The organism is Bradyrhizobium sp. NBAIM14, from assembly GCF_020193895.1.
Classification (GTDB): Bacteria; Pseudomonadota; Alphaproteobacteria; order Rhizobiales; family Xanthobacteraceae; genus Bradyrhizobium; species Bradyrhizobium yuanmingense.
In genome coordinates, this window is the sequence record NZ_JADYVQ010000001.1 from 1 (window position 1) to 230,686 (window position 230,686).

Below are 230,686 nucleotides of genomic sequence, written 5' to 3' on the forward strand. Positions count from 1 at the left end.
GGGCTGAATGTCTCTCCACTGTCATTCCGGGGCACGCGAAGCGTGAGCCCGGAATCCATCGTGCCGCAGCGTTGGTCGATGATTGGATTCCGGGCTCGACGCTGCGCGTCGCCCCGGAATGACGGAAGTGGCCTAGTCCGGCCGGACCATCTCGAACATGTTCTCCGGCTTGATCTCGAAATAATCGCCGCGCCGGCCGGCGCGGACGATGGGGCGGGCGGCGGCGGTCTGGTAGACGCCGTCCTTGATCAAGGCCTTGTCGATGTGGACGGCGACGACTTCGCCGAGCGTCAGCCAGGCGTCGGCCTCCTTGCCATTGGCGCCCTTGAGGCGGACGATGTCGGACACCTTGCACTCGAAGGCGACGGGGCTCTCGCCGACGCGCGGGACATTGACGAGCTTGCCGGGCACGGCGGTGAGGCCCGCGACCTCGAACTCGTCGACCTCGGGGGCGACATGCGCCGCGGTCGCGTTCATGTGCTTGGCGAGATCCATCGTCGTCAGATTCCAGACGAACTCGCCGGTCTGCTGCATGTTCTCGACCGTGTCCTTCCAGTTGGTCGAGGAGAAGCCGATGATCGGCGGCACGTAGCAGAACGCATTGAAGAAGCTGTAGGGCGCGAGGTTGACGTGGCCCCTGGCGTCGCGCGAGGAGATCCAGCCGATCGGCCGCGGCGCGATGATGGCGTTGAAGGGGTCGTGCTTGAGTCCGTGGCCCTTGGAGGGTTCGTAGAAGTACAGGTCTTTGTCGGTCACGCGCTGCTTCCTTTCGTCATTTCGAGCGCAGCGAAGCAATCCAGAATCCCTCCGCGGAGACGGTCTGGATTGCTTCGCTGCGCTCGCAATGACGGAGTTTTTGGGTCCGTCCCGGTCCGCCTCCGGCGGTCGTGCCGGGGCGATCAGTCTGCTTATAGGAGAAAACGCCCCGCCCGTCAGTGGCGCGGCGACAGACCCGCGATGACGAAATCGATCATCTGGTCGATGGTCGGGCCCGGCTTGGTGGCGCACTGGGCGATCATCTGGGGGTGGAAGAAGCGGATCATCGCGCTGCAGGAGCAGAGCGCAGCCAGCTGCAGGTCCGGCGCCTCGAACTCGCCGGAAGCGACGCCTTGCGCGATCATCTGGCCGATCATTCCGGCGACGCACTCCATATGGGCAACGCAGACGTCCCAGTCCTCCTCCATCGCGATCGCGACCATCTCGTGCAGCTTGTTGTCGCCGACATAGCGCTCGGTGTTCATGCGATTGATGGTGGTGAGCAGCTCGCGGAAGCGCTCCTTGACGGGACCGGGCTTTGCCACGATCCGCTGTGCCTCCAGCTCGACCTCGCCCATCAGCGAGCGGGCCACCGCCTGGTGAATCGCCTTCTTCGATTCGAAGAAGCGATACACGTTGGCGGGGCTCATCCTGAGCTCCTTGGCGATGTCGCCGACGGTCGTCTTCTGGTAGCCGATCTGGCGGAACAGCCGCTCGGCCACCTCGAGGATGCGATCCCGGGTGTCGACTTCGATATGTTCCGAAACAAGGGCCATCAGTCAGGACTCGCTGGTCAACAGTCTTCTCATCTATTCAGCCGCTTCGGCAAGCGGAATTGCGTGCGGGTCATCGCTCCCATGCTGCGGCGCGGCCGGCTGCTCGGGCGTTCCGGCCTCGTCCAGGCTCTTGCGGAACCACAGGGCGTAGAGGCCCGGCAGGTACAGCAGCGTCAGGAAGGTCGCGACGAACAGGCCGCCCATGATGGTGATCGCCATCGGGCCCCAGAAGGCCGAGCGCGTCAGCGGGATCATGGCGAGAATGGCGGCGAGCGCCGTCAGCACCACCGGCCGGGCACGGCGGACGGTCGCCTCGACGATCGCCTCGCGCCGGGTCAGGCCGTGGCTGACGTCGGTCTCGATCTGGTCGACCAGGATGACCGTGTTGCGCATGATCATGCCGGCGAGCGCTATTAGGCCGAGCAGCGCCACGAAGCCGAACGGGGCATTGGCGACGTTGAGGCCAAGCGAGGCACCGACGATGCCGAGCGGCGCGGTCAGGAACACCAGGATCAGGCGTGAGAAGCTCTGCAGCTGGATCATCAGCAGCGTCAGCATCACCATGACCATCACCGGGAAGAGGATGAAGATCGAGGCGTTGCCCTTGGCGGATTCCTCGAACGCGCCGCCCGGCTCGATCCGGTAGGCCGGCTCGAGGTGATCCTTGATCGCCTTCAGCTTCGGCGTGATCTGGTTGGTGACATCAGGGGCCTGCACGCCGTCGACAACGTCGGAGCGCACGGTGATCGCCATGTCGCGGTTGCGCCGCCACATGATCGGCTCTTCATGGGCATATTCAATTCGAGCGATCTGCTGCAGCGGCACGGCGACGCCGTTGCGCGAGGTGATGGTGAGATCGCCGACGCCGCCGAGGTCGAGGCGCTCGGACGGGATCGCGCGGGCGACCACGCCGACCTTCTCGATGCCGTCGCGCACGGTTGTGACCTGCGAGCCCGAGATCAGCATCGCCAGCGCCTGCGAGACGTCCTGCGGGGTCAGGCCCATGGCGCGGGCGCGGTCCTGGTCGACGACGAGCTTGAGGTAGGGCGACTGCTCGTTCCAGTCGAGCTGGACGTCCTTGACGCTCTTGTTCTCGCGCATGACGTCGCGGACCTGGTAGGCGATCTCGCGGACCTTGTTGGCGTCCGGGCCGATCACGCGGAACTGCACGGGGAAGCCGACCGGCGGACCGAAATTGAAGCGGTCGACGCGCACGCGTGCCTCGGTCAGGAAGCCCTCGGCGGCCGCGGTCTCGATCTTGGCCTTGATGCGCTCGCGCGCCTCGACCCCCTTGGCAACGATGACGATCTCGGCAAAGGCCTCGTTCGGAAGCTGCGGGTTGAGGCCGAGCCAGAAGCGCGGCGAGCCCTGGCCGACATAGGCGGTATAGGTCTCGATGTCCTTGTCGTCCTTGAGCAGCGTCTCAGCCTTCTTCACCGCCTTCTCGGTAACGTTGAAGGCGGTGCCTTCCGGAAGGCGCAGCTGCAGGAACAGCTCGGGGCGCTCCGACAGCGGGAAGAACTGCTGCTGGACCTGGCCGAAGCCGACGATCGAGGCGGCGAAGACGCCGACGGTCGCGACCACCACGGTGATGCGGTGGTTGACGCACCATTTCACGATGGCGCGCAGGCCGCGGTACATGCGGGTCTCGTAGACCGCATGCGGATCATGGTTGTGGTGCGCCTTCATCTCGGGCAGCAGCTTGACGCCGATATAGGGCGTGAAGATCACCGCCACGAACCAGGAGGCGACCAGCGCGATTGCCACGATCCAGAATATGCTGCCGGCATATTCGCCGACCGCGGAATTGGCAAAGCCGATGGGGAGGAAGCCAGCGGCCGTGACCAGCGTTCCCGTGAGCATCGGAAACGCAGTAGATTCCCAGGCAAAGGACGCCGCACGCATGCGGTCCCAGCCCTGCTCCATCTTCACCACCATCATCTCGACCGCGATGATGGCGTCGTCGACGAGCAGGCCGAGCGCGATGATCAGCGCGCCGAGCGTGATGCGGTGCAGGTCGAGCGACATCGTGTTCATGACGATGAAGACGATGCCGAGCACCAGGGGCACCGACAGCGCGACCACGATGCCGGTGCGCCAGCCGAGCGCCAGGAACGAGACGAACAGCACGATGACGAGCGCTTCCATGAAGGAGTGCACGAACTCGCCGACGGCGTGCTCGACCACCTTGGGCTGATCGGCAATCAGCTTGACGTCGACGCCCTGCGGCACGGCCTTCATGAAGTCGGCCGTCGCCTTCTCGACCTCCTTGCCGAGATCGAGGATGTTGGCGCCCTTGGCGGTGACGACGCCGATGCCGATGGCGGGTTTGCCTTCCTGGCGCACGACGAAGCTCGGCGGATCGACATAGCCGTGGGTGATGGTGGCGATATCGCCGAGACGGAACACGCGGCCGTTGCTCTCGACCGGCGTTTCGGCGACGGCCTTGGCACCGTCGAGCGCGCCGGTGACGCGCAGCGGCACGCGCTGCGAGGAGGTCTCGACCGTGCCGGCCGGCGTCACGTTGTTCTGCTTGGCGAGCGAATCGAACAGCGCCTGCGGCGTGATGCCGAGCGTGGCGAGCTTGGCGTGGCTGAACTCGACGAAAATGCGCTCATCCTGGTTGCCGTAGACGTCGACCTTGGTCACGCCGGGCACCTTGAGCAGGCGCTGGCGAAAACCTTCGGAGACCTTCTTGAGCTGGGCATAATCGGCGCCGTCGCCGGTCATCATGTAGAGGATGGAATCGACGTCGGAGAACTCGTCGTTGACGACGGGCCCGAGAATGCCGGACGGCAGCTGGCCCTGCACGTCGACCAGCTTCTTGCGCAGGAGATAGAAGAGGTAGGGCACGTCCTTCGGCGGCGTGTTGTCGCGGAAGGTGACCTGGAGCGCGGTGAAGGCGGGCTTGGAATAGGTCTGCACCTTTTCGAAATAGGGCAGCTCCTGGATCTTCTTCTCGATGGGATCGGCAACCTGGGTCTGCATTTCCTGCGCGGTCGCGCCGGGCCAGATCACGGAGACGTTGACCACCTTCACCGTGAAGAACGGATCCTCGGCACGGCCGAGCTTCTCATAGGAGAAGAAGCCGGCGACGCCGAGGATGATCATCAGGAAGAGCACCAGCGTCGGATGGCTGACGGCCCAGGCCGAAAGGTTGAAGCGCTTCATCGCACTCTCCGAAAGACGATCCAGTTGCAAACAACGACAGCCGCTCTGCTCAAACCGTCGTCGCGAGGCAGCGAAGCAATCCAGGGGGCTGGGCAGGTTCTGGATCGCTTCGCCGCTTCAGCCTTTGCTTAGGGACAAAGGCCGAAACTCACCTCACACGACGTAACTCACTTCTCTTGTCATTCCGGGATGGTCCGAAGGACCAGACTTTCAAACGACGGATCAGAACGACAAGGACGACACGATCCGCACCCGCTGGCCGGGATCGAGCTTCTGCACGCCGAGCGCGACGATCTTGGCGCCCTCGTCCACGCCGCCGGTGATGACGACGTCCTTGCTCTCGTAGGACTTCACCGTGACCGGCTTGAGCGTGACGCCACCGTTGTCGTCGACAACGTAGAAGGAGGGCTTGCCGCCTTCGTTGAAGAGCGCCGACAGCGGCAACCGCGCGACGCGCTCGGTCGCGGCATCCGACAGCGTCAGCGTCGCCGTCATGCCGAGCGCGACCTTGTCGTCGGCCTCGGGCAGCGAGAACTTTGCCAGATAGGTGCGCGTGGCGGGATCGGCTGCCGGCGCGATCTCGCGCAGCTTGGCCGTGTATTTCTTGTTCGGCTCGGACCAGAGAGTGACGCTGGCGACGCCCGACTTGGCACGTCCAACCAGCGTTTCAGGGATCGCGACGACCGCTTCCTTCTCGGCAAAGCGGGCGACACGGATCGAAGCCTGGCCCGCGGCAACCACCTGGCCGGGCTCGATCAGCGTTGCGGTGACGACGCCGCGGGCGTCGGCAACCAGCGTCGCGTAGGAAAGGGAATTCTTGGTCAGTTCGACCGAGCGCTCGGCCCGGTTCAAGCGCGCACGGGCTTCATCGGCGGCGGCGCGGCTCTGGTCGAGCTGGGCGTCCGTGGTCCAGCCCTTGGCCTTGAGATCCTTGGCGCGCTGCTCGGCGGCGGCGGCCTGGGCCAGCACGCCGGTTGCGGCGGTCTGCTCGGCAACGGCCTGCTCGGCCTGGAGCTTCAGGTCGACCTCGTCGAGGGTGGCGAGCGGCTGGCCGACTTCGACTGTCTGGCCGACTTCGACGAGGCGTTTGGCCACCTTGCCGGCGACGCGGAAGCCGAGATCGCTCTCGATCCTGGGACGGATAGTGCCGACGAAGCTGCGCTCCGGGGTCTCGGCAGCGTAGTGGGCGGTTGCCACCAGAACCGGCCGCGGCGGCTCGGCCTTCTCGGCGACGGTATCATTGCACCCTGCCAGCGAAACGGCCATCAGGGCGAGCGCGGCTCCTGCGAAAAGCTTGGAATAGCTCGACAAAATCGACCGGACCAACATCGAAGGACACTCCTGCATCTCGACTGAGAGGAATGTCGACTGTTCACTGATAAAAGTCAATAATCGTCAGTCATCAGGAATGCGTGATCGTGAAGGAGTGGTAAGGAGGGATAGGCTTGGCCGCGAGGTGTTATTGTAGGGTGGGCAAAGCGGAGCGTGCCCACCAGAACCGCTCTGCGGCGAAGATGGTGGGTACAGCGCGCGACGTGCGTGCCCCCTCACCGCTCCTGGTCGGCGAATTCGTGCTTGCTGTCGTGTCCGCCGACGAACACCAGGATGCCCGCGATCAACGGCAGCACGGCGAGCACCAAGAGGCCCGTCGAGGTCTGGCCCGTGGCTTCCTTGACCCAGCCGATCAGGTACGGCCCGCCGAAGCCGGCGAGGTTGCCGATCGAGTTGATCAGGGCGATGGCGCCGGCGGCGGCCGTGCCGGAGAGCCAGGCGGTCGGCAGCGTCCAGAACACGCCGAAGCAGCAGAACACGCCGATCGCGGCCACCGTCAGCGCCACCATCGTCAGCGTGGGATCGGTGAGATAGGAGGAGATGCCGAGCGCGACTGCGGTGAGCAGCAGCGGCGCGCCGACATGCATGACGCGCTCGCGGCTCGCATCCGAATGCCGCGCCCACAGGATCATAGCGATGGTGCCGAACAGATACGGGACCGCAGTGACGAATCCGGTTTGGGCGTTGGTGAGGCCGAACGCCTTGACGATCTGCGGCAGCCAGAACTGCATGCCATAGAGCGCGCCGACGAAGCCGAAATAGACCAGGCTGAGCGCGATCACCTTCGGTGAAGACAGCGCCTCGCCGAGCGAGAAATGCTTCACCGCCTGCTTGGCCGCGATCTCCGAATCGAGCTTGGCTTTCAACCATGCCTTCTGCTCGGCCGACAGCCAGTACGCCTTCTCCGGCTTGTCGGTGAGATAGAACCAGGTGACGATGCCGAGCAGCACCGATGGGATGCCCTCGATGATGAACAGCCATTGCCAGCCTTTCAGCCCCATCATGCCGTCCAGCCCGAGCAACAGGCCCGAGATCGGCGCGCCGATCACGGTCGAGACCGGCACCGCGACGGCGAAGGCCGCAAGGAAGCGGGCGCGATATTCGGCCGGATACCAATAGGTGAGATAGAGGATGATCCCGGGGAAAAAGCCGGCCTCGGCGACGCCGAGCAGGAAGCGCAGGACGTAGAAGCTGGTGACGCCGCTGACCACCGCCATCAGCGCCGAGATGATGCCCCAGGTCACCATGATGCGGGCGATCCAGCGGCTCGCGCCGAATTTCTCCAGGGCGAGGTTGCTCGGCACTTCGAAGATGAAATAGCCGATGAAGAAGATGCCGGCGCCCCAGGAGTAGATCAGCGGCGTGAATTTCAGATCGGCGTTCATGGTCAGCGCGGCGAAGCCGAGATTGACGCGATCGAGATAGGAGAAGAAGTAGGCCAGCACCAGGAACGGAATCAGGCGCCAGGAGATGGCGCGGATGGTCGAGGTTTCGATGTCCGACTTGGTGGCACCGGTGGAACCGGCATAGGTCGTGGTCTGGCTCATGGCTTCCCCCGGGGTTGTTGCTTTTTCGGGTCTGCGGCCGTTTTCAGCATCGCGAGCAAAGAGTCAATGGAGCAAGCAATGCACGAGACGCAGCCGGGCACGCCTGTTGCGCCTCTACGGACCTCACTGATCCGCGCTGCTTTCGCGCTCGCAGTGATTGCCTGTGGGCTGTCCCTTCGCTGGTACGGCTTCCCGCTCGGCCTGCCTGCGTTCATCGTGAAGTACGGCGGCTCGCTGCTGTGGGCGACGATGGTGTTTCTGCTGGCAGGAGTCGTGCTGCCGCGGCTGACACGGAGCCAGCTCGCAGCCATCGCGATAGTGATCGCGGCAGTCGTCGAGTTCTCCCGCCTGATGCATACTCCCTGGCTCGATGCGTTCCGCCTCACCACCGCCGGCGCGTTGCTGCTCGGCCGCATCTTCTCGCTTTGGAATTTGCTGGCCTATGCGGTTGGGATTGCGTTTGGCATGTGGATCGATCGCGTTGCCATGCGCGGTGGGTGGGCAAAGGCGCCGTAGCGCCGTGCCTACGTCTCGTCATCGAATAGGCAAGACGTGGGCACGCTTCGCTTTGCCCACCCTACAAGACTGCCGTCGGAGCCTCACTCCGCCAGTTGAAACCGCTCGAAACGGTCGAGCTCCTCCTCGATCACGCGCTTCAGCTCCTTGCGGCCCGCCGTCTTCCTGCCCTGCCCGACCCAGGTCCATTTCTGCATCAACAGCTTCTTGTTCTGCCGGTCGGTCTTGAGATCGAGCGCGGCGACGATCTCGTCGCCGACCAGCACGGGCAGCGCGAAATAGCCGAGCTTGCGCTTGGCTTTCGGCACATAGGCTTCGAACAGGTGGTTGTAGCCGAAGATGAGGTTGGTGCGCTTGCGCTGGATGATCAGGGGATCAAACGGGGAGAGGATGTGGACGAGATCGGGCGACACCTCATGCGGCTCAAGCGCTGCAGGCGAGGCCCAGTGCTCCTGCTTACCGGCGCCTTCGATCGCGACGGGCACGAGCTCGCCGCGGCGGACGCGCGAGGCGATCAGGCGCGCGACCGGCTTCTTGCTGGGCGCATCGAGATGGCAGACCGAATCGAGGCTGACCACGCCCTGCGAGCGCAGCGCGCGGTCGAGCAGATAAGCCGTGATCTCGCTTGCCGGCGCCGGCTTCGGCAGCCTGTCCCAGCCGAAATGACGCGTCGTCAGCTCGTAGGTCTTGAGCATGCCCTGGCGCGCGCTGATGGTGACCGCCCCGGTATAGAAGGCGAGCTGCAGCGCCCGCTTCGAGGGCTTGCGGCTCTGCCACAGATGCTCCTTCTCGACGAGCACGTCGTCGTCGATGTCACGGATCGTCAGCGGCCCGCCGCGCAGCAGCCGCATCACCTTGCGCGTGTCGGCCGGCTTCACCGCGGCGAACCATTTGTGCCCCTCGCGGCGGTGCTCGCGCATCGCCGGCAGGAAGAAGCGGAAGTCGTTCGCCGGCACGTAGGAGAGCGCGTGCGTCCAGTACTCGAACACGGTCTTGTCGACACTCTGGGCGTGGCGCAGATCGGCGCGGCGATAGGACGGGATCCGGCTGAACAGGATGTGGTGATGGCAACGCTCGATGACGTTGATGGTGTCGATCTGCACATAGCCGAGATGGGCAACGGCGGCCGAGACGGCCTCTGCGCCTTCGCCAAACGGAGCGCGGTCGGTCAGCCGCTGGGCATGCAGCCAGATCTGCCGGGCCTGTGTCGTCGAGAGCGGAAGCGGTTTGGACGTGCGGGACATTGCAGCATGCAATGTAACGGGATTCGCCGCGAGGAAAGAAGCGGGACACGAAAAGGCCGCGCTGCCATCTGCTGCCAGCGCGGCCATGACGTGTGGGGATCAGGCGGAAGCCTACTTCTTCATCGCCATCGACTTCTCGGCGTTCATATAGTGCTTGCATGCTCCACGCATGTTGCCCTTGCTCATGTCGGAATTGGCCGCGGCCATCGACTTCCTCGCTGCGATCTTGGCGGGCGTGTCTTCGCCGCCCATGCCGGCAACGAGCTTCGCCATGTTTGCACTGGTGCACGCCATCTTGGCGGCAGAGGCGGGGGACAGAGCAAGTGCGGCGAATGCCGTCGCGAGCAACAGGGTCTTCATCAAGTTCTCTCCTCGAGTAGGCAGCCGGCCTGATGCCGGCCAACGCACCGCCATTCTTCAGCCACAAGTTTGCAGGGAAAAGACAATTTCGTTGCTGCGCTGCAGTGATACCCGCTTTTCAGCGTGCGGCTTTTGGGCGCTCCCCGACGCTGCCGGTGGCGACCTCCGGGTCGCAGATGGCCTTGCCACGTCCTTCTGCCTGGCAGCGATAGACACTGCCGGTGAGGCGATCGACCAGCCAGACGTTCTCGTCGGTCGGCCCTTCGAGCCCGACATAGCGGGAGGTCATCCCGGTGATCAGTGTCGACAGCAGGATGGCCACCGCGATCATCGCCGCACCGATATAGATGGGCATTGCGTTCAGGGTCACTGTCCGATCCGGCGGGCCGCTGCGATGGAATTGATAGTCGCGCTGATAGTCACTTGGCCTCGGCACAGGACGGAACTCGGCTCCCCTCGCGTCAAATTATCGAATGATTGAAGTGTGTTAGGCGGACATCTGGACGAATTCTTGTTCGCGGGCGGGCGGTGAGGCGACGCCTTTGCGACGTTCGGGTTTCCCGGAACCCAGTACGGCCGGCTCGAAAGCAAAGTGCGAATGATTCGAACCGGAGCAAAGTGACCTCGGCTCGCCGTTTCGAATGTGACCAAGATCACATCAGAGCCGTTGAACCTGCCCTACGCTCGCAGCATCAAATCGCCATCAGGCGTAACAGCGAGGATACCACCATGACCCATTTCAATAAGTCTTTTGGACTGACGGCGATCACCCTGACAGCCGTCCTGTCGATGACGGCCGGCCTTGCGCTGGCTGGCGACAACAACATCTCCGCCGGCCAGATCGTCGATGCGCTGAAGCCGAAGCCGGCGACCCGCGGCCTGTCCGTTGGCCCCCAGACCGATACGACCGTGCAGGCCAAGGAGGCGACCTTCCTGAACACCGTGCGCAACCGCTCGACCCGGTCGCTCTCGACAGGCGAGCGCGAGCAGATCGCCGAGCTCGCTGCCACCAAGCCGAAGATCGATCTGGAGATCCAGTTCGACTACAACTCGGCCGACATCGCCAAGACCTCGATGGCCTCGGTGCAGGCGCTCGGCAAGGCGCTGTCCGATCCGGCGCTGAAGGGCTCGACCTTCGTGGTCGCCGGCCACACCGACGCGACCGGTGGCGAAGCATACAATCAAGGTCTCTCCGAACGGCGCGCCGACACCATCAAGAAGTACCTGATGCAGAATTACGGCCTCAACGGCAACGATCTCGTCACCGTCGGCTACGGCGAGACGAAGCTGAAGGATGCCGCCAACGGCACTGACGCCATGAACCGCCGGGTCCAGGTCGTGAACATGGACACCAAGACCGCAGCGAAATGATGCGACGAGCGCCTCCGCCTGCTGCCCTGCGGCAGGCGGAGGCGTGATCGCAGTTGGTTTAATTAGACCGGTGCGGGTGTCGCGAGAGCCTCCCGGACGAGCCGCGCGAGCTCGGCCTTGCGGTAGGGCTTTTCCAGTATCAGGGCGCCCTGCCTGACGTGGCCGTTCGCCGCCAGCGTTTCGAGGGCGTAACCCGATGTCAGCAGCACGCGCAGCTCGGGCCTTTCCTGGCGTGCAAGCCCTGCAAGCTCCCAGCCATTGACGCCGCTAGGCATCACGACGTCGGTGAACAGCAGGTCGATGTGCAACGGCGCCGCAAGCGTCTGCAAGGCCTCCTTGCCATCGACTGCCGACACCACCTTGTAGCCCAGGCTCTCCAGGCTCATGACCGCGTAGGAGCGGACGAACGGATCGTCCTCGACCACCAAGACGGTCTCGGAGCCGCTCTGTGTTGCCTCCTTCTCGACCGCAAGCGGCACGTCCTGCGCCGACCGACGACCTTGCGGCCGATGCCGATGATCTTCTTGTCGCCGGTCGTGACGAAATTGCGGATGTATCCGTCGTGCTCGGAACGGTAGGGGTCCGGCATCAACATCTTGACGTTCTTGCCGAGAACCTCGTCGGCCTCGTATTTGAACAGTCTTTCGCAGGCGGGATTGAATTGCAGGACGGAGCCGGCGGAATCGATCAGAATCACGCCGTCGACGGCAGTGTCGACGACCGCACGCAGCCGTGCCGCACTCTCGCGCAGCTCGCGCTCGACCCGCTCACGCTCCGTGAGGTCGTGGACGATGCCGACGAAGATCGATTCGCCCGACGCCTGCCTGGTCTCGCCCACCGACAGGTGCATCGGGAAGGTCGAGCCGTCCTTGCGCTGTCCCACCACCTCGCGGCCGATACCGATGATCTTGCGCTCGCCGGTGAGGTGGTAGTTTTGAAGGTATTCGTCATGGGCGTCGCGGTAGGGCGGCGGCATCAGGAGCTTGACGTTCCGGCCGATGACCTCGCTCGCGCAATAACCGAACAGCTTCTCGCAGGCCGGATTGAATATCAGGATGCCGCCGCGGGCGTCGATCAGGATCACCCCGTCGACGGCGGTATCGACCACGGCACGCAGCCAGTCCGCGTTGGAATGATCCGGACTGACAATGCCATCCCCCATGCCCACCCCGCCGCGTCTCCAATTCCGGCAATGACGGCCAGTGCACACGCGCCGATTGATTCATGCAAGCCAAATCTACTCGGCTATGCACGCCCGCGGGCACTAGATCCAGCTTTGGAACAGCATCAGCCGGTTGAAGCCCCCCATCGAGGTGCCGACGAAGGCCGCGGAAATCGGCAGCATCACCGCAAAGCCGGCCGCCGCGACGCCGACATAAGCCCACAACAGCCAGCGCGGCAGACCCTCGCGGCGCAGCACATAGACCAGTGCCAGGGACGCCGCGGTCGCGGCCGGCAGATAGTAATAGATGAAGCCCAGCGTGCGCGGCAGCAACGCCCAGGCGAGCCAGGGACCGAAATAGAATGTGGCGATCAGGAATGCATCCCAGCGCCGCGCCACGATGAAATCGCGCAGCACCATGGCGAGTGCAGGCAGAGCCGGCCACAGCACGAGCGGATTGCCGAGGAAGACGATCGCGGCGATGTGGTCCTCCGCGGTCTTGTCGAACAGGAACCAGACCGGACGCGCGAGCAGCGGCCAGGACGGCCATGCGCTCATATAGGTGTGGCCGGCGATGGCCGTCGTGGTGTTGTCGGCAAAGATCCGCCGCTGCGCCTCGATCAAGTCCGGCAGCGATAACCCGTAGAGCGGAACGAAGCCGGCAAGATAAGCCAATGCCGGCAGGACGGCGAAGCAGAGCGCGACATGATGCAGCTTCAGGCCGGGCCAAAGCTCCGGCCGATACCAGTCGTCCGGCTTCGCGTCGGCGAACAGCGTATGCCAGCCCTGCATCAGGCGGATCACCGCAACAATGACGATGCAGACGCCGAGCGGGAACAGGCCGGTCCATTTACACGCGGCCGCAAGGCCGAACAGGCTGCCCGCCACCGCGAACAGCGCTTGCGGCCGCTCTCTGCGAAACCCATGCATGAAGGCGGCGGTGGCGAGCAGGCCGAAGCCGAGCGCAAAGACATCGAGCATCGCGATGCGCGCCTGGACGTACAGCATCTGGTTGAAGGCTGCGATCAGCGCGGCGGCGATCGCCGGCCCCTGCGCGGCGAACAACGCGAGTCCGCACAGATAGATCGCGACGATCGCGAGCGCGCCGAACAAGGTCGCGGGATAACGCCATCCAAGCGCGTTGTCGCCGAACGTTGCGATCGATGCCGCGATCATCTCCTTGGCCAGCGGCGGATGCATCGGATTGAGCATCGGCTGCGACATCGCGGGCGTCAGCATCTGGCGCGCCGCCGGCACGTAATGCACCTCATCGAACACGAATTTTTCCGGCGTGACGACGCCGATCAACAGCGCCAGATGCGCGATCAGGAAGATCGCGACAGCAATCACTGCACTCCGCGACACCTCAGGAACCGCAGGCAATTCGCGCATCTTTTGTGGGGCTGTCTTGCGTGGCAAATTGGCTTCACCGCGGAGAAAAATAAACTGCTTCCCGTCATTGAACGCATTCTGCCGTAACTGTCACTAAGCATGACGCAGGTCCTGCGCCGCTTGTGATAATTCCGCCACATCAGAAGCGCGCGCGATCCGGTACGATCAGGGACACATCGATCGGTTGCGAAATGAATTTGCGTTTTTGCCTTTTCTCCACACTGCTCACGGTCGCAATCTGTGCGGCATCCGGCGCCGAAGCGCAGACGCGCGTCGGCCAGGCTGTCGTCATTCAGAACGAAGTGGTGCGCGTCGCCGCGACCACGACGCCGATCAATGTCGGCGACAGCATGCTGCGCGACGAGACCGTGCGAACCGGCGCCGACAGCGCGGCGCGTTTCGTGATGGCCGACAGCACCAATCTATCACTGGGGCCGAGCGCCACGCTGAAGCTCGACCGCACCGTCTTCAACGACGAGCACAGCTATCGTGACGTCGCGATCCGCATGACCACCGGCGCCTTCCGCTTCGTCACCGGACGCTCCGACAAGGCCGCCTACAAGATCACGACACCGCTCGCCACCATCGGCGTGCGCGGCACCACGCTCGACATTCTCTCGCAGCGCGGGCGCTCCGTCGTTGTGCTTCAGGACGGCGCGGCCAGCGTGTGCACGAGGAGCGCCCAGTGCGTGCAACTCACCCAGCCCGGCGACACCGCCATCATCACCTCGACTGGCGGCAAGGTGAGCATCACCAAGAGCAACACGCCGCCCTGGACCTTCGCCGCCAATTGCGCCGCGAGCGCCGGGTTGTGCGCAGTCAACCAGTATGCCGGCGCCTCGCCGACCATCACGCCTGCCGTCGAGGACGACGCCATGCTGTGCGGGCGCTGACGATGGCGAAATTCACCGTTCGGCGCCTCATCCTTGCCGCTGCGCTGGCCGCATCTGCGGCGTTTGCGCTCGTCACGTTCGATGCCCGCCCGGCGGCTGCACAGGCCTCGGAGTGCGGGTCCGAGTGCGGTGAACCAGAGCCCACTCCGTCCCCAACCTATTCGCCGTCGCCATATCCGTCCCCGACCTATTCCCCGTCGCCGAATCCCTCGCCCACGCCGACCCCCTCCCCATCGCCCAGCCCCTATCCGTCGCCTTCACCGAGCCCGGCTCCGTCGCCGTCGGGACCGACGGGCGCGGATTCCAGCGGCAATTCGATCGGCGGCCTTGCCAATCAGCGCTTCAATCAGATGATCACCAACCGGGTGCTCGGCACCGTGCTGCTCGGCGTCAACGAGCAGATCAATTGCGGCGACTGCATCAGCGCGTTCGGCTCGGCCGGCTCGTTCTCGGCCGGCATCCATGGTCGCAAGGCGCTGACCAACAATCTCTCGCTGCTCGCCGGCATCGCCTATACGCACTACGAAGGGCGCGGCTACGAGATCACGAGCGCACCGATCGGCGCTTTCGCGCTTCGCTACGACTTCACCGATTGGGGCTCGTCGCGCCCGTTCTTCGACGTCGGCGCGATCCTGACCCCATGGGAGAAGGCGCGCTACACGCGCAGCTACGACACCAGCCTCGGGCCGGTGCCCGTGACGAGGTCGACCAACGCGTCCAACTACGCCGTTTACGGCCGCGCCGGCTGGATGAGCCGCCTCTCGCCGCGCGACGAGGTCGCGGCCTCGATCGAGGTCTGGCAGCTCTGGCAACGCGTCTCCGGCTATCGCGACAGCGCGGTGGCGTTCAATCCGTTCGACGCCAGCATCGCTGATGGCACCGACCGCACCAGCCTCGTCAAGATCGGCGGCCAGTGGACGCATCTGTTCGGCAGCAGCATCGAGACCAACATCAATGGCGGCTGGGTGCAGTCCTTCGCCAGCCACAGCGGCATCGTCGCCACAGTGACCGGCCAGGGCACGGTGGTGCCGACCATGGGTAACCAGGGCTGGTTCGAATATGGCGGCCGCCTCGGTTTCCGCGTGCAGAAGGGCTGGATCGTGGACCTCTTCGCCAACGGCACGCTGGGCCCGCAGCCGGTCGGCAACACGATCCACGGCGGCGTGGGGCTGCGGATCAACTATTAGCGGCGAGAATACCGCCTCACATTCCGCTGTCATGCCCCGGCTTGACCGGGGCATCCAGTACGCCGCGGCCCATCGGTTTAATCACTGCCGTCTCGGAGTACTGGATCGCCCGGTCAAGCCGGGCGATGACAGTGAGTATGTGGCGAGAGCGACCCGCCCTCACGCCGCCGACTTGCCCTCGAACGCCCGCCGCAACACCTCGGCGTCCAGCTTGACCATCTTCATCATCGCCTGCATCGCGCGCGCGGCTGCGGCCTTGTCCGGGCTCGACAGGAACTCGAACATCACCTTTGGCACGATCTGCCAGGCCACGCCCCAGCGATCTCTCAGCCAGCCGCACTGCTCCGCCTTGCCGCCATGGGCGAGGAACGCGTTCCAGACACTGTCGACCTCTGCCTGGTCGTCGCAATGAATCATCAGCGAAATGGCGTGGGTGTATTCCATCTTCATGCCGCCATTGAGCGCGACCAGCTTCTGTCCGGCCACGGTGAACTCGACGACGAGCACGGAGCCTTCCTTGCCGGAGGGGCCGTCCGAAACGTTGCGCTGAACGTGTGTGATCGCCGAATTCGGGACCAGCGAGACGTAGAATTTTGCAGCGTCGTCGGCATCGCCGTTGAACCACATGCAGGGCACGAGCTTGGACATGGTGAATGCTCCTCTTGAGGTCTGCTGTTTCGGCTCAGGCGTTCGCCAGGTCGGGCTGCAGAGGGGCGGCTGAAAGGTCCATCCAGTTCACGCCCCACATGTGGCCGTCCGGATCCTCGAAGCTGCGGCCGTACATGAAGCCGTATTCGTCCTTCGGGCTGGGATCGGCAATGCCTCCTGCAGCCTCCGCCCTGCCAACGATGTCATCGACCTCGCTGCGGCTGTCCGCGGACAGGCAGAACAACGCTTGGTTCGAGGTCCTGGCGTCCGCGATCGGCTTCGGCGTGAACTGGCGGAATTTGTCGTGGGTCAGCAGCATGGCGAAGATGGTCTCGGAAAAGACCATGCAGCTCGCGGTCTCGTCGCTGAATTGCGGGTTCTTGACCGCGCCGACCGCCTCATAGAAGGCAGTCGCGCGCTTGAGGTCGGTCACCGGCAGGTTGACGAAGATCATCTTGGGCATCGGAAGCTCCTTGGCGGGGTTCTGGCCAAGGACGGATGGCCAGGCCGCCATCCGACATCACTTCCGACAAATTTTTCGGACCCCGACTGCGGGGCCTTACTTCTTCTCGTTGGGATCCCGGTGCACCGGGTCGATCCACAGCACGGTCTCGGGCTTCTCGACCGGTTCGATGTCGAGGTTGATGGCCACCGCCTCGCCGTCGCTGCGCACCAGCACGCATTCCAGCACCTCGTCGGGGCTGGCGTTGATCTCCTGGTGCGGCACGTAGGGCGGGACGAAAATGAAGTCGCCGGGGCCGGCTTCCGCGGTGAATTGCAGGCTCTCGCCCCAGCGCATGCGCGCCTTGCCCTTCACGACATAGATGACGCTTTCGAGATGGCCGTGGTGATGCGCGCCGGTCTTGGCATCCGGCTTGATGCTGACGGTGCCCGCCCACAATTTCTGGGCGCCGACGCGGGCGAAATTGATCGCGGCCGCACGGTCCATGCCCGCTGTCGACGGCACGTTGGTATCGAGCTGATTGCCGGGAATGACCCGCACGCCGTCATGTTTCCAGCGGTCATCATGATGATGACCATGGTCATGGTGGGAATGCGAATGGTCAGGGCCGGTCATGGGACTTGCTTTCTGTTGGTTCCGTGCGCGGCAAACTAACCCAAAGCCGCAGCCGCAAGCCATGCCAAAATCGGAACCCTCATAGCCGCCCAGCGTTGTCATTCCAAGCAAATCGAAAGGAGATTTCCATGGGCAGCACGACCGACAAGATCAAGGGCACCGCCAACGAGGCGATCGGCAAGGCCAAGCAGGGCGTCGGTGAAGCCACCGGATCCGATCGCATGAAAGGCGAGGGCGTGGTGCAGGAAGTGAAGGGCAAGGGCCAGCAGGCCATGGGCGATGCCAAGGACGCCGCGAAGGACGCGATGGATCGCGCCGCCGCTGCGGCTCGCCGCGCGGCGGAGTGACGCGCGTAAGATTGAAAGTGAAAAGACCGGCCCTAAGGCCGGTCTTTTGCTTGTATCGATTTCATCCGTCATGGCCGGGCTTGACCCGGCCATCCACGTCTTGACCGCGCGGCACGAAGATCGTGGATGCCCGGGACGAGCCCGGGCGTGACGACGTCAGTTATTTCACCGCGAGCAATTCCACGTCGAACATCAGCGTCGCATTCGGCGGTATCACGCCGCCGGCACCGCGGGCGCCGTAGCCGAGCTGCGGCGGGATGATCAGCGTGCGCTTGCCGCCGACCTTCATCGAGGCAACGCCCTCGTCCCAGCCGGCGATGACGCGGCCCTTGCCGATCGGAAACTCGAACGGCTCCTTGCGATCGACGGAGCTGTCGAATTTCTTGCCCTTCTGGCCGTTCTCATAGAGCCAGCCGGTGTAGTGCATCACGCAGATCTGGCCGGGCTGCGGCGAGGCGCCGGTGCCGACGGTGGAGTCGATGATCTGCAAGCCTGAAGCTGTGGTCATGGTCTTTCCTGCGGTCTGGGCCGAGGCCGTTGTGGAAACGAAATGCGACACGTTGGCGATCACGGTGATCGCGAGTGCCGACATCAGGGCGAGGAGCGCGCGCTGGAAACGCTGCATAAAACACCTTCCGTTTGAGGCGGGAGGTGTCTAACCCAAGGCGGTCGCCGTTTCCACCCCCTTTAGAGCTCGATATCTTCGAGCCGAACCGGCAGCCTGCGGATACGCTGTCCCGTGGCATGGTAGACCGCATTGCAGATCGCAGCATTGGTGCCGACATTGCCAAGCTCGCCGAGGCCCTTCACGCCGACGGGGTTGATGCGATCATCCTCCTCGGAGAGCAGAATGACCTCGACACCGGGCACATCGGCATTCACGGGCACGAGGTAATCGGCAAGATTGTCGTTGACGTAGCGCGCATTGCGCTCATCGATCTCGGTGGCCTCGAGCAGCGCCGAGGACATGCCCCAGATCAGGCCACCCATGAGCTGGCTGCGCGCGGTGCGCGGATTCATGATCCTGCCTGCCGCGAAGGCGCCGACCAGGCGGGGGCAGCGGATCTCGTGCGTGAAGCGATTGATGCGGACCTCGACAAACTCGGCGCCGAACGCATAGGCGATCTGGTCCTTCATTTGATGGCCGCCGACCAGCCGGACCTGCCCGCTGTGCATGGCCCTGAAGGAATCCAGCGGCGCGCCCTCCGGCTTCCACTCGCCATATTCTTCGACCACGCCGACGCCGAGCGCATCGAACGCCTTCTCGATATCGAGCGAGCGATCGCCCTTGGCGGCCTGGGTCGAGGGTGCCGGGCTGATGCCGACGGTCTCCTTGGCCTTGTCGGCAAGGCTGTCGCTGGGCATCAGCGCCTTGAATAGGCGCTGTCGGATCTGGTCGCACACCATCATCACGGCCGAGCAGGTGCTGGCAGTGGAATTGGAGCCGCCGGCAACCGGCGCGGGCGGCAGGTCGCTATCGCCCATGAAGACCGCCACCTTCTCAAGGGGCACGCCGAGCCGCTCGGCAGCCGTCTGGGCGATGACGGTGTAGGCGCCGGTCCCGATCTCATGGCCGGCGATCTCGACGCGCGTGCGGCCGTCGCGCTGCAGGCGCACGCGCGCGGCGGACGGTCCCGCCAGCGTCGGATAGCACGTGGCGGCGCAGCCGTAGCCGATCAACCAGTCGCCATCCGACATCGATTTCGGCTGTGGCGAGCGCTGCGACCAGCCGAACGCCTTGGCGGCTTCGTCGAAGCACGCCATGAGCGATCGCGACGTGTAGGGCTTGCCATCAATCGGATCCCTGGTGGCGTCGTTGATACGGCGAAGCTCCACCGGATCCATGTTCAGCTTCACGGCGAGCTCGTCCAGCGCGCTCTCCAGCGCGAACAGATACGGCACCTCCGGGGGCGAGCGCATGAAGCCCGGCGTGTTGCGATCGGCACGCACGATCGAGACCAGGCTGTCCACGTTCGGACAGGCATAGAGCCGCGTGGTGGTCTTGGTGCCGCCGACGCAATAGGCGTCGGGGCGCGAGGAGACTTCGGCCCCCTCATGCCTCAAGGCGACCAGCCTGCCGTCGCGGCTCGCACCAAGCTTGATCTCGTGACGGGTCTCGGCTCGATGAGTGGTAATGGTGAAGCCCTGGTCGCGGGTCGGGACCAGCTTGATCGGACGGTTCAGGCGCCTGGCCATGGCGGCGATGATGGCGGTGCGCGGTGTCATCGAACCTCGCGAGCCGAATCCGCCGCCGACATAGGGATTGACCACGCGCACCTTGTCGGCGTCGATGCCGAGCTGCTCGGCCACGCCGTGCTTCAGGCCATGGACATACTGGCTGCCCTCGTAGATGACGAGATTGTCGCCCATCCAGGTGCAGCTGGTCGTGAACAGCTCCAGCGGATTGTGATGCTGCGTCGGCGTCTCGTAGGAGGCGGTCAGCTTGACCTCGGCCGCGTCGAACGCCTTGGCGAAATCCCCGACCTTCGGGTCTTCCTTGAACTGCGAGTTTTGTCCTTTCGCGGCGGCTGTCGTCGTCCCCGGCGAATCGAAAGTCGCGCTGGGCGTAGCAGCGCTATAGCTGACCTTGACGCGGTTGGCCGCTTCGCGCGCGGCCTCGTAACTCTCCGCCACCACCACGGCGATGATCTGGCCGTCATGGGCGATCTCGGCCGATTTCAACGGCTGGATCGTCGTGCCGGCATAGCCGCCATTGCTGTACAGTTTCGACTCCTTCAGCTTCGGGGCGTTCTCGTGCGTGACGATGTCGATCACGCCGCGGACGCGCTTGGCATCGTCGAGGTCGAAGCGGTCGATCCGGCCCTTGGCGATGGCGCTGGTGACCAGGAATGCGTAGGCCGGATTGTCCAGCGGCATGTCCGAGGCATAGGTCGCCCGCCCCGTCACCTTTGCGGCCGCATCATAGCGCGGCACGGGCTGCCCCATATTCGTCCTTGGCCCGGGAGCTGCAGCGGTCATGGTCAGATCTCCATCGTTACGGCCTGCTGGAGCGCGCGTGCCACGACACGCTTGCCGAGCGCAATCTTGAAGCTGTTGTGCCGGCGCCCGCGGGCGTCTGCGAAAGCTGCATCGGCGACGCGCTGTGCCAGAGCTTCGTCGAACCTCTGTCCCTTCAACAGCGCCTCGGCCTCACGCGCCCGCCACGGTACGGTGGCGACGCCACCGAGCGCGACGCGCGCGTCGCGGATCGTGCCGTCTTGGACGTTGAGCGCGATCGCGGCTGACGACAGCGCGAATTCGTAGGATTGCCGGTCGCGGGCCTTCAAATACACGGAGCGTGGCCAGCGGCCGGAGATCGAGAACGCCGAGATCAGCTCGCCGGGCTGAAGCGCAGTCTCGATGTCGGGCGTGCTGCCTGGTGCCCTGTGAAGCTGCGCGAACGGCATGCTGCGCGTACCGGCCTTGCCGGTGATCTCGACCATGGCATCGAGCGCGATCAGCGCCTGCGCGAAATCGCCAGGATACGTCGCGATGCACTGATCGGAGGTCCCGAGCACCGCATGCATGCGGTTAACGCCGTCCATTGCGGCACAGCCGGAGCCTGGATTGCGCTTGTTGCAGTTCTCATAGGAGACATCGCGGAAGTAGTTGCAGCGCGTCCGCTGCATCACGTTGCCGCCGAGCGTTGCCATGTTGCGCAGCTGGGCGCTCGCGGCGAGCTTCAGCGAATCCGCGATCACGGGATAGCTGCGCTGGATCTCGGCGTGCGCGGCGACGTCGGACATCTTGGCGAGCGCGCCGAGGCGCAAGCCGTCGCCGCCTGGCGCGATCGCCGACCAGGCGGGGGCCAGCGGATTGATGTCGACGATCGCGGTGGGTCTCATCACGTCGAGCTTCATCAGATCGATCAGGGTGGTGCCGCCGGCAAGCGGCTGCGCCGCCGCCTTCGTCAGCGGATTGTTTGCAGCTGCGGCGACGCCGAGCGCCTGCACGGCCATGTCGGGGTCTGATGCCCTTTGATACGAAAACGGTCGCATGCGCCTAGCCTTTCATGATCTCGGGCGCGGCCTGCTTCACGGCAGCGACGATATTGGGATAGGCGGCACAGCGACAGATGTTGCCGCTCATGTATTCGCGGATGTCGGCCTCGCTGCCGGCATGGCCCTCCTTCACGCACGCGATCGCCGACATGATCTGACCGGGCGTGCAATAGCCGCACTGGAACGCATCGTTGTCGATGAAGGCCTGCTGCATCGGATGCAGGCGGTCGTCGGTGGCGAGGCCCTCGATGGTCGTGATCTCCTGCCCTTCGGCGGCGAGGGCCAGCGTCAGGCACGACACCACGCGGCGATCGTCGATCAGCACCGTGCAGGCGCCGCACTGGCCGTGGTCGCAGCCCTTCTTGCTGCCGGTGAGCTTGAGATGTTCGCGTAAGGCATCGAGCACCGTGGTGCGCGCATCGATGCTCAGGCGCTTGTCCTTGCCGTTGACGCGCAGCGTGACCTCGACGGGAAGCGACGGATCCTGCGCGGCCGGCGCCCGGGCATCCTCCGACGCCGCGCGCGCCGTGATCGGGATCAGCGCGCTGCCCGCCGCGCCGGTCATGAAGGCCCGCCGGTCGAATCCGGATGATCTGGAACCTGGTTTGTCGGGCATGGCAGGCCTCCGCCGCTGATCTGCAAAGCAGCGCACGCCTGCACCGCTCATCGCCCCTTAACCTGGAGCAATGGGCGCAGTTCCGGATGAGAGAAGGGCGGCGCAGCAAATGCCGCGCCGCCCTTCGTCAACTTTTCCTGATCTCGCGTGGGGAACTGCGCCGGCGATCAATAACCCAGCGCGCAGCCGTCCTTGCGCGGATCGGAGCCGCCGGTGAGCGTGCCCTTGTCCCAATCGATCCAGATCGCCTGGGCGCCGCCGAGCGGGCCGACCACGCTGGTGGTCTTGTGGCCGAGCTTCTTCAGGCCCTCGACGACGGCCGCCGGCACGCTGTCCTCGAGCTGATACTGTCCCTCGTAGTGCAGGCCGCGCGGCATGTCGATCGCCTCCTGCACGTCGCAGCCGTAGTCGAGGATGTTGGTCAGGAGATGAGTCTGGCCCGTCGGCTGGTACTGGCCGCCCATGACCGCGAACGACATCGTGGAACGGCCGCCCTTGGTGAGCAGGCCCGGCATGATCGTGTGCAGCGGGCGCTTGCCGCCTTCGATGCAATTGGGATGGCCCGGCTGGATGCGGAAGCCGCCGGCGCGATTCTGGAACAGGACACCGGTCTTGTTCGAGACAATCGCCGAGCCGAAGGAATGCGCAACCGAATTGATGAACGAGCAGACGTTGCGGTCCTTGTCCACGACCGTGATGTAGATGGTCGAGGGATTCATCGGCGGCGCGACGTTCGGCAGGTCGAGCATGCCGTCCAGGCGGATCTTGCTGATGTACTCGTCGGCAAAGCCCTTCTCGAGCATCTCGGCGACGTTGATCTTCATGTGCTCGGAAGAGGCGACATGCATCTCGCGGTTCATGTAGGCGATGCGCGCCGCTTCCGCTTCGAGATGGAAGCGCTCGACGCTCACGGGCGCGTACTTGGTCAGATCGAACCGCGACAGGATGTTGAGCATCAACAGCGCGGTGACGCCCGGGCCGTTCGGCGGGCACTGCCAGACGTCATAGCCCTTGTACATGGTGCCGATCGGCGTGGTCACTTCGGTCGTGTGCGCGGCGAAATCGTCGAGCGTGTGCAGGCCCCCGATGCCCCTGAGGGTCTCGACCATGTCCTCCGCGATCTCGCCCTTGTAGAACGCGTCGCGGCCGTCCCTGGCGATCGCGCGCAGCGTCTTGCCGAGCTCGGCCTGGCGAATGACGTCGCCGGCGACCGGCGGCTGGCCGCTCGGCAACAAATAGCGCACGGTGTTGGTACCGTTCTTCAGCTTCTCGAACTGGTTCTTCCAATCGAAGGCAATGCGGGGCGCGACGACGTAGCCCTCCTCGGCCGCCTTGATCGCGGGCTGGAGCAGCCGGTCGAAGCCGAACTTGCCGTGATCGCGCAGCACGGTCGCGAAGGCATCGATCACGCCAGGGATCGAGACGGCATGCGCCGAGGTGAGCGGCACGGAATTGATCTTGCGTTCGAGATACCAGTCGGCATTCGCCGCCTTTGGCGCGCGGCCGGAGCCGTTATAGGCGACGATCTTGCCCTCGCCCCGCGGCTGGATCAGCGCAAAGCAATCACCGCCGATGCCGGTCGATTGCGGCTCGATCACGCCGAGCAGGGCCGAGCCGGCAACCGCCGCGTCCACCGCGGTGCCGCCCTCGCGCAGCACCTCGATCGCGGCGAGCGAGGCCTGCGGATGCGAGGTCGCCACCATCGCGTTGGTGGCGTGGACCGTGGACCTGCCGGGGAAATGGAAGTTTCTCATCGAATGTCTTGCTCTCTTGGCCGTCGGCGCGGTTGGCGCGCCATCTCGAAAACCGCGTCTACATGGCACATTCCCGCCCCGCGGGGCAATGCTGGCATACCAGGAAAATGGCTGCTATCCGCTGGGCGTATGGACCTTTTGCAGGCTCTTGCGATGCGGGTTTTCCGGGCGCGAGCCGCCTGCTAAACGAGCGGCCATGACGTCCAGCAATACGCCATACAAGGTTTGCGCCTTTTATCAATTCGTCGCCCTCCCGGATTACCGCGAGCTGCGCGAGCCGCTGCGCGCCTGCTGCGCCGGCCTTGGGCTGAAGGGCAGCGTGTTGCTGGCGCAGGAGGGCATCAACGGCACGGTCGCCGGCGCACCGGAGGCGATCGACGCCTTCGCTCATGAGCTCGCACGCGGCGACATGTTCGGCGGCAGGCTCGACAATCTCGAATTGAAATTCTCCGCCGCGGAGGCGATGCCGTTCGGACGGCTGAAGGTGCGGCTGAAGAAGGAGATCGTCACCCTGGGCGATGCGGCCGCCGATCCGACGCGTCAGGTCGGCACCTATGTCGATCCGCACGAATGGAACGCGCTGATCGCAGCACCCGATACGCTCGTGCTCGACACCCGCAACGCCTTCGAGGTCGCGATGGGCACGTTCGAGGGCGCGCTCGATCCCGGCATCAAGAGCTTCGGCCAGTTCAAGGACTTTGCCGCCGAGCGGCTCGATCCGGCACGGCACCGCAGGATCGCGATGTTCTGCACCGGCGGCATCCGCTGCGAGAAGGCGAGCGCGCATCTGCTCGCGCGCGGCTTTGGCGAGGTCTATCACCTCAAGGGCGGCATCCTGAGATATCTGGAAGAGGTGCCGGAGGCGGAGAGCCGCTGGCGCGGCGAATGCTTCGTGTTCGACGAGCGCGTGGCGCTCGGCCACGGCTTGCGCGAGCGAAACAAGGACGTAACGCGTGACGAATGAGATCAAGACGCTGAGCGAGCGCATCGACACGCTGGAGACGCGCCTCGCCTATCAGGACGATACGATCGAGACGTTGAACCAGACCATCACCGCGCAGTGGAAGCAGATCGACAGGCTGACGCGGCAGATCACCGAGCTCAATGCTCGGCTGCAGGACGCCGAGGCAAATGCGCCGGGGCCTGCCAACGAGCCTCCGCCGCATTATTGAACGGTGTTACTGGCCGGACGCCTTGGGCAGCAGATCCATGACCTCGCCGGACATTACCAGGCGGTTGCGGCCTGCGGCCTTGGCGGCATAGAGCGCCCGGTCGGCAGCTTCGACCAGCGCAGCGACCCCCGCGGTTCGTTCGAACGCCGGCCGGCAGGCTGCGCCGCCAAGCGAAGCGGTGACGCATCCAGCCGCCTCATTGCTGCCATGCGCGAGGCCGGCCTCGTGAATGGCGTTGCGGATCCGTTCGCCGATCCGGGCGCAGCCGGCGGCATCGATGTTCGGCAGCAGCATGGCGAATTCCTCACCGCCGTAACGCGCCGCCAGATCGCCGGCGCGCTGCGCTTCGGCCGCGATGATCTTGGCGATCAGGCGCAGGCAGGCATCGCCCGCGGGATGGCCATATTCGTCGTTGTAGGCCTTGAAGTGGTCGACATCGATCATCAGCAAAGCAAGGCTGGAGCGGTCGCGATAGGCACGCGCCCATTCCTCCTTTAGGCGCTCGTCGAAGCGGCGGCGATTGGCAAGGCCGGTGAGGCTGTCCTCGATCGCCAGCGTCTCGAGCCTGGTTTCCAGCCTCTTGTGCTCGGTGATGTCGCGGGAGATCGCGACCACGCCATCGACCTGGCCATTGTCCTTGCGCGTCACCCGCATGGTCGATTCGAGCCAGATCTCGCCGTTCTGCCGATGCGAGTTGCGGTAGGTGAGACGCGCCTCCTCCTTCTCACCGCGCTTCATCGCGTCGACGATCGCCTGGACTTCCGGCAGGTCCTCCGGATTGATACCCGCAAGAGCCGGCGTGCCGATCAGTTGATTGGGACGCCAGCCGACGATGCGGACCGACGAGGGCGAGACATAACGCAGTCGCTCATCGAGGCCGATCCGCGTCACCATGTCGCTGGAGCCTTCGGCGAGCAGGCGGAAATGCGCCTCCGTCTCGGTCAGCGCGACAGCCATGCGCTGGCCGCGCTGCAACTGCCGCACCAGCACGCCGCCGATGACTGCGATCAGCATCACCAGCGCGAACACGTAGAGCATGCGGGAGATCGCCGCCGCGCGCCACGGCGCGAGCAGCTCGTCCTTGTCGACGGTGGCGAGCAGGAGGAGCGGGAACCGACCGCTGCGATTGAAGAAGCTGACGCGTTCGACACCGTCCAGCGACGAGGTGAAATGATGGGCGCCGCTCGGCCGTTGCAGGCTCGGCTCGCGGAACAACGGCTTGTCGGCGACGCTGCGCCCGACGAATGTCTCGTTGCTGGGATTGCGCGCGACGATCAGTCCGTCGCCATGCGCCAGTGACACGGAGCTGTTGCGGCCGATCTCGAACTGCTTGTAGAAGTGCGACAGATAGTTCGAGCTGATGGTCGCGAGCACCACGCCGCCGAAGCTGCCGTCCTGCTTGCTGAAGCGGCGTGACAGGGTGACGACCCATTCGCCGTCCAGCAGGCTCTTCACGGGACGGCCGACATGGGCCTCGCGCTTCGGCGAGAGCTGGTGATGTCGGAAGAAGGCATCGTCGCTGAAGGTCGTGCCGATCGTACCGGGTGAGGTCAGCCAGTTGCCCTGATCGTCGATGATGGCGAGGCTGTGAATGCGCGCGATCGCCTTCTTGCGCACATCCAGCAAGGTACGCAGCTTCGCGATCGTGACCGGTGCGGTGCCGTCCATCTCCAACCGGCTGACCACGCCGACGACACCGGAATCCAGGAGATCGAGGCTGTCTTCGGCATGCTGGGTCAGCGAACGGGCCACGTTCGCCATCTCCATCTCGGCGGCCTTGAGCACCGCATCGCGTGCCGTCCATTCACGCCAACCGCTGACGCCGAGGATCGTCGCGCAGGTCAGCGCCACGAAGGCCGCCGCGCGCAGCGGCAGGCGGCTCCATCCGGCTCGTTGGGTAGCGCTCATGTGGCAGGGTTCTCCGATCGTTCGGAAACCTCTGCCGCTTCTGTTATTTAATTCTGAAATCGCTACCGGACTACGCGGCGGTTTCCGCCCTTTCCAGTAGTCTTACGGACGCGGCGATCGGTGCATCGCTAACAAGATATTAGCGGGCCGATCGGAATCCGGCGCCCGCCGCCGCTAGCTGAAGATGGCCTTGACCTTGGCCCAGAGCGAAGGATGCTCGGCATCGGCGTCGGCCTTCGAGGGCGTCGGCTGCGCCACGCTCACGGGATCGGACGCTGGGAACGTGTCCCTCAGCCCGTCGTCGAGCTTGGACTGCCGATCGGCAGCGAGCGCCTCGCGCAGGTCTTCGGCGTGCTTGTCGTGCGGCGCGGGATTGAATGTCTCAGCCATGATCTCCTCCATTGGCTGGTCAACGCGGCCCGATCATCCAGGTTCCCCTGTTCCGCTGCGGGCCGCGGCGGTGTATCAGGAAGCACAACCTGCTTCAGGACCATTCGTGCCCCAGTCTTCGACGAAACCCTTCATCGACGTCCTCTCCGGCCAGCACCAAGCTGTCCCGCCCATGTGGATGATGCGCCAGGCCGGGCGCTACCTGCCGGAATATCGCGAGGTGCGCGCCAAGGCGGGCGGCTTCCTCGACCTCTGCTTCAACCCGGAGCTTGCCGCCGAGGTGACGCTGCAGCCGATCCGAAGGTTCGGTTTCGATGCGGCGATCATCTTTTCCGACATCCTGGTGATCCCCTATGCGCTCGGACGTTCGGTGCGGTTCGAGGTCGGCGAGGGCCCGCGGCTCGAGCCGCTGGACGATCCGGCCAAGGTGGCGACGCTGGCGCCGCGCGCCGATTTCGGCAAGCTCGAGCCGGTGTTCGACGCGTTGAAGATCGTGCGCGGCGCGCTCGATCCCAGGACCGCGCTGATCGGCTTCTGCGGCGCACCGTGGACGGTGGCGACCTACATGGTCGCAGGCCACGGCACGCCGGACCAGGCGCCGGCCCGGATGATGGCGTACCGGCATCCGGAAGCTTTTTCGCAGATCATCGACGTCCTGGTCGAGAACTCTATTCAGTATCTGCTGGCACAGCTCGACGCCGGGGCCGACGCGTTGCAGATCTTCGACACCTGGGCCGGCGTGCTGCCGCCGACCGAGTTCGCGCGCTGGTCGGTCGAGCCGACGCGGCGCATCGTCGAGGGCGTAAGGGCCAAGGTGCCGGACGCGAAGATCATCGGCTTCCCGCGCGGCGCGGGAGCGCAACTGCCCGGCTATGTCGAAGCGACCGGCGTCAATGCCGTCAGCATCGACTGGACCGCGGAGCCCGCCTTCATCCGCGAGCGGGTGCAGAGCAAGGTCGCGGTGCAGGGCAACCTCGATCCACTGGTGCTGATCACGGGCGGCGCCGCGCTCGATGGCGCGGTCGACAACGTGCTGGCCAATTTTGCTGCCGGGCGGCTGATCTTCAACCTCGGCCACGGCATCCAGCCGGAGACGCCGATCGCCCATGTCGAGCAGATGATCCGGCGCGTGCGGGGGTGAGGGCCGTCTATCCACGTCGTCATGGCCGGGCTTGTCCCGGCCATGCACGCCTTGCCATGCGACGCGAAGAACGTGGATGCCCGGGACAAGCCCGGGCATGACGAGCCGTTGTGATCGGGTCTTGCAAAAAGTGCGAAAAACAACCCCATGCACAGTAGGCAAGTCGTTGAAAATATTAGGCGGGCATGACTCGCCCGTGCGTTTTGACTTGTCGGGCAAAACAGGTGCAAAATGACATCATCAGAGATCGTGATTTCGGCATGCTTACCGCGGCCGGCTGCGCTCGATGATCTCCGCCGCACCCTTCGTCAGCAGGTCCAATCCCACCGCGCGGCCGAGCTCGCGCGGACGGTTGGCCGGCCCCGTATGCGAGGCTTCGATGATGGTGTTGCCGGAGAGATCGAGCACCGAGGCGGTGAGCGACATCCGATCGCCCGTGATGGTCGAGAAGCCCGCTACCGGTGAATTGCAGTGGCCGTTGAGCACCCACAGCACCTCGCGCTCGGCGTCGGCGGAGGCGTGCGCAGCGGCGTCGTCGATCGACGACAGGATCTGTCGCGTCTGCCAATCCTGCGCGGCGCATTCGACCGCGACGATGCCCTGCCCTGCCGCGGGCAACATCTCCACTGCTGTGAATTCGTAGGCGATGCGATGGGACAGGCCGACGCGATCGAGGCCCGAGCGCGCCATGATCAGCGCATCCGCGGGCCCCACAGCGCCGCCATCCGGCAGGCGCTGTTTCTCGCCATTGTCGAGCTTGCGCACACGCGTGTCGGCGGCGCCGCGGAAGTGAATCACCTCGACATCAGGGAACAGCCGCCGCGCATAGGCTGCACGGCGCACCGCGTTGGTGCCGATCTTGAAACCCTTGCCGCGGGACTGCCGCAGCGCCTCCAGCGTCACACCCTCGCGCAGCACCAGCGCATCACCAGGCGGATCGCGCGACAGCGTGGCACCGATGACGAGGCCGGGCGTGTCCTCGTTACCAGGCATGTCCTTTAACGAATGCATCGCCGCCTGGAGCTCACCCGACAGCACGGCGGCACGGATCTGCGCCACGAAGGCGCCGCCTTTGCCGCCATGCGGCAGCAGCTTGCTGGTCTGGTCGAGATCGCCCGTGGTATCGAATTTGACGATCTCGACGTCGAGACCGGGCACCGCGGCGGTCAGGCGGCGCGCAATCTCTTCCGTCTGTGCCAGCGCCATGGCGCTCTTGCGTGTGCCGATCTTCAGTCGCGTAGCCAAGTCCAAATCCTTTCAAAGCGCGAAACTAACGCGCATCCTCCAATATCATGTCGGAGGCCTTTTCGGCGATCATGATGATCGGCGCATTGGTGTTCCCTGACACCAGATCGGGCATGACCGAGCCGTCGACGACACGCAAGGCTTCGAGTCCCCTCACCTTCAGCCGCTGATCGACCACCGCGAGCGCGTCATTGCCCATACGACAGGTCGAGGTCGGATGATAGATGGTGCTGCCGCGTTCGCGGCAGTAATCCAGGATCTCGGCATCCGAAGATACTTTCGCGCCGGGGTCGTACTCGCTGACCACGAACGGTTTCAGCGCCGGAGCGTTCAGGATCTTGCGCAAGATCTTGATGCCCTCGACGTTGGTGGTGCGATCGGTCTCGGTCGACATGTAGTTGATGCGGATTTCCGGCGGCACGGCCGGGTCGGCACTCTTGATGCGGAGGGAACCGCGACTTTCAGGACGGAGCTGGCAAACCGAAGCGGTGAAGCCGGAGAAATCGTGCAGCTTCTCGCCCATCTTGTCGGTCGAGAACGGCAGGAAATGAACCTGGATGTCGGGCGAGGCGAGGCGCGGACTGGTCTTGAAGAAGGCGCCCGCCGTGCCGGCTGCGATCGTCAGCCATCCCTTGCGAAACAGCGCATAGCGTGCGCCGGCCATGGTGCGGCGAAGCGGATGATTGATGGTGTCGTTGAGCGTGATCTTCTGCGAGCAGCGCATGACGATGCGGACCTGCATGTGATCCTGCAGATCATGCCCCACGCCGGCAGCATCGAGCACCACCTCGATGCCATGCTTGCGCAGGAGATCGCCGGGCCCGACGCCGGAGAGCTGAAGCAGCTGCGGCGAGTTGTAGGCGCCGCTCGACACGACGACTTCCCGCCGCGCGCGGGCGCGGCGCAAGGTGGCGCCTTGCCGGTATTCGACGCCTGCGGCTCGGCGCCCTTCGAACAGGATGCGCTGAGCGTGGGCGGAGGTCTCGATCTTCAGATTGCTGCGCGCCTTCGCGGGCCCGAGATAGGCCACCGACGTCGAGGCGCGCCGGCCGTTGCGCGTCGTGGTCTGAAACAGGCCGACCCCTTCTTGGGTCGCGCCGTTGAAATCAGGATTGTAGGGCAGACCGCTCTCGACGGCAGCGTCGATGAAGGCCTTCGACAGCGGATCGGTCACGATCATGTTGGACACCGGCAGCGGCCCGCCCGTGCCGTGATACTGGTCGGCGCCGCGCGACTGGTTCTCGGCCTTCTTGAAATAGGGCAGCACGTCGTCATAGCCCCAGCCGGTGTTGCCGAGCTGGCGCCAGCGGTCGTAGTCCTCGTGCTGGCCGCGGACATAGAGCAGGCCGTTGATCGAGCTCGATCCGCCCAGCGTCTTGCCGCGCGGCTGGAACACCTGGCGACCCTTCAGCTCCGGCTCCGGCTCGGTCTGGTACATCCAGTTGACGCTCTTCTCCTTGAACAGCTTGCCGTAGCCGAGCGGGACGTGGATCCAGATGTTGGAATCCTTCGGGCCGGCCTCGAGTAGAAGCACGCTGTGCTTGCCGTTCGCCGAGAGCCTGTTGGCGAGCACGCAGCCGGCGGAGCCGGCGCCGACGATGATGTAGTCGAATTCGGGATCGGTGGGTGCGAGAGAGGAAGTTGCGTTCATGCGCTACTGTTCTTCTTGTTAGAGCGGGCGTTTCGAGTTTGTGAGTAGCACACTCAGGCCTTGACGCGCAGCGCCTCGACCAGCGACTTGAACGCACGGGCATATTCCGCGCCGGCCTTGGCGATATCGGCGCGGCCGGCGCAGGCGACCGCGGCCTCCGTCACCGCGCCGAGCAGCAGCCGCGCCAGCGGCTCGACCGGCTGCCGCGCGATCAGGCCGGCCTCCATCGCGGCGGAGAGCGCACGCGGCATCTTGCCGCCAAAGTGCTGCGCGTCGATCTCGCGCCAGCGCTCCCAGCCGAGCACGGCGGGGCCGTCACGCAGAATGATCTGGCCGGTCGGCCCCTTCGCGGTCGCGGCAAAGTAATGCTGGGTGCCGGCGACCATGGCGGCGAGCACGTCCTTCTCGGCGCGTGCCGTGCGGTCGATCTCGGCAACGAGGTCGCGCGACACCTGGTCGAACACAGCCTCAAACACCGCCTCCTTGGTCTTGAAGTGATGATAGACCGCGCCTTTGGCCACCGAAGCGCCTTCGGCAATGTCGTCCATAGTGGTCGCGGCAAAGCCTTGCGTCCCGAACAGGCGCCGCGCCGCCGTCAGGATCGCCTCCGATGTCGCCGCCCGCCGCTCCGCCTGTTTGGCCATAAGCTCTCGTCTAGTCGAATTCGCGAGAGCCGGCCAGTTGACTTTTCGACTATCGGTCGGTAATTACCGACTATCAGTCGGTTTTAAATTGTGAGGTCGCCATGCCGAGCCGTGAGATCGTCGAAGCCTTTGCGAAGCGGCTGGAGGATGGCGACTTCGTCGGCGCGATCCTCGACTACTACACCGCTGATACCGCGACCTATGAGAATCTCGCCGCGCCGGTGGTCGGGCGCGACAAGCTCGCGGATAAGGAGCGCGGCGTGCTGGCCGCGTTCAAGGAGGTCACTGCCGTGCGCCTCGGCCCGAGCCTGATCGATGGCGACGTCGTCGCCAGCCGCTGGAAGTTCTCCTTCACCGACGCCGAGGGCGCGACGCGGACGCTGGAGGAGATCGCGTGGCAGACCTGGCGAGGCAATGAGATCATCGAGGAGCGCTTCTTCTACGATCCGAAGCAGCTCGGACGCTGAGCGGGATTACCCTATCGGTACAGCATGACCACGGCCAGACCGACGAGAGGCGCAAGAAACTGAACGGCCTGCCACCGAGAGCCATCGATCGACCAGCGTCCGTAGAAGACGGTGCCGCCGCGTTGGGGCGGCGATGCCGGTTGATCCCGAAATGTCTTCCACCGCGCCTCGGCAGGCCTGAGAAAATCTTCCGGCTTGACCGCCATGTCGGCGCTGCTCAGCACCACCTGCATCGTTTCGCCTTTCGGCTGGAACATGGCCTCGGCCCCGGGTGGCGCGAGGAAGCCCAGCTTCGGGGCGATATGCTGCTCATAGAAGTTTTGACCGACCGTGACGGCCGCAGCGTATGGACTGACATACGGCACCCCCGAGATGCCGGGAACGACCAGATGGCCCACCCCGCGCACCTCCTGCCAGGGAATGAAGAGACCCTTGAGCCATGGCCTGTGAAAGTGGATGCCCGCGGAAGACATGGAGACGACCGCCCGATCCGCGTAGAAGTGCCGGTAAGCTGAAAACGCGATCCATCCGAAACCCAGATAGAGCAACATCCAGCCGAAAACGTTCAGCGATGGGTTCACGAGATGAGTCCAATAGTGACTGCGCATCGTGCCGACATAGCTGGAGCCGCCGGTCGACCCGCTGACCATCAGGCTGATCCCACCGATGAGGGCAGAGACGATGATCAGGACCAGGAGGCCGATAAATAATTCGAGAAGCAATGGCAGGCCGGACCGCCCGATCAGGCTCGTCAGTGCATAGCCTGCGAACGCCAGAGCCAGCAGAGCCAGATAGACGAGGGCCAAAACGGCTCCATTCTGGCCACGGCTCTCGGCGTGAACCGCGATCGCAAGGCCGGCGACGCAAGCCCACAGGGCCCAGGGGACCCGGTCCATCCGCCATTTGTCCATCGTGTATTCGACCGTTGCCGACACATCGGCTGAAGGCTCGCTCATGGACAGGCCCTCGGAATTTCGAACGCATCCGGTGCCGACGCGGCGCACGGTGACCTGCCGGTCCACGAAACGTATCACGCGATCGAGGGGGCGTCTCGATCCGCTGACGAGAAGAAAACATCAGCGCAGATTCCGGTGTTGAGGTCCGGATAGGAGGCTGATGATCCCCGGAGCTTGGGCTTGTCATTTAATGACTGATCGGTCTATATATCGGCATGAGGCAAAATACTGCAACGCCGATGCCCCGTGGCCGGCCGCGAAGTTTCGACGTGGACGCCGCCGTCGAACGCGCGATGGATGTGTTCTGGTCGCGCGGCTATCACGCCACGGCGCTGCCCGATCTCCTGCGCGCGACCAGGCTGTCGCGGGGCAGCCTCTACGCCGCTTTCGGTGACAAGCATTCGCTGTTCTTGCGGGCGCTCGATCGTTACATTGCGGATGCCTTGGCGCGGATGGATGTCGAATTCGACCCCCGACACGATCCGGTCGAGGGTCTGCAGGCCTACCTCGCCGGTTACGTCGAGCGCACCAGCGGGAGCAACGGTCGGCGTGGATGCCTCCTGGTGGCCACGGCCATGGAATTGGCTGGCGGGGATGCCGACGTCGGTCGACGCGTTGCGGGCTTCTTCAAGGCGATGGAGGCCAAAGTGACCGATGCACTGTCCCGCGCGAAAGCGGCGGGCAGGTTGGCCGATGGTGTTGAGCCCGCAACGGCCGCCCGGGTTCTCGTCTGTTTCGTTGAAGGCCTGCGCGTGGTCGGCAAGACGGCACCGGCACGGACCACATCGCAAGCGGCCGTCGACGCTCTCATCGGTCGTTTCGTCAGGTAAGCAACCCCGTGACGCCTCCGCTGATGGTGGGCCCATATTTGGACTGATCGGTCTTTAAAAAGGACATCCGCCATGTCTGCCATCCAGATCGTCTGCGCGATCGCCGTTCCCCTGATCTGGGGTTATCAGTTCGTGGCCATCAAAGTGGGCGTTGCGGAGTTTCCACCGCTCTTCTTCCTCGCACTGCGCTTTCTGGCCATTGCGCTGCTGCTTGTTCCGTTCGTGGACAGGCCCACGCGTCAACAGCTCGGCCCTGTCGCAGCCATTTCGCTCTTCCTTGGTGGACTGAATTTCGGGCTGTTCTACGTTGGCCTTGGGCTCGGCTCGGGAAGCATGTCGGCCGTCGCATACCAACTCGCCACGCCCTTCACCGTCCTGCTCGCATGGCCGCTGCTCGCGGAGAGACCGTCACTCGCCACCTGCGCCGGAGTGATGCTTGCTTTCGTCGGCGTGACCGTGTTGGCAGCGGAGCCTGACCAGTCCGCCAACCCGCTTCCGCTGCTGCTTGTAGTCGGAGCAGCTTTCGCCTTCGCGGTGTCCAACGTCTTGACGAAGCGTTATGGCCCCTTCGATCCCTTGATGTTGATGGGGTGGTCCTCGCTGCTCACGGTACCGCAGGTCATGTTGATGTCGCTGCTCCTTGAACATGGACAAGCGGCGAGCCTTGTGACGGCGGGCGAACTTGGCTGGCTGGCGCTCGCCTACACGATCTTCGCCGGGGGAATTGTCGGGTTTGGCCTCTGGTTCTGGCTGATCGCCCGTTGCTCGATGGTGCGCGTCGCGCCCTTCGGTCTGCTACTTCCGGTGTTTGCCTTGCTTTCGAGCGTACTGTTTCTCGGCGACCGGCTTACGCCCAAGCTGATCGTCGGCGGACTGCTCGCGATCTCCGGGGTCGCCATCACCCAGCTGAGACCGCGCCCCCGCCCCGTTTGATGTCCGGCCTGTCGGGCATTTGTATCGATTTGTTATCGATACTGCGTGAAGAGCACGCAGTAGTGGTCGCGGCCGGCGCGGCAAGCGGGGATAATTCATAGTTCGTCAAAGGTTTACGGCGAATTCTCCGGATCGAGCCGAAAAGAACGGCCCGTGCTGCTAGGCTATTGAATGCGGACTCAAACGACCAGCTATGTCGCCCGGCTGTTCGCCGGCGATCTGTCGGCCTTTGGCGGCCCCGCAACGGACGAGGCCGTGGCCGGGCATATCCGCGCCGAGCAGATGTCGCTGGTGCTCGGCTATTCGGTCGGCATCATGCTGGCCAATGCCTGCAACGCCATCGTGCTCGCCATCGCGCTGTGGCAGTCGCCGGACAGGATGCCCGCCCTGATCTGGGCGGCGGCTGTCGCCGCCGCCGCGATCGGATTTGGCCTGCAATCCCACGTCGCGCGCCGCATCACCAAGCCGCAATTCGTCTCGCGTCGCGCGATGTACCGGCTGGTGCGCAACGCCTTCATCCTCGGCGCCGCCTGGGGCATCGTCCCGGTCGCCTTCTTCGCCGACGCTTCCAGCGGCGGCCAGCTCGTCATTACCTGCCTGTGCGCGGGCATGCTGGCCGGCGGCGCGCTCGCCTTCGCCACCATTCCGATCGCGGCGATCGCCTTCACGGCGCCGATCTTCCTCGGCATCGCCATCTGCCTCGGCCAGAACGGCGATCTCGCCTTTCTCCTCATCGCCTTTCTCGTCGTGGTCTACGGCAGCGTCCTTTTGCGCGGCGTGTTCGTCAATTCGTTCTCGTTCGCCCGGCGCATGATGCGGCAGATCGAGGCCGAGCGCACGGTGCGGCTCGATCCCCTGACCCACCTGCCCAACCGCGTCGCCTTCAACGAAACGCTCGATGCCGCGCTCAAGCGGCTGGCGCTATCGGGCGAGGAATTCGCGGTGCTCCTGCTCGATCTCGACCGCTTCAAGGAGGTCAACGACCAGTTCGGCCATCCCGCCGGCGACGAATTCCTGGTCCAGGTCGCCAGCCGCCTGCAACGCTGCACGCGCGCCGCCGAGCACGTCGCGCGGATCGGCGGCGACGAGTTCGCGCTGGTGATGGCCAATCTGACACGGCCCGAGGATGCGCTCGAGATCGCCGAACGCTTCGTCGCGGCCTTCAGCGAGCCGTTCCAGATCGAGGGTCGCCAGATCGTCGGCGCGACGAGCGTCGGCATCGTGCTGGCGCCACGCGACGGCAACACACCGCTCGACCTCATGAAGAATGCCGACGCCGCGCTCTACCGCGCCAAGAAGGCGGGGCCGGGCAAGGTCTGCTTCTTCGAACAGGCCGACGACAGGTCCTCCCGCGAGCGCAAGGCGCTGCAAGCGGACCTCGCAGGCGCGATTGCGCGCAACGAGCTGTTCCTGGTGTTCCAGCCGTTCCTCGATCTCGGCACCAACCGGATCACCGGCTTCGAGGCGCTATTGCGCTGGCAGCATCCTTCGCGGGGGCTGGTGCCGCCGAGTGAATTCATACCAGTCGCCGAGGAGACCGGGCTGATCCACGAGATCGGCGAATGGGTCATCCGCCGCGCCTGCGCGACGCTGGCGGACTGGCCCGAAGACATCAGGGTTGCCGTGAATTTCTCGGCCGCGCAATTTCACAACACGGCCATCCTCCAGACCATCGTGCAGGCGCTCGCCGACGCCAGGATCGCCCCGCATCGGCTCGAGATCGAGATCACGGAATCGATGCTGCTGGCGAAGTACGGTCCGGCCGCGACGGTCCTGAACGCGCTGCTGGAGCTCGGCGTCACCCTCGCGCTCGACGATTTTGGCACCGGCTTCTCCTCGCTGACCTACCTGCGCAAACTGCCGTTCAGCCGCATCAAGATCGACCAGTCCTTCATCCGCGACATGCTGGTGCAGCCGGACTGCGCGGCCATCGTGAAATCGGTGATCTCGCTTGCGCGCGATTTGCGGATCGGCGTCGTGGCGGAGGGGGTCGAGAGCGCCGACCAGCTCGAATATCTCAGGCAGATCACTTGCGACGAGGTGCAGGGCTATCTGATCAGCCGGCCGGTGGCCGCGGACGGGGTGATGGCGCTGCTGGAGACGAAGAAGTACCGGGCGATTTACGCGGCGTAGGGCTCTACCGATTGGTCCTTCGTAGCCCGGATGGAGCGGAGCGCAATCCGGGACGAGTGTGCGCCGGAGCAACACCGCCCCGGATTTCGCTCCGCTCCATCCGGGCTACAGGGATTCCCCCAGAGGAGAGAACCCTCACCCGCGCCTTCGGCGCGACCTCTCCCGCAAGCGGGAGAGGTGGAGCCCGCGGCGCCGTCTACTTGCTCCTAGGAGAGTCCCGCTCCGGCCTCCTTCAAACCGCATCCGCGCGCAGCAACGTATCCACCGTGATCGTGCCGCGGGCGCGGGAGACGCAGGTGCAGATCTTGTGGTTGCTCTTCTTCTCGTGGTCGCTGAAGAAGACGTCGCGATGGTCGATCTCGCCGTCGACATTGACCACGTCGATGGCACAGAGGCCGCATTCGCCGCGCTTGCAATCGGATATCACCTCAAAGCCGCTGGCATTGAGCACGTCGAGCATCGAGCGCTCGCGCGGGATCTCGAGCTCGACACCGGAGTCTTTCAGGCGCACCCTGAACGTTTCGGTGGGCAGCGTGCCGCTGGAGCCGAACGTCTCGTAGCGAAGATCGGGGAGCGGATGGCCGGCGCCGATCCAGGCATGGCGTGCGGCGTCGAGCATGCGCATCGGGCCGCAGAACAGCGCTAGCGTGCCTTGCGGCAATGAGGCGAACAGCGCGTCCATATCGAGCCGGCTGCCTTCCTCGCTGGCATGAACGACGAGGCGATCGCCAAGCATCGCGGCGAGATCGTCGAGATAGGCGGCCTCGCGGCGCGAGCGTACGGCATAATGCAGCGTGACATCCGCCCCGCGCCGCGCCAGCGCCTGCGCGGCGCCGAGGATCGGGGTGATGCCGATGCCGCCGGCAATCAGGCAATAATTCTCGCGAGTCCAGTCCACCGCGAGCAGCGAGGCGGGCTGGGTGATGTCGAGCCGCGCGCCCGGCTGCAAGGACCACATGTAGCGGGAGCCGCCACGGGAATCCTCCGCGCGGCGCACAGCAATTCGGAGGCCGTGCGACGAGGCCTCGCCAACCAGCGAATAGGACCGCGTCTCCGGCAGGCCGTCGATGGTGACGCTGACATTGATGTGGCTGCCGACCGGATAGGCCGCGGCCTCGAACTGATCCGGCTTGATCAGGAATTCGCGGACGTTCGGGGTGAGATCGCGGGTGGCGACGAGCGTTGCCGGGGTCCAGGTCTCGATGAAGCGCATGGTGACTGCCCTCAATCGGTTGCGGTCTTGATCAGCGCGAGCGCCGGCAAGAGGTCGAGATGGGTGCGGTTGCGCAGCGCGAGCCGCAGGTTTCGCACCGCCAGCCGGGCATGCTCGCGCATGACGGCCTCGGCGCGCGCGCCTTCGCGGTTCTCGATGGCGTCGATCACGACGCGATGGTGCTCCTGGGCGATGATCAGGATCTGCTGCGCCTCCGGCAACGCCGATTGCGCCATCACGAAGCCGCTCGGCGAGGCAAACGGCAGCGCCGAGGCGCGGTCGATCTGCCGGATCAGCGGCGGGCTGCGCGACAGCTCCGTGAGCTGGGCGTGGAAGCGCGCATTCAGCGCGACGTAGGCCGAGAAAGCATCGACCGAGATCGGGACCTGCCGCAGCAGCTCGTCGATCGCAGCAAGGCACTCCTTCAGCGGCTCGAGCTCGCGCGCAGAGACGCCGCGCTCGGCGGCAAAGCGCGCCGCCAGGCCTTCCAGCGTGCCGCGCAGCTCGATGGAATCGGAGATGTCGCGCTCGGAAAACGCCTTCACCATGAAGCCGCCGGAGGGGATCGCCTCCAACAGCCCCTCCTCCTCCAGCCGCACCAGCGCCATGCGCACCGGCGTGCGCGAGGCGCCTGTGGTCTCCACCGCCTGCAGCTCGGAGATGCGCTCGCCCGGCCGCAAGGCGCCCGACAGGATCTGGTCGCGCAGCGCGAGCTGCGCCTTCACGGTCTGCGAGATGGAGCGGTCGACCTCACGCTCGGCCATGTTCTACTCCGCGGCCTGAAGGTGCTTTGGGGCGTTTTCCTTCGCCACCATCCGATCGATCAGCTTGCGCGACCACATCGCGCCGGCGTCGATGTTGAGGTTGTAGAAGATGCGATCGGGGTTTTCGTCCATCGCGCGCTGCTGCGCTTCGAGGATCAGCTCGTCCTCGCGGAAGATGCCGGAGACGCCCTCGCGGATCTCGGTGGTGAGGCGCTGCTCACTGATCCGATAATTGCGGACGAAGGACCAGAAGTAATGACAGGTCTTCTCGGTCTCCGGCGTGATGGTGTTGAGCACGAAGCCGTTGACGCCCTGCGAGCGGTCGCCTTCCGGCGCACCGGTGCCCGTCGGCGCGACGCCGACGTCGATCGCGATGGTGCACGGCGCCTCGAAGCGGATGATCTGCCAGCGGTCGACGAGGCCGGGCTTGCCGAGCTGCTTGGCCCAGAACGGCGGCGGCTCGATGCCCCGCATCCAGCGCGTCACCGTCACCGTCTTCTCGCCATGGGTGACGTCGAACGGCGCCTCGGCGACGGCATCATTGCCGATGGAGGAGCCGTGCACGAAGGTCTCGTGGGTGAGATCCATGAGATTGTCGAGCACGAGGCGGTAGTCGCAATTGACGTGGATGGTCTTGCCGTCGCCGGCCCAGGCCGGGTCGTGATTCCAGTGCATGTCGGGGACGAGCGCGGGATCGGCGAGTGCGGGATCGCCCATCCAGAGCCAGACGTAGCGGTGACGCTCGACCACGGGATAGGCGCGCACGCAGGCCGAGGGGTTGATGGTCTCCTGCGAGGGCATGAAGGTGCAGCGGCCCTGCGCGTTGTATTTCAGGCCATGATAGCCGCAGACGACGGTGTCGCCTTCGAGCCGGCCCTTGGACAGCGGCACCAGGCGATGCCAGCAGGCGTCCTCCAGCGCGGTCACCGTGCCGTCGGCCTTGCGATACATCACGACATGCTTGCCGCAGATGGTCCGCGGCAGCAGCGCCGCCTTGACGTCGGCGTCCCACGCCGCGGCGTACCAGGCGTTCATGGGGAAGGGTTTTGTCATGTCTCACTCCCACGGCTTATGAATACGTTATGTATACAATAGCTGAGGGATGGAATTGTTCAAGATGGAATAAGCTCTACCTTAATACCTTTATCCTCGTGATTGTATACATAACGGGGGAATGACCGCGTCCGGCTCCGGCTCCGCTTACCCTCCCCTGGGGAGGGTAAGACAGCGGCGACCTCTCTTACGCCGCGAACACCTTGGCTAGGCCCGCCTGGGCTTCCTCCTGGATCCGTTTCAGGTGCTCGGGGCTGCGGAAGCTTTCGGCGTAGATCTTGTAGACGTCCTCGGTGCCGGACGGCCGCGCGGCGAACCAGCCGAAATCGGTTTCGACCTTGATGCCGCCGAAGGGCTGGCTGTTGCCGGGCGCCTTGCTCAGCGTCGCACGAACCGGATCGCCAGCGAGGTCCTTGAGGCCGAGCTGCTCCGGCGTGAGGGACTTCAGGATGTTCTTCTGCGGCCCGGTGGCGGCAACGTCGATGCGCGCGTAATGCGGCATGCCGAATTCGGCGGTGAGATCATTGAAGATCTGGCTGGGATCGCGGCCGGTCTTGGCCATGATCTCGGCAGCGAGCAGGCCGAGGATGACGCCGTCCTTGTCGGTGGTCCACACCGCGCCGTCGCGGCGCAGGAACGAGGCCCCTGCACTCTCCTCGCCGCCGAAGCCGAAGCCGCCGGTGACGAGGCCGTCGACGAACCATTTGAAGCCGACCGGCGTCTCCACCAGCTTGCGGCCGAGCTTTTTGGCGACGCGGTCGATGATCGAGCTCGACACCACGGTCTTGCCGATCGCCGCATCCTTGCCCCAGTCCGGACGGTGCGCGAACAGGTAGGAGATCGCGGTCGCCAGGTAATGGTTCGGATTCATCAACCCGCCGGTGCGCGTGACGATGCCGTGACGGTCGGCGTCGGTGTCGTTGGCAAAGGCGACGTCGAAGCGGTCGCGCATGCCGATCAGGCTCGCCATCGCGTAGGGCGAGGAGCAGTCCATGCGGATCTTGCCGTCCCAGTCCACCGTCATGAAACGGAAGGTCGGGTCGATCGCCTCGTTCACGACATTGGCATTGAGGCCATAGCGCTCGATGATCGGATGCCAGTAATGCACGGCGGCGCCGCCGAGCGGATCGATGCCGATCTTGACGCCGGCGGATTTGACGAGGTCGAGATCGACGACATTGCCGAGATCGGCGACGTAAGGCGTGATGAAGTCGTAGGCGTGGACATTCGCGGCCTTGCGCGCCCTCGAATAGTCGATGCGCTTCACGTCCTCGAGCTCGCCTGCGAGATAGGCGTTGGCGCACTTCTCGACGGCAGCGGTCACGTCCGTATCGGCCGGGCCGCCATGAGGCGGATTGTACTTGTAGCCGCCGTCCTCGGGGGGATTGTGTGACGGCGTGATGACGACGCCGTCAGCAAGACCAGAGGTGCGGCCCTTGTTATAGGTGAGGATCGCATGCGAGATGACGGGCGTCGGCGTGTAGCCGCCATCCTTGTCGATCATGACCTCGACGCCGTTGGCTGCGAACACCTCGATGGCGCTGACCAACGCCGGCTCGGCCAGCGCATGGGTATCGATGCCGATGAAGAGCGGGCCGGTCAGGCCCTTCTCCTTGCGGTAATCACAAATCGCCTGCGTGGTCGCGAGGATGTGGCCTTCGTTGAAGGTGTTCTTGAACGAGGTGCCGCGATGGCCCGACGTGCCGAACGCCACGCGCTGTGCCGGATCGGACGCATCCGGCTTGCCGGCGAAATAGGCCGTCACCAGCCGCGGAATATTGGTGAGCGCGTCCGGCGAGGCCTGCTTGCCCGCCGCGGGATGAACATCAGCCACTGGAATACCCTCGTCCTGTCGTGAGTGCGGGACACCATAGCATCGGCCAAGCCCCCGCCAAGGGCACAACACGCGCGACAGGGAAGGCGTTCCTTGGAGGCGCTGCAGTCCCCATGAGCGGCCTTCGTGCTATGCTCGGCAGCACCGCCCTTTCGAATCGTCTGATGATCCCATCGCGCAAGCTGCTCGTGCTGATCGCCGGCCTCATCCTGGCCGGTGCACCGGCGCGCGCCGCGGAGTTCTACACCGAGGACCTGCGCATCCCGATGGCGGAGGCCGGACCGCAGGGGCTGGAGGCCTTTCTGGTCCGACCAGTCGGGACCAAGCGCTATCCGCTGGCGCTGCTCAGCCATGGCTCGCCGCGCAAGTTCGAGGACCGCGCGACCATGTCGGCGCACAAATATTATGGCATCGCGCTGGAATACGCCCGGCGCGGCTTTGCGGCGCTGGTGGTGATGCGGCGCGGCTACGGCACCTCGCCGGGCGGGCGCGTCGACAGCGTCGGCGGTTGCGCAAAGGCCGCGTACCTGCCGGCGGCCGCCGTCGCGGTTGCCGATCTGCGCGCCGCGATCGATGCGATGGCGCACCGGGGCGACGTGACGACATCGGGCATGATCGCGGCCGGCCATTCCGCAGGCGGCCTTGCAACGGTGGCGCTGAGCGCACAGGCGCCGGCGGGCCTCGTCGCCGCAATCAATTTTGCCGGCGGCCGCGGCTCGCGCAACGACGACGATGTCTGCAATCCGGATGGGCTGGTGCAGGCCTTCGCCACCTTCGGCAAGACCTCGCACGTGCCCATGCTGTGGGTCTATGCCAGCAACGATTCCTATTTCGGTCCCGACTTCGCGCGCCGGCTCCATGACGGATTTCGCGCGGGCGGCGGCAATGCGAGGTTCGTCGCGGCGCCGGCTTACGGCGAAGACGGGCATTATCTCTATTCGGTCGCGGGCCGGCCGCAATGGACACCGTATCTCGACGCCTTCCTGCGCGAGCGCGGGCTCGGCCATGACCTCCTGAGCCTGCCCGATCCGCTGCCGCCGCCACGCCAGCTCAACGAGGCCGCGCGGGCCGAGTTCGCGCGCTATCTCGCCAGCCTGCTGCCGCACAAGGCCTTTGCGGTGTCGCCGAACGGCGGCTACGGCTGGCGCGCCGGACGGGCGACGACTGAGGAGGCCCGGCGCGACTCGCTGGCAGCCTGCATGAAATGGTCGCCCAGCTGCACGCTCTATGCGGTCGATGACCAGCTGGAGGAGCCGTCGCAGGCCAGATCCACCGACCAGAGCGCCCGCGCGCGACCGTGACGCACACACGCCTGAGGCCGGTTTGTTAACTCCGGCGCTCTATGACAAGCCCATGCTGCGGGATTGGGCGCGCTTCATTCTCGGCGCGACGTGGAGGCACGTCGCGGTCGTCCTGCTCGTGTCGGCTCCGATCGGCGCACATGCGGCTGACGGCAGCAGCGAGCTCGGCGCCGGGGAAACGCCGTCGTCGCGGACCACGATCCGGAAGATCATCGAGAGGGAAACCAAGAGCACCAATCTGCCGGCCGATATCGCCGAGGCGGTCGTCTTCGTCGAAAGCGGCTACAACCCGGCGGTCATCGGCAGCGCGGGCGAAATCGGCCTGATGCAGGTGCGCCCCGAGACCGCGGCGATGCTGGGCTTCCGCGGCAGCAGCGCGGAGCTGGCCGAACCCGACGTCAACATCCATTACGGGGTGCTCTATCTCAGCCAAGCCTGGCGGCTTTCGGGCGGGGACCTCTGCCGCGCGCTGATGAAATACCGGGCGGGTCATGGCGAAGTGGAGATGAGCGCGCGGTCGCAGGTCTATTGCAACCGGGCCCGCAACCGGCTTGTCGCGATGAGCGCGATGCCGGGAGAGCGCGAAGCTGCGGCTGCTCCGGATCCGGCGTCCACGGTTGCAGCTGCCGTTGCGGTTGCGGCTGCGGCGCCCGTGAAACCGGCGAGCCGCCCGAAGATGCCGGTGCAGCCGAAGGCGGTCTATGCCCGCTATCGTCAAGGCACCGCGGCCGCCAGCCGCGCCTATTGGGCGGCCCATGAGGCCAGGGTCAGCCGGATCAAGGCGCGCATCGAAGCACGTTGGAAGCGCGTCGCATCGCGCTGACGGCGATGTTGCTATTGTCTGAGCATGATCTTGCCGGAAAACCGCTGCACGCTTTTCCGGATCTTGCGCTACAGCCGCTCGCTGAGCGCGAGCTTGTAGCCGACGCCGGTGACGGTCGCGATCACGGGCGTGCCGCTGCCGACGAGCTTGCGGCGCAGCCGCGCCACCAGCGCATCGACGGTGCGGATGTCGACTTCGGCCTGGCGGTTGCTGACCACCTCGATCAGATAGTCGCGGCTGAGCGGCCTGCCGTCGGCGCCGACGAGCGCCGCCAGCAGGTCGAATTCGGCGCGCGTCAGCGCCACCGGCTTGCCGTCGTTGCCGAGCAATTCGCGCCGGGTCAGGTCGATGATCCAGTCGCCGAACGCGATCGAATTGTGGTTGCGCGCCGCCTTGCGGTCGATCGAGCGACGCCGCAGCACGCTGCGCGCACGCGCGAGCAGATCGCGCAGGTTGATCGGCTTGGTGACGTAATGGTCGCCGGCGACCTCGAGGCCGAGGATGCGGTCGACGTCGGTGTCGCGCCGCGTCACGAAGATGATGCCCGCGTTGCTGGTGGCCTGGATCTCCTTGGCGAGCTCGAAGCCGTCCCCGTCAGGCAGTTGCACGTCGAGGAAGACGAGATCGGTGCGCGCGCGCAGCGCCTGACGGCACTCCGTGCAGGTGCCGGCGCCGACCACGTCGAAATTGTTGTCGCTGAAATAGTCGACCAGCATGGTCCGCGTCACCGGATCGTCCTCGACGACGATCAGCCGCTCGCGGCCGGGCGGACGAGCGGAAGCTACCGCCGTCCTGGCGGTCCCATGTGCCTGCGTCCCGACCTGCAGATTCAAGTCGCCGCGCAACGCGCCGTCATGTGAACGGGCATTCACAGCCTGTTCGAGCCCCCGAAATTGCCTGCCGCGATACTAGGCGCGTTGTGATGCGCAAACAATATTGGTCATGCTCTTGGCACATTAAGTATGAATTGGCCCACAATTCTCATTTTGCGCACCGTCGCGCCGGCAGTCTCCCGATTTTCGGAAAAGCAGATCGTACTTCGGGCGGCGCTCTGCGGCTTGCTCCCCTGTGAGCTTCGCATCTACTGTGCCTCCAAAAGCCTGCACTCGGAGGTGGCGCATGGAGGTCATACTGCTCGGCACCGGCGGCCCGCGCCCGGACCCGCGCCGCATGGCGACGACCACGCTGATCAGGCTTGGCGAGGAGAACATCCTGTTCGACGCCGGCCGTGGCGTCATGGTGCAGCTTCACAAGGCCGGCGTGCCGCTCGGCGCCATCAACACGGTCTTCCTCACCCATCACCATTTCGACCACATCGGCGATCTCTACGATGTGATGTTGAATTCGTGGATGCACGGGCGCAAGGATGAGTTGCGCATCTATGGGCCGCCGGACACTGAGCGGCTCGTCAACACGCTCATCACGCAGGTCTACGACAAGGACATCATCTGGCGGGACCAGGGCGAGCCGAGCTTCGGCGGCTGGAAGCCGGTCGCCGCAACGGACATCATTCCAGGCCCCGTGCTCGACACCGGTCGCTGGAAGATCAGTGCCGAACTGGTCTCGCATGGCGATGGCCTCGACATGCCGCCGGCCTTTCTGGCGCGCTGGATCTGTCTCGGCTATCGCTTCGAAGCGGAAGGCAAGGTCATTGCTATTTCCGGCGACACCGTCCCCTGCCCCGGGCTCGAGCGGCTGGCCGAGGGAGCCGACCTGCTGGTGCAGTGCTGCTTCCTCGCCACGCCGGAGATCAACAACGAGCATTTGCGCCGGCTTGCGAAATACACGATCGCCTGCGGCGACACGGTCGGGAAGATCGCGGCCAGAGCCGGCGTCAAGAAGCTCGCGCTGACCCATCACCGTCCGCGCACCGACGATGCCATGCTGAACGCATTGCTTGATGACGTCAGGCGGGACTATGCAGGACCGGTCATGCTCGGCGAGGATCTCACGCGCATCGAGGTCTGAGGATGATCGAAGATCGAAGCACGCGCGCCGCAACAAATCATGCGTGCGGAAGCCGTTCGGCGTCAGGACGATCCGACCTCGATCCGGTAGGATAATTCTTCCTCAGCGCCCGGCGCGATGTGCATCAGTCCCGGCTTGTCGGCGAACTCGCCATGGAAGCCGGCGGGACTTGCGTAGCCGCGCCAGGGCTCGATACAGAGGAACGGCGCGCCTGACGGTTTCGACCAGACGCCGAGCTCGCGAAATCCGCGCCAGGACATTTTCAGCCATGGCCCGGTCGATGCACCTCCCGCCGCGGCATAGCGGACCGAAGTGCTCTCGATGCGGTCGAAGATGATGGCGTCGTCGACGAACAGGGAGTCCGACAAGGGAAGCGAGGTGCCTTTGACCGGGCTCGGCTCCGCTGCCGGCCGCAGCAATCCACCTTCGAGACGGCGGACCGGAGACGGTTCGGCGCTCGCGAAAGTCAGCGCATGGCTCTCCTTCGCCGCGCCGAGCTGCAGCGGCCAATTGAAGGCGGGATGACCGCCGAGCGAGGCCGGCAACGTCTCCTTGCCGGTGTTGGCGATCGTGAGCGTCAGATCGAGGCCGGACTCATCGATCGCATAGGCCGCCGTCAGCCGGAACGGGAACGGATAGAGCGCGCGCGTCGTCTCATTATCATCGAGCACCAGGGTGCAGCGGCTCTCGCCGCGTTCTGCCCACACGAAGCGGCTGTCGCGGGCGAAGCCGTGCTGCGTCATCCGATACGTCCTGCCCTGATGCCGCAATTCGTCGTTGGCAAGGCGCCCGACGATCGGAAACAGCAGCGGCGCGTGACGCGGCCATTCCGGCCCCGCCTGCCAAAGGAATTCGGTGCCGCCGCCCTTCAGCGAGCAGAGCTCGGCGCCGTGCGCCTTGACGGTCGCGGTGAGCGAGCCGCAGCGGAAGGAGTGGGTGTCATCGGTCATGGCCGACCTCTACACCCCGGCCTGGCAGGCAGCAAGGCGACGCCGGGCCATGCAGGCCGCGCCTCCGAGCCATGCCCGGCTGCGTCATATTTCTGTACCTAACGATTGCTCACGTGCGGCTCCTCCACCGCGAGCTCCCCGCGAACCCGGCCGGAACTCCATGAACCATCGTGGTCCCCAATTGAAATTCTTCATCAACGGCCGCTTTCTGTCGCAAAAGCTCACGGGCGTGCAGCGTTATGCCGCTGAAATGGTCAAGGCGATCGACGTGCTGCTCGCGTCGGAGCAGATTCCGGCCTCGCTGCGCAACGCAGACTGGCAATTGTTGAAGCCCGCGGATGCAAGCGAGGAACTTGATCTCGACCGGATCAAGATTCGCGCTGTCGGCCGGCTGCATGGGCACGCGTGGGATCAAATCGATCTCGCCCGCGCTGCCGCCGGAGGCCGCTTGATCAGCCTGGCCAATTCCGGGCCCGTCCTCCATCGCGACCACATCGTCGTGATTCATGACGCCCAGGTCTTTCGCAGGCCCGACTTCTTCAACTGGCGCTATCTGACCGTCCATCGCACGATGGGGCGGATGCTCGCGCGGCACGCAAGCATCGCAACGGTGTCGGGTTTTTCCCGCAAGGAGCTTGCGGACGTGCTGAATCTCTCGGCATCGCGCATTCCCGTCTTCCCCAACAGCGCCGAGCACTTTGCAGCCACGCAGCCCGATCCCGGCATCCTGGCCCGACTTGGCGTTCAGCCGCAGAAGTTCTTCCTCTTCGTGGGCTCGAAAACCAAGAACAAGAACCTGTCCGTCGCGATCCGCGCCATCCAGCTGCTCGACCGGGCAGACGTTCCCCTGGTCATCGTCGGCGGCGACAACAGCAAGGTCTTTCAGGATAATTCGGGCGAAGGGGCTTCCGGCCTGGTGCTGGCCGGCCGTCTGACCGACAGCGAGATTGCCGCGCTCTATGCGCACGCATCGGCCTTCGTGTTTCCCTCGCTCTACGAGGGGTTCGGCGTGCCGCCGCTCGAAGCCATGATCTTCGGCTGCCCGGTCATCGCCTCGAGGGCCGACGCCGTCGTGGAGACGTGCGGCGACGCGGCTGCGTATTTTGACGCCACGGATTTCGAGGCGCTGAAGCAGCTCATGCTCGAAAGACTGGCAATCGGCGCGATCTCTGACCAGGAACGCCGGCGGCAACAGGATCGCCTTGCATTCTATTCGTGGAAGAAATCGGCGAAGGCGTTGCTCGATCACCTCGCAGCGCCGGCGAACGTCGCCAGCGCTGCGTGAAACGCGGCACGGTTCGCCTATCGCGCGCAACGGTTTTTGCACAAACAGTTTGCAACTCGCAGCTCTTTGCCTGGTTCCATGACTCTTCTTCGTTCTTGCGATGATCGCAAGCGCGAGCGCCTTGGCGCAACATGACCACATCGCTGCCCCAATATCGCTACGTATTCGAGGAACTGTGTTTCGCACTAGCGAACACAGAACAGGGATACAGATGTCCGGCTCTCCAACGCGGCCCTACGCAAGGCAAACGATGAAAGTGCTGCACATCGCCGAAACGATCCGTGGCGGGATCGCGAGCTATCTGAACGAGTTGCATCCTCAACAACAGGCCAGCTTCGGTGCCGAGAACGTACATTATGTCGTGCCGTCGGATCATCGGGGCGACCTTGGCGCAATCGATGACAACCAGATTACAACATTCGAACGATCCGGCCGGAGCGTCGCCGGCCTATTCCAGATGCTGCGTGCGAGCATGCAAGCGCTGGATGCCTTCAGACCGGACGTGGTGCACCTGCATTCTTCCTTGGCGGGGCTCGTGCTCCGGCCCGCGCTGGCAGCCCGCTCAGGCGGACCGCGCGTCGTCTATTGTCCGCACGGCTGGGCATTTTCGCGCGAGACCGGCCGCTTCAGTCATTTGCTGACCAAGTCCGCGGAGAACCTGCTTGCGCGCACCTCCGACCGAATCATCTGCATCTCGAGCGACGAGTATAACGAGGCGGTGCGCGCGGGAATTCCTGCCGACCGCCTCACCGTGGTCCACAACGGCATCTCGAAGAGCCGCACGCCGCAGCCCGTCGCGGCTGACTGGACCTCCAAAAAGGTCAAGGTGCTGTTCATCGGACGCCTGGACCGGCAGAAGGGGTTCGATCTGCTGATCGAAGCGGCACGCGCGCTCGAGGATGTGCTGGACGTCCGCATGATCGGCGCCTCCGTCGTCAACAAGTACGAAGGTCCGACCGTCCCGTCCAACGTGTCCCTGCTGGGCTGGCTCGACCGCCCGATCATCGAGACCCAGCTCGAGGCCGCCGACCTCGTCGTGATCCCGTCACGTTGGGAAGCCTTCGGCCTCGTTGCCCTGGAAGCGATGCGCGCGGCCAAGCCCATCCTTGCGTTCCGTAGCGGAGCTTTGCCCGAGATCGTCGTCGATGGCGTGACCGGCGTGCTTTGCGAGCCCGTCGCGGTCCAGCCGCTCGTGGATGGTTTCCGGCGCGCACTCGACCTCGATCTCAAGGTGCTGGGACAGCGCGGCTACGACCGCTTCAAGCAGCTCTATGACGTCGAGAAGACGCATGCGCAATTGCAGCAGGTCTATGTCGAGCTGCTTCAGGACGACCGGACGCCCGTCGCAACGAAGGCGGCGCTGCAGTCGGATCTCTCCAAGAATTTCTGATGGCTGCACCGCTCCCACGCACCTTGGTCCGCGACAGTCTCCGCCTCGCGAGCCTCATCGCATCCATCCTCCTGCCGGTCTCGGTCTGCGCACAGCAGGCGCAACCGCTCGATGCCCGATTCCTGCTGGGGGTCGGCACGCATCAGGGGCTGGGCGGCCCGGTGAGCGCGCGCGGATACGTGCCTTCGGAAAACGTCGCCCAGATCAAGCAACTCGGTCTCAATTCCTTTCGCGATGATTTTCCCTGGTCCGAGTTCGAGGTTGGCGGACGCCGGATGGGCTTCACACCCCGACTTGGCAGGCTCGAAGCGCAAGTCAAGTCCGGCGTCGCGCGCCCTCTCCTGATCCTCGCCTTCGGCCATCATCTCGTTCCGAATTCCTCGCCACCGACGACGGACGAGGCGCGGCAGCGGTTCGCCGATTATGCGGCGGCGGCCGCGCAATCGGTGGTGGCGCAGCATCCGCTGTTCGAGCTTTGGAACGAATGGAACCTGGCGGCGAAGAAAGATCCTGCGTTCTCGCCGGAAAACTATCGGGCGCTTGCCGAGGTCACGCGGCCGGTAGTCAAGCGGGTGGCGCCGAATGCACCCTTCCTGGTCGGCGCCCTCGGCGACGATCTGGGCTGGACATGGACCGAGAAGATGCTGCGGACGGGCATTCTTCAATATGCGGACGGCGCATCGATCCATCTCTACAATTTCTGCATGGGCCCGAGCAAACGCACCTCGGCCGAAATCATCGACAGGCTGACGGCGTTTCACCGCCTGGTCGGCCAGGCGAGCGGAAACCCCGATTTTCCGATCTATGTCACCGAGACGGGGTGGACCACGGCTGCCACCAATAAATGCGGCGTCAGCGAACAAGCCCAGTCCGACAATAGTGCGCAGCTCATCTTGTGGGCATCAACCGCGGCGCGTTGGCTCAAAGGAATGTGGTTCTACGAACTCAAGGACAGTGGAAAGGACGCATCGGATCTGGAGCACAATTTCGGGCTCTACCGTTTCGACAATTCGCCGAAGCCCGTCGCCTGCGCGGTTCAGGGCGCCTGGGCTTTCATCCGCTCCAGCCTGAGCGCCGAGAAACGCGAGCTCGCCAGTGGCGTCGTGTCGATCAATGCAACGACGACGTCCGGCGCCAGAGTTGCGGTATGGTCCGAGACTCCCGAGCGGCGTTACGAGGTCCGGATCAAGGGGGATCAGGACGGCGCAACCTTTGCGATGCCGTGCGACTCGGCCGCAAGACCTGCGTCCGGTGCCTGGATTCCGGTTTCGACCACGCCGGTTCTCATTGCAGCGAGCAACGGTGCCATGCCCGCTTTGGAGATAAGGCCGGCGCGGTAAGCGCGATTTTGCAAGACATGAGGTTCAGTGATGAAAGTTCTTTTGACGTCCACTCTTTATCCGACGCCTCAGGCCCCCAAGATCGTCGGCGGTGCGGAGATCTTCGCGCGGCGCTTCGCCGAAGGCCTGGTGCAGCGCGGAGACGAGGTCGAGGTGATCCGCAGCGCATCCGCGCCCGAGCAGGCTCGTGAAAGCTGCAACGGCATCAACGTCTATTCTGCGCCGGTGCGCAACTTCCATCTGCCCTTCTCGCTGCCGAAGAACATCGTAAAGCGCAGCATCTGGCATGCGGTCGACGACTGGCAGATGCAGGCGCCGCTGATAGCGGAACGCATCCGGGCCTTCAAGCCGGACGTGCTGCACTCCAACAATTTGTCGGGTCTCACCACCGCGATCTGGCGCGTCGCCGCCCAGCTCGGCGTGCCGGTGCTGCATACGCTTCACGATTATTATCTGACCTGCCCGCGCTGCTCGCGCTTCGACAAGGGACGCTCTTGCGAGCACACCTGCACGAGCTGCGGGATCCTGACCTTCCATCGCAAGCGGGCGACGCACTGGCTGAGCGCCGTGGTCGGCGTGAGCGAGCGCGTGCTGTCGATCCATACCGACATGGGCATGTTCGCGGAGACGCCGATCCGAACCGTGATCCGCAACGCCTCGACCGAGCCGCCGCGCGAGCCCTACCCTCGCCCGGTCTGCACCACGGAAGTGACGTTCGGGTTCATCGGCCGCCTCACTGAGGAGAAGGGCATCGACAACCTGATGCATGCCCTTGCCATGCTGCCCCCCGACCGCATCCGAATGATGATCGCCGGCCGGGTCAGCGAGGAGGAGCAGCGCCGCCTCAAGGCGCTCGCGCCGGATGCGCGCATCGAGTTCATGGGCTTCGTGGCGCCGGACGATTTCTACAGGCAGGTCGACGTGGTGGTCGCGCCCTCGATCTGGCACGACCCCGGTCCACTCGTCGTCGCAGATGCCAAGGCGGCCGGCAGGCCGCTGCTCGGAACGCGCTTTGGCGGCATGCCCGAGGTCATCGAGCACGGCGTGACGGGTTGGCTGACCGAAGCCGATCCCCAATCCCTGGCCGACAGCATGCTTGCAGTCGCGTCTGATCCGCACAAGATCGACGAGATCAGCCGGCGCCTGATCGCAGATACCAACAAATGGGTATTTGCCGACGTGCTGTCATCCTACAAGAATCTGTACGAGCAACTGCGCGAGCAACGGATGTCGCGCGTGCGCGCAGCAACGACTGAAGCGCCGCGGGCCGTCGGCAAGGAGCGCCTCATTCCGAGATGACACGCCTCTTCGCGATGGCGGGCTACCTCTATCAGAGCGCCGCGGCGATCATCCTGATCTTCGCGATCAGTCATCTGTTGCCCGCCTCCGACTACACCAATTTTTCGCTGGCACTGGCCTCGAGCCAGTTGCTCTGCGTCCTGATGTTCGAGTGGCTGCAACTCGCCGGATTGCGTTTTCTGGCAGCAGCCGGGGAGAACGAGGCGGCGCGGCTGAGGTGGTCGCTCTTTGCCGCGGGCCTGTCGAGCGCAGGCGCGCTCGTCGTGGTCGGCGGCTGCGCATCTCTGGCCAGCGTACTCCCGGCCGGGATCATCGCGCTGGGCCTCGGCATATCCGTGCTTCAGGGCCTGACCGACCTCTATTTGCTGTCGGTCCGCCTGTCCGACCGGCTGGGTGTCGCCTCCTCTCTCCTGGCGTTTCGCGCTACCGCCCTTCTGACCGGAGCCGCCGCGGGTGCGGCGATTTGGGGAACGGCGGAAGCGGCGCTGCTCGGCGTCAGTGCGGGCCACGCCCTGGGCCTGCTCGCCGGGCTGGTGGCCTATCGCCCCCCCCTGGAGCGCGTTCCGCTGCGGACGATGCTGGCCGACTGGAAGGATTTCTCCCGCTACGGCATGCTGGCGGCGGGTGCGTCCGTCATCCATCTCTCGGTGCCGGTGCTGCTCCGCTTCATCATCATCGGCCGGCTGGGCGCGACGGGCGCCGGCGCCGGATTCTCGATTGCGCTCGACCTGCTGCAACGCCCGTTCTGGGTCCTCAATGCAGCGATCCACACCGTGAGCTATCCCGATGTCGTGAAGGATTTCGAGCACGGAACCGTCATGAAGTCGGTGCAATCGACGCGGCGAATGTTCGAGTTCATGGTCTGCACGACCCTCGTGCTGCTCGGCGGTCTCGTCGGCTTCATTCCGGATGCAGCCCGTATCCTGGTGCCGCGGGAGAGCCTTGATGGCTTCCTGACGACGGCACCTGTTGTGGCCGTCTTCTATTTCCTGCACACGCATCTCCAGGCGACCGTCGCGGTCGTTCCGCACCTGGAGAAGCTCGCAACGAGGCTCGTGATCGTTGCGGCCGGCCAGCTCGCGATCGTCGCTGCTGTCGCGCTGGCCGCGGCATGGGCCGGCCTGTCGCCGCACCAGGCGGTCGGCTGCGCTTGCCTCGCCACGCTGGCAGCGATTCTGTTTGCGCTCGGTCCGACCCTGCGGTTCGAGGCATTCCCGCGCTGGTCACTGGTCGCGCAGGCGCTGGTGGCCGCCGTCCTGATCGGATCACTCGGCGCGATGCCGACCGAGCCCGCGACATGGCTTGCCGGCAAGATCGTGATCGCCGCGCTCGCAACGGCGATCGTCGGATGGCGCGGTGACTTTCTGATGCTGGCCCGTCGCGGCTAGCCCAATTCGCCGCATCCGGCACGGATCGGAACACAGCGGGCGAGCAACTGAGCCGTTGGGCCACGGCTCAAATTCAGGTCCTGGACGGAACCATTGCGCCTCCCCGATCAAACCAAGCCGGTCATATCCGGGAAAATACGGATACAACCAGTGCGATAAAATCTTTCAGATTGATCGCCCATGAAAATGGCATCTGCCGACTCCCTGTGCCATCCGATGACGCAGACGAAAGAGTCGCACCCCACCGCCGCGTTCGTATGACACGCTCTCAAGCCGAAGCGTTGGATCGAACTCGCACGGCTTGCGCATATATTTAGCAGCGTGAATCGTGGAAATCTTGAAAGCGCCATTCTCACGCCATCCTGCACGGGCATCGCATCAGCATTCTGCTGCAACACGAGTCGAGCTGTTCCTGCACAAGGAACCGCATTTCACTCGCGATTTGTAGCTTCGATTTTTATCTGAAATTCACACTCGACAGAGAAGCTTCGACGCAAATCCCTGCGAGCAATTTCGTTCGCGCTGAAACCCGAGTTTGCAATGCCTGATCAAACCATCCTGTCCGCCAGCGGCTTCATCAACTCCATCGGCGTCAACACGCACGCCGGTTTCGGATGGACCGGCTACAACAACCTCGCGCTGATGGCCGACAGCCTCGAATATATCGGCGTCACCCATCTCCGCGACGCGATGGGCACGAACCCCGCTGCGCAGCCGGTCGTCGAGGGCCTGGCCGCCGCCGGCTACAAGTTCGACTTTCTGGTATCGTCTGCGCTGCCCCAGTCCGGTACGGTCGGGTTGCAGACCTACATCGCCTCGCTCCAAAAATTCGCGACGAGCTATTCGGGTAGCATCACCGCCATCGAGGGGCTCAACGAGGCCAATCACCAGCCCTTCAGCTACAATGGCAGCTCCAGCCTTTCGGCCGCGGCCCAGTTCCAGAGTGCGCTCTATCAGGCCGTCAATGCCAACGCGACGCTCGCCAGCATCCCCGTCTACAATCTGTCACTGGCCTACAACGATCCGCAAGGCTACAGCCAGCTCGGCAACATGTCGGGCTCGGTCGACTATGCCAACGCCCACGCTTATGTCAGCACCGGCCTCAATCCGAGCAGCTCCATTGCGGCGACGCTGAGCGCCGTCATGGCCGCGGCTCCGGGAAAGCCTGTCGTCATCACGGAAACCGGCTACACCACGCAAAACAACACCCAGTATCTCGGCGCCAACGAGACGGTGCAGGCCAAATCGATCCTGAACACGCTTGTCGTCGCCTACAAGGCCGGCGTGAGTGCAACTTACCTCTACGAGCTGTTCGACCGCGACTCGTCTGCAGCCAACACCAATCCGGAAGCCAATTTCGGATTGTTCAATTCCGACGGCACGCCCAAGCTCGCCGCGACGGCGATTCACAACCTGACGACCATTCTGGCCGACGACGGCAAGGGCGGCCTGCAGCCGACTGACCCATTGAACTACACGTTGAGCAACATGCCGGCCACCGGCAACAGCATGGTGCTCGGCAAGAGCAATGGCGCCTACGAACTCGTCGTCTGGGCCGAGCCGAAGCTCTGGAACGATGCCACCGATACCGAGCTGTCCAATGCGGCCCAGACGGTGACGGTGAACCTCGGCGCCGTCCATCATACCGTGAAGGTGTACGACACGCTGACCGGCACCACAGCGATCGCCAGCTACACCGACGTCAGCACCATCACCATTCCGGTCAGCGATCACCCTGTGATCATCGAGATCGACGCGCCCCCGACCACGCCGCCCGCCCCGGACACAAGGACCAGCGTCACCGGAACGGCTGCGGAGATCGTACCGCAACTGTCCGATCTGAGCGACTCGACGGCGCTGCAGACAATCACCCTGACCGACTCCCACGTCCTGCAGGTCGCGTCGAAGGCGACCATGGACTACATGATCGCCCATTACGGCAACGCGCTCTCGAAGATCCAGGGCGGATATTCGTTCTCGGTGACGAACTCGGCGGCGACCTGGACCAGCACGAGGACTTACGATTCGAGCGGCAAGCTGCTCTCGAAATCCGACACCGGCCTCAATTCAAGCGGACAGCCGACCTCGACCACCATCGTCCACAGCGACGGCTCCAAGGACGTGATCAGCTACACCGGCGGCGTGCAGACGAAGTTCGTTCATGTCGGAACCGACGCAACCCGGACAACCGACACCTACAACACGGCCGGCACCCTGCTGAGCGAAGTCGTCCAGAAGTCCGACGGCTATTACTCCACCACGCTCTACACGAACGGCGTGAAGACAGCCGCCTACGTCAAGAACGCGGACGGCTCGCAGGACAACTATACCTACAACATCACGGGCAAGAGCTTCACCACCCAGGTGCAGCATCTCGACGCGTCGGGGAAGGTCACTTCGGTGATCCGCAGCCATGCCGACGGCTCGCTGGACTCGACCCAGGTCTACAATAGTGACGGCAGCAGCGTGATCACGTTGTACAGCGCCACGGGAGTGAAACAGGTCGAGACCGCCTACCATGCCGATCGCAGCAAGGATGTCTGGACGTACAACATCAAGGGCCAGAACTATACGACCCAGCACGACGTCTACGATTCGACCGGATTCCTCACGACCCTGACGCGCCTGCATGCCGACGGCAGCCTGGCCTTCGAGCTGATGCAGACCGCCGACGGCACCAAGACGACCAACTGGTACAATGCCGCCGGCAGCCTCACCAGCGAGGTGGTCCAAAAGGCCGACGGCTTCGCCTCGACAACCCTCTACAGCAACGGCGTCAAGACGAAAGTTTACATCAAGAACGCCGACGGTAGTCTGGACAATTATGCCTATGGCATCACCGGCCAGAGCTACACCACGCTGATCCAGCACATCGATCCGTCCGGCAAGGTCACGTCCGTCACCCGCAAGCACGCGGATGGCACGCTCGACTATACCCAGGTCGTCAACAACGACGGGAGCAGCGTCGTCACCATCTATGACTCGACGGGAGTACGGACGAAACAATCCGAGTACCACGCTGATGGCAGCAAGGACGTCTTCCTCTACAACATCACCGGCCAGAACTACACGACCGAACACAATGTCTACGATGCAACCGGCTTCCTCACGACGCTGATCCGGAAGCACGCGGACGGCAGCATGGCGTTCAAGCTGGTGCAGAGCAAGGACGGAACCAAGACAACGGACTGGTACGATGCCAAGGGGGTCCTCACCAGCGAGGTGATCACGAAGGCCGACGGTTACAGCTCGACAACGGTCTATACCAACGGCCTGAAAACTGCGGCCTACATCACCAATGCCGACCTGAGCCAAGACAATTACACCTACAACATCACCGGGCAGAGCTATGCCACGCAGCACCAGCATCTCGATCCGACCGGCAAGACGACGGAGGTGACCCGCTGGCACGCCGACGGCACGCTCGACTATACCCAGGTCGTCGGCAGCGACGGTGGCAGCGTCGTGACCAATTACGACGCTTCAGGCCTCAAGAAGACACAAACCGACTATCACTCCGACGGCTCGAGGGATGTCTATCTCTTCAACGTCATCGGTCAGAACTACACGAAAGAGCACGATACCTACGATACCACCGGTTTCCTGACGCACATCGTGCGGACCCACGCCGACGACAGCCTGGCATTCACTCTTGTGCAGAGCGCCGACGGCACCAAGACCTCGGGCTGGTATGACGCCAAAGGAATTATCACCAGCGAGGTGACGACCAAGAGCGACGGCTACAGTTCCACCACGGTCTACACCGGCGGTATCAAGACCGCTGCCTACATCAAGAACGCCGACGGCACGTCGGACAACTGGAACTACAACATCACAGGCCAGTCCTACACGACGCAGCACCAGCACCTCGATGCCTCGGGCAAGATCGTCGAGATCACAAGGACCCACGCCGACGGCACTCTGGACTATACCCAGGTCATCAACAATGACGGCAGCAAGCTGACCGACATCTATAACAGTGCCGGCATCAAGACCCAGGAGATCGCCAGCCACGCCGACGGCTCGAGGGACGTCTTCCTGTTCAACTTCAACGGACAGGCCGGCGTCACGCAGCACGAGAGCTACAACACCGCCAAGGCGCTCGAGTTCATCGATCAGACCAAGTCCGATGGCACCCATAACGTCACGGCCGTCGCCAGCGGCGTGACGATCCAGGGCGGGGCCGGCAATGACGTATTCTCGGCGGCGCCGAACTCGACGACCATCGCGTACGACCACGGCCAGGACCAGATCCTCAACTTCCAGGCCGGCAGCGGGACGACGCACGACACGATCGCGATCTCGAAACTGCTGGCGGAGGACTACAGCCAGCTCCAGATCACGCAGTCCGGCACGAACGCGCTCATCACGTTCTCGGCGACCGACTCGATTCTGCTGAAGAACGTCTACGTCTCCAGCCTGACCAGCCACGACTTCGTGTTCGTTTGAGCCGGTGAGACCTGCCCAAACGGGCGCCAACGTCGCTGGGGGCCGGGACCATGTCCCGGCCCCTGATCGTTCGTTGGTCGGGCGCCTGCCTCATCGATGAGCAAAGGGCTCTCTGCCATCCGCAATTGGATGAGCCCCATGAATTCGGAGGGATCGTCGGGTTGTGCCGCCATCGGCGGCCGCGCTTGCGAACTTGCGTCACAATTCGTCTCTAGAAGAGCGACGAAACGTGCAAGGAAACCGAGCCCCGATGGAAGCCAGTGAAGCAAGACGTTTTGTCGTTCTCGACTTCTACCGCTTCGTCGCCGCGCTCGGGGTCTTCATCTTCCACCTGAAGCTGATCGACAAGGGCATCTCACCGGCCTGGAACGGGTCCTATGGCCTGTTCGTGGACATGTTCTTCATCCTGTCCGGGTTCGTGATTTCCTACTCCTATCCTTCAACCTCGACAGGCCCGCGCTCCTATGCGCGCTTCCTCATTAGGCGGATCGCGCGAATCTACCCCTTGCATCTGCTCACCTTGTTGATATTCGCGGTCCTTGCTCTCATGGGCATATCCGGTCCGACCTCGCACGCGAGCTGGACGGATTTCATTCAAAACCTCTTCCTCGTGCAGGCGTGGGGTATCACAGATCATCTCAGCTTCAACTCGCCGGCTTGGTCCATCAGCGCCGAGCTGTTCTGTTACCTATTATTCCCATTGTTCATGCTGCTGGCCGGGAGGATCTCGCCGCTGATGCTGGCGATCATCGTCGCGCTCTCTTACGGCATCCTTGCCCATGCTCACCTGCCGATCTGGCAGAAACGCTCTCAGATGTATGGGGCAACTTTCGATTTCGGGATGTTACGGGCGCTTCCGAGCTTCCTGAACGGGATTCTCCTAACCGTCCTGTTCAGGCTCTCAAGGGACTATCGCAAGAAGCCGGTTGCATTCGCCGGAATAGCGCTGTTTGCCGTCTCGGTTCTGGTCCTCAACTTCTTTGCCAAGCCCGACCTTGCAATCATACTGTTCTCTCTCGCGATCCTCGTCACAGCCACGGGAGAAAGCGCCTTCGCGCGGTTTCCCGGCTCCGACTGGCTTGGCCGCCTCGGCAACACGTCATATGCCATCTACATGGTGCACGAAGTGCTGTTGATCCTGCTCTTCAAGCCGGCTTGGCACTATTTCGGACTTCAGCCAAGCATGTTTCCGGTGTTTGCATTGGTCTGCTGCATCGTTCTGACAGTCGTTGCCGACGTGACATATCGCTACGTCGAAGATCCCGCTAGAAGATTGATCAACCGGCTTGCGCCTGGCGGGGCAAGATCAGCCCGCGTCCCGAAGCCCGAGCCGCTCGGTCTTGCCGAGGCCAGACAGGCGGCCAACGCAAGCTAGCTGGTGCGTGCAGGCCGAATTCTGGCTAGGTCTTAGACGATCGCCGCACACGACCCAAGACTTCCTGCCATATCCGCACCACGGCCGGCCGGGCGACCGCCATGACAACGGCAAGATAGACCGAAGAACCAAGCAGCACGAGCGCCGCGAGACGCAGCCATGGCGACGTGGCCGGCATGGTAACGGAGGCAGCAACGACCGCGCATGCCATCACCGCGGAGCCCGCAAGTGCCGGCATCAGCGCCGCGGCATAGGGCCTGATGCCGAGCGCCAAGATCCGCATCGAGGCTCCGGCGGACAGTGGATACAGCAACAAGGCGCGAACGACGTAGCCGACAGCGATCGCGATAAGGCCAAATGGCGCAGCGACGATGAAGATCGCTATGTTCGAAACCGCGTATATCAGCGTCAGCCAAGTCTGCCAGTGCGGTTTGCCGAATGCCAGGATAACCGAGTGATTGTAGAGGCCGATTGTGGTCAAGAACCCGGTGATCGACATGATCGCGAGTAGAGGGGCGGCCTCGCCCCACTTGGATCCGAAGAAACCGACGATGAGATCCGGCGCCAGAGCCGCTATCCCCGCGAAAAGCGGGGCTGTCAGCAGTGACGTGTATTTGACGAAGTCGACCAGCGTCGAACGCGATGCTTCCCGGTCATGCTGGAGGCCAGCGATGGTCGAAAAGAACACGCGGTTCAACGCATTCCCGATCACGGTACTCACGGCGTTGACCAGGCGCTTGGCGAGGCTGTAGAAGCCCGCGCCGGCGGCGCCGGTATACCAAGTGACGAAAATCAGATCGGAATTGGCATTGGCAAAGTTCGTGATTCCCGTCAGCGCCACGTAGCGCGCATAGCTCAGCAGATCGATAACAGCCTGCCGGCTGACCCGGAGCCGAGGGCGCCAGGGCGTCAGGATCCAAAGGCTGACCAGCGAGATCAACGAAGTCGAGACGAGCTGTCCGACCAGCGCAACGACCCCGTATCCCTGTATCGCCAGCGCGATCCCTACCGCCCCGCCGATAGAGATTGAAGAAAGCGAACGGATGGCGAGGGATCGAAAGAGTTGATTGCGCGTCAGCCAGGCTTCGTGCGTCCGTGACAGGCCTTGCACGGCCACCACGATGCAAAATCCCTTGAGAACGATGGCAAGATCCGAAAGACCGGAGAATCGTTCGATGGCGCCGCTCGAGGCGAACAGTGCGAGTGCTGCAAACAAGGAGAGGCCCGCGATGAGCCAAAACGAGGCAGTGTAATCCTCATCCTTCGGATCGGGACGCGCCTGGACGGCAATCGCGATGCTCTCGATCAGGACTGCCCGGCAGAACTCGAGCGCCAGCGCTCCCGTTGCCACGATGCCGAGAATCTGCGGCGACAGCAGCCGCGCCATGATCATGTAGATTGCGAGCGTGAGCGCCTGCCCGACCGCGGAATCGAGCGCCGACCAAATGACGCCCGAAACGATCGAGCGCGGCTTGATAATCTCGTGGCGCAATTGGAAGCCTGTCACAATTCGGGATTAGGTCGACATTCGTCGAGAGCCATTGGCTGCTATGGTCCAATAGTCGCCTTGTTTACGAGGACACTACGGCAAGAAAGCAGCTACATCCGAGGCAGCATGAATTTTCGAGGCAATCTACGACGGCTGATCAACGAGGTCGGCTGCGACTTTATTCATCAACTGCCCTATCCGCACGTGGACTTGTTCTTCTGGCGTCCCGACGATGGAACGATCAATTTCGGTGATCATCTTTCGATCGTTGTCGTTGACCATCTCTTGCGGCAATTCGGCTATACGCTCGCCGATGAGGTGCCGCGGCAAGCGCGCTTGTTCGCGATCGGCTCCGTGCTCCACTACGCGCGAAATGGCGATGTGATCTGGGGAAGCGGCGTAAACGGACGCCCCGGCCAAGGCGACCTCAACCATCGCGTGCAGAATTTGGACGTGCGAGCGGTGCGCGGCCCCCGTACCCGGGAAGTTCTGCAGCGCCGGGGCATCGCGGTTCCCGAAGTGTTCGGAGATCCGGCGTTGCTGCTTCCTCAGCTGTTTCCAAATCGTTTTCGCCCTACTGCCAAGAAGCCGTGGGTGTTTGTTCCGAATTTGCACGATTTGAACATCGTCGACCCTGCCGCCGATACGGTGGTCTCACCGCTGGGATCCTGGAACCGCCGAATTGACGCCATACTCGAAGCTGAACTGGTTCTGGCCAGCTCGCTCCACGGCATCATCGTCGCCGAGGCATTCGGGATACCGGCTCGATACGTACGGCTGAGCAGCGGAGAGGCCGAGTTCAAGTATCATGACTATTATGAGGGCACCGGCCGGTTCGCCGTCGAGTTTGCGACGAGTATTGACGAAGGTCGCGAGATGGGGGGAGCTGCGCGCCTCAACTTTGATCATCGTGCCTTGATGAGTGCATTCCCGATCGACCTCTGGAGCGGAAAGAACTAACATGGCCAAGCGCCTTCGCGTGGCCATCTACGCGCCGCATTTTGCGGAATATTCCTACCGGCTCGCATCGGGACTGGCGCATCATTGCGACGTTCGGCTTGTGCTCAACCGCAAAGACGCGAACCAGCAATGGGAGCTTGCCGATATCGCTGTGACGGCGCCGTTCGAGACACGGATTCGCGACCTCAGTCTGCGGCGCGGCGGCGCAATCGGCATCCCTGCCTCGTTCATCGACATAATTTCCTTCCGCCCGGACGTGATCCATTGTCACGAAGTTCCCGAGATCTACACGTCCAAGCTGATTCAGCTCCTGCGTCCGCTCGGCATTCCCCTGGTGCTGACCGTTCACGATGCTATCCCGCACTCGGAGGGCGGCTCCGGCACCTCGCCCCGTGAAGATGCCTGGCGCGGACGCATGCGTGCGGCCGCCTCGATCGTCACGACGCACGGCGAGAGCTGCATTGCAGATTTTCATCGCGCCTCGCCCGACTTCAAGGGCGAGACGGTTTCCAGCATGCACGGCGTGCTGATGGTTCCGCCGGACAAAAGCTCGTTCACCGAGCCCGAATCCGGACGCATCCTGTTTTTTGGACGGATGTGGGCTTACAAGGGCCTCGACGTTTTCATCGACGCGATCGACATGTTGGCCCAGCGCGGCGTCGCGCATGAAGCGATCGTCGCCGGGCGCGGCCCCGAGATGACACGGCTCGGCGCCCGGATGGAGGCAATGCCGACGGTCAAGACCATCAATGCCTACATTTCGCCTGCGGATACCGGACGTCTATTTCAATCTGCTACGGTGGTTGCCTTGCCCTACAAGGATGCATCACAAAGCGGGGTGCTCGCATCCGCCTATGGGAATGCGCGTCCCGTCGTCGCCAGCGCCACCGGTGGCATTCCCGACGTCGTGACGGACGGCGTCAATGGTCTCCTGGTCCCTCCCGGCGATGCCACTGCGCTCGCCGATGCACTCGAGCGCGTGCTGACGTCGAATTCACTCGCCACAACGTTGGCTGACGGCGCGCGGCAGACCGCGGCCGGCCTTCTGAACTGGGACCACATTGCCGAACGGTTGCTTGGATCCTATCACAAGCTCGCCGGTCGCACCGTGAAGTGAGCGCGACACGCGCTCTCTCATGCCGATTGCCCCACTTTCAGCGGTCGAAAGAACGTGCTGCGGAACGCGCCGTCCAGCAAGCGCCTCAGCCGGACCTCGATCAGTTCATAGCTGATCGCACTTGCAGCCAGTGACATCACCAGCCCGAGTCCGATGAAAGCCGCCCATAGCAACCAGCGGTCGACGCCGGCGGCAACCAGCTTCAGGCCAACCACTTGCAAGGGGAAGAGCACGAAGGGGTGCACGAGATAGAGGCTGTAGCTGATCTTGCCGATATATTGGAGCGCCGGCGTGCTCAGGGCCTTCCCGAGGCCTGATTCCGGGGCGAGCACCATGGCGAACAGCAGAAATCCGGGAATGAGGCCCACGAACGGATGAAACAGCACCAGGCTCGCATACAGCGCGGCCCCGCAGACGAGCCCTGCGACCAGACCGAGCCGTCCGGGAATGGAAATGCGAAATCCCGTCGCGCTGAACAGCATCCCGATGCAGAAGAACGCGGTGATAGGCCAGCGCATCAGGCAGGCCACGCCCAGCAGGATCAGAGGCGCAGCCAGCAGCCTGCCGCCGGCGCGCCACATCGAGAATGTCAGCGCAAACCAGATGTAGAATGCCCACTCATAGGTCAACGTCCACGCATTCTGCTGGGCAATGGGCAGGCCGAGCGCGTCCTGCACGAAGAACAGGTTGGCCGCAAAGATCGCGAGATAGCTGGTGAGATCGATCCCGCGGAAGAACTTGTAGGCCACGATCGGCCCGATCGCGAACAGCGCAAGATGCAGCACGACGAACACCGGCATGATGCGCAGGACGCGGTCGAAGAAGAACCGCGACAGCGAACCGTGGCGTATCAGACTGGCCGGGATCAGGAAGCCGCTGATCATGAAGAACAGCTCGACACCGTGCCCGCCGACATTGATCACAGATTGCAGCCAGGGCCAGATCGGCGGCAAGAATCCGGGGTTCGGGATGTCGTACATGCCTGCCTTCGGCATGTCGTAGAAATGATCCATCAGCACGCTCAGCGCCGCGATGGCACGAAGGCCCTGGACCGAAGGAAGGAACGATCCATCATAGGCGGCGCCCGGCTGGTGAGGTGCCTTGATCACTCTGCGGCACCCTGGGTGCTGAGCACTGGCTCGAGGACGACAGGCTTTCTTCGCGCGGAGCGGAATCTTTGCCCGAAGGAAATGCTGGGCTTCTCGATGAACGTGTATGTCATCCAACTGACGAGGATCGACAATGCCAGGATGACGACCAGGAAGATCGACCATCCGAGGGGTCCGTCGCCGAACCATACCAGGCGGTGGACGTAGACGATCGCGAACGGCGACATCAGATAGACCGAATAGCTGATCACGCCGACGAATGCCATCGGACGCCAGGCCATCCGTTCGCCGAACACGGCAAAGCCGATGAAGACAAGCGCCGCGGAGATATAGGCCGATCCGATCGAATAACTGTAGAAGAAATTCTCGTGATACACGCCGCCGAACCGGCGGTCGGACAGGGTGGCGGCGAAGACCGCATACAGAAGCGTGCAGACGGTCACATGCGTCCACCGCAGCTTGCCGCCAATGACGGTGTCGCGGATGATCTTGCCCAGGAACATCGCCGAGAGGTTCAAGCCGACCTCCATCACCGAGGAGACTGCCCTGCTCTCAACGAAAAGTGCAGCTGTGGTTCCCACCAGCGCGGCGGCAACGACGATGGTCACCGCCGTGAAGCGCCGGTTGAGCAGCCCCATCGCAAAGAGAATGGTGCATCCGACGTAGAACAAGAGTTCGATCGCCAGCGTCCAATAGAACACCCAGAGATTCGGGACGTTCACGAAAGTCTGCAACATCGTCACGTTAGCGGCGATCTGCCCCAGCGGAAAACTCTTCGAATCCAGCAGCTGCACCGACACGAGCCCGACAACGATCGAAGTCCAATAAGCCGGATAGAGCCGGAAGAAGCGGCTGATCGTAAAATCGCGCACAGGCGTGGCGCTGTCCGGGAAGCTGAACGGAATGACGAAGCCGCTCACGAAGAAGAACAACACGACCCCGAACCGGCCAAAGTTCATGTAGTAGCCGAATATGTCGTGGAGGGGCCCGTAATAGACACCCGTCGGGTGCTTTTCCAGGATGACCTCGAACACGTGCTGGACCAGGACGGCCAGCACGGCAATGCCGCGCAGTGTGTCGATGAATGCGAGCCGTTTATGCATTGTTCGTTCTCACCTGCTTCCGCTCGCCGCCGGTACATCCGGGCGGAAGCCTTCTAATGACGGCATCGGTGGCCGTACGATGATTGGCACGGCGTCGCCCGCCCGCGCGGTGGTCGCGCGCCGCGAGAACACCTCGCTGAAGCTCAACGCGATGATCAGCAGGCCGGACGCCGGGCCGTAATTCAGAACGGTGATCGTGAACAAGTTGACGACGAAGATCAGCGTCAGCTTGTAGACGTCGGTCGTGCCGAACGTCGCCCGGAATACCATCACCATGAATGCGACGAACGGGAGTCCGAACATCAGATACGTGCCGATGTAGAAATTGTCGACGGGAACCCAGAAGGCGGCGAGCGGCGAGAACAGCTTCTGCGGATAGTTGAAGCAGCCCACGCCGCAGCCGGTCACGAGACCAACGGGCATGAGCTGGCTCAGGTAGACGAACGGCAGTTGCCAGCTGTTGTTGATGCGGTCGACGATGCTGAACAGGGTCGTGTGCGGCACCGCGGCGGTACCCGAAGCGAGCACGATCATGAAGAACGGCACCAGGATCGCGGCAAACGACCACAATGCAATGTTCCGTATCGCGGAGAAGCGCGACTTCTCCGGGAGCATCCGCACGAACACCAGCAGAATCAAGTAGAGCACGAGGACGATCATGGTCGTCTTGCTGGTCGTCAGACGGATGATGTAGACCGCAAGAGAGCCGTACAGAAGGCACCAAATCGTGCTCTTACGGATCGACGTAATTGCGAAGGACACGAGTATGAAGAAGGCCGCCATGGTACTTTCGGCAGCAAAGCCCGTGAGACGCTGATCGTCACCGCCATAGGCCCACCATAAGCGACCCGCCTCACGAACGGCGCCGAAGGACTCATATTTGTATCCGACCCAGGGCATGAAGTAGAATTTCGTCAGTAGCACGCCGATCAGCGAGAGGTAGAACGTCGCGGCGATGACCGACAGCAACTTCTTGTAGGAGCCCAGACTGGTGTCGCAGAAACAAAATCCGACGAACACCGGGAGCATCATCTTAAACGACGACATCGCCGCGTTGACCGTCCCCAGCATGAAGTAGCCGAGCACCAGCGACAGCATGATCTGCACGAGGACAACTGCAGCCATGATACTGCGATTGCGCAAGATGCAATGCACGATGAACTGGACCAGGCACAGAAGCGCAATGCCATCCGGCACGAACCAAAGCGCGTCCAAATGCATGATGCTGGTGTAGTACCGCATCATACCGCCGAAGGCATCCCGGACCAGATAGGCTGCGAGCGCGATCGCCTCGATATTGAGGCTGATCAGCATCATCCTGCGGGGTTGCAGCGCGAAGGTGCTCATGCGCGGCTCAGTTGCTCAGCCGCGCCGATCGGGCGGGGGATGGCGCAAAATCCGGGGGGCTTCCGAATGCATTTCGCAGGAGCCTGCCGCCGGGAATTTCGACATAGAGATAGGTGAGGTGCGAAACCGCGAGCACGGCGGCCAGTGAAACGACGAGATTCAGCGTCGCCGGCAGGCCTGCCCAGATCGAATCCAGGGCGGCGATTCGCCCCGCCCCCACGCCCCGCACGAAGTATTCAGCCAGCAGCACCACGAGCGCGTGCACCATATAGATCGAGTACGAACGACGCCCCAACCAGATCAGCGGCTTGGCCACCAGGATCCGCGGCACCAGCAGCGCATCCGGAAAGGCCAGCAGGCTGCCGAGGAAGATCGCGAACATCACTGGCGCGAGGAAGGTCGCGGCAGGATTGGCCTCCGCCAGGGACACCAGGACGATGCTCGCGATCATGGCGACGAATTGCAATGCGCCCTGCACGGCAGGCCCCGGCTTGGCCGGCAGGCGATCGACGATCCTCACCATCAAGACGCCCAGGAAAAAGCCGACGAAGCAGCGTAGCAAGCCGAAATCCGTCTGAAGCTCGATGCTCTTCTTTTCGAGCACGAAGATGATGAAGACGAGACTTCCGACCGCGAGCAGCCCGGAGAGGACATAAAACCACGCCAGCGAGCGCATGCGCAGGGCAATGAGAACGATCAGACCAAACACCAGGTAGGTGTAGAACTCAACGCTGATGCTCCAGCTCGGCGCATTCCAGCTGAGATAGTCGATGAACCCCATCGAGTGGAGAAGCAGGACGTTGAGGCCGAAGGAATAGGCATTGTTCACTTCGAACGCCGCAGGCGCGGCGACGACCACCCCCGCCATGACCAGGCCGATGCGCAGCAGGCGAAAGACGAGGTTTGCCAGCAGCATGACGATATGCAGCGGGTAGACTCGCGCCAGGCGCCGTACCATAAATTCGCGCAGCGAGAAGCGCGTGAAGTCGTTCTCGACGTAGCTGAGCGCCATGACCATTCCGCTGAGAACGAAGAACAGATCGACCAGCAGCCATGCACTCCTGAAGAAGGAGCAGTTGATCCAGGCGTTGTGCGGGAATGCCGCGAGAAAGGTTGGCATCAGCAGCAGATGGTGGATCACCACGGAAGTCGCGGCGATCCCCCGGATGCTGTCGAGCGGCAGGACGTGCGCCTTCTCACGATGAACCAACTCCGTCACATCAACATTCCGTAGCTGTTGCACCGCAGCAGTGTGTATCAGGTCTCAACGCGTGATCAATCTCTGCAATCACGGAGCCGCATTCGATGCATGACGACCGACAATAATTTCAAAGCTTGCAGATCATTCGGACATGCGAGCGCCAAGTTCATGCCACTTTTCATCCGACGTGCGCCTGCTTCGGCGCGCAAGCCAATCGACATGGGATGATTGCGAGTATTTGCGCGCAAAGTGTGCGCGAAATTCGGCACTGTTGCGATCGAGGCCCTTGCAGCACATTGATTGCTGCGTGCCAATGTCGCGCGAAAAAATCTTTCGCCAATGGGGAACAATAAACGCGCGTCGTGACTTGTGTGTCGGTTTTGCGACGAGCGGCTGCGCGAGTGCCCGATATGTTTTCAGGTTGCAACATTCATGGGCGTGATTTGCCGATCTCGCAGGCATTGTAGAACTTGTTTTTGCAACCGGCGAACAAGCGGGCTCGCGTTTGTTTTGTCGCCAGCTTTGCACCAGCTTTTGCGTCGCACAAAAAGATGACACAGTTACCTGTCAAGTTTCGCCTGTTCTCCTATTGCAACAGAAGCAAGGAACACGGATGGGCCGCGGACTAACACGTCGTCATGCGCAGCCGCGATGGCTAGCGATTGTCTTGATTGGTTCTGCGCTGATTGTGTCGAGCGCTGGTGCTTGCCGCGCGCAGTGCGTCGAATTCTCGGACCGCGCCTCGCAACTCGAACTCGACACCTTCGCAAAGTCGCCGTCCTCGCTCCTCGAGCGGTTGCGCAATGACAAGGAGAAGTTGCGGTATTGGCTCGCGCGCTATGTCGCGACGAATCCGTCGGTGCTGCCGTCCGTCCAGACGCTCATCTCGGCGTCGGCTTCAGCCGATCGCTCGTCCATCGGCGCTGCGCTGCGCCTTGCCGAAGCACGTTGCACGTCGACCAAGCCGGACGCCGCGCGCAAGATCAGGGATTTCGTGCAGCGGATCGGCGATCTCAACGTGCAGGCCGGTTATTCCGGCGCCGGAGAGGACAGCTCCGGCGTCCAGGCCCAATCGCAAATCAAGACCTCGCCGCAGCCGGGCCGTGGCGGAGCACTCCTCGAAGGCGAGTGGAGAACCAAGCTGGCCAATCCATTCAAGCCCGTCCCCCTTCCGAATTGATCCATGATCGTCAAAGGCAGCGAATTAGCACATGTACCAGCCTAGGGAACATTTCCAGTCGGGGCACCGATTCGGCATCGAATTCGGCGGGGCGGTCCTCAGCTTCGAGCGCGTGGCCGACGTCCTTCGCCGCCAATGGCCGATCATCGCGGTCTGTACGGGAGCTTCGCTGGCCCTGGTGATCGTCTACCTGGCCGTGGCGCAGCCCATGTATACGGCAAATGCCCGCATCATGATGGATACGCGGCAGACGCAAGTTCTGGACAAGGACAGCAACGCCAGCAGCGCCCTGATCGACACGGGCTACGTCGACAGCCAGGTGGAGATCATCAACTCGGACGACCTCATTCTGTCCGTCGTCCGCCGCCTGAAGCTGACAGAAGACCCGGAGTTCAACGGCTCCAAGCCCGGCCTGCTCTCTATCATCATCGGCAAGCTGACATCGCTATTCGGCTCCGGCGAACCAGCAAGCCAGGAGCGAATCGAACATGCGGTCGTCCAGCAGATTCAGAAGAATCTGCGTACGGAGCGCGTGCTGACGACATATGTGCTGTCGCTGAGCTATAAAGCGCGGAGCCCCGACAAAGCCGCCAAGATCGCCAACGCGATCGCCAATGCCTATCTCGTCGGCGCCCTGGAGGCCAAATATCAGTCCACCAAGCGGGCCACCGAATGGCTGCAGCAGCGCAGCCTCGAGCTGAGCGAGCAGGCATCGGCCAGCGATCGCGCCGTCCAGACCTTCAAGGCCGAGAACAACATCGTCGGAACCAGCCGCGGCCTGATGTCCGAGCAGCAATTGTCGGACCTCAACACGCAGCTAGTTCAGGCGCGGGCTGCGACCGCCGAAGCCAAGGCCCGGCTTGACCGGATCGACACGATTTCCGATCAGGATGTTGCGCAGTCGACCGTGACGGATGCCCTCAACAACTCGGTGATCACCCGTCTGCGCGCTCAATATCTCGACCTCCAGGCGCAATATGCCGACTGGTCCAGGCGCTACGGCAAGACCCACCTTGCGGCGGTCAATCTGGCCAACAAGATGGAGGAGCTGCGCAAGAACATCGCCGACGAGCTGCGTCGGATCGCAGACGCCTATCGCAGCGACTACGAGATCGCGAAGAGCCGGGAGGCCTCGCTCGAGAAGAACGTCAAGGAGCTCGTCGCCCAGGCCGGCAACAAGGGCCAGGCCGAGGTCAAGCTGCGCGATCTCGAAAGTGCCGCCGACACCTACCGCAATCTCTACAACAACTTCCTGGAAAAGCTGCAGAGCGCGACGCAGAACCAGAGCTTTCCCCTCAGCGAGGCCCGCCTCATCAGCACCGCCACCAAGCCGGACCGCAAGAGCTCGCCGCGAACGGTCCTCGCCCTCGTGGGCGGCCTGGTCGGCGGCCTCTGCCTCGGCTTCGGCGCGGCATTTGCGCGTGAACTGCTGAGCGACGTGCTGCGGACCCCCGGCGAGGTCGAGGATGAGCTCGGCGTGAAATGCCTCGGCGTGCTGCCGGACATACGTCCGCCGACGACGGCCGGCACGTTGCTCCCGACGTCAGCGAAGACCGGCCCTCCCGATCTGTCCCGCTACGTCGTCGATCATCCGTTCTCACGCTTTGCCGAGACCTTGCGCAACATCAAGGTTTCGATCGACGTCGCGCGTCTGACCCGCGAGATCAAGGTGATCGGCATCGTCTCCTCGCTTCCAAAGGAGGGCAAGACGACGGTGGCCGCCAATTTCGCGCAGCTGATCGCCCTCACCGGGCATCGCACGGTTCTGATCGACGGCGATCTGCACACGCGCTCGCTGACGCGGGAGCTCGCGCCCAACGCCAAGACCGGCCTCGTGGAGGCTCTCAACGATCCCGCGAACCTCGGCTACCACGTGCAGCGAAGCAAGGAGACGGGACTGGATTTCCTGCCCTCCGTCGTGGCCTCGCGCATGGTCAATTCGGCCGACGTCATCGGATCCAAGGCAATGGCCGAGCTGCTCAAGGTGCTGAGGGAGCACTACGAGTACATCGTGATCGATCTCGCCCCGGTGATGCCGGTGGCCGATTCCAAGGCCGTCAGCTTCCTGATCGACGCCATGGTCTACGTGATCGAATGGGGCCAGACCACGCGAACCGCTCTGCAGGAGTCGGTTTCGGGTTCGGAAGTCCTCCAGAAGAAGCTGATCGGCGCCGTGCTCAACCGCGCGAACCCGAAGATGCTCAAGCGCATCGAGGCCTACAAGGGCAAGCACCACAACAGCTATTACGTCGAGCACGCCTAGGCGGAGGCGAGGCGCCGCTCCCACTGAACAACTGGAATGAGCTCGGGCCCGTTGCCGATTGGCAGCGGGCCTTATTCGTGCTTGGCGGTCGCTTGAAGGGCATCCCGTGCGCCCTCGCGCACGGACCGAGATGCGGCAAGCGCTCCGGACCTGCTCGCGGGCTCCGTATTCGTCCGGAATCCACAACTTGCAGTTATTGCTCTAGCCAAAAGCAAGGATTGACGGATACGGTGGTCGCCGGGAAAGTTTGTGCCGGTGCCAGCAGCTGTCGATAAGACGAGACGATCCGAGCCTTGAGGCCTGAAAATGCCGAAACTTTAGGCATCTTTCTTTCTCGGTTCCCCGGGGCTAAACTCGGCTCATACTCGCAGTTATTTTTCCGGTAGGCTCGGATGCTGATCGTCCTGACGATTTTGACTGTTTGGGTCCTGCTCAACATTCTGTTCGTGTTGATCGTGGTCCCTCCACGCAAGCCGCTCCGCCACCCCATGGCGACGACGCTCTCACCCGCGCCCATCGACCCGAACCGGCGCCAGATCGAGCAGGACGAGCCTTTCTCGATCCGCCATGTCATCGTCTCCGTCGCAATGGGAGCCTTCTTCGTGCTCGTGCCGCCGCTGCTCGCGCTGCGCGATGCGATCATGCGGCTCTTCCGCAGGCCACCGCGAAATGGAACCTGAGGCCCCGTCCACGGAGGTTTCCGGCGATTGAGAGATCGAGCGGCTAATAGGCCTCTTGGAACATCACGGCGGACGCGGTGCGGGCCATGATCTTCAGGTCGAGCCAGATGCTCCAATTGCTGACGTACCAGACGTCGTACTCGACCCGCTTTTCCATCAGATCGATCGTTGGCGTTTCGCCCCTGAATCCGTTCACCTGAGCCCAGCCCGTCAGGCCCGGCTTCATGTGATGGCGGTAGACATACTTGCTGATCAGCTCGTCGTAATAATTGTCATGGGCAAGCGCGTGCGGACGCGGTCCCACCAGCGACATGTCCCCCCGTAGCACGTTCCAGAGCTGCGGCAGCTCGTCGATGCTGGTCATGCGCAGGAAGCGCCCGATCTTGGTGACCCGGGCATCCCCCTTAGTCGCCTGGGTCACCGTCTCGCCATTCTCGGCAACCGTCATGGTGCGGAACTTCCAGATCTCGAACGGCTTGCCGTTGAAGCCGCGGCGCGACTGCCGGAATATGACGCTTCCCGGCGAATCCAGCTTGATCAGCACGGCTACGGTCAGCAGCAGCGGCGTCAGCAGCACGAGCGCGAACAGAGCGACGCCGACGTCGAGACAGCGCTTCTGCAGCCGCTCGAGAATGGTCAGCGGCGGCCGCTGGATCTCGACCGCGACGGTTCCGCTGACCGGCAGGAACGGGCGGGTCACGAGGTCGGCAACGGAATCGTCCGGCAGCAGGCGAATCGGCTGCGGAACGGCGCGCAAATATGGCCCGAGCTTGCGCAGCATCGGCAATTCGTTCCAGTCGATCGCGAGCAGATATTCATCGACATCGGCCGCGCGCGACTGACGGATGACGTCGCGAATCTGCCGCTCCCATTGGCCGTCATCCCGGTCCTCTCCGAGCACGAAATGGCGCATGACGTCGAAGCCGTTCCTGCGCAAATCCTTGAAGCGGCTCGAGGTGAAGTCGAGCGGCTTCAGGCTGAGCAGGATCACCTTGCGGTCGACCAGGCGGCTTCTGGCAAAGCTCGTGCCGAACACGGCCTGCCAAACGAAGCGCAGGCTGATCAGGCCGAGCCCGCCGATCACGGCGAAGACGATGACGGTGCCGCGCGACAGATTGTCCGTCGATTTCAGCAGGAAGGCCGCAACGGCGAGGATCGTGAGCGACGTCAACCAGATAAACGCCGCCATTCGAAGCTGCCAAACCAGATTGAGCAAGCGGTGCGTGGAATAGACGTCCCGGAAATAGGCGATCCCGACGAACACCACACCGACGAACAATCCGGCTCCCACCGATGCACCCTCGGGCGGCGACGCGACCGCCACGCCATACAGCGAAGCCCCCGCCGCGTAACTCAGCAGGATCAACAGAAAATCAGCAGCGATGACGACGACCTGAAAGGGCCTCTGAAGCGCACTGCCGCGCGCAGATGACAGCGCATGAGCGCTTTCAGAACCGTAAGTTGCAACAGCCATTCGAACCTCTGCGTATCGAGAGAGTGCCTGACGCTCATCGTGATGCTGAAGACTCGTCAATTCCCCGCACGGAAAGTGTTGGTCGATCGCAGCGACATTGTGGCGCTGCACGCGAAACTTTTGCGGCGCACGGACGATGTGTCGCGTTGAGATGCGCGGCGAAATTCGGTGCGCTGAAAATGTCGTCACAGTGCTGACATACGAGCGAGCGAACTGCCCTATTTTGAATCAAGTTCCGCATCCAATGCGACGCCATCGTTGCACGGGCCGCTGTTCGCTGAAGTTTGAGGCGCTGCTTGCTGCCGACGAACGCAAACATCGGATCACTTGCGAGAGTTTCCAGGGATTTCTATCTGCGGATGTATGCGAGAATCTGCAACGAGTCATGCAGACTTGCTGCATGCTTCGAGCCAGCGATGCAATTCCTGCGGACCCCTCTCGTTCCTGAAGTCCATGAAACAAGTCGGCAAAAAATGCCGTGCCCTTCTTTTGGCGTGATCGGCACCGACAACGAGCTGCGGCCCCACGGAACTCGCGTTGTTCGCGTTGGATGGACGCTCTCCGGTGCCGGTGACTTGGGGATATTTTTCCGACCACCCGATCGATGAGCGCCATGAAATCTTTCTCGCGATCCCAGCCGTCGCTTCCCAAACCGCAATTGCCGGACGGCGTCCGCATCTATGCGATCTCGGATATTCACGGCTGCGCGCATCTGCTCGAGCCCATGCTGCGGGTGATCGACGCCGACGTTGCGCGGAGCCGGCCGCGCTATGCCATCGAAGTCTTTATGGGCGATTACATCGATCGCGGCCCGGATACGCGGTCAACCCTCGACATCCTGGTCGAGCGGAGCCGGCGGGGGAATGCGGTCTTCCTCAAGGGCAACCACGAGGCCTTTTTGGTGAGGGTGTTCGAAGATCCTTCCCTATTCGAGGACTGGATTGCCTTCGGCGGGACCCAGACATTGATGTCCTACGGGCTTGCTCCCCCCGATCTCAAGCGCGACGAGCCAGCATCGATCCTGCGCGACTTGATTCGCGCCATGCCGACCGAGCATCTGGAATTCCTGGACAATCTGCGGTTGAGCTTCAGCTGCGGAGACTTCTTCTTCGTCCATGCCGGCGTTCGCCCGGGCGTGCCGCTCGCCGAGCAGACCGAGCGCGATCTGCTCTGGATTCGCGAGGAATTCCTGCAGAGCGAGGAGCAGTTCGGCAAATATATCGTCCACGGCCATACGCCGGTCCGCAGCGCCGAACTACTGGCCAACCGCGCCAATATCGACACCGGCGCCTATGCGACCGGTAACCTCACCCTGATGAGCATCCAGGGAAGCCGCATGCTCGCGGTGTGATGAGCTTCAGCCTCCTGCCACCGATGCGCGAGACCGTCTCAGGGAGGGAATAAACGTCCGCAATTTCTAGTTGAGCAACGTCGGCTGCGCCGGCCGCGCACGCGTCTGGGCCATCCAGTCGCTCCAGGCCCGCTCGTGCTTGACGTAGAGCTCCACCCAACGTTCGCCATGCCTGGCCTCTCGGACGCGCGCCGCCTCCCCGAGCAGCTCGGCGCCGGGACGGGTGTCCGGCTTGTCCAGCGCTTCGAACTCGATCGTTTCCGAGATCGTCAGACCGACGAGCACGCGCTGTCCGGCGCCGTCCACGATGTAGCGTCGCGGCGCATCCTTCTTGGGCTCACTCATGTCGTCATGTCCCATCGGGTTCAGTGTGAAGCTGGATACCGTCATCGAATGGGATGATGCCTAAAAGGCTCGCCGGGCGTGGCCGAACGTCGAGGTCGGAGCGGGCCCCGAGACCCGGCGCGAGGCGCTGCTGGATGAGCTCACGGCTCTTCGTTGGACGCGCCAGGCGCGCAGCGCGTATCCGAGAATGAGGCCAGCGCCGAAAATGGAAGCAGAGACAAACGCAGAAGTCATGAGAGTCGTCCTGGGAATCGTCCTGGATCGTGCGCGTCCTATCAAGAGTGAGCAGTGTGTCGACATCATGGTTCTCGGGGATTCACGAGCGCCGAAAAAATGTTCAAGGTTCGGTCTCCTTTGCATGCATGCCGCGCGCGCGGCAACGCTGCCAGCCTCTGCCTGATCTCGTCTCGGCCGGAGATGATCATCGAATACTCTCTCTATATATATGTCGACGACATATCTAAGAGACGTTCTCGCAGCTCAATGCATCAAGTCCCGTCGCGGTCGATCCGACGCGCCTTGGCGAGACCATGCGCCCCTGCAGCCGGAAGTTCGGCGTCAGCCGGCCTGCCCGTGCCCTTGCAACCGTCCGGAACCCATCGCATTATCACCCATCGCATTTCATGAGGGATTCAATCCAATGAACTTCCGGCCCCTTATTCCAACCATTGCTCTGGCTGCTCTCGGCCTCACTTTGGCGACATCCTTGGCGCCGGCCGCCGAGCTCACCGTTGCTCCGTCACACCGGGCGGCTGCTGTCCAGGGCGGACTTGTGTTCTGGGACGACGTCTACCCGCCGGCGGTCTATGGCCCGCAGCTGCGCCCTGCCGAGGAGGTCGCGGCGATGAAGGCACAGGCGCGGCCGGTGTCCCAGCGCTGGTGGGGATATTGGTACGTGCGGTAACGCACCGAAGCGGCAGTCTAATCGCAACCCAGACGTCCGCAATCATCAGCCGCCGCGCCGAGCAAACGGTAGCGGCGGTTTTTGTTTGACTCACTTTGAGCCCTTTTTGGGAGAGCGGTCGAACAAGCGTGGCCGACGGGCGTAGCTTGGGCTATGGGCGCGCCGAGGCGCGAGTTTCCCTGTGCGCCCGACATTAAAAGCGCCTGCCCAAGAGTGCAAAAGGCGCCGGCGATCAATTCCCTGCTTACAGGGAATTTTGCAGGGAAAAGTGCCCGTCGCAGGGGCGCCAACGGGCGTAGAATGCGAAATGAGGGTTGAAATCGCAGGCATTGCGTCGCGATGCATCAAGATCCTAACAGGGAAATTCCGCCGACGATCAGGGAATGTGCTCGCGTCAATCAGGCAAGACCTCTTGCCGCCTCATGTTGGAAGGGATTGGGTTTGGCTCTGGGGTATTGAGGTCCGCAAGGAGAGGCTCTCCCACGAGCGCACCATGGCCCAGCATGCAGTTGCCAATAAAGCAGGATCAGGTCTCGAAGTGACAATATCTCGGACGGGTTAGATGCAGCAGCGCATGCGATCATGGATCGCGACCGCTCTTCACCGACGGCCAACACTACCACTTGCTGAGGCCCGTCACACATGCCGGCGTGACTCAGTCTGAGTTGGCCATTGCTGCGGTTCGTTGCGGGACCTCTCCCCGACGTGGCCGCCATGGTTCGCAAGCAACCCCATCCCCGTCGCGATCGTGGTGCTGCCAATAGCCGGGCTCTCCGCGCCGCGCGGGTGCTAAGCCGACCAAGCGGGCAAAATCGCAATTGGAGGCGGACGCGATGTGTTTCAGCGTGATCGTGACCGACCACGGGCTCGAAACAAGGAGCCAAATTGCTGGATATGCGACCAACACGGCAGCGATTGCGATCAATGCCGTGATGGCCCACCGCAGCCTAGTAGAGCGCAGCTTGGTGGTACGATCATAGCGCGCCGATACCGCACGGAAACGACGCTGCAAATTGCGCAGTCGCTGTTCATGACCGGGACCGGGACGAATGGGATTGGGGTCGGGAAGGTGGGGCATGACATGATCAAAGTAACGTCACTGAAATCTTCTATCATGAACCAGGATCGCGCCCGACCTGCTCCGTCACGCCCGGCTCAGTGAGGGCGAATGGGCGCAACGGGACTGATCCTAGCGGCCGCAGCTTCGGCCAGTCTCCTGCATAAGCTCGAGCGCGGCGTCAGCATTGCGGCATAGAAGAACATGATTGGGCCTGATCCGGAAAGTTTCGCGGCTTGGCTTCATCCCGCATCTAGCCTACCATTGGCTAGTTTTACGGCGAAACCGCATCGGCCAGCGACCTTCATGAGCGGTGGGGCTTATCGCGGCCACGATGTCGTTTCGCGGATCCACTTGCTTTGTATGGCCGCGGCAGTTGCGATGCGCCTTCAAAACCTCAGTTTTGATGATTGGCTGGAGCACGCATTTGGACGCGAGGTTCGCTTTCAGCAAGCACCGTGGTACTTCGATCCCGAGCATGATTGGTGGGATCCGCCGGCGGCTGACGCCGTGTCTTATCTCACCCGACTGTTTGAAGACCCGGAGCCAGCGTTACAGGGATTTGCTGACAGCCAAATCGCGCAGGGCCTAACCTACCTCGTCAATACCAGTGCCGGCGGCGACAGCCGGTGGCTTTGTTCAACTGATGTTCCGGTCGAAGACCGTGTTCGCTGCGTCACGTCTGTCGCGGCTCTATTTACGAAATTGTTCGAGCCTCGTTGCGATCCTAGCCTGTCCCACCTGAGCGAAGCCGCTAGCAACGCCCTAAACGGTGTTTGCTACATGTGGTGGGATGCGTTTCCGAGCTTGGCTCTACCCGGCGACCCCGACCTGCCAACGCTCCACGATTGCGCGCTGCAGACCATGGACCGCATCCTTCAGCTTAAATCGATCGCCTGTCAGGAAAGCGCTCTACACGGACTTGGACACTGGCGCCGCGACTACAGAGATAAAGTCAGCCAGATCATAGACTGCTTCTGCGAGGCGCATGCCGGGATCGACCCGCGCCTGTCGGCCTATGCCCAATCAGCTCGGTGCGGATGCGTCCTGTGATCCCGCGGCAGTGGCGGCATGGTTGCGTCCTGCATTGAGGACATCATCGAGACCTCGTATCAGCGAGTCGGCGGCGCCCGAACAGGGAACGGCCGTGAGTCCGAGCGTCGGAAGTGTCTATTGTCGCGCACCTACTCGAGGGTCCGAGTAATTAATCCACGGCGGCGACGTAATCGATTATAAAGCTAAATTACGCAAGCGCCCGGAATTTCGTGCTATGTAGCGAATTCCTCTTGCCGCTCGATTAAATTGGTTATTAAATATATATTTAATTAGCGACTGAGCATCAACCGTTCCGGCAACTCACAGCGAGTCACGCACGAGGCCTCGACGATGCACCGACCGTACGTTGCCGCCGTTCTGCAGAAGGCAAGCACGTTCCGTTCGAATGTGGTTCGCGGTTTCTGAGCCAGAGCGTTGCGCACGGATCTTGGGACCGCAGCAACTCGGAGGAGAGAGGGGTTATGGCATCCAGATCGTAATGCACCAACGTGGCGACAGCCGTCGGAATTCGACCCCGGCGACATAGAGGAAGTGACGAATGCGGAGCAGCGGTTTTACGAGCTGACGAAATTGGTTGTCACTTTGCGCTGCTTCGACATGCTCGCGATTCTAAGCCAGATCGGCGCAAAAGTGCGGTTGCTCTTTTTTAAATTGATGATGGCCGGGGCATGTCTGTTTCCACCAGAGCTTTGCTTGAAACAGTCGATCAGATCTACCAGGCGGGCTGTGATCCTGCACACTGGCCGGAGGCGGTCGCGAGCTGCCACAGTCTGTTTCCAGGGACAGCCTTCAGTCTGTTCATCTGTATGGACGGCATTGGCCATCTTCCGCCGACAACGACAGCCGGCTGGGATCCGGACTCGATCAGGCAATACGTCGCGCACTATTATAAGCTGAACCCGTACAACGACCTGTTGCGATGCGTTGCGCCGGGACAGGTGGCGCGAGCGTCCCAGATGTTCGGCCGGCAATGGCTTGACCGGCAGCCCTTCTATCACGAATGGCTGAAACCGGCCGGCGACTATACGCACGGCGCCAACCTGACGTTCAAGCGATCGCCCGGCTCCTTGACGCGGCTCAGCTGCGATATCCCCGAGCGCCTGTCGCATCTCGAAGCGCCCGCCGCGCAATTCTTGCACAGCGTCGGTCGGCACTTTGCGCGGGCGCTGGAAGTGACCTCCCGCCTGCGCGCGGCGCGGGCTACCGAGGGGGGATTGCAAGGGCTGCTCGATCGAATCTCCGGGGCCGCGTTCTTGGTGCGCCCGCCGCGCAAGGTGGTGGCTGCCAATCGACGGGCCGTCGTTTTTCTGGAGCAACGTCGGCTCGTGCGCATGTCGCTGGCATCGGAGCTGACGTTCGTCGCGTGTCGGGCCGACGAAGCGTTTCATCGCGCGCTCCAGAGTGGTTTCGTGACGGCGAAGGCGCCGCCTCCGGCGAGCTTTATGGTGACGAATGGGGGCAACGGGCGCTATCAGGTTCTCGTGTTGCCGTTCAGGATCTCGAAGACGCTCGCGACTCTGGGCGCGGATCTAGGGTTTGCCCTCGTATTGATCAACGACCGGCGACGTGCGCCAAGTCCCCCGAGCGAGGTGCTCAAGAACCTCTATAGGCTGTCGCAAGCCGAAGCGAGTGTAGTCCTGAGTATCACCGAGGGTGACAGCCTGCAGACAACTGCCGATCGGCTTGGCATATGCCGCGCCACCGCGCGCAACCAGCTGGCAGCCGCGATGGCCAAGCTCGGTGTTCACCGGCAAGCGGAGCTGGTTGGCGTCGTGACGGCGCTGGCGCCATGTCTGGACCTCGGTCCGGACGAGTGACCGGAGGGGGCGGCGCCATGCGTATCTTCTACGAGAAAGAGTTCCCCCGATTGCTAGATATGCTCTACGACTCGGCGCTCGATCCCGAACGATGGCAGGCGTTCCTCAATGCGCTGCCGGGCCCCTTTGGCGGCGCGCGCGGCATCTTGCATTTCTATGATGTGGCTACGGCAACCACACCTGTATTCCGACATTTCGGCGACGATCCCGGACTCAACTCGTCTTATGCCAAGCATTTCCACAGCATCAATCCGTATCCACCGGCACGCCTCGAAACCATCCCTGTCGGCAAGGTAATTTACGCAAGCGATCTTCTTGACCCTGAGATCGCTGAACGCACCGAGTTTTACGCCGATTTCATGAGACCGCAGGGCATCACCACCGATCATCTGGGTGTATCGCTCCACAATGACGGTTATGGCGTGACGCTGCTAAGCATCGCTCCGCACGAGTCCGTGTACCGCAGCAACAGAGAGACCTACAGACGTCAATTGGCGCTGCTGGTGCCGCACCTGATGCGCGCCATCGAGATCAATCGCGTTACGACGGCTGCGCGCACAGCCCAGCGAGCGCTCGGAACCGGTCTTGATGCGCTGAGGCTGGCCGCGTTCCTGGTTGATGGGACCGGGCGGCTCCTGCTCGCCAATCAAAAGGCGGAAGACCTGTTACGGCGAGACAGCGTGCTATGCACCGATCGCTCCAAGCGGCTGCGCGCCGCCAATTGCGCCGACAACGCTGCATTCGAGGTCGCCATGATGCGCGCCTTGCGCCCGCCGACGGCGCTCGCAACCCAGCCCGTGCGTTTGACCTCAAGCGCCTCCGGACGGGCGTTCGTTGCCTGGGCCGTGCCCATGCGGTCGGAGCAGCCAAACGGACCGAACCATCGCTCGGAATTCATGCTCGGTCTCCGCGCCGAGGCGACCGCGCTTGTGCTGGTTGTCGCGGCCGAGTGTGCGTTATCTATTCCCCCAGAGGCGATCCTGGCGGCATTCAAATTGTCCGCCGCCGAGGCGCGGCTCGTCAGCGCGCTGATCGCGGGCCGGACGCTGGCGGAGTATGCGCGCGTCAGCGGCCACTCGCGCAACACCGTGCGCAACCAGCTCGCATCAGCGCTCGAGAAGACCGACACGCGGCGGCAAGCCGAGCTCGTGACCGCGATCGTCGGAACGCTGGGCATATTCGGATCTCGGTGAGACGCCGGCGACGCATGTGGACCTGGAGCCGAACGAGTGATGAGAACGTGCGATGCGCAACCGCCACGAGCCAGAGTTTACGGCAACCGAGGCGATCTACGACGCTGCTCCCTTTCCCAGCTCGCTGGCCTGCAGCGCTTCCAAAGGAGCCGGCCGAGAAGCTCGGAATCGCGAACGAGACCGTACGAAATGTGCTCAAGCGAGTGTTCTCCACGGTTCGCGGACTTGTGGCGTTTCGCGTAACCGGGGCAGTTGGCCTGGTGATTTCACGGGACCTTGTGCCTGTTGATCGTCGTGGTTCGTCCCGACGTTCAATCGCGGTTGCCCCTTCCAAGCAAACCTCTGGGACATCGAGATCGGAAGGGTGTGCGGGATTTACAGGGTTACGCGATCCTCGCTAGACCCACTTGGGCTACGGCAGTCCGTCGCAACGTCGCTAGGGTGGAGCAGAGGCTTAGCGACAGCAAGCATCCCCTACCTCGAACGAGGTACATGGCGATTGGTACATTTGCATCATTCGCGCCGCTCGCAGCCTGTTCAGAATTCGAGGGCCCAGGCGCTCAAGAAAAGAAGAAATAAGGCGCGGCCACGGAGGGGAGACGGCAATGACTATTCAGGCCATCGGATCTGAATTCCTCGTCAACGCCACGACGGCAAACAATCAGTCCCAGCCAATCATCACCGGGCTGGCCGACGGGCGTTTTGTCGTCGCGTGGGCTGATTTCAGTCAGACGGGCGGCGACACGTCCTCGTGGGCGGTGCGGGCGCAGGTGTTCAACGCCGATGGCACGCCGGCCGGCTCCGAGTTCCTGGTCAACACGACGACGGCAAGCGATCAGATCGAACCCACCATTACCGCCCTGGCCGACGGGCGTTTTGTCGTCGCGTGGACTGATGACAGTCCGACGAGCGGCGCTGCCGTGCGAGCGCAGGTCTTCAACGCCGACGGCACGCGGTCCGGGTCCGAGTTCCTGGTCAACACCGTGACGACTAGCCAGGTCAGGCCCGCCATAACCGCTCTGGCCGACGGGCGTTTCGTGATCGCGTGGGACGATTTCGACGTGGGCGAGTACGAAGTGCGGGCACAGATATTCAACGCCGATGGCACGCCGGCCGGCTCCGAGTTCCTGGTCAACACCACAACGGCAAGTAACCAAGTTGAGCCCGTAGTCACCGCCCTGGCGGACGGGCGTTTCGTCGTCGCGTGGATGGATGTCAGTGAGACGGGCGGCGACACGTCCTCGTGGGCGGTGCGGGCGCAGGTGTTCAACGCCGATGGCACGCCGGCCGGCTCCGAGTCCCTGGTCAACACCACGACGGCAAGCTTTCAGTACTTGCCAACCATCACCGCGTTGACCGACGGGCGCTTTGTCGTCGCGTGGACCGACGACAGCCGGACGGGCGGCGACACGTCCGGGCTCGCCGTGCGGGCGCAGATACTCAACGCCGATGGCGCGCGGTCCGGATTCGAGCTCCTGGTCAACAGCACGGCGGCAGGCAATCAGTCCGACCCAACCATCACCGCGTTGGCCGACGGGCATTTTGTGATCGCGTGGGCCGATGACAGCCAGACGAGCGGCGACACGTCCTCGTGGGCCGTGCGGGCGCAGGTGTTCGACGCCGATGGCGTGCCGTCCGGCTCCGAGTTGCTGGTCAACACCACAACGGCAGGTAACCAAGTTGAGCCGGCAATCACCGCCCTGCCCGATGGGCGTTTTGCCGTCACGTGGACTGATGCCAGCCAGACGGGCAGCGACACTTCCGGCAACGCCGTGCGCGCACAAATCTTCGAGGTCGTGCCCGACAACCAGGCACCAGCCATCACCTCGAACGGCGGCGGCGACACGGCGGGCGTCTTGGTTGCGGAAAACATGACGGCGGTCACGACGGTGACAGCCACCGACCCGGACGCCGGGCAGACCCTGACTTATGCGATCGCCGGTGGAGTGGATGCGAGCCTTTTCAACGTCGATCACAGCACGGGGGCACTTTCCTTCAACACTGCGCCGGACTTCGAGGCGCCGATCGACGCTGGCAACGATAACGTCTACGACGTCACGGTGCAAGTCTCCGACGGCAACGGTGGAACGGATACGCAGGCGATTGCCGTGACGGTCGGCAACGTCAATGAGGCGCCGACGTTCGTCGGCGATGGCATGACGACGACGACCATCGGTCCGGCTGATGACTTTGGTCGAGGCGTAGCCGTGCAGCCTGACGGGAAGATCTTGGTGGCTGGCAGTAGCTTCAACGGCACGGGTGTCGACTTCGCCGTGGTTCGCTATGACGTAGATGGCCGCCTTGACACGAGTTTTGGCAGTAATGGAAAGGTAGTCACCGATTTCGGCGGTGCCGATGACAATGGCTATAGTGTTGTCGTAAACCCTAACGGCCAAATTCTGGTTGCAGGCTATACCGGGTCGGGCGCGGACTCCGATTTTGCCATCGTGCGATTCAACGCCGACGGCAGTCTGGACACCGGTTTCGGCGACGGCGGCAAGGTCATTACAGATCTGCTGGTCGATGACTTTGGCCAGAGTGTAGCGCTGCAATCCGACGGAAGCATCGTCCTTTCAGGTTACAGCTTTAATGGCTCGAGCTTCGACTTCGCGATCGTGCAATACAGCGCGGATGGCAGTCTCGACACCACCTTCAATGGCGATGGAAGAGTTACCACGGCAGTCGCGTTTCACGACGCCAGCTACAGCGTCGCCTTGCAACCGGACGGCAAGATCATCGCCGCGGGCCATAGTTTTACCGGGAACGGGCCGAACGACTTCGCAATCGTTCGCTACAACCCGGACGGCAGTCTCGACACGAGCTTCGGTGGCGACGGCACGGTCACCACGGACTTTGGCGGTACCAATGACGTTGGTCAAAGCGTCGCCGTGCAGGCCAACGGCAAGATCGTAATTGCGGGCATTAGCCAAACGGGCCCGAATGCCGACATCGCCGTCGTGCGGTACAACGCCGACGGCAGCCTCGATACGTCGTTTGCCGGCGACGGCACGGTCAGGACTAGCGTTGTGCCGGGCAGCGACGTCGGGAGCAGCGTCGCGATCCAGCCTGACGGCAAGATTCTGGTGGCAGGAAACAGCTTCAATGGGTCGAACACGGATTTTACCCTTGTCCGCTACAACACGGACGGCAACCTCGATACGACCTTTGGCATTGGCGGCACGATCACGACGCAGATCGGCGCCGGCTCGGACGAGGGGTATAGCGTAAAGTTGCAGCCCGACGGCAAGATTCTGGTTTCGGGATATAGCAGCAACGGGTCGAATGCCGATTTCGCGCTCCTTCGCTACAACGCTGACGGCAGCCTCGACACCACTTTCGGCGCGCCCGCCCTGCTGTCGATCTCGATTGCGGAAAATACCACGGCCGTGGCGACCCTCGCCGCAACCGATCCGGAGGCTGGGCAAGCCCTCACCTATGCGATCACAGGCGGTGAAGACGCCAGCAAGTTCGTGATCAATGCCGATACTGGCGCGCTCTCTTTTGCCTCCGCCCCAAACTTCGAGGCCCCCACCGACGCCGATGGCGACAACGTATACAGGGTGACCGTGCAGGTTTCCGACGGTAGTGGTGCAACGAATACGCAGGCAGTTGCAGTGACCGTGACCGATGTCGACGACATCGCGCCGACGGTCATGAGCGTCACGCGCAGCGACGATACGCCGACGAATGCGCAAACAGTGCACTACACCGTCACGTTCTCCGAGGCCGTGACCGGCGTGGATGCGAGCCAGTTTTCTCTGACGACGACTGGCGCCGTGATCGGCGCCAGCATTGCCAGCGTGACGCCCGTCACGGGCAGCGATGGCGCACAATACGTAGTGACCGTCGATACGGGCACTGGTGATGGCACGGTGGCACTCGGTGTCACCGGCGCGGAGGTGCGCGACCTCGCCGGCAATCCCCTGGCGGGAGGCGCCTTCCAGGTCATTTCGTCCATCTCAGGGATCGCTGGGCATGTCGCGAGCGGTGACTTGAGCGGCGATGGCAAGCAAGACCTCGTGTCCGAATCCACCTCGGGCGAGATTTCGGTCATGCTGGGCAATGGTGACGGCACCTTCCAGGAGCCGGTGAATTACGCTGCAGGCCATGATCTCAACGGCGTTTCGATCGCCGATGTCGACAACGACGGCCTGCTCGATCTCGCTATATCGAACGCAGGCGCCAACGGAGCCATTGCCGTACTCCTGGGCAATGGCGACGGAACATTCCAATCGGCGATTTCGTCCCCGACTAACCGCGCCCACTCATCGGATTCCGCGCTGGCGGACCTCAATGGAGACGGTCGACTCGACGTTCTCGTTGCGAACACCGGCGAGAATGGCGGCGTTTCCGTGCTCCTTGGAAACGGAGACGGTAGTTTCAGTCTCTCTACCGTGCTGGCCTCGAACGCGGATCCACTCGGCGTTGCGGCCGCCGATCTCAATGGCGACGGCATCGAAGATGTCGCCTTCTCAAACGTTCCAGGGGCATTCGGCATTCAAATCTACCTCGGGACCGGAGCTGGCACGTTCACGGCGGCTCCCAATGTTCCCGCCTCCACACACACAGCTTCCGTCGCGCTCGAGGACCTCGACGGCGATGCCGATACGGACTTGGTGTTCAGTAGCTACGACGGAACCGTATCGGTGGCGTTAGGAAATGGCGATGGAAGTTTCCGGGCGCCGTTCTCCTATACACTCGGCATAGCAAGTGACGGTGTTGCACCTGGCACCGTGACACTCGCCAATGTCAATGGCGATACCGCATTGGATCTTGTGTACGCCAACCCGTTGGTGAATTCCGTTTCGGTTCTGTTCGGCAATGGTGATGGTACGTTCCAGAGCCAACAGCTATTTGCGACTGCCGGGACCCAACCCGGCTGGGCAGCAGTCGGCGACTTCACCGGTGATGGGCGGCTAGATATTGCAGTCGCAAACTTCGGCTCGAATTCGATCTCCATTCTGCAAGCCAGCCCGCCGACCATTGTGGGGGATGCCTATGTCATCGACAAGAATGATACGCCAGCCATAACCTCCGATGGCGGGGGGGCGGCGGCAGGTATTGCGATCGCCGAGAATACGACGGCAGTCACGACTGTGACCGCCGCCGATCCTGACACGGGACAGACGCTCACCTATACGATCGCTGGCGGATCAGACGCGAACCTCTTCGCGATTGATGCCAACACTGGCGTGCTGTCTTTCAACGCCGCACCTGACTTTGAGACGCCAATCGACGTCGACGCGAACAACGTCTACGACGTCATCGTCCAGGTCTCCGACGGCAATGGCGGCACAGATACGCAAGCCATTGCGGCTACGGTCCAGAATGTGGCCGGCATATCCCTGATCGGCAACGGTGCCGCCAATACTCTGAACGGGACCGGTGAGGAAGATACGCTCAGCGGCCAGGGCGGCGGTGATACGCTGCTGGGGCTCGCGGGCAATGACGCGCTTGATGGCGGCGCTGGTGGCGACCTGCTCGATGGCGGTACGGGCAACGACAGGATGGCCGGCGGCGCGGGTAACGACGCTTACGTCGTGGACAGTTCTGAGGACGTCGTCGTCGAGAATACCAGCGAAGGGACCGACACGATCCGGACGGCACTCGCCGTATTCACGCTTTCCGGAATCGCCAATGTCGAGAATCTCACATTCGTCGGCACCGACCATTTCGCAGGTACCGGCAACGCGCTGGCCAATATTATCACGGGCGGCGCCGACAATGACACGCTCGATGGCGCAGGAGGCGTCGACCGGCTGGTCGGCCTGGCCGGCAACGACACCTATCTTGTCGACAACTCGTCGGACGTAATCGTGGAAGCCGCGAATGCTGGCACGGACACCGTCGTGGCGACCAGCACGACCTATTCTTTGTCCGCAGATATCGAGAACCTGGCCTATGGCGGCACCGGCAGCTTCAATGGTACCGGTAACGGTTTGGCCAACACGATCACCGGCGGCAGCGGTGCTGACACGCTGTCTGGCGCTGGCGGCAACGACACGATCATTGGCGCCGGTGGGAATGACACGATCAGCGGAGGAGCGGGCGATGACATGTTCGTTGCCACGGCAGGCGATGGCAATGATAACTATACCGGCAATGGCGGGAACGACACCTACAGCCTCGCCGGACTCAGCGCCGATGCAGTCATCAACCTGACTGCAGGGACGGCAACGAGCAGCGAGATCGGCACCGATAGTCTGACATCCGTTGAGAACGTGGTGGGGGGCTCCGGCCAAGACACGATCACGGCCAGCAATGCGAGGAGCGAGCTTTTTGGCGGAGCAGGCAACGACACATTCACATTCGCGAGCACCGCGGCCGCAGGTTTTGGCACCAATCGAGATCTGATAATCGATTTTACGGCGGCAGCAGATCGCATCGATGTCGGTGGGATCGACGCAAACGGAGGCCAAGCTGGCAATCCCGAGTTCGTGTTTGTTGGCGAAATCACCAACGTGGTCGGCGGCGTGGGCCAACTCGGGCGTGGCCAACTCGGCTACCACTATGAGACCGACGCAACCGGCACCGAGCATACCATCGTGGAGGGGAGTGTCGACTCTGACCCGAGCGCGGAATTCCAGATCGACCTGGTCGGCCGGCACACGCTCTCGGTAAGTGACTTCGTACTCTGACGTGCGCCGTTGTCGTTCGTGGCTAAAGGAAACGAAGGGGGTCTCCTAGAAACGGGAACGGGCTTGGTAGTTATTGGCCGAGAGCCTTTGCCGATCATCGATGAACAACAAGGATGTCGGCGGCAGCGTGTACGAAGAGGAACTGGTCAGTACTTGCCCATCCCAAACCCGCGACCGCGCGATCGATGTTGCTAAGGAGGACGGAGGCCGGCCTCGTCTCCATCCCCTATTCGAGGGAGGCATCAACAGTAGGGAGTAACACTCATGCGCACATTCGGAGCTGTATGTCTTTCACTGTTGCTATCAACGATTCCTGCGACTGCATCAGATCAAAATCTCAGGGAAGAATTCGGCAGGTTGACGACAGCGTACGAGCAGCACTTCAACAAGAAGGATGCTGCAGGGATCACGTCGCTTTTCACCAAGAACTACCTGCGAGTGACCCAGAATGGAATTGAGCCGGATAACACCAAATATTATGAAGGCGCGTTCAAGAGAGGGGCGGATCATCTGGCAATCACGACCAACGCTATTCAGCCTTTATCAGAGAACATGGTCATCCGCACCGGCGAAGCGCACGTCACCGGCAAGACCGAGAAGGGTGATCCTATCAACTTGAATATTGTCTGGACGACCCTTGATGTTCGTGAGAACGGACAATGGAAGATCCGTATGCTGACATCGGTTCCTAAGCCGCAGCCGCCACAAGCAGCAAGGTAACTCGAGGAGAATTTGGGAGCGGGCGATCAAAGCGGCGGTGGCTAACCAACACCGCCGTTGCAATCAGCCGTTAGATTGCTTGAAGGAAGCGACTTTAGGAAAAGCCCCAAGCAGCCGTTGAACAAGGTCCAAGGCGAAGCGGGAGGGCGCGTCGCGCGTAAGGTCAGTGACGACTTTACCCTTACAGCCCAGAGCCTCGGCCGATCCCCCGCATCAACCTGAACGCGGCGTCAGTATACGCAACCGAAAGCTCTCGGCGAGAGCGAAGTGGCGCCGTTTAGCAACCTTAGACGAAAGGCTTGAGCTCACCGTCCTGCGCTCAGCATCAAGTCCAAAATGCTCGCTTCAGGTTTCGCGGAACGCGCGGGAGAAGCTGTCGAGGACAGGTTTCATGATGTACTCGAAAAACGTACGCTCTCCGGTCTTGATGTAAACGTCCGCGGGCATCCCAGGCGTCGGGATGAATTCAGGCATTCGCCTGAGAATATCGTCCTGGTCCAGGCGCAGCCGAACAACATAGAATTCCCGACGCGTGTCGCCGTCGGGACGGGCTTCGGTCTTTCCCTGCACTTGCTCCGCCAAGGCGTCCGCTGACACGTAGATGACGCTCGCCCCCACCATGGGCGTGATGCGCTGGTTGAGCGCCGAAAGCCGCACCAGCGCCTCCTGGCCGACACTCACGTGCGAAATGTCCTTGGGATTCACATGTGCCTCGATGATGCGCTCCTCGCCGATCGGCAGGAGCTCAAGGATCACGACACCAGGAGAGACCACGCCGCCCGGTGTATGAAAATTGTTCTTCACCACGATACCTCGGACCGGCGACCGGACATCGACCCGATCGACCACATCCTGAGCGGCGCGAATCTGCTCCTCTCCGTCGTCCAGATCCGCCTCGGTCTCGCGTAGCTCCTTGATCGCGTCGCGGAGCGTCGTGGCGTGGAGCTGCGCTATTCTTTCGTTCGCCTGAGCGATCCGCTCCTTCGCATCGGCGATGCGGCCGAGATATTCGCCGAGGTCACCCCCGAGACTCGCCTCTGAGCGTCGCAACGCCAGTACATCCGACTTGCGGACCAGCTGTTGGCCAAGAAGCGAATTCTTGTCCTTCAGCTCTTCGGCGAACAAGGCAATACGCTCTTTGGTGGACTGAACTTGCGCCTGATATCCGCGGATGCTTTCCTCCAGCGCAGCGATCTGCTTCACAAGTACGCTTTCCTCGGTCACCAGACTAGCCCGGCGTGCCTGAAGCTCGGCACGTTGCCGCTCAAGAATCGCTTTGATTTCTGGATCACGTGCACTCTCGCTGAATGCGGCCGGAGTTTTGATAGTATCCGAAGAGCTCATTTCAGCTTCTAGACGCGCCTTCATGGCGAGCAGTCGATACTTCTTCAAAACCAGCCGTCTCAGTTTGGCATTGGCAGCGGTGTCGTCCATGCGAACGAGGACCTGGTTGGCCTCGACGACATCCCCATCCTTAACCGCAATCTCGCGGATGATGCCGCCCTCGAAGTGCTGGACTAGCTTGTTTTGCCCGGTAGCCACAAACGTGCCCGAGGCCACGACCGCACTGTTGAGGGGGGCAACTGCGGCCCAAACGCCGAAACACCCGAGCCAAACAACCAGGATGGCAAGGCCGGTAAAGATGGGCCATTTGGCGCTCAGCGGAACGCCGCGGTACCACTCACCGATGTCGTCCTTTACCCTCATGCTATCCTCCCGCGCTGGTCACCCGCCCGAGGATTCGATGCGCTGCGGCTGCTCCGGCGCATCTCCGCCGACCGTGGCGGGCGACCGAACCAAGCGATGCAGCACCTCGCTCGGAGAGCCGAACGCTTCCGCGCGTCCGGCCCGCAGTATGAGCACCTTGTCAACACTGTTCAGGAGCGCCGGGCGCAAGGTTACAACGACCGCGGTGACCCCCCGCCTCTTGGCTCGCTGCAGGGTTTCGGTCAAAGCCTGCTCGCCCGCCGCATCGAGATTCGAGTTGGGCTCGTCGAGCACAACAAGCGACGGATTGCCGAAGAAAGCCCGGGCGAGCGCGATGCGCTGCTTCTGTCCTCCCGAGAGCGGCCCGCCACTGCGGTCGAGCACGGTCTCGTATCCTTGCTTCAACTGGCAGACCATGTCGTGAATGCCCGACAACATCGCCGCCTCATGGATGCTCTCGTCGGGCAAATCGTCGCGCATGCGGCAGATGTTCTGCTTGATGGTACCGGGAAATAGCTCGACCTCCTGGGGCAAGTAGCCGGTATATTCCCCGAACTGGCGGCGATCCCAATTGCGCAGCTCTGTTCCGTCCAGCCTGACCTTTCCGGCTGTCGGCACCAGACATCCCACCAGAATGCGCGCGAGAGTCGACTTGCCGGATCCGGACGGTCCGACAATGGCCAAAGACTCTCCGGGCGCGAGCTCGAGCGACACACCATTGAGTACCGGCTCCTTCGAGCCGGGCGGAAGATACAAGACCCGATCAACGCTCAGGCGCCCTTGCGGTCTTGGCAAGCGCAGCTTGGGCGTCTCGCGCTGGAATGACTCGACCGCCTGCTTGACGTGGGCATAGGCCGACCGCGCCTGCACGCAGCTGCGCCATCCCTCGATCAAACCTTCGAGCGGCTGCAGGGCGCGGCCAGCAATAATCGAAGCCGCGATCATCATGCCCGCGGTGATCTCGGCGTGGAGGGCCAGATAGGCGCCAGTACCTAGGATCGTGATCTGGGCCACGAGCCGGACGAACTTCGACGCGCCGCTGATCCAGAAATTCCGGTCAAGGGCCTGGCTCTGCACCGTCAGAGCCGGCGCCTGCCGGCGCCCCCAGTGGAGAATGCTTTCGCTCAGCATTCCCATCGCATTGATCACTTGCGAATTTCGCGCCAGCGACTCGGCCGCTGCATCGGCCTCGGCGGCATGCAGCCCTGCCTCGCTCAGACGCTCCGAAGTCGCTTTCTGGTTGATCAGCGCAATCAGTGTGAGGACCAAGCCCGATACCACTGCGATCCAGCCCAGATGTCGATGAACGAGGAATATGACTGCGAAGTAGAGGGGCGAGAGTGGCGCGTCCATCAGCAGAAGCATGATAGGGCTTGAGATGAAACCCCGCACCTGGTGAAGGCTGCGGATCGCCTGGATCGTTCCGCCCTCGCCAGCCCTGGCGTTGTTGATGCTGCTCGCCAACACTGCGCCGCCGAGCACCGCCTCCATCTTGGTCGCAAGACGCCCCAGCACCTGCCGGCGCAGAATGTCCACGATCGAGAGGATACCGATGAACGCCAGCGCGAGAGCAGAGAGCATCAGCAGTGTCTCGAGACTACGGCTCGTCAGCACGCGATCGGATATTTGAAACAGGTAAATCGGCAACGTGAGCATCAGCAAATTCACAACGACCGAAAATGCCGCGACTGCTATCAGGTTGGTGCGCGCAACCGAACGCCAGGCGGCCAGCGCGTTGACAGGTCCGACATAGTCGCGGGCCTCGCCGTTGGGTGTGACGCGCAGTTGAGCTCTGGAGTGGGTGCGCTGCGGATCGTCCAGTGTCTCGACAGCTGCCATGTTTGCCTCCCACTAGAGGATGGCATCGTGAGTTCCAACGTGATCGATCGGAGTACTATCCACGATGTCGGGAGGCGGCGGCGCGGAGTTTTGGACATCGGCAGGCACCGGCGCCGAACTGTCTTGAGCCGAGACGACGTCTGGCTGAGACACGGCGGTCTGGGAGGGCGCAATGTCGCTGCTGAGCGTGACGCCATAGTCAGTATACTGGGTTCCGTTGAACAGCGAATCCGCTGGCGGCGGTGGCGCATCGTTCAACGCGATCACATCGCCCGGGGCAGTGGTCGTTGCCACGGCATTCGATGTGTTGGTCACGACGTTCTCCGGGGCAGTGGTCGCGGATTGCGAACTCTCGATCGGTGCGTCAGCTGTGCTGGCGAGCGCAAGAAGGGTGTCGGCCGATCCAGACGTTTGAGCGCTGCCAGTGTCCGGCGCGGCCGGCTCTACCGACTCGGTTGTGGGGTTGCTGAGCGAGTCTCCGGCGCTGGTGAGCACTGGCTCGGTCGCGTCCGCGACCGGCGCCGCACTCCCAAGAGCATCGCCCGCCACACTGCCCATGTCGACCGGATGCGTCAGGTCGCTGGTCGGATTGGTCAGAGCGGCAGCTGTTGTGGTGAGCACCGGCTCGCTCGTGTCAGCGACCGGTGCCGTACTCACTACAGCATCGCCAGCCACACTGCCCGTGTCGGCCGGTTGCGTCACGTCGCTCGGCGGATCGGTCGCAGCCCCAGCCGTTGTGGCGAGCACCGGCTCGCCTATGTCAGCGACCGGCGCCGCACTCGCAAGAGAATCGCCCGCCAAACTGCCCGTGTCGACCGGATGCGACACGTCGCTGGTCGGATTGGTCAGAGCGGCAGCCGTTGTGGTGAGCACGGGCTCGCGCATGTCAGCGACCGGCGCGGTACTCACCACAGCATCGCCAGCCACACTGCCCGTATCGGCCGGTTGCGTCACGTCGCTCGGCTCATCGGTCAGCGCAGCAGCCGTTGTGGCGAGCATCGGCTCGCCCGCGTCAGCAACGGCCGCGAGAGAATCTCCCGCCACACTGCCTGTGTCGACTGGATGCGAGACGTCGCTGGTCGGATTGGTCAGAGCGGCAGCTGTTGTGGTGAGCACCGGCTCGCTCGTGTCAGCGATGGGCGACGCACTCGCAGTCACACTGCCCGTGTCGGCCGGTTGCGACACGTCGCTCGTCGCATTGGTCAGAACCGCAGCCGTTGTGATGAGCATGGGCTCGCTCGTGTCAGCGACCGGAGCCATACTCGCCAGAGTGTCGCCAGCCATACTCGCAGTGTCGCCCGGATGCGAGAGCTCGCTCGGCGGATCGATCGGAGCAGCAGCAGTTGTGGTGAGCACCGGGGCGCTCGTGTCAGCGACTGGCGCCGCACTCGCCAAAGCATCGCCAGCCGCATCGGTGGGCTGTGATACATCACCAGGTGCTCCGTTGCCCGTATCCACTACCAAGTCCACGATCTCAAGGGCTGGTGCTGAACTAGCAAGGGTGTGAGTTCCCATGCTGTCCGATGCGGCCGTTTGCGGCAGCGCGGTCGACTGACTGTCTGGACCCGTCGGCCCAACTACCTCGTTGCTCAGCGTGTTCACGGTGTCGGCGACGGCCGTGAGCGTCGGCGGCACCGCATCGAACGGCGCGATTGCGCCGGCCACGTCATTGGCCAGCGTGCTGACGGTGTCGGTCGTCGTCGCGAGCGCCGGCGGCATCGCCGCTTCGACCGGTGCAATCGTTCCAACCACGTCGCTGCCCGCGGTGTCGATCGCCATTACAAGTGCCGGCACAAGTGCCGGCGGCACCGCCGCCTCGACCGCCGCAATCGTACCAACCGGGTCGTTCGGCAGCGTGCCCGCTGTGTCGGCCAAGGTCGGGAGCGTCGGCTGCACCGCCTCGGCCGCCGCGATTGCGCTGGCCACGTCGTTGCGTAGCGTGCCCACGGGATCGGTCGCAGTGGCGAATGCCGGCATCACAGTCGCCTCGTCTGGTGCAATCGTTCCAACCAAGTCATCGGGCAGCGTGCCCACGGTGTCGGTCGCCGTGGCGGGTGCCGGCATCACCGCCGCATCGACTGACGCAATCGTAGCAACCATGCCGTCGGGCAGCATGCCCACGGTGTCCGCCAACGTCGTGAGCGTCGGCGGCACCGCATCAATCGGCGCGATTGCGCCGGCGACATCGTTGGGCGGCGCGCTGACTGCGTCGGTCACCGTCGTGAGCGCCGGCGGCACCGCCGCTTCGACCGCCGCAATCGTTCCAACCACGTCGTCGGGCAGCGGGCCCGCGGTGTCGGCCAGGCTCGTGAGCGTCGGCGGCACCGGCTCGACCGGAGCGATTGCGCCGGCCACGTCGTTGGCCAGCGTGCTGACGGTGTCGGTCTTCGTCGCGAGTGCCGGCGGCATCGCCACTTGGACCGGTGCAATCGTTCCAACCACGTTGCTTCCCGCGGTGTCGGCCGCCATTACAAGTGCCGGCGGCACCGCCGCCTCGGCCGCCGCAATCGTACCAACCACGTCGTTCGGCAGCGTGCCTACGGTGTCCGCCAACGTCTTGAGCGTCGGCTGCACCGCCTCAAGCGGCGCGATCGCGCCGACCACGTTGTTGGGCAGCGTGCTGACGGTGTCGGTCATCGTCGCGAGTGCCGGCGGCACCGCCGCTTCGACCGCCGCGATCGTTCCAACCACGTCGTGGGGCAGCGTGCCCGCGGTGTCGGCCAGGGTCGTGAGCGTCGGCTGCGCCGTCACCTGGAGCGACGCGATCGCGCAGACCTCGCCATCCGATAGCGTGCTGACGGTGTCGCTCGTCGTGAGCGCCGGCGGCACCATCGCCTCGACCGGCGCAATCCCTACCACCACGTCATTGCTCAGATCGCCGACCATTCCAAGCAGGGGAACGGAGCCGCCGATCGACGGGCTAGACGAGCCGCAAAGCAAATCAGACCGAATGGATTCGAACGTTGACACACCGGGCAATTGAGTGCTTCCGACGTCGGACCCTGCTGACGGCGAGTTCACGCAACTCACGCTACTAACGTCGGCTGAGGTGTGAGCATGGTGCTTGCAAGAATCGGTATCTTCGCTACCTCCGCCCTCACCCCCATAGTTCGCAGCAGCGACTGCGTCGCCAAGAGGGGTGCTTGGTCTGGGCGTATGCTCATGAGGCTCCGCCGGGAGGCCGGTCGGATCGAGCTGAGCCACATGCGTCTCCGACGAAGCGGCCGGCCCTTTGGACGTCTCATCCTCCGCGCCCGGTTTCGCGGGATCGCTCGCAGGCAGCTCGTCGTTCGTCCGTTGCGGCCCCGCACCTGCCTGAGCGGCTGTCGCATCTTCTTGCTCAGCCAGCGCTGATTTGAACGAGGCGGCAAGAAACTCTTCGCAGGCAATCAGCGGGGCAATGAAGAACGACCACGTCAAGAAGCTGAAAGAGCCGGATCGCTTGTCGGCATGCTGCACTCCGGCTTCGAAAATCTTCCGCTCTTGTTCGAACAGTTCGCGCTTTTCTACCTGCTGCATGACCGCCGCCCTTCTCGCTCAAAAACCACTCTCGCCCGGCAGCATTCACCGCCAGGCGCGTCTCTTCGGCATGTCAGGCATCCGTGTCGTGCGACGTATCCGTCGCCGTGTCGAAATGCCCTACGTCGAAGTGCTCCGCTGGGCCCATTAAACCGATGGCGTATTCGAGCGCATCGTCGCAAGACATCGAAGCGAGCGCGCCGTGTATGTCACCCGAATGATCGGGACCGTGCGACCTGAAATCACCCGCGAAATCACCATGGGAGAAGTCGAACTTGGCCAGCGCTTCACCCGGACTGCGATCGGTGTCGCCCGTGCCGCCGTGGTCGGCCGACTTGAGGTCACAATAGTCCCTGGCCTGGTATTCGCCGTCCTTGGCATCCTTCCAGCCACCATCGTGCTCTGGGTAGTCGCCCTTGCCGTCGTTCGGGTAGGCGCCCATGCCGCTAAGCTTGGAATAATTGTCCTTGCCGTCGCCGTTCGAATACTCGTCGTTGCCGCTGTGATCGTCATTCCACTTTGACGGCTTGCCGTCGCCGCAGTCGTCAGGCTTGGTGGACGCGCGTTCCTCGGGTGGGACGCCGGTTCCCGCAAGCTTCATAAGCCCGAGAATGCTCGTAACACTGCTCAGGATAGACATGGCTTCGCTCCTCGCTTCAGCTCTGCGACGGTCACGAGCACCTGCGTACGCGCGCGTGCCCTGCCCGGATCACCACGCGGTCACCCCTACTGTCGCCGAAGCACGATTATGGATGCAGCGGCGAAAAATAAGTTCACGCCTCATTCGAGCTGCCGGCGCATGGCCACGAGCTCTCTCCGGATCCACGCCTTGACGGTTCCGACAGGAACCCGGAGGTATTCGGAAATTTCCTCGTGTGTGCGCCCGTCGACGATCGCCAAAAGCAGGCTCGCACGGCGCTGTGGCTCAAGTTGATCGAGCATGGTTCGCAGCGTCATGCTGTCTGGGATACAGGACGCAGGGTTCGGAGTGGTCTGTTCGCGCGCGCAGAGGGCATTCAATGCATCCTCCTCGAGCGCGAGTTCGCGCCCGGCGTTCTGCCGCATCTTGAGCGCCGTGTTGCGGACGATCGCGTAGATCCAGCCCCGTGCGGATCCGCGTGCAGGATCGAAGTTTTTCGCATACCGGAGAATCTGCGCGAATGCGTCGTGGATGACGTCCTCGGAACGCGATCTGTCGTGCACGATACGGTGCGCCATCGCGCGCAGCTGTTCCTTCTCCCGAGCGTAGATCTCGCCGACGGCCGACTGCGATCCGGAGGCGCACTCAAGCAGGGCTGTTTCATAATTGAGAGCCGTGTCGCGATTGATATAACCATCATGGCGCGGCGCGCTGGAGCGAGACTTCGCCTTTGTTAAAGCGACGCATTGATGGGGCATGGTCGAAGTCACCCCTCAAAAGGCAGAAAACCTGCTGCTTTCAGCCGCAGGGCCGCCGCCCGCTACATTTAATACCTGCATTTAAAATGCATTTAAATGATCTGCTTTAACAAAATACGAAATCGGCTGTCGGCGAACTCAAGTCAACAGCATCGACTTCGTTCCGAAGTTTTTTGAACTTTTTCCCCAACCGCCCGGCGACGTGGTCGTGAGGTGCAGGCAGACCATAGCGAGCCGTGCTCGCTGACCAGGTGAGCCGCTATGAGCAGCGGTGTAACTCGTCGAGCCGACTTTGAAAAATGGGCAGCATCAACATGGTCGCTAAGTCGCGCCTTATAACTTCAGAGCACGCATCGGATCGGGCTACCGTGTAACGCCATCAAGGGTCAGTCGAAGGCCCCCTCAAGAGAACTATATTCCCTCCCTCGCTTCGGGCCTCTATCCCAACCTGCCTACAGATCAGCTGCGACGACTCTCAGCCTGATCGTGCCAATCGGCGCGGCGACTTGCGTAGCTATCGCGACGAGTGCAGCCGTCGAACGAGCTAAGGCGCTTCGTGGACCACGCTCGCGCCCATGGCGTCCCAACGCGCTTTCCTTCGGAAGGCGCGATGTCGTATCTCGGCCGCGCCGAACGTACCAGCTGATCGGAGCATCCAACTCACTGTGACGACACCACACTGAGACCCACTTTAGGTGCCTTGCATACGACGTTGCAAAACCGCGACGTAACAAGCGTCGAACACATGTCGCTCACAAAATTTGCGCGGCCGTGCATCTAGATTGGCGTCTTACACCTAGTGCTGACGTGGCAACAGTTACATCAACGTTCCGCCACTTACATCGAAAGGAGACCAACATGCTAGAGATGACCAATCTTGCGCGCCCTATCGAACTGTCTGATGAGGAGCTCGACCTCGTGGCCGCCGGCACCGGCGGCTGTGGCTGCAGTGGCGGCTCACTGATCCGAACTGGCGACATCAATGTTCTCAGTGGAAACCAAGTTCAGGTTGGCCTGCTGTCCAAGCAGTACCAGTCCCAAATCTTTGTTGGGTAAAGCCAGGGTGCGTCGGCGAACCGCTTCTCCATAAGGGGAAGCGGTTCTCCGGTATCGACCCGCAGTCGTGCTGCGGAACACTACTCCGCGCAGCGCATAAATATGAACGTGAGCACAGCAAGGTGCGTCCATGTCGACTCGGCCGGCGCTATTTCGCGAGGAAGCTGTCGACTTTGTGCGTCAGCGCCACAGCTGGGGTGAGGTCGTATTGCTGCAGCCGCTATCGAGCGCGCTCCTTGGCTGGAGCCTTGCGGCACTCGTTGTACTCGTTGTGTGTTTTCTCTCCATCGCGCAATACGCCCGCAAGGAGACCGTCTTCGGGTATCTCACCCCGACCTCGGGCACCGCTAAGATTTTCGTACCACAACAGGGCTTCATCAAAGCAATACAAGTGAAGGAGGGGCAAGAGGTTACGGAGGGTGACCCGCTCCTGACCGTAGTCACTTCCCAGATCACCGCCAATGGCGATGACGTCAATGCGACTGTACTTGGAGTACTGACACAGCAACGCAATGTGGTCGAGCGACAGATCGATGCGGAAGATCGACGAACGGCCTCGGAACGGGATCGTCTCGATTCCACGATCAAGGGAATTGAAGGAGAGATTGCCCAGCTCGAGGACCAGCGGAACATCCAAAACGAGCGGCTGAAGCTTTCCGAGAGTTTTGTATCAACCGGCGCCAAGCTAACCGCGAGCGGTGCATTACCAACGATTGAGCTTAAGCGCCGCGAGCAGGCCGCACTTGAGCAAAAGCAGAGCGTGATCTCGCTGGATCAGCAGATCACCGCGCGGCGCACCCAATTGACAGACGCTCGGCATACACTCGAGCAACTCCCAACCGTCGCCGCAGAGAGGATCCGAGGACTGCGCAATGAACTCTCCTCGATCGAACAGCGCGTGGCGGAGGTGAATGGGCGGCAGGCTTACGTTATCAGGGCGCCAACGAGTGGGCGCGTGTCCACGCTGCAGGGGACTGTTGGCCAGATCGCTGATCCAAGGCATATGCAGCTGGAAATCATTCCCCTTGATGCGCACCTGCAGGCGGAGTTGTTCTTTCCGACGCGCGCGTTTGGTTTTGTGCGCCGAGGCCAGCAGGTTAGGATCCTTTACGATGCATTTCCCTATCAGAAATTCGGCACCTACCGCGGCAGCGTGACGAAAGTCTCCCACACGATTCTGACCGGCAACGAAACGACCGGACCGATCACCCTCAAGGAACCAGCTTACCGTGTGACTGCGGCTCTCGAGCGGCCCGACATCGACGCCTATGGCCGAAAGATGCCGCTTCAGCCGGACATGCTGCTAAGGGCCGACGTGATCCTTGAGCAACGGTCCCTGATGAGGTGGCTGCTCGATCCGGTGTTAAGCGCAAGGATGTAGCGCATGCAGGGACTTTTGAATTTCAGCGGACGCAGATCCCTCCCAGTCATCCGGCAGACGGAGGCGACGGAATGCGGGCTCGCATGCCTCGCCATGGTAGCGTCTTATCATGGTCATCGAACTGACTTGAACAGCCTGCGGCGCCGACATCCAGTGTCCCTAAAGGGCGTCACTCTTCGCGACCTCATGCAGATTGCAGCTCACCTCGGGCTGGCATGTCGGCCGTTGCGAATCGAGATCGGCCATCTCTGCCAATTGCGTGTTCCGGCTATCCTGCACTGGGACATGGCTCATTTCGTTGTACTCAAAGCATACAGGAGGAAAGGGATCGTGGTGCACGATCCGGCAGCTGGCGAAAAATGGTTCCCCCTCACTGAAGCGTCTAGACATCTCACCGGGGTCGCGCTCGAGCTCTCGCCCACTGAAAAGTTCTGCCGCACAGACGAGAGAGTGAAATTGCCGTTCTCGGTATTCTGGAGCGGAATGAATGGAAGCGCTTTCGCCCTCGCCCAAATATTAGTTCTGTCGGTGGTCATCGAAATTCTTCTCCTTGCCGCCCCTTTCTATATGCAGCTCACCGTTGACGAGGTCATCGCCAGAGGGGATGTCGATCTGCTGGTCGTACTCGGACTAGGATTCGCGTTCCTTCTCCTGATACGGGTCGCGTCGACCGCAACCCGCTCGTTCATTATTCTTGTTCTTCAGAACACGTTGAGCTTTCAAATCGGCGCGCGGCTGTTTCATCATCTGGTGCGCTTGCCACTCTCATTCTTCGAAAAGCGGCACATCGGCGATATCCTGTCTCGCTTCAACTCGATCGAACCCATTCGCAACGTGCTCGCGGAGGGATTGATCACGGGGCTGATCGACGGTCTCATGTCGGTGTTGATGCTGGTGTTGATGTTCACCTACAGCGTCCAGCTCGGACTTGTCGTCCTGCTGGCGTTCGTGTTGTATGCCGCCCTGCGGCTCGCTCTCTTCGGCATGTTCCGACAACGGAGCGAAGCCGCCATTCACAGCAAGGCAGACGAGGACTCCACTTTCATCGAATCCGTGCGAGCGGTGCAAAGCCTAAAGTTGCTCAACCGAGAGAACGAACGGGAGGGCCAGTGGCTGAACCGCTATGCTGCATATATCAATGCCAACGTGCGGCTAGGTCGGGCGAGGATCAGCTTCAAAGCAATGAACGACACGATATTTGGCTTGGAGAACGTAATCACGATCTACCTTGCCGCTCGTCTCGCACTAGACAACCTCATCACGGTTGGCATGATATTCGCGTTCGTCAGCTACAAGCTGCAGTTCGCTGAGCGGACAGCGCTGCTGATCGAGAAGCTGGTGGATGTCCGCATTCTCGGTCTGCACCTGGAGCGTCTCGCCGACATCGCGCTCACCCCGCTCGAGCGGGGGCACGACCTGGACCTGTCGTATATCCGACAGATTCGCGGCGCGATCGAACTGCGCAACGTGTGCTTCCGGTATGCGGAAGGAGAGTCTCTGATTCTTAACAACGTCAATCTGTGCGTTGCTCCCGGACAATTCGTGACGATCATGGGACCCTCGGGCTGCGGCAAGTCAACTCTTGTCAAGATTATGCTTGGGCTGCTCGAGCCGACGAGCGGAGAGGTTTTGATCGACGGCCTTCCGCTGAGCCAGATCGGACCGCGCGCTTATCGCGAGCAAATTGGCGCGGTGATGCAGGAGGATCAATTGCTGTCGGGATCGATTGCCGACAATATCTGCTTTTTTGATACAACTTTCGACCTGCAAGGGATGATCGATTGCGCGCGCATTGCCGGCATCCACGACGATATCATGGCAATGCCGATGAGCTACAACAGCCTCATCGGCGACATGGGAAGCTCGTTATCTAGCGGGCAGAAGCAGCGAGTCTTGCTTGCGCGCGCGCTCTATCGCCGACCAAAGATCCTGTTTCTAGACGAGGGAACGGCACATCTCGACACCGAGAAGGAAAGAGAAATCAATGCGAATCTTCGGCACCTCAATATGACGCGCGTGAGCGTAGCGCACCGACCCGAAATCACCCAGGGAGCAGATATGATCGTCCATCTTGGCGCGGCGGCGGAGCCATTTCGGGTCGGAATGACAAGCGGCAGACCAGCAGCGGCGCCTGAGCGAGATGTCGGGGTCACCAAGTTTGCCGGCGAAGGTGCGAAATCGACCGAAACCGCGCACCCCCACGATGCCTGCCCGGGGGATGCCACGGGCGATTGCGCGAAGCGCGATCCTGGCTCGAGGGACGCCAACGACGACTGCCATCCACACAAGGACTACGGCCAGCCGTCGAAAGACGACTGCAACTTCAAGCCGTCCGACGACTGCGGCAAAGCCGATAACCCGGGTGAAGCGCTGGCCAAGATCGACTTCTCACGATGCTGATGTCGGTTCGCGCCGTCCGGATCTCGGGTGACGGCGCTTCGATGTCGTCCGACGACGGGCTCGGATGTGGCATCGGCCGGCCAAACGCGAGACTGATTAATCCGCCTGAGGGTCAGATTCCGGGAGGGCAATCGAGAGACGGGCCGTGGCCACAGAAGATGAGGCTCGCGCGCACCAAGTCGGAGCCCGCCAGGCGTGGGCTCGCCATTGAAGATCACCAGCACAGTCCGTTTGTTGAGTTGGGCTGCGAAAGGCGCTCCGTCGCAGCTTCAGCATGCGGCTGCGCATCGCCAAATTTGCGTGACGGTGCGTCCCGATTGTCGGCTTCCGACTAGAAACAACATGGCAACCGCTACAGCAGGTTCGTTCGCCGGATGGCCGAAAGCAGGCAGGATGCGCGTACATCGGCGAAGAAGCGAGCGATGCCTGGGCTTCTCCGATTGGAGGGTAAACCGATGGACGTGCATGACGAGACAACCGATGATCTAATCGGCTATCATCATAGATGGCGCAACGAGAGAGTCTCTTGCTGGCTCACCGTTTCTCCTGAGGGTGATCCCCTACTTGCTGAGGGCTCAATCTCGGGATCGGAACGACTCATAAGAAGCGTTACTAACGCAAGAAAAGTCAAGCTTGCTCTGGGCGACGGGCCGGTTGTCACCCTCGAAGGCGGCTCAGGCGAAGCGCAGTGGGTCAAGGCTCTGACCGGCTCACAAGACTAGTATTTGGCTCTCCATAACAGGGCGTTCCGGCGAGTCCTATGATAGACCGTCCTAAGACAGAGGCCGAAGCATCTCGTTCGAGACACGCGTTCCAGTGCAATGATTGACCGAAAGCAGTTCCAGGATATGTCCATTGACGACTTGTGGGAGCTGCACCAGGACGTCGATTCAGTGCTGGCCGCGAGGATAGCCGCTAAGAAGGAACTCCTCGAAAGTAGGCTCGAGCAACTTCGCGACCAAGGGCAGCAACCAGGAAAGGACTCGCGCGGTTCCTCTGAAAGCTAACGTGGAGGCGCCTTCAAGGCGGCCAGCGTGCCACGTCATCAGCGCCCATCAGGCGCGAGTAGCCCACGACATCGGCTGCGAGGATGGCAGCACGCTCCGACATGTAGAAGCGAGAACAATCAGCAGACGGCGGCGTGCCAAGGTGGGCAGCAGAGCACGAGCTGTTGGAAACGCGCGGCGTGCACACTCCGGAGGCGCGGCGCTATTGGGCGCCACGAACCAGGCGCGTCGCAAATGCCTGCGCGACTCAATCTGAGTAGGCCATTGCTATGGTTAGTGGCGAGACATCCCCCCACCGCGCCGAGATTTACAAGCAAACCATCCTGTCGCGATCGTGGTGCACCCAATAGCCGGGCTCTCCGCGTCTCGCGGGGGCCAGGCCGACCAAGCGGGCAAAATCGCAGTCGGGGACGGATGCGATGTATTTGAGCTTGATCGTGACCGGCGACGTGCTCGGAACGGGGAGCGAAATTGCCGGATAGGCGGCCAACATGGCAGCGGCTGCGATGGATGCCGTGATGACCCACCGCAGCTTAGTGGTACAATCATGGCGCGCCGATACCGCACGGAAACGACGCTGCAAATTGCGCAGTCGCTGTTCGGGACCGGGACCGGGTCGAACCGGCTTGGGATTGGGAAGGTGGGGCATGACATCATCAAACTAACATCACCGAAGTCTTCCTATCACGAACTAGGATCGCAGCCGACCTGCTCCGTCACGCCCGGCTCAGTGAGGGCGAATGAGCGCTACGGGGCTGATCCTAGAGGCCGCAGCTTCGGCCGATCTCCCGCACAAGCACGATCCGTTCGCCAGATCCGATGACGGCGCCCCCCGCTGGGCGACCGTCTGCTCATCATCACTACTGCGAAGCTCAGCGACGTCGAGCCCCTCGCCTATCCTGAAGACGTGCTCCAGCGCATGCCCAACGGGCACCCATCGGCCGCCTCGACGACCTCCTACCCTGGAATTGGCGGCCAACAACCACGTCAACTGACACCACAGCGCAAGAAATGGACGCTTTCCAAAAAGGAAAAGCGCGTAAGCGTCGTGATGCTCGCAATAGCGCGCGGCGGTGCCCGATTGTCGGTGCATTGCGAGCACGAGCGGAGCGTGGTGACAACGTCGTCAATGCTCCTAGCGGCGATTTGATCGACCTCTCGCTTGCTCAATCGGCTCTTCGCAAGCAACGCTCGGGGTACACGCTCGAGAGCACCTCGATGGCGACGCACCAGCATCCTGGTGACGGACCGGAGGCGCGCTTCCAATTCGGCCAATTTGACTGTCGTCTTAAAAAAGAGACGGACATGAGCGCCGCATCACATTCAACGGCAAGCTTCAAATTTATCCGCAAGTAGAACAATGCGAATTCGAAGCCTCGCCAAAATGAGCGACGCCGCGCACCACCGAGAGCTCCTGCGGCCAGAGCGCTCAATCGATGCCAGGAATTACTACGCCAGCTTGCATAGCGCACGTGCCGGAGCTTGGTACTGGCCGACTCGAACCGACGGGTCGCTGGGTCGGGTGAATGACGCCCTCGAACGGCCGTATCGCCTGCCAGCCGTCGATCGTGCGGCACGCGGGGGAGGAGATTTCCCCGAGTTATTCACAGGAATGCGCAAGGCCTCGCGAATCGATTCATTTTTCGTAAAGGCGACTCTAGTGGGATCTCTGCGCAACGCGATGCTTGGAGACACAGTGATGATCCAGCGTGCCCGCCTGTCGAATCAGACCGTGGGGAGTAATGGTTGCCCGCTCCGCCACGACCTCACCCCGGTTCTCGTGCCGATTGGCGAGCTCAAGCAGCTCGGACATGAAACCCGGCGGCATCCCAAGAGCCAACTCAAAAAATTGGCCGCGAGCCTGCAGCAGTTCGGCTTCGTTTTACCGGTCGTCGCCGATCGTGACCGCCGCATCGTGGCCGGGGCAGCGCTTGTCCAGGCGGCCGACGAACTCGGTCTTCACCAGGTCCCAGTGGTCCAGCTCCGCGATCTTACGGATGCACAGCTTCGCAGCCTCCGACTAGCGCTGAACCGCCTGGCTGAAGATAGTGACTGGGACGAGAGGGCTTTGCAGCTAGAGCTGTCGGAGCTTAGCGACCTCGATCCAGAGCTCGACTTGCAGATCACCGGGTTTGCCATGGGCCAAATCGACTCACTACTGGCAGCTCCGGAGACCGATGAGGATGAACTGCCGCCTGTCGAGGCTCGGCCACCGGTCGCCCAACCGGGTGATCTCTGGAAACTTGGCGAGCACCGCATCCTCTGCGCCGATGCAACGCTCGCCGACAGCTATCAGCTCCTGATGCAGGGTGAGCTGGCGCAAATGGTGTTTGCGGACCCGCCGTATAACGTCCCAATCGCGGGTCACGTCTCGGGCCGCGGCAGGATCACACATCCCGAGTTCCGGATGGCGTCGGGCGAGCTGTCCGCAGCCGAATTCGAGGCATTCCTGACCAGAATGCTCTCACATACTGCCGTCTTCAGCGTGGATGGATCATTGCATTATTTATGCATGGACTGGCGCGGCTTGGGGCCGCTCCTATCCGCCGCCGGCGCGATCTACACAGAAATGATCAATCTCTGCATTTGGAACAAACGAAACGGCGGGATGGGGTCGCTCTATAGATCGAAGCATGAGCTGGTGTTTATCTATAAGCACGGAAAGGCCGCCCACATCAACAATGTTCAACTCGGCAAGCATGGCAGAGCCCGTACCAATGTCTGGGACTACCCAGGTTCAAACAGCTGGGCAAATTCCCCGAAATCAAAATTAGGCCTTCATCCGACGCCTAAGCCGGTTGCGCTTGTCGCCGACGCGATCCGCGACTGCACCAAAGAGCACGATATCGTGCTCGATCCGTTCGGTGGCGCCGGCACGACATTGATCGCCGCGGAGCGCACTCGGCGCCGGTCGCGGCTGATCGAAATCGAACCTCGCTATGTGGATGTCACGATCCGGCGCTGGCAGCATGTAACCGGCAAGGCAGCCGTGAACGCCGTGACCGGCGCGCCGTTCGATCAGACCAACACCGCTGGCCTGGAGCGCAGCGGTGGCTAAGAAACCGAACAACCGCGTCGGCTACGGCAGCCCGCCCCTGCATACCCGTTTCGCACCGGGGCAATCCGGAAACCCGCGCGGGCGGCCGAAAGGCGCCTTGAATTTCGCCACCGACCTGAAAAACATCCTTCTGGCCACAGTCGCGCTGAACGACGCTGGCAGGGCACGACGCGTCACCACGCAAAAGGCAGCATTGCTTCGCTTGCGGGAAAAGGCGCTCAAAGGGGACGCGCGGGCTCTCGACAAATTCCTCTCCCTCGCGATGGCAATGACTGTCGGCTCCGCGGTGGAGACCGCGACAAGCCTGCCGCCCGAAGATCAGGCCATCCTCGAGGCATATCGCCGAGACGTCTTGGCGAACGCCAATGCTGCGGCTGCAAGCCAACGCGATGAGGAGGACAACACATGAGGCCTGTTGTGGCGGCGCTGCTCCGAACTGAGTTGCGGTATTTCATCCACAAGGCCTTCACCACCGTCTTTTTGGGCAGCGAATATCTGTCGAACTGGCATATCGATGCGATCGCCCATCAGCTCATGCGCGTCCACGATGGCGAATGTAGCCGTCTTCTCGTCAACCAACCGCCGCGTTCGCTCAAATCTCTTTCGGTCTCGGTATCTTTCGTCGCGTGGCTGCTGGGCCACGACCCGAGCCGGCGCATCATCGTGGTCAGCTACGCGAGCGAACTTTCCGCCGAGCTGCACCGCCAATTCAGAATGGTGATCGAGTCGGGCTGGTACCAAGCGCTGTTTCCGGCCATGCGCCCGGCTAAGGATACCGGCACCGAACTCGTGACCACGGCGGGCGGCAGCCGCTACGCAACCACGGTTGGCGGGACGCTGACCGGTCGCGGCGCCGACCTCATCATCGTCGATGATCCACACAAGGCGGAGGAGGCGCAATCGGAGACCGCGCGCAAGCGCGTTACCGACTGGTTTGGCGGCACCTTGGTCTCGCGCCTCAACGACAAGGACACCGGCCGCATCATCGTGGTGATGCAGCGCCTGCACCAAGACGATCTCGCCGGTCATCTGCTGCAAGCGGGCGCCTGGCAGCACCTCGACCTGCCGGCCACCGCGGTCGAAGATAGCGACATCCCTATCGGCAAACATCGCGTCGTTCGCCGGCGCGCCGGCGATCTGTTGCACCCGCAGCGCGAAAGCAAGCTGGTGCTGGAGCGGATCAAGGCCGAAATCGGCAGCCTGCAATTCTCGGCGCAATACCAGCAACGGCCGGTGCCGCTCGAAGGCAATCTGATCAGGCGCGACTGGTTTCGCTTTTTCGATCAGCTCCCGGCCGCGGCCGCAGCCGGCTATGTCGTACAGAGCTGGGACACCGCGATGATGACCGGACAGGCCAACGACTACTCGGTCTGCACCACCTGGCGGGTGATCAAGAACGACTATTACCTCGTAGATCTCTACCGCGGCCGACACCAATATCCCGACCTGCGGCGCGCCGTGGCCGCGCTGGCCGCAAGATATAATGCGGACGCGGTTCTAGTCGAGGACGCCGGCCCCGGCATGGCGATGCTACAGGACCTGCAACGCGATACGCCAAACGGCATGCCGCGCCCGCTTGGCATCAAGCCGGAAGGCAGCAAGGCCGATCGGATGGCGGCACAATCGTTCAGGATTGAGGCCGGACAAGTCCATCTGCCCGCAGACGCCCCTTGGCTTGATGACTACTTGCTGGAGTTGCTGGCGTTTCCCCACGGCAAGCACGACGACCAGGTCGACAGCACCTCGCAATTTCTGAAGTGGGCGGCCAATCACCCCATCTTCGACGATCTTGAGCTGAACATCATTTCGGTCGGCCGAGGGGAGTACGGCTTCCCATAGCCATTTGAGGTCTTTTTCACACGCCTTCGCCTATTTTCGCAGAACGAAGCCAATCGCGTACGGTCCGCAAGCTTAGTGTTGCTTTGACTTCAGAGACCGAAGCGCGCGCTTCTGCATCGCAAGTGCGTTGCGCTCATAACGCTCCAGCCCGTTGAGCCGTCTCCCGATGGCTTCGACCGGACCATCCAATAGATCGGCCAACATCGCCTGGCGGACCAATCGCACGTGCCATAGTTCGCATTTGGCATGCGCAACAGCCGCTGCGGTATCTGATCCAATCTCGCAGCCGAGGCCCGCGAGAATGGCGACCATCAGCGTCGCCAACTCGGGGGCATCCGGCTTGCAAGTCCTGGCGAGTCCATGACGCAGCGCGTTGCAACTGGACCTCGTCCTTCCACTCGCCGTTTTTGGCCCCGTGCTGCGCTTGGCGTTGCGGCGATTGGCTTCGATTTGTCGAACTGAGGCCATGTCCGAGCTCCTCGGCCGGGGGCGGGTTGCGTCCCCGAAAGCTCGCTCCAACCTCCTGAACCATCAAGGCTTTTGTCGCCAAACGAACCGCAAAATTACTGCAGAAAGGACTGGCATCCCCGCGCAAAAGGAGCGTTAATCACCGGACCGGCCTTTCGGCCCTTGGCCCCGGTCTTTCCCCTCGCGGCGGCGGGGGTTTTGGCGGTGCGGCGGCAAGCCGCGTCAACCAAGGAGAGACCGGTGACCACGATTGCAACCGACGGCGCCGCGGCGCCCCGCTCCGTTACCACCTTGAACCGCCACGACCGCCGCGCCTTCATTGGCGGCTCGGACGCGCGCATCATCATGGGCGACGACCAGGACGCGCTGCTGCGCCTGTGGCGGGAAAAGCGCGGCGAGATCGCGCCGCAAGATTTGTCCCGCAACCTGGTCGTTCAGCTCGGCGTTGCCACCGAGGCGCTCAACCGCGCCTGGTACCAGGCCGCCACCGGGCACGCGATCACCGACATCCAGAAGCGGGCTCGGCATTCCGTCCATTCCTGGATGGCGGCCACCTTGGACGGCATCGTCGCGCAGACCGGCGCGGTGTTCGAGGCCAAGTTCATGCTGCCCTGGGCCTTTACCGAAGAGGCCGCAGCGGAGAAGCACATGGCGCAGCTGCAGCACAACATGTGGGTGGTCGCGGCCCGCGCGGCCGTGCTCTCGATCATCACCGGTGGCGGCAAATGGATCGAAATCACCGTGCATGCCGACCCGCTCTACCAGCACCTGCTGCTGACCGCGGAGAAGAAGTTCTGGCGCTGCGTGCAGAGCGGCGAGCCACCGCTGCTGTTTGGCATCGAGACCCCACGGCCGCGGCTTGCCGCGGTCAAGGTCGTCGACATGACCGCCTCCAATCTCTGGGCCGAATGCGCCGCGATCTATCTGCGCACCCGCGACGCCCATGCCGAGCATGAGCTGGCCAAGGCCGAGCTCAAGAAGCTGCTGCCGGAGGATGCCAAGGAGGCGTTTGGCCACGGCGTGCGCGCCAAGCGCTCCAAAGCCGGCGCGATCAGTTTTGATCCGGTTGAGATGGAGCGCGTCCATGCACCAGGCCAGTGAGCATATCGGCGCGATCGCGGCGGCGCTGGCCCGCGCGCAAGCCGAACTGACCAACCCGGAAAAGACCCTGACCGCTCAGATCCGCTCGCCGTTCCTGCGCGATGACGACCGCACCTTTCGCTACGCCTCGCTGGCGAGCGGCCTCGCCATCGTGCGCAAGACCTTGAGCCAGCAGGAGATCGCCACCATCCAGACCACCCGGGTCGAGGAGACCACCGGCCACATCCACCTCACCACCCTGCTCGCCCATTCCTCCGGCGAATGGATCTCCTCGGACTGGCCGGTCTGCGCCTCCCGGGACATCGAGGCGCCGCATCGCATGGGCGCAGCGCTGACCTACGCCCGACGCTACGCTCTGTTCGCGCTGGTCGGGATTGCCGGCGAGGATGATCTGGACGCCCCGGATACGGTCGCCGGTCCACCCGCACCCCCCAACCTCAAGGCCTCGCCCGGCAAGGGCGCTCTCAACCGTGCCGCGGTGCTGCGGCCGGGCGAGTCCGCCGCACTCCGGGAGCAGCTGTTGCGTCAGCTCGAAGCGCTGCCCGCCAGCACCGATCTGCTCAGCTGGGCCATGGCGAGCCTTCCGCTCAAGAACAGCCTGCAGGAGCCGGATGCCCGGCGCGTCGAGGCAGCTTATCAAGCCAAGCTCGAGGACGCTGCCCGTCCCACAGAAAGCCAGACCGACCAACCGGCCGCCCTGAGTGACACGCCAAGCCTGCCAGCAGCGCCTGCGGCTGACGCCGAGGCCGCGCTGCAGCCCGCGCCACCCGAGGCCGGGCTCGCCCTCCCCAAGGAGCCGCCCCGCAAGCGCAGCAAGGCGCACCTGCTGTTTGTCCGGGAGCAGCCCTGCCTAGTGTGCCGGGAAACCCCATGCGACGCCCATCATCTGAAATTCGCCCAACCGCGGGCGCTCGGCCGCAAGGTCAGCGATGAGTTCACGGTGCCGCTGTGCCGCGCCCATCACGAGGAGCTGCATCGGCACGGCAACGAACGGGCGTGGTGGGCGAACCTGCAGATCGCGCCGTTGCCGGTCGCGCAGGACCTGTGGGCGACGAGCCCGATCCACGGTCCGACCGGCAGCGCGGTCGGCGCCCCAGCCGTCCTCGCAAACCTGGGCGCGGAGGCCGCATCCCGATGAACGGTCCCTTCCAAACCGCGCGCGAGCTGACCGCCACGACGCTACCGGCTGAGTTTGCGGCCTTGGCACCGCCGCCGCTGCTGCTGCCCGGTGAGCATCTCGACCATTACCTGGCACTGCGGCAGGCAATCTTCGCTGACCTTGCGCCCCGATCCGCCATCGAGTGGCTGCTCGCCATTGATGTTGCCGAACTGTCCTGGGAGATCCAGCGCTACCGCATGTTGCGGCACAAATTGCTCGAGACCTCTCGCCAAAAGGCCATCGCGGCGGCACTGCTGCGCATCGACATGACCGGGATCGATCCCGACTTCGAAGAGAAGGCTGCGTCCTACACGCAGCAAAATGCGCTGAGCTGGCGGATTGATCCCATCGCTGCGACCGAGATCGACGCGCGGCTTGCCGCCTACGGCTTCGATCAAGACGCCATCACCGCCGAAGTCTACGTGCAGGCGCGCGAAGTCCTGGGTCTGTTCGAAGGCTTGCTCAATGCCGCCCAGACCAAACGAATGTTGCTGCTTCGTGAGATCAGGAATCAGCGCCTTCTAAGTGCACCGATGCGCCGGCCGCGCTAAACATCGCGCTGCCGAGCGCCCCGCTTGCTTTTCGGCGCGTCAACTCCTGCCAAGATACAGCAATGGACGACGATCAGTGATGTCGCTGCTTGCAGTCAGGGTCCGCTTCAAGGGCATCCGCGAGTAGGTCCAGCCATTGAGCCGCTTTCCGCAGCTGCTCGGATGATGGTGGCTCGCCTCGCTTCATCTGCCAGTACAGTGCGATATCACGCGTCGGTAGCGATGACGCCTCGACGACAGCCTGCACAGCGCCGATTGCCTCATCCGTCCGGTGTGTCTGAAGTGCCTTTGCCGGCGTCATGTATTCTTGTTCATGCGTCTCGTTGGTGACCAGACGAAACGGTGCGGGCAGGCGCTTTACTTCGGATGTGCCGCGATAATACGGCGAAGCTAGTCGGAGCGTTTCGTGGGTGACCTGCACATTGATGGTCCTTGCCGGACTAGGGAGCGGTTTCGCAGGCTGCGAAACCGGCGCGCGGATCGACAAATGGGCCATGCACATCCGCCACGACCAGCGGTCAGGGTTTTGCATGAAGTACTGGCGGGCCGCCTTGGCGTGATTGCCGATATAAATCAGCGCGGCACGATCGTCCCGGCTGACGCATCGGAGACGAGCTTTGTCGATCCATTCGTGGAAAGCTTGATCACTAGGCAATTTGTTGCGCGCTGCAGAGAATGCAGCCGCCAACTCGAACGTGCCGGAGATGAAGCCCGACCGTGCTTCCTTGGTGCGCGCGTATGCATTTCTTGCGCTCCGCGCGAGCGTGGAAAGTTGTGCATTTATTGTCTTCGTCACGACCATTTCCCTTCGCTGAACGCGCTGCGCGACAGCCTACAGGCTGTCTCGAGACGCAACTGTGATGTCAGGTGAAATGGTCGTGGCCCTACTCTGTGCTGGCTTCGATGCTGGACCGTTGGCCCCTTGGGCGCTGGTCTCGGATCTTATCGCTCGGAACGGTGAGGGACACCCATACGCACGACCATGCCCAGCATGGCCTAAGTTAGTGCCATCGTCAAGCATGCGAGTGCCAGCATGCGAGTGGCTGTGGTGTAGACCCGTCCCGAGCAGGTTGCGAGGCAACACCGGAGCAGCAGCGTGGCACCCGCAACCTTCGGGCCGTCTATCAGTGAGGCTGCTGCTTGCTCACAATGTCCGTCTCCAGGGCATCTGCCAGCATGTCCAGCCAATGCGCTGCGTCCCGGACCTCGTCGGGTGCAGGTAGCTCCCCCGGGCTCGACCCGCCAGTAGAGCGCGACACTCCGCGTCAACAGCGATGAGGCCTCGATCACTGCTTGCATCGCTCCGATCGCATCATGCAACCCCGCTGTCTTACCTGGTAGAGGCTGCGGCAGGGATGCTCGTTGCTCAGGCTCGCGTGTGATCAATTTGAATGGTGCAGCGAACTGCTTCGTTTCGGAAGGGTAACGATAATAAGGTGCAACGAGGCGAACGGTTTCTTCGGTAACTTGCAACCTGACTGTCGTTGCCGGACGGGCCACTGGTGTCGCAGGCTGCGAAACCGGCCCACCCACCAAATGAGCCGCGCACCTACGCCATGACCACCGGTCCTTGTTATCCATGAAGAAACGGCGAGCCGCTTTGACGTGCCGACCAATAGTAACCAGCGAGCGCGATTATCCTTGCTGATCGACCGCAAACCAGCTTGTTCGCTCCACCAATGGAAGTCTTGATCGCTCGGCAACTTGCCGCGAGCACGACAGAAGGCGGCTGCCAACTCGAACGTGCTCGCAATGAAAGCAGCGCGCCCTCTCTTGGTGCGTTCGTACCCACGCTTGGCACTCCGCGCATGCGTATGAAGATGTGCTTTGCTTTCGCTATCCACCATTTCACTTTTGCCGTATCGCGCTGGCGACGCTTCATTCGGTGAGCGGCCTCTAGCGGCGGCGTGATAGAGCCTGAGCAGACGGCTTACATGTCTTTGGATCTTGCGGTGTTCAAGGCCACGGACTGCACCGTGGTCACCTTTACCCCGTTGAGATCGAGCGCGCCCCCCTGATGCACGAATGGGCATAAATTTCCTCACAATTGTCATAGCGCTTCCTTTGCACCGCAATATACTTCGCCTAACAATCAAGGATGTCAGGCGAACTTTCGATGATCAGACATGCGGCACGCATGCTGGCCATGATGTATTGCGTTTGCAGCCAGCCCGCCTATTCAAGCTATGAATACCAAGCGGTGTCGCCACCGCTGTCATTCTCACAATTCCGCACTCAATATGCCGAGGACTGCCAGCGTCACGATAATCGCAGGATCCGAGATTTCCGCTCCTCAATTCAATGTTCGGCGGGAACTCGGCCAGATCAATTCAACGGTGCCACAGGAGCAAAGCAGTTCGCCAGCTCGTCCGTTCGGTCGACGCTAAACTTTTCTTTCTGCCAAGATACCCGCCTGACCTGAACCTGATCGAACAGGTTTTTGCCAGGCTCAAGCACCTGCTCCGCAAAGCTGCCGTCGGCCCGGTCTGCGCCGCAAGCCGTGACAGTTTGCTCCGCGAGCTGTCGTCGTAGCTACCGAGCTACTGCGAAGTCCGGCAGGGTCGGCCAGGATAATGGGAATCTCGAATTCGCCCCGTCTCCAGTGAAGCCGATACATATTTCCTTCCAGAGAGGCTGCCTGAATGTGCTACATTGTGTTTTGTGCGGTCCTCGGATGTTTGGAATGGATACAGATGAATTGGCCAAAGGTCGTACGCATGCGTCGCAAGGCGAAACCTCGTTGAATGGAGATCATTTCGCGCGACGTGCAATTTGCCCCAACGGTCCTGTCGCATCCTATATTGTTATCGGTCAACCGGATTACCTCGTCGCCCTAGCGCTCACACCGGACGCACGGGCCCCACTTGTCCGACAATTTCGTCGGCGATTGAACGCTACTCCTTAGAACTTCCTGCCGCAATAATTGAGCCGGGAGAAACCCCGGAAGATGCTATTTCTCGCGAGCTTCGCGAAGAGTCCGGATACATGGCGAAGGCTGTCGAGACGATTGGCAGGTCCGCAACATGCGCTTCGCGCATAAGCAACTCAACGACATCCTTCTTCATCCGCACGGACTTTCGCAATGAAACTTCGTATAAGAGCCAGGTGTAGTTGTTGAATTAGTGACGCTGCCAGAACTTCGAACGTTGTTGCTTTCCGGCGAATTTGCCGAGCATGTCACTTGGGCGTCCGCGGCAAAAGGTCTGATAAGCTTCTGATCTCACTGTGTCGAACGCGCGAATTGGACGGACAGCGGATAGGACAGAATGCAGGATCGATACTGCTTTTGGGCCACGTCCCTGCCCAAACAGTTGCGGGGCGACCTCGGTCCACGATCAACAAAGCCCTCGACTGCCTTACATCGGAAAGCCGCTTCGCACTGCAGTCAGACGCTGCGCAGTCGTCCTTCTCGATCAAAACGGGGACGCATTGCCTGCAGGACTTCCATCGAAGGAGACGTTGATTGACAGCACAGTCAGCGCGCACTCTGGAACGATACAAGTACAGGCCCGCCCCTCGAGCATATAACTTCAGCCGTTGACCCTGGAGATCTCCGGGACAGATCCCGGTCTTTCCGGCACTTCTACCTCGATTGGAAGCCTCAGTAAGCTGGCATCGGCCTTGAGAGGAGCGGCCGATCCCCCGAAGCCGCAATGCGAAGCGAACGGTGGTTAACTGTGCGCACTTTCGTCGTCACTTCTAGCTCTACTCTGATCTGTCCGCTTCCGCCGCCGCTTCTTGCGCGTCAACTCAAGCCATACGTTGCTCCCGATCACGAACATGAAAATGACCGCGACCAAAACGCCGATCGCGATAACGACACCTTCCATCTAACCAACATTGCTTTTGTACGCTCTAATCGCGTTTAGGTGGCGTTTCGGCCAAATGTATGGCCGGCGCAAATCGCGATCTGAGAAGTACTTGGGAAACGATCACCGGGGTCGTACAGACCATCGGTCAGCGGCCTCGCGATCAGATCGGACTGCAGGCCATCTGAAATATGCCTTTGAACTCTGAAGCAAAGGTCTTCGACTAGTGCACTGCGCACTGAGTAGCGAGTTCCCTGCTTTCGCTGCCCGCCTCTTTGAAGGTTCGCATCGAGGAGCGGCTCCGACGCCGCTTGCAACTAGCTTTTGAATAGACGAAGCACAGATCACCCGAGAAGTCGGGTTTTTTCGTGAGTAAGAAACGTCGACCCGATTTCGGCGGCTCCGCCTCCGCGGCCAACCGGATCGCTCGCTCGGCGTCCAGCATCGCCTGCAGCGTAGTCACACAGCCGCAAAGAGAAACATCATTGCCCATCGCCGAGCAGAAGATCAAAATAAGCAGTCTCTGTCCGAATTGCTGATCGTGGCACCGCTTCAGATCCCAGCGACCAGCCGGCTGTTTGCGGGCGCCGCTGTGTTGTGGGATCCGCTAGTCGGTATCCACTAGCAAATGGCCAAGCTGGGTTGGCGTGATGGTCACCACGCCATCAGCCGACGACGGCCACAGGAAGCGGCCGCGCTCCAGCCGCTTGGCATAAAGCAACCTGCCCAGTCCATCGCGCCATCAGCTTGCCGCTTCTGTCACGGAACACATAGAGGCCATCGTCGTGCGGGTCTCACTTGAAGGCTTCCGGCACCAGCACGCCCAGCGGGTTCATGTCGCGACGCATGTCGGTTGGCCGGTCTCAAGCCACACCCGCACGCCCGACCCGATGGGACCACCGTGGGCGTCCATCAGCCAGCGCCGCCTCGGGGCCTCAGCATCGCCGCATCGACCGTACCCCTAATCAGCCTTTCGAGCCCCGGTCAATTCGATCTCGATCGACCCGCCGCTGCTGGCCGACGCGACTGAGCGCGAAACGCCATACCGCCGCGCCGTCGCTGCGACTTGGCGCGATGCCTGTAAGCTCTACAGAACGATCTTGAGCTTCGCCTCCTTGGACCAGTGCCGCCGCCGGGTGTTCACCACCTCAAGCCGTTCGATTTTGACACTGCGCCTATCACTGTCGATAAGGACAGCTCTCAACAAAACGCCTCATTCGGCAAGGCGGCCTTCAATCGGACGGATACCCCACAGGCCATCGCTTACGAAGAGAGGGCGGCCGTCGATCTCAGCGAGCGCTCGAGTCGCACACCATCTCACAGCAACGCCGGTAATCCCGACCGAAGCGTCGACCAGCACTTCGTTGCGAATATATCCCCATATCGCGAGGGCGAGTGGCCGGATAACCTTGACGCCACCTTAGTCTCAGCTCACCGTTACGATGCTGCCCCACCGGAAACTCTGACCTCGCTGCGGTGATCGCTCCCGCGGAGTTTCAACAGCTACCGCGGCCGCTGGCCACTCCGGCCTGACGCCGAAGGTGACGACGCGTCCCGCATTCGCGGCGGCAAGGCCCTCGCGGCACGCGGCGACGAAGGCGGCCTTGTCGGCGGCGAGCGCGAGCACGATCGCCTCACTAGCGCGGTTCTGCGCCAACACCGCGCCGGCCGCGATCGCAGGACCGGAATCGCGCCGCATCGGCTCGAGGATCACGTCCGCCTCGATGCCGATCTCGGCGAGCTGCTCCAGCACCATGAAGCGGTAGGAGGAGTTGGTGATGACGATCGGCCGGTCGAACAAAGAGGGATCGGACACGCGCAGCAGCGTGTCCTGGAAGGTCGAGCACGTGCCGAACAGCGGCAGCAACTGTTTTGGCCTCACCTCGCGCGAAGCCGGCCCACAGCCGCGTGCCGGCGCCGCCGCACATGATCAGGGGGATTATGCGTTTGTCAAAAATCTGAAGCTCCACGCCAAATGCCAGTTCAATAAAATAGAGACAGCATCTATAGAGCTACAACATCACGCCGGACGTGAATTTGAAATAACCTGATCATGACTATCTGTTGCCTATTCTCCAGACCTCGAAAGCCGTTAATCTAAGCTTGCTTTTTTTGGTTCAGCCCGTCTCCCTATTGCGTCCGTTTTCGAGTACGAACGGGTACCAAACCCAGAGATTATTATGTCAAAGAAACGTGCACTTATTACTGGCGTAACTGGCCAAGACGGCGCCTATCTCGCTGAATTGCTTTTAGGAAAGGGATATGAAGTCCACGGCATCAAGCGCCGGACTTCGCTATTCAATACGGATCGTATCGACCATCTCTACCTGGATCCTCACGAGCCGAATCCACCGTTCCGATTGCATTACGGCGACCTGACGGATTCTTCGAGCCTCATACGCATCGTTGGCCAGGTACAACCCCACGAGATCTACAATCTCGCAGCACAAAGCCATGTGGCCGTTTCATTCGAGGAACCGGAATACACCGCGAACTCTGACGGCCTCGGCACCCTTCGAATTCTCGAGGCGATACGGATCGTCGGCTTGGAAAAAACTACGCGATTTTACCAAGCCTCAACATCAGAGCTGTACGGCCTAGTCCAAGAGATCCCCCAAAAGGAGACTACGCCTTTTTATCCGCGCTCGCCGTACGCCGTAGCCAAGCTCTATGCGTATTGGATCACGGTCAATTACCGCGAGGCCTATGGGATGTATGCCTGCAACGGCATCCTCTTCAACCACGAATCTCCCGTCCGCGGCGAGACCTTCGTGACCCGGAAGATCACGCGCGCTTTGGCGCGGATCCATTTGGGACTGCAGGAGAGGCTCTACCTAGGCAACCTCGATGCGTTACGCGATTGGGGACACGCCCGCGACTACGTCGAAATGCAATGGCTGATGCTCCAGCAGAACAAGCCAGAGGATTTCGTGATCGCTACGGGCGTGCAGCATTCTGTCCGAGATTTTGTCAATATCGCTGCCAACGAAGTGGGCATGACGGTTCGCTGGGAGGGAAGTGGCGTCGAAGAAAAAGGGTACAACGCGAAGACCGGCAAGTGTGTCGTTTCGGTCGACCCCCGGTATTTTCGGCCCACTGAGGTTGCGACGCTTCTTGGTGACCCATCAAAGGCCAAGCAGAAACTCGGCTGGGAGCCCAAGACCTCGTTCGAAAGCCTGGTTCGAGAAATGATGAAGGAAGATCTCGAATCGGCAAAGCGCGACGAGCTCATCAAGCAGCACGGGTTTAGATATTATCCACGCCACGAGTAGTTCTTGTGGATCGGCCAGCAAGGCGACAACCCAGGCAAATGAGCGCCCATCGCGGCGCTCATTTGCCTTCGGATGACATCCATTGCGATTTGATGCCCAAGGCAATCGGACCAGCATCCTCCGCCAGCAGCGTTTTTTCGGCCTTCTTCTTCTGGCCTGTCGATACTCCTGGCCACCATCGCTTCTAGGCGCGCCTCCTTCATCGCCGCAGCACGTACAGAGAGCCCGCGTTCAGAACGATGGGCCCTGCACCTTGCCGCGAACGTCCCATTTCCATCGGGAGGCCGCAACGTCGTCTTGAGGAGACCAAGCTCGCGCCCAGATTGGACCGTAAACAGACTAGCCTTCTGGGGAGCCACTGGCGTTCTCTCCATTAATTTAAACCATATATTTAATTGATTATTGTTCGCTAATATATTATATTTATTAAACGCTTGACGATGTCCCCCTGTAGGAGGAGCTATGACGATTCTCCTGATTGTTGGCGGTGGGTTGTTGGGATCTATCGTTGCGTTCGTGTTTTTCAGCAACGTTTATCTCGAGTTGGCATCAAGGCGTGCTCGAGAGCTACGCTGGCGGGCCAGGTTTTCAAAAAATTATGAGGGCAAGAGTTCGAATTATGCTCACCAGGCTGATAAAGCCCGCAATCACCGGAAGGCAATCTATAGAACGTAGTGCACGCTCAATTGTTAACCTCCATAGGAACGACGTACAAATTGGCAGGGACGGAAGGGCGTCGCAAAGACGACGACACCTGTTTCAATGCTCGAAAGTTAGTCTTAGGCTCGATGCTCTCTTGGTGCAACGGCGTGCAGCTAACCGGCGTGGCCGGTTGTAGCGATCTCGAGGTTGCGCCCGTAACCGCTTAAGAAATCGTCGTATGCGGCAGCCAAGCCTGTCAGCAACGTAGTGTTAGGCCTCCAGCCAAGGGCGCGAATCCGTGAACTATCGAGCAGCTTGCGTGGAGTCCCGTCAGGCTTGGACGTGTCAAAAATCAACTTGCCTTCGAAGCCGACGACCTCCGCCACGGCCGCTGCGAAATCAGCGATCGACACCTCATCGCCGCTGCCGACGTTTATCGGCAGGTCACTCGAATAGTTCTTCAGAAGGAAAACGCAGGCATCCGCAAAATCCTCGACGTTGAGAAATTCGCGCAGCGGCGTGCCAGTGCCCCACACGGTGACCGTCGGCGCCTTGGCAAGCTTAGCTTCATGGAAGCGTCGGATCAGTGCAGCCGGCACATGACTATGGTCCGGATGATAATTGTCGCCGCGGCCGTAGAGATTGGTCGGCATCACCGAGATGAAATCGTCGCCATATTGCCGACGATAGGCTTGGCACATCTTGAGACCGGCGATCTTGGCGATTGCATACCACTCGTTGGTCGGCTCAAGTGGCCCCGTCAGCAATTCGCTTTCGGTGATCGGCTGCTTGGCGTGCTTGGGATAGATGCAGGACGAGCCCAGAAATAGCAGACGTTGGACACCGATCGTGTGGCTCGCACGAATGACGCTCAGCTCCACTGCAAGGTTGTCACAGAGAAAATCGACCGGAAAATTGCTATTCGCTGCGATGCCGCCCACCTTCGCAGCGGCGTGCACCACAACCTCGGGACGGTTGGCCTCGAGCCATTTCAGTGTGGCCTCTTCTTTCGTGAGGTCCAGCTCCCGCCGATCGGCCGTCAGCACGGTGCAATTCTCTGACGCAAGCCTGCGGACGACAGCCGATCCCACCATGCCGCGATGACCCGCGACAAAGACGCGTTTGCCCCTGAGGTCGAAAGTTGAAGCTCCTGTCATTGAAATCCTCTAACAGTATCCGTCTGGCCGCCAATCTTCACGAGATGCGGCTGTGGCGGTCGCCTTAAGCAATCACGCTGCCTATGCAGCCCCGCGGAACTGGTAACACAATCTTCACCACGCAACAGCCTGTTCCGGCCTAGCAAAGATACTCATGGTGAACCTGCGTTGCGCGCACAAAAGGTCAGCACACAATGAAACAAAACGAGCAAGGCAGCCGCATCAGCTGTGCGACTGCCTTGAAAGATCGACAAAACGGCAGCCGCCGCTCGGTTAGGTCTTAGTAGGCTCGGCGCAGAACGGGACCGACAGGCGCGCAGACGCGGTCCATGTACCAGCCATACGGCGTCTCGACCCGCACCAGGGGACAACGGCGCCAAGGCGCATACCGATACGGATACGGCTGTGCCCAGAAGGTAACAGGCGTCACCTGGCTCTCGCCCGCGAGCAGGGCCGCCGATGAGGGCATCTGCATCGCCGCGCTCGCCCCGCTCGCTGCGCCGAAAGTAACAGTTGCGGCCAAAAAGCCAACTCGCATCAACGTCTTAAACATCCAAAGAAGCTCCTCGCCGCTGCGGATTTGATCCTAACGCGCTTGTCAGACCCTAGCCCATCCAACGTCACGGTCCGTAAAGTCACTCCGCGACTAGCCCAAATAGTGAACCGAACTTTACCAAGGCCGCCGGCGGAAATGCAACCGACGCCGGGGCGGCAAAGGGACCTTTGGGCAATATGGCGAGCAAGTGTGGCTTCTTGGTCCTATTTTTTCCTATTTGTCCTGGCTCCACGCGCCTGGAGCCGCGAGGTCGGGTGAACGGCGATACACATCCCGCAAGAACTGGTAGCTGACCGTTTGAGCCAAAGGCACGTCTTCCTCGCCCAGCTTGGCGAAGAGAAGGATATCCCGGAGCGTCCGCCAGCGGCTTTCGTCGTAGTCGCCGATGCGACCACCCGTCGGCAATACCAGCGGGCGCTGCTGCTGCAGCTCGAATTTGAGCCGCTCGGAATTCAACCTGGCCGGATCGGCGCCGGCGAGAACGGGCACGCTCCGTGCATAGTCCGCGTAGGTGAATTGCCATCCTCGAATGAGGCCCTGAAGGACATCGGCAATCATAGATGGCTGTTCATGGACGAGACTATTGCTCGCGAAGTAGACTAGGCCAGGAACATGGATACCGTAGTCTTGCGGTTTGATGACGTTCAGCTTCACGAAGGTCGAGCTGGTAGGATCCGGCTGCTCGTCGATGGCGGCGATGATCGCATCCACCTCCCCGGACCGCAGGGCTTCGAAGCTGTCGCGGTCCGGCACCTTGGTGATCTGGCTTCGGGGAAGCCCGAGCTGCGCCATCATGGCATCGAAGACGACGTCTCCCTCACTCGCCCTGCGGTATCCGACCCGCTTTCCGACCAGATCGGCCGGCCGCCGCAAGCCGGAGCTTTCGAGCGTGAAGATCGCGACAGAGGTGTCGAGGAAGCTTGCGGCAAACGCAGTCACGGGGACGCCGCGCCAGCTCGCCAGCAGGAAGTTCTGGCCGCTCGTCACGCCGATGGCATGTTGGCGTGCAATGGTTTGGACGAAGTCAGGGTCTTCGGGCTGAGCCGACACCTCAATGCGGGAGGAGAAATATCCCTGCGTGGCTGCAGCGAGTTCGCCGGCAAACCGCGCGCCATATCGCCCATCAACGAGAAGCTTGATCGCGACGGACCTGGAAGCCGTTGGAACTGGGAGGGGGCCGGCATCGGGACGCAGAAGCAGAAGCACGAGTCCCACCAAAGCGACGGCCGCAAGGCCAATGGCGAGGTAGCGCTTCCCGCTCGACCGGGTTCGCCGCCGGGACTGGGTGCGAGGCAACGAGGACTTCCTAACGGGTTGTGAAATTTAACATATCAGTCGAGGCGAGATGAGCTACAATGCACGCTTGTGGGGTAAGGTTAATTTTTCCTTCGCCTTGTTCTAACAGCGATATTGCCCGATAGCACGGCTTGTTCGGGCTAATGAATTTTGCGTCAATGGATTTGGCAGGATGACAATTCTTTCCACTCGGCCGGTGCCCGTCGCTGATTCTGCGACGGAAATTCGTGTGGTCGAGCCGGTCACGCCTACATCCGGAGGCTTTGCGCCGAGCTGGCTGCGACCTGTGGTGGTCGAACGGCTGCTGGCGGTGGTGGATGCGGCGCTGATCGTGGTCAGCGGCATCGGTTGCGCGGTTGGCTATCACGTCGTCACCGCGGGCACGCTCGGCAAGGCCGACGTCTATGCGGCCGCCAGCGTGCTGGTGGCCATCAACTTCGTCCTGCTGACCATCGTACAGCAGGGCTATCGCCTCAAGACGGTCACCCACCTGCCCCGCACGTTCCGGATGACGCTGGCGACGTGGACCGGCCTGTTCGGGGCGCTGCTGGCGATCGCCTTCACGATGAAGGTCAGCGACGAGTTCTCGCGCGGCACCACGATCTCGTTCTACCTGGTCGGCCTTGCCGCCCTGCTCGCCTGGAAGATCGTGGCGGCGCGCTGGACCGCGCATGCCTTGCGCACCGGCGCCTTCGCCAACGGACGGGCGCTTCTGGTCGCCGAGTTCGGCCTTGCCACCTCGTCCAACGCGGTCGAGGACCTCGGCCAGCACGGCTACCGCCTGATGCGCGTGATGGAGATCCCGGCCAGGGAGCTGGCTTCGCCCCTGCTGCTGTCCTCGCTGGCGCCGCGCTTCGAGGAGCTGATCAATTACGCGCGCGAGCACCGGATCGAGCACGTCTTCCTCTTGATCAACTGGAGCCGGCAGCATGCGATCGACAGCATTCTGGACGTGCTGAAGATCCTCCCCCTCCCCGTGCATCTGGTGCCGGACCCCAATACGGCGCGCTTCCTGCGCTATCCGCTTGTCGGCACCGGCAACACCTTCACCGCCGAGCTGCGCCGCGCCCCGCTCACCTGGCGCGAACGCGCGCTCAAGCGCGCGCTTGACCTTGCCGGCGCCAGCCTTGCGCTGTTCGTGTTCGCGCCGGTGATGCTGGTGACCGCGGTGCTGATCAAGCTGACCTCGCCGGGGCCGGTGTTCTTCCGCCAGACCCGCCACGGCTTCGGCGGGCGCGCGTTCAGGATCTTCAAATTCCGCACCATGCGCGTGCTCGAGGACGGCCCGACGATTCAGCAGGCGCAGAAGAACGACCCGCGCGTCACGCCGATCGGCAAATGGCTGCGCAAGACCTCGATCGACGAGCTGCCGCAGCTCCTCAACGTGCTCAAGGGCGACATGTCGCTGGTCGGCCCGCGCCCGCACGCGGCCGCCCACAACACCGAATATGAGCAGATCATCGGCAACTACGCCTTCCGCCACCACGTCAAGCCCGGCATCACCGGCTGGGCTCAGGTCAATGGTTATCGCGGAGAAACCCGCACGCTCGACCTGATGCAGAAGCGCGTGGAGTATGATCTGTGGTATATTAACAACTGGAGCTTGTGGCTCGACGTCTCCATTATCATCAAAACTGCCTTTATCAGTTTTGGCCAAGCGCGCGCGTACTAAAGGTCACGTTCATTTGAGTCCGACTTGTCGCGCTCTTAAAGCCGATGCCCCTTTGGTGCGGCATTCGGTGCGTGCATACTGCGTACTCAGGTAGGCAAGCCAAGCTCCAGCATAGCATTTGACCTAGCGACGGCTATCAGGTGGCAGCGATCATCCCCAAGGCCTCATGTAGCGAAGAACAGGAATTCCGGCCGCGCACAGCTGCAGCGGCGAGTTCGAAAAGTCCGCATGTGCATTTTCGCTAATTAGCGTGAATCGAGGGATATCCCCGCACGCTCGGCGCTCAGGCCTATCGCGTTTCACCACGCGAACGCTGCAATCTGCAGATTGTAGCAACGCATGTGCCGCAACATTGTCGAGGAAGCAAGACAGGCGAGCCCACCGGCCAACAAAACTCACTATTTCCCATTCATTATGATTGCCTCATCTAGCGTGCTCGCTCGGCGAACACCTTGCCAGTCTGTCGAGAATGCATCGATAATTCCGCTTATCTTACCGTAGTTATTGTCAAGCACTATATGGGGTATACCGAGAAGGGAACTTACAATGTGAACGTGTAGCCGATCGGATACAATTTGGTCGTACGCCGATAGCAACGTGATTCCCCTCAAAAAGCGAAGCTCAGCTTTCCTTTTGTAAAAATCCATCATCCATTGGCGGCGCCTACCCCCTTTTACTAACTGCGGCACACCGCTAGTAATCAATGCTCGACCAATGGCTGCGGCTGTTGTCCAACGCGGCTCTTCAATCCAGTCGGCCACATCTCCATTGGGAGGTATTGAGGTTTGCTTCAGCGAGCTTGTCTGAGCTTTCTCAATGTCCGTGCGCAAGAGAAACAGTGTCCTTCCATTGGATCTGCCAACCTTGTTTACCGATCCCAACGCAAAGGCCATATCCGGACAAAGAGCGACGCGACACTGAAACTTGCGTCTTGCGAATTCCAAGCTTCTCGCATCACGAACCAAAAGTAAAAAATTTGGATGCTTCTCGAAGACCCTTGCAGCTCTGTCAGCATTCCTCTCCGACTGAAAGTTGATGGATTGCGGCAACTGAATAATGGTCTTGTCCGGGAATCGCTCAATGACGGCTTCTCGGAACTCCTGTGGATTGGGCCAGTATTTGGACCAGACGTCACCGAGGTTGCCCCCCCCCTGAAGGTAAATCGTCTGCTGTGGTCTAATCGCCTCGACGTTGACCCTCGACATCGTCGAGATAAAAGATGGAGATAGACCTCTTTTGGCCAAGAAGGCCATGCTGCCAAGCCAGATGGCAGTATCTCCAACATTCGGGTAGTCCGGAAAATCTAAGAACGCGATCGGCCCCTGGTTAACAAAAGGACTCAGAACGCGGTCCATCTCCGCGTTCATGCGCGCAATCATTTCGAGATGTGTTTCCAACGCTCACCTGCTCAACTCAGGCTTCCCAACAATCGGGTGTAAGCACGAAAAGCCTTCTGATCAAGAAGGTACAACGTTAAGATATAAACTAAAGCACCGCAAGGAATGACGATCGTGACATATATGACGTCCTGCGGGAGGTAAGATCGAAACAAGTGATTAGGCAAATAAAGAGCGGCTGCCATGACGCATGATGCCAGAAACGGCGCGCGGATTGCCTTAATGCATGTCCGAAACGAAACCGATGACGACACGCGCAATAGGTATTGTTGATAGGGCATCATCACGTAAGCGCGTGCGACGTAGGCCAGACAGACAGCAGCTACGCCAAATGGCGCTGCTGAAAGTGAAAAGAAGAATGTCGCAACAATCTGGACGATAGCCAGCCGAGACAGCTGCCGCACTGCGCCAACAGCGGTCAGCGCGTGGCCGACAAGATAGTTTAGGACCAACGGCACTCCCAAAAGCCCTAGGATCTGGACAATAACAATACTGTCGGTCCAATTGGGCCCAAAAAGAAGCGGGACGACTTCTTTCGCAGTGATTGTAAGCCCCAGTAACGATGGCAGGAGGGCGATTGCGGCGATGTTCAGGAAACGCGCGTATGCATCTTCGAACTTTGCCGGATCCCCCTTCAGCCTGGAAAAGACGGGTAGCGCGACGCCCGCGAGCGGCTGAAGAATGGCTGTACTTATTGCTTCTGTAAGTCGCCAACCAACTCGGTAGTGCGCAACAGATGCGGGTCCCCAAACCCGACCAAGAATGACCTCAGGGATTCTGAGCAAGATTAGCCACAGGAGTTGAGAGGTCATTACCCCTACGCAGAAGGGCAAGAACGGACGAAGTGCGAACCAAGAGAACCGAAACCGGGGTGCCCACCGGCTAAAGAGCCAGGAAGATACGGCGTTCGAAAGGCTCGTCATCCAGACTTGGAGGATTAAGCTCCAAATACCCAGGCCGTTATAAGCGGCCAGTACGGCGAGCCCACCACCCAATAACGTAGACACAAGAGTTCGTATAGCAACAATCTTATGACCGAACTCGCGAAGGCTTCGTGCGAGATGAATGGTCGCGAGTGCTTCCACGGGAAGCGCAATTCCCAGGCATTGCAAGGGAGCCGCCGCGCCGGGTGCATTCATCAGAACAGCATAAGCGTCTGCTGAGACCCAAATTAGCGCGGCTATCGCGACGCAAAGAACTAAGTTTGTCCAGAACAACGTGTCTAGAGCATCTTCATCCAGATCGTGTTGCTGTATCACGTAATTGTTGAAGGGAGCTGCAGTTAGCGTTGCGAGTAAGGTGAAAACGATCTGCGCCAGCGTAAATATACCGAACGCATATGGATCCAACAGCCTCGCAAGTAGAGCAAACGTGACGAAGGATGCAATCGAAGCCCAACCGGTTGCGACCGCCATCCAAAGGACAGCTCCACGGGTTCGCCGCCTGAGAGACTCCTGATCCATCAGAACTGGGGCAAACGACTGATGCGTTCATCGACGCGAGTAATATGCTTGCTGTCCACTAGTCGTCCTATCCAATTGCGAACAACTCGCCATTCACCGGAATGTAGCCCATGGGCGAGCGCAAAATTGAAGTAGCGCGCGAACATTACTATCGAGTTCCGGTTCGCTAGGACACAGCGAAAGGCCAGCTCTCTTGCTAACTCGGGAGACCAGCAAAGTCCTTCTCTGAGTGATCGAGCCATTCTATTGAATTCTGCGGAATAGTCAGACAGCCCACAGTCGAATATGTTTTCAGCGTGAGAGCAAAACGGAGCGGGATCGAAGAGCTCCACACCTTTTAGGGCCGCAAACGAGGCAGCCAAAAAGCGTGAGATACTTACTGCACAGGCATTCTGCGCATCACGCTTCAAGACGCTCTCGCTTTGGCTATGGTAGCGGTATTTTATAAGTGGCCGCTTGATGTTCGCACATGAACCGAGTTGAGCGAGCTGTCCAAAGAAAAAGTAATCCTCAGCTAGACTAAGAACCTCCAGTGATTGATCTGTCGGAAGAACTCGCAACATGTCGATGCCGTACCATCCACCGTAGCGTCTTAGCTTTAGAAGATCGATCGCTGCCGTTGGATGTGCAATGGGATTGTAGAAAAAACTCGCAGATGCGACCGCGGCCGGCGTTCCTGGCAGCCGCATGTAGCCTATTTCTTGGCCGCTCTTGTCAATGACGGTGGCCTCAGCTCCAAGTACTAGTAGATCAGATTGCCTGTCAAACGTGTCGACAACCACTTGGAAGCGGTCAGGCCGCGATATGTCATCTCCGTCCTGCCGAAGAACAAGGCGAGCATCAGCCCTTTCCAACCCGAAGTTCAATAGTCCCGCAAGCCCCCTGGCGCCGGGATTGGAAGCTACATGAACGCGACGGTCCTTCTCGGCATATCGCTGGGCGATCTCGAGGGAGCCATCGGTAGAGCCGTGATCAAGTATTGAGAGCCGCCAGTCTTGAAAGGTTTGAGCGAAAACACTGTCGATCGCTTCGGGCAAGTACGGGAGCGCGTTCTTTATCGGCAGCAAGACCTCAATGGTAGGCATTCTAGCTCTCAAGTGAATGGCTAGCGAAGCGAAACGGCTGCCCCACGACGGTGACACCCGGAGGGACGTCCTTTACCACGGCAGTTAAGGCTCCAATTCTAGAGTTGCTTCCAACTCTGACTGGGCCAATGATCTGCGCGTAAGCCCCCAATTCTACGTTGTCCCCTAGGGTAGGCGCACACTCTTGTTCACCTTTGTTTCCGATAGTAACCCCCTGCCTGAACGTACAGTTACTACCTATAGTGGCTTTCGGATGCACGAAAATTCCGCCGAAATGCCAAATGCGCAGGCCCGGGCCGATTGCGCATTCTTTCGGGATACTGATACCGGTAATGATTGCGACTAAGTGAAAGAGAAGCCAATACCAGCGTGTTTTCAACGAACGAATTCTTCCGGCCCGTTCTCGATCAATTCGCCGTCCATATCGGTAGACCCAGAGGGCCCAAAGCGAGGGTTCTCGCCAAAAAAAAGAACCATTTCCGACTCGGGCAAGATCGGCGTTCCAATCAGGATCGTTGGTCATAGAACAGTATCTTCACTCAGCATGTCTGACAAACTTGTTGCTCATCGGGAGATGAGCTAATCGCTCGTCGGCCGTTTCGAGTGTTGTCACGACACACACCCAATTCGCTTGAAAACAGTCCAGCCAGAAGTTCCGCCTGACGAGACAGATCATGTCGTTGAAGAACCCGCTCTCTTCCGTTACGTGCCATTTCTTCAAGCAGCTCACGAGGCGCATCAAGACAGCTTCGGATGGCCGTGACGATATCTGACTTGGAGCCAGCCGGGAACAACCATCCGGTCTTACCGTCCACCACCAGCTCTGGTATTCCATTAACGAATGTAGTGATTACAGGACGACCCATTGCCATTGCTTCAATCAAGGCGAGTGGGAGACCTTCCGCGAAGCTTGGAAGTACCACGGCCTGCGCACTGAAGATCTCTCTCTTGACTCTCTCGGCGCTTGCCCACCCAGTTATTTCCACGTACCTCTCCAGGTTGTAACGAGCTATCATTTCCTCGAGCTCATGGCGCAATTCTCCATCGCCAACCAGGACTACCTTGAAGTCGCGTCCGTCTCCTGCGAGATCGCGAACCGCTTCAATCAAGAGAAGCTGTCCCTTCTGCTCGCAAAGTCTGCCGACGCACACCAGCCGATTGCTGCGAGGCACCTCAAGGCGATCCCCCCCTCCGAAAGCGTCATCCACTCCACAATGCACCACTTTAACCTTAGACCAAAGCTGATGCGCGATGACGCGATAGATTTGACTGCGGCAGAAGGAAGATATCGCAACAACGAAAGCCGCGCGTTCAACTTTCTTCGCCAAATGAATTGAGTGTACCTTGTCGAATTCTTCTGGGCCATGGACGGTGAAGCTATAACTGACGTTTGCCAGGACAGCTACCAACAAGGCGACCTCCGCAGGATTCGTGCCGAAGTGAGCGTGCAAGTGCCCGATCTGATACTTCTTAAGCTGTCGCGTTATCCAACATGCCTCAGCAAGGTAAATCAGGTGCCAAATCGCCAGCCTATCCGACCCACGCATCATTTTTGCCGCCAGCCAGGCCGCCGAGATAAACTTCCGAGGCGACCGAGCAAGTATCATTGCGCACGCGCAAGCCAGACCTGTTGCTCCAGCCTTCAAAACAAAGGATGTCCTGTTAACCTCAGCCAAGTCATCAGGGTCGACCAAATGATCCTTCCATCCTCGCATTGCGAAACGTACAATGCGAAATCCGCGGCGTTCAAGCTCCAGGATCTCGCGCCTTATGAAGGTATGACTTACCTTGGGATAGTGATTCAAAATATACGCAACCGAATGATCAATTGATTGCATGGACGCTCCAAACTGAAATTGCCACACCCGCCTTGCTCATTTTGGCTTTCCGTAATCAGCTGGCAAGAACTGCATCTTGTCCCACGGGAAGCGATTCATGATTGCGTAAGCCGGCGTGTTGCCGAAAAGCTGAGGATACGGACTAGGTAGGCCGACCAGAGTGTACCGTTTCGGGTTCTCGGCACGGAGTGCAACCGAGCCACCTAGATCCCAAACCACAAACCCATATTTTTGAGCAGCTCTGGCGATCGTTCTGGCGATAGGATGAAGATTCAGTTTCTCTATGTCGAGGGCTGGATCCAGCCTAAAGCGTATCCCTTCGGGGATTGCGTTCGGCACGCCTGGTGAGCCCTTTCCGTCAGACCGGTTTGCGGGCCATGAATAAACCTTCGCTTCTGCCGCAACGAGCGCTATTCCAATCACATGATCGATTTCGCCGGCACGCAGTTCGTCAGCCAATATTTGGCCAGGTGCGAACGGTAGGCCTGTCGCAGCTGCTCCATACGGCCGCTCCCAGATTCCGGGATTACGTGAGGTATTCGGCATCCGCCCGCCCCAACACGCTTGCCATTGCCCCCCTACCTTGCGCGCCTGCCATAGCTCCCACAGCAAATCTGTATCCGGCTGATAGATTGACATCTCCGAATCTGTTCCATCGGCAGCCTCGGCATAGTTCGGGATCGGCACCGCAGCGAAGTCATTTGCGAGCTTCTTGTCATAGTAGCCACTATGCCAACAGTCGACGAGCTTCACGGTAACGTTCGGAACGTCAGCTTTTACGGTGTAAACTGGACTGCTATACCCACTGAAGTTAATGCCGATGTGCCCATAATAGGTCTTTACTTGACGAGCAAACTCCTGAGCATACTCAGCAGATTTCTGGTGCAATGGAGCGTTTCGCGGGATTGGTTGATACCAGAAACTTTGGCTGTCAAAAACAGGATATCCTGCTCTTTGGAAAGCCGAAGCAGTCGTGAATTGCGTTGAGGCTTTACCTCCAACGTCCGCCCGTTCTTCCGCAACGGATCGACCGGTTGACCCAATCGCCAAGAGGATCACGAAGGTCATCAACATTGAGAGCTGATGCCTTCGATATCCGCAGCGCTGCAAAGTCATTCGCTTAGCTTTCCCGAAGGGGAAGTCTTTATGGGTCAATTCGTGTACCACTTGCGATTCCATGCTGCGATGATGGCTGCGACTCGCCGCCATCCAGCGGACAAACGCGGACTCCCGATCATGCTTAACTCGCTTTTCAGCATGCGCCCCCGGTGACGGTCGATCCACGGATGATGCACCCGGACCTGGTGAATTACCCTATTCACTCTTGAAACACCGAAAATGCTGCGACTGAGATAGACGAGACACCTTGCACTTGGCAGGCCGCCTCTAAAGGCACGCCAAACGCATGACAGCACACGAAAGGGTGCATGGAAAAAGTTCAGCTCTCCGATTGCATACGCCGAAGCACCAACATCCGCCTTCTGAGAACATCTGCTGCTCGCTAACTCCACAAGGGGCTCCAGCAGTTCATATCCGCCTTGCTTCGATAGCCGCGTCGCGTTGTCATAATCGTGATAGTCTGACAGAACGTCTTCACAAGCGACGAAGCTTTGCCGCGCGAGCCAGGCTTCAATGACAAATTTTGTATCTTCATGCACCGCGCACGTTTCATCAAACCTGATCTGTTTTGCCAACTCCCTTTCGATCACCATTGAATTGATCTGAATGAAGTTACCCCAAAAAAGAATGAACTCATCCAGCCGCTCCTGCGCTTCCGGCATCCGAGCTGGACTTAGAACTGTAGAACAGTTCGACAATCGGCGATTTTGCCGATGAAAGATTATCGAACTCGTCGGGCAATTGCGAATTCTCTGATCCAGAACCTCCAATCGAGTCGGCAAATACACATCATCAGAGTCTAAGAACGAGATGTAGTCGCCCTTAGCCACATCAAGGCCGATATTCCTGGACCGAGCCACTCCAAAGTTTGTCGCGTTCCTGTGATACTTGATTCGTGAATCTTTGAACTCGTCGCAAACGACATTTAGTGGGTGCATCGAACCATCATCGACTATGATCAGCTCAAAGTCAGAGAATGTTTGGGCCACGCACGATCTTATCGCCTGTCTCAGCTCGCTAGATCGATCGAGACAAGGGATGATTATAGAGAATCGCAAAGTTCACTCCTACAATGCGTGACCAACGGCGATCATCAGGAAATGCTGTCAGGCAGGCGAGCCACCAAGAATCTGCGAGCTCCCTGAAATTTTGGCCTGCATTGTTCGTGCGGATCCTCCTTCAATCGAGGCATTCGATCTCTGTCGCGCCCAATAGGAGAAAATGACACCTACCCCTCCCCAAAAATAGAGATTCACCGATCCATATTCGAACATATTGTCCGAAAAGCTTTCCACCATGTAACCCAGGATCACAGACGCGATTGTTACGGCACCTCGTCGATCGTAGCGCCTGTATTCGAGGGCTAAACTCAGCAATTTTGCGAAGATGGCTAGATAACAAATCAAGCCGACGACGCCAGTTTCGTACAGGATCTGAATATAGACATTGTGCGCACCCACTCCTTTGCTTCCATAGCGATGCGTCGGATCGACGATCGGGAAGAAGGTAAGCGAGTTCGTACCGAATGATGCCAACCCCTTACCGAGAACAAATGACCCGGAGAGATCGTCGAGTGCGGACTCCCACATTACCTTCCGCCACGCGAATGAATTGATTGAATCAGACTGACTCTTAAATCCACCACGGTATTCCGTCCCTTGCTCAAGATCAGTTAGACGATCAGAAACGGCCGGTACAAAGAGCAGCAGAGGCGCTACCAACAGAATCAAAAGATATCTTCGATTGACGAATACTGCATGCACGCCGAATACGATGAAAAGGCCAACCCAGGCCGCCCGAGTCTGAGTGAGAACTAATAGCGCGCCCAATACCCCGAGATGCAGATACATAAATTTGCGTACAGCCGGCCTAAAGGAGACTGTCGATGATTCAAGAAGGAAGAATATTATCCCGGACACGAACGTGAGATAAAATGCAAAAACGTTTGGATGTAGGAAGAGGGATTTTATGCGGCCTGAGGCGTCCGGAAAGAAGAAAAACTCCAAGAACCCAAAAATCGAAGGAGCAATTGACGAATAGATCAGGGCCTTTAGAAGAGTGCCTTTACCGTGTGTGTGCTTATTCACCATAAACGGAATCGCAAATACAGCGAAATACGTGGAGAGGACCAGCAGCGCGCGTAGTCCCTCACCCTTCTCCGGCGCCCATAGGATCGATCCCGCAGCAATACCAAGAAAGGGAAGCCAAACCGCAACTAACGACGGCGGTCGCTTTCGGGACAGCAACATCAAGCTAGCGAGAGCCAGCAGACCTACGTTGAGGAAGGCACCAGCTGTCAGATTGAGGCCTCCTACCTCAATCCGAAGCGCGTCGAATACATAGTCCGCACTGGACCGCAGAAGGAAAACAACGAAAAGCGCGAGGTCCATAGGCGCTATAAGGGTTGCGAACGCAGGGGTGATTGGGCTATTGCCCTCTTCTCGATTACCCCGGTAATTCTGTGAGCTAGATCATTCCAGAACTTCTCGAAATGAAAACTACTCACATGCGCGAGGCAAAAAGTAAGGAGCACGCTAAAAGTCCGCTTAGTATAGCGAACGACAACATCCCCCTCACCCAGCCAACCTGCGTATGTCAGCGGGTGGATGACGTAAAGGGCGTATGAGGTCTTGGCGAGATAGCTTAGACTACTAGACGAGAGCAGTGTTCGCAAATGCCCCGATTCGGAGTTCATCGTGGAGTAAATCAGAGCAGCTGCGGCATAGGGTCGGGCATAGTGGAGCCAGGCCAAAGATGGGTGGCAGCTGAGAAAGAACAAGGCCACTAAGACATACCGAGCGACACTCGACCATTTTTGCGTGAACATAGCTCTGGGCAATAACGGCAATAGCACTGCGACTGCACCTCCAGCCAGAATTTCGTCGACTCGAAACCAAGTGAGAATCGAGAAACCCGCACCATTCGCTACTCTTGCAGCAGTGACCAAGATACAAGCAATTGGAACGACCACGAGCCCACGCTTGCCGAGAGCTGCGACCAGCAGGGCAATTGCAAGATAGAACTGCACCTCAACCGACAAACTCCAGAGATGATCTGCATGAGGAAGCAAATACTCTGGAGCGATGTTCGCGTAGAATAGGAGATTTGCGATCCACACCTCAGCGGTTGGCCGCTGCACCAGCATCACGACCACCAAGACGAGCCAAGCTAGAGGCAGGATACGAAGCGAACGCCGAATTGCGAAAGTTACAAGATTACCATTGCGCAGAAGCATGGATACGACAAGGAAGCCGGATAGAAAGAAGAATATGCTTAAGCCGGCCGCCGAGACCATCACGTTAAGCTTTAGCGACTTGGGTCCAAGAGGAGCCATGTGGCCGATCAGAACGAGCAGGATGCTTATGCCTCGCCAGCCATCCAAAACGGGCGAGCGAGCTTCCGCGCCTTCCTTCTCGGCATTATCTGTAGTCAGCTTTTTGCTCCCAGCTCGCATCGGGAATTATCCGCTGCGCTGCCTTGATCGCATGATCAATTCCACGAAGGCGCGAACAGCGAAGATCGGCGCAAGTATGAGGTATCTACGCCAGAGCCGCCGGGGTTCGCTCATAAGCCTATGTAACCACTCAAGCCCGTTATTCCGCATCCACGCCGGTGCTCTCTGCTTGCTTCCGGAATGAAAGTCGAAAGCAGCGCCAACACCTATAAACACGCCCCTATCAATCGCATCCATGGCCTTGGCGATCCAATATTCTTGCTTGGGGCTGGATATTCCGACCCAAATCAAATCCGCCTTGCTAGCTCGAATTACCTCGACGTCCTCTCGACAGGTCCCGATCAGATCAAAGTCAGGACCAATATCCAGCATCGGCGGACTATAGGTACCTGCAACCTTCAAGCCAGGATACTTTCGTGAAAGAGCTTGAGCCATACGCTGAGCCACGCCTGGCTTGCCTCCGTAAAAGAAATGACTTTGCCCCGATGCTATCGAGTGCCTACACACGGCATCAACGAGATCTGCACCTGCTACACGACCAATCTCATCTCCATGACCTTTAAAACGGGCTACCCAGACGAGCGGTATCCCGTCGGCAACGACGAGATCAGCACTTTCATGCAAATTGAGAAGCTCGGGTTGCCTCACGGTCAACATCAGACCTGCGACTTCGCGCACAAAAACGGAATAAGGGCCGCGATCTTTCTTTGCCCACTCCAAAATTTGCGCAGTCGCTCGGGCCAAGTCTACTAAGCTCAAAGGAACGCCAAGCACGCTTGTTCGAAAAATGCTCTGCATAGTAGCTCTTTCGGAAATCGCAAAAAAAGACTTACTGACGGATACTACGCACGAACAACAAAGCTGTGCGAACCTATTCAAAGAAGACGCAAACCCTAGATACAACGGCTCACCGTTCTCCAGCGCCGCTGCGTCGGGCAGTCGCAGAGCTTAGTAAGCTACATTTTCTTCTTCTGCGCTTGGGACCGCCAAAGCGCCTAATCGTCCCAGCCCCAATTCACTCCGATACTCCTTGATAATTCGCCCTTAACAACTTGGGATTTCGATAACACATTTTTCACCGTGCTGTAGGCAACTCTTTATTGGCAACGACATTAATTGTAAACGCCCATTACGTGCACCAAATCCAGTCACGCACTGACTAAAAATCACTCACGCGATGGCACAGCCAAATTGCTTCTTGAGCGGAAATAATGCCGTCTACTTCTCGCGTGCGGGAGCGCGACGAAGCCACCGCGATCGGCCACGAGCTCTCGCAGAGCGCAACCATCATGTCGCATTGGTCGAGTCTGCGCTGTCTGGACCACCGCCGGCGGGCCTTGACGCCTTCAGGTGTTAGACTTTAGTGCTGCAAGAGAGAATAGCGAAATCGTCCGGCGCCCGAGCTGCCAAGGATCGTATCCTCTCTGCTATATCCCATTACTGAAAATTCTTTGGCGCAGCTATCAGTGTTATAGTAGCAGACCTTCACTTTGATACGTCGGCCGCAATTGTTCTTCACACTGACGACGTGATCGAAAAGTGTCGGCATTACGGTATGTCGGCGCGCCATCGCTTCGACATCCAAACACGGTCGGTTAAGAGCATCTCGGATAATGGGGGAAGCTGATTGTTCAGCAGGTCCTTGCAACGTGGAAATCCTATTCCCACTGTTTACCTGAGCACGAGCAGAGGTAAGCAGCGCTAACTGCAGTAAGCCGATTGCGATGGCGATGTTGATCGGACCTGAATGCTTAGGAGTCACGGCCATGGCCTTTCATCAATTTCAACTCCAGGAATGCTAGCCTTCACACCGTCCAAAGCGAGCCTCTTCGCAAACGCCTGTCTTGAGATAATGTTTACCCCGACCAAGCTGGCCAGAAGCCTCTCTCTCTCGGTCCATCCGACAGTTTCAAGATTCAACGCGGCAGTGTCAGTAAATCCACTATCAACGAGACCGACGAACTCCGAAACGACGGCCTTTCTCGTATCCTCAGCTAACATTTGAAAAATACTGAGTCCCACCTTGTTACGCCGGAGAGCAACCCACCCGTCCAGAGGGGCCACACGGTACGACTGCGCGAGATACTTAATGCTGTCCGGACCGAAGCCGTGCCGGGTTTTCCCGGTCGAGTACAGCTTCAGCCAGAGGAACGGATCAGCTGGAAAAATTGAAAGCACGGCTCTCAGCGCCTCGTCGGCAACTGCCATGTCACGATCTACGTCGTAAGCGGCCTTTCGTTCATTTTCTTCAGCCATGCGAACTTGAATTGTCGCCCCATCGCGCCCAATACGAGGTGAGAGCAGAACTGGCTTTGTGTACTGATCCAATTGGACTACAACCTCGTGAAGTACTCCGGGCTTGAAGCGTTCTTCTGCTCGGATTCGTACTGCGACATCGCGAGCGACAGCTGACAATCTAAGAGAGGGCAGAACAGTCCAGACCCAAAGCACACCTAAAACCCCCAGCAGCAGCAGCAATGCGCTCACTGGTGTGTCCCGCATTCGGATCAAATTATTCCGAGTACCCATAGCGGGCGTAGTACTTTTGATAATAGTAGCGCCCCTGATAAGACACGTAGCGTGCCAACACTCTAGTGTCTGCCTTGTTTAGCACCACACCCAATAGTTTGTTTTGGATCTCTGGTGCTGTGCGCAAGTTGTGCTTGATGACGTCGAGCTTGGTCTTGCCCCACTCCACAACGTAGACAAAGGAGTCAACGAATGACGATGTGACCCGAACGTCGACAACAGGAGCCATCGGCGGCATGTCAATGACTATGTAGTCGAATTTGGAGCGCAACAGCAAAATTAAATTGAGCATCGCCTGCGATGCTAAGAGTTCATTTGTGTGCAGCAGCTTCGAGGTGGCTCCTGCCGACAAGATCGAAAGCTTTGTTTGAGAATCCTCAGTCAAAGCATCTTCCAGTTGCACTCGCTGTGCTGCCACATCGACTAGCCCCACCTGCGCGTTTGGCACTAAGGCGCGCGACAAGGACGGGTTGCGAAGGTCAGCATCTATTAGGACAACCCGAGCGCCGCCTTGAGCTATAAGTTGCGCGAGATTTGTTGAAAGTGTACTTTTTCCTTCATTAGGCAGTGTTGACGTAACCGCCAACACACGATTCTCCCGAGCAATCGAATTCAGGTCCATCGCGACCTTCAAAGAACGGACTGCCTCAGAGAAGCGCGATAATGGATTATCTACCGTGTGGCGCAAGAAATCGGGCCGCGGGGTATCGTCTTTCCTCACAATCCTATCCACGAGCGCAGTAGAGGGCGCATTCACGGCCAGCGCGGGTAGGATAGCTATGCAGTTTGTTCCTAAGCCTTGCTCAACTTGCTCGGTCGTCCTGAGGACGTTGTCAGTGAGCTCTCTTGCGGTCGCCACTCCGAAACCCAATACGATGCCGCCCAAAAGAGCCGCGGCCAAGATGATTAGCGTTCTTGGAGAACTGTTCGTCAGCGGCATAGTCGCCGCACTAATCACGCGCGCCTCCGTGATGGGGAAGGACTGTTGCTGCACGGATTCCATGTAGCGTTGGAGGAAGTTGTCATACATCGCCTGATAAGATTGTGCGTTGCTCTCGAGTTCTCGCAATTGAATCTGGGCCTGACTTGTCAACTGCGATTCTGAGACAACGTTAGCGAGACTTGACTTGATGCTTTCCTCACGGGTGAGGGCGATATCGTGCTCACTCTTGTAGGACTCCTGGATGCGCTTCAGCTCATCCACGACGTTCTTCTTGATTTCCGCCATTTGCCGCCGGAGGTTGACGGCTGCAAGGTGGTCGGCGCCGTATTTCGCGGACCAGATTGCTTCCTTAGAAGCCATGTCGACATATTGGCCCCTCAGCTTCACAATCGTATCATTCTTCAGCGCATCGGCGACAGAGGCGTCCGGAATTTCCTGCTTGACGATCTCGTTCATTCGGTCAAGCCGCGCCTTGGCTTCGGCAGTAGCCGCGCGTGCTAGCACCAGCTGACTATTTACCTCTGCAAGCTGCTGCTCGTTCATCAGTCGTCCGCCCGTATCGACGATGTTGTTCAATGTCTTAAAGTCGACCACCGCCTTTTGCGCAGCTGAAGCTTGGGTGCGCAGCTCCTTAATGCGGTCCTGCAGCCAGACGCTGGCGCGACGGGTCGCCTGGTACTTCGCTTCAAGCTGGTCAACAATATAGGCATCGGCGATCGCGTTTGCGATTCTGGCTGCCTTCGCCGGGTCGAGCGAAGTGAAGCTAATCTCCATAACGTAAGTCTGGCCAACTCGTTTGACTTTCCGGTTCTTTTCTAGTTGAACGAGCGCCTTTCGCGTGAGCGCAAATTCTGAGAGATTTGCTCCACCGCTCGAAAACAAACCTCGGAATGCAGCAACAATAGCGCCCAAAAACCCGCCACCAGGCCCGACGAATTCAGGATCTTCGGTCAAATGCAGATCCCGGATCACCGAGAGACTAATATTCTCCGACTTCAAGATCTCAACTTGAGTCTCGACGGTGGCCGAATCCACGGCAATGTCCCCAAGGACTGATTGTTGCTGGAACAGCTGCACCTTTCGGGTATCGATCACCATCGAGGCGGTGGACGTGAATTGCGGCGCGGCGGTGAAGAGATAGAGCAGCGCCAAGATCACGCAGGCTGAGACAATCGCGACAATGGCCGGAAGCTGGCGGCGAACGATTTCAATATAGGATGCGAGCGCCTGAGCCGGCGAGCCATCGGCCTCGGCGAAATCACGGTTGATCTCCGAGACCCGCTTGTTCACCTGCAACATCTAGCAATTCCTGGAAATGGATTGATTTCGTGCTCAAAGATTGGAGGCTCGCGAACCGCCCGGTCTGTTTTGAGGCAAACGCGCCGTGCAACGTCCTCTCGGTGACACAACCTAGCACACCCGATCGGCAATTGAACGTCGTTGATGCAGCGCAACTGCTTCGATCAAGAAGCATCCTTCGTGAAGCTTAACGGCGCAAAAGCGAAACAGTGCGCGCTGGCGCCGCTATCCTGCGATCATAGCAGGACCTGAAGCCCACCAAGTCAGAACGGACTGACGCTGTTTGTTGAGCTGCCGACACCACCACTCCCAGTGTTGGGTGCGGTGTTCGCGGTGGTGTTGTTACCAAAGATAGTAATGCCACCGCCGCCACCACCGATCGCGAAGCCACTCGTACCGGTCGGGCCACCTCCGCCGCTGCCGCCACCGCCCGCGCCGCCGGCCGCGGCGATCGCGACGTCGCCAGTCGCGGCCTGGTAGGCGGCGATCACGTCTGGGTTGCCGGTACCGGCGATCGCCGTTTGGATCTCATTGGCATAGGCCTGATCCTGCTGCGCGGCCATGCGGGCGACCTGGGCGAGGCCGGCGACGATCGCGCGCATCTGGTCCGGGGTGGTCGCGCGATCCTTCAGGAGCGCGATCAGGCCGGGAAGCGTGGTTGGATCGGAGGCGCCGAGGTCGCGCACGCGCGAGATCAGCTGCGGGCCGCCGGTTGGATATTGCTGCAGCAGGCTGTTGGGGGAAGCCTTGAACTCGGAGATTACGGTGGCCGGCAGCTGGCGCTGCGGCGGGTAAATGGCGGCGTTGGCGGCCGACGTGATCGTAACGGCGAGCGCCGCGGCGGCAGCCATGCGAAGCGCGTTTCTGATAACGCTCATAAAACAACCTCCAAAAAATTCAGCTGCCCCGATCTGCTTCCTCGGCCCGGGCAAAATGGCTGTGCAGTGCAAGAACCTAGCGAAAGAAAGAAGGGCTGTCCATTTATACTAAAAACTTCGTAAACGGCGCAACCGCTTCAAATCTAGACAGTTTTGTGAAGCTCGCCTTGGCCGCGCGGGGCTGTTGCTGCGGTTGCCGAGCGGCCCTCGCCTCGCGGTGCGGTGGCGACGGCATCCGTCGCGGGGCGAGCTTCCCGGCTGGAGAAGGACTGCGCCAGGCCTGCGCCGAAAAGTGCAAAGAACGGAATGCTGTAGCCGGGCACCTGCAGCGTGAAGTCCAGGCAGGAATGCAGCAGCGACAGCGTCGCGGTCGCCGCGGCGGAAAGCGGGACGATGACGTCGCGCCGCCGTCCGAATGCGCCCCTCGCCAGCACCAGCAGCATGATCGCCCAGCCGAGCGCCACCAGCAGCGCCATCGGGATGCCCACCTCGGAGGCAAGCTCCAGCGGCGTCGAATGCGCCGCATCCCAAACGCCGCGAATCGAGATGTTGGGGCTGCGGTAGGGCGGGAAGGCCCATTGGAAGGTGCCCATGCCGGTGCCGAACCACGGGTTGTCGGCGATGATCCGCAGCGTTGATTTCCAGGCCTCGATGCGGCCCTCGTCGACCAAGCCCTGGCTGTCGAAGCGGCTGGAGACGCGGCCGCCGAGCAGCTGCAACAGGCCGAGCGCGACGGCGAGCCCTGCGCCGAGCGAGATCCAGATGCCGGTGCGCGGCGGCAGGTCCTTCCTGAGGAAGAGCGTGAAGGCGACGATCATCGCCAGCAGCGACAGGCCGACGCCGGCGCGCGAGGTCGTCATGAACATCGCCATCAGGCAGATCAACAGGCAGCTAAGCTGCGGCAGGATCTCTCTCGGCGGGATCGCGCGCAGGTCGAGCGACAGGCGCCGCCATTCGATGTGCCGCTCCGGCAGGCGGCGGCGGACGTCTTCCAGGATCAGCAGCATCCAGATCACCGCGCAGGAGCCGAAATAGGCCGCCGCCGTGTTGCGGTTGATGAAGGTGCCGGTGACGCTGCCGAGATAGGCCGTCTTGTCCCGCCACAGGATCATGGTGGGCTCGATCAGGAACGAGAGCACGCCGTAAAGGGCATAAGCCGCGCCCGATATCGCAATCACCCAGAGCAGGCGGCGCGCGCGCATCCGATCGGCGCCGATCGTGATGCCGAGCACGATGGCGAGGATGTTGGCAAGCGGCGCGCCGAGCGCGAAGAACGCCTCGTTCTTGACGATCGACGCCGAGGGAGCGATCGGCACGCCGAGCAGATCCGAGGCCTGCTTCCAGATCGGCTGGAACGGCGCGAGGAAGGGATGATCGGAAAGCTGCTCGTGCAGCACGAAGGCATAGGCGGCAACGATCACGCCGATGCCCGCAAGCAGCCAAAGATGCGGCCTGCGCAGATCGCGCGTCGGCGCGAAAATGACCGCGATGCCGAGACACAGGCACCAGAACGCGATCGAAAGATCATTGGTCGAGCCGAACGGAAACGGCGCGCCGGCGGCCACGAAGAACAGGATGAAGGCAGCGGGCAGGCTCCATGACCAGCGAATCTTGGGAAGCCGAAGGCGCATCGTTATGTCTTGCGAGCTTTGCTCTTGGGCTTAGAGGAAGCAATCGATCGGATAGATCTTCAGATCCACGTTGAGGCGGCTGTTCCGGCTCTGCGCGCGGAACGCATAGAATAATCCAAAACTATCACTCCCCTGATCGAGTTTTATTCCGGGGGTTAATTCGTCGGGCGGGACCAGAACGCCGATGTGCCGGTTGATGGCGGATATCTCGATCCGCCCCTCCCCTTGCGCAAAATGCCCGCCGAGTTGGGTCACGGTAACCTTCGGCAGGCCGCGGCGCTGATGGCAGACATCCTCCTCCCACAGCTTGGTCTGCTGCACCAGTGGCTTGCCCGGGCCATCGGGCACGACGATGTCAGGGAAGGACGGGCGCAGCATCCCGAAGAACTTGCTCTCCTTGGAGTTCGCCGAGAGGCGAACCGTGAAGGACAGCTCGCCCCTGGCGCCCTTGAGGCGCGACAGGACGGGAGCATCGGGCTCGGCGGAAACCATCACGTCGATGCGATGGCGGACGCCCATTTCTGCGGCAGCGCCGAGCACCGGCCCGACCGGTGCAAGCGCGAAGGTAAGCGGGACGCGAGCCAGAAGACGGCAAAATGTTCGAAAGCGCATGAAGCCCCTTGCAAAGCCGCGGGGTGACCGATGACCGACGCGCCCGTGCCGAGTGGCGCCTTGATCCAGATCCCGGGCTTGTCGGCGCAGCAGAACCGCCTCGATTGCTAAACGAAAATGGCACCGGGACAAAGCCCCGGTGCCATCGATTTGGTCGGTCAAGTCGGCGTCTTACGGCGCCAGCTTGATGTTGTTGCGGAAGATCAGGGCGTCGTTGGCGAGATTGATGCTATCGCTGCCGGTCGCCATGATCACACGCAGGTAGTTCAGGAACTTGGCAACTTCGACGTTGCGCGAGTTCGAGACGTAGATGATGTCGCCGTTCTTCATCATGACCTTGGTGGCGAGGAAGAAGCCGCCTGGATCGCGGAAGTTCACGTTGAAGATGACCGGGATCGTCTCCGAGGTGTACTTGCTCACGTCGATGCCGAGTTGGGCCGCAACCTCGCGCGGCTCGCGGCGATAGAGATAAACGGCCGCCGGATCGGCCTGGCCGTCCAGGAGACCGCCAGCCTTGCCGACCGCTTCGCCGAGATTGATGCGCCAAGCGTCGAAGTTGAACTCGCCGCTCTGGCCGCTGGCGCCGAACGCCAGGAACTTCTGCTGCTCGCGATAGACGTAGATGCTGTCGTCGGGCCGCACATAGACGTTGTTCTCGGGCGCCATCACGAGATTCTCGAACGGCACGGTGGCCCGCCGTCCGCCACGCTCCAGCATGACCCAGGTCTCGAAGCCCTGGCCCTTGATGCCGCCGGCGCGGGTGATCGCATCGAGCACGCGATCCTTCGCGCCCGCCGCGCTCGCGGGATAACGCGCGGGCGAATTGACCTCGCCGAGCACGCTGATCAGCTGGGTGCGCTGCGAGGACATCGCCACGACCGCTTGCGGCTCGATGGCGCGGTTGCCGATCCTCTCGACGATCGCGCGCTGGATTTGGACGGCCGTCAGGCCTGCGGCCTTGATCTGACCGGCATAGGGCACGGTGATGAAGCCGTCATTGTCGACCGACTGATCCGGGATCGTCACATAGTTACCCGGGCGGACACCGGCTTCCGCCGGGATGAACAGACCGCCTGCCGCGGCTTCGAAGATGGTGACGCTAACGACGTCGCCGATGCCGAACACGATGCTGGCAGGCGGGCGGCGGTCGGTGAAGACACCGGCGAGGCCCTTGGGCTCGTGGGTGTGCAGGATCTTCACGGTCGCCGGATTGAGCGGCACCAGCTCATAGGCCGGCGCGTTTTCTGTCTGGATCTTGTTGTTGACGTCGTCCGTCAGCGGTCCCGACCCCGGATTGGTCGAACACGCCCCGAGCGCCAAAGCAGCCGCCAGCAACGCAGGCATCAACACGTAGGTCTTGGCAATAGATGACATGAATCGCGCCCGAGGGTCCCCAATTGACGTAAATTGGTACGGCCTAGGGGGTGGTGCGACAAGTGTTGCCGGTGGTTAACGGAGCGATCCGTTGGCCACTGTTGCGTGCAGGCCACTGTTTGGGGCCTGGTTTAACCCTTTGTGACCATTTGTTGTATTTCGTGTGCCCGCTTCGAGCGCAAATCGCCCTAGTCGAGGGCTCAGCGTGTCGAGCGCAAGGCTTCTTAGCCTCGCCGCCGTCTGCTAAAGCTGGGCCCGTTAAGAGCAGGAATCCCCCTTGTCTGGCCTCCTTCTGATCCCGTTATTGGCGGGTTCCCTCCTTGGCGCGGCTGATCGCTCCTGGAGTTCCGCCACCTCCTGCCCTGGCAGCGCAGCCTCCTGTCACGGCGCACCCGTTGTTGCCGTCGCCGCCCCTGCGTCCACGTCCGTCTGGAAATTCACCCGGACCCAGGGGGCCAAGGACGGCGAAAGCTTCGCGGCCATCATGAAGACCGCCGACACCACCCAATCGGACCCGGACTTCGCCGGCCTGATCGTGCGCTGCGCCCCGAAGGGCAAGGTCGATGTGCTGGTGGCCTTGATCCGGCCCTTCCCGCCCCGGAGCCGCCCCAAGGTGACCATTGCCGTAAGCGGCGGCGGCACCCTGAGCTTCGAAGGCAGCATGGCGGCCGCGGGAGCGGCCGTGCTGTTGCCCGACGAGGTCTCGGCCTTTGCTGCCGGAAAGTGGCAGACGACGGCCTCGCTGTCCGTGGTGGTCAGGGAAGGCGACAGCGAGATCAAGGGGATGGTGGCGCTCAACGGGCTGCGGGAGGCCTATCATTCGCTGCTGGCAAATTGCGGCCAATAGGCTAAATTTAGCCATACAACTTAAGGGTCTTTTTAGGCGGGGAATCTAGGGTCCGGAGCACGGAGAGTGTTTCGGATGACCGCCTTTTTGATTTTCAGCTTTCTCACAGGTGCCGTGCTGGGCCAACGCTTTCGCGTGTTCGTGCTCCTGCCGGTCACATTTGCGCTGGCGCTCACCATGCTGCCGGTCAGCATGATGACCAGCCTGGGCTTCCTTGACGGCATGAAGGCTGCGGCGTTCGCCGCCATCGCCCTCCAAGGCGGTTACCTCTTCGGCTCGGGGGCGCGCTTTGCCCTTGCCGCCGCACGCGCCACCCGCGTCTTCGGTCGGCCGGTCAAGGCCACGCGCTGATCACACAAGCCTCTGTTTGAAAACGCACCGCCCGCTTGTATGGTGACCTGACCGTTTCAGGATTCGCTTCGAGCGCGCCGTTTGTCCCTCGCTTATTTTGCCCTCATCGTCTCCATCGTTTCCGCTTCCGCTCTCGAAATCGCCGGCGCCTCATTGGGCGCGCAGCTGGGGTCGATCGCCGCAGCGCTAGGCCTGCTGGCCGCGGCCTCGAGCTCGCGCAAGGCCGACTACGAGCACTATCTTCGTGCGACCTCCTGGGGCCGCTGGATTCTGCTCGCCATTCCGCTGTGCATCGCGGCCCAGCTCGCTCCGCTTCCGCTGCGCTTTGCGCATCCGATCTGGGCCAGCGCTCACGAGGTAATCGGTGGCCTGTCGCTCGGGCCGATCACGGCCGATATCGGCTTGACGGTGAATGCGCTGCTGCTGGCGCTGGCCGCGATCTCATTGCTTGGCATCGCGATCCTGGTGGTCCGCAACCGCGGCCGTGCCGAGCTGGTTCTGTTCGTGCTGAGCGGCGTAACCGCGATCTCCGCCTTGATGTTGGACCTGCATCGGCTCTCGCCGGCGCTTGCCGGATCCGTCCCCCATGACCTCACGACGAGCCTGGCCGGGCTCGGCCTCATGCTCAATCTGGCGGTGATGCAGCTCGCCGCTGAACGGGCGGAGACGCATCATTCGATCGTTCGCTCGGTCGCGATCGGACTTTGCGGTCTGGTCGGAGCCTTGGTCAGTGCCGCCGCGATCTTTGGGCTGTCCGGGACCAACAGCGCCATCGCGGCGACCTTTGGCGTCGTGCTGATCCTGCTGATCCTCGTGATCCGCAGACTGGATCTGTCGCCATTGGCCGCGAGCGCGTTGTCGGTGGCAGCCCTGATCGGCGCGGCGATCGTGCTGACCTTCCTCTTCGAAAAGAATTCCGGACCGATCCTGCTACGGCTCGTTCCGGAGATGGGGACCGAGACCAAGGCCGCCCTCGAGCGCATGCTGGCCGATACACGCTGGTTCGGCGCCGGTGCCGGGACTTTTCCTGCGGTGGGCAGGATCTATCAGAGCGATGCCGGCGCCGTCCTGACGGCGCCCTCGGCGGCCACATCGGTGTTCGCGGGGATGGGTTGGGTCGGCTTGGTCGCCATGATCGCGGTGAGCCTGCTCGCTTTGGTCCGCCTGTTCGTCGGCGCCCTGCAGCGCGGACGCGACTCGTTCTTTCCGGCGGCGGCCGCGGCCTGCGTCCTGTTTGCGCTGGTTCAGAGCTTTGCCGGTCCCGGATTGCTGCACCCGGCAGCAATCCTTTGCCTTTCGGTGATCTTGGGACTAGGGCTATCGCAGAGCGTCAGCCAATCCGGATCACGATAGCGCGCGGGTGATCAGACCGCGCGGTCGCCGAGCGAGGCCCAGTAGTTCGGATTCTTGGGCGACTGAATGCGGACCCAGCGATAGGGCTTCTTCGACCACGGCATGATGTGGCCGGAGAGATTGTCCAGCACGAGATCGCCGGAGAAGGTGCGCACCACGACCACGAGATGATGCTCGCCCCAGCTGGTCACGACCTCGCTCAGCAGCACCGAGCGCGCCGGAAAGCCCTTGGCGATCAGATCGTGGCGTTTTGTCACGGCATAGTCGTTGCAGTCGCCGCTTGCCGGATGCAGCAGCCATTTCTCGCCGCGCAGCCCTTCCAGATTGGCCTCGGGACGGATCGCGGTGTTGACCCGCTGGTTGACCTCTTGCATTTGCGCCATGCGCTCGGCCGTCAGCTTCAGGCGGCCGCCCCGGAAGACGATCCGCTGCGGCCGCGGCCTGCACTCGTCCTTGTACTTCAGGCAGAAGAGCGTGAACGCCATCGGCGGCAGCGTCGGCTGGTCGAACTTGATGTAGTGGATGGCACCACGCAGCCCCAGGGGCGCCCCGACGAAGGCGGCTTCCGCTTTCTGCTGCACCCCCGCAGCAACGACGATGGCGGCGACGGCCGCCAGGAACTTCACAACTTTGCGCATGTCGCGCTCCCCGTTCTTGTTGGGGAGACGCTACGCGAGACCTCTTGAAATACGGCTCAAAGGCCACGCGAGGCTTTAATCAAAATGCGGCCGCGTCGGTCAGGGACAATTAAGAATACCGATGTGTGACTTGTTCTGCTAAGAGCGGTCACGACTTCCGCTCGTGACGCTGGATGCGATTCGACCGACCCGATGGGCCTTTCCTCCCGCTTTCGCAAGAAGACCAAGCCGCGGCTTCCCGACGGCGTCCGCGTCTATGCGATCGGCGACGTGCATGGCCGCGCCGACTTGCTTCAATCGCTGTTAACCGTGATCGACGCCGATCTGGCCCGCTCGGCGCCGCAACGCGCCATTCAGGTCTTTCTCGGTGACTATGTCGACCGCGGCCCGGACTCACGCGCCGTTCTTGATCTCCTGATCGAACGCTCGAAGTCGCACGAGACGGTCTGTCTGAAGGGCAATCACGAGGTCTTCCTGCTCGAGGTGCTCAAGGACCCGACCCGCCTGCAGGAGTGGCGCCACTATGGCGGCCTGCTGACGCTGGTCTCCTATGGCGTCACGCCGACGATGAACCCTTCCGCGGAGCAGCAGGTCGAACTGATCGAGGGACTGAGACGTGCGCTCCCGCCGGAGCATCTCGCCTTCCTCCAGCAATTGCCCTCGTCCTTTACCTGCGGCGACTTCTTCTTCGTCCATGCCGGCGTCAAACCGGGCGTCCCGCTCGATCGCCAGAAGGATGAGGACCTGCTCTGGATCCGCGAGGAATTCCTCGCCTCCGAGGAGCGCTTCGGCAAATATGTCGTGCACGGCCATACGCCGGTCAGCGCGCCCGATATCCGGTCGAATCGCATCAACATCGACACCGGCGCTTATGCGACCGGCAACTTGACCCTGTTGACGATCCAAGGCGATAGTCTTCTCGCAATTTGAAAGCTCAGGCCGCAACTTCGGTGATCACGCTTCGCGCCATTGGCATCTTGACCGCGATCGCGCTGGCGCTCCACGCCGGCATGACGTTCTATGGCGATCTCGTACGGCCGAACTTTCGCGCCAGCGACTTGTTCTCGGGCGAGATTCCGCCGGACAAGGCCAAGCTCGCGGCGGCAGGCAGCCTGGCATCCTTTTCGTGGGATGGCGACCTCCTGGCAAATCATGCGGCGGCAATGGCCGCCGACGTTCTGCATCGTCCGTCGGCCGAGGCAGGCGGAAGGGCCAGCGAGAACAAGACGGCCCAAGCCGCTGTCGTGGCAGCCTTGAAAGTCTCGCCGATCAGGCCGGCGCTCTGGCTCACGCTCGGCACGCTACAGGCCCAGGCCGGCGAGGCGGTCACGCCTGCGGTGAAGATGTCGTACCTGACCGGGTCGGTGCCGATCGACGTTGCCTTCTCACGCGTCCGCACCGTGACCTCGAGCGCCGCAGCAACCGACGACGAGATCAAGCTGCTGGCGCAATCCGACATCCGGTCGGCGCTGGCCAACCGCTCGCGCTACGAGCCGCTGCTGATCGCGGCCTATGTGCAGGCAACTCCGCAAGGCAAGTCGCTGCTGCTGGAGACGACGAAGGTGACCGATCCAAGATTCAACGAGATCTTGCGGCGGTACTAAATCAGCGCACCGATTTCGGATTGACCGGCACGAAGTCCTGATCGCGGCGCGGCTGATCGGATCGCCCCTGGTAGACGAACATGCCCTTCTTGGTGGCGACGATGTCGCCTCGCTGCAGGCTGTCGTCGCGAAGCAGACGTTCGGTCGCGACGAGGTCCGGATCTTCCGGAATCGGCTTGTAGAGCTCCGGATGCTCGCGCCGCTCGCGCGCAACCCCCTTGGCACGGCGCCGCGCATCCTCGATGCGCTGCCGCCATTCGTCGCGCGAGACTTCCGGCTCGCTCGGCGGAAGATAGTCGTTGATGGACGGCTCCGGCTCGGTCTGCGCACGGCACGAGAGCGGGCAGGCGTAAAGAGCCAATCCGACAGCGGCCGCCACGGCCGCCTGAACTGGCGCACGCGCCGGTCTCCGGCGGTCTGACAGGGACTTGCAGCGGACGGGTCGCACTCCGATGACTCCGATGGCGGGCCGAGCAGCAGCCGCAACTTCAGCTGATACGGCTGCCAATTGCAACATTTTCGGAAAGCAGCGGCCGTACCTTCAAAAAGCGAAAAACAACCCCATGCACAGTAGCCGGCACCAACCGAATCAATGGGTTACGAATTTCCCGAAATCCGGCTTGATCCGTCGGGCAAAACAGGGCTAGTATGGCATGATCCGGAGAGAGGCCGAGCGATGATCGACCTATCTGCGATCAACGTCGGATGAGCGCCGCAAGGACAATAGCGTCGTTCTAAGGCCTCGTTAGACCATCGCTGCTAGACTTCGGCATCTGTCGATGGAGTTGCCGAGAATGCGTGCAAGCCTGGTATCGTTGTTGCGTGTTGCCGTTGCGGCGTATGCCATGTCCGCCCTCACGGCTCACGCCAGCCCCGTCTGCATCAAGGAGCGGACACCGTTCGCTTTGTCGCAAGACACGGTGAAATGGACGATGTCGATCGCGCCTGGCGCCGACTGCATTCAGGGACTGCGTTGGTCTTACATGCAGATCTTCAACGTGTCCGTCGTGAGCGGGCCATCACGGGGACAATTGGCGGTGGTCGGGTCTGGCTTTCGCTATTCGGCAGAAAGGGAAGCGCGAGGCGCCGACAAGTTCACGCTGCTGATTTCGGGCAAGAACCGTCATGATCCCGGGACGTCGACTCTGGAGGTCGAAGTCAACCCGCAATAGGCAGGCCTACGACGCGCGAAGGGGTATCTACTTCGCCCGAAAACGCTTTAGTATCGGCGGCTCGACCCGCTGCCCCGGGTTGTATTCCCGTGATAGGGCCGGGCCCGCCCGTAAGTCGTCACGGGAGGCTCGATCCGGCTCGGGATATTCGGCGTCGCGTTGGGACGCGCGGGCTGCGACGGGTTGACGATGATCACATTGCGGTTGGGCGTCGACGGATCGCTGACGCCCTGGGCCCAGGCGCCCGCAGGCACCACAAGGGCGAGTGTGATCAAGACTATTCGTTTCATGCGATATCTCCCGAGCAAGAACGTCAGGGAGGCGAAGACCGTTCCTTCACGACGGCATCACGGTTCGTTGCGCGACCTCACCGCGGTACGGGTGACCTCAGCGAGGCACCGCGATCAGCTTGCCATTCCTCCAGACACCTTGGGCCGCCTGTCCGGTAGAACCGCTACCCACGTTCCGGACAGCCGTAGGCCGCGAGGCAGCCTGGGTGGTCTGCTTCTTTTTGTTTGTCGTCGTCACGATGCTGGAGCTAGTCGTGTTGGCCTGATCCTTGGTCCCTTGTGCAGAAGCAGACTGAACCAGAAAGGCCAAAAACATGATTGCTGTCAAAATGCCGCGCATGGTCACACACCGGAGGAAGGAGCCGGTCGAAATGTCACAGGTTTCCGCCCAAAAGCAAGCGCTACGAAACGACCGCGCAGGACCTTTGCGGCCGGAGCATCAGCGTGTTTCACCGCAACCGACGCGATCCGGGTGAAAAAGCCTAGCGAAACAGCACTATCCGGGCTAGTTGATCGCTCTTGATGACCGAGACCGGCGACACCGCAGCCAACGCCTCGCAGGCGCAAGAGATCAAGGCCGGGCTCGTCCGCCTGTTGTCAGAGCGGATCCGCGAAGTCTCCGGCGACCCCAGGCAGATGCGGGATGTCGTCTACGAGCTGGCTCGCGTCAAGCTTCTGGAACAATTCACCCACGCCGATGCGCGGGAAGCGCGAGAGCTCCAGCAAGTCCTCGAACGCGCCATTCGGGAGGTCGAACGCGCCTTTGAGCGAAGCGAGCAGTCTTCACCGACCAGGGATGCCTCGGTCCCGGTGGCGAATTCTCCACCGGCGAACGTTCCCGTCCCCCCGCCCATTCCGACGCTCGCTGCCTCGGCGTCATCAGCCATTCCGATGGCTGCCGAGACGCCGCGGCGTCCTGCCGCACCGCCAGGATCGCCCGACCAACCCAAACGGAGCGGCGCTTTCAAGTCTCTCGTTCGATTGACCGCGATCCTCCTGCTCATTGCGGGCGCCGGCACCGCGGTCGTGTATTGGCCGCGGCTGAAGGCACAACTGACGGCATCGTCGCAGATGGCGCAGCCCGAACGTTCGGCCAAGAGCCCGGAGCCTCAGCCGGCCGCGATTCCGACTCCCTCGGCCAGCGAGACCGCTGAACGAACCCCGGAGGGCGCAAAGGAGCCGGCGCCGGCGGCGCACCCCTCGATGCCCCTGCCGACGACGTTCGGCGTCTACGCCTTGAGCGAGGGCCAGCTCCACGAGCTGAAGCCGGTTCCCGGAAAAATTCCGGACCGGCGGGTCGCGATCTCGGCCGCCATCAACACGCCGAGCGCGACCACGTTGATGGACGGCGACGTCAAATTCATCGTGTTCAGGCCCGACGGGGGTATCGACGCCAGCGGGACCGAAGTTCGGGTGATCGCAAAAGTCTCGCGAGCGATGGGCGTCGATGCCAGCGGGAAAGCCACCATGGTCAGCGCCGGCGATTCCTGGGTCATCCGCAGCATGTCCTACCCCTACAAGGTAGGTCCGATCGACGACCAGGCGAGAATGCTGTTGCTGCAACCGGAGCAAGACGGCTTCACGCTCGCGCCCGGCCGCTACATCGTGGTGGTCAGGGGCATGGGCTATGACTTCACCATCGCTGGGACGATCACCGATCCCAACCAATGCGTCGAGCGCATCAATGCGGCGAACGGCGCGTTCTACTCGCCCTGCCCGCCGCCGCGGCGATAACGCAGCCTTTGTTTCCTATTTTGCCGGCTTGCTGTCCTTTGGCGCATCCGCCGGCATGTCGTCGACCTTGCCGTTGTTGGCGACGCATTTCTGGAAGTACTCGCGCTGGTCTTTGCCCGTTCCCTTGGCACTCCCCGCTGCGGGGTTGCCGATCTGCCTGGGCGGAAAGGCCTTGGCCACCGCGGCGTCACATGCCCGCGCCACTTCGGCAGTGATGGCCGACGCCGTCGCCGGCACGGCCAATGTCAAAGCGAATGCCAGCCCAACCAATGTCCGCAAATTCTTGACCGGCACGTCGTTGCTCCTTCACTCGGTGAATGCTTGCCGGACCATACCAAAAAGGAACGAGGCGCCAAACGGCAAAGCGCGCTGAATTGTGACTGCGCACTTGTTCGGACCATGCTCCAGAGCCGCGTCTCGAAGCACGGCCGCAGAGCGCGCAGAAATATCACCGCTCCTAGCTGTTCAGCTGCGGCGGCTTGAAATCCGGAAAGCGCGTGAGCATTGCCGTCTTGACGAACTTCAAGTGGGCGATGCTGCTCGCCAATTCCTTGAGCCGGCGCTGGCCGTTCGAGATGTCGGCCGCGAAGAGATCCTGATGATGATTGTCGAGCGGCTCCCGCTCGAGATATTCGTCGGTGCCGTTTCCGAAGGTGACGGAGGCACGGGCAAGCGCATCGTCGACACGCCGGTTGAGCCCGGCCTGCTCCCTCTCCGCCTCCTGCAAGGCGGTTTCGATCGCGGCCAAAACGGCACCGATCCGCCCGCGGTCGGTCTCCGCGTCACGCTCGGCCGAGCGGGCCTTGAAGGTTTTGTCCTCGCGGCGGGAGCCGAGAAGATTGTGTGCGCGCGCTCTCAGGAACAGCTGAAACATCCGGGCCATCCCACATACGAGATCCAGGCGGGTACCATCGGTCAGACGTAGTTAACAAATCCTGAATCCGGCGCCCGTGCGGTCTGGCTTTGTGCAATCCATGCCCGCCAAGCTCCCGCGTGCTTGGAATACAGCTCGTGCCAGCGGATCTCGCCGTCGGCAGCGGCTCCTTTTCGCACGCGGACCTCGGATGTAAATTGCCCTGTCTCGTTCGATGCAAGATCCAGAGCTTCGAACTCCGCCGTCTCTTCCGGAGACAGGCCGATCAGAACGCGATGCCCTTGGGCATCGACGAAGTATCTGCGCGGCGCGTTGTGCCTTTGATCAGTCATTCGCAGGGCCCTCGTTCATGATCCAAGGCCCCGGACGATCCTTCAGCCGCCGCTCAAAGCCACGAACAAACGCGATCAAAACGAGGACGCAAGTCGCGCCCAGCAAAGCAATCAAATACGCCATTCACGCCCACCTATGCGAGCCGCGACAATACAGGCGGCTAAACTCTCACCATGAATTGCTACGTTCTAGGTTGCCTTTCCAAAGCTCTCAAGCGCCGCACCACGTTAACCTAACTGCGCATGGTTATCCGACCCGGCCGCACGGCAGGATCAGTGTGCGCTCACATGGCGGTGCGCCTACGACGGATGCTCACTCTGCTTGGCGCCCATCGCCGCCGGCGTGTAGGGCGCATAGAGACGATATCGTGCCGATCGCCTGCGCGAGCGCCATGCCCGCACGCCGTAGCCGCAGCAAAAGCCAGCTGCAAAAATCGAAATCAGAACCAGAATTGCAAACATTTGGAATGTTCCCAATGATCGGAACGCTCCTCCCGGTACATTTCAACGTGATGTTCTGACGACTTCAAGATCATCGGCGCTGAAAGTTTTGTCAGAGGAAGATGAAGTTTGTGCAACGTGGTGCTTGAATTTTGGCCGTCGCGAGAACCACGAGCCCGGAGGACGACGAAATCTCGCATCGTTCGGGGGCGATATCCAGCCGGCGATGTTAACCCGTGTTCACGGCGGCAGCAGCCTCGAACGAAGCGGCTGGATGCGCTGTCATCGGGCAGAGTTGCGATCTGCACGATAGGTCTTGCGAAACGTTCTCGAACGTATGGAGCGGCCTCTCGGACGAGACCGCTGAAGAAGCATCCGTGCTTCTACGGAGCGCCATGCACCAACTTCATCGCGGTAAGGTTGAGAGGTTAGCTTAACCCGCGTTGTTTGTTGCGAACTTTCGGCGATCGCTTATCCATCTCGCACCGGGCTCCCCCAAGCCCGGCCCCACCCAAGCAAAGCCGTCGAGCGAACATGGGTCCGCTTGGCGGCTTTGTCGTTGTGTCGACGAGAGGATCATTTCGGTTATGGCGCGCAGGCCCTGGTCGTTCAAGGAAGATCGCCGGCTCATCGAGCTGGCCAAGTCTTCAACCTCGCTGGAGCAGGCAGCGAAAGCTCTCGGGCGCTCGCCCGATGCGATCAAGCGCATGGCGTTGCGGCTTGGTCTTTCCTTGAAGTCGAAGCCGGCAAAGAAGAGCTGATCTTAGAAGTGCCGGCGCTCGCCTCGGCTTCATGTACGGCCGCTGCAGTCCAACGGCCCCGCATCGATAGGGCCAGCCGCCCTTATCCCGGGGTCGTTCCGGTCCGCCATCGTCTTGGACGGTGAGGTGGATTGAGCGGGTTGCCGGCGGTGCCCCGCCAGCCGCCACACTTAATTCTGCGTCCTCTTCTGGGACCCCATCCCTGGGCTGGTTCCGTAGCTGGGCGTCCCCGTTCCCTTGAAGGCGCCGCCCATCGTGTCGGATCCGGAATTCGTGCCCGTGCCACTGCGCGTCGCGGAGGTGGATTGCGTGCCCGATGGCGTGTCTTTGGTCCCCTGCGCCGAGGCCAGAGAGCTCCCGATTGTCAACGCCATCACGAGACTTAACGTCCTGATCATACTGCTCAACTTTCCATGCTTGTTTCTGACCCCGAGCCGCCAGACCATTGGCCGGGCACTGCTCAGGTGGGGCCCTTCGGGCCGGTCTTTCCGTTAAACCCTATCTTAGCCCCCGCTGGCTAGGATCAATCTCCACGCCTTGCTTGAATTTCCGCCCCGCCCTGTTTTCGCCTGAGCCGGATGAGAGTGCTGCGACCAGACCTCCCGTTTGTGGCACTCGTGCTTGCGAGCACGATGGCGTTCGCCTTGGCGGGTCATTTCGCCGCTGGCGCCGTCATTCGCCAGCACCAGGCGCATCAGCTCAATGAGCTCACCGAGGTGGTTCTGCGCCGATCGGAGCTTGCAGTCGATTTCGCTGCGGGCAGCCTGGACGAGCTCGCGCGGCGCAATTTCGCCAGCTGCGAGCCGGCGGCGCTGCAAGCCATCCGCCTGCATGTCTACCAGCGCTCGGCGATCAAAGACGTCCGCCTCGTCAAGCCGGACGGCTCGGTGATCTGCTCGGCCTATTCCGAGACGCTCGAATTCGACAACGGATGGGTGGATCGCCGCGACATGCTGCCTTCGCGCGACAAGACGCTTTCCCTGTTTCGCGTGGAGCAGTTCGGCGGCGACGCCCTGGGCGTGCTCAGGGACGTCAATGGCAACTCCGCCCTGGTCGCCATTGTCGGTGTCAATGCCAGCCTGTTCGACATCATGCCGGCCGAGCTGCGCGCGCACAGCCAGGTGATCCTCGCCTTGAGCAATGGCGAGAAGCTCGGCGAATTCCAGACCGAGGCCGGCAAGTCTGTGCCGGCGCCGATCGGCTTCGAGCGAGCGTCCGCTCGGCTCCCGCTTCATGCCACGATCCGGCTCGAGGACGCGGTGCTGTCGAGCTGGAACAACGAGGCCTATTGGCCAACGCTTGCAGTGGCGCTCGGACTTGGCGCGATCTTCGGCATCCTGCTGGCACGCAACCGCCGCATGGAGGGGCCAGTGGCCGATCTCGACCGGGCGCTGACAGCCGGCGAATTCATGCCATATTACCAACCGATCTTCGACCTCCGGACAGGTCGGATCAAGGGCTGCGAGATTCTGGCGCGCTGGCTGCGCCGCGATGGCTCGGTGGTCCCGCCGATGAATTTCATTCCGCTCGCCGAATCCAGCGGACGCATCCAGGCGATGACCTGGCAGATCCTGGGATCGGCGCTCACCGAGCTCAGGCCATTGCTCAGGGCCGACAAGAATTTCAAGCTGTCGCTGAACGTCGTCCCCAAGCACCTCCTGAGCGCCGGCTTCGTCGAAACACTGCGTCGCACGGTTCTGACGGCACGCGTCTCCGCGCGCCAGATCGTGGTCGAGATCACCGAGCGCGACGAATTGGACGATCTCGCCCGCGCCGCGTCGGTCGTCGCCGAGCTGCGGGACCGCGGCTTCCGCGTCGCCATCGACGACGTCGGCGTCGGCCATAGCGGACTGTCGCGGCTGAAGGGCCTCGGCGCCGATACGATCAAGATCGACAAGTTCTTCGTGGACACGATCACGGTGGACGCATCGACGACCACGATCGTGGAAATGCTGGTGGCGCTTGCCAAGGACCTCAATATGAGCGTGGTCGCCGAAGGCATCGAGACCGAGGAGCAGCTCCGCGCATTGCTCGCCTCCGGCGTCGAGGAAGGCCAAGGCTATCTGGTTGCGCCGCCCCTGCCCGCCGCAAAATTCAATGAGCTCATCAAATCGCGTCGGGCTGCGCAGCCGGATGCGGCGACATCCGGTGCTAAGGCTTTGGTGGCCTGACTGGTCGGCCCCCAGAGGCTTTAACGATACTTTCTAACGATGTTTTCGGCTTTCGAACCGGAGCGGCGACCAACCTTGTATGTTGGCGCCATGCGCAGGAACCACCTCATAGCAGCCGCAAGCATCTGTCTGGCGCTGATCGCCTATGCCACGCTGGCGAAGCTGTCGGGCCGGCCTGCGCTCATGGGTCACCACGAGGCCTATTGGATCGTCGTGATCGAGCGCTTCAGCGCCTATGGCCTGCTCGGCTTCCTGCTGTCGTTCCTGCTGCCGGGACGGTTTAGCCTGGCTTGCTCGCTCGTCATCGCAGTCGCCATGGGGTTGGAGCTGATGCAAGCGTTGATACCCGATCGCGATCCAGGCTTTCTCGACGTGCTGCAGAAGGCGGCGGGCGGCACCGTGGGCGTCATGCTCGCCCAGATGATCCTGGCGTTCCTGCCCAGACCACCTGCCTGAAACGGCGAGCATGGCCTCGGCGGAGCGACCGGGCGACCCGGTCCTTACTTCATCATCTGGCCGCGTAACTCACCGCCTGGGTTGGCGGCCGTGTGAATGTTCGCGTACCATTTTCCGCCCAACAGATCCGCCGCCTGCGCCTCGGTGAGGGTTGCACTGCCTTCGATCGGGCTTTGCGCCGTCTTGAACGGCAGGGCGATGCCGGCATTCTTCCCGGCCTCGCCGGGGCCGTGAAAATGCGCCCCTATCGCCGGTCCCGTCAACCCGGTAAAGGTGACGAGGTAGGTCAGGACCTTCGTTTCGGTGTTGTAGCTCGCCTCCGCCTTGCCCGACCCGGTCGAGCTATTCGGCGGCACTTCATTGCTTCCCTTGAGCTCCGCTCGCAGCTTAACGACCTCCGCACCTGCCGTTCCGCTCGTCGCGCTGACGCCTCCGACCAGCGCCAATGCCCCCAACAGTGCCACGGACCGTCGACACACGGCTTTGCTCATGCACTTCCTCCTGCGGATTTCGTTGGTCCCGCGATGAAAACACCGAGGACTGCCGGACATTCCACCGCAGAGCTTATGCTGATTCGGGACAACGCTCGCGGGAATTAGCCATCGCAAGCGCATCACGCGCCGGCTCAGGCCGCCCCGCGCCTCGTGTGACGCTCGGAGGGAACCAGGAGCTCGGCCATCTTCCGGTGGGTGTCGTGCAGCGCTTCAATGGCGCAGTCGAGATCGAAATCCGCCTCGCGGACGGATGCAAAGAACTTGGCCGTCAGCGCCAGATCGAGCTTGACGCGCGTGGCACCGTCGCGACTCCTGCGACGATCGAGCGACAAATGGATCGCGCGGTCCCTCGCCTCCACAGCATCGCAGCCGCAAAGCGCGCCGAGCTCGTCATATGTCATCCAGATTTGAGGCATGTTCTTCCACCACGCTTGATCTATCGCAGACTAGATAGCTCTCGCTTCTGAAGGCGGAGTTTCTGCAGCGCGAATTCGAGCCAACAACGTCAACGCAATGCTAAGCGCGGCGCAGACGTGAGCCGGGTGGACTGGCGCAGCTTGTTGCCGATCCACTGTCACTTGGGCGCGCCCGTCGTGAACGGATGCCGCGGCCGTGAACGGCTGTCGAGCCTCTTGGGCAGCTTGTCGGCCTTGAGCTTCACGACCGCGCCCCGGGGGTCAGGAGCCGGCGCCTCTTCCTGGCTGTAGATCAGCGTCGCTTCGAATCTCACGTCGGGCGCTTGGCGGGCCGTTCCCGAACAGGTCGCCATCGCCCCGCTATAAACGCCGGAGAGCTCGACCTCGACCTCGTCCAGCCCGAACACGGTCGGCGGCCCGTCGGCATGTCGCCGCGTGGTCAGGACGGCCGTGAAATGCCGGTCGTTGTCGAACTGATAGGAGCCGCCATAATTGAAGAAGCTGTCGCTGCCCGAGATCCGTCCCTGGGCCAGATGCACGATGCCGGTGCCTTGCGCGTGCGCTGTTCTGAACCACGCCGCGTATTTGCCCTCTTTCAGCATGGAAACATCCACCCGTAATTTCCACGTGTATTTGCAACGAAGCTTGAGGCGCGACAATGACCGACACGACGAGCATTCCGCCACGGTTAACGCCCTGCAAAATCAATCCGTTAAATTTCTGCGGCCGCACGCGGCGGCGGCGACGTCAAAACAATTCGATGCCGTCGTCAGCCGTTTCCACGACTTCGACGCGACGCGACGGCCGTACAAGGAGCCAATGCCGCTCGAGGCCGCGCGCGGCTACCTGGTCGAGAACGCCGGGCGACAGTTCGATCCTGGCTGCGTCGAGGCTTTCCTGTTGCGCTGGGACGAGGTGGTCGAGATCGCCGGCGGTCAGCGGACAAGTCCCTTGCCGGTCGCCGCGGCCCCTCCCGCTCCCGATATAGAGCGTGCAGCAGCGAGCTCGTCAGACGCGCGCCGTCCCGCGTCCCGACCGCCTGACCCGATCGATCCGCCAACATCTTGCCGCGGCACCATTTTTCTCCGGTCGCCGGTTTGAACCTGTTCCTGCTAAAGTGGCACCAAGACCTGAGAGTGATTCTGGTCACACTTGCCCCGGCGCCCTGCTGCTAGGCATCGAACCAGGACGGGCACCAGAGCATCGTCGAATTGGATGAGAATTCCCATGAAAAGCCTGATCGGCGCCTGTGTCGGCGCATTCTGCCTTGCGGCCCCCGCTTGGGCGGAGACTCCCGCCGCGATCGTCGAGGACGTCCAGGGCAAGGTCGACGGCATCGCGTTCATGGATTACGTGGCGCCAGGCAAGATCATCAAGCTCGGGCCAAAGGCGAGCATCACGCTCAGCTACCTGAAATCCTGCCAGCGCGAGACCATCAGCGAAGGTGTCGTCCTGGTCGGCGCCGAGCAGAGCACCGTTCAGCTGGGCGAGGTCAAGCGGGAAAAGGTGCCCTGCGATACCAATGCGGCAAAACTGTCCGAGCGCGAGGCGAACCAGAGCGCCGCAACGACCTTCCGCACCATGCGCTCGGACGCCAAGGGCGGGCCCGCCAAGCTGCCGACGCTCTACGGCGTCTCGCCACTGGTGCAGGCCAAAGTCGGCAGCACGCTGGTGATCGAACGCACCGACGGCAAGGAGCCCACGATCAGCGTCCCGCTCAAGCGCGATGCCATGGTCGGCGGCAAGTTCTATGATTTTGCCAAGGCCGGAAAGACATTGACCCCGGGCGGCAGCTACCTCGCCATTCTCGGTGCCAAACGCTACACCTTCCAGATCGACGCCAGCGCCACCTCCTCGCCGACCCCGATCATCGGCCGCCTGCTGCGGCTCGAATAGGCGGACTCGAATAAGCGGAGTTGGCGACGGGGCGATGCGGCGGATCGGGGGACGGGACATCGTTGCGGCAATCCTGATCGCGCTCCTTGCGGGCGCGATCTTCACGTCCCCGCCGCTGCAGACACTGCAAGGCCTCTCGCTCGACATCCTCACCGCACTGCGTGGGAAGGTTGTCGGCGAGCGCCGCGATCCCGCGACGTCGCCGGTCGTCGTCGTGGCGATCGACGGCGAAACCTACGAGACCCCGCCCTTCAAGGGATCGCCGACGCAGACCTGGACGCGCGAGATCGGCCGGGTGCTCGGCAGTATCAGCGACGGCGGCGCCAAGGTGATAGGCTTCGACGTCATCTTCAAGAACTCGATCGAGCAATCCGAGATTCCCTTTGGCGACGCGCCGCTCGGCGCCCGGATGCGCGGATTTGACCGGGACTATCTGATCGCGCTGCGGCAGATCTCCGACAACGGCAAGCTCGTGCTCGGCGAGATCCTGAGCAACGACCATCCGGAAATGCCCTACCGTGCGCAGCGGCTGGCGGTGCGAAACAACGTCCGCGCGCTCAATGTCCACACCGACGCCGACGATGTCATCCGGCGGATGCCGCTCAGCTTCTCGATCGAGGGCAAGCCGGTGCCCACAATGGCGGCCGAGCTCGCCGCCCGCGCGCTCGGCGCGAAGGTCGAGATGGCGCCATCCGGCGCGGCTGGGCTGTCCGGCTACGCAATCCCGAGCACTGTACCGAACACGCTGACGCTCAACTTCCGCGGCCTCAGCCGCGACGTTCCGACCTTCTCCTTTGCCGATCTGCGCGCCTGCGTCGAAAAAGGCGACCGCGATTTCTTCCGGCGCGCCTTCGAGGGCAAGGTCGTGCTGCTCGGGACCGTCCTCAACTTCGAGGACCGCAAGCTCACCTCGATGCGCTTGTCCGGCGGCTATGACGGAACGCCGTCGGCGCGATGTGCCCCGCCCGCGGCTGCCGGCACCGCGCAAAAGGCCCGCAGCGACGTCGCCGGTGTGTTCGTGCACGCCGCTGCGGTCCGAAACCTGATCGAGCGCGATGCCGTGACCGAGCTCGGCTTTCCCTCGCGCACCCTTCTCACGATCGCGTTCGCGGCCGTCATCGCCTGCGCGGCCGGCGTGTTTGCGCCGAGTGGCGCCCTGATCGCCTGGCTCGGTCTCACCATCGCCTACGCGGTCGCTGCCGTCGGCGCATTCGTCCATGCCTTGGCGCTGCCGCTGACCGAGCCGGCGCTCGCCAGCCTTGCCGCGCTCGCGATCATGATCGGGTATCGCTTCGTGCTGGCCGACCGCGACGAGCGCTTCCTGCGCAAGAGCTTTGCCTTTTACCTCGCGCCCGAGGTGATCGAGACCATGGTCGCCTCCGGCAAGATGCCGGCGCTCGGCGGCGAGATGCGCAACGTCACCATGTTCTTCTCCGACCTCAGCGGTTTCTCGTCGATCGCCGAGACGATGACGCCGGTCGAGCTGGTGACGCTGATGAACGAATATCTGTCCGCCATGACCGACATCATCGAAGGTCATGGCGGTTACGTCGACAAATATATCGGCGATTCCATCGTCGCCATGTTCGGCGCCCCGGCCGACGATCCCGCCCACGCGCGCAATGCGGTGCGTGCTGCGCTGAAGTGCCACGAGACGCTGGCCGAGCTCAATGAAGGCCATCCCGCCTTCGCCGGTCACGGCCTGTCGCACCGTATCGGGCTCAACAGCGGCGAAGCCGTGGTCGGCAACATCGGCTCGCGCCGCCGCTTCAACTACACCGTGATGAGCGACACCGTGAACGTCGCCTCGCGGCTCGAAGGCGCCAACAAATATTACGGCACCGCGATCATGGCCTCGGAAACCACGATGGCGCAGACCGGCGATAGCTTCGCCTGGCGCGAGCTCGATGCGATCAGGGTGCAGGGACGCGGCGAGGCGATCAGGGTGTTCGAGCCGCTGGCGGAAACCGGCGCGGAAAGCGCCGAGCAGGCCAAGGTCGCCGCAGCCTATGCGGAAGGGCTGGCGTGCTGGCGGGCACGGGAGTTTGCCAAGGCGGCCGACGCGTTCGAGGGAGTGGCGGAAGTTGATCCGGCGTCCGCGCTGTTCGCAAAACGCGCAAATGCATTGACTGCCAATCCGCCGCCGCCGGAGTGGACGCCGGTGAACACGCTGGAAGGAAAGTAGCGACGTCAACCGCGGGCGTACTTGCCCTCTCCCCTTGTGGGAGAGGGTGGCTCGCCGCGTAGCGGCGAGACGGGTGAGGGGTCTCTCTCCGCGCGCGCTTCTCTCAATAAGCCCGCGGAGAGAGACCCCTCATCCGGCGCTTCGCGCCACCTTCTCCCACAAGGGGAGAAGGAAGAGAACGTCCGCATCGCTCGCCTCAGAATTCAGAACGGCAGCCCCGTATAATTCTCCGCAAGCAGACGCTGCGCCGTCTCGGACGAGAGCAGGTAGTCGAGCTCCGTCTGCTGCAGACGATCCTCATATTCGATCCGGTCGGGGAAGCGGTGCAGCATCATCGTCATCCACCAGGAGAAGCGTTGTGCCTTCCAGATTCGCGCAAGCGCCTTGGCGGAATAGCCCTTGAGACCGGCATCGTCGCCGCTCTGATAATGCGCGAGCAGCGCGTGATAGAGATAGTAGATGTCGGACGCCGCGCTGTTCAATCCGCGCGCGCCGGTCGGCGGCACGATGTGCGCGGCATCGCCGGCGAGGAACAGGCGGCCATAGCTCATCGGCTCGGCGACGAAGCTGCGCAAGGGCGCGATGCTCTTCTCGATCGACGGGCCGGTGATCAGACGGCCGGCGACCTCGTCCGGCAGGCGGCGCTTCAGCTCGGCCCAGAACGCGTCGTCGCTCCAGTCCTCCACCTTGTCGGTCAAAGGCACCTGGATGTAGTAGCGGCTCAGCACCTGCGAGCGCAGCGAGCACAGTGCAAAGCCGCGCTCGTGCTTCACGTAGATCAGCTCGGGTGATACCGGTTTCGTGCGCGACAGCACGCCGAGCCAGCCGAACGGATAGACCTTCTCATATTCGCGCAGCACGTCCTTCGGGATCGACTTGCGGCTGACGCCATGGAAGCCGTCGGCGCCGACGATGTAGTCGCAATCGACGCGGAGCGTCTGCCCGTTCGAGCGATACGTCACATAGGGCCGATCCGACGTCAGATCGTGCGGCGTGACGTCCTCGGCATTGTGCACGACCTTGCCGCCGATCCGGTCGCGTGCCTCGTAGAGGTCGCGCGTCAACTCGGTCTGGCCGTAGACCAGGACCGAATTGCCGCCGGAATGCTTGTGCAGGTCGATGTGGGAGAGCACGCCGTCATGGGCGATCTCGAACCCGTTGTGGATCTCGCCCTCGCGGTCCATCCGCTCGCCGCATTGCGCTTCGCGCATCAGCTTCGCAAAGCCGTGCTCGAGCACGCCGGCGCGGATCCGTGCCAGCACGTGGTCGCGGCTGTATTTCTCCAGCACGATGGTGTCGATGCCCTTGAGGTGCAGGAGCTGGGACAGCAACAGCCCGGACGGCCCGCCGCCGATGATACAGACCTGAACTTTCATTTTTGCGTCCTCCCGTCGGCATTTTTTTGCATACGTTAAGGCGCAAGCCGATGGAGGGTTTCGCCTTTGTCTTGTACTATTCGAACATGAGAAGCGCGGCCCCCGCCCCGGCCATCCGGGTCTACAATCTGTTCGGCGAGTCCGGCGATCTGCCCGATGTCGTGCATTGCGAGACGATCGCCTCGCGTTCGGTGCTGCACGACTGGACGCTGGCCGTGCACCGCCATGCCCGGCTGCACCAGGTGCTGCTGATTGAGCGCGGAGGCGGCGAGGCGACGCTCGATGGGCGCGTGGTGCCGCTGAGGCCGATGCAGATCGTCAACGTGCCGGTCGGCCACGTCCACGGCTTCCGCTTCGTGCCCGATACGCAAGGGTGGGTGTTGACCATCGCCGCGGAGATCCTCGACGAAGCGCTGCTCGCCGCCGAGGGCCTGCGCGGTGCGCTGTCGCGGTCGGCCGTGGCGCGCGGCACGCCGCAGATTCGCGCCACGATGAAGCAGATTTTCGCCGAGCACGCCGCGCGCGACTTCGGCCGTGCGCATGTGCTCCGCGCCTTGTCGTCGGCCATGATCGGGCTCGTGGCCCGCGCGCTCACGGGCGAGAGCGGCGGCAACGGCACCGCGGAAAGCGGGTTGTTCCGCCGCTTCGAGGCGCTGCTGGAGCAGCATCATCTGGAGCGCTGGAGCGTCGCCGACTATGCCGAGGCGCTGTCGGTGACACCGACGCATCTCAACCGGATCACGCGGGCGGCGACCGGCGACACCGCCTCGCATCTGATCCTCAATCGCCTGATCCGGGAGGCGCGGCGCAACCTCGTCTACACCAACCTGCCGGTCTCGACCATCGCCTACGCCCTCGGCTTCGAGGACCCCGCCTATTTCAGCCGGGTCTACGCCGCCGCCACGGGGGTCTCACCGCGCGCCTTTCGCGCCCGGCTCCATGGCGGCGAAGGCTGAACCACCGGACAAAGGATCAGGGCACGTCTGATCGACGCGCCCCGGATCCGCGATGTCTCTCGTTGCCACTTACCTTCGTATATAGCGCCCTATCCTTTGGATAGAGGCGCTTTACCTCCGTACAATTGAGCGCGGCACGCCCTCGCCCTAGCGTAACGGCATTCGGCGCCCTGGCGCTGGTGGCATGGAACCTCCCTAACCTCGGCGCAAGGCGGCCAACCCTGTCCGGTCGTCTGCGCCGCCTTTTCAGCAAAGCCATCGGCGCCTTCAGTTATTCCCGCCGATACGCCGCGCCATTTCGGCTGGACGGTCGGCTTTCGTGCCGAACCCGGGGAGTTGTGCATAATGTCTTCGCTTGGGAAGAGCGCGCTCTTTATCGACGGCTCCAATTTCCATGCCACCGCCAAGGCGCTCGGCTTCGAGATCGACTACAGACGCCTGCTCAGTGAATTTCAAAGCCGAGCTACGCTGTTACGGGCCTTCTACTACACGACCATCATCGAGGATCAGGAATATTCGTCGATCCGCCCCTTGATCGATTGGCTCGACTACAACGGCTTCACCGTCGTCACCAAACTCGCCAAGGAGTTCGTCGACCCCGCTACCGGCCGCCGCAAGGTGAAGGGCAGCATGGATGTGGACCTCGCCGTAAGCGCGATGGAGCTTGCCCAGCACGTCGATCAGATCGTGTTGTGCTCGGGCGATGGGGATTTCCGTTCGCTGGTCGAAGCCTTGCAACGCCGCGGCGTCCGCGTGACCGTCGTCTCCACACTCTCCACTCAGCCGCCCATGATCGCCGACGACCTGCGCCGGCAGGCGGACATGTTCATCGATCTGGTGGAGTTGAAGCCAAAAGTGGGGCGCGATCCACCCGATCGACCGGTATCGCGCGAAATGCGGCAGCCACCGCAATTCCTCGCGCGCGGAACCATCAGGCGCGACGACCGGGTGGAATGATCGAAGGACGCCGGCCCGACACCTCACACGTCGAAGAACACCGTCTCCTCCGGCCCCTGCAGATTGATCGTGAAGGAATACACGACCTTGCCGGCGCGCTCGCTGCGGGTTGCGATCAATGTCTTGCGGCGCACCGGCTGCTCGATCAGGTTGAGCACGGGATCGGCGGCGTTGGCCGCCTCTTCGTCCGAGAAATAGAGCCGCGTGTTGAGGCCGATATTGATGCCGCGCGCGACGATCCAGACGTTGACGTGCGGCGCGCATTTGCGCCCCGTCCTGTCGGTGATCGCACCCGGCTTGATGGTCTCGAAAGTGACGAGGCCGCTGTCGAAGTCGGAGCCGGCGCGGCCCCAGCCGCGAAACTCGTCATCCAGCACGCCGGCGGAGCGGTCGGCGGGGTGGTTGTAGCGGCCGGCCGCATTGGCCTGCCAGATCTCCAGCAGCACGTCGCGCAGCGGCGTGCCGGTGCCGTCGAGCACCTTGCCCTCCAGCGTGATGCACTCGCCCTTGGTGTTCGGCGTCACCAGGACGTTGGAGAAGTTCTTCTCGAAGATGTCGAAGCCGGCCATAGCCGGGATCAGGCCGATATGGACGTAGGGCCCGGCGGTCTGCGAGGCGGTTTCCTTGAGATAATTGAGCGGTTGCGGCATGGGCTCTAGTTCCCCGCGGTGCGATTTTCGAAATAGGTGGAGCGCTGGCCGCGCAGCACGATGTCGAAGCGGTAGGCGAGCGAGTCGAACGGCGTCGAGGCGTTGAGGTCGAGCGGCGCCACGAGGCGGTCGAGCGCGTCCTTGTCCGGGATCGTCGTCAGGATCGGGCAGACCGGGATCAGCGGATCGCCTTCGAAATACATCTGCGTGATCAGCCGCTGCGCAAAGCCCGAGCCGAACACCGAGAAGTGGATGTGGGCGGGGCGCCAGCTGTTGACGTAGTTGCGCCAGGGATAGGGGCCCGGCTTCACGGTGCGGAAGTAATAGTAGCCGGTGTCGTCGGTGAGCGCGCGGCCGCAGCCGCCGAAATTCGGATCGATCGGCGCCAGATAGGTGTCCTTCTTGTGCCGGTAGCGGCCGCCGGCATTGGCCTGCCAGAACTCGACCAGCGTGTTCGGAACGCCCCGGCCGGTCTCGTCCAGCACGCGGCCGTGGACGATGATGCGCTCGCCGACGGGATCGCCGTCCTTGGCGTAGTTGCGGATCAAATCATTGTCGAGCGGGCCGAGATCGTTGTGGCCGAACACCGGCCCCGTGATCTCCGAGATCGAGTTCTCCAAGGACAGCAGCGACTGGCGCGGCGAGCGCAGCACCGAGGACTTGTAGCCTGGCGCATGCGCCGGCGGATGCATCGCGCGGTCGCGCTGGAAGAAGCCGCCGTCGCCGAGCGGCGGCGTCAAGGGCTCGGGACGATTGAGGCGGGGATCCCGCAAGGCTGGCGCCTGGGCATTCATCGGCGTTGTCTCTCCCTGGGAGCCCGGGGTCGGGCGGCTTATCGGAAGAGCATGAGCCAGCCTATTCTCAAGATAAATAGATGAATTATAATGAATTGCATGAAGGAAATCGATCATTTGGCCCTCGACGGCCATGCCCTCGAGCTGTTCCTGGCGGTGCTGGAGGAAGGCTCGGTGACGGCGGCAGCGACGCGGCTCGGCCTCACCCAGTCTGCCGTCAGCCATGGGTTGAACAAGCTGCGGCGGATTGCCGGCGATCCGCTGTTCGCCAAGTCCGGCCGTGGCATCGTTGCGACGGCCCATGCGCAGGCACTGGCCGGCAAGGCACGCGCGCTGATCGACGAGATGCGCAGCTTCGCCGGGGGCGTCAGCTTTGAGCCGCCCCGCGCACAGCTGTCGTTGACGATCGCGGCCAACGATTTCCAGCGCGACCTGCTGCTGCCGCGGTTCTTCGATCACGTCGCCGCACAAGTGAAGGGCCTGAATTTGCGCGTGATCCCCTCGCAATCGCCCTCGCCCGCGATGCTGCGCGAAAACCGCTGCGACCTCCTGATCACGCCGCTGCCGCCGTCCGGCGTCGACATCGTGCAGAAGCGGCTGCTGAGGGATCACTACGTCTGCTACTACGATCCCAAAGCGCGCGCAGCGCCGGCCAGCCGCAGCGCTTATCTCGCGGCGCGTCACATCACCGTGGTCTATACCGACAATGAGCGGCTCGACTTCGACCGCCGGCTGGCAGCGAACGGGCTCCACCGCGACATCGCGATCTCCGTGCCGAGCTTCTCCGGCGTGCCGTCGTTCCTGCGCGGCTCACAGATGCTGGCGAGCATGCCGAGCCTGCTCGCGTCCGGCGTAATGCGTGGCTTTACGCAAACACCGATCCCGCTGGCGTCGCGCACGAAGACCCTGGCCGAGCTGCCGATGTTCATGGTCTGGCACCAGCGCTACCAGAAGGACCCGGCCCACCGCTGGGTCAGGAGCCAACTCGAGGCCGTCGCGGCGACGGCCGCCACGTTCTGACCTGCCGTTCTCATGCCCTGATAGCAGGCGCCGCGCTCCGCAAGACTGCCCTTCCCAAACCCACTGGTTGCGCAGGGGGAGCCGCGCTAAAATCCCCCCATGACAGTGACTGACATTGCGAACCGGACCTACAATCACAGCTGGCGGCTGGATCCCATTATCCGCAGCCTGCTCGATACCGACTTCTACAAACTATTGATGTTGCAGATGATTCGGGAGGATTACCCGAGTCAGAATGTGACCTTCTCGGTCATCAACCGCTCGCGCCATGTGCGCCTTGCCGAGATCATCGACGAGGGCGAGCTGCGCGCCCAGCTCGACCATGCCCGCACCATCCGCTTCACCAAGAAGGAGCTGATCTGGCTGGCCGGCAACACCTTCTACGGCAAGACCCATATGTTCTCGGCGGATTTCATCCGCTGGCTGGCGGAATTCCGCCTTCCCGAATACGAGCTGCGCAAGGTCGAGGGCCAGTACGAGCTGCATTTTCACGGGCCCTGGACCCACACCACGATGTGGGAGATTCCGGCGCTTGCGATCCTCAACGAGCTGCGTTCGCGTGCGGCCATGAAGGGCCGCGGCCGCTTCGAGCTCGACGTGCTCTACGCCCGCGCCAAGGCCAAGTTGTGGACCAAGGTCGAACGGCTGCGCCAGCTCGAGAACCTGCGGCTCTCCGACTTCGGCACGCGTCGCCGCCACGGCTTCCTCTGGCAGCGCTGGTGCGTCGAGGCGGTGAAGGAAGGCCTCGGCCCCTCCTTCATCGGCACCTCCAACGTGCTTCTCGCGATGGACAACGATCTCGAAGCCATCGGCACCAACGCGCACGAGCTGCCGATGGTGGCCGCCGCGCTCGCCAGAGACGACGAGGAATTGCGCTGGGCGCCCTACCGCATTCTCGACCAGTGGCGTCAGACTTACGGCGGCAACCTCCTGATCGCGCTGCCCGACGCCTTCGGTACCAGGACCTTCCTCCGCGATGCACCGGAATGGGTCGCCGATTGGACCGGCTTCCGCCCCGACAGCGCGCCGCCGATCCAGGCTGGGGAGGAAATCATCGCCTGGTGGCAGAAGCAGGGTCGCAACCCCAAGGACAAGCTGCTCGTCTTCTCCGACGCGATGGACGTCGGCTCGATCGAGGACACCTATCGCCACTTCGCAGGGCGCGTGCGGCTCTCCTTTGGCTGGGGCACCAACCTCACCAACGATTTCGTCGGCTGCACGCCGGACGGCTCGATCAGCCTCGATCCGATCTCGCTGGTCTGCAAGGTCTCATCAGTCGACGGCCGTCCGGCCGTCAAGCTCTCCGACAATCCGGAGAAGGCGACCGGCCTGCCCTCGGAAATCGAGCGTTATCTGCGCGTGTTCGGCGACGCCGGTCGCGTGCGCAAGCCGGTGCTGGTGTAGGACACACGTCCACGGAGAGCGTGTAGCGCCCGTCCGCCGCTACGTCGTCATTGCGAAGAGCTCTTGCGACGAAGCAATCCAGAATGAAGCCGCGGAGGCAGGCTGGATTGCTTCGCTGCGCTCGCAATGACAAGGCATTGGTTCGCGATATCGCATCAGCTCCGATTTCGCGGCATTTGAAACGATCTGCGTGCATCCACGTCACATTACCTTCACCCTCCGTCACAATCCCTCGCACTTTTCAGGTCCAGTTAAGCAACCATCTCGTCTACTTTGCGTTGCAGGCGCAACGCCCCTGCCGGGCGCGTCGATCGACTTGGGGACTGGTGTGTTTCGCAGAACAGCGGCGTCGGCGGAGGGCGGCAACCTCCTTCACGTCATCAAGCTCGTCTCGCCTTTCGTGATGGTCGTCGTGCTGCAGGCGGCGATCGCCGGATTCAGTCTCGAGGTGATGTCGTCGGTCCGCGCCTATGTCGCCGGCGAAGCACTCTGGTCGCGCTCGCAGAAGAACGCGGTCTACTTCCTCAATCTCTATCTGCATTCGGGCGAACCGAGCCAGTTCGCGCAATATCAGGCTTCACTCGCCGTCCCCATCGGCGACGAGTTCGCACGCTGGGCGCTGGAACGCGATCCGGTCGACGTCGAGGCCGCCCGCGTCGGCTTTCTCCAAGGCGGCAACCATCCCGATGACGTCCCGGGACTGATCTGGCTGTTTCGCTATTTCAATCGCGTCAGCTTCCTCCAGGACGCGATCAGGGAATGGGCCGCCACCGATCCCATGCTGCTGGAGCTCAGCGTGTTCGGCGAGGTCATCCGATCCGAGCTGAAGAAAGGTCCCATTCAGGACGACGACCGCCTGCAATTCCTGTCGTCGCGGCTATCGGAGCTCAATGCCCAGTTCACGGTGCACGCCAAGCAATTCTCCACCGTCCTCGGCGAAGGATCCCGGGCGATCAAGCTGACGCTGACGGGCATCAACATCATCACGGCTGCGGCGCTGATCCTGCTCCTGATCTGGCATACGCGGCGCCTGGTGCGGCAACGGCAGACCTTCGAAGACGCCTTGCATGCCGAGAAGGAGCGCCTGGCCTGGCAGGCATCGCATGATTGGTTGACCGGCCTCTCCAACCGCCGCGCCTTCGAGGCGCGCCTGCAAGCCGAGCTGGACAATGCCGCGGCGGGTGCGCTCGCCCTCATCCTGCTCGACCTCGACCAGTTCAAGAGCGTCAACGACAGTTGCGGCCACCTCGCCGGCGACCGCCTGCTCTGCCAGGTCTCGCGCCTGCTGCAGCAGGACCGGCATGCGCATGATCTGGTGGCCCGGCTCGGCGGCGACGAATTCGGCCTGATCCTGCCGCGATGCTCGCCCTTCGATGCCGTCGACATCGCCGAGCGTCTGCGCCGGTCGCTGGAGCTGTTCAATTTCGCCTGGGACGACCGTTGCTTTGCCGTGACCGCCAGCATCGGCGTCGCCTGCATCGCCGACGGCAACATCACGCTCGAGGATGCGATGCGACGCGCGGATGCGGCCTGCTACCGCGCCAAGGAAAAGGGCCGCAACCGCGTTCAGGTCGAGAACGGGCGATCGGACGTTGTCGTCGTTGCGCCACGCCCGCGCGAAGCGGTCGCTGCACGAGGGTAATGGCATCGTCACCGCAGGGGCAGAATTCCAAGTCCTGCGAGATGGGTGTCGACGAATTGTTCGATCTGCTGGCGCAGCATCTGCGACGGCACGGCCACCATGCGCTCCTCGAGGCCGAGCGAGATGATGCCATGCACGGCGGAAAACAGCGTGCGCGACAGCAGCGCAATCTTCACGTCGTCCGCATCCGGCAATAGCCGCACCAGGGGCGGATGCATCAGCGCGAACGCATCCATCACCATCTGGAGGATGTCGTCCGGATAGGGGCGATCGTCCTCCATCCGATGCTCGAACAGGGAACGCAGCAAATTGGCGTGCGCGGCGAAGAAGTCGAGATAAGTCTCGGCGAGCCCATAAAGCTGGCGGACCGGATCCTCGGCGGGAACAGCACGGAGCCGGGCCGTGAGCGCCTGAACCGTTTCCCGGTTCACCGTCAGAATGACCCCGTCGAAGTCGCCAAACTCGTTATAGACGCTGCCGACCGAGCAGCCGGCCGCCTCGGCAACATCCCGAACCTTCAATGATCTCAGCCCCTTAGCTGAGATGATGCCGCGGGCAATTTCGACGATCTGGAGCCGGCGCCGAAATTTTTTCTGGTCGCGCAGCGATTCTTCTTGAACATTGTTCATTTTCAAGCTACTCATGTGAACATTGTTCAATCTAACCCGGAGACCTGGAAAATGCAAACCCTTGCTGTCGATATCGCCACCACCTTCGTCGATGACGCCGCCGCCCTCGTCGCCGGCTTTGGCCGGGCCCTGCTGCGGCTGGCCATGGCCCCGGTCAATCGCATCGCCAACGCCTGCGACGTTGCCGGTGTGCTCGCCGAACGCCGGGGGACTCTTCGGATGTGGCGGGCGAGCCGTGCCCGTGCCCGTCACGAGGGCCGCCGGTTCAGCCTGCTCGGCCGCTTCTCGCCGTTTCGCCCCCTCGCCCATCTCACCTGAGGCGCGCACGCGGGTCGGCTCGAATGCAAGCGCCGGCTGCAAGGATGGACTTAACCATGTCCGGACGGGCGTGGCCGATCCGGCGGATTTCGACGATGCGGTTCAGTCTTTCCTTCATCGCCCGGCGCCATATCCGGGCGAGCGAGGCCGCTCCGCCCGGCCTCGACCGGATATTTGCGAACCTAACGATGCCGATTGGAGACCAACAGGATCGGAGGAACCGAGGGGACAGAGCAGGCCAGCAACTTCGTTGCCGCGCAATCGTTCGCCCTATGCTTCCGGTCGTGACGTTTCACAGACAACGTAACAACCTCAGTCTGCCTTGCCAAAACAGGACCAGTCATGATCAGGGAATTGATGTCGTCACGCCGCTTTGCGCCGCTGTTCTGGGCGCAATTCTTCTCGGCGCTCAATGACAACGTGCTCAAGAATGCGCTCGTCATCATCCTGCTCTACAGCGCGGCGACGAGCCACGGCGATGCGCTGGTGACGGTGGCAGGCGCAGTCTTCATCTTCCCCTACTTCATCCTGTCCGGGCTCGGCGGCCAGCTCGCCGACAAATACGTCAAATCCGTCGTCGCAAGGCGGCTCAAATTCGTCGAGATCTTTGCAGCCTGCTTCGCCGCTGCCGGCTTCTTCCTGCATTCGGTGCCGCTCTTGTTCGCAGCGCTCGCACTGTTCGGTACCATCGCCGCGCTGTTCGGCCCGGTGAAATACGCGATGCTGCCGGACCAGCTCGAGCTCGGCGAACTCGCGACCGGCAACGCGCTGGTCGAAGGCGCGACCTTCATGGCGATCCTGCTCGGCACCGTCGCCGGCGGCCAGTTCGTCGCCGGCTCCGCGCATATGGGCTGGGTCGCATCCGCCGTGGTCGTGCTAGCCGTGTTGTCCTGGGCGTTCGCGTCCCGCATTCCGCAGACGACGCCCTCCGCGCCTGAGCTGCCCGTCGACGCCAATCCCTGGACCTCGACGGTAAGCCTGCTCAGGACGCTTCGTGCCGACCATCGCCTCTGGGACGGCACCGTGATCGTCTCCTGGTTCTGGCTGGTCGGCGCCATCGTGCTGTCGCTGCTGCCGGCGCTGATCAAGGACGTCGTCGGCGGCACCGAGGGCGTCGTGACGCTGTGCCTTGCCATCTTCGCGATCGGCATCGCCATCGGCTCGCTGTTTGCCGCCAGCCTCAGCCACGTTCGCCCGAACCTCGCGCTGGTGCCGATCGGCGCCATCATCATGGGCTTTGCCGGCCTCGATCTCGCCTGGGCCATCGGCGTCACCGCAAAGGGGCACGAGATCACTGCGCTCGGCTTCGCGACTTCGTTCGGTGGCCTGCGCATGCTGGCCGACTTCGTCGCCTTCGCCTTCGGCGGCGGCCTGTTCGTCGTTCCGTCCTTTGCCGCGGTCCAGGCCTGGTCGCAACCTTCCGAGCGCGCCCGCATCATCGCCGCCGGCAACGTGCTGCAGGCCGCCTTCATGGTGGTCGGCTCGCTGTTCGTCGCGCTGTTGCAGGCGGCAGGTCTGCATATCGGCTGGATCTTCTTCGGCCTCGGCGTCGCCAGCTTCGGCGCGGTGTGGTTCGTGCTGACCAAGTGGGGCAAGGAAGGCGTGCGCGATGCTGGCGGGCTTCTGTTCCGCGCCCTGTTCCGTACCGAGGTGCGCGGCCTCGAAAACCTGCCGCCTCCCGGCACGCGCATGCTGATCGCGCCGAACCATGTCAGCCTGATCGACGGCCCGCTGCTGCACGCCGTGCTGCCGATCGACGCGAGCTTTGCGGTCGACACCGGCATCGCCAAGGCCTGGTGGGCCAAGCCGTTCCTGCGCGCCGTCAAGCACTACACGATGGACCCGAGCAAGCCGCTGGCCGCGCGCGACCTGATCAAGCTGGTGGCGGCGGGCGAGCCTGTCGTGATCTTCCCTGAGGGACGGATCACCGTCTCGGGATCGCTGATGAAGGTGTATGACGGCACCGCGATGATCGCGGACAAGGCCGACGCCGTGGTCGTGCCGGTCCGGATCGAAGGCGCGCAACGCTCCTATCTCAGCTATCTCAACTCCAGCCAGATCAAGCGGTCCTGGTTTCCGCGCGTGACGGTGACGATCCTGCCGCCGGTCAAGCTTCCGGTCGACGAAACGCTCAAGGGCAAGGCACGCCGCAACGCTGCCGGCGCCGCGCTGCAGGACGTCATGATCGACGCCCTCGTCAAAAACGCCATGCTCGATCACACGCTGTTCGAAGCCCTCGGACACGCCTATCGCGACCGCGACACCGGCAAGGTCATCATCGAGGACGCGCTCGGCACCAAGCTGACTTATCGCAAGCTGATCCTCGGCGCGCAGGTCCTGAGCCGCAAGCTCGAGAACGGCACCGCAACCGGCGAGAATGTCGGCGTGCTGCTGCCGAACTCCGCGGGCGTCGCCGTCGTCTTCATGGCGCTGCAGAACAGCGGCCGGGTGCCGGCGATGCTCAATTTCTCGGCCGGTCCGGTCAACGTGCTCGCCGCCATGAAGGCCGCGCAGGTCAAGACCGTGCTGACGTCGAAGGCCTTCATCGAGAAAGGCAAGCTCGACAAGCTGATGACTGCGATCTCCGCGGAGGCACGCGTCGTCTATCTCGAGGACGTCCGCGCCTCGATCAGCCTCGCCGACAAGATCAAGGGCCTGCTCGCCGGCACGACCCCGCGCGTGCCCCGCCAGGCCAACGATCCCGCCGTCGTGCTGTTCACGTCGGGCTCGGAAGGTACGCCCAAGGGCGTGGTGCTGTCCCACCGCAACATCCTCGCCAACGCGGCGCAGGCGCTGGCGCGGGTCGATGCCAATGCGAATGACAAGGTGTTCAATGTGCTGCCTGTGTTCCACTCGTTTGGACTCACGGGCGGAATGATGATGCCGATGCTGGCGGGCATTCCGATCTACATGTATCCCTCGCCGCTGCACTACCGGATCGTGCCCGAGCTGATCTACCAGACCGGCGCTACGATCCTGTTCGGCACGGATACGTTCCTGACCGGCTATGCGCGCTCGGCGCACGCTTACGACTTCCGCACCCTGCGCCTCGTCATCGCCGGCGCCGAGGCGGTCAAGGACCGCACGCGGCAGGTCTTCATGGAGCGCTACGGCATTCGCATCCTCGAAGGCTATGGCGTCACCGAGACGGCGCCGGTGCTGGCGATGAACACGCCGATGGCCAACCGCCCCGGCACCGTCGGCCGTCTCTCGCCGCTGATGGAAAGCCGCCTCGATCCGGTCCCCGGCATCGAGGAAGGAGGACGCCTCTCGGTGCGCGGCCCGAACGTGATGCTCGGCTACCTCAGGGCCGAAAAGCCCGGCGTGCTCGAAAAGCTCCCCGACGGCTGGCACGACACCGGCGACATCGTTTCGATCGACGCGGCCGGCTTCATCACCATCAAGGGCCGCGCCAAGCGCTTTGCCAAGATCGCGGGCGAAATGGTCTCGCTGTCCGCGGTCGAAGCCATCGCGGCGTCGCTATGGCCGCAGGCGGCATCCGTCGCCGTGTCGATCCCCGACCAGCGCAAGGGCGAGCGCATCGTGCTGCTGACGACCGAGAAGAACGCCGAGCGCAGCGCGATGCAGGCCCAGGCCAAGGCGATCGGCGCCTCCGAGCTGACCGTGCCCGCTGCGATCATGGTGGTCGACAAGGTGCCGTTGCTCGGCACCGGCAAGACCGACTATGTCACGGCCACGACGATGGCCCGCGAGCAGGGATCCCCGCCCGAGCGCGAGGTCGCGTAAGAGGTTGCGAGACGGGCGGCGCGGGGTCACGCCGCCGTCCGCCGCTCCTGCGCGTAGCGCACCAGCGCGGCAAAGCGATAGATGCCGTGCATGAACTTGCCGTAGGGCATAGTGATGAACAATGCGAACACCGCGCCGAGATGCAGCGCCAGCAACGGTCCCATCGCGGCAGTCTCGCGCAGCACCAGCAGCAGCATTCCGGTGAGGCCGGTCAGGAACAGCATGGCGATGAAACCGACGTCCATGCCGTAGCTGTATTCGTCGAGCAGCGCGGGATCGCTCCGCATCTTGGCCGCGAACAGGCCGATGGGCCCGACGATCAGGCCGATGCCGCCGAGCGTGCCGAGCACCACGGGCAGGTCCCACCACGGATACGGCGCCTCGCGGCCGAGCAGATAGTGATAGAGCGTCGCGACCGACGTCGCTGCGAAGCACAGGATGAAGCCGTAGAAAGTCAGGTGATGATAGAGCTTGCGCCGGTCGGTCGGCTTGTCGTCTTCGTTGTAGCAGCCGACGCCGCCGCCATGGAGATAGCGCAGCTCACCGGCGTCGCGGATCGCCTGAAAGATCGATCCGCCGTCGGCGCGGTTGCCGATCGGTGTGCCGATGTCGCGCCAGAAGGCACGCACGCTCATGACGAGTGCGAGGATCGCGTAGAGGAATGCGGCGCCAAACAGCGCGACCATCGCGTTGTGCGGCATCAGCTTGTAGAAGGCGCCGGGCCCGGTGTGCACGCCGAACAGCACGCCGCGGTCATTCAAGGCGGCAAAGCCGAGAATGAAGATCGCCATGCTGAGCGCGGCGGTGATGCTGATGACGAGGCCGTTGCGCGCGAAGGCGCCGGAGAGCGGCCGCGGCCAGGCATAGGCCGCATAGGACTCCGCGCGCGCAACCGCCAACGTCTTCGGGACGTTGACGTTGAATTCGTGCGGCGGCGCGAACTGGCAGTCGACGTAGCAGGCGCCGCAGGAATGGCAGAGATTGGCGAGATAGTTGAGATCGCCGTCGGAGAAGGCGCGCCGCATCTCCATGGCCGGAAACACCGCGCACAGGCCCTCGCAATAGCGGCAGGAATTGCAGACCGTCATCAGACGGTCGGCTTCGTCGAGAATTCTAGTTCCGTGCATGTTTCGCCGCTTCCCGTCCTGCGATCCGCCCGAACACGCTGCCGATGGTCATGCCCATGCCGGCCGCATAGCCCTTGCCAAGCACATTGCCGGCCATGATCTCGCCGGCGGCGAACATGTTGGCGGAGGGCTTGCCGTCCTTCATCAGCATTCGCGCCTCTTTGTTCACGCGCGTGCCGAGATAGGTGAAGGTGATGCCGGGCCGCACCGGATAAGCGAGAAAAGGCGGCGTCTCGATCCGGCGCGCCCAATGCGTCTTGGGCGGCGTGATGCCTTCCGTCACGCAATCATCCAGAATGGTGTGGTCGAAGGTCCCGGGCCGCACTGCCGCGTTGAACTCGGTCATAGTCTTCTCCAACACGACCGGATCGAGCGCGAGCTTGCCGGCGAGTTCGGCGATCGTCTGCCCGGCGATCGGCGGAAACAACGTCGGCATGAAGCTGGTGACCACGGTGGAGTCGAAGATGATGTAGGCGATCTGGTCGGGCTGCGCCGCGACCAGCCGGCCCCAGATCGCGTACCGCTTCGGCCAGAGGTCCTCGCCCTCGTCGTAGAAGCGCTGGGCATGCTTGTTGACGACGATGCCGAACACCACGGAGTCGTGCCGCGTGATGATGCCGCCGTCGAATTTCGGCGCGCGGGCATCGATCGCGACCGCATGACACTGCGTGGGATCGCCGACCTCCTGCACGCCCTTGTCGAGCAGCATCTTCAGGATCGAGCCGCGGTTATAGGGCGTGCCGCGGATCAGGAAGTTGTCGGCGGCCTCGCCCCAATATTGCTTCAGCCATTCGATGTTGGCCTCGAACCCGCCGGCGGCGGCGACCAGTGATGTCGCGCGGATCTCGGTCTCGCCCTTGATCGGCCGCTGGAGGCGCGCGGCGAGGAACATGCCGTCCTCGATCACGAGATCGACGACTTCGGCGTCGTATTCGACGTCGACACCGAGCCGCTCCGCGGTGAGATAAAGCGCGTTCAGCATCGCCCGCCCGCCGCCCAGGAAGAAGGAGTTGGTGCGGCCGAGGCTCAGCGTGCCGCCGAGCGAGGGCTGCCAGCGCACACCCTGCTCCACGATCCAGTTCAGGATGTCCTTGGATTCGCGGATCATATGTCGGGCGAGCACCTCGTCGGTCTGCCCGCCGGTGACGCGCAGCAGATCCTCCCAGAATTCCTCCTCGGTGTAGGGGCCGGTCAGGATTTCGGTCGCCGCATCATGGGCGCAGCGCATGTTGCGGGTGTGGCGGGTGTTGCCGCCGCGATAGAATTTCGGCGCGCCTTCGAGCACGAGCACCGAGGCCCCGCCGCCCCGCGCGCTGATCGCCGCGCACAGGGCCGCATTGCCGCCGCCGATCACCAGCACGTCGTATTTGCTGCTCATACCGTCCGCCCGACGGCACGCGAGATTGGAGAAATTCTGTCCGTCAGTGGCATGCTCGACCTTCCAGCGTTGCGCATCTTGTCGACAACTAGCGCCTCGCCCTGCGCGCTGGACGCGCGTCTTCAGCCGAAGCCGATAAGGCATTGTCGAGGATCTCGGTCGGACCGCCCAGCGTGCGCGTCAGGCGGATGGCTGCCTTCAGCAACAGCGACGCCATCGTCTTGATATTGTCTCTCGTGAAGCGCGGCTTCGGCCCCGAGAGCGACAAGGCGCCGACGCACTTGCCGCCGGACCCGAACACGGGGCAGGCCAGCCCGGCACAATCCGGATCGCGCTCCCCGAACGACACTGCGATGCAGCCCTCGCGAATCGCGTCATAGGTCGCGCCTTTCTCACCGTCGAAGGCGAGAATAACCCGGCCCGCCGCCCCGCGCTCCAGCGGCAGCAGCATGCCGGCCTCGACGCGGTCGAGCGTCGAGTGTTGGGAATCGACGCGGAACACGCAGAGCCGGCGCTTGGCATCATGCCGCACGTGGTACGACGGACTTTCGGTGCCGTCGGCCACGAGCTGGCGCAGCAGCGGCATCACCCGATCATGCAGATTGTTGTTGCGCTGGTACACCGCACCCAGCCGGAACGGCGTCGGCCCGAGATGGTAGCGGCCGTCGGCGAGTTGCACGAGGTAGCCGAATTCCTGAAGCGAGGCCATCAGCCGCAACAGCGTGCTTTTGTACATCTTGGTGCGCTTGGCAAGCTCCGCCAGCGTCATCGGCTCCGGGGCATCCTCGAACGCGGCAAGGATCGTCAGAGCGCGGTCGACGGCGGCGACACCGGGCGAAGGCATGGCGTTTCCTATTGGGGGAATCCGGAGGGATCGATGAGCTTAGCGATGACGGGAAAGTAAGCATCCCCCATCCCCTTGTCGATCGTCTCCTGGAAGATGGTGCGCATAAGCGCGGCACCGCGCAGGTTGAGCCCAGCCTGCGCGCCGAGCTCCAGCGCATAGGAGAGGTCCTTCATTGCATATTCAGTGGAGAACGCCCGCAGCGGAAACTCCCCGGCGACGATCGCCTTCATGCCGTGATTGCGCAGGGCAAAACTGTCCGCCGACCCCTTGGACAACGTCTCCAGCAGCAGCTTCGGCTCGACGCCGCTGTGCTTGGCAAGCGCGACGGCCTCCGCCAGCGCATTCACCGTCTCGAACAGCACCATGTTGTTGAGGATCTTCGTCACTTGGCCTGCGCCGGTTCCGCCACAGAGAGTGACGTCGGTCGCAAAATGCCGGATCAGCGGCTCGACCGCGGCGAACTGCTCGGCTGTCGCGCCGACCATAACGCTGAGCGTGCCGTCCTGGGCTGCCTGGCGGGTGCGCGCGATCGGCGCATCGATCCAGAGCGCGCCCTTCTCCGCGAGCTGCTTCGCGAATGAACGGGTCAGGCCGACGTCGGACGTGCCGAGATCGATCACAGTCTGGTCGCGCTTGACCGCCGGCAGGATGCTCTCGAAGACCGACATGACGTGCTTGGCGCTGGGCAGGCACAGGAAGACCGTCTGTGCGCCGGCGACGACATCCCCGATCGACGTCGTCGCCGTCGCTCCGTCAGCTGCGACCCGAGCCAACGGCTCCGCAGCAAGGTCGAAGGCAAGCACCGGCCGGCCGCTCTTGCGCAACAGGTTGCGGCAGATCGGCTCGCCCATGACGCCAAGACCGATGAACCCAATCGAACCAGACATTCCTTAACTCTCCCTCGAAGTCGTGTGGCCGGACGGACGCCGCTCCCGCCCGGCCGGCGCAGTTACTTTACCAGCGGGCAGCCGCCTTCGCTCAACGGCCGGAATACCTCGTCGCCCGGCTTGGAGCCGACGATCCGGTAATAGTCGAACTTGTACTTGGACTCCTCCGGCTTCTTCACTTGCACGAGATACATCGTGTGCAGCACGCGCCCGTCGGGGCGGACCGCAACGTCCTTGTTGTACATGTCGTTGACCTTCAGCTCGTGCATCTTGGCGGCAACGACCGTTGCATCGGTGGTGCCCGCTGCCTTGACGGCGGCGAGGTAATGTCGGACGCCGCTGTAGACGCCTGCCTGCACCATGCTCGCGACCTTGCCGTCCATCAGCGTCGAGTAGCGCTTCGACCAGGCCCGGGTCTGCTCGTTGAGGTCCCAGTAGAACGAGGTCGTCACCTGCAAACCCTGCGTGACCTTCAGGCCAAGCGAGTTCACATCCGTGATGAAGACCAGGAGGCCGGCGAGCTTCTGGCCGCCCTCGACGATGCCGAACTCACCAGCCTGCTTGATCGCGGTCTGCACGTCCGCGCCCGACGTCGCGAGGCCAACGACGTCGGCCTTGGATCCCTGCGCCTGCAGCAGAAAGGACGCAAAATCCGCAGTGCCGAGCGGATGCGCGGCCGAGCCGATCACTTTGCCGCCGGCGACGTCGATGAACTTCGTGGCATCGCGCTGAAGCGCGTGACCGAAGGCGTAGTCGGCTGTCACGAAGTACCAGGTCTTGCCGCCAGCCCGCGTGATCGCGTCGCTGGTCAGCTTCGACAGCGCGTAGGTGTCGTAGTTGAAGTGGAAGCTGATCGGCGAGCAGGACTTTCCCGTGAAATCGGACGAGCCCGGACCCGAGATGACGAAGATCTTGTTCTTCTGCTTGGCGACTTCCAGGATGGCAAAGCCGGCCGAGGAGGCTGCGCCGTCCGCGATCATGTCGACGCCCTCATTGTCGAACCATTTGCGCGCAGTTGCCGATGCGATGTCCGGCTTGTTCTGATGGTCGGCCGAAATGATCTCGATCTTCTTGCCGAGGAGTTCGTTGCCGAAATCCTCCGCGGCGAGCCTTGCGGCGGCGACCGAGCCCCGCCCTCCATTGTCGGCGAACACACCGGACTGGTCGTTGAGAACGCCGATCCTGATGACATCGTCGGCCGCGACCGCGGCACTCGTCTGCGCGGCCAGAGCGACCGCAATCATCCAACGCAACTTCATAACATACGCCTCCCGTTTACGACTTTTGCTTATCGAGGATGTTTTGCAGCACCGGCGCGATGTAGCGGCGGAACTGGCCTGGGTTTTCACTCATCGGAAAATGGCCAAGCCGCTCCATGACGGTGGCCTTCGCACCGGGAATCCCGGCGGCGGTCCGCAGCGTGTCCTCCGGCGTGCAGGAGAAATCGTACTCGCCGGTCAGCAGATAGAGCGGGCACTGGTTGACGTCGATGTTGCCGGTGCGACCACGCAGATCGCCATCGACGCGATAGAAATAAAGATCGCCCTTGAAGATGCCGGGTCCGCCCTGCTTGTAGCCCCACAGTGTCTCGTTGCGCGCACCCTCAGGACCGCCAGGCGCGATCAATCCCGATACCAGCGCGGCGCAGACCTCGCCGCCATGAACATCGGGCCGGTTCAGCCAGGTCGTTTCGTACCAGGGCTGCTGGAAGTCGGCGGCCTCAAGGCCGATCAGAGCGCGAAACTCGTGAGCATGCGCAATGGCGAGATTGAGCACGATGCGGCCACCGATCGAGCAACCCATCACCACCGGCCGCTCCAGCCCAAGCGCGCTGCAGAAGGCGCGGATCGTCGCCGTGTAGCTCGCGGTGGTCAGCCGGTATTCGCTGCCATATCGGCTGTCCGGGGGATTGGACTTACCATGCCAGGGCATGTCGAAGGTGATGACTCGGAAATGCCTCGTGAACTCGTCGTCCACGAGCAGATGACGCCACTGCCGCGCGTCGGAGCCGGCGGTGTGGAGGCAAACCAGGGGAATGCCGCTGCCGTTCTCCTCGAAATAGATCCTGTTGACCTCGCCATCGATCTCGACGTGCACGTAGCGCCCGACAATCGGCTCGATGAAGCCGTTCATGACGCGCCTCCGAACCCGCTGCGCCGCGGTAGCGCCAGAAGATCCTTGAAATACTGAAGGTACGCTATGAATGGATGCAGATCGCCTTCGAGCGTCGCCTGCCCGCGCTTGGTCAGCGCCAGCAGATCGTGCCATCCCGCCGGCGGCATTCGTTGCCAATATGCGGCGAACGCGGCGGGCGTCGCGCGATAGGAGAAGCGCCAGGAACGCATCAGCACTGGCGCCGGCGCCATGTCGACGATCCGACCGGCCCGAATGGCGAGGTGGAATGGCTGCGTGCTCGGCCCGAGCAGGCAATCCACATCGAGCCAGCGACCACGGGCAGTGAGGGCCTCGTCGCGGATCAGCAAATCGGGAATCGCCTTGAAGGCTTCGATGACGGCATCGGGCGTGAATGGCACCGGTGAGCCGTCGTCCTGCCGGACGCGTTCGAATTCCATTGTCTCGTCCCTCAATTGCGTTCGTTCTATTGTACAGAACGATATTCTATTTCTATTCCAGTTTCTATACAGGGCTTGTGAGCGAACTCAAGTGCGCAGGAGCCGTGGGGCCGCGCGCCGTGGCGGAAGCAGGCCGACCGCGCGAGAGAGACCGCTTGATTTCAAGCTTCGAAGACGCGCGCGACCAGCCAATAGCCGCCGAGCAGGCCGATCATGGCAGAGAACGTGTAAACCAGCCCCGCCGCCCTCACCGGTTCGGACCGGTCCCCTCCGCTCCATCGATCGGCGAGACGGAGGGTCGGCAACGCGACCGCAACGATCGCGACCTGCCCGATCTCGACGCCGATGTTGAAAGCGGCAAGCGCCGGCACGGCTGTGTTTGGCGGTAACCCGATGTCACGCAGCACCCCCGCGAAGCCGAAGCCGTGGATCAAGCCGAACAGAAAAGCCACGCGCCAGCGCCTGTCGACGTCGCGCGAGAAGAAGTTCTCCACAGCCACGAAGACGATCGAGGCCGCAATTGCAGGCTCCACGATGCTGCTCGGAATCACGAGAACATCGAGCGCGGCCAGCGACAAGGTGATTGAATGGGCAATGGTGAAGGCCGTCACGATTTTGACGACGGGCATGAGCCGTCGCGCCCACAGCACCACCGCGATCAGGAATGCGATGTGATCGTAACCGAGGAAGATGTGCTCGATGCCGGTGATGACATAGCGCTGCATCGTCGACCACAGCGACGGCGGCGCGGTTGAAAGCGTGACCGTCGTGTTGCCGGCGTCGAGCAAGGCCTGCGTTTCCGACCGCCCCTGCGCAATCAGCACGACTTGTCGAGCAGCCTTGTCCTTCTCGGTCAGCACGGTGGAACGATAGATGAGATCGCCGGCGGCGTCGGCGCAGGCAAAGCTGTTGCGATAGACGATGCCGTCGCCGTCGGCCAAGATCGCGGCATCTCCGGCAACACAGGCCTTGGCACCACCTGTGACAGCCAGATGCGTGCCCATATAGGCAAGGATCGCGGGCTTGGCCGCGTCGACCGCGACAGGATCGACCGCGTCCCGTCTCGGATCATAGATCTTCGTACCGATCAGGCGATCGACATCGCTGCCCTTCAACCCGAGCTCGACGCTCACCGAGCGATCAGGGCTCAGCCCCACGCGCGCGGTGACGAGATTGACCTCATGTGCCTCTGCCGGAAAAGCGATGCCGAGCAGCACCCAGAACCCCGCCAGAAGCAGCCGCCTCATGATCCCGCTCCATCGCGCTCACGCCAGCACATCCGCCACCACGGCCTTCAGGACGTCCCGCGCATCGGCCGGCTTCAGCCGGACCTGCAAGCCGCGCTGGCCTCCATTGAGATAGACGAGATCATGCGCAAGCGCGCTCTGCTCGATCACGGTGCGCACAGGCTTGCGCTGCCCGAACGGGCTGATGCCGCCGACCTTGTAGCCGGTGACGCGCTCGGCCTCGGGCGGCTTCATCATCTGCGCCGACTTGCCGCTCGCCGCCGCCGCCAGCTTCTTCATCGAGACCTCCTGGTCGGACGGCACGACCACGCACACCGGCTTGCCGTCGACCAGCGCCATCAGCGTCTTCAGGACGCGCGCCGGCTCCTCGCCGAGCGCGGCCGCCGCCTGCAGCCCGATGCTCTCGGCGTCGGGATCATAGTCGTAGGTGTGCACGGTGAAGGCAACACCGGCGGCCGTGAGTGCGCGTGTCGCGGGGGTGACTTTGGACATGCGTCACATGTAGCACCGTCATTGCGAGGAGCGAAGCGACGAAGCAATCCAGAATCTTGCCGCGGAGGCAGTCTAGATTGCTTCGCTTCGCTCGCAATGACGGTGTGGGCACCATGCGCCCCACCCATGACGTCCCCTACTCCGCCGCGTCACGCATCTCGGCGCGCTCGGCCCTCGCCGCGCAGAACTTGAACTCCGGGATCTTGCCGAACGGGTCCAGTGCCGGGTTGGTGAGCAGGTTCGCCGCCGCCTCGGCGTAGCAGAACGGCATGAACACCATGTTCTCCGGCACGTCGCGGTCGGAGCGGACCTTGACCTCGACGGCGCCACGGCGGGTCTCCAGGCGAATGAAATCGCCGGGCACCAGCTTCTTCTTGCGCATGTCCTTTGGCGACATGAACGCGACCGCCTCCGGCTCGATCTGGTCGAGCACCTGGGCGCGGCGCGTCATCGAGCCGGTGTGCCAGTGCTCCAGCACGCGGCCGGTCGAGAGCACCATCGGATATTCGTCGTCGGGAATCTCGTCCGGCGGGATGACCTTGGCCGGCACGATCTTGCCGCGGCCGCTCGCGGTCGGGAAGCCCGTGGTGAAGATGATCTCGTTGCCGGGCTTGTTCGGATCGTCGACCGGATAGGTCACCGCGCCTTCGCGCACCAGCCGCTCCCAGGTGATGTTCTTCAGCGACGGCATCAGCTCTGCCATCTCGGTGAAGACGTCGCCGGGTCCGGCATAGTTCCACGGCAGGCCCATGCGCTTGCCGATCTCCTGGATGATCCAGAGATCCTGGCGCGCATCGCCGGGCGGCTTGATCACCTGACGCGCCAGCTGCACGCGGCGGTCGGTGTTGGTGAAGGAGCCGTCCTTCTCGGCGAAGGCCGAGGCCGGCAGGATCACGTCGGCGTGAAACGCAGTCTCGGTGACGAAGAGGTCCTGCACCACGAGATGATCGAGCATCGCCAGCGCATGGCGCGCGTGCTGCAGATCGGGATCGGACATCGCGGGATTCTCGCCCTCGATATACATGCCCGTGATCTCGCCGGCATGGATCGCGTTCATGATCTCGACCACGGTCAGGCCGCGGACGGGATCGAGATCCTGCTGCCAGAGCTTTTCGAAACTGCCGCGCAGATCGTCGCGGCCGACCGGCTGGTAGTCCGGCAGGAACATCGGGATCAGGCCGGCATCGGAGGCGCCCTGCACGTTGTTCTGGCCGCGCAGCGGATGCAGGCCGGTGCCGGGACGGCCGACCTGGCCGGTGATCAGCGCGAGCGCGATCAGGCAGCGCGCATTGTCGGTGCCGTGGACGTGCTGGCTGATGCCCATACCCCAGAAGATGATCGACGATTTCGCGCGCGCATAGGTGCGCGCCACCTCGCGCAAGGTCTGCGCCGGGACGCCGCAGATCGGCTCCATCTTCTCCGGCGTGAACTCCTTGATCTTCTCCTTGAGGTCCTCGAAACCCTCGGTGTAGCCGGCGATGTACTGGTCGTCGGTCAGGCCCTCAGTGATGATCGTGTTGATCATCGCGTTCAGCATGGCGACGTCGGAGCCGGGCTTGAACTGCAGATGCTTGGTCGCATGCCGCGACAGCGACTGCCGGCGCGGATCCATAACGAACAGTTTTGCGCCGTTCTGCTTGACCGCGTTCTTGATGAAGGTCGCCGCAACCGGATGGTTCACAGTCGGATTGGCGCCGATCACGATGATGACCTCGGCGTCCATGGCGGCAGAGAACGGTGCCGACACCGCGCCCGAGCTGAGGCCTTCGAACAGCGCCGCGACCGACGAAGCGTGGCAGAGGCGCGTGCAGTGATCGACGTTGTTGGAGCCGAAGCCGGTGCGCACCAGCTTCTGGAACAGATAGGCCTCTTCGTTCGAGCCCTTGGCCGAGCCGAAGCCGGCCAGCGCCTTCACGCCCTTCTCGTCGCGGATCTTGACGAGGCCCTTGGCGGCGATGTCGAGCGCTTCCTCCCAGCTCGCCTCGCGGAAATGCGTGAACGGATTGGCCGGATCGACCTGATCGTTCGCATCCTTCTTCGCGTTCGGCAACCGCACCAGCGGCTTCGTCAGGCGATGCGGATGGTGGATGTAGTCGAAGCCGAAGCGGCCCTTCACGCAGAGACGATTGTGATTGGCGGGGCCGTCGCGGCCTTCCGCATAGATCACCTTCTCGTCCTTGACCTCATAGGTGACCTGGCAGCCGACGCCGCAGAACGGGCAGAGCGAATCGACCTTCTTGTCGGCATAGGTGACGCGCGTCTGCTTGTCGTCGAGCATCACGGCCGGCATCAAGGCGCCGGTCGGGCAGGCCTGCACGCATTCGCCGCAGGCCACGCAGGTGGACTCGCCCATGGGGTCGTCGAAGTCGAACACGATCTTGGCGCCGGCATTGCGATAGGCCATGCCGATGACGTCGTTGACCTGGACCTCACGGCAGGCGCGCACGCACAGGCCGCACTGGATGCAGGCATCGAGATTGACGCGCATCGCCGGATGGCTGGCATCGGTCGCCCAGCGCTCGGCGGCGGGAAAGCGGCTCTCGGTGACGCCTGTCGTCTCGGCCCAGTGCCAGAACTTCGACTCCGGGTCGTGGCTGGTTTCGCGCGCCGGCTGGTCTGCGACCAGCAGCTCCATCACCATCTTCTGCGCAGCAGTCGCGCGGGCGCTCTCGGTCTTCACCTTCATGCCGACCGACGGCGTGCGCTTGCAGGACGCAGCCAGCACGCGCTCGCCCTCGATCTCGACCATGCAGGCGCGGCAATTGCCGTCGGGGCGATAGTCCGGCGCCGGCGAATAGCAGAGGTGCGGAATGTCGCGGCCCTGGCGCTTTGCGACCTGCCAGATGGTCTCGCCGGGCTTGGCCTCGACCTGCTTGCCGTCGAGTTCGAACGTGATCTTGGTCATTCGGCGGCTTCCTTGAACTCGTCAGGGAAATATTTGATCACGGAAGACAGCGGATTCGATGCCGCCTGTCCGAGCCCGCAGATCGAGGCATCGCGCATCGCCTGGCTCAATTCTTCCAGCAAGGCACGGTTCCAGACCGGCCTTTGCATCAGCAGCGCCGCCTTCTGGGTACCGACGCGGCACGGCGTGCACTGGCCGCAGCTCTCGTCCTCGAAGAACTTCATCAGGTTCAGTGCGGCCGACCGCACGCTGTCCTTGTGCGACAGGATCACGATCGCAGCCGAGCCGATGAAGCAGCCGTATTTCTCCAGCGTGCCGAAATCGAGCGGGATGTCGTCCATCGCTGCAGGCAAAATGCCGCCGGACGCACCGCCCGGCAGATAGGCGTAGAACTGGTGGCCGTGGGCCATGCCGCCGCAATATTCCTCGATCAGCTCGCGCACGGTGATGCCCGCGGGCGCGAGCTTCATGCCGGGATTCTTGACGCGGCCCGAGACCGAGAAGCTGCGCAGGCCGTGACGCTCGTGGCGGCCATGGCCCTTCCACCAATCGGCGCCCTTCTCGACGATGTCGCGCACCCACCACAGCGTCTCGATATTGTTGATCAACGTCGGCAGGCCGAACAGGCCCACCTGGAACGGGTAAGGCGGCTTGTGCCGGGGCAGGCCGCGCTTGCCCTCGATGCTCTCCAGCAGCGAGGATTCCTCGCCGCAGATGTAGGCGCCGGCGCCGCGCCGCAGATGCAGCGTCGGGCCGCCCGACGGAAGCTTTGCGATCTCGCGCTGGAGGATCTCGCGCGAGGCCGGATATTCGTCGCGCAGATAGATGTAGACGTCGCTCGCCTGCACCACGTGGGCGCCGATCAACATGCCCTCGATGAAGCGATGCGGATCTGTTTCGAGATAATAGCGGTCCTTGAACGTGCCGGGCTCGCCCTCGTCGCCGTTGATCGCCATCAGCCGCGGCCCGGGCTCGCCCAGCACGGCGCGCCATTTACGCCCGGTGGGGAAGCCGGCGCCGCCAAGGCCGCGCAGCGAAGCGTCGTCGAGCGCTTTCAGGAGATCGTCCTTCGACAATTCGCCGGAGCGCAGACGATTGAGCAGCTTGTAGCCGCCACCCGCGACGTAGGCATCGTACTCGGTATATTTGGGCAGATGCGTATGAGTATCGCCGGCCTTTGCCGCCGCCATCACATCGGCGACGGTCGCGTGGTCGACGAAATTGTGCCCGACCTCGGCGGCCGGCGCTGTGTCGCAGCGTCCAACGCAGGGCGCGCGCACGACGCGGATGCCGGGACCTGACGCGCTCTGCAGATCTTCGAGCAGGTTCTCGCCGCCAAGCATCGCGCAGGTGAGCGAATCGCAGACCCGGATCGTCAGCGGGGGAATGTCGGGCTCGCCTTCCTTCACCACGTCGAAATGCGCGTAGAAGGTCGCCGTCTCGAACACCTCGGCGAAGGCGAGCTTCATCTCGTCGGCGAGTGCGGCCAGATGCGCCGCCGAGATCTGGTGATACTTGTCCTGGATCAGGTGCAGATATTCGATCAACAGATCGCGCCGCCGCGGCCTGTCGCCGAGCAACAGCTCGATCTCGTGCGCGGCCGTGGGATCGACCTGCCGCCCCTTGGGGGTCGCCTTGGCGCGTCGGCGTCCCTCACCGGGATGCTCGAAGGAGCGGACCTTGTGCACGTCCTCGTGGCTCATCGCTTCGTCTCGATCTCGTCCTTATCAGAACTCCACTTCTATCCTTTGGCATGCCAGATGCCAAGAAAATTATCACGCTCGCGGAAGTGGTTACGCTGCACGGCTCAACAGAGCCCAGCACCGGCCCTGCGTTCTTGAGCAAGGCCGAGCCAAGCCCGAATTGGCCGGGAGATCAATAAAGGCGTCTCATGCTGCGATAGCGAAGTCCTATCGACGTCGCTTGAGGCGCGGCGGGATCGCAAAGGCGTCCGCCGTGAACATTCCCGTTTCTACGGGGCGTCGCTCTTTTCGACCAGGAACACGATGCGCGCCTCGTTGCGCTCGGTGATCTCGACCTTGTCGCCGGTCTCGCGGATCAGATTGGGAATATCGATCACCGAGAGCGGATCGGTGCAGTGAACTTCGAGTTGGTCGCCCGCCTTGAGCGGCTTGAGCGCCTTGCGCGTCTTCAGGGCCGGCAACGGGCATTTCAACCCGGTGAGATCGAGTGTCGTCCTGGTCATGGCCGCACCATGGCGAGGCGGAGCGGCTGCGTCAACGTTAGGAGGCATCAGATCAGGCTGGCGTAGGGCAGGAAGCCCACGTCCTGCCCCGGCTCGACATTCGTGATGTCCTCGCCGAGCTCGACGAGGCCATCGGTCTCGACCAGCGAGGATAGGAGCCCGGCGCCTTCGCGCGGGAACTTGATCGCCTCGAGCCCGCCGTCCTGCGCGCGCCGCAGCGAGGCGCGCACATATTCACGCCGGCCGGCCTTCTTCTTGTAGGTGAACGCCGCGCGCAGCGGGATCGCCAAGAGCGGCTCCGGCAAGGCGCCCGACAGCGCCAACGCCGTCGGTCGCACCACATGGACGAATGTCACGAAGCTCGCGACGGGATTTCCGGGCAGTCCGATCAACGGTGTGCCGCCGATGATGCCCATCGCCACGGGACGGCCGGGCTTGATCGCCATCCGCCACAGCACCAGCGAGCCGATGCTCTCCACCGCCGCCTTGACGTGATCCTCCTCGCCGGTCGAGACGCCGCCGGTGGTGAGGATCAGGTCATGGCCGCCTGCGACCTGCTTCAGGCCGCGCGCCAGCGACGCTCGCTCATCGCGCAGAATGCCGAGATCGCTGACCTCGCAGCCGAGCCGCCGCAGCATCGCCATCAGCATGAAGCGGTTGGAATCGAACAATTGCGAGGCGGCGCGCGGCTCGCCGGGCGAGGCGAGCTCGTCGCCGGTCGAGAACACGGCGACACGGATGCGCCTGACGACGTCGAGCCTTGTCAGGCCGAACGCGGCGGCAAGGGCGACGTGCTGCGGCCGCAGGCGCTGGCCGGCGCGCAGCGCGACCTGACCTTGGGGAATGTCCTCGCCTGCGGGCCGCACATTTGCGCCGGGCTTCAGCCCCGGCGGCAGCACGATCCTGCCTGAAGCATCGATGCGGACGTCCTCCTGCATGAAGACCGTCTCCGCATCCGGCGGCATCGGGGCGCCGGTGAAGATGCGCGCGGTGTGGCCGGGCTTGATCGGCGCTTGCGCAAGGCCGCCGGCCTGGATGCGGCCGTCAAGCGGGAAGGCCTGCTCTGCGCTTGCCGGAAGGTCGGCGTTGCGCACGGCGTAACCGTCGACGGCGGAGTTGGTGAACGGCGGCAGCGGCAAAGGCGCGGCCAGATCGCGCGCGAGCACGCGCCCGTCGGCATCGACCAGCGCCACCGTCTCGAGATCGACGATGGCGTTGACGCGCGTCGTGATGAGGCCGACGGCTTCGTCGACCGACATCATCGGGCCGCCGAAGGCAAAGCAATCGTCCGACAGTTGCGCCATGGTGCCTCGTCAGCGTGTCGCGGCGCTTCTTGCTACCGCTTCCTCGACCGGCATCGCCGCCCGTATCATCAATGCCGCCGCGCCTTCGATATCGTCGAGATGGACAGTCGGCAGCCTCGTGTCAATCGCGACGTCGGTCGCAATCCCGGCAATTCCGGGATCGTCCGGAAACAGCAGCGGCTTGCCGTTGGCGGCACGATGCACCTCGATCTTGCGGTGCGGCTCGCGCTTGAATCCCTCGACCACGACGAGATCGACCGCGGAGAGCTTGTCGAGCAGCTCCGGCAGCCGCGGCTCCGCCGCCCCGCGCAGCTCATGCATCAGCGCCCAGCGTTTCGACGAGGCCACCAGAACCTCCGCCGCGCCGGCCTCGCGATGGCGCCAGGAATCCTTGCCGGGCACGTCGACGTCGAACTGGTGATGCGCATGCTTGATCACGGAGACGCGCAGGCCCTGCGCGTCGAAATGCGGGATCAGCCGCGTCAACAGCGTGGTCTTGCCCGCACCGCTCCAGCCTGCAAGGCCGATGACTTTCATTCCAGCTCTCTTTTCCAGCAACCAGCGCTCGCCGATGGAACCACCATCCCCTCCCCGTCATTGCGAGCGCAGCGAAGCAATCCAGACTGCCGCTGCGGAAAGATCCTGGATTGCTTCGCTGCGCTCGTAATGACGACAAGGTGGCATTTCGCTCTCTCCCCTCCATGCTTATATCGGCTTGACCCGAATGTCATGCTAACCTCGCCGCCATGATGAAGATCGACAAAGCCCCGGTGCCCCTGATCGTCCCCAATCCGGACGACCCGCGCCTGACCCAGAGCGTGACCGGCACCGACCAGACCGGCGCCAGGGTCGAGATCAAGGTACCCATGGAGCGGCCGCTGACGCTCTATTTGAACGCCCAGGAGATCGTCACCATGATGACGATCGGCGACTATCCGGAATATCTGGCGCTCGGCTATCTGCTGAACCAGAACATGCTGAAATATAACGACGTGGTCACCGAGGTCGAGTACGACGACGACCTCCAGGTGGTCGTCGTGCGCACCTCACACCACACCAATTTCGAGGCCAAGCTGAAAAAGCGCACGCAGACCTCCGGCTGCGCGCAGGGCACCGCCTTCGGCGACCTCTTGGAGGCGGTCGAGAGCGTCGCGCTGCCTAAGGCAGAGCTGCGCACCTCCTGGCTCTACCAGATGACGCAGACCATCAACACCATGCCCTCGCTTTATCTGGAGGCCGGCGCGATCCACGGCTGTGTGCTGTGCAAGGAGGGGACCCCGCTCTGCTACACCGAGGATGTCGGCCGCCACAACGCCGTCGACAAGATCGCGGGCTGGATGTACCGCCACGGCGTCGACGCGTCCGACAAGATCCTCTACACCACGGGGCGCCTCACCTCCGAGATGGTGATCAAGACGGTGCGCATGGGCATTCCGATCCTGGTGTCGCGCTCCGGCTTCACCGCCTGGGGTGTCGATCTGGCAAGGCAGGTCGGCCTGACGCTGGTCGGGCGCACCCGCGGCAAACGCTTCATCGCGCTCGCAGGCGAAGAGCGTATCGTCTACGACCAGAACCTCGCTTATGTCGAAGAGGAATCGGCCAAGCACAAGCGCAAGGGTGAAGGCGGTGACGACTGACATTTCCGCGGCGCGTGTTCCGCCGACTCTCGGCGTGCTGCTCGCCGGTGGGCTCGCGCGGCGCATGGGCGGCGGCGACAAGCCGATGCGCACCATCGGCGGCCGCACCATTCTGGAACGCGTGATCGCGCGCCTTGCGTCCCAGTGCAGCGGACTGATTCTCAATGCCAACGGCGATCCCGCCCGCTTTGCCGCGTTCGGCTTGCAGGTGGTCGCCGACGACGTGCCCGGCTTCCCCGGCCCCCTCGCCGGCATCCTCGCGGCGCTCGACTGGACCGCGGCGAACCGGCCGAAGATCGAATGGGTGCTGAGCGCCGCCGGCGATTGCCCGTTCCTGCCGCGCGACCTCGTCGCGCAGCTGCATGAGGCGCGCGCGCGTGAGAATGCGCAGCTTGCGGTCGCAGCCTCAGGCGAGCAGTCGCATCCGGTGATCGGCCTGTGGCGCGTCGCCTTGCGCGAGGAGCTGCGCCACGCCCTCGTGGTCGAAGACCTCCGCAAGATCGACCGCTGGACCGCGCGCTATCCGCTTGCGACGGTGACGTGGCCGATCGAGCCGCTCGATCCGTTCTTCAATGCCAACACGGTCGAGGACATCGCCGAGGCCGAGCGGCTGGCGGCGCTGGATGACGCGTCTTAGCGACTCTATGATTTCGGAAACTCGTTGAGGAGCTGCGCCCAGATGATCGCGAAGGCGATCAGGCCGCAAATGCCGACGGCAGTGGTGAAGCGCGGCAAACGGCCGATCGCAACCAGCAGCCAAGCCGGCAGGAAGAACGCCCCGAAAACCATGCCCAGCGGAAACACCGCGAGCCATTGAAAGCCGCTGCCGTCCCCGGGCGGAACATTCGCGATGTAATGGAAGGTGTAGAGCCAGAACAGCGTGCCGGCCGCCGCGACGAGAGCAGCGATCCTGCGGAAATTGAGGGGCGTCGATGCGGTCATGACCTGGCTCATGTTCGTTGGTCGCTGCGGCGCCCCGCCAAGTTCATGGCGTCTTGAACCGGACCTGGAACGGGAGCGACCACAGGTCTGGACATTCCCCGGACGAAGCCATGGCCGCCCCTCTCTTGAATACGATCTTCGAATTCGTCGATTTCGTCTTCGATCTCTCCGAGACGATCGATCGCACGAGGCAGCTGAGCAAGCCTGACATCGTCGAGGTGCCGCCGGATCCAAAGCCGCTGCCACCCGCCGCGCGGCGCGCGCTTGCCGAGGCCGAGGATCGTGAGCGCAAGCGAGAGCAGGCCGCTCAGGCCGCCAGCCGTACCGACCAGGCATCGTAGCCGTAGACCTCTCATGGCTCGAACGCGTCGTGGTCCCTCGTCTATGCGGGCCGGAAGCCCGCTCGCGCGAGCGACGCGCGTACCTCGTTCGAGCCGAGTGCGTCGAGAAAAGCCTGCACTGCCGGCCGTTGCTTTCGCGCACTCACCACCGCGAAGTCATAATGCTCTTCCGCGAGCGGAATGAAACCGAGGCCGACCGCGTGGGCGACCGGCGCAATGGTCATGCCCCAGTCGGCGCGGTGCTGCGCGACGGCCGCCGCCACCGCATTGTGCGAACGCGGCTGGTTCCAGTAGCCTTCCGGCCGCGCGCCGCCGAGCAGCCGGTCGATCAGGATGCGGGTGCCGGCGCCCTGGTTGCGGTTGACCATGATGCAGGCGGGATCGGCGAGCGCTGCGGCAACAGCATCCCTTGCGCTCAGGCCCTCGAAACGTTTGTCGCCCTTGCGGAAGACAATGCCCTGCATCCGCCGCCAGCCGGCGACGAGCTCGAGTCCTTCGACGAGATAGGGCGTGTTGTAGGTCTCGCTGCGATCGTCGAACAGATGGATCGGCGCGAGATCGCATTCGCCACGTTTGGCTGCTGCAAGCCCGCCGAGGCTGCCGACCGCGATCGAGCGCACGGTGAGACCAGCATGCGCGAGCTGTTCGGTGACGAGATCGAGGCCGGTGCAATGGCTGCCGACGATGACGAGATCCGGCACGCGCACATGCGGCGTGAACAGCGTCACCTCGGTCTCGGTGCCGGCCGGCATCTGGTCGGCAAGTGCGTCGATGCGCAGAAAGCCGTCCGCCTGAGCAAAGGACGTGATCGCACCAGACCCCTTGCCGGAGGGATAGGCGATGAGGCCCTCCCTGCCCTCAACCAGCGAGACCATGACGAATTCGGTGCGGCCGAGCTCGGAAGCGATGCGTACCGGCACGGTCGCGTTCACCTTGGCATCGGAGCGCGGCGGCAGTCCGGCCATCCTGCGCAGCACCGGCACGATCATGTCGTGGAAGGTGAACATCGCCGAAGTCGGAAAACCCGGCAGGATCACGACAGGCTTGCCGTCGCACACCGCAAGACACAACGGCTTGCCGGGCTTGAGCGCGACGCCATGGGCGATGATGCCGGGTGCGCCGAGCCGGCTGATGATGCGATGAGAGAGGTCGCCCGCGCCTTTCGACGTGCCGCCCGAGAGCACCAGCATGTCGGCTTCCGCAAGCGCGTTGCGCATGGCGGCTTCGAGCCTGGCTTCGTCGTCCGGAACAGCGCCGAGGAAGACGGCCTCGCCACCGTTTTCGTCGACCGCGGCCGCGACGATGGCGCCATTGGTATCGTAGATCTCGGCGGGCCCGAGCACCTCGCCGGGCTGAACCAGCTCATCGCCGGTGGAGATCACGGCAACCCGCGGCCTGCGCGCGACACCCACCTCGGCGATGCCGCAAGCCGCCAGCATGCCGATCTCGCGCGAGCCGATGATGGTGCCGGCGCGCAGCAGCGCCTCGCCCCGCGCGATGTCGGAGCCGGCATACGAGACGAATTGCCCCGGCGAGACGGCGCGACGGACATCGATCGCATCCTGGCCGGCCGGCTGGGTGTGCTCGACCATCACCACGGCATCGGCGCCGCGCGGCAACGGACCGCCGGTGGCGATCGCCGTTGCGGTTCCGGCCGCCACCTGCAGCGTCGGCGCGGTCCCGCAATGAACGGTCTCGCCATTCAGCGCGAGGCGCACGGGCGCGCCCTCGCCGGCCGCCGCAAGGTCGGCGGAGCGCACGGCAAAGCCGTCGACATTGGAGCGGTCGAACGGCGGCACGTCGATCGTTGCCGTGATATCTTCGGCGAGGGCAGCGCCCAGCGCGGCTGCGAGCTTGCGCGTTTCAGTTCGAAGCGCGCGCGGGAACAAGGCCGCCTCGAAGCGCGCCAAGGCCTCTTCGCGCGACAGGATCTTGAGGAACTGCTCCTGCTCGAGCGCGCTGCGGTCCGGTGATTTCGGGATCATCGTCATGCCAGAACCCTTATCACGCCCGCATCAGATACGCATCGATCGGCGTACCTGCCGCAAATCCCTCGTCGCTGGCGGAAATGAGCAGCCATGCGTCCGCACGGGCGATGGCCTGAAGCGGCCATTCGCCCACGGCAAGCGGCATCCAGGCACGATGTTCCTCAGCCAGCAAAGCGATCTCCGTGATGCCGACGCTGGAGGCGATCTTTCGCGCAAGCGGCAGCGACACTTTTCGACGCGGCCGACGCGCCGACAAACGGTCCGCGAGCGGCAGCGCGAGTGCAAGCCAAGCTGCAAGCGCGGAATCGGGCGAGCCGGGCAAGGCGACGACGGGAACTCGTCCCAGCCGTCCGACCGCCGCCGTACGCCCCGGCTGCAGCGCAAGGCCGTGCGCCATGACCTCGCCGCGCCGGGCGAGGGCGGCGATGGCGGCGTCCTGGCGGCCGACGCCGCTGCCGCCGATGGTCAGCAGGACATCGCAGGAGGACGCATCGAGCGCATCGGCAATCGACGCTGCATCGCGCGCACGCGCTGGACGCGTTTCCACATCCAGTCCCGCTGTGTGCGCGATCCCGGCAATCGTCTGCGCCGCGACCGTCCCACCCGGCACATTGACTATGCGCAGCCGCGGCCGCCTCACGGCGAGTTTGTCCCCGCCCGCCGCACGCGCCAGCAACAGGTCCGCCGCACGGATGGGATGGCCGGCGTCCCCCACGGCCCTACGCGCGGTGATGTCGCTGCCTGCGCGCCTGACACCCTGCCCCGGCGCGCCCTCTGCGAGCACCTGGGCAAGCGGCCCCGACGTCTCCACGGCGTCGGCATCGAGCACGCAGTCGCATCCCGCCGGCATCGCCTCGCCCGCCTCGACCCATGCAGGAGCCATTGCCAGCGGCACGGGCGAGTAAGCGGACGCCCCGACGAGATCGTTGGCAGATAGCGCCCAACCATCTACGGCCGCAACATCCCGGGAAGGATAGGCGGCAAGCAGCGGCGCACCCGCCGCGATGCAGCCGATTGCGTCCGCCAGCGGCACCTCCATCGGCGCGACGGGATCAACGCCCCGCAGCAGCGCGGCGAGCGCGGTGTCGAGCGGCGTGAGCGAAGGCGGCAGGCGCTGGGTCATGCGCCATGAGGACCATGCATCGTCCGGTTTGGCAACCGCCGGCGGTGCCGGCCTCACCCCTCAGCCGCCCGACCTGTCCGAATTGGGGAAGAACAGCTGCTGTCCGTCCACCTTGTAGCCGGCGATCGCCGTCTGCCCCTCCGGCGATGTCAGCCAATCGACGAAGATCTGCGCGAGGTCCTTCTTCACGTTCGGGAACTTCGCAGGGTTCACCAGCATCACACCATATTGGTTGAGCAGCCGCCGGTCGCCTTCGACGACGATGTCGAGATCGCCGCGATCGCTGAACGCGATCCAGCTGCCGCGATCCGCAAGCACATAGGCATTGGCCGCGCGCGCGGCCCCGAGCGATGCGGCCATGCCGGGCCCGGCCTCGCGATACCAGGCGCCCTTGGCGCTCGCGATGTCGATGCCGGCGACGATCCAAAGCGCGAGCTCCGCGGCATGAGTGCCCGACCGATCGCCACGCGTCACGAACGGCGCGCCTTTGGCTTCGATCGCCTTCAGCGCCGTCGCGATGTCCTTGCCCTTTACGCCCGCGGGATCGCTCTTCGGCCCGATCAGCACATAGTCGCTGTACATCACGTCGTATCGCTTCACGCCAAAGCCGTCGGCGACGAACTTCTCCTCCTGAGGCCGCGCGTGCATCAGCACGACGTCGACCTCACCCCGCCGCGCCCCATCGAGCACTTCGTCGGCGCGCCGCGCGATCACGGTGACGTCGATGCCGGTCTTGTCGCGGAAGATCGGCAGCAGATAGTCGAGCAGCCCGGATTCCTGCGTCGCCGTCGTCGAAGCGAGGACAATGCTGCGGTCCTCCGCGGCCGAAGCCGCAACGCCTGCGGCAAGGCCGCAGAGAAGCGCAAGTGCAACGGACAGGCGGCCCATGATCGGGTTCCCTCAGGTTTGACGCCGTCATGATGATGATCGATTGCGCCGCACTCGTGACGCGTTTTTGCGCTGCCGGCCGGGAAATTTCGGCAACTTCATCGCGGCGCACCGGGCGCGCGATCTCTTTAGGATCGTTCACCAAAGCAGAGATCGCGCGTGCGGATGTGTTGCAAAGCAGCGAGATGATCGGGCATGGTTCCCTGCGACAAATATCTGAAATGCAGAATTCCACCTGCGTCGGACGTCAAAAAGAAGCAAGAATTTGCATAGGAATGCAGGATGGAATTCCTGACCACCAGCGAAGCCGCCGATTACCTTCGGCTCGGCGAACGCAAGCTTTACGAGCTCGTCACCACCGGTGCGATCCCCTGCAGCAAGGTGACGGGAAAATGGCTGTTCCCACGGCACGAGCTCGACCTCTGGGTCCTGTCGGGCCTTGCGCGTCCGGCCGGCATGTTGATCGCCGAGCCGCCGCCGGTCGTCGGCGGCAGCCACGACGAACTGCTCGATTGGAGCCTGCGCGAGTCCGGCTCGGGGCTCGGATCGATGAGCGAGGGCAGCGCGCGCGGGCTCGAGCGCTTGCAGCGCAATGAGGTGATGGCTGCGGCGGTGCACTTCCACGCGCTCGACGCCGGCGACAATTTCGCTAGCGATGCCAGCATCGAAGCGCTGCGGACCACGCCGGACCTGCATGATGCGGTGCTGATCGCGTTCGTGCGCCGCGAAGAGGGTCTCCTGCTGCCGCACGGCAATCCCAAGCACCTGCACAGCCTGACCGACGTGCTCGCAGCCGGGGCCCGGATGGCGATGCGGCAACAGGGCACGGGCGCGCAGATGCTGCTCGACGTGCTGCTCAAGCGCGCCGGCGCCTCGATGCGGGACTTGCGCCGGATCGAGACGCCGGCGCTGACCGGCCCGGATCTGGCCGAGCTGGTTCGCGCCGGCCAGGCCGATTGCGGCATCGCGACGCGCGCCGCGGCGCGCTCGGCCGGTCTCGATTTCGTGCCGCTGGTCTGGGAGAATTTCGACCTCGCGATGCGGCAGCGCAGCTATTTCCGCCCCGCCATGCAGGCCTTGCTCCGCTTCCTGAACGAGCGGCGGCTGCGCCAGCGCGCGGAGGAGCTGACCGGCTACGATCCCTCCCCCGCAGGACAGATCCGCTTCGCAGCCTGACATTGACGCCAGCCCCCTAATAGTTGCAAAAGAAACCAATTCGACCGGGCCATACCCGGACAAGCAACACCGGCCAATGAGCCGGATCAGGGAGGACGAGCGTGAACCCAATCAGATTTGGAGTGCCCGTCGCGGCCGCCTTGCTGGCGACCGTGCTGTCCGGCGCGGCGTCGGCGCAGGTTTCCGACGACGTCGTCAAGATCGGCGTGCTCACCGACATGAACGGCCCGGCCTCGGCGCCGACCGGCCAGGGCTCGGTGACCGCGGCGCAAATGGCGATCGACGATTTCGGCGGCAAGGTGCTCGGCAAGCCGATCAGCGTCGTGATCGGCGACCACCAACTCAAGGCCGACATCGGCGCTTCGCTGGCGCGGCGCTGGTTCGACGTCGAGCAGGTCGATCTGATCGTGGACGTGCCCGTCTCGGCGGTCGGGCTCGCGGTGCAGACCATCGCCAACGAGAAGAAGCGGCTGTTCATCACCCACTCCACCGGCACCGCGGACTTCCACGGCAAGTTCTGCTCGGCTTATGCCATCCAATGGGTGTTCGACACCCGCGCGCTCGCGGTCGGCACTGCGGATGCGGTGGTCAAGCGCGGCGGCGACAGCTGGTTCTTCATCACCGACGATTACGCCTTCGGCCATTCGCTGGAGCGCGACGCTTCCGCCGTCGTCACCGCCAATGGCGGCAAGGTGCTGGGCTCGGTGCGGCCGCCGCTGGCAACACCCGATCTCTCCTCCTTCGTGCTGCAGGCGCAGGCCTCCAAGGCCAAGATCATCGGCATTGCCGCCGGTCCCCCCAACAACATGAACGAGATCAAGACCGGCGCCGAGTTCGGCGTGTTCAAGGGCGGCCAGCAGATGGCGGCGCTGCTGGCGCTGATCACCGACATCCACGGCATCGGCCTACAGGCGGCGCAAGGCCTGCTGCTGACCACCTCGTTCTACTGGGACATGGACGACAAGACGCGCGAATGGTCGAAGCGCTATTTCGCCAAGATGAACCGGATGCCGTCGATGTGGCAGGCCGGCGTCTATTCCAGCGTGATGCACTATCTCAACGCCATCAAGGAGACCGGCAGCGACGATCCGCTGAAAGTGGCGGCCAAGATGCGCGAGAAGCCGATCGAGGATTTCTTCGCCCGCAACGGCAAGCTTCGCGAGGACAATCTGATGGTGCACGACCTCTGGCTGGTGCAGGTGAAGACGCCGGAGGAGAGCAAATATCCGTGGGACTATTACAAGATCCTCACGACCATTTCCGGCGACAAGGCGTTCGGCCCGCCGGACCCGGCGTGCCCGCTGGTGAAGAAGTGAGATTGGCGAGTGGCGAATAGGGAGTAGCGAATGGAAGCTTCCATTCGCTATTCGCAATTCGCCACTCGCTACTTCACCACCCCGATCTCGCGAAAATACTTCATCACGCCCGGATGGATCAGCTCCGGCCTCGGCGCGGCCGCGACCGTGTTCGCGGCGGTGGTCTCGCAGGCCTGCGCGAGCTTCTTGCAGAACGTCGCCTCGATACCGTGCAACGTCTTGGCGAGGCGGTAGGCGACGTCGTCGGGCAGATCCTCGCGCGTGAGGATGAAGCTCCAGGAACCGAGCGAGGCGATCGGCTCGGTCTGCTTCGGGTAGGAGCCGGCCGGCACGGTCAGCGGCTTCAGGAAGGCATGCCTGGCGCGGATGCGGGCGATCTCGTCCGCACTCGGCGCGATGAAGCGCGCGCCCGACGCGCTCGAAGCGACGGCGGCAAAGCCGGGCCAGCCGATGCCGGCGCCCCAGAGCGCGGCGACGCGGCCGTCCTCGACCATCGCGGGGCCGTCGCCGGCGCGGTCGAGATAAACAGCCTTGAAGTCCTCGTCCTGCTTAAGGCCGAGACCATCGAGCACATAACGGGCCAGGATCGGCAGGCCGGAGCCCCTGGCGCCAAACGCGACGGGTTGGCCGACGAGATCGCGGATCGTTGTGTACGGGCTGTCGGCGCGCACCACGAACATGCCGGGGTTGGAATAGATCGCCGTGAGGATCTTGAGCCGAACCGGCGCCCGGCCGATGCCGGCGAAGGCCTCGTAGGCCGGCTCGCCCGCAACCAGCGCAAGATCGAGCTCGCCCTTCTCTAGAAGCGGGATGTTCTCGTTGCTGCCCTTGGTGTTGCGCGGGGCGATGGTGAGATGCGGATCGGCCGCGTTCATCACCTCCGCGAAGGCGTTGCCATAGAGCGGGAAGCCGCCGCCGGGCGTCGCTGTTCCCAAGCTGATCGTCGCGGTCGGAATGGCCGTGCCTCCGGTCTGGGCGGCGGCGGGGCTGGCGAGCAGCGCCGCACCGAGAAGGATCATCGCGAATCTCATGGTCGCCCCTGACGGACCTGCGTCAACACCGACTTGCGACGATGTAGGCAGCGACCTGATTTTGTGAAAGCATGCCGCGCAAAGACAATAGAATAATGGGAGGTGTCATGTTGCGAATTTTGCGTCACGGTGTTTTCGGGCTCGCAGTCCTGTTCGGTCTTTTCAGCGCCGCCCCTCCCGCCGCCGCCGGCTATCCGGACCGGCCCGTGCACTGGCTGATCGGCTTTTCCGCCGGCGGCCCGGTCGACATCGTGGCGCGGATCATGGCGCAGTGGCTGTCGGACCGGTTTGGCCAGCAATTCATCGTCGAGAACCGCACCGGCTCGGGCGGCAACATCGCCGCGGCGGCCGCGATCAGCTCGCCGCCGGACGGCTACACGCTGCTGTTCGTCGCGCCCAACAACGCGATCTCGACCTCGCTCTACAAGAAGCTGCCGTTCGACTTTTTGCGCGACACCACCCCAGTCGCGAGCATCATGCAGCTCACCAACATGCTGGTCGTCTCCAACGCGTTTCCGGCGAAGACGGTCCAGGAGTTCATCGATTATTGCAAAGCCAATCCCGGCAAGATCACCTACGCCTCCTCCGGCAACGGCACCTCGGTGCACATGTCGGCCGAGCTGTTCAAGGCGATGACGAAGTGCGACATGGTGCACGTGCCCTATCGCGGCTCGGCGGTCGCCTATCCCGACATCATCTCCAACAAGGTGCAGCTCATCTTCGACAATTTGCCCTCCGCGATGGAGCAGGTGAAGGGCGGCAACGTCCGTGCGCTGGGTGTGACCTCGCCGCAGCGCTGGCCGAGCGCGCCCGACGTGCCCGCGATCGCCGAGACCGTGCCAGGCTTCGAATCGGTCGGCTTCTACGGCATCTCCGCGCCGAAGGGCACTCCGGCCGAGGTGATCGAGATCCTCAACAAGGCCGTCGGCGAAGCGCTGAAGGACCCGAAGCTGGTGGCAAAGCTCGCCGAGACTGGCGGCATCCCCAAGCCGATGACGCCGGCCGAGTTCGGCAAGCTGGTCGCGGACGAGACCGCGAAGTGGCGCAAGGTGGTCGAGTTCGCCGGGGTCTCGGTGGACTAGGCAGCGGCCGTGCCGCCGAGCGCAGCCGCACATGTTCGAGGGGGCCAACAGGCCCCCTCAAACAAATTGCGAAAACAACCCCATGCACAGTAGACGAGGCCAGTGATTTCAATGGGTTACCGCCCCACGTCGAAAAAACCTGCGAAAACGCGGTTTGCTTCGTCGGGCAAAACAGGGTTATACAGCCATCATCGCCAATTTCGGTTATTCGAAATTTATCAATGATGCCGTGCCGGCGTTCCCCATCCACCAGCGCCAGCATTGCACCCCCGCCTCAGGCCCTGTAAACGAACCGCGCACCGTTGCCGGCCGCGCTACCTGCGGCCGCCTCGCGGCGGGGCCTGTAGCTCAATGGTTAGAGCCGGCCGCTCATAACGGTCTGGTTGCAGGTTCGAGTCCTGCCGGGCCCACCAATAAAATCAGCAACTTATCAGGCCCCGTTTCGTCTGATCGGAATCACCGCACCAGAAACCGCACCAGATACGACCGCTTTTCGTTCGCCCGCGGGCTCGCGCTTGGCGATTTTCTCGACGGCGTCGGACAAATAGTCGGGATGGTGATGGCCATACGTGTTGAGCAGAACCTCAAGCGACATTCCGAGATAGCCTGCCGCCTGCCAAGGATCTGCCCCTCTCTGCATCAGCCAAGTAGCCGCGGTGTGTCGCAGAGTGTGAGGCGAGATGCCCGGACCAAGCCCTGCAAGCCTCACAGCACTCTTGAACGCCGTTTTGACCGAGGTAATCGGCCTTCCGTTGTACTCGACGAAATGCTTCGCCTCTGGATTAATCCGATGCCAGCGCCGCAGATGAGCTAGCAAGCGAAAGGGGATGGGCACCGTCGGTTGCCGCTTGTTGGTTTTGGCGCTGCCCTGTTTCAGACGGTAGTAGCGACCGCGCTCCAGGTCTACATAGGAGCGACCGATCGCCGGAATTGGAGACGAGGCTGCGATAGCTCCCGCACGGGTTCCGCTGTAGATGCCCAGCAAAATGAACCGCGCAAGATGGCGAAGGGGACGCTTGCTTGTGGGGACCTTCACGTCCTCCATCGGTCGGCGAGAGCCTTTTTGCATTTCGCGATAGCGCCAGCAGGTCCAAACCAATTTGGCCGCATCGCTGCGCGTCAGCCACTTGTCTCGGGGTTGCCCCTTCTCAGGCAGCGACACCTTCACGATTTCCCGATGATATCCTTCACCTGCATGGTGACCAATGGCAGCGCGGAGGTCTTCAAGGTCTCTGCGCGCGCCTCCCCTTTTGCCGCGCTTCTTGGCGTACGAGCGACATGCCTCCCCATTTACCTCGCCCAGCATTTTTGCTCCCCACCACTCGTTCAACCGTTCGATCCGCTTCTTGAACTTGCGGATATCGGGAATCGTATCTTCGCTCTCGCTATCGACCTTGAAACGACCGCGAAGCTTGTCCAGCTGCGCGTCCAAATAAATCGAGAGGACATCCGCAATAGCGATATCGTCTATGTGGCGAATTCGTCGCTTCGGGGTGTGTTTAGAGCTTATGTAGTCTCTTAGCTTTTCCTCCGCGGCCGCAATCTCATCTGCAGCGCAGCCTGTGCTGACATCCCGGCCGTTGTCTCTGATGATCCAGGTTGGCTGGTGAGTGATCTTTCCGCTCTTGTTTCGGCGGGCAGCCTTGAGCTGAAGTCGGGCGCCCTTGCTTCTTCGCGGCATAGCTCTCTCATCCGTTCTATATGAGCCAGCGTTGTAAATCTTTGCCGGCAATCTTCTGAATAATCAATTGACTCCGATCGCGCTCGCGACGCAAACCCGCGACCGTCATTCCCCTAAAGGAAATGCGATCTTCACGGCATCAGCAAGGCGAACAGAAGTACCAGGTGTAATTTCAGGTTGCGCTCGATCCTTTCGGACCTGTAACCGTGTGCGGTGTGGCGAGCCTTGCAAACGACTGCCTCGAAATGAAGCCATCACTTCGCTCATCGAACGATCGGGCATGCTAATCGTGCAATCGCGCAAGTACCTGGACGGGATCAGCGAGAGTCGCGTTGGATGGTAAGCGCTCCAAGCATCGATTACCTGCTCCGGTGGGAATGGGTCTTTCCCATTCGGCCACTCATGGTAGGAGGCTGCAGGCTGCTCGAAAGGCCAGGTTCCTGCACTCGAATTCAGCGCGTTAAAACATGGGAGGCTCTGCCGAAAAGAAGAGTCGTTTGCCTGACGACATCATCGGCATTTGGTTGAGCAGACGGCCCGCCTCTATCGCGATGACGCGACGGAATGTCTGGTTTCGGGCTTCTCACCGCTAAGAAACCAATGCCATGGTTTGTCGTCCAGGCGCGCCCTCAATCTCAGTCTCAATGTAGTGAGGCGTGAGTCGAAATGGTTGCCTTACTTGGTCGCGCCCTCGATGATCCACGCTTGGACCCGAGCTGGCGCGACCGAATAATACCAACACTCGCACCTGCAACGCGCGGTGTGAGGCGTCTATCTCGTAAGCGCCATCCAGAATAGACGAGGCTGATCAGAGGAGCCGCCGGTGATCTGCTAGCAGAGCTGGAAGAAAGCAGGCATTGGCACCAGCTTTTTCAAACCCTATCCGAGCAGTGATCGAGACATGCACTTCCCATCTATTGCGGATTACAGAGAAGGATTGATACAGCCATAGTATAAGACCGCCAATGCGCTAACTATACGGCGCACCGAAGACATACTTTTCCCGGATCGCGCCCTCCGCCGCTGGGCGTTGTAGATGCTCCTTGAACGAGCTCCTTAGCACGCGAGCTGCGAAGAGAGGTGGTCGCCCAACTGCGTCGATACCGGCGGCGATGCGGGACTATTTTCTTCAATTGATGTAATTATTGCTGCAAGCGTCGCATAGATGTTTGATTTGCTCCGGTGTAACTTTCGGGAGCGAGAATGATGGCCAACGCGCTCGAGATCTATAAGGCTCATCCGGTACGATCGCAGCTCGGCATGAGAGCGGCACAATATGTCCGCATGTCGACACAACGGCAGCAATACTCGATTCAGAATCAGGCTGCTGTGATTGCAGCATACGCGCACGCCCATAGCCTGACCATTGTACGAACCTATCGCGATGAGGGAGAGAGCGGCCTGCTCATCAAGAACAGGGCCGGTCTTATACAGCTCATCAAGGATGTCCAAACAGGAGCAGCCGATTTCGGTCATATTCTGGTCTATGACGTAAGCCGGTGGGGCCGCTTTCAGGACGTCGATGAGAGCGCGTATTACGAATTCGTGTGCAAACAGGCAGGCATCAACATCGTGTATTGTGCTGAGCAGTTTGATAATGACGGCAGCGTGCTCTCCAGCATCATCAAAAACATCAAGCGCGTAATGGCGGCCGAGTACAGTCGTGAGCTTTCGGCGAAGGTTCACGCTGCGCAGTGCCGGTTCGCCCGACTTGGCTTCAAGCTTGGAGGTCGCCCTGGTTATGCTCTCTTGCGAGAACTTGTCGATCAGAGTCAGCGGTCGCGAGGCGTGCTGAAGAACGGTGACCAAAAATACCTCATGACTGATCACGTCCGAGTGCGCCCCGGCATTCCCGAGGAAGTAGCCGTGGTCAAGTGGATCTTCGAGCGCTTTCTGCAGATAAAGTCGGAAGCGATTATCGCCCGGGAGCTAAACCGGAGGGCCATACTCACGAGCACGGGAGTTCGGTGGACGCGCGCAGCGGTTAACATGGTGCTTAGAAACGAGAACTACATTGGAAACCTGACCTTCAACCGCCGATCACGCAAGCTGCGGCGGACCTGCACCTGCAATCCTCCCGAGCTTTGGATCACCAGCGAGAGATGTATCGAGCCGATCATCGAACGCGAAGTCTTCCTGAAAGTAAACAAGATCATTGAGGAACGGCGTGTCGATATCACTGAAGAGGAGATGCTTGCCCGTCTACGCAAAACGCTGCTCAAGGAAGGGCGCCTGAGCTCTGCTATCATAGCCAGCACGGTCGGCCTTCCCTGCGCTTCCACCTATCAAACTCACTTCGGCAGCATGATGAACGTGTATCGCTTAATCGGCTACACTCCCAAGCGAAACTATGCATTTCTCGAGTCGCGCCCGCGCTGGGCAGAGCAAGAGGCCAAGCTCGGCTCTCACATCGCCATGGCCATCAGGAAAGCTGGTGGTCGCATCATCTCTAGCAACCGGACCGATTACTTGCGCGTGCGTGGATCGGTCAACATCTCAATTCGATCAGCCCTCTGCTGCGGAAGGCAAAATCGAGCGCCGTATTGGTCGATCAAGCGCAGGGCACGCCTGCCTCAGGGCTGGATCGCCGCCATCAGGCTGTCTGAGCATAACGAGTCAGTGCTCGATTACGTGCTGCTGTCGGCCGACGGGAAAGCGAAACGAACCATAAACTTTTCTGAGAGGGCTCGCGTTCGCCGTGGAATCGCTCGCTTCGATACCCCTGACGCTTTGGCTCGAGCGATCGCCAAGCTAGTAACACTTAAAGACCGTTGTGCGCCAGCACCACAGGACAAGCGATCGAGACCAAAGCAGCTCAACACCAAGAACGCCCGCACGCGGCGCTGATCAGACGCAGGCACAAAACTCCGCAAAGCAGTGCTTCTTAATATTTAGAAGCTTGTCCAGATTTCGAGCGCCTTCGCTCTTGCCGCGTGCCGCATCATGTTCCACTCCAAGTCCGTGATCATGCCCTGACCGATTTCCACGCCAGGCTGGCTGAACATACGACAGCCGATCCGACGCTCTTTGTTCAGCCGCATTTTCGGGTTTGCTCGCAATCCGGCGCCATTCACAGCAGTGGAGCACAGGGTGACCGAGCCGCGTGGCATCTCTAAAAAAACAAGCTGCGGCTTACGCTGGCTGCGAGTCGCTTTCGGCGTTCACCGAATGGGTTCGACGCGGAATCATGCCTAGACCGATTCCCGGAACCACGCAAATGGGATAGAAAAGCTATTGACGCGGCCCTTGACCGGCTATCTGGTTTACAGCCTAAGATTGAAGCTCAACTAACACCATACGACGCATGGAAGGCTTCCCAGAATGCGAGTGCGGCTGAAAGGGATCAACTGGTCCATAAAAAGCTCGCTGACGGTACATCGAAGACCTACTGGTACGCTTGGAAAGGAGGCCCGCGCATTGACGCGGAACCCGGCACACCGGAGTTTATGCGGCTCTACAACGAAGCAGTGTCGTCGTACACAACGAAGACTGCCGAGACGTTCAGCTCGCTCATCGACTACTTCAAGGACTGTAGCGAGTACAAAGATCTCGGCGACAAGAGTAAGCGCGCTTACGACGGATATCTCAAGCTCATCGAGGCCAAGTTTGGATCGATGCCAATCGGCGCTCTCGAAGAGGGGTGACTTCAAAGAGTTTCGTGATTCATTCTCCGATACGCCGCGCAAGGCGGACTACGTTTGGACAACGATCGCGCGTGTTCTGTCGGTTGCGAAGGATCGCGGCAAGATCGCAGTGAACGTTTGCGCGCGGCTTTACGACTCTGATCGATCGGAGATCGTGTGGAGCGCCGAGGACATCCGGGCCTTCTGCAGCGTTGCGTCCGTTGAGCTGCAGGCGGCTCTACTGCTTGCACTGTGGACGGGCCAGCGCCAAGGGGACCTGCTGCGCCTAACTTGGAAGGACTACGATGGCACGTACATCCGGATGCGTCAGTCTAAGGGACGCGGCAGCAAGGGCAGGCGCCGTGTAACCATACCGGTGGGGCCGACGCTAAAGGCGGCGCTTGATGCTGCGCTCAAGGAAAAGCGCTCTGCAGTGACCATTTTGGTCAATTCGTTCGGACGGCCGTGGACGGAGGACGGCTTCAGGACGAGCTGGGACAAGACCTTTAAGAAAACGTCCTTGAAGGACCTGCACTTTCATGATTTGCGCGGCACTGCTGTTACGCGCCTCGCGCTATCCAACTGCTCGGTGCCGGAGATCGCCTCGATCACCGGCCACTCGATGAAGACCGTGCAGGAGATTCTGGACGCGCACTACCTGGGTGGCCGGCTCGAACTCGCGGAGTCAGCGATCAAAAAGCTGAGCGAAGTGTACGGGTAGGAACCACGGATTGGGATCTCGGTCGCCAAGGCTTCTGCGTGAGAGAGTGCTCCACGCCGCCGCGGAAACGAGCTAGCCGCTGCGGTAACGCGCAGCCATCCCGCCATCGGCGTACGGACAATGAACAGATTTCTCAAACCGGACGTCAAACCGAATGGTCCGTTCTGACGTGCACTGCTGTAAGTGCTTGATTTGCTTGGTGGGCGCACCAGGGCTCGAACCTGGGACCCGCTGATTAAGAGTCTCGAATTGTCCGTTTTGCACTCGGGAACCGCCAATTGCCGCATGTAATGAGAGGCGCGCTTCTCGAAGAGCAGATTTCGCATACACCTTGGACGGGTGGCCGATCCGAAGGGCCTCGCGCACTCACAAGTACCGCGTTCAAGATATGCCGAAGCGTAAGATCGATAGACTCGCTCGCGCCAAAGCCCGGCCCGATCCTGCACAGTGGGGGGAGGACGAAGTGATGACGCTGATCGAGGCCGTTACCGTATTTTTTCCGCACGGTCCATTGACCTTATCATCGTTGCGCAGGGCCGCAGCGACTGGGACTCTTGAAATTGCCAAAGTGGCAGGCAAAGATTTGACCACACCTCGCGCCATCCGCAAACTGGTCAAGCCGTCATGCCGGGCCGCAAAGCCAAGCCACCACGACTCTGGTTCCGAGACGACGATGAGACCTGGATCATCCTCGACCGCGGCCGGCAGATCCGCACAGGCTTCGGCCGCGACGACATTGATGGCGCTGCGAAGGCACTCGAAACCTACATCGGCGGGCGACATACAAGTACAATCGGCGCCACTGACCCGGGCGCCCTCGCCATAGCTGATGTTCTCACTGCTTACGAGATTGCAAAGCGCCCCAAGGATAAGAGCGACCAACGCGCGTGGGCACAACACGATCTGCTGCTCATTCGCTTGCTCGACCTCAACACCTTCTTTGGCGACAAGACGGTCAGCGAGCTCAAAGCCCAACTCTGTCGTGATTTCGTAGACTGGTCTACTGGCACGCCGAACGAGAACAACAGAAAGGCAGGCATCAAGCCCCGCAACAGCTCGGTCTCAGATCAGACCGCGCGACGCCGACTTGAGGATTTGCGGGCTGCGGTCAACGTCTATCACGCAGAACACACACTTAGCGTGGTCCCAAAGATCACCCTGCCTCCAAAGGCGGAGGGGCGTCACCGGTGGCTAACACGCAATGAAGCCGCTCGCTTACTCGCAGCAGCGATTGGTTACGTGTGGGACAATGAGCGAGAGACCTGGAAGCGTGGTGAAGATGGCAAGCTTTTGAGACGTGAGCGGTGGATCATCCGCCGTCGCTATCCGGCGGCGCGTTTCATGTTGGTCGGCATTTACAGCGCGCGCCGCGAAGAGACGATCCGCCGCACACAGTGGCTATCGACAACGACTCATCCTTGGATGAATCTGGACGCGATGGTGTACCAAGGCAAGGGAGCCTTGGAGCGGTCGACCAAGAAGCGACGCCCGCCCGCGAAGATCGCCAGCCGGCTGCGCCCTCACCTAGTCCGCTGGCGTAAGATCGACGAGAAGCGTTCCTCCGAACTCAGAGCAGCGGGCGTCATGAGGAACGGCGAGCAGATACGATTCATCGTCAACCGCATCCACGATGGCCAGCCGCTTGCCGGCAAGATCAGGTCGGCTTGGGAAGCAATTCTGGAGGATGCGGGACTGGGCGATGATGTGGTTCGCCACTCCTTGCGCCACACCGCCGCGACTTGGCTCATGCAAGCTGGCGTCGATATGTGGGAAGCCGCTGGCTGGCTTGGGATGACCGTGGAGCAGCTGGAAGCCAACTATGGCCATCACCATCCAGATTTCCAGGAAGAGGCGGCCGAAGCGTTTGGGGGACGACGCTAATTCCCCTTGCGGTTAGCAACGTCTGTCAGAAAATAGAGCGACCAAAATACAGTCACCGACAAGAACGATAAAAGCATAGACAGGATCAAGCTACCGATTGCCCAGACCGCTGTTCGAGCCAACGGAGCACTTGCTGTCCAGCTGATAACCGCGTCCCTCATCAAGCCAGCGCCCACGACAGCGAATAGCGTCACAAGGCCCAAGAAGCTCAGATAACCTAGCAGAAAGCAAAGGAATTGGCGCATAGTCAGGGCGTCATTGTCCAGCCAAAGCTCAGCTCCCATTGGCCTTCGATCAATGTTGTTACCTGGCGCGCCCATCGATACTGCCGCCAGCGCCCCCACCATAAACGGTACAGCCATGATCAATAGGTCTCTGGCAAACCGCAATAACCCAGCATCGCCGAACAGTGGGGCGCGTGGTTGGACGCCTACGTAAACGATCCATGCCACCAGTGCGACGGATAATGGAACGATCACGTCATACCGGCGCTTCTCTGGATGACGGATAGAAAGGTAGCGGATAGGAGCAAGCAGGCGCAGTCGCGAATGCGTCCCGCCCTGTTCCACGTCCAGATACTCTATCCGTGACCTTTCCATAGCGAGTCTTTGTCCAGCAAGGCTTCCATCTGCTTCACGACATCGCGGTTGACTGTCGTGTACCACTCTCTGGCTGCCTGGAGAGATATTACATCTTTTGTGCAGATCATCAGATCCGAAGCGCCGGCAAGTGCATCCGGCAACGACCCGGTGATCATCGCACCGTTTACGTGCCGGAATGACACCTTAATCTTGTACCCGCGCTGTGTGTAGTAGGTTCGCAGGGCGTTCATCCATTCGAAACGTGCTTTAGGGTCGTTTGGTCCCTGCTTGGCGGACACCTTCAATTGAACTTGGGCGTCAAATTCCTCATTGATCATATGGGTTTTACCGGCAATCGATTGTTTTTCTTTGCTCTTGGTAAAGATTAGATAGGAAATTTCAGCACCTGGACCAGTGGCAAACCCGACGTTCCGTCCAACATCGGCGTGGAGTTCCAGGCGGGGATTGAATCGGTAGGGCTTGAGCACATTTCCTCGTTTCGGATCTGGCACCGGTACGTCAAATGAGAGTTCGTCCTGCGTTGCCCATCGGCGAAGCTGCCGACACAGGAAATCCTCAATCATTTTCGGTTTATTGAGTGTGCAACTTCGATCACACATCGGTAGTCGCCGCTATCAACGGCCACGACCGGGGTGCGAACGACCACATGGGCTGACACGCACCCGCGTTCATTTTCGTGGCCGGAGATATCCCGTCCGTTCAAGTTTGCCGTGTCGACGACGGAGAATGTTGTCTTTTGCTGATCAACGTATTCCAGCAGAAGCTGATAGTATCGAAAACCGTCGCGTGTATGAGACTTGAGATCTCGGAGCCAGATGAAGTTCAATCCGGCGCACCGGATTTTCCGCTCATCGTCCGTCTCTTCGGACTCTCTCTCGGTCTCTGACTTTCCGAAAAACTCAATAGCCCACGCTGCTTTTCGTCGCTCCTCGAGAGCGTCGAACATGCTCTTGCCGGAGACGATCGGAACTTTGGCGTGGCTCGGAGCCTTTGAAATCGACCGAGCAACCAATCGATTTAAAAGAACAATCCTCTGAAATGGACTCGACACTCAGCCCTCCCTGCGGAAGCTGATATGTCACAACCCACGCTTGAGGAAGAGGTCGTGAGCGCGTTATCCCCGGAGGCAAGAGGCTTTTCATTGCGCATTTCATTGCGGAACGACGCCCCGGAAACTATAAGTAGTTGAAATCTTGGTCGGAGTGGCAGGATTCGAACCTGCGACCCCTGCGTCCCGAACGCAGTGCTCTACCGGGCTGAGCCACACTCCGACAAGAAGGCGGCTTATAGCGTTGGGCTTGACGCACTGCAAGCGGCCGAGATGAGGAATTTTATCCCTGTGAAGACGGGTGTCGAAACGCTGATATTGCCGGCCGGCGAAGCCGACGCGGAAGCCGCCGCCCGGCGACTTGCGGCCGGCGGGCTGGTCGCGTTTCCGACCGAGACGGTCTACGGGCTCGGGGCGGATGCTGCCAATGCGGTCGCGATCGCCCATCTCTACGCCGCCAAGGGCCGGCCGGCGTTCAATCCGCTGATCGCGCATGTTGCGGATCTCAAAGCCGCGCGGCGGATCGGGCTGTTCGATGCGCGCGCGCTGGCGCTTGCGGAGGCGTTCTGGCCGGGGCCGCTGACGCTCGTGGTGCCGAAGGCCGAGGACTGCACGGTGGCGGATCTCGCCACCGCCGGCCTCGACACAGTGGCGATCCGCATTCCCGCCCACCCCGTCGCACAGGCGATCCTGCGCGCCTTCGGCGGCGCCGTGGTCGCGCCGTCCGCCAATATCTCCGGCCACGTCTCGCCGACGCTGGCCGCCCATGTCGAGAGCGACCTTGCCGGGCGGATCGACCTGATCATCGACGGCGGGCCTGTGACGGTCGGCGTGGAATCCACGATTATCGGCTGCTTCGACGCGCCGATGCTGCTTCGTCCCGGCGGGCTGTCGCGCGAGCGGATCGAGGCGGTGCTGGGCGCGAAGCTGGCGCGGCCGCCGGCGGAGGCTGGCAGCGACGACAGCCAGCCACTGGCCCCGGGCATGCTGGCCTCGCACTACGCACCGCGCGCCCATGTGCGGCTCAATGCACGTGAGGTCGCGCCGGGCGACGCGCTGCTGGCGTTCGGCCCGGAGCGCCTGCCGGGCCTTGACGCCGCCTCGGCCGTCATGAATTTGTCGCCCACCGCCGATCTCGATGAAGCCGCGGCCAATCTGTTCGGCTATCTTCGCAGCCTCGATGCGAAAGCGCCGCGGGCGATTGCGGTGATGCCGATTCCCGAAGATGGTCTGGGCGAGGCGATCAACGACCGGCTGCGCCGCGCCGCGGTGGCGCGTTGAAGCAAGAGACGAGGACATGAACATCAACAAGCCTGCCACCCCGCCGCTTGCGCCCGAATTGATCGAGCAATTCCGCAAGATCGTCGGCGACCGCCACGCCATCACCGACCCGACCGATATCGAGCCTTACGTCACCGAGGAGCGCAATCTGTTCCACGGCCGCTCGCCGCTGGTGCTGCGCCCGGGCTCGACGGCGGAGGTTTCCGCGATCTGCAAGCTCGCCTCCGCGCACAACATCGCGCTGGTGCCGCAGGGCGGCAACACCGGGCTCGTCGGCGGCCAGACGCCACACAATGGCGAGGTGGTGGTGTCGTTGCGCCGGCTCGACAAGATCCGCGAGGTCGACACCGCCTCCAACACCATGACGTGTGAGGCCGGCGTGGTGCTGCAGATCGCGCAAGCCAGGGCTTCCGAGGTCGACCGGCTGTTTCCGCTGTCGCTCGGGGCCGAAGGCAGCTGCACCATCGGCGGCAATCTCTCGACCAATGCCGGCGGCACCGCGGCGCTCGCCTATGGCGTCGCGCGCGAGATGGCGCTGGGCCTCGAAGTGGTGCTCGCCGATGGGCGCGTGCTCAATTCGCTGTCAAAGCTGAAGAAGGACAACACCGGCTACAATCTACACAACCTCTTCATCGGCGCCGAAGGCACGCTCGGCATCATCACCGCGGCGACGCTGAAACTGTTTCCGAAGCCGCGGGCGATCGAGACCGCCTTCGTCGGGCTGAAATCGCCGGCGGCGGCGCTGAAGCTGCTCACCATCGCGCGAGGCGAAGCCGCCAATGCGCTGACGAGCTTCGAGCTGCTGTCGGAGCTGGCGGTGGATTTCTCGGTCCGCCACGGCATCGACGTGCGCGACCCGCTTGAGGCAAAGCATCCCTGGTACGTGCTGATGGAATTGTCATCGCCGAGCGAGGATGCCCGCACGCCGCTGGAGACGATCCTGGGCCGTGCCATGGAGGAGGAGATCGTCGACGACGCCGTGATCGCGGCGAGCCTCGCCCAGCGCGGCGCGTTCTGGAAGCTGCGCGACGAGATGTCGGCGGCGCAGAAGCCGGAAGGCGGCTCGATCAAGCACGACATCTCCGTCCCGGTTGCGGCCGTGCCCGAATTCATCGCGGAAGCCGATGCGGCCGTGGTGAAGCTGATCCCCGGCGCCCGGCCGGTGCCGTTCGGCCATCTCGGCGACGGCAATCTGCATTACAACGTCAGCCAGCCGATCGGCGCCGACACCGCCGATTTCCTCGCGCGCTGGCATGATGTGAACGCGGTGGTGTTCGAGATCGTGCTGCGCATGGGCGGCTCGATCTCGGCCGAGCACGGCATCGGCGTGCTCAAGCGCGACGAGCTCCCCGAGGTGAAGGACAAAACCGCGATCGAGCTGATGCGCTCCATCAAGACGATGCTCGATCCGCTCGGCATCATGAATCCGGGGAAGGTGCTGTGAGCGCTTCCCTTGCGATCGATGCGATCACCGATGCCGACGTCGAGGGCGTGGTCGCGCTGTGGCAGCGCTGCGGCCTGACGCGCCCCTGGAACGACCCGCATGCCGACATCGCACTAGCGCGGCGGCGCGACAATTCCACCGTGCTGGTCGGCCGCGACAATGGCGCGATCGTCGCCACCGTGATGGTCGGCCATGACGGCCATCGCGGCTGGGTCTATTACGTCGCCGTCGATCCCAGCTGTCAGAAGCGCGGCTATGGCCGCATCATCATGGCGGCGGCCGAGGACCGGCTGCGAAGCGCCGGGATTTCGAAGCTGCAGCTCCTGGTCCGTCGCGAGAACGCGCAGGCCAACGCGTTCTATGGCTCGCTCGGCTTCGAGCTGTCGACATCCGTGATGTTCCAGAAGTGGCTCGACGGCCGTGCGACCACGCCAAGCAATTGAGATCGAGGCATGACCCTTTCCGACCGCGTCCGCATCAAGGACGTCCGCGTGCTCTCGGACGGCTGGACCACGCTGAAGACCACGACCTTCGAATACCGGCGCGCAAGTGGCGAGTGGCAGACCCAGCATCGCGAGACCTATGAGCGCGACAATGCCGCCGCCGTGCTGCCATATAATCTCGCGCGACGGACCGTGATCCTGGTGCGCCAGTTCCGCCTTCCGGCCTTCATCCGCGGTTACGACGACCTCTTGATCGAGGCCGCCGCCGGCGTGCTCGACAACGCCGAGCCCGAGGAGCGCATCCGCGCCGAGGCGGAGGAAGAGACCGGCTATCGCCTGCACCATGTCCACAAGGTGTTCGAGGCCTTCATGAGCCCCGGCGCCATCACCGAGAAGCTGCATTTCTTCGTCGCCGAATACGAGCCCGAGATGCGGGTGAGCGACGGCGGCGGCCTGGAGCACGAGGGCGAGGACATCGAGGTGCTGGAGCTGTCCATCGACGAGGCGCTGGCGATGATCGCCGACGGCCGCATCATCGACGCCAAGGCGATCATGCTGCTGCAGTATGTGGCGCTGCATGTGTTCAGGTGACCTTGCGGCTGTCCTTCCTTCTCCCCTTGTGGGAGAAGGTGGCGCGAAGCGCCGGATGAGGGGTTCTCTCCACTTGTGAGATCGTTCGTGAGGATGGATACCCCTCACCCGTCTCGCCGCTATGCGGCGATCCACCCTCTCCCACAAGGGGAGAGGGGAGGAGCGCAGCTCGCTCTATCAAGCCTGCAATTCAGACCTGCGCCGCCGCTCCCCCCGGTTGAGCAACCGCAAAACTATCTCTAGTCTGTCGTCAACCAAGAACCAGGAGACGCGCCATGTCCGCTCCGCGCGACGATGAATTCGGCTTTGCGCCCGACTACGATTCCCCCGTCCCCTACATGCAGCGCACCCGGGATTATTACGCGGCGATCGGCTACACCACGCCGTACCGCTGGGCGCATTACACCGAGGCGCCGTTCCAGCCGCTGAAGAAGCCGTTGTCGCAATCGCGCGTCACCATCATCACCACCGCGGCGCCCTACGATCCGGCCAAGGGCGACCAGGGGCCGGGCGCGGCGTATAATGGCAGCGCGAAGTTTTATCAGGTCTATGACGGCGACACGTCGAAACAGCACGATCTGCGCATCTCGCACATCGGCTACGACCGCAAGCACACCTCGGCCACCGACAGCGGCACCTGGTTTCCGCTGCCGCAGCTGTTGAAGGCGAGCGCCGCCGGCCGCATCGGCGAAGTGAGCCAGCGCTTCTTCGGCGCGCCGACCAACCGCAGCCATCGCGTGACGCTCGACACCGACGCGCCGGAGATCCTGGCGCGCTGCCTCGCGGACAAGGTCGACGTCGCGGTGCTGGTGCCAAACTGCCCGGTCTGCCACCAGACCACGGCGCTGGTGGCGCGGCACCTGGAGCGCAACGGCATTGCCACCGTGGTCATGGGCTGCGCCAAGGACATCGTCGAGCACGCGGCCGTGCCGCGCTTCCTGTTCTCCGACTTCCCGCTCGGCAATTCCGCCGGCAAGCCGCACGACATCGCGTCGCAGGCCCAGACGCTCGAGCTCGCGCTCCGGCTGCTGGAGAGCGCGAGCGGTCCGCAGACCACGATGCAATCGCCGCTGCGCTGGAGCGAGGACGCCTCCTGGAAGCTCGACTACAACAACGTTGCGCAGCTCTCGCCCGAAGAGCTGGCTCGCCGCCGCGCCGAGTTCGACAAGCAGAAGGAGATCGCGCGCGGCAACCGCGCCGCCTGACGTCCTCCAACAACAATAAGCCGAGGGAGAGCGAGGTGACGCGACCGTTCGAGGGCGTGAAGATCCTGGATTTTACGCAAGTGCTGGCCGGCCCCTATGCGAGCTACCAGCTCGCGCTGCTCGGCGCCGACGTCATCAAGATCGAGCGGCGCGAGGGCGACGACATGCGCCGCACGCCGCTCAGCCGCGAATGGGCCGAGCGCGGGTTGGCGCCGGCGTTTCAGGCCGTCAACGGCAACAAGCGCAGCCTGACGCTCGATCTGCAGAAGCCGGAGGCGATCGCGATCGTGAAGAAGCTCGCAAGCCGTGTCGACGTGGTCATGGAGAATTTTCGGCCCGGCGTGATGGACAAGCTCGGCATCGGCTACGAGGCGCTGGCGGCGATCAACCCGAAGCTGATCTATTGCGCGGTCTCCGGCTTCGGCCAGACCGGCCCCGATCGTTTGCGGCCCGGCTATGACGGCAAGATGCAGGCGCTGTCGGGCATCATGGCGATCACCGGCCACCCCGAGACGGGGCCGACGCGCGCGGGATTCGCCGTGTGCGATGTGCTCTCGGGCGCCACCGCTGCCTTCGGCGTCTCGAGCGCGCTCTATCAGCGCGACCGCACCGGCAAGGGGCAGCTGATCGACGTCTCCATGCTGGAGGCGACGCTGGCGTTTCTCTCGGGCCAGATCGCCGACTGGTCGGTCGCCGGACATCGACAGCAGCTATCGGGCAATCAGGCGGTGAGCCGCCGGACCACGGCGAATTTGTTCAAGTGCGGCGACGGCCATATCCTGCTCGCCGTCAACAACGAGAAGCAGTACCGCGCGCTGATGGCTGCGCTCGGGCGCGAGGATACGCTGTCAGATCCGCGCTTTGCCGACTGGTTCTCGCGCAACGAGAACGAGGGCGCGCTGCGCGCCATCATCGAGCAGGCGCTGGCAAAACGGCCGGCACGCGAATGGGAGACAATTCTTGAGGACGCCGGCGCGCCCTGCGCCAGCATCTGGAAGGTCGAGGAGGTCATCGACCATCCGCAAATCAAGGCGCGCGGCGCGATCCATGAGCTGGACACGCAATACGGCCGCCTGCGCTTTGCCGGCAGCGGCTTCAAGCTCGCTCATGGCGGCGGCCGGCTGGATCGCATGGCGCCGGAGCTGGGCGCGGATACGGATGCGGTGCTGGGCGAGCTGGGATTCGATGCGGCAGAGATCGCGGGGCTGAGAGCGCGGGAGATTGTGTGACGGCAGCGCCTCACACTCAGTCGTCGTCCCGGGGCGCGCGTAGCGCGAACCCGGGACCCATAACCACAGGATCGCGTTTGACGAAGACTCGTGGTGAACAGTTTACGCCATAACCTCATCCTGTGGCTATGGGTCCCGGATCGGCGCGCGCTTTGGGCGCGCTTGTCCGGGACGACAGCGGAGTGAGTGGCGGCACCGCACCTAGAACAACGACCCCTGCCCGTCATCTGATGACGCTGCCGCAGTCTTCCGCACCGCCTTCTTCGGCTTCGCCGCCTCGGCTTCCGCCGCGATCTCCTCCGCACTGATCGGCAGCACGAGCTGCTCGTCATCATTGGCGACACGGTTGACGCGGGTGGAGACCGGGTGCCAGGCGAATTCGCCGACGCGCGGGGGCCTCATCAAGGGCAGGATCGCGTCGATCTCGTCGCCCTTGCTGTCGAGCCAGCGCTCGAAGTCGTGCGGGCTGATGGTGACGGGCACGCGGTCATGCAGCGCGGCGAGATCCTCGCCCGCCGCGGCGGTGACGATCGCGACCGTGTCGAGTTCCTCGCCGTTCGGACCGACCCAGGTCTCGAACACAGCGGCAAAGCCGAGCGGCTCACCGTCGGCACGGTGGATGAAAAAGGGCTGCTTGCGGCCGGTTTGCATCTTCCACTCGTAATAACCATCGGCCGGAATCAGGCCGCGCCGGCGGCGAATCGCGTTCTTGAACGCAGGCTTCTCCAGCACCGTCTCGGAACGGGCGTTGATCAGGAGCGTGAACCCGCGGGGGTCCTTGACCCAGCCGGGCAGAAGACCCCAGCGCATCAGGCGGAAATGGCGCGCGCCGTTCTCGAGCAGCACCACCGGAATCGGTTGCGTCGGGGCGACATTGTGCCGGGGCGGGAAATTCGGCTGCTCGACATAGCCGAACAGTTGCCGCAAAGCCGCGGGGGCCGAAGTTATGACGAAGCGTCCACACATCCTTGGAGGCCTATATAGGGTCCGTTCAGGTCCTTTTAACCCCGAACGTTAACACTGCGGCAGATGAGCTCAACGGCCTCCCAACCCGCGCGGACGCATGTACAGACGGGCCCTGAGGCGACCGCCTGGGCCGAACGGCTGCGCGTGGCCAACATCAATCCGCGGACCGGGCTTGCCACCGACTATCTCAACCATTTCAATGAAGCCGTGATGCTGCTCGAAATGGTGCCGGATATGCCGGAATGCGCCGAAGACTTCCTGACCTGGACGCCGCTGTCTTATGCCGAGCATTTCACGGCGTCGAATTTCAAGGCGCGGGATTTGGCGATCGAAGCCTATGAGAAAGCCGATCCCAACGTGCGTGCCCAGTTCGACCACTTGACGGATACCATGACCTCGATCCTGACCGCGGTCGGCTCGGCCATGCGCGAGGTCGAGAAGGACACGACGCGGGTCCGCCTCGCCGAGCAGGCCACGCTTTGGGTCAAGCCCCTGATCGCAGCCTGCGGCGGCATCATCAATGGCGGGGCGGAAGCCGACGTCGACACCATCATGGCGACTCATCCGGATAGGTGACGCGATTGGCCGCAATCGTCCATCCTGCCCATCCCCAGCTTGCGGTCAGCGCGGCGATCTTCCGCGACGGCAAGGTGCTACTGGTCCGCCGCGCCCGCTCGCCGGCCAAGGGCTTCTATTCGCTGCCGGGTGGCCGGGTCGAGTTCGGCGAATCGCTGCATCAGGCCCTGAGCCGCGAGGTCGACGAGGAAACCGGCCTTTGCATCGAGATCATTGGCCTCGCCGGCTGGCGCGAGGTGCTGCCGGCCGCGGCCGGCGCCGGCCATTACCTGATCATGTCCTTTGCCGCGCGCTGGACGGCCCGGGAGCCGGCGCTGAACGACGAGCTCGACGATCACCGCTGGATCGCCCCTGGCGCCCTGGCAAGCCTCGGCGACCTCAAGCTGACCGGGGGGCTGGAGGAGGTCATCCTGTCCGCTCACCGGCTGCTTGGAGCCTGACCGCCCGCCTTGCGCCAGCCGTCCCGAGGGGGCATACAGCCGCCGATGTCGTCGCGATTTCTGGCCATTTTTGTCCTGATTCTCGCCTGCGCCTCCGTGCCTGCGAGGGCCCAGGACGTGGCGGCGCCGTTTGACGGCGAACTGCAGCGGCTGGCCGAGATCCTCGGCGGCCTGCACTATCTGCGCGGCATCTGCGGGGCCAACGAGGGTAACAAATGGCGCAACGAGATGCAGGCGCTGATCGATGCCGAGACCCCCTCCGGCGAGCGCCGCACCCGCATGATCGCCGGCTTCAACCGCGGCTATAACGGTTTTCAGCAGACCTATCGCAGCTGCACGCCGGCCGCGATGGTGGCGATCCGCCGCTACATCGAGGAAGGCTCGAAGATCTCGCGCGATCTCACGGCGCGCTACGCGAACTAGCTACCCCGTCATTCCGGGGCTCGCGCGCGAGAGCCCGGAATCCATTCATCCACCGTCTCTGATGCCCGATGGATTCCGGGCTCGCGCGAGGCGCGCCCCGGAATGACGGCGCGGTCGACGCATGTGCGGGCCTGGAACCCTGTCATCGACTTTGTTCACAGCCGTTAACCGTTCTTAAAGATGTGGCCTAGCGGTCGTTAACGCCCGTGCTACACCTCTCGCACAGCGCATCGCCGTGGATCGCGCCCCAGCCTGACCGAGTTTCATGAGCCAGCCGATTTCCTACGCCCCCGCCCGCGCGCCGCTGCCCGATCACGAGCAGAAACAGGCCGCACTGAGCTATCTCAACGAGGCCTGGGCCGAGGCGCGTCATGACGGCGTCGACGGCGACTGCCTGGCGCAGGCGAGCCTGTTCGCGGCCCTCGCCGAGCTCGTCGGCACCTATGGCGAGGACGCAGTGGCAAAGTTCGTCGAGGGCTTTCCCGGCCGCATTCGCAACGGCGAATTCTCGGTCGGCATCTGCAGGCAGTAAGCCGTCCTGAAGCAGTAAGCCGTCCTGAAAATGACCCCGCCACGCGGGCGGGGCCAGTTGACGGATGAATGACTCTGCGAAAGGCGTCGCGAAGTCTGCCGCTCTTATCGCACGGAAGCCGTTGCCGGCGGACAAGCATTAATCTCGCGATGACCGGGAGATGTTCCCGACAGAGCCGGGAACGCGCGCCTCAGTCCGTCTCGATCGGCAGCGCCGGATCCCTCGCCCATTCGCCCATCGAAGCGTCGTAGAGCGTCAGCTTGTCGTAGCCGAGCTGCGTCAGCAGCAGGAGGTCGATCGTCGCCGAGATGCCGCCGCCGCAATAAAGAATCACATTCTTGTCGCGCGTGACGCCCTGGGCGGCGAACTTCGCTTGCGCATCCGCAAGATCCGCCAGCGTCTTGTCGGCATTCACGAGTGTGGCTGCGGGAACGTTGACGCTGCCGGGAACGCGGCCCGGCCGGCCATAGCGGCTCGGCTCGAGGCCGCGGTGAAACTGCGGCCCGAGCGCGTTGACGATGATGGTCGCGGGATCGCCGATCCGCGCCAGCACGGCTTCCTTGTCGACGAAGCAGCCTGGGCGCGGCGCCGCCTTGAAGGCCGTCACCGGATAGCCTTTCGGTGCGCCCGTCTCGGTCGGCCGTCCCTCCTGCTGCCATTTGTCGAAGCCGCCGTCGAGCACGTGGGCATCGACGCCGAGCGCGCGCAACATCCACCAGAACCGCGTCGCCCACATTATCGTCCCTATGCTGTAGAGCACGATGGTCTTGCCAGCATCGAGGCCGTGGCGGCCGAAGGCGGCCTCCAGCTGGGCGACATCGGGCATCATGAAGAAGTGTTGCGACGAGGCGTCGGAGAACTCGCCTTGCAGGTCGAGGAAATCGGCGCCGGGGATGTGGCCGGCGGCGAACGTCTTGTCGCCGGGCACGGCGCGATAAGGCACGGCGCTGCCTTCCGGCGCGGGCTCAAGATAGGTCGTGCAGTCGTAGAGGCGAAGGTTGGGATCGCCGAGCATGGCGGCGAGCTGCTCGGTGGTGATGAGGGCGGCGGGTTGGGACATCAGGCTGCACTCCCGTTCGAGAGGAAGTGTAGACCGCTCCTCCCGTCATTGCGAGAGCAGCGAAGCAATCCAGAGTCTTTCCGCGGCGACAGACTGAATTGCTTCGCTGCGCTCGCAATGACGAATGGGGAAGCCCCGTGCGTCCCCCACATCACCCTACTGCTTCAGCGTCTCCAGGAACCGCACCGGCTCGCCCTGCGCGGCCGTCACCAGCTCGCCCTGCCACATCACGCGACGGCCGCGGATAAAGGTGCCGACCGGCCAGCCGGTGACGCGAACGCCGTCATAGGGCGTCCAGCCGGCCTTGGACGCCACCCATTTGTTGGTGATGGTCTCGCTGCGCTTGAGATCGACGATGGTGAAGTCGGCATCGTAGCCGGCGGCGATGCGGCCCTTGCAGGCCATGTTGTAGAGGCGCGCAGGGCCGGCGCTGGTGAGGTCGACGAAGCGCGCCAGCGAGAGCCGACCCGCATTAACGTGATCGAGCATAACAGGCACCAGCGTCTGCACGCCGGTCATGCCGGAAGGCGAAGCGGGATAGGTCTTCTGCTTCTCCTCCAGCGTATGCGGGGCGTGGTCGGAGCCGAGCACGTCGATGATGCCCTGTTCGATGCCGCGCCAAATGCCGGCACGATGATCGGCGCCGCGCACCGGCGGGTTCATCTGCGCCAGCGTGCCGAGCCGCTCGTAGCATTCCGGCGCGACCAGGGTGAGATGGTGCGGCGTCGCCTCGCAGGAGGCGACATCCTTGTGGTCGCGCAGGAACTCGATCTCCTCCTTGGTCGAGATGTGCAGCACGTGAATACGCTTGCCGGTCTCGTGCGCGAGCTTGACGAGGCGCTGCGTCGCCATCAGCGCCGCGGTCTCGTCGCGCCAGACCGGATGCGAGCGCGCATCGCCCTCGATGCGCAGCGATTTGCGCTCGTTGAGGCGGTATTCGTCCTCGGCGTGGAAGGCGGCGCGGCGGCGGATCACCTGGAAAATGCGGCGCAGGCTCTCGTCGTCCTCCACCAAAAGCGCGCCGGTGGACGAGCCGATAAACACCTTGACGCCGGCGCAGCCGGGTGCGCGCTCCAGCACAGGCAGGTCCTGCACGTTCTCGCGGGTGCCGCCGATGAAGAAGGCGAAATCGCAATGCATGCGGTGATGGGCGCGCTTCACCTTGTCGGTGAATTCGGCCTCCGTCACGGTCAGCGGCGAGGTGTTCGGCATCTCGAATACGGCGGTGACGCCGCCCATCACGGCGCTGCGCGAGCCGGTCTCGAGGTCTTCCTTGTGCGTCAGCCCGGGCTCGCGGAAATGCACCTGCGTGTCCATCACGCCGGGCAGGATGTGCAGGCCCTTGCAGTCGATCACCTCGGCGGCCGAGCCTTGCGACAGCGGACCGAGCTCGGCGATGCGGCCGCCCGTGATGCCGATATCCCGCACGCCCTCGCCGTCCTGGTTGAAGACGGTGCCACCCTTCAGGATCACATCGAAACGCTGGGTCATTGGGCCTCTCTCATCCTCAGGGCGCAGGGCTCGAGGTCTTGTCGTTTATGCGTTGCGGGCTTACGTTCCGGAGCAACATGTCGCAAGAGATTTTCGCATGAAATCGGCGTTTCTTCCCGACCGGGGCGTGATCAAAGTCGCGGGTGAGGATGCGCGCAACTTCCTCAATGGCCTCGTCACCACCGACCTGGACAGGCTGAAACCTGGTCTGGGGCGATTCGGCGCATTGCTGACGCCGCAGGGCAAGATCATCGTGGATTTCCTGATCACGGAAGCGTCCGCAGGCCACGGCGGCGGGTTCCTGATCGACTGCCCCAAGGCGCTGGCGGACACCCTCGCCACCAAGCTGAAATTCTACAAGCTGCGCGCCAAGGTCACCGTGGACAAGCTCGACCTCGGCGTGCTCGCGGCCTGGGACGGCGAGCCGACGGCGCAGCCCGACCTTGCCTTTGCCGATCCGCGGGCTGAGGGGCTCGGCTACCGCATCCTGGTCCAGGAAGATCTCAAGCAGAAACTGTCCGATCTCATTGGCGCCGAGCTGGTCGATGCAGCCGAGTACGAGGCGCATCGCATTGCGCTCGGCGTGCCGCGCGGCGGGCTCGATTTCATGTACAGCGATGCGTTCCCGCATGAGACCAACATGGACCGCCTCGCCGGCGTCGATTTCGACAAGGGCTGCTATGTCGGCCAGGAGGTCGTCTCGCGCATGCAGCATCGCGGCACCGCGCGCACGCGCAGCGTGAAGGTGCTGCTCGAGGACGCCTCGCCCGAGCCTGGCACAACCATTCTCGCCGGCGACAAGCCGGTCGGCACCATCGGCTCGACGGCCGGCGGCAAGGGCATCGCGCTGGTGCGCATCGATCGTGTCGCCGATGCACTCGATGCAGGCCAGCCGCTCACCGCTGGGGGGCTGGCTTTGACACTCGCTGAACCAGACGTCGTTCGCATTCCAGCCAAGCAGCCGATCGCATGAGCCGCGCTGCCAGCTTGCATCCCGATGGTCTGACCCGCTGCCCCTGGCCGGGCGAAGATCCGCTTTATGTCGCCTATCACGACACCGAATGGGGCGTGCCGGAATACGACGACCGCGCGCTGTACGAGAAGCTGATGCTGGACGGCTTCCAGGCTGGCCTGTCCTGGATCACGATCCTGCGCAAGCGCGACAATTTCCGCAAAGCCTTCGACGATTTCCAGCCGGAGAAGATCGCGCGTTACAATGCCAGGAAGGTTCACGCGCTGATGAACGATGCCGGCATCGTGCGCAACAAGGCCAAGATCGAAGGCGCGATCCTAAGCGCAAAGTCCTATCTCGACATCATGGAGAAGGGCCCGGGCTTCTCGAAGCTGCTGTGGGACTTCATGGACGGACGGCCGAAGGTCAACCAGTTCAAGACCACGGCAAGCGTGCCGGCCTCGACGCCGCTGTCGGTACAGATCTCCAAGGAGCTGTCCTCGCGCGGCTTCAAATTCGTCGGCCCGACGATCGTCTACGCCTTCATGCAGGCGACCGGCATGGTCAACGACCACCTGGTCGACTGCCACTGTCATGCGACCTGCAGCAAGACCCAGCGCAAGCTGCGCCTCAAGGCCAAATGACGGCGAAGAAGGCAGCGCGCAACGAAGAGGTCCGCGCCTGGCAGCGCATGCTGTCGGGCCGGCGGCTCGACCTGCTCGATCCTTCCCCGCTCGACATCGAAATCGGCGACATCGCGCACGGGCTGGCGCGGGTGGCGCGCTGGAACGGACAGACCCTCGGCGCGCACATCTTTTCGGTCGCGCAGCATACGCTGCTGGTAGAGACGGTGCTGCGGCATGAGATACCCCGCGTCGACCAGCGCGTGCGGCTCGCGGCCCTGCTGCATGATGCGCCGGAATATGTGATCGGCGACATGATCTCGCCGTTCAAGGCCGTGCTCGACGGTCACTACAAGGCCGTCGAGAAGCGGTTGCTCGGCGCCATCCATATCCGCTTCGGTTTGCCGCCGGTATTGCCAGATGACATCACGCAGGCCATCAAGGCCGCCGATCGCGGTGCGGCCTATCTCGAGGCAACCGAGCTCGCCGGCTTCAGCGCGAGCGAAGCGCGGCGCCTGTTCGGCAAGGATCCGGGTCTCTCCGAAAGCGTCCGAGGCGACTATCTGACGCCCTGGACCGCGGCGCGGGCCGAGAAGCAGTTTCTGGAGCGGTTTGGCGCCGTGTTTGCGTAGCATTATTCCTTCGTAGGGTGGGCAAAGCGAAGCGTGCCCACCGAACCAAGCGACATGCGCGCAATTGCGAAATGGTGGGCACGGCGCGATGCGCCTTTGCCCACCCTACGAGCGCTCGCTATAATCGGGCGCAAAAAGGTTCGCCATGATCCACGTCTGTTCCCTCGCCGCGCTTCCCGAAACCGTCCGCCTCACCAAGGCCAGCCACGTGCTGACCGTGATGGCCAATGTCGAGCAGGTGGCGCGTCCGGTGTCGGTGCTCCCGGCCAACCATCTCAAGGTGTCGATGGACGACATCACCGAGGAAATGGACGGCTTCGTCGCGCCGTCGGAGACGCATATCGAGCAGGTGCTCAACTTCGTGCGCGGCTGGGACCGCAGCGCCCCGCTGGTGGTGCATTGCTATGCCGGGATCAGCCGCTCCACCGCCAGCGCGTTCGCGGCCGTTTGCGCGCTTAATCCAAATCGCGACGAGATCGAGATCGCCAGGAAGATTCGCGCGGCCTCGCCGATCGCCTCGCCCAATCGGCGCATCGTCGGCCTCGCCGATCGTGCACTCGGACGCAACGGCCGCATGCTGCGCGCGCTCGACGAAATGGGCCCCGGCGCGATGATGGTGGAAGGCCGCCCCTTCGCGATCGAGCTCGAATGACAGCTGGTTGTCACGATGGAGGTGCGCCCCCTCTCCCGCCTGCGGGAGAGGGTTGGGGAGAGGGTATCTCGGCGACGAAGACTCCCCCAGAGGATAGAGTCCCCTCCCGCCTCGCATCTGTCGATGCGACGCGACCTCTCCCGCAAGCGGGAGAGGTGCACCGAGTCCGCGGATGGGCCGTCTTAACCAAGCGGCATTCTGTTCAATTCAACGACACGGCAGCCGCATGAGCGAGACGCTGCTGACGCCAATCGAAATCGGCCTCACCGCGGCCATCGTCGCGATCGAGAACCACGAGCCGCTGATCCTGACCGCACCCGGTGCTGACCGGCTTGCCGGGCTGCCGTTCGGTCCGTTCGACGCGGTGAGCCATCGCACGTTCGAGATCGGCCTGCGCGCCTGGGTCGAGCAACAGGCGGGGCTGCGGCTCGGCTATGTTGAGCAGCTCTACACGTTCGGCGACCGTGGCCGTCATGCCGAGGCCGGCGACACCGGAGCCCACATCGTGTCGATCGGCTATCTCGCGCTGACGCGCCCCGCGGGCGGCGAGCTCGCCGCAAACGCGGCGAGCTTCGCGCCCTGGTACCGATTCTTCCCCTGGGAAGACTGGCGCGAGCAGCCGCCGGCGATCATCGCGAGCGACATCATCCCCGCGCTGACCGAATGGGCCGAGGAGGAGACCGCGGAGACGATTCGCGCCCTGCCGCGGAAGGATCGCGTGCGGTTCTATTTCGGTCTGGACGGCGCGCCCTGGGACGAGGAGCGCGTGCTCGACCGCTACGAGCTGCTCTACGAGGCCGGGCTGATCGAGGAGGCCCGCCGCGACGGCCGTCCTGCGGCATTGGCGCGCAAGACGCTTCCCCCGCTCGGGACCTCGATGCGGTTCGACCATCGACGGATTCTCGCGACGGCAATCGCGCGGCTGCGCGCAAAGCTGAAGTATCGTCCTGTAGTCTTTGAACTTTTGCCGACCGAATTCACACTCACTGAACTGCAGCACACGGTGGAAGCGATCTCCGGCCGGCACCTGCACAAGCAGAATTTCCGCCGCCTGGTCGAGATGGAAGCCCTGGTCGAACCGACCGGGGTGATGTCGACACAGACGGGCGGACGGCCGGCAGCGCTCTACCGCTTCCGCCGCGAGGTGCTCCAGGAGCGGCCCGCGCCGGGCTTGCGCGTTCGCTCCCGGCGCTAGAGCATGATCCGGAAAAGTGCGTTGCGGTTTTCCGGTAAGATCATGCTCAAGAAATTAAGATCCTGATATCAGTGGTATCGGCCCCTGCCGATTGCCTGGAGGCTTCATGTTCGACGGCCCGTTTGACGTCTTTGCGCTGATCATTGCGATCATCGCCTTCCTGATCGCGATCAAGGCGTCCAGCCAGGCGACCGAGTTGCGCCGCCGGATCAGTTCGCTCGAAGAGATGCTTTACGCGCAGCGGCCGGTGCAGCCGCCCCCGCTGATGCCGGCGCAGGCCGAAGCCCCCGCGACGACTGCAGCCGCAGAGCCGCCGCCGCTGGCCCCGGAAGCCGAAACGACGCCGCCTCCGCTCGTCACCGAAGAGATTTCGCCGCCCCCGCTCGAGCCGAGCACGGGCGCCGCTGCGCCCCCTCCGGTCCCGGAGGCCGCACCCGGCTTCGAGGAGCGGCTCGGCACCCGCTGGGTGGTGTGGATCGGCGGGCTTGCGCTCGCGCTCGGCGGCTTCTTCATGGTGCGCTATTCGATCGAGGCCGGTCTGCTCGGCCCCGGCGTGCGCGTGTTCCTCGGCGGCCTGTTCGCCGCTGCGCTGCTTGGCGCCGGCGAATGGACGCGGCGCAAGGAGAGCATCTCGAGCATCGCGGCGCTGCCTATCGCCAACATTCCCGCGATCCTCACCGCGGCCGGCACGGCGGTGGCGTTCGCGACCATCTACGCGGCGTACGCGCTCTACGACTTCCTCGTGCCTGCGACGGCCTTCGTGCTGCTCGGCATCGTTGCGATGGGCACGCTGGCCGCAGCGCTGTTGCATGGCCCGGCGCTCGCCGGGCTCGGCGTCGTCGGCGCCTTCGTGACGCCGATCCTCGTCTCCTCCGGCAAGCCGGATTATTGGGCGCTCTACATCTATCTTGCGGTCGTGACGGCCGCGAGTTTCGGGCTCGCCCGCATCAGGCTATGGCGCTGGCTTGCGGTCACGACCATTGCATTCGCGGTGCTCTGGATCTTCCCGGGTCTCGATACCGAACAGGTGCAGGTCGCGCCGCACGCCTTCCATGCCATCGCCGGCTTTGTGCTCGCCGCACTGCTCGTCGTCTGCGGTTTCATGTTCGGGCCCAGCATGGAGGACGGCGAGATCGAGCCGGTCTCATCGGGCGCGCTCGGCGCCTATTTGTTCGGCGCGATGCTGGTCGTGCTGTCGAGCGCGCATGCGGATCTCGCGCTGATCGCCTTCACGCTCCTGGTTGGCGGCACGCTGTTCGTCGCCTGGCGCGCACCGGCGGCGACCGGCGCGCTGGGCGCGGCCGCGGCGGCCGTGTTCATCGTGTTCGCCGAATGGGCGCTGCGCGCCAACCCCGATATGCTGGTGCTGCCGGGCGGCCCGATGCCCGGCGTCGGCCCGGTCGCGATTGATAGCGCGGTGACGCTGCATCTGGTGACGGCCGCGATCTTCGCCGCCGGTTTCGGCGTCACGGGCTTTTTCGCGCAAGGCCGCTCGAACTCGGTGATCATTCCCGTGGTGTGGTCGGCGGCGGGCGTCGCGACGCCGATCGCCATCCTGGTTGCGCTCTATGCGCGCATTGCCCATCTCGACCGCTCGATCCCGTTTGCGATCCTCGCCGTGCTGCTCGCTGCGGCCTTTGGCGCTGCGACCGAAGCGCTGATGCGCCGCGAAGAACGGCCCGGCGTTGCAACCTCGGTCGCGCTGTTCGCGACCGGTACGCTCGGCGCGCTGGCGCTGGCGCTGACCTTCGCCCTGGAGAAGGGCTGGCTCACCATTGCGCTCGCGCTGATGTCACTCGGCACCGCCTGGATCTCGTTGCAGCGGCCGATTCCGGTGCTGCGCCGGCTGGCTGCCGTCTTCGCTGCGATCGTCACTGCGCGCATCGTCTATGATCCGAGCATCGTCGGCGATGCCGTCGGCACCACGCCGATCTTCAACTGGCTGTTGTGGGGCTATGGCCTGCCGGCCGCCTCGTTCTGGGGCGCGAGCATCTTCCTGCGCCGCCGCGCCGACGATCCGCCGCTGCGCGTGGTCGAGACGGCGGCGATCCTGTTCACCGCGCTGCTCGCCTTCATGGAGATCCGGCACTTTGCGACCGGCGGCCGCATGACCTCGCCGCCCTCGCTGCTCGAGTTCGCGCTGCAAGTCTGTGTCATGCTAGCCATGGCAATCGGCCTGGAGCGCCTGCGGCTGCGCAGCCACAGCATCGTGCACAATGTCGGCGCGGTCGTGCTGACGGCGATCGCCGGCCTCATCAGCGTGTTTGGCCTCCTGATCCTGGAGAACCCGATGCTGCTCTCCAGCGTCAATGTCGGCAGCCTCGTGTTCAATCTGCTGCTGCTCGGCTATGCGTTGCCGGCCGTGCTGATGCTGCTGCTCTCCTACGCAGTGGCGGGACACCGCAGTGTCGCATATGCAAACACGATTGCGGGTGGCGCCCTGGTGTTCGCGCTCACCTATGTGACGCTGGAGATCCGCCGCTTCTATCACGGCCCGGTCCTGCTCTACGGTGGCACCACGAGCGCCGAGCAATATACCTATTCGATCGGCTGGCTCGCTTTTGGCGTGGCGCTGCTCGGCGTCGGCATCCTGGTCAATTCGGAGCGTGCGCGGCTGGCGTCCGCTGCCGTCATCGCGCTGACGATCTTCAAGGCCTTCGCCGTCGACGTGTGGACGCTGACCGGCGTCTATCGGGCGCTCTCGTTCATGTGCCTCGGCGTCGTGCTGGTCGCGATCGGCTGGCTCTACCAGCGTATCCTGTTCCGGCGGCAGATCGCACCGACGCCGGCCGCGCCGCAGACGGGCAGCTAAACGTCAGGCCGCGCGGACCGATTCCAGGAACTGCGCGACCTCGACCTTCAGGCGGGTGCTGTCGGTCGCCAGCGACTTCGCCGCCGACAGCACTTCACTCGAGGCCGAGCCGGTCTCGATCGCACCGCGCTGCACGTTGGTGATGTTGGACGACACTTCCTGCGTGCCGAGCGAGGCCTGCTGAACGTTGCGCGAAATCTCCTGCGTGGCCGCGCCCTGCTCCTCGACGGCGGCGGCGATCGCCGCGGACACCTCCGACAGCCGCTCGATGGTGCCGCCGATCTCCTGGATGGCGTTGACGGATTCTTGCGTCGCCGCCTGGATGCCCGAGACCTGCGCCCCGATTTCGCCGGTCGCTTTCGCGGTCTGCTCGGCCAGTGCCTTGACCTCGGAGGCGACGACGGCAAAGCCGCGGCCGGCTTCGCCCGCGCGCGCCGCCTCGATGGTCGCGTTCAGCGCGAGCAGGTTGGTCTGGCCCGCGATGGTGTTGATGAGCTCGACGACGTCGCCGATGCGGGCGGCCGCCTGCGACAGCGCGTTGACGCGCTCGTTGGTCCGCGCCGCCTGCTCGACCGCTTCCGCTGCCATCCGCGCCGAATCCTGCACGCGGCGGCTGATCTCGGTGATAGAGGACGACAGCTCCTCGGAAGCAGAGGCCACGGCCTGGACGTTGGTGGAAGCTTCTTCCGACGCAGCCGCAACGACGGTTGCGAGCTCCTGGCCGCGCTGCGCTGTGCCGCTCAGCGTTGCCGCGGACGCCTCGAGCTCGGTCGAAGCCGACGATACGGTCTCGACGACCTCGCCGATCATGACCTCGAAATTGCGGGTGATGGCATCGACACGTCGGCCGCGTTCGATCTTGGCCTCGGCGTCGCGCGCCGCCGCAGCGTCGGCCGCCTTCTTGGCGATCAGCGCCTCCTTGAAGATCTGGAGCGCATCCGCCATCGAGCCGATCTCGGTCTTCTCGCCGCGATGCGGCACCTCCACCGCAAGGTCGCCCTCGCCGAGCGACTGCATCG

The 230,686-nt window shown here is 62.6% G+C and carries 198 protein-coding genes, 2 tRNA genes and 3 pseudogenes (1 of these 203 cut by a window edge); 95 read left to right on the forward strand and 108 right to left on the reverse strand.

The genetic code is table 11. From position 1 onward, the window contains the following. Positions 1-132: 132 nt before the first annotated feature. The 5 genes from I6F28_RS00005 to I6F28_RS00025 form a co-directional block, all read right to left on the reverse strand. Positions 133-756 carry a flavin reductase family protein gene (locus I6F28_RS00005; protein WP_036024785.1) on the reverse strand — a complete coding sequence of 208 codons (624 nt, stop codon included), beginning with the start codon at positions 754-756 and terminating at the stop codon, positions 133-135. A gap of 176 nt (positions 757-932) precedes the next feature. Then, complete coding sequence (locus I6F28_RS00010; RefSeq protein ID WP_036024783.1) at positions 933-1,532, reverse strand: TetR/AcrR family transcriptional regulator; 600 nt, start codon at positions 1,530-1,532, stop codon at positions 933-935. Positions 1,533-1,565: 33 nt separating this feature from the next. After that, positions 1,566-4,703: an efflux RND transporter permease subunit gene (locus I6F28_RS00015; RefSeq protein WP_225138958.1), complete on the reverse strand. Its 3,138-nt coding sequence runs from the start codon at positions 4,701-4,703 to the stop codon at positions 1,566-1,568. 222 nt (positions 4,704-4,925) lie between these two features. Then, positions 4,926-6,032, reverse strand: a complete 1,107-nt coding sequence (locus I6F28_RS00020; RefSeq protein WP_225138959.1) for an efflux RND transporter periplasmic adaptor subunit — start codon at positions 6,030-6,032, stop codon at positions 4,926-4,928. A 218-nt stretch (positions 6,033-6,250) separates the two neighbouring features. Further along, positions 6,251-7,582 (reverse strand): MFS transporter, encoded by a 1,332-nt coding sequence (locus I6F28_RS00025; RefSeq protein ID WP_225138960.1) that lies wholly within the window; start codon positions 7,580-7,582, stop codon positions 6,251-6,253. Between the two features lie 78 nt (positions 7,583-7,660). On the opposite strand from I6F28_RS00025, the gene I6F28_RS00030 reads away from it, so the two are divergent. Then, positions 7,661-8,098, forward strand: coding sequence for a ribosomal maturation YjgA family protein (locus I6F28_RS00030; protein WP_225138961.1), 438 nt, complete (start codon positions 7,661-7,663; stop codon positions 8,096-8,098). An 83-nt stretch (positions 8,099-8,181) separates the two neighbouring features. Here I6F28_RS00030 and I6F28_RS00035 read toward each other — a convergent pair whose 3' ends face one another. The 3 genes from I6F28_RS00035 to I6F28_RS00045 all read right to left on the reverse strand — a co-directional run bounded on the left by I6F28_RS00035 (position 8,182) and on the right by I6F28_RS00045 (position 10,057). After that, positions 8,182-9,342, reverse strand: coding sequence for a winged helix-turn-helix domain-containing protein (locus tag I6F28_RS00035; protein ID WP_225138962.1), 1,161 nt, complete (start codon positions 9,340-9,342; stop codon positions 8,182-8,184). A gap of 111 nt (positions 9,343-9,453) precedes the next feature. After that, a complete protein-coding gene (locus I6F28_RS00040; protein ID WP_036013887.1) occupies positions 9,454-9,702 on the reverse strand; it encodes a hypothetical protein in 249 nt (82 codons plus the stop codon). Positions 9,703-9,820: 118 nt separating this feature from the next. Continuing rightward, positions 9,821-10,057 carry a hypothetical protein gene (locus tag I6F28_RS00045; protein WP_036013890.1) on the reverse strand — a complete coding sequence of 79 codons (237 nt, stop codon included), beginning with the start codon at positions 10,055-10,057 and terminating at the stop codon, positions 9,821-9,823. 374 nt (positions 10,058-10,431) lie between these two features. On the opposite strand from I6F28_RS00045, the gene I6F28_RS00050 reads away from it, so the two are divergent. After that, complete coding sequence (locus I6F28_RS00050; protein WP_036013891.1) at positions 10,432-11,073, forward strand: OmpA family protein; 642 nt, start codon at positions 10,432-10,434, stop codon at positions 11,071-11,073. 62 nt (positions 11,074-11,135) lie between these two features. On the opposite strand, the gene I6F28_RS00055 is transcribed toward I6F28_RS00050, so the two are convergent. The 3 genes from I6F28_RS00055 to I6F28_RS00065 all read right to left on the reverse strand — a co-directional run bounded on the left by I6F28_RS00055 (position 11,136) and on the right by I6F28_RS00065 (position 13,627). After that, complete coding sequence (locus I6F28_RS00055; RefSeq protein WP_346656733.1) at positions 11,136-11,498, reverse strand: response regulator; 363 nt, start codon at positions 11,496-11,498, stop codon at positions 11,136-11,138. Continuing rightward, positions 11,456-12,235 (reverse strand): PAS domain-containing protein, encoded by a 780-nt coding sequence (locus tag I6F28_RS00060; protein ID WP_225138964.1) that lies wholly within the window; start codon positions 12,233-12,235, stop codon positions 11,456-11,458. The genes I6F28_RS00055 and I6F28_RS00060 overlap by 43 nt, the downstream gene beginning before the upstream one ends. A gap of 102 nt (positions 12,236-12,337) precedes the next feature. Beyond that, positions 12,338-13,627 (reverse strand): phospholipid carrier-dependent glycosyltransferase, encoded by a 1,290-nt coding sequence (locus I6F28_RS00065; RefSeq protein ID WP_225139447.1) that lies wholly within the window; start codon positions 13,625-13,627, stop codon positions 12,338-12,340. Between the two features lie 191 nt (positions 13,628-13,818). Between I6F28_RS00065 and I6F28_RS00070 the strand changes: the two genes are divergently transcribed. Further along, positions 13,819-14,520: a FecR family protein gene (locus I6F28_RS00070; RefSeq protein WP_225138965.1), complete on the forward strand. Its 702-nt coding sequence runs from the start codon at positions 13,819-13,821 to the stop codon at positions 14,518-14,520. A gap of 2 nt (positions 14,521-14,522) precedes the next feature. Further along, the gene (locus I6F28_RS00075) at positions 14,523-15,707 is read left to right on the forward strand and encodes a hypothetical protein (protein WP_225138966.1); all 1,185 of its coding nucleotides are present in this window, start codon (positions 14,523-14,525) and stop codon (positions 15,705-15,707) included. 159 nt (positions 15,708-15,866) lie between these two features. On the opposite strand, the gene I6F28_RS00080 is transcribed toward I6F28_RS00075, so the two are convergent. The 3 genes from I6F28_RS00080 to I6F28_RS00090 form a co-directional block, all read right to left on the reverse strand. After that, on the reverse strand, positions 15,867-16,355 hold the full coding sequence (locus I6F28_RS00080) for a VOC family protein (RefSeq protein ID WP_225138967.1): 489 nt from the start codon (positions 16,353-16,355) through the stop codon (positions 15,867-15,869). A gap of 34 nt (positions 16,356-16,389) precedes the next feature. Beyond that, entirely contained in the window at positions 16,390-16,818 is a 429-nt protein-coding gene (locus tag I6F28_RS00085; protein ID WP_109145948.1) for a VOC family protein, read from the reverse strand. A 96-nt stretch (positions 16,819-16,914) separates the two neighbouring features. Next, complete coding sequence (locus tag I6F28_RS00090) at positions 16,915-17,433, reverse strand: cupin domain-containing protein (protein ID WP_036024770.1); 519 nt, start codon at positions 17,431-17,433, stop codon at positions 16,915-16,917. Positions 17,434-17,561: 128 nt separating this feature from the next. On the opposite strand from I6F28_RS00090, the gene I6F28_RS00095 reads away from it, so the two are divergent. Continuing rightward, a complete protein-coding gene (locus I6F28_RS00095) occupies positions 17,562-17,780 on the forward strand; it encodes a CsbD family protein (protein ID WP_036013900.1) in 219 nt (72 codons plus the stop codon). 160 nt (positions 17,781-17,940) lie between these two features. Here I6F28_RS00095 and I6F28_RS00100 read toward each other — a convergent pair whose 3' ends face one another. From I6F28_RS00100 to ggt, 5 genes are all read right to left on the reverse strand, one after another. Continuing rightward, positions 17,941-18,405, reverse strand: a complete 465-nt coding sequence (locus tag I6F28_RS00100; RefSeq protein ID WP_036024769.1) for an FKBP-type peptidyl-prolyl cis-trans isomerase — start codon at positions 18,403-18,405, stop codon at positions 17,941-17,943. A 62-nt stretch (positions 18,406-18,467) separates the two neighbouring features. After that, complete coding sequence (locus I6F28_RS00105) at positions 18,468-20,759, reverse strand: xanthine dehydrogenase family protein molybdopterin-binding subunit (RefSeq protein ID WP_225138968.1); 2,292 nt, start codon at positions 20,757-20,759, stop codon at positions 18,468-18,470. Positions 20,760-20,761: 2 nt separating this feature from the next. Further along, positions 20,762-21,778: an FAD binding domain-containing protein gene (locus tag I6F28_RS00110; protein WP_225112439.1), complete on the reverse strand. Its 1,017-nt coding sequence runs from the start codon at positions 21,776-21,778 to the stop codon at positions 20,762-20,764. 4 nt (positions 21,779-21,782) lie between these two features. After that, positions 21,783-22,397 carry a (2Fe-2S)-binding protein gene (locus I6F28_RS00115; protein ID WP_036013925.1) on the reverse strand — a complete coding sequence of 205 codons (615 nt, stop codon included), beginning with the start codon at positions 22,395-22,397 and terminating at the stop codon, positions 21,783-21,785. A 167-nt stretch (positions 22,398-22,564) separates the two neighbouring features. Then, positions 22,565-24,151, reverse strand: coding sequence for a gamma-glutamyltransferase (ggt, locus tag I6F28_RS00120; protein WP_225138969.1), 1,587 nt, complete (start codon positions 24,149-24,151; stop codon positions 22,565-22,567). Positions 24,152-24,347: 196 nt separating this feature from the next. Here ggt and trhO point away from each other — a divergent pair, with 196 nt between their 5' ends. Both trhO and I6F28_RS00130 read left to right on the forward strand, forming a co-directional pair. Continuing rightward, positions 24,348-25,115 (forward strand): oxygen-dependent tRNA uridine(34) hydroxylase TrhO, encoded by a 768-nt coding sequence (gene trhO / locus I6F28_RS00125; RefSeq protein WP_225138970.1) that lies wholly within the window; start codon positions 24,348-24,350, stop codon positions 25,113-25,115. Next, entirely contained in the window at positions 25,105-25,323 is a 219-nt protein-coding gene (locus tag I6F28_RS00130) for a SlyX family protein (RefSeq protein ID WP_036024763.1), read from the forward strand. The genes trhO and I6F28_RS00130 overlap by 11 nt, the downstream gene beginning before the upstream one ends. A gap of 6 nt (positions 25,324-25,329) precedes the next feature. Here the strand turns inward: I6F28_RS00130 and I6F28_RS00135 are convergent, their stop codons facing one another. Together I6F28_RS00135 and I6F28_RS00140 are read right to left on the reverse strand one after the other, a co-directional pair. After that, positions 25,330-27,231: a diguanylate cyclase gene (locus I6F28_RS00135; RefSeq protein WP_036013907.1), complete on the reverse strand. Its 1,902-nt coding sequence runs from the start codon at positions 27,229-27,231 to the stop codon at positions 25,330-25,332. Between the two features lie 174 nt (positions 27,232-27,405). Next, complete coding sequence (locus I6F28_RS00140; protein WP_036013926.1) at positions 27,406-27,621, reverse strand: hypothetical protein; 216 nt, start codon at positions 27,619-27,621, stop codon at positions 27,406-27,408. Positions 27,622-27,727: 106 nt separating this feature from the next. Between I6F28_RS00140 and hemE the strand changes: the two genes are divergently transcribed. Further along, entirely contained in the window at positions 27,728-28,762 is a 1,035-nt protein-coding gene (gene hemE / locus I6F28_RS00145; RefSeq protein WP_225136286.1) for a uroporphyrinogen decarboxylase, read from the forward strand. A gap of 264 nt (positions 28,763-29,026) precedes the next feature. Here the strand turns inward: hemE and hemC are convergent, their stop codons facing one another. The 3 genes from hemC to I6F28_RS00160 are packed head-to-tail and all read right to left on the reverse strand — an operon-like array spanning position 29,027 to position 32,302. Continuing rightward, the gene (gene hemC, locus I6F28_RS00150) at positions 29,027-30,007 is read right to left on the reverse strand and encodes a hydroxymethylbilane synthase (RefSeq protein ID WP_225112434.1); all 981 of its coding nucleotides are present in this window, start codon (positions 30,005-30,007) and stop codon (positions 29,027-29,029) included. Between the two features lie 25 nt (positions 30,008-30,032). After that, complete coding sequence (locus I6F28_RS00155) at positions 30,033-31,658, reverse strand: GMC family oxidoreductase (protein WP_036035330.1); 1,626 nt, start codon at positions 31,656-31,658, stop codon at positions 30,033-30,035. 53 nt (positions 31,659-31,711) lie between these two features. Further along, positions 31,712-32,302: a TetR/AcrR family transcriptional regulator gene (locus I6F28_RS00160; RefSeq protein WP_036024750.1), complete on the reverse strand. Its 591-nt coding sequence runs from the start codon at positions 32,300-32,302 to the stop codon at positions 31,712-31,714. A 101-nt stretch (positions 32,303-32,403) separates the two neighbouring features. On the opposite strand from I6F28_RS00160, the gene I6F28_RS00165 reads away from it, so the two are divergent. Continuing rightward, positions 32,404-32,769, forward strand: coding sequence for a nuclear transport factor 2 family protein (locus I6F28_RS00165; RefSeq protein ID WP_036013913.1), 366 nt, complete (start codon positions 32,404-32,406; stop codon positions 32,767-32,769). Between the two features lie 11 nt (positions 32,770-32,780). On the opposite strand, the gene I6F28_RS00170 is transcribed toward I6F28_RS00165, so the two are convergent. Then, entirely contained in the window at positions 32,781-33,791 is a 1,011-nt protein-coding gene (locus I6F28_RS00170) for a hypothetical protein (protein ID WP_225112432.1), read from the reverse strand. 203 nt (positions 33,792-33,994) lie between these two features. Between I6F28_RS00170 and I6F28_RS00175 the strand changes: the two genes are divergently transcribed. From I6F28_RS00175 to I6F28_RS00185, 3 genes are all read left to right on the forward strand, one after another. After that, positions 33,995-34,555: a TetR/AcrR family transcriptional regulator gene (locus I6F28_RS00175; protein WP_478209821.1), complete on the forward strand. Its 561-nt coding sequence runs from the start codon at positions 33,995-33,997 to the stop codon at positions 34,553-34,555. A gap of 72 nt (positions 34,556-34,627) precedes the next feature. After that, positions 34,628-35,488 carry a DMT family transporter gene (locus tag I6F28_RS00180; RefSeq protein WP_225138971.1) on the forward strand — a complete coding sequence of 287 codons (861 nt, stop codon included), beginning with the start codon at positions 34,628-34,630 and terminating at the stop codon, positions 35,486-35,488. Between the two features lie 171 nt (positions 35,489-35,659). Further along, entirely contained in the window at positions 35,660-37,621 is a 1,962-nt protein-coding gene (locus I6F28_RS00185) for a putative bifunctional diguanylate cyclase/phosphodiesterase (protein ID WP_225138972.1), read from the forward strand. A gap of 232 nt (positions 37,622-37,853) precedes the next feature. Here the strand turns inward: I6F28_RS00185 and I6F28_RS00190 are convergent, their stop codons facing one another. The 4 genes from I6F28_RS00190 to pgm all read right to left on the reverse strand — a co-directional run bounded on the left by I6F28_RS00190 (position 37,854) and on the right by pgm (position 42,485). Continuing rightward, on the reverse strand, positions 37,854-38,834 hold the full coding sequence (locus I6F28_RS00190) for a PDR/VanB family oxidoreductase (RefSeq protein WP_225138973.1): 981 nt from the start codon (positions 38,832-38,834) through the stop codon (positions 37,854-37,856). Positions 38,835-38,845: 11 nt separating this feature from the next. Further along, the gene (locus I6F28_RS00195) at positions 38,846-39,598 is read right to left on the reverse strand and encodes a GntR family transcriptional regulator (protein ID WP_225138974.1); all 753 of its coding nucleotides are present in this window, start codon (positions 39,596-39,598) and stop codon (positions 38,846-38,848) included. Positions 39,599-39,601: 3 nt separating this feature from the next. Then, positions 39,602-40,651: an aromatic ring-hydroxylating dioxygenase subunit alpha gene (locus I6F28_RS00200; protein WP_036013919.1), complete on the reverse strand. Its 1,050-nt coding sequence runs from the start codon at positions 40,649-40,651 to the stop codon at positions 39,602-39,604. A gap of 187 nt (positions 40,652-40,838) precedes the next feature. Continuing rightward, positions 40,839-42,485: a phosphoglucomutase (alpha-D-glucose-1,6-bisphosphate-dependent) gene (gene pgm / locus I6F28_RS00205; protein ID WP_225138975.1), complete on the reverse strand. Its 1,647-nt coding sequence runs from the start codon at positions 42,483-42,485 to the stop codon at positions 40,839-40,841. A gap of 164 nt (positions 42,486-42,649) precedes the next feature. On the opposite strand from pgm, the gene I6F28_RS00210 reads away from it, so the two are divergent. Beyond that, the gene (locus I6F28_RS00210) at positions 42,650-43,786 is read left to right on the forward strand and encodes an alpha/beta hydrolase family protein (RefSeq protein WP_225138976.1); all 1,137 of its coding nucleotides are present in this window, start codon (positions 42,650-42,652) and stop codon (positions 43,784-43,786) included. A gap of 52 nt (positions 43,787-43,838) precedes the next feature. Then, on the forward strand, positions 43,839-44,609 hold the full coding sequence (locus tag I6F28_RS00215; protein WP_074448115.1) for a transglycosylase SLT domain-containing protein: 771 nt from the start codon (positions 43,839-43,841) through the stop codon (positions 44,607-44,609). Positions 44,610-44,677: 68 nt separating this feature from the next. Here the strand turns inward: I6F28_RS00215 and I6F28_RS00220 are convergent, their stop codons facing one another. Further along, positions 44,678-45,481 (reverse strand): response regulator transcription factor, encoded by an 804-nt coding sequence (locus I6F28_RS00220; protein ID WP_036024738.1) that lies wholly within the window; start codon positions 45,479-45,481, stop codon positions 44,678-44,680. Between the two features lie 247 nt (positions 45,482-45,728). On the opposite strand from I6F28_RS00220, the gene I6F28_RS00225 reads away from it, so the two are divergent. Further along, on the forward strand, positions 45,729-46,577 hold the full coding sequence (locus I6F28_RS00225; RefSeq protein WP_225138977.1) for an MBL fold metallo-hydrolase: 849 nt from the start codon (positions 45,729-45,731) through the stop codon (positions 46,575-46,577). Positions 46,578-46,639: 62 nt separating this feature from the next. Here the strand turns inward: I6F28_RS00225 and I6F28_RS00230 are convergent, their stop codons facing one another. After that, positions 46,640-47,527, reverse strand: a complete 888-nt coding sequence (locus I6F28_RS00230; protein WP_225128131.1) for an aldose 1-epimerase family protein — start codon at positions 47,525-47,527, stop codon at positions 46,640-46,642. A gap of 181 nt (positions 47,528-47,708) precedes the next feature. On the opposite strand from I6F28_RS00230, the gene I6F28_RS00235 reads away from it, so the two are divergent. The 7 genes from I6F28_RS00235 (at position 47,709) to I6F28_RS00265 (ending at position 60,053) form a co-directional block, all read left to right on the forward strand. Then, a complete protein-coding gene (locus I6F28_RS00235; RefSeq protein WP_225139448.1) occupies positions 47,709-48,812 on the forward strand; it encodes a glycosyltransferase family 4 protein in 1,104 nt (367 codons plus the stop codon). Positions 48,813-49,062: 250 nt separating this feature from the next. Beyond that, positions 49,063-50,202 carry a glycosyltransferase gene (locus I6F28_RS00240; RefSeq protein WP_225128132.1) on the forward strand — a complete coding sequence of 380 codons (1,140 nt, stop codon included), beginning with the start codon at positions 49,063-49,065 and terminating at the stop codon, positions 50,200-50,202. After that, positions 50,202-51,542, forward strand: coding sequence for a hypothetical protein (locus tag I6F28_RS00245; protein WP_225138978.1), 1,341 nt, complete (start codon positions 50,202-50,204; stop codon positions 51,540-51,542). The genes I6F28_RS00240 and I6F28_RS00245 overlap by 1 nt, the downstream gene beginning before the upstream one ends. A gap of 30 nt (positions 51,543-51,572) precedes the next feature. After that, positions 51,573-52,841: a glycosyltransferase family 4 protein gene (locus tag I6F28_RS00250; protein ID WP_036013938.1), complete on the forward strand. Its 1,269-nt coding sequence runs from the start codon at positions 51,573-51,575 to the stop codon at positions 52,839-52,841. Further along, positions 52,838-54,229 (forward strand): hypothetical protein, encoded by a 1,392-nt coding sequence (locus tag I6F28_RS00255; protein WP_225138979.1) that lies wholly within the window; start codon positions 52,838-52,840, stop codon positions 54,227-54,229. The genes I6F28_RS00250 and I6F28_RS00255 overlap by 4 nt, the downstream gene beginning before the upstream one ends. Positions 54,230-54,769: 540 nt before the next feature. Continuing rightward, positions 54,770-58,678 carry an RHS repeat domain-containing protein gene (locus tag I6F28_RS00260; protein ID WP_225138980.1) on the forward strand — a complete coding sequence of 1,303 codons (3,909 nt, stop codon included), beginning with the start codon at positions 54,770-54,772 and terminating at the stop codon, positions 58,676-58,678. Positions 58,679-58,928: 250 nt separating this feature from the next. Further along, a complete protein-coding gene (locus tag I6F28_RS00265) occupies positions 58,929-60,053 on the forward strand; it encodes an acyltransferase family protein (RefSeq protein WP_225138981.1) in 1,125 nt (374 codons plus the stop codon). 25 nt (positions 60,054-60,078) lie between these two features. Here the strand turns inward: I6F28_RS00265 and I6F28_RS00270 are convergent, their stop codons facing one another. Then, positions 60,079-61,545 (reverse strand): lipopolysaccharide biosynthesis protein, encoded by a 1,467-nt coding sequence (locus I6F28_RS00270; protein ID WP_050995920.1) that lies wholly within the window; start codon positions 61,543-61,545, stop codon positions 60,079-60,081. 123 nt (positions 61,546-61,668) lie between these two features. Between I6F28_RS00270 and I6F28_RS00275 the strand changes: the two genes are divergently transcribed. Further along, entirely contained in the window at positions 61,669-62,502 is an 834-nt protein-coding gene (locus I6F28_RS00275; protein ID WP_050991696.1) for a polysaccharide pyruvyl transferase family protein, read from the forward strand. 1 nt (position 62,503) lies between these two features. Further along, positions 62,504-63,619, forward strand: coding sequence for a glycosyltransferase family 4 protein (locus I6F28_RS00280; protein WP_225138982.1), 1,116 nt, complete (start codon positions 62,504-62,506; stop codon positions 63,617-63,619). A 17-nt stretch (positions 63,620-63,636) separates the two neighbouring features. Here I6F28_RS00280 and I6F28_RS00285 read toward each other — a convergent pair whose 3' ends face one another. The 4 genes from I6F28_RS00285 to I6F28_RS00300 are packed head-to-tail and all read right to left on the reverse strand — an operon-like array spanning position 63,637 to position 68,421. Further along, complete coding sequence (locus tag I6F28_RS00285; protein ID WP_225138983.1) at positions 63,637-64,728, reverse strand: acyltransferase family protein; 1,092 nt, start codon at positions 64,726-64,728, stop codon at positions 63,637-63,639. Further along, a complete protein-coding gene (locus I6F28_RS00290) occupies positions 64,725-65,831 on the reverse strand; it encodes an acyltransferase family protein (protein WP_036013947.1) in 1,107 nt (368 codons plus the stop codon). Before I6F28_RS00290 ends, I6F28_RS00285 begins: the two co-directional genes overlap by 4 nt. A 9-nt stretch (positions 65,832-65,840) precedes the next feature. After that, positions 65,841-67,178, reverse strand: coding sequence for a hypothetical protein (locus tag I6F28_RS00295; RefSeq protein ID WP_036035382.1), 1,338 nt, complete (start codon positions 67,176-67,178; stop codon positions 65,841-65,843). Positions 67,179-67,185: 7 nt separating this feature from the next. Continuing rightward, entirely contained in the window at positions 67,186-68,421 is a 1,236-nt protein-coding gene (locus I6F28_RS00300) for an acyltransferase family protein (protein ID WP_225112412.1), read from the reverse strand. A 571-nt stretch (positions 68,422-68,992) separates the two neighbouring features. On the opposite strand from I6F28_RS00300, the gene I6F28_RS00305 reads away from it, so the two are divergent. From I6F28_RS00305 to I6F28_RS00315, 3 genes are all read left to right on the forward strand, one after another. Next, on the forward strand, positions 68,993-69,559 hold the full coding sequence (locus I6F28_RS00305; protein ID WP_225138984.1) for a hypothetical protein: 567 nt from the start codon (positions 68,993-68,995) through the stop codon (positions 69,557-69,559). A gap of 31 nt (positions 69,560-69,590) precedes the next feature. Next, positions 69,591-71,822 carry a Wzz/FepE/Etk N-terminal domain-containing protein gene (locus I6F28_RS00310; RefSeq protein ID WP_225138985.1) on the forward strand — a complete coding sequence of 744 codons (2,232 nt, stop codon included), beginning with the start codon at positions 69,591-69,593 and terminating at the stop codon, positions 71,820-71,822. Between the two features lie 392 nt (positions 71,823-72,214). Next, positions 72,215-72,502: a hypothetical protein gene (locus I6F28_RS00315; RefSeq protein ID WP_225138986.1), complete on the forward strand. Its 288-nt coding sequence runs from the start codon at positions 72,215-72,217 to the stop codon at positions 72,500-72,502. Between the two features lie 43 nt (positions 72,503-72,545). Here I6F28_RS00315 and I6F28_RS00320 read toward each other — a convergent pair whose 3' ends face one another. Continuing rightward, positions 72,546-73,976, reverse strand: coding sequence for an undecaprenyl-phosphate glucose phosphotransferase (locus I6F28_RS00320; RefSeq protein ID WP_225130644.1), 1,431 nt, complete (start codon positions 73,974-73,976; stop codon positions 72,546-72,548). Positions 73,977-74,589: 613 nt separating this feature from the next. Between I6F28_RS00320 and I6F28_RS00325 the strand changes: the two genes are divergently transcribed. Next, positions 74,590-75,327, forward strand: a complete 738-nt coding sequence (locus I6F28_RS00325; protein ID WP_225128149.1) for a metallophosphoesterase — start codon at positions 74,590-74,592, stop codon at positions 75,325-75,327. Between the two features lie 66 nt (positions 75,328-75,393). Here the strand turns inward: I6F28_RS00325 and I6F28_RS00330 are convergent, their stop codons facing one another. After that, positions 75,394-75,672 (reverse strand): hypothetical protein, encoded by a 279-nt coding sequence (locus tag I6F28_RS00330; protein WP_036013999.1) that lies wholly within the window; start codon positions 75,670-75,672, stop codon positions 75,394-75,396. Positions 75,673-76,312: 640 nt separating this feature from the next. On the opposite strand from I6F28_RS00330, the gene I6F28_RS00335 reads away from it, so the two are divergent. Next, the gene (locus I6F28_RS00335; protein ID WP_225138987.1) at positions 76,313-76,576 is read left to right on the forward strand and encodes a hypothetical protein; all 264 of its coding nucleotides are present in this window, start codon (positions 76,313-76,315) and stop codon (positions 76,574-76,576) included. Positions 76,577-77,231: 655 nt separating this feature from the next. Here I6F28_RS00335 and I6F28_RS00340 read toward each other — a convergent pair. Beyond that, positions 77,232-77,654, reverse strand: a complete 423-nt coding sequence (locus I6F28_RS00340) for an excalibur calcium-binding domain-containing protein (RefSeq protein ID WP_225138988.1) — start codon at positions 77,652-77,654, stop codon at positions 77,232-77,234. Positions 77,655-77,939: 285 nt separating this feature from the next. Between I6F28_RS00340 and I6F28_RS00345 the strand changes: the two genes are divergently transcribed. The 5 genes from I6F28_RS00345 (at position 77,940) to I6F28_RS00365 (ending at position 89,057) form a co-directional block, all read left to right on the forward strand. Then, positions 77,940-78,686, forward strand: a complete 747-nt coding sequence (locus I6F28_RS00345; protein WP_225138989.1) for a hypothetical protein — start codon at positions 77,940-77,942, stop codon at positions 78,684-78,686. Between the two features lie 671 nt (positions 78,687-79,357). Then, the gene (locus tag I6F28_RS00350; RefSeq protein WP_225138990.1) at positions 79,358-80,506 is read left to right on the forward strand and encodes a helix-turn-helix transcriptional regulator; all 1,149 of its coding nucleotides are present in this window, start codon (positions 79,358-79,360) and stop codon (positions 80,504-80,506) included. A gap of 17 nt (positions 80,507-80,523) precedes the next feature. After that, positions 80,524-81,699, forward strand: coding sequence for a helix-turn-helix transcriptional regulator (locus I6F28_RS00355; protein WP_225138991.1), 1,176 nt, complete (start codon positions 80,524-80,526; stop codon positions 81,697-81,699). A gap of 605 nt (positions 81,700-82,304) precedes the next feature. Beyond that, complete coding sequence (locus tag I6F28_RS00360; protein ID WP_225138992.1) at positions 82,305-88,337, forward strand: beta strand repeat-containing protein; 6,033 nt, start codon at positions 82,305-82,307, stop codon at positions 88,335-88,337. Between the two features lie 264 nt (positions 88,338-88,601). Continuing rightward, complete coding sequence (locus I6F28_RS00365) at positions 88,602-89,057, forward strand: YybH family protein (protein WP_225138993.1); 456 nt, start codon at positions 88,602-88,604, stop codon at positions 89,055-89,057. A 345-nt stretch (positions 89,058-89,402) separates the two neighbouring features. Here the strand turns inward: I6F28_RS00365 and I6F28_RS00370 are convergent, their stop codons facing one another. The 5 genes from I6F28_RS00370 to I6F28_RS00390 all read right to left on the reverse strand — a co-directional run bounded on the left by I6F28_RS00370 (position 89,403) and on the right by I6F28_RS00390 (position 97,520). Further along, positions 89,403-90,764, reverse strand: a complete 1,362-nt coding sequence (locus I6F28_RS00370) for an HlyD family type I secretion periplasmic adaptor subunit (RefSeq protein WP_225138994.1) — start codon at positions 90,762-90,764, stop codon at positions 89,403-89,405. Positions 90,765-90,782: 18 nt separating this feature from the next. After that, complete coding sequence (locus tag I6F28_RS00375; RefSeq protein WP_225138995.1) at positions 90,783-92,603, reverse strand: type I secretion system permease/ATPase; 1,821 nt, start codon at positions 92,601-92,603, stop codon at positions 90,783-90,785. Positions 92,604-92,615: 12 nt separating this feature from the next. After that, positions 92,616-96,122 (reverse strand): hypothetical protein, encoded by a 3,507-nt coding sequence (locus I6F28_RS00380; RefSeq protein WP_225138996.1) that lies wholly within the window; start codon positions 96,120-96,122, stop codon positions 92,616-92,618. Between the two features lie 73 nt (positions 96,123-96,195). Continuing rightward, positions 96,196-96,762, reverse strand: a complete 567-nt coding sequence (locus I6F28_RS00385; protein ID WP_225138997.1) for a hypothetical protein — start codon at positions 96,760-96,762, stop codon at positions 96,196-96,198. A 140-nt stretch (positions 96,763-96,902) separates the two neighbouring features. Beyond that, entirely contained in the window at positions 96,903-97,520 is a 618-nt protein-coding gene (locus I6F28_RS00390; protein WP_225138998.1) for a sigma-70 family RNA polymerase sigma factor, read from the reverse strand. Positions 97,521-98,378: 858 nt separating this feature from the next. On the opposite strand from I6F28_RS00390, the gene I6F28_RS00395 reads away from it, so the two are divergent. From I6F28_RS00395 to terL, 8 genes and pseudogenes are all read left to right on the forward strand, one after another. Next, positions 98,379-98,576, forward strand: coding sequence for a hypothetical protein (locus tag I6F28_RS00395; RefSeq protein WP_225138999.1), 198 nt, complete (start codon positions 98,379-98,381; stop codon positions 98,574-98,576). 130 nt (positions 98,577-98,706) lie between these two features. Next, on the forward strand, positions 98,707-99,957 hold the full coding sequence (locus I6F28_RS00400; protein WP_225139000.1) for a beta-barrel domain-containing protein: 1,251 nt from the start codon (positions 98,707-98,709) through the stop codon (positions 99,955-99,957). Positions 99,958-99,960: 3 nt separating this feature from the next. Beyond that, positions 99,961-102,357, forward strand: coding sequence for a peptidase domain-containing ABC transporter (locus I6F28_RS00405; protein WP_225139001.1), 2,397 nt, complete (start codon positions 99,961-99,963; stop codon positions 102,355-102,357). Positions 102,358-104,164: 1,807 nt separating this feature from the next. Then, positions 104,165-104,348 (forward strand): annotated as a pseudogene (locus I6F28_RS37730) (transposase domain-containing protein); the annotation flags it as partial. 27 nt (positions 104,349-104,375) lie between these two features. After that, a complete protein-coding gene (locus I6F28_RS00415) occupies positions 104,376-104,720 on the forward strand; it encodes a hypothetical protein (RefSeq protein ID WP_225139002.1) in 345 nt (114 codons plus the stop codon). Between the two features lie 343 nt (positions 104,721-105,063). Next, positions 105,064-106,422, forward strand: a complete 1,359-nt coding sequence (locus I6F28_RS00420; RefSeq protein WP_225139003.1) for a site-specific DNA-methyltransferase — start codon at positions 105,064-105,066, stop codon at positions 106,420-106,422. Then, the gene (locus tag I6F28_RS00425) at positions 106,415-106,831 is read left to right on the forward strand and encodes a DUF5681 domain-containing protein (protein WP_225139004.1); all 417 of its coding nucleotides are present in this window, start codon (positions 106,415-106,417) and stop codon (positions 106,829-106,831) included. Before I6F28_RS00420 ends, I6F28_RS00425 begins: the two co-directional genes overlap by 8 nt. Continuing rightward, positions 106,828-108,261: a phage terminase large subunit gene (gene terL, locus I6F28_RS00430; RefSeq protein WP_225139005.1), complete on the forward strand. Its 1,434-nt coding sequence runs from the start codon at positions 106,828-106,830 to the stop codon at positions 108,259-108,261. Before I6F28_RS00425 ends, terL begins: the two co-directional genes overlap by 4 nt. Before the next feature lie 72 nt (positions 108,262-108,333). Here the strand turns inward: terL and I6F28_RS00435 are convergent, their stop codons facing one another. Continuing rightward, the gene (locus I6F28_RS00435) at positions 108,334-108,573 is read right to left on the reverse strand and encodes a hypothetical protein (RefSeq protein WP_225139006.1); all 240 of its coding nucleotides are present in this window, start codon (positions 108,571-108,573) and stop codon (positions 108,334-108,336) included. A gap of 405 nt (positions 108,574-108,978) precedes the next feature. Between I6F28_RS00435 and I6F28_RS00440 the strand changes: the two genes are divergently transcribed. The 3 genes from I6F28_RS00440 to I6F28_RS00450 are packed head-to-tail and all read left to right on the forward strand — an operon-like array spanning position 108,979 to position 111,540. Then, positions 108,979-109,830: a YqaJ viral recombinase family protein gene (locus I6F28_RS00440; RefSeq protein WP_524536095.1), complete on the forward strand. Its 852-nt coding sequence runs from the start codon at positions 108,979-108,981 to the stop codon at positions 109,828-109,830. Continuing rightward, positions 109,814-110,968, forward strand: a complete 1,155-nt coding sequence (locus tag I6F28_RS00445) for an ERF family protein (RefSeq protein ID WP_225139008.1) — start codon at positions 109,814-109,816, stop codon at positions 110,966-110,968. Before I6F28_RS00440 ends, I6F28_RS00445 begins: the two co-directional genes overlap by 17 nt. After that, entirely contained in the window at positions 110,965-111,540 is a 576-nt protein-coding gene (locus I6F28_RS00450; RefSeq protein WP_225139009.1) for a hypothetical protein, read from the forward strand. Before I6F28_RS00445 ends, I6F28_RS00450 begins: the two co-directional genes overlap by 4 nt. Before the next feature lie 73 nt (positions 111,541-111,613). Here the strand turns inward: I6F28_RS00450 and I6F28_RS00455 are convergent, their stop codons facing one another. After that, positions 111,614-112,336 carry a hypothetical protein gene (locus I6F28_RS00455; protein ID WP_225139010.1) on the reverse strand — a complete coding sequence of 241 codons (723 nt, stop codon included), beginning with the start codon at positions 112,334-112,336 and terminating at the stop codon, positions 111,614-111,616. Between the two features lie 1,544 nt (positions 112,337-113,880). Between I6F28_RS00455 and I6F28_RS00460 the strand changes: the two are divergent. Together I6F28_RS00460 and I6F28_RS37735 are read left to right on the forward strand one after the other, a co-directional pair. Beyond that, positions 113,881-114,051: pseudogene (locus I6F28_RS00460) on the forward strand (transposase); the annotation flags it as partial. A gap of 261 nt (positions 114,052-114,312) precedes the next feature. After that, entirely contained in the window at positions 114,313-114,651 is a 339-nt protein-coding gene (locus tag I6F28_RS37735; RefSeq protein WP_225139011.1) for an NUDIX hydrolase, read from the forward strand. A 1,305-nt stretch (positions 114,652-115,956) separates the two neighbouring features. Here the strand turns inward: I6F28_RS37735 and tnpB are convergent. Together tnpB and I6F28_RS00475 are read right to left on the reverse strand one after the other, a co-directional pair. Beyond that, positions 115,957-116,079 (reverse strand): IS66 family insertion sequence element accessory protein TnpB, encoded by a 123-nt coding sequence (gene tnpB, locus I6F28_RS37740; protein ID WP_524536096.1) that lies wholly within the window; start codon positions 116,077-116,079, stop codon positions 115,957-115,959. Between the two features lie 759 nt (positions 116,080-116,838). After that, a pseudogene (locus tag I6F28_RS00475) lies at positions 116,839-117,277 on the reverse strand (sugar phosphate nucleotidyltransferase); the annotation flags it as partial. Positions 117,278-117,529: 252 nt separating this feature from the next. On the opposite strand from I6F28_RS00475, the gene gmd reads away from it, so the two are divergent. Next, positions 117,530-118,621: a GDP-mannose 4,6-dehydratase gene (gene gmd, locus I6F28_RS00480; protein WP_225139013.1), complete on the forward strand. Its 1,092-nt coding sequence runs from the start codon at positions 117,530-117,532 to the stop codon at positions 118,619-118,621. 815 nt (positions 118,622-119,436) lie between these two features. Here the strand turns inward: gmd and I6F28_RS00485 are convergent. The 3 genes from I6F28_RS00485 to I6F28_RS00495 all read right to left on the reverse strand — a co-directional run bounded on the left by I6F28_RS00485 (position 119,437) and on the right by I6F28_RS00495 (position 122,182). Next, positions 119,437-120,420, reverse strand: a complete 984-nt coding sequence (locus I6F28_RS00485) for a GDP-L-fucose synthase family protein (protein WP_225139014.1) — start codon at positions 120,418-120,420, stop codon at positions 119,437-119,439. 280 nt (positions 120,421-120,700) lie between these two features. After that, positions 120,701-120,973, reverse strand: a complete 273-nt coding sequence (locus I6F28_RS00490) for a hypothetical protein (protein WP_225139015.1) — start codon at positions 120,971-120,973, stop codon at positions 120,701-120,703. A gap of 216 nt (positions 120,974-121,189) precedes the next feature. Continuing rightward, entirely contained in the window at positions 121,190-122,182 is a 993-nt protein-coding gene (locus I6F28_RS00495) for an ABC transporter substrate-binding protein (protein ID WP_225139016.1), read from the reverse strand. Between the two features lie 319 nt (positions 122,183-122,501). On the opposite strand from I6F28_RS00495, the gene I6F28_RS00500 reads away from it, so the two are divergent. After that, positions 122,502-123,944: an undecaprenyl-phosphate glucose phosphotransferase gene (locus I6F28_RS00500; RefSeq protein ID WP_225139017.1), complete on the forward strand. Its 1,443-nt coding sequence runs from the start codon at positions 122,502-122,504 to the stop codon at positions 123,942-123,944. Positions 123,945-124,342: 398 nt separating this feature from the next. Here the strand turns inward: I6F28_RS00500 and I6F28_RS00505 are convergent, their stop codons facing one another. The 16 genes from I6F28_RS00505 to I6F28_RS00580 form a co-directional block, all read right to left on the reverse strand. Next, complete coding sequence (locus tag I6F28_RS00505; protein WP_225139018.1) at positions 124,343-125,341, reverse strand: polysaccharide pyruvyl transferase family protein; 999 nt, start codon at positions 125,339-125,341, stop codon at positions 124,343-124,345. Positions 125,342-125,352: 11 nt separating this feature from the next. Continuing rightward, positions 125,353-126,756 carry a lipopolysaccharide biosynthesis protein gene (locus tag I6F28_RS00510; protein ID WP_249781764.1) on the reverse strand — a complete coding sequence of 468 codons (1,404 nt, stop codon included), beginning with the start codon at positions 126,754-126,756 and terminating at the stop codon, positions 125,353-125,355. 47 nt (positions 126,757-126,803) lie between these two features. Continuing rightward, complete coding sequence (locus tag I6F28_RS00515) at positions 126,804-127,889, reverse strand: glycosyltransferase family 2 protein (RefSeq protein ID WP_225139020.1); 1,086 nt, start codon at positions 127,887-127,889, stop codon at positions 126,804-126,806. 1 nt (position 127,890) lies between these two features. Then, positions 127,891-128,412 (reverse strand): serine acetyltransferase, encoded by a 522-nt coding sequence (locus I6F28_RS00520; RefSeq protein ID WP_225139021.1) that lies wholly within the window; start codon positions 128,410-128,412, stop codon positions 127,891-127,893. Between the two features lie 16 nt (positions 128,413-128,428). Next, positions 128,429-129,727 carry a glycosyltransferase gene (locus I6F28_RS00525; protein WP_225139022.1) on the reverse strand — a complete coding sequence of 433 codons (1,299 nt, stop codon included), beginning with the start codon at positions 129,725-129,727 and terminating at the stop codon, positions 128,429-128,431. Between the two features lie 36 nt (positions 129,728-129,763). After that, on the reverse strand, positions 129,764-130,894 hold the full coding sequence (locus tag I6F28_RS00530; protein ID WP_225139023.1) for a hypothetical protein: 1,131 nt from the start codon (positions 130,892-130,894) through the stop codon (positions 129,764-129,766). Continuing rightward, positions 130,879-131,904, reverse strand: coding sequence for a glycosyltransferase family 2 protein (locus I6F28_RS00535; protein ID WP_225139024.1), 1,026 nt, complete (start codon positions 131,902-131,904; stop codon positions 130,879-130,881). The genes I6F28_RS00530 and I6F28_RS00535 overlap by 16 nt, the downstream gene beginning before the upstream one ends. A gap of 48 nt (positions 131,905-131,952) precedes the next feature. Beyond that, positions 131,953-133,236, reverse strand: coding sequence for an O-antigen ligase family protein (locus I6F28_RS00540; RefSeq protein ID WP_225139025.1), 1,284 nt, complete (start codon positions 133,234-133,236; stop codon positions 131,953-131,955). Between the two features lie 5 nt (positions 133,237-133,241). Next, positions 133,242-134,300 carry an acyltransferase family protein gene (locus I6F28_RS00545; protein ID WP_225139026.1) on the reverse strand — a complete coding sequence of 353 codons (1,059 nt, stop codon included), beginning with the start codon at positions 134,298-134,300 and terminating at the stop codon, positions 133,242-133,244. A gap of 6 nt (positions 134,301-134,306) precedes the next feature. Then, the gene (locus I6F28_RS00550; RefSeq protein WP_225139027.1) at positions 134,307-135,098 is read right to left on the reverse strand and encodes a WecB/TagA/CpsF family glycosyltransferase; all 792 of its coding nucleotides are present in this window, start codon (positions 135,096-135,098) and stop codon (positions 134,307-134,309) included. A gap of 960 nt (positions 135,099-136,058) precedes the next feature. Beyond that, positions 136,059-136,508: a hypothetical protein gene (locus tag I6F28_RS00555; RefSeq protein ID WP_225139028.1), complete on the reverse strand. Its 450-nt coding sequence runs from the start codon at positions 136,506-136,508 to the stop codon at positions 136,059-136,061. A 304-nt stretch (positions 136,509-136,812) separates the two neighbouring features. Then, complete coding sequence (locus I6F28_RS00560) at positions 136,813-139,071, reverse strand: succinoglycan biosynthesis protein ExoP (RefSeq protein WP_225139029.1); 2,259 nt, start codon at positions 139,069-139,071, stop codon at positions 136,813-136,815. A 263-nt stretch (positions 139,072-139,334) separates the two neighbouring features. Continuing rightward, positions 139,335-139,949 (reverse strand): hypothetical protein, encoded by a 615-nt coding sequence (locus I6F28_RS00565; RefSeq protein ID WP_225139030.1) that lies wholly within the window; start codon positions 139,947-139,949, stop codon positions 139,335-139,337. A gap of 143 nt (positions 139,950-140,092) precedes the next feature. Then, positions 140,093-141,580 (reverse strand): O-antigen ligase family protein, encoded by a 1,488-nt coding sequence (locus I6F28_RS00570; RefSeq protein WP_225139031.1) that lies wholly within the window; start codon positions 141,578-141,580, stop codon positions 140,093-140,095. Between the two features lie 30 nt (positions 141,581-141,610). Beyond that, complete coding sequence (locus I6F28_RS00575) at positions 141,611-142,354, reverse strand: hypothetical protein (RefSeq protein ID WP_225139032.1); 744 nt, start codon at positions 142,352-142,354, stop codon at positions 141,611-141,613. A 9-nt stretch (positions 142,355-142,363) separates the two neighbouring features. Beyond that, positions 142,364-143,566 (reverse strand): polysaccharide biosynthesis/export family protein, encoded by a 1,203-nt coding sequence (locus I6F28_RS00580; protein WP_036035489.1) that lies wholly within the window; start codon positions 143,564-143,566, stop codon positions 142,364-142,366. A 484-nt stretch (positions 143,567-144,050) separates the two neighbouring features. On the opposite strand from I6F28_RS00580, the gene I6F28_RS00585 reads away from it, so the two are divergent. From I6F28_RS00585 to I6F28_RS00595, 3 genes are all read left to right on the forward strand, one after another. Beyond that, positions 144,051-144,413, forward strand: coding sequence for a hypothetical protein (locus tag I6F28_RS00585; RefSeq protein ID WP_225139033.1), 363 nt, complete (start codon positions 144,051-144,053; stop codon positions 144,411-144,413). 75 nt (positions 144,414-144,488) lie between these two features. Then, positions 144,489-144,764, forward strand: a complete 276-nt coding sequence (locus I6F28_RS00590) for a hypothetical protein (protein ID WP_225139034.1) — start codon at positions 144,489-144,491, stop codon at positions 144,762-144,764. An 81-nt stretch (positions 144,765-144,845) separates the two neighbouring features. After that, positions 144,846-146,117 (forward strand): hypothetical protein, encoded by a 1,272-nt coding sequence (locus I6F28_RS00595; RefSeq protein ID WP_225139035.1) that lies wholly within the window; start codon positions 144,846-144,848, stop codon positions 146,115-146,117. An 11-nt stretch (positions 146,118-146,128) separates the two neighbouring features. Here the strand turns inward: I6F28_RS00595 and I6F28_RS00600 are convergent, their stop codons facing one another. After that, positions 146,129-146,755 carry a transglutaminase-like cysteine peptidase gene (locus I6F28_RS00600; protein ID WP_057026184.1) on the reverse strand — a complete coding sequence of 209 codons (627 nt, stop codon included), beginning with the start codon at positions 146,753-146,755 and terminating at the stop codon, positions 146,129-146,131. Between the two features lie 192 nt (positions 146,756-146,947). Between I6F28_RS00600 and I6F28_RS00605 the strand changes: the two genes are divergently transcribed. Together I6F28_RS00605 and I6F28_RS00610 are read left to right on the forward strand one after the other, a co-directional pair. Then, the gene (locus I6F28_RS00605) at positions 146,948-147,685 is read left to right on the forward strand and encodes a metallophosphoesterase family protein (protein ID WP_057026183.1); all 738 of its coding nucleotides are present in this window, start codon (positions 146,948-146,950) and stop codon (positions 147,683-147,685) included. Positions 147,686-147,705: 20 nt separating this feature from the next. Further along, positions 147,706-148,359 carry a hypothetical protein gene (locus I6F28_RS00610; protein WP_225139036.1) on the forward strand — a complete coding sequence of 218 codons (654 nt, stop codon included), beginning with the start codon at positions 147,706-147,708 and terminating at the stop codon, positions 148,357-148,359. Between the two features lies 1 nt (position 148,360). Here I6F28_RS00610 and I6F28_RS00615 read toward each other — a convergent pair whose 3' ends face one another. Then, the gene (locus I6F28_RS00615) at positions 148,361-148,738 is read right to left on the reverse strand and encodes a hypothetical protein (RefSeq protein WP_225139037.1); all 378 of its coding nucleotides are present in this window, start codon (positions 148,736-148,738) and stop codon (positions 148,361-148,363) included. A gap of 415 nt (positions 148,739-149,153) precedes the next feature. Between I6F28_RS00615 and I6F28_RS00620 the strand changes: the two genes are divergently transcribed. After that, positions 149,154-149,531, forward strand: coding sequence for a hypothetical protein (locus I6F28_RS00620; RefSeq protein ID WP_057026473.1), 378 nt, complete (start codon positions 149,154-149,156; stop codon positions 149,529-149,531). Between the two features lie 47 nt (positions 149,532-149,578). Here I6F28_RS00620 and I6F28_RS00625 read toward each other — a convergent pair whose 3' ends face one another. Continuing rightward, positions 149,579-149,821 carry a hypothetical protein gene (locus I6F28_RS00625; RefSeq protein WP_128262894.1) on the reverse strand — a complete coding sequence of 81 codons (243 nt, stop codon included), beginning with the start codon at positions 149,819-149,821 and terminating at the stop codon, positions 149,579-149,581. 522 nt (positions 149,822-150,343) lie between these two features. Between I6F28_RS00625 and I6F28_RS00630 the strand changes: the two genes are divergently transcribed. Further along, a complete protein-coding gene (locus tag I6F28_RS00630; RefSeq protein WP_225139038.1) occupies positions 150,344-151,555 on the forward strand; it encodes a hypothetical protein in 1,212 nt (403 codons plus the stop codon). 15 nt (positions 151,556-151,570) lie between these two features. Here the strand turns inward: I6F28_RS00630 and I6F28_RS00635 are convergent, their stop codons facing one another. The 3 genes from I6F28_RS00635 to I6F28_RS00645 form a co-directional block, all read right to left on the reverse strand. Beyond that, positions 151,571-151,849: a hypothetical protein gene (locus I6F28_RS00635; RefSeq protein WP_225112340.1), complete on the reverse strand. Its 279-nt coding sequence runs from the start codon at positions 151,847-151,849 to the stop codon at positions 151,571-151,573. 163 nt (positions 151,850-152,012) lie between these two features. Beyond that, positions 152,013-152,429: a hypothetical protein gene (locus tag I6F28_RS00640; protein WP_036011274.1), complete on the reverse strand. Its 417-nt coding sequence runs from the start codon at positions 152,427-152,429 to the stop codon at positions 152,013-152,015. A 41-nt stretch (positions 152,430-152,470) separates the two neighbouring features. Then, complete coding sequence (locus tag I6F28_RS00645; RefSeq protein WP_036011277.1) at positions 152,471-152,761, reverse strand: hypothetical protein; 291 nt, start codon at positions 152,759-152,761, stop codon at positions 152,471-152,473. A 1,028-nt stretch (positions 152,762-153,789) separates the two neighbouring features. Here I6F28_RS00645 and I6F28_RS00650 point away from each other — a divergent pair. From I6F28_RS00650 to I6F28_RS00660, 3 genes are all read left to right on the forward strand, one after another. Then, positions 153,790-153,963 carry a hypothetical protein gene (locus I6F28_RS00650; RefSeq protein WP_167361675.1) on the forward strand — a complete coding sequence of 58 codons (174 nt, stop codon included), beginning with the start codon at positions 153,790-153,792 and terminating at the stop codon, positions 153,961-153,963. A gap of 578 nt (positions 153,964-154,541) precedes the next feature. Next, the gene (locus I6F28_RS00655) at positions 154,542-156,134 is read left to right on the forward strand and encodes an EAL domain-containing protein (RefSeq protein WP_370142926.1); all 1,593 of its coding nucleotides are present in this window, start codon (positions 154,542-154,544) and stop codon (positions 156,132-156,134) included. A 90-nt stretch (positions 156,135-156,224) separates the two neighbouring features. Beyond that, positions 156,225-156,590 (forward strand): VanZ family protein, encoded by a 366-nt coding sequence (locus I6F28_RS00660; protein ID WP_036011287.1) that lies wholly within the window; start codon positions 156,225-156,227, stop codon positions 156,588-156,590. A 44-nt stretch (positions 156,591-156,634) separates the two neighbouring features. On the opposite strand, the gene I6F28_RS00665 is transcribed toward I6F28_RS00660, so the two are convergent. From I6F28_RS00665 to I6F28_RS00675, 3 genes are all read right to left on the reverse strand, one after another. Next, positions 156,635-157,081 carry a CHRD domain-containing protein gene (locus I6F28_RS00665; RefSeq protein ID WP_036026578.1) on the reverse strand — a complete coding sequence of 149 codons (447 nt, stop codon included), beginning with the start codon at positions 157,079-157,081 and terminating at the stop codon, positions 156,635-156,637. A gap of 134 nt (positions 157,082-157,215) precedes the next feature. Beyond that, positions 157,216-157,500 (reverse strand): hypothetical protein, encoded by a 285-nt coding sequence (locus I6F28_RS00670; protein ID WP_036011293.1) that lies wholly within the window; start codon positions 157,498-157,500, stop codon positions 157,216-157,218. 158 nt (positions 157,501-157,658) lie between these two features. Then, entirely contained in the window at positions 157,659-158,102 is a 444-nt protein-coding gene (locus tag I6F28_RS00675) for a hypothetical protein (RefSeq protein WP_036011297.1), read from the reverse strand. Between I6F28_RS00675 and I6F28_RS37745 the strand changes: the two genes are divergently transcribed. From I6F28_RS37745 to I6F28_RS00690, 3 genes are all read left to right on the forward strand, one after another. Further along, positions 158,101-158,601, forward strand: a complete 501-nt coding sequence (locus I6F28_RS37745) for a hypothetical protein (protein ID WP_370142925.1) — start codon at positions 158,101-158,103, stop codon at positions 158,599-158,601. The genes I6F28_RS00675 and I6F28_RS37745 overlap by 2 nt on opposite strands. 126 nt (positions 158,602-158,727) lie before the next feature. Then, complete coding sequence (locus I6F28_RS00685; RefSeq protein ID WP_036026585.1) at positions 158,728-159,396, forward strand: hypothetical protein; 669 nt, start codon at positions 158,728-158,730, stop codon at positions 159,394-159,396. Positions 159,397-159,430: 34 nt separating this feature from the next. After that, positions 159,431-161,581: an adenylate/guanylate cyclase domain-containing protein gene (locus I6F28_RS00690; protein WP_225139040.1), complete on the forward strand. Its 2,151-nt coding sequence runs from the start codon at positions 159,431-159,433 to the stop codon at positions 161,579-161,581. A gap of 203 nt (positions 161,582-161,784) precedes the next feature. Here the strand turns inward: I6F28_RS00690 and pobA are convergent, their stop codons facing one another. Next, complete coding sequence (pobA, locus tag I6F28_RS00695) at positions 161,785-162,957, reverse strand: 4-hydroxybenzoate 3-monooxygenase (RefSeq protein ID WP_036011339.1); 1,173 nt, start codon at positions 162,955-162,957, stop codon at positions 161,785-161,787. A 50-nt stretch (positions 162,958-163,007) separates the two neighbouring features. On the opposite strand from pobA, the gene I6F28_RS00700 reads away from it, so the two are divergent. Together I6F28_RS00700 and I6F28_RS00705 are read left to right on the forward strand one after the other, a co-directional pair. Then, positions 163,008-163,913 carry a helix-turn-helix domain-containing protein gene (locus I6F28_RS00700; RefSeq protein ID WP_036011342.1) on the forward strand — a complete coding sequence of 302 codons (906 nt, stop codon included), beginning with the start codon at positions 163,008-163,010 and terminating at the stop codon, positions 163,911-163,913. Between the two features lie 345 nt (positions 163,914-164,258). Further along, positions 164,259-164,870 (forward strand): LabA-like NYN domain-containing protein, encoded by a 612-nt coding sequence (locus tag I6F28_RS00705; RefSeq protein ID WP_225139041.1) that lies wholly within the window; start codon positions 164,259-164,261, stop codon positions 164,868-164,870. A gap of 23 nt (positions 164,871-164,893) precedes the next feature. Here the strand turns inward: I6F28_RS00705 and pcaG are convergent, their stop codons facing one another. Then, entirely contained in the window at positions 164,894-165,520 is a 627-nt protein-coding gene (gene pcaG, locus I6F28_RS00710) for a protocatechuate 3,4-dioxygenase subunit alpha (RefSeq protein WP_225139042.1), read from the reverse strand. Positions 165,521-165,525: 5 nt separating this feature from the next. After that, positions 165,526-166,314 (reverse strand): protocatechuate 3,4-dioxygenase subunit beta, encoded by a 789-nt coding sequence (pcaH, locus tag I6F28_RS00715; RefSeq protein ID WP_225139043.1) that lies wholly within the window; start codon positions 166,312-166,314, stop codon positions 165,526-165,528. 90 nt (positions 166,315-166,404) lie between these two features. Here pcaH and I6F28_RS00720 point away from each other — a divergent pair, with 90 nt between their 5' ends. The 3 genes from I6F28_RS00720 to I6F28_RS00730 all read left to right on the forward strand — a co-directional run bounded on the left by I6F28_RS00720 (position 166,405) and on the right by I6F28_RS00730 (position 170,380). Further along, complete coding sequence (locus tag I6F28_RS00720; RefSeq protein ID WP_036026598.1) at positions 166,405-167,334, forward strand: LysR family transcriptional regulator; 930 nt, start codon at positions 166,405-166,407, stop codon at positions 167,332-167,334. 99 nt (positions 167,335-167,433) lie between these two features. Further along, the gene (gene pncB / locus I6F28_RS00725) at positions 167,434-168,738 is read left to right on the forward strand and encodes a nicotinate phosphoribosyltransferase (RefSeq protein WP_036011351.1); all 1,305 of its coding nucleotides are present in this window, start codon (positions 167,434-167,436) and stop codon (positions 168,736-168,738) included. A gap of 328 nt (positions 168,739-169,066) precedes the next feature. After that, positions 169,067-170,380 (forward strand): GGDEF domain-containing protein, encoded by a 1,314-nt coding sequence (locus tag I6F28_RS00730; protein ID WP_225139044.1) that lies wholly within the window; start codon positions 169,067-169,069, stop codon positions 170,378-170,380. A gap of 8 nt (positions 170,381-170,388) precedes the next feature. Here I6F28_RS00730 and I6F28_RS00735 read toward each other — a convergent pair whose 3' ends face one another. After that, positions 170,389-171,009 carry a TetR/AcrR family transcriptional regulator gene (locus tag I6F28_RS00735; protein ID WP_192893478.1) on the reverse strand — a complete coding sequence of 207 codons (621 nt, stop codon included), beginning with the start codon at positions 171,007-171,009 and terminating at the stop codon, positions 170,389-170,391. Between the two features lie 660 nt (positions 171,010-171,669). Between I6F28_RS00735 and I6F28_RS00740 the strand changes: the two genes are divergently transcribed. Next, on the forward strand, positions 171,670-175,074 hold the full coding sequence (locus tag I6F28_RS00740; protein ID WP_225139045.1) for an acyl-[ACP]--phospholipid O-acyltransferase: 3,405 nt from the start codon (positions 171,670-171,672) through the stop codon (positions 175,072-175,074). Between the two features lie 26 nt (positions 175,075-175,100). On the opposite strand, the gene tcuB is transcribed toward I6F28_RS00740, so the two are convergent. From tcuB to mobB, 14 genes are all read right to left on the reverse strand, one after another. Then, positions 175,101-176,201 (reverse strand): tricarballylate utilization 4Fe-4S protein TcuB, encoded by a 1,101-nt coding sequence (tcuB, locus tag I6F28_RS00745; RefSeq protein WP_225139046.1) that lies wholly within the window; start codon positions 176,199-176,201, stop codon positions 175,101-175,103. Beyond that, complete coding sequence (tcuA, locus tag I6F28_RS00750; RefSeq protein WP_225139047.1) at positions 176,188-177,579, reverse strand: FAD-dependent tricarballylate dehydrogenase TcuA; 1,392 nt, start codon at positions 177,577-177,579, stop codon at positions 176,188-176,190. Before tcuA ends, tcuB begins: the two co-directional genes overlap by 14 nt. 88 nt (positions 177,580-177,667) lie before the next feature. Further along, positions 177,668-178,423 carry an IclR family transcriptional regulator gene (locus I6F28_RS00755; RefSeq protein WP_225139048.1) on the reverse strand — a complete coding sequence of 252 codons (756 nt, stop codon included), beginning with the start codon at positions 178,421-178,423 and terminating at the stop codon, positions 177,668-177,670. A gap of 8 nt (positions 178,424-178,431) precedes the next feature. After that, on the reverse strand, positions 178,432-179,313 hold the full coding sequence (locus I6F28_RS00760) for an NAD(P)-dependent oxidoreductase (protein WP_036011385.1): 882 nt from the start codon (positions 179,311-179,313) through the stop codon (positions 178,432-178,434). A gap of 62 nt (positions 179,314-179,375) precedes the next feature. Further along, complete coding sequence (locus I6F28_RS00765; protein ID WP_051057080.1) at positions 179,376-180,572, reverse strand: ABC transporter substrate-binding protein; 1,197 nt, start codon at positions 180,570-180,572, stop codon at positions 179,376-179,378. 16 nt (positions 180,573-180,588) lie between these two features. Next, entirely contained in the window at positions 180,589-181,446 is an 858-nt protein-coding gene (locus tag I6F28_RS00770; protein WP_109145110.1) for an alpha/beta fold hydrolase, read from the reverse strand. Then, complete coding sequence (locus I6F28_RS00775; RefSeq protein WP_225112327.1) at positions 181,443-181,886, reverse strand: hypothetical protein; 444 nt, start codon at positions 181,884-181,886, stop codon at positions 181,443-181,445. Before I6F28_RS00775 ends, I6F28_RS00770 begins: the two co-directional genes overlap by 4 nt. Before the next feature lie 161 nt (positions 181,887-182,047). Then, entirely contained in the window at positions 182,048-183,133 is a 1,086-nt protein-coding gene (locus I6F28_RS00780; protein WP_225139049.1) for a HupE/UreJ family protein, read from the reverse strand. Positions 183,134-183,151: 18 nt separating this feature from the next. Next, positions 183,152-183,625 (reverse strand): Cys-tRNA(Pro) deacylase, encoded by a 474-nt coding sequence (ybaK, locus tag I6F28_RS00785; RefSeq protein WP_036011401.1) that lies wholly within the window; start codon positions 183,623-183,625, stop codon positions 183,152-183,154. 136 nt (positions 183,626-183,761) lie between these two features. Beyond that, positions 183,762-186,530: a formate dehydrogenase subunit alpha gene (fdhF, locus tag I6F28_RS00790; RefSeq protein WP_225139050.1), complete on the reverse strand. Its 2,769-nt coding sequence runs from the start codon at positions 186,528-186,530 to the stop codon at positions 183,762-183,764. Beyond that, positions 186,527-188,233, reverse strand: a complete 1,707-nt coding sequence (locus I6F28_RS00795) for an NADH-ubiquinone oxidoreductase-F iron-sulfur binding region domain-containing protein (protein ID WP_225139051.1) — start codon at positions 188,231-188,233, stop codon at positions 186,527-186,529. The genes fdhF and I6F28_RS00795 overlap by 4 nt, the downstream gene beginning before the upstream one ends. Before the next feature lie 269 nt (positions 188,234-188,502). After that, on the reverse strand, positions 188,503-188,736 hold the full coding sequence (locus tag I6F28_RS00800) for a sulfurtransferase TusA family protein (RefSeq protein WP_036011410.1): 234 nt from the start codon (positions 188,734-188,736) through the stop codon (positions 188,503-188,505). Between the two features lie 47 nt (positions 188,737-188,783). Next, positions 188,784-190,040, reverse strand: coding sequence for a molybdopterin molybdotransferase MoeA (locus tag I6F28_RS00805; protein ID WP_225139052.1), 1,257 nt, complete (start codon positions 190,038-190,040; stop codon positions 188,784-188,786). Positions 190,041-190,049: 9 nt separating this feature from the next. Continuing rightward, positions 190,050-190,577 carry a molybdopterin-guanine dinucleotide biosynthesis protein B gene (mobB, locus tag I6F28_RS00810; protein ID WP_225139053.1) on the reverse strand — a complete coding sequence of 176 codons (528 nt, stop codon included), beginning with the start codon at positions 190,575-190,577 and terminating at the stop codon, positions 190,050-190,052. Between the two features lie 209 nt (positions 190,578-190,786). Between mobB and fdhD the strand changes: the two genes are divergently transcribed. Both fdhD and mobA read left to right on the forward strand, forming a co-directional pair. Further along, on the forward strand, positions 190,787-191,677 hold the full coding sequence (gene fdhD, locus I6F28_RS00815; RefSeq protein ID WP_036011418.1) for a formate dehydrogenase accessory sulfurtransferase FdhD: 891 nt from the start codon (positions 190,787-190,789) through the stop codon (positions 191,675-191,677). After that, positions 191,658-192,314, forward strand: coding sequence for a molybdenum cofactor guanylyltransferase MobA (mobA, locus tag I6F28_RS00820; RefSeq protein ID WP_225139054.1), 657 nt, complete (start codon positions 191,658-191,660; stop codon positions 192,312-192,314). Before fdhD ends, mobA begins: the two co-directional genes overlap by 20 nt. 5 nt (positions 192,315-192,319) lie before the next feature. Here the strand turns inward: mobA and I6F28_RS00825 are convergent, their stop codons facing one another. Beyond that, positions 192,320-192,619, reverse strand: a complete 300-nt coding sequence (locus I6F28_RS00825) for a hypothetical protein (RefSeq protein ID WP_225139055.1) — start codon at positions 192,617-192,619, stop codon at positions 192,320-192,322. 110 nt (positions 192,620-192,729) lie between these two features. Between I6F28_RS00825 and I6F28_RS00830 the strand changes: the two genes are divergently transcribed. Further along, positions 192,730-192,960, forward strand: coding sequence for a hypothetical protein (locus I6F28_RS00830; RefSeq protein WP_036011421.1), 231 nt, complete (start codon positions 192,730-192,732; stop codon positions 192,958-192,960). A gap of 41 nt (positions 192,961-193,001) precedes the next feature. Here I6F28_RS00830 and I6F28_RS00835 read toward each other — a convergent pair whose 3' ends face one another. The 3 genes from I6F28_RS00835 to I6F28_RS00845 are packed head-to-tail and all read right to left on the reverse strand — an operon-like array spanning position 193,002 to position 196,959. Beyond that, positions 193,002-194,951, reverse strand: coding sequence for a molybdopterin biosynthesis protein (locus tag I6F28_RS00835; RefSeq protein ID WP_225139056.1), 1,950 nt, complete (start codon positions 194,949-194,951; stop codon positions 193,002-193,004). 13 nt (positions 194,952-194,964) lie between these two features. Next, positions 194,965-196,071, reverse strand: coding sequence for a molybdopterin-binding protein (locus tag I6F28_RS00840; RefSeq protein ID WP_036026618.1), 1,107 nt, complete (start codon positions 196,069-196,071; stop codon positions 194,965-194,967). 60 nt (positions 196,072-196,131) lie between these two features. After that, a complete protein-coding gene (locus I6F28_RS00845; RefSeq protein WP_225139057.1) occupies positions 196,132-196,959 on the reverse strand; it encodes an ABC transporter substrate-binding protein in 828 nt (275 codons plus the stop codon). A gap of 282 nt (positions 196,960-197,241) precedes the next feature. On the opposite strand from I6F28_RS00845, the gene I6F28_RS00850 reads away from it, so the two are divergent. Both I6F28_RS00850 and I6F28_RS00855 read left to right on the forward strand, forming a co-directional pair. Next, positions 197,242-198,135, forward strand: coding sequence for a substrate-binding domain-containing protein (locus tag I6F28_RS00850; RefSeq protein WP_225135022.1), 894 nt, complete (start codon positions 197,242-197,244; stop codon positions 198,133-198,135). A 101-nt stretch (positions 198,136-198,236) separates the two neighbouring features. Further along, positions 198,237-199,451: an ABC transporter substrate-binding protein gene (locus tag I6F28_RS00855; RefSeq protein ID WP_225139058.1), complete on the forward strand. Its 1,215-nt coding sequence runs from the start codon at positions 198,237-198,239 to the stop codon at positions 199,449-199,451. 68 nt (positions 199,452-199,519) lie between these two features. On the opposite strand, the gene I6F28_RS00860 is transcribed toward I6F28_RS00855, so the two are convergent. Continuing rightward, positions 199,520-200,482 (reverse strand): TAXI family TRAP transporter solute-binding subunit, encoded by a 963-nt coding sequence (locus I6F28_RS00860; protein WP_225139059.1) that lies wholly within the window; start codon positions 200,480-200,482, stop codon positions 199,520-199,522. A 107-nt stretch (positions 200,483-200,589) separates the two neighbouring features. Between I6F28_RS00860 and I6F28_RS00865 the strand changes: the two genes are divergently transcribed. After that, positions 200,590-201,564, forward strand: coding sequence for a Bug family tripartite tricarboxylate transporter substrate binding protein (locus tag I6F28_RS00865; protein WP_225139060.1), 975 nt, complete (start codon positions 200,590-200,592; stop codon positions 201,562-201,564). A 337-nt stretch (positions 201,565-201,901) separates the two neighbouring features. Then, positions 201,902-201,977 (forward strand) — tRNA-Ile (locus I6F28_RS00870). Between the two features lie 17 nt (positions 201,978-201,994). Here I6F28_RS00870 and I6F28_RS00875 read toward each other — a convergent pair. Continuing rightward, positions 201,995-203,245: a tyrosine-type recombinase/integrase gene (locus tag I6F28_RS00875; RefSeq protein ID WP_225128271.1), complete on the reverse strand. Its 1,251-nt coding sequence runs from the start codon at positions 203,243-203,245 to the stop codon at positions 201,995-201,997. 1,203 nt (positions 203,246-204,448) lie between these two features. Between I6F28_RS00875 and I6F28_RS00880 the strand changes: the two genes are divergently transcribed. From I6F28_RS00880 to I6F28_RS00895, 4 genes are all read left to right on the forward strand, one after another. Continuing rightward, positions 204,449-206,092: a recombinase family protein gene (locus I6F28_RS00880; RefSeq protein WP_225128272.1), complete on the forward strand. Its 1,644-nt coding sequence runs from the start codon at positions 204,449-204,451 to the stop codon at positions 206,090-206,092. A gap of 599 nt (positions 206,093-206,691) precedes the next feature. Then, positions 206,692-206,889: a hypothetical protein gene (locus I6F28_RS00885; protein ID WP_225128273.1), complete on the forward strand. Its 198-nt coding sequence runs from the start codon at positions 206,692-206,694 to the stop codon at positions 206,887-206,889. After that, complete coding sequence (locus I6F28_RS00890; protein WP_225128274.1) at positions 206,852-207,589, forward strand: tyrosine-type recombinase/integrase; 738 nt, start codon at positions 206,852-206,854, stop codon at positions 207,587-207,589. The genes I6F28_RS00885 and I6F28_RS00890 overlap by 38 nt, the downstream gene beginning before the upstream one ends. 624 nt (positions 207,590-208,213) lie before the next feature. Then, positions 208,214-209,470 carry a tyrosine-type recombinase/integrase gene (locus I6F28_RS00895; RefSeq protein ID WP_225128275.1) on the forward strand — a complete coding sequence of 419 codons (1,257 nt, stop codon included), beginning with the start codon at positions 208,214-208,216 and terminating at the stop codon, positions 209,468-209,470. On the opposite strand, the gene I6F28_RS00900 is transcribed toward I6F28_RS00895, so the two are convergent. The 4 genes from I6F28_RS00900 to I6F28_RS00915 form a co-directional block, all read right to left on the reverse strand. After that, positions 209,467-210,039 (reverse strand): hypothetical protein, encoded by a 573-nt coding sequence (locus I6F28_RS00900; protein ID WP_225128276.1) that lies wholly within the window; start codon positions 210,037-210,039, stop codon positions 209,467-209,469. The genes I6F28_RS00895 and I6F28_RS00900 overlap by 4 nt on opposite strands. 11 nt (positions 210,040-210,050) lie before the next feature. After that, positions 210,051-210,635 carry a hypothetical protein gene (locus tag I6F28_RS00905; RefSeq protein ID WP_225139061.1) on the reverse strand — a complete coding sequence of 195 codons (585 nt, stop codon included), beginning with the start codon at positions 210,633-210,635 and terminating at the stop codon, positions 210,051-210,053. Further along, positions 210,632-211,123, reverse strand: coding sequence for a hypothetical protein (locus tag I6F28_RS00910; RefSeq protein WP_225128279.1), 492 nt, complete (start codon positions 211,121-211,123; stop codon positions 210,632-210,634). Before I6F28_RS00910 ends, I6F28_RS00905 begins: the two co-directional genes overlap by 4 nt. A gap of 143 nt (positions 211,124-211,266) precedes the next feature. Further along, positions 211,267-211,343: transfer RNA gene (locus I6F28_RS00915), tRNA-Pro, on the reverse strand. A 50-nt stretch (positions 211,344-211,393) separates the two neighbouring features. On the opposite strand from I6F28_RS00915, the gene I6F28_RS00920 reads away from it, so the two are divergent. From I6F28_RS00920 to I6F28_RS00945, 6 genes are all read left to right on the forward strand, one after another. Next, positions 211,394-212,401, forward strand: a complete 1,008-nt coding sequence (locus I6F28_RS00920) for an L-threonylcarbamoyladenylate synthase (RefSeq protein WP_225139062.1) — start codon at positions 211,394-211,396, stop codon at positions 212,399-212,401. A gap of 16 nt (positions 212,402-212,417) precedes the next feature. Further along, complete coding sequence (locus tag I6F28_RS00925) at positions 212,418-213,845, forward strand: FAD-binding oxidoreductase (protein ID WP_225139063.1); 1,428 nt, start codon at positions 212,418-212,420, stop codon at positions 213,843-213,845. Next, a complete protein-coding gene (locus tag I6F28_RS00930; protein ID WP_225139064.1) occupies positions 213,842-214,288 on the forward strand; it encodes a GNAT family acetyltransferase in 447 nt (148 codons plus the stop codon). The genes I6F28_RS00925 and I6F28_RS00930 overlap by 4 nt, the downstream gene beginning before the upstream one ends. Positions 214,289-214,297: 9 nt before the next feature. Further along, positions 214,298-214,879: an NUDIX hydrolase gene (locus I6F28_RS00935; RefSeq protein ID WP_036028286.1), complete on the forward strand. Its 582-nt coding sequence runs from the start codon at positions 214,298-214,300 to the stop codon at positions 214,877-214,879. Between the two features lie 275 nt (positions 214,880-215,154). After that, the gene (locus I6F28_RS00940; protein ID WP_225139065.1) at positions 215,155-216,084 is read left to right on the forward strand and encodes a glycine/sarcosine/betaine reductase selenoprotein B family protein; all 930 of its coding nucleotides are present in this window, start codon (positions 215,155-215,157) and stop codon (positions 216,082-216,084) included. Between the two features lie 35 nt (positions 216,085-216,119). After that, a complete protein-coding gene (locus I6F28_RS00945; RefSeq protein ID WP_225139066.1) occupies positions 216,120-217,313 on the forward strand; it encodes a CaiB/BaiF CoA transferase family protein in 1,194 nt (397 codons plus the stop codon). Positions 217,314-217,514: 201 nt separating this feature from the next. Here the strand turns inward: I6F28_RS00945 and I6F28_RS00950 are convergent, their stop codons facing one another. Continuing rightward, positions 217,515-218,279 (reverse strand): SOS response-associated peptidase, encoded by a 765-nt coding sequence (locus tag I6F28_RS00950; protein ID WP_225139067.1) that lies wholly within the window; start codon positions 218,277-218,279, stop codon positions 217,515-217,517. A gap of 63 nt (positions 218,280-218,342) precedes the next feature. Here I6F28_RS00950 and I6F28_RS00955 point away from each other — a divergent pair, with 63 nt between their 5' ends. The 4 genes from I6F28_RS00955 to I6F28_RS00970 all read left to right on the forward strand — a co-directional run bounded on the left by I6F28_RS00955 (position 218,343) and on the right by I6F28_RS00970 (position 220,250). Further along, a complete protein-coding gene (locus I6F28_RS00955; protein ID WP_074447530.1) occupies positions 218,343-218,855 on the forward strand; it encodes a hypothetical protein in 513 nt (170 codons plus the stop codon). A gap of 5 nt (positions 218,856-218,860) precedes the next feature. Further along, a complete protein-coding gene (locus tag I6F28_RS00960) occupies positions 218,861-219,295 on the forward strand; it encodes an NUDIX hydrolase (RefSeq protein WP_036003648.1) in 435 nt (144 codons plus the stop codon). Between the two features lie 45 nt (positions 219,296-219,340). Then, positions 219,341-219,718: a TIGR02301 family protein gene (locus I6F28_RS00965; protein ID WP_036003646.1), complete on the forward strand. Its 378-nt coding sequence runs from the start codon at positions 219,341-219,343 to the stop codon at positions 219,716-219,718. Positions 219,719-219,983: 265 nt separating this feature from the next. Then, on the forward strand, positions 219,984-220,250 hold the full coding sequence (locus I6F28_RS00970) for a hypothetical protein (RefSeq protein WP_036003643.1): 267 nt from the start codon (positions 219,984-219,986) through the stop codon (positions 220,248-220,250). A gap of 190 nt (positions 220,251-220,440) precedes the next feature. Here the strand turns inward: I6F28_RS00970 and I6F28_RS00975 are convergent, their stop codons facing one another. Continuing rightward, positions 220,441-221,310, reverse strand: a complete 870-nt coding sequence (locus I6F28_RS00975; protein WP_225139068.1) for a sulfurtransferase — start codon at positions 221,308-221,310, stop codon at positions 220,441-220,443. A 156-nt stretch (positions 221,311-221,466) separates the two neighbouring features. After that, entirely contained in the window at positions 221,467-222,801 is a 1,335-nt protein-coding gene (locus I6F28_RS00980; RefSeq protein ID WP_225139069.1) for a dihydroorotase, read from the reverse strand. 97 nt (positions 222,802-222,898) lie between these two features. On the opposite strand from I6F28_RS00980, the gene ygfZ reads away from it, so the two are divergent. The 6 genes from ygfZ (at position 222,899) to I6F28_RS01010 (ending at position 229,667) form a co-directional block, all read left to right on the forward strand. Continuing rightward, on the forward strand, positions 222,899-223,774 hold the full coding sequence (gene ygfZ, locus I6F28_RS00985) for a CAF17-like 4Fe-4S cluster assembly/insertion protein YgfZ (protein WP_225139070.1): 876 nt from the start codon (positions 222,899-222,901) through the stop codon (positions 223,772-223,774). Then, positions 223,771-224,397 (forward strand): DNA-3-methyladenine glycosylase I, encoded by a 627-nt coding sequence (locus I6F28_RS00990; RefSeq protein ID WP_225139071.1) that lies wholly within the window; start codon positions 223,771-223,773, stop codon positions 224,395-224,397. Before ygfZ ends, I6F28_RS00990 begins: the two co-directional genes overlap by 4 nt. Further along, positions 224,394-225,008 carry a YfbR-like 5'-deoxynucleotidase gene (locus tag I6F28_RS00995; RefSeq protein ID WP_225139072.1) on the forward strand — a complete coding sequence of 205 codons (615 nt, stop codon included), beginning with the start codon at positions 224,394-224,396 and terminating at the stop codon, positions 225,006-225,008. The genes I6F28_RS00990 and I6F28_RS00995 overlap by 4 nt, the downstream gene beginning before the upstream one ends. Positions 225,009-225,153: 145 nt before the next feature. Next, positions 225,154-225,660, forward strand: coding sequence for a tyrosine phosphatase family protein (locus I6F28_RS01000; RefSeq protein ID WP_036028306.1), 507 nt, complete (start codon positions 225,154-225,156; stop codon positions 225,658-225,660). 226 nt (positions 225,661-225,886) lie between these two features. Next, entirely contained in the window at positions 225,887-226,855 is a 969-nt protein-coding gene (locus tag I6F28_RS01005) for an NUDIX hydrolase (protein ID WP_225139073.1), read from the forward strand. A 106-nt stretch (positions 226,856-226,961) separates the two neighbouring features. Continuing rightward, positions 226,962-229,667, forward strand: coding sequence for a DUF2339 domain-containing protein (locus tag I6F28_RS01010; protein ID WP_225139074.1), 2,706 nt, complete (start codon positions 226,962-226,964; stop codon positions 229,665-229,667). 3 nt (positions 229,668-229,670) lie between these two features. On the opposite strand, the gene I6F28_RS01015 is transcribed toward I6F28_RS01010, so the two are convergent. Next, positions 229,671-230,686: the 3' portion of a methyl-accepting chemotaxis protein gene (locus I6F28_RS01015; RefSeq protein ID WP_036038279.1), read on the reverse strand. 673 nt of this gene lie beyond the right edge of the window; only the last 1,016 of its 1,689 coding nucleotides appear in the window; the start codon falls outside the window, past its right edge — the gene reads right to left on this strand; the stop codon is at positions 229,671-229,673.

Bases quoted from the DNA above. Each gene is read 5' to 3' on its own strand.
- I6F28_RS00385 (WP_225138997.1), bottom strand. From the start codon at position 96,762: ATGTCTATCCTGAGCAGTGTTACGAGCATTCTCGGGCTTATGAAGCTT.
- I6F28_RS00275 (WP_050991696.1), top strand. From the start codon at position 61,669: ATGAATTTTCGAGGCAATCTACGACGGCTGATCAACGAGGTCGGCTGC.
- I6F28_RS00570 (WP_225139031.1), bottom strand. From the start codon at position 141,580: ATGCGCCTTCGGCTTCCCAAGATTCGCTGGTCATGGAGCCTGCCCGCT.
- I6F28_RS00650 (WP_167361675.1), top strand. From the start codon at position 153,790: ATGGCGCGCAGGCCCTGGTCGTTCAAGGAAGATCGCCGGCTCATCGAG.
- I6F28_RS00250 (WP_036013938.1), top strand. From the start codon at position 51,573: ATGAAAGTTCTTTTGACGTCCACTCTTTATCCGACGCCTCAGGCCCCC.
- I6F28_RS00630 (WP_225139038.1), top strand. From the start codon at position 150,344: ATGACCGAGACCGGCGACACCGCAGCCAACGCCTCGCAGGCGCAAGAG.
- I6F28_RS00375 (WP_225138995.1), bottom strand. From the start codon at position 92,603: ATGGCAGCTGTCGAGACACTGGACGATCCGCAGCGCACCCACTCCAGA.
- I6F28_RS00340 (WP_225138988.1), bottom strand. From the start codon at position 77,654: ATGCCCCACCTTCCCGACCCCAATCCCATTCGTCCCGGTCCCGGTCAT.
- I6F28_RS00305 (WP_225138984.1), top strand. From the start codon at position 68,993: ATGGGCCGCGGACTAACACGTCGTCATGCGCAGCCGCGATGGCTAGCG.
- I6F28_RS00260 (WP_225138980.1), top strand. From the start codon at position 54,770: ATGCCTGATCAAACCATCCTGTCCGCCAGCGGCTTCATCAACTCCATC.
- I6F28_RS00565 (WP_225139030.1), bottom strand. From the start codon at position 139,949: ATGAGCGTTATCAGAAACGCGCTTCGCATGGCTGCCGCCGCGGCGCTC.
- I6F28_RS00320 (WP_225130644.1), bottom strand. From the start codon at position 73,976: ATGGCTGTTGCAACTTACGGTTCTGAAAGCGCTCATGCGCTGTCATCT.
- tcuB (WP_225139046.1), bottom strand. From the start codon at position 176,201: ATGCACGGAACTAGAATTCTCGACGAAGCCGACCGTCTGATGACGGTC.
- I6F28_RS00990 (WP_225139071.1), top strand. From the start codon at position 223,771: ATGAGCCGCGCTGCCAGCTTGCATCCCGATGGTCTGACCCGCTGCCCC.
- I6F28_RS00980 (WP_225139069.1), bottom strand. From the start codon at position 222,801: ATGACCCAGCGTTTCGATGTGATCCTGAAGGGTGGCACCGTCTTCAAC.
- fdhF (WP_225139050.1), bottom strand. From the start codon at position 186,530: ATGACCAAGATCACGTTCGAACTCGACGGCAAGCAGGTCGAGGCCAAG.
- I6F28_RS00515 (WP_225139020.1), bottom strand. From the start codon at position 127,889: ATGCCTACCATTGAGGTCTTGCTGCCGATAAAGAACGCGCTCCCGTAC.
- I6F28_RS00955 (WP_074447530.1), top strand. From the start codon at position 218,343: ATGAGCTCAACGGCCTCCCAACCCGCGCGGACGCATGTACAGACGGGC.
- I6F28_RS00845 (WP_225139057.1), bottom strand. From the start codon at position 196,959: ATGGGCCGCCTGTCCGTTGCACTTGCGCTTCTCTGCGGCCTTGCCGCA.
- I6F28_RS00065 (WP_225139447.1), bottom strand. From the start codon at position 13,627: ATGCGCGAATTGCCTGCGGTTCCTGAGGTGTCGCGGAGTGCAGTGATT.
- I6F28_RS00485 (WP_225139014.1), bottom strand. From the start codon at position 120,420: ATGACAGGAGCTTCAACTTTCGACCTCAGGGGCAAACGCGTCTTTGTC.
- I6F28_RS00360 (WP_225138992.1), top strand. From the start codon at position 82,305: ATGACTATTCAGGCCATCGGATCTGAATTCCTCGTCAACGCCACGACG.
- I6F28_RS00720 (WP_036026598.1), top strand. From the start codon at position 166,405: ATGAATTGCATGAAGGAAATCGATCATTTGGCCCTCGACGGCCATGCC.
- I6F28_RS00400 (WP_225139000.1), top strand. From the start codon at position 98,707: ATGTCGACTCGGCCGGCGCTATTTCGCGAGGAAGCTGTCGACTTTGTG.
- I6F28_RS00935 (WP_036028286.1), top strand. From the start codon at position 214,298: ATGACCCTTTCCGACCGCGTCCGCATCAAGGACGTCCGCGTGCTCTCG.
- I6F28_RS00700 (WP_036011342.1), top strand. From the start codon at position 163,008: ATGGAGGGTTTCGCCTTTGTCTTGTACTATTCGAACATGAGAAGCGCG.
- I6F28_RS00185 (WP_225138972.1), top strand. From the start codon at position 35,660: ATGCGGACTCAAACGACCAGCTATGTCGCCCGGCTGTTCGCCGGCGAT.
- I6F28_RS00370 (WP_225138994.1), bottom strand. From the start codon at position 90,764: ATGAGGGTAAAGGACGACATCGGTGAGTGGTACCGCGGCGTTCCGCTG.
- I6F28_RS00230 (WP_225128131.1), bottom strand. From the start codon at position 47,527: ATGACCGATGACACCCACTCCTTCCGCTGCGGCTCGCTCACCGCGACC.
- I6F28_RS00190 (WP_225138973.1), bottom strand. From the start codon at position 38,834: ATGCGCTTCATCGAGACCTGGACCCCGGCAACGCTCGTCGCCACCCGC.
- I6F28_RS00195 (WP_225138974.1), bottom strand. From the start codon at position 39,598: ATGGCCGAGCGTGAGGTCGACCGCTCCATCTCGCAGACCGTGAAGGCG.
- I6F28_RS00660 (WP_036011287.1), top strand. From the start codon at position 156,225: ATGCGCAGGAACCACCTCATAGCAGCCGCAAGCATCTGTCTGGCGCTG.
- I6F28_RS00905 (WP_225139061.1), bottom strand. From the start codon at position 210,635: ATGATTGAGGATTTCCTGTGTCGGCAGCTTCGCCGATGGGCAACGCAG.
- I6F28_RS00295 (WP_036035382.1), bottom strand. From the start codon at position 67,178: ATGAGCACCTTCGCGCTGCAACCCCGCAGGATGATGCTGATCAGCCTC.
- I6F28_RS00110 (WP_225112439.1), bottom strand. From the start codon at position 21,778: ATGCGACCGTTTTCGTATCAAAGGGCATCAGACCCCGACATGGCCGTG.
- I6F28_RS00540 (WP_225139025.1), bottom strand. From the start codon at position 133,236: ATGGACCTCGCGCTTTTCGTTGTTTTCCTTCTGCGGTCCAGTGCGGAC.
- I6F28_RS00415 (WP_225139002.1), top strand. From the start codon at position 104,376: ATGGACGCTTTCCAAAAAGGAAAAGCGCGTAAGCGTCGTGATGCTCGC.
- I6F28_RS00865 (WP_225139060.1), top strand. From the start codon at position 200,590: ATGTTGCGAATTTTGCGTCACGGTGTTTTCGGGCTCGCAGTCCTGTTC.
- fdhD (WP_036011418.1), top strand. From the start codon at position 190,787: ATGATGAAGATCGACAAAGCCCCGGTGCCCCTGATCGTCCCCAATCCG.
- I6F28_RS00800 (WP_036011410.1), bottom strand. From the start codon at position 188,736: ATGACCAGGACGACACTCGATCTCACCGGGTTGAAATGCCCGTTGCCG.
- I6F28_RS00840 (WP_036026618.1), bottom strand. From the start codon at position 196,071: ATGACCCAGCGCCTGCCGCCTTCGCTCACGCCGCTCGACACCGCGCTC.
- I6F28_RS00225 (WP_225138977.1), top strand. From the start codon at position 45,729: ATGGAGGTCATACTGCTCGGCACCGGCGGCCCGCGCCCGGACCCGCGC.
- I6F28_RS00740 (WP_225139045.1), top strand. From the start codon at position 171,670: ATGATCAGGGAATTGATGTCGTCACGCCGCTTTGCGCCGCTGTTCTGG.
- I6F28_RS01005 (WP_225139073.1), top strand. From the start codon at position 225,887: ATGAGCGAGACGCTGCTGACGCCAATCGAAATCGGCCTCACCGCGGCC.
- I6F28_RS00010 (WP_036024783.1), bottom strand. From the start codon at position 1,532: ATGGCCCTTGTTTCGGAACATATCGAAGTCGACACCCGGGATCGCATC.
- I6F28_RS00245 (WP_225138978.1), top strand. From the start codon at position 50,202: ATGGCTGCACCGCTCCCACGCACCTTGGTCCGCGACAGTCTCCGCCTC.
- I6F28_RS00965 (WP_036003646.1), top strand. From the start codon at position 219,341: ATGTCGTCGCGATTTCTGGCCATTTTTGTCCTGATTCTCGCCTGCGCC.
- I6F28_RS00920 (WP_225139062.1), top strand. From the start codon at position 211,394: ATGAGGAATTTTATCCCTGTGAAGACGGGTGTCGAAACGCTGATATTG.
- I6F28_RS00625 (WP_128262894.1), bottom strand. From the start codon at position 149,821: ATGAAACGAATAGTCTTGATCACACTCGCCCTTGTGGTGCCTGCGGGC.
- I6F28_RS00450 (WP_225139009.1), top strand. From the start codon at position 110,965: ATGAACGGTCCCTTCCAAACCGCGCGCGAGCTGACCGCCACGACGCTA.
- I6F28_RS00555 (WP_225139028.1), bottom strand. From the start codon at position 136,508: ATGGCAGTTGCCGACGAGGCGCTGAGAGCCGTGCTTTCAATTTTTCCA.
- I6F28_RS00795 (WP_225139051.1), bottom strand. From the start codon at position 188,233: ATGAGCCACGAGGACGTGCACAAGGTCCGCTCCTTCGAGCATCCCGGT.
- I6F28_RS00280 (WP_225138982.1), top strand. From the start codon at position 62,504: ATGGCCAAGCGCCTTCGCGTGGCCATCTACGCGCCGCATTTTGCGGAA.
- I6F28_RS00215 (WP_074448115.1), top strand. From the start codon at position 43,839: ATGCTGCGGGATTGGGCGCGCTTCATTCTCGGCGCGACGTGGAGGCAC.
- I6F28_RS00210 (WP_225138976.1), top strand. From the start codon at position 42,650: ATGATCCCATCGCGCAAGCTGCTCGTGCTGATCGCCGGCCTCATCCTG.
- terL (WP_225139005.1), top strand. From the start codon at position 106,828: ATGAGGCCTGTTGTGGCGGCGCTGCTCCGAACTGAGTTGCGGTATTTC.
- I6F28_RS00665 (WP_036026578.1), bottom strand. From the start codon at position 157,081: ATGAGCAAAGCCGTGTGTCGACGGTCCGTGGCACTGTTGGGGGCATTG.
- I6F28_RS00075 (WP_225138966.1), top strand. From the start codon at position 14,523: ATGGCGAAATTCACCGTTCGGCGCCTCATCCTTGCCGCTGCGCTGGCC.
- I6F28_RS00315 (WP_225138986.1), top strand. From the start codon at position 72,215: ATGCTGATCGTCCTGACGATTTTGACTGTTTGGGTCCTGCTCAACATT.
- I6F28_RS00970 (WP_036003643.1), top strand. From the start codon at position 219,984: ATGAGCCAGCCGATTTCCTACGCCCCCGCCCGCGCGCCGCTGCCCGAT.
- gmd (WP_225139013.1), top strand. From the start codon at position 117,530: ATGTCAAAGAAACGTGCACTTATTACTGGCGTAACTGGCCAAGACGGC.
- I6F28_RS00345 (WP_225138989.1), top strand. From the start codon at position 77,940: ATGAGCGGTGGGGCTTATCGCGGCCACGATGTCGTTTCGCGGATCCAC.
- I6F28_RS00040 (WP_036013887.1), bottom strand. From the start codon at position 9,702: ATGAAGACCCTGTTGCTCGCGACGGCATTCGCCGCACTTGCTCTGTCC.
- I6F28_RS00030 (WP_225138961.1), top strand. From the start codon at position 7,661: ATGCACGAGACGCAGCCGGGCACGCCTGTTGCGCCTCTACGGACCTCA.
- I6F28_RS00645 (WP_036011277.1), bottom strand. From the start codon at position 152,761: ATGACTGATCAAAGGCACAACGCGCCGCGCAGATACTTCGTCGATGCC.
- I6F28_RS00140 (WP_036013926.1), bottom strand. From the start codon at position 27,621: ATGGCTGAGACATTCAATCCCGCGCCGCACGACAAGCACGCCGAAGAC.
- I6F28_RS00525 (WP_225139022.1), bottom strand. From the start codon at position 129,727: ATGCAATCAATTGATCATTCGGTTGCGTATATTTTGAATCACTATCCC.
- I6F28_RS00875 (WP_225128271.1), bottom strand. From the start codon at position 203,245: ATGCCGCGAAGAAGCAAGGGCGCCCGACTTCAGCTCAAGGCTGCCCGC.
- I6F28_RS00830 (WP_036011421.1), top strand. From the start codon at position 192,730: ATGGCCGCCCCTCTCTTGAATACGATCTTCGAATTCGTCGATTTCGTC.
- I6F28_RS00605 (WP_057026183.1), top strand. From the start codon at position 146,948: ATGGGCCTTTCCTCCCGCTTTCGCAAGAAGACCAAGCCGCGGCTTCCC.
- I6F28_RS00050 (WP_036013891.1), top strand. From the start codon at position 10,432: ATGACCCATTTCAATAAGTCTTTTGGACTGACGGCGATCACCCTGACA.
- I6F28_RS00735 (WP_192893478.1), bottom strand. From the start codon at position 171,009: ATGAACAATGTTCAAGAAGAATCGCTGCGCGACCAGAAAAAATTTCGG.
- I6F28_RS00685 (WP_036026585.1), top strand. From the start codon at position 158,728: ATGAAAAGCCTGATCGGCGCCTGTGTCGGCGCATTCTGCCTTGCGGCC.
- I6F28_RS00070 (WP_225138965.1), top strand. From the start codon at position 13,819: ATGAATTTGCGTTTTTGCCTTTTCTCCACACTGCTCACGGTCGCAATC.
- I6F28_RS00445 (WP_225139008.1), top strand. From the start codon at position 109,814: ATGCACCAGGCCAGTGAGCATATCGGCGCGATCGCGGCGGCGCTGGCC.
- I6F28_RS00335 (WP_225138987.1), top strand. From the start codon at position 76,313: ATGAACTTCCGGCCCCTTATTCCAACCATTGCTCTGGCTGCTCTCGGC.
- I6F28_RS00265 (WP_225138981.1), top strand. From the start codon at position 58,929: ATGGAAGCCAGTGAAGCAAGACGTTTTGTCGTTCTCGACTTCTACCGC.
- I6F28_RS00290 (WP_036013947.1), bottom strand. From the start codon at position 65,831: ATGCATAAACGGCTCGCATTCATCGACACACTGCGCGGCATTGCCGTG.
- I6F28_RS00395 (WP_225138999.1), top strand. From the start codon at position 98,379: ATGCTAGAGATGACCAATCTTGCGCGCCCTATCGAACTGTCTGATGAG.
- I6F28_RS00355 (WP_225138991.1), top strand. From the start codon at position 80,524: ATGCGTATCTTCTACGAGAAAGAGTTCCCCCGATTGCTAGATATGCTC.
- I6F28_RS00560 (WP_225139029.1), bottom strand. From the start codon at position 139,071: ATGTTGCAGGTGAACAAGCGGGTCTCGGAGATCAACCGTGATTTCGCC.
- I6F28_RS00080 (WP_225138967.1), bottom strand. From the start codon at position 16,355: ATGTCCAAGCTCGTGCCCTGCATGTGGTTCAACGGCGATGCCGACGAC.
- I6F28_RS00095 (WP_036013900.1), top strand. From the start codon at position 17,562: ATGGGCAGCACGACCGACAAGATCAAGGGCACCGCCAACGAGGCGATC.
- I6F28_RS00255 (WP_225138979.1), top strand. From the start codon at position 52,838: ATGACACGCCTCTTCGCGATGGCGGGCTACCTCTATCAGAGCGCCGCG.
- I6F28_RS00760 (WP_036011385.1), bottom strand. From the start codon at position 179,313: ATGTCTGGTTCGATTGGGTTCATCGGTCTTGGCGTCATGGGCGAGCCG.
- I6F28_RS00805 (WP_225139052.1), bottom strand. From the start codon at position 190,040: ATGGCGCAACTGTCGGACGATTGCTTTGCCTTCGGCGGCCCGATGATG.
- I6F28_RS00325 (WP_225128149.1), top strand. From the start codon at position 74,590: ATGAAATCTTTCTCGCGATCCCAGCCGTCGCTTCCCAAACCGCAATTG.
- pcaG (WP_225139042.1), bottom strand. From the start codon at position 165,520: ATGCCGCAACCGCTCAATTATCTCAAGGAAACCGCCTCGCAGACCGCC.
- I6F28_RS00365 (WP_225138993.1), top strand. From the start codon at position 88,602: ATGCGCACATTCGGAGCTGTATGTCTTTCACTGTTGCTATCAACGATT.
- I6F28_RS01000 (WP_036028306.1), top strand. From the start codon at position 225,154: ATGATCCACGTCTGTTCCCTCGCCGCGCTTCCCGAAACCGTCCGCCTC.
- I6F28_RS00765 (WP_051057080.1), bottom strand. From the start codon at position 180,572: ATGAAGTTGCGTTGGATGATTGCGGTCGCTCTGGCCGCGCAGACGAGT.
- I6F28_RS00060 (WP_225138964.1), bottom strand. From the start codon at position 12,235: ATGGGGGATGGCATTGTCAGTCCGGATCATTCCAACGCGGACTGGCTG.
- pcaH (WP_225139043.1), bottom strand. From the start codon at position 166,314: ATGAATGCCCAGGCGCCAGCCTTGCGGGATCCCCGCCTCAATCGTCCC.
- I6F28_RS00860 (WP_225139059.1), bottom strand. From the start codon at position 200,482: ATGAGATTCGCGATGATCCTTCTCGGTGCGGCGCTGCTCGCCAGCCCC.
- I6F28_RS00835 (WP_225139056.1), bottom strand. From the start codon at position 194,951: ATGACGATGATCCCGAAATCACCGGACCGCAGCGCGCTCGAGCAGGAG.
- I6F28_RS00180 (WP_225138971.1), top strand. From the start codon at position 34,628: ATGTCTGCCATCCAGATCGTCTGCGCGATCGCCGTTCCCCTGATCTGG.
- I6F28_RS00310 (WP_225138985.1), top strand. From the start codon at position 69,591: ATGTACCAGCCTAGGGAACATTTCCAGTCGGGGCACCGATTCGGCATC.
- I6F28_RS00950 (WP_225139067.1), bottom strand. From the start codon at position 218,279: ATGTGTGGACGCTTCGTCATAACTTCGGCCCCCGCGGCTTTGCGGCAA.
- I6F28_RS00825 (WP_225139055.1), bottom strand. From the start codon at position 192,619: ATGACCGCATCGACGCCCCTCAATTTCCGCAGGATCGCTGCTCTCGTC.
- I6F28_RS00350 (WP_225138990.1), top strand. From the start codon at position 79,358: ATGTCTGTTTCCACCAGAGCTTTGCTTGAAACAGTCGATCAGATCTAC.
- I6F28_RS00640 (WP_036011274.1), bottom strand. From the start codon at position 152,429: ATGTTTCAGCTGTTCCTGAGAGCGCGCGCACACAATCTTCTCGGCTCC.
- I6F28_RS00200 (WP_036013919.1), bottom strand. From the start codon at position 40,651: ATGACAAAACCCTTCCCCATGAACGCCTGGTACGCCGCGGCGTGGGAC.
- I6F28_RS00880 (WP_225128272.1), top strand. From the start codon at position 204,449: ATGATGGCCAACGCGCTCGAGATCTATAAGGCTCATCCGGTACGATCG.
- I6F28_RS00155 (WP_036035330.1), bottom strand. From the start codon at position 31,658: ATGAACGCAACTTCCTCTCTCGCACCCACCGATCCCGAATTCGACTAC.
- I6F28_RS00165 (WP_036013913.1), top strand. From the start codon at position 32,404: ATGCCGAGCCGTGAGATCGTCGAAGCCTTTGCGAAGCGGCTGGAGGAT.
- I6F28_RS00600 (WP_057026184.1), bottom strand. From the start codon at position 146,755: ATGCGCAAAGTTGTGAAGTTCCTGGCGGCCGTCGCCGCCATCGTCGTT.
- ggt (WP_225138969.1), bottom strand. From the start codon at position 24,151: ATGAGAAACTTCCATTTCCCCGGCAGGTCCACGGTCCACGCCACCAAC.
- mobB (WP_225139053.1), bottom strand. From the start codon at position 190,577: ATGAAAGTCATCGGCCTTGCAGGCTGGAGCGGTGCGGGCAAGACCACG.
- ygfZ (WP_225139070.1), top strand. From the start codon at position 222,899: ATGAAATCGGCGTTTCTTCCCGACCGGGGCGTGATCAAAGTCGCGGGT.
- I6F28_RS00045 (WP_036013890.1), bottom strand. From the start codon at position 10,057: ATGCCCATCTATATCGGTGCGGCGATGATCGCGGTGGCCATCCTGCTG.
- I6F28_RS00435 (WP_225139006.1), bottom strand. From the start codon at position 108,573: ATGGTCGCCATTCTCGCGGGCCTCGGCTGCGAGATTGGATCAGATACC.
- I6F28_RS00975 (WP_225139068.1), bottom strand. From the start codon at position 221,310: ATGTCCCAACCCGCCGCCCTCATCACCACCGAGCAGCTCGCCGCCATG.
- I6F28_RS00850 (WP_225135022.1), top strand. From the start codon at position 197,242: ATGGAATTCCTGACCACCAGCGAAGCCGCCGATTACCTTCGGCTCGGC.
- I6F28_RS00115 (WP_036013925.1), bottom strand. From the start codon at position 22,397: ATGCCCGACAAACCAGGTTCCAGATCATCCGGATTCGACCGGCGGGCC.
- I6F28_RS00885 (WP_225128273.1), top strand. From the start codon at position 206,692: ATGCGGCTCTACAACGAAGCAGTGTCGTCGTACACAACGAAGACTGCC.
- I6F28_RS00020 (WP_225138959.1), bottom strand. From the start codon at position 6,032: ATGTTGGTCCGGTCGATTTTGTCGAGCTATTCCAAGCTTTTCGCAGGA.
- trhO (WP_225138970.1), top strand. From the start codon at position 24,348: ATGACGTCCAGCAATACGCCATACAAGGTTTGCGCCTTTTATCAATTC.
- I6F28_RS00675 (WP_036011297.1), bottom strand. From the start codon at position 158,102: ATGCTGAAAGAGGGCAAATACGCGGCGTGGTTCAGAACAGCGCACGCG.
- I6F28_RS00775 (WP_225112327.1), bottom strand. From the start codon at position 181,886: ATGGAATTCGAACGCGTCCGGCAGGACGACGGCTCACCGGTGCCATTC.
- tcuA (WP_225139047.1), bottom strand. From the start codon at position 177,579: ATGAGCAGCAAATACGACGTGCTGGTGATCGGCGGCGGCAATGCGGCC.
- I6F28_RS00585 (WP_225139033.1), top strand. From the start codon at position 144,051: ATGAAGACCGCCGACACCACCCAATCGGACCCGGACTTCGCCGGCCTG.
- I6F28_RS00105 (WP_225138968.1), bottom strand. From the start codon at position 20,759: ATGACCGCTGCAGCTCCCGGGCCAAGGACGAATATGGGGCAGCCCGTG.
- I6F28_RS00420 (WP_225139003.1), top strand. From the start codon at position 105,064: ATGATCCAGCGTGCCCGCCTGTCGAATCAGACCGTGGGGAGTAATGGT.
- I6F28_RS00655 (WP_370142926.1), top strand. From the start codon at position 154,542: ATGAGAGTGCTGCGACCAGACCTCCCGTTTGTGGCACTCGTGCTTGCG.
- I6F28_RS00940 (WP_225139065.1), top strand. From the start codon at position 215,155: ATGTCCGCTCCGCGCGACGATGAATTCGGCTTTGCGCCCGACTACGAT.
- I6F28_RS00670 (WP_036011293.1), bottom strand. From the start codon at position 157,500: ATGCCTCAAATCTGGATGACATATGACGAGCTCGGCGCGCTTTGCGGC.
- I6F28_RS00135 (WP_036013907.1), bottom strand. From the start codon at position 27,231: ATGAGCGCTACCCAACGAGCCGGATGGAGCCGCCTGCCGCTGCGCGCG.
- I6F28_RS00025 (WP_225138960.1), bottom strand. From the start codon at position 7,582: ATGAGCCAGACCACGACCTATGCCGGTTCCACCGGTGCCACCAAGTCG.
- I6F28_RS00490 (WP_225139015.1), bottom strand. From the start codon at position 120,973: ATGTTTAAGACGTTGATGCGAGTTGGCTTTTTGGCCGCAACTGTTACT.
- I6F28_RS00090 (WP_036024770.1), bottom strand. From the start codon at position 17,433: ATGACCGGCCCTGACCATTCGCATTCCCACCATGACCATGGTCATCAT.
- I6F28_RS00705 (WP_225139041.1), top strand. From the start codon at position 164,259: ATGTCTTCGCTTGGGAAGAGCGCGCTCTTTATCGACGGCTCCAATTTC.
- I6F28_RS00755 (WP_225139048.1), bottom strand. From the start codon at position 178,423: ATGCCTTCGCCCGGTGTCGCCGCCGTCGACCGCGCTCTGACGATCCTT.
- pncB (WP_036011351.1), top strand. From the start codon at position 167,434: ATGACAGTGACTGACATTGCGAACCGGACCTACAATCACAGCTGGCGG.
- I6F28_RS00390 (WP_225138998.1), bottom strand. From the start codon at position 97,520: ATGCCCCATCAATGCGTCGCTTTAACAAAGGCGAAGTCTCGCTCCAGC.
- I6F28_RS37745 (WP_370142925.1), top strand. From the start codon at position 158,101: ATGGAAACATCCACCCGTAATTTCCACGTGTATTTGCAACGAAGCTTG.
- I6F28_RS00035 (WP_225138962.1), bottom strand. From the start codon at position 9,342: ATGTCCCGCACGTCCAAACCGCTTCCGCTCTCGACGACACAGGCCCGG.
- I6F28_RS00770 (WP_109145110.1), bottom strand. From the start codon at position 181,446: ATGAACGGCTTCATCGAGCCGATTGTCGGGCGCTACGTGCACGTCGAG.
- I6F28_RS00550 (WP_225139027.1), bottom strand. From the start codon at position 135,098: ATGCAGAGCATTTTTCGAACAAGCGTGCTTGGCGTTCCTTTGAGCTTA.
- I6F28_RS01010 (WP_225139074.1), top strand. From the start codon at position 226,962: ATGTTCGACGGCCCGTTTGACGTCTTTGCGCTGATCATTGCGATCATC.
- I6F28_RS00995 (WP_225139072.1), top strand. From the start codon at position 224,394: ATGACGGCGAAGAAGGCAGCGCGCAACGAAGAGGTCCGCGCCTGGCAG.
- I6F28_RS00380 (WP_225138996.1), bottom strand. From the start codon at position 96,122: ATGCAGCAGGTAGAAAAGCGCGAACTGTTCGAACAAGAGCGGAAGATT.
- ybaK (WP_036011401.1), bottom strand. From the start codon at position 183,625: ATGTCCAAAGTCACCCCCGCGACACGCGCACTCACGGCCGCCGGTGTT.
- I6F28_RS00590 (WP_225139034.1), top strand. From the start codon at position 144,489: ATGACCGCCTTTTTGATTTTCAGCTTTCTCACAGGTGCCGTGCTGGGC.
- I6F28_RS00160 (WP_036024750.1), bottom strand. From the start codon at position 32,302: ATGGCCAAACAGGCGGAGCGGCGGGCGGCGACATCGGAGGCGATCCTG.
- pobA (WP_036011339.1), bottom strand. From the start codon at position 162,957: ATGAAAGTTCAGGTCTGTATCATCGGCGGCGGGCCGTCCGGGCTGTTG.
- I6F28_RS00100 (WP_036024769.1), bottom strand. From the start codon at position 18,405: ATGCAGCGTTTCCAGCGCGCGCTCCTCGCCCTGATGTCGGCACTCGCG.
- I6F28_RS00240 (WP_225128132.1), top strand. From the start codon at position 49,063: ATGAAAGTGCTGCACATCGCCGAAACGATCCGTGGCGGGATCGCGAGC.
- I6F28_RS00015 (WP_225138958.1), bottom strand. From the start codon at position 4,703: ATGAAGCGCTTCAACCTTTCGGCCTGGGCCGTCAGCCATCCGACGCTG.
- I6F28_RS00545 (WP_225139026.1), bottom strand. From the start codon at position 134,300: ATGCGAGCTGGGAGCAAAAAGCTGACTACAGATAATGCCGAGAAGGAA.
- I6F28_RS00085 (WP_109145948.1), bottom strand. From the start codon at position 16,818: ATGCCCAAGATGATCTTCGTCAACCTGCCGGTGACCGACCTCAAGCGC.
- I6F28_RS00330 (WP_036013999.1), bottom strand. From the start codon at position 75,672: ATGAGTGAGCCCAAGAAGGATGCGCCGCGACGCTACATCGTGGACGGC.
- I6F28_RS00925 (WP_225139063.1), top strand. From the start codon at position 212,418: ATGAACATCAACAAGCCTGCCACCCCGCCGCTTGCGCCCGAATTGATC.
- I6F28_RS00580 (WP_036035489.1), bottom strand. From the start codon at position 143,566: ATGTCATCTATTGCCAAGACCTACGTGTTGATGCCTGCGTTGCTGGCG.
- I6F28_RS00520 (WP_225139021.1), bottom strand. From the start codon at position 128,412: ATGACCAACGATCCTGATTGGAACGCCGATCTTGCCCGAGTCGGAAAT.
- I6F28_RS00620 (WP_057026473.1), top strand. From the start codon at position 149,154: ATGCGTGCAAGCCTGGTATCGTTGTTGCGTGTTGCCGTTGCGGCGTAT.
- I6F28_RS00510 (WP_249781764.1), bottom strand. From the start codon at position 126,756: ATGGCGGTCGCAACCGGTTGGGCTTCGATTGCATCCTTCGTCACGTTT.
- I6F28_RS00780 (WP_225139049.1), bottom strand. From the start codon at position 183,133: ATGAGGCGGCTGCTTCTGGCGGGGTTCTGGGTGCTGCTCGGCATCGCT.
- I6F28_RS00690 (WP_225139040.1), top strand. From the start codon at position 159,431: ATGCGGCGGATCGGGGGACGGGACATCGTTGCGGCAATCCTGATCGCG.
- I6F28_RS00895 (WP_225128275.1), top strand. From the start codon at position 208,214: ATGCCGGGCCGCAAAGCCAAGCCACCACGACTCTGGTTCCGAGACGAC.
- I6F28_RS00405 (WP_225139001.1), top strand. From the start codon at position 99,961: ATGCAGGGACTTTTGAATTTCAGCGGACGCAGATCCCTCCCAGTCATC.